Origin of the sequence: Bradyrhizobium guangdongense (assembly GCF_004114975.1) — a bacterium.
Taxonomy (GTDB): domain Bacteria; phylum Pseudomonadota; class Alphaproteobacteria; order Rhizobiales; family Xanthobacteraceae; genus Bradyrhizobium; species Bradyrhizobium guangdongense.
The window spans coordinates 6,847,501-7,073,953 of record NZ_CP030051.1; the positions used below are offsets into that span (position 1 = coordinate 6,847,501).

The 226,453-nt window shown below is 64.1% G+C and carries 208 protein-coding genes, 1 tRNA gene, 1 rRNA gene, 3 pseudogenes and 1 riboswitch (2 of these 214 running past the window's edge); of the genes and pseudogenes, 103 read left to right on the forward strand and 110 right to left on the reverse strand.

What is annotated here, in order from left to right:
- A 16S ribosomal RNA gene (locus X265_RS32800) occupies window positions 1-1,073 on the reverse strand; it reaches 414 nt to the left of the window's first position.
- A gap of 997 nt (window positions 1,074-2,070) precedes the next feature.
- Here X265_RS32800 and X265_RS32805 point away from each other — a divergent pair.
- The 3 genes from X265_RS32805 (at window position 2,071) to X265_RS32815 (ending at window position 6,252) form a co-directional block, all read left to right on the forward strand.
- Window positions 2,071-4,134 carry a M23 family metallopeptidase gene (locus X265_RS32805; protein WP_164938912.1) on the forward strand — a complete coding sequence of 688 codons (2,064 nt, stop codon included), beginning with the start codon at window positions 2,071-2,073 and terminating at the stop codon, window positions 4,132-4,134.
- A gap of 142 nt (window positions 4,135-4,276) precedes the next feature.
- The gene (locus tag X265_RS32810; RefSeq protein ID WP_128968574.1) at window positions 4,277-5,896 is read left to right on the forward strand and encodes an NHL repeat-containing protein; all 1,620 of its coding nucleotides are present in this window, start codon (window positions 4,277-4,279) and stop codon (window positions 5,894-5,896) included.
- 89 nt (window positions 5,897-5,985) lie between these two features.
- On the forward strand, window positions 5,986-6,252 hold the full coding sequence (locus tag X265_RS32815; protein WP_128968575.1) for a hypothetical protein: 267 nt from the start codon (window positions 5,986-5,988) through the stop codon (window positions 6,250-6,252).
- A 75-nt stretch (window positions 6,253-6,327) separates the two neighbouring features.
- Here the strand turns inward: X265_RS32815 and clpB are convergent, their stop codons facing one another.
- Window positions 6,328-8,967 (reverse strand): ATP-dependent chaperone ClpB, encoded by a 2,640-nt coding sequence (gene clpB, locus X265_RS32820; RefSeq protein WP_128968576.1) that lies wholly within the window; start codon window positions 8,965-8,967, stop codon window positions 6,328-6,330.
- A 243-nt stretch (window positions 8,968-9,210) separates the two neighbouring features.
- On the opposite strand from clpB, the gene X265_RS32825 reads away from it, so the two are divergent.
- Window positions 9,211-9,999, forward strand: coding sequence for an MOSC domain-containing protein (locus tag X265_RS32825; protein WP_128968577.1), 789 nt, complete (start codon window positions 9,211-9,213; stop codon window positions 9,997-9,999).
- 122 nt (window positions 10,000-10,121) lie between these two features.
- On the opposite strand, the gene X265_RS32830 is transcribed toward X265_RS32825, so the two are convergent.
- Entirely contained in the window at window positions 10,122-10,763 is a 642-nt protein-coding gene (locus X265_RS32830; RefSeq protein ID WP_128968578.1) for an NlpC/P60 family protein, read from the reverse strand.
- A gap of 214 nt (window positions 10,764-10,977) precedes the next feature.
- Between X265_RS32830 and X265_RS32835 the strand changes: the two genes are divergently transcribed.
- Window positions 10,978-11,841, forward strand: a complete 864-nt coding sequence (locus tag X265_RS32835; RefSeq protein ID WP_128968579.1) for an alpha/beta fold hydrolase — start codon at window positions 10,978-10,980, stop codon at window positions 11,839-11,841.
- Between the two features lie 46 nt (window positions 11,842-11,887).
- On the opposite strand, the gene X265_RS32840 is transcribed toward X265_RS32835, so the two are convergent.
- The 5 genes from X265_RS32840 to metX all read right to left on the reverse strand — a co-directional run bounded on the left by X265_RS32840 (window position 11,888) and on the right by metX (window position 16,372).
- Complete coding sequence (locus tag X265_RS32840) at window positions 11,888-12,730, reverse strand: hypothetical protein (protein ID WP_128968580.1); 843 nt, start codon at window positions 12,728-12,730, stop codon at window positions 11,888-11,890.
- Between the two features lie 5 nt (window positions 12,731-12,735).
- Window positions 12,736-14,028 carry a hypothetical protein gene (locus tag X265_RS32845; protein WP_128968581.1) on the reverse strand — a complete coding sequence of 431 codons (1,293 nt, stop codon included), beginning with the start codon at window positions 14,026-14,028 and terminating at the stop codon, window positions 12,736-12,738.
- Between the two features lie 14 nt (window positions 14,029-14,042).
- Entirely contained in the window at window positions 14,043-14,354 is a 312-nt protein-coding gene (locus X265_RS32850) for a hypothetical protein (protein WP_128968582.1), read from the reverse strand.
- Between the two features lie 151 nt (window positions 14,355-14,505).
- On the reverse strand, window positions 14,506-15,168 hold the full coding sequence (gene metW, locus X265_RS32855) for a methionine biosynthesis protein MetW (RefSeq protein WP_128968583.1): 663 nt from the start codon (window positions 15,166-15,168) through the stop codon (window positions 14,506-14,508).
- A gap of 1 nt (window position 15,169) precedes the next feature.
- Window positions 15,170-16,372, reverse strand: coding sequence for a homoserine O-acetyltransferase MetX (metX, locus tag X265_RS32860; RefSeq protein ID WP_128969497.1), 1,203 nt, complete (start codon window positions 16,370-16,372; stop codon window positions 15,170-15,172).
- Between the two features lie 86 nt (window positions 16,373-16,458).
- A riboswitch (SAM riboswitch) is annotated at window positions 16,459-16,538 on the reverse strand.
- 172 nt (window positions 16,539-16,710) lie between these two features.
- On the opposite strand from metX, the gene X265_RS32865 reads away from it, so the two are divergent.
- Genes X265_RS32865 through X265_RS32875 form a run of 3 tightly spaced genes read left to right on the forward strand, consistent with a single transcriptional unit; the run spans window position 16,711 to window position 19,625 of the window.
- Window positions 16,711-17,559: a chorismate mutase gene (locus X265_RS32865; protein WP_128968584.1), complete on the forward strand. Its 849-nt coding sequence runs from the start codon at window positions 16,711-16,713 to the stop codon at window positions 17,557-17,559.
- 30 nt (window positions 17,560-17,589) lie between these two features.
- A complete protein-coding gene (gene hisC / locus X265_RS32870) occupies window positions 17,590-18,687 on the forward strand; it encodes a histidinol-phosphate transaminase (protein WP_128968585.1) in 1,098 nt (365 codons plus the stop codon).
- Window positions 18,684-19,625, forward strand: coding sequence for a prephenate/arogenate dehydrogenase family protein (locus X265_RS32875; protein WP_128968586.1), 942 nt, complete (start codon window positions 18,684-18,686; stop codon window positions 19,623-19,625). The genes hisC and X265_RS32875 overlap by 4 nt, the downstream gene beginning before the upstream one ends.
- On the opposite strand, the gene X265_RS32880 is transcribed toward X265_RS32875, so the two are convergent.
- The 4 genes from X265_RS32880 to X265_RS32895 form a co-directional block, all read right to left on the reverse strand.
- The gene (locus X265_RS32880) at window positions 19,622-20,065 is read right to left on the reverse strand and encodes a hypothetical protein (protein ID WP_128968587.1); all 444 of its coding nucleotides are present in this window, start codon (window positions 20,063-20,065) and stop codon (window positions 19,622-19,624) included. The genes X265_RS32875 and X265_RS32880 overlap by 4 nt on opposite strands.
- Window positions 20,066-20,082: 17 nt before the next feature.
- Entirely contained in the window at window positions 20,083-21,654 is a 1,572-nt protein-coding gene (locus tag X265_RS32885) for a hypothetical protein (protein ID WP_188637437.1), read from the reverse strand.
- A gap of 279 nt (window positions 21,655-21,933) precedes the next feature.
- Window positions 21,934-22,155: a hypothetical protein gene (locus X265_RS32890; protein ID WP_128968588.1), complete on the reverse strand. Its 222-nt coding sequence runs from the start codon at window positions 22,153-22,155 to the stop codon at window positions 21,934-21,936.
- A gap of 132 nt (window positions 22,156-22,287) precedes the next feature.
- On the reverse strand, window positions 22,288-23,472 hold the full coding sequence (locus X265_RS32895; protein ID WP_128968589.1) for a DUF2125 domain-containing protein: 1,185 nt from the start codon (window positions 23,470-23,472) through the stop codon (window positions 22,288-22,290).
- Between the two features lie 110 nt (window positions 23,473-23,582).
- Here X265_RS32895 and X265_RS32900 point away from each other — a divergent pair, with 110 nt between their 5' ends.
- Window positions 23,583-24,194 (forward strand): gamma-glutamylcyclotransferase, encoded by a 612-nt coding sequence (locus X265_RS32900; protein WP_164938913.1) that lies wholly within the window; start codon window positions 23,583-23,585, stop codon window positions 24,192-24,194.
- Here X265_RS32900 and X265_RS32905 read toward each other — a convergent pair.
- The 4 genes from X265_RS32905 to ftsE form a co-directional block, all read right to left on the reverse strand.
- Entirely contained in the window at window positions 24,191-24,964 is a 774-nt protein-coding gene (locus tag X265_RS32905; RefSeq protein WP_128968591.1) for a lysophospholipid acyltransferase family protein, read from the reverse strand. The two genes, X265_RS32900 and X265_RS32905, sit on opposite strands and share 4 nt — an antisense overlap.
- 23 nt (window positions 24,965-24,987) lie before the next feature.
- The gene (locus tag X265_RS32910) at window positions 24,988-25,692 is read right to left on the reverse strand and encodes a YdcF family protein (protein WP_128968592.1); all 705 of its coding nucleotides are present in this window, start codon (window positions 25,690-25,692) and stop codon (window positions 24,988-24,990) included.
- A 72-nt stretch (window positions 25,693-25,764) separates the two neighbouring features.
- The gene (locus X265_RS32915) at window positions 25,765-26,733 is read right to left on the reverse strand and encodes a cell division protein FtsX (protein WP_128968593.1); all 969 of its coding nucleotides are present in this window, start codon (window positions 26,731-26,733) and stop codon (window positions 25,765-25,767) included.
- The gene (gene ftsE / locus X265_RS32920) at window positions 26,726-27,385 is read right to left on the reverse strand and encodes a cell division ATP-binding protein FtsE (protein ID WP_092288863.1); all 660 of its coding nucleotides are present in this window, start codon (window positions 27,383-27,385) and stop codon (window positions 26,726-26,728) included. The genes X265_RS32915 and ftsE overlap by 8 nt, the downstream gene beginning before the upstream one ends.
- 218 nt (window positions 27,386-27,603) lie before the next feature.
- Between ftsE and X265_RS32925 the strand changes: the two genes are divergently transcribed.
- Window positions 27,604-28,482: an MJ0042-type zinc finger domain-containing protein gene (locus tag X265_RS32925; RefSeq protein WP_128968594.1), complete on the forward strand. Its 879-nt coding sequence runs from the start codon at window positions 27,604-27,606 to the stop codon at window positions 28,480-28,482.
- Window positions 28,483-28,530: 48 nt separating this feature from the next.
- Window positions 28,531-28,905: a response regulator gene (locus X265_RS32930; protein WP_128968595.1), complete on the forward strand. Its 375-nt coding sequence runs from the start codon at window positions 28,531-28,533 to the stop codon at window positions 28,903-28,905.
- A gap of 39 nt (window positions 28,906-28,944) precedes the next feature.
- Here the strand turns inward: X265_RS32930 and X265_RS32935 are convergent, their stop codons facing one another.
- Window positions 28,945-31,563 carry a TIGR02302 family protein gene (locus X265_RS32935; RefSeq protein WP_128968596.1) on the reverse strand — a complete coding sequence of 873 codons (2,619 nt, stop codon included), beginning with the start codon at window positions 31,561-31,563 and terminating at the stop codon, window positions 28,945-28,947.
- A 171-nt stretch (window positions 31,564-31,734) separates the two neighbouring features.
- Between X265_RS32935 and X265_RS32940 the strand changes: the two genes are divergently transcribed.
- Together X265_RS32940 and X265_RS32945 are read left to right on the forward strand one after the other, a co-directional pair.
- Window positions 31,735-32,118: a carboxymuconolactone decarboxylase family protein gene (locus X265_RS32940; RefSeq protein WP_008567285.1), complete on the forward strand. Its 384-nt coding sequence runs from the start codon at window positions 31,735-31,737 to the stop codon at window positions 32,116-32,118.
- 139 nt (window positions 32,119-32,257) lie between these two features.
- On the forward strand, window positions 32,258-33,148 hold the full coding sequence (locus tag X265_RS32945) for an NAD(P)-dependent oxidoreductase (protein WP_128968597.1): 891 nt from the start codon (window positions 32,258-32,260) through the stop codon (window positions 33,146-33,148).
- A gap of 101 nt (window positions 33,149-33,249) precedes the next feature.
- Here X265_RS32945 and lysA read toward each other — a convergent pair whose 3' ends face one another.
- The 3 genes from lysA to argH form a co-directional block, all read right to left on the reverse strand.
- Window positions 33,250-34,515, reverse strand: coding sequence for a diaminopimelate decarboxylase (gene lysA, locus X265_RS32950; RefSeq protein WP_128968598.1), 1,266 nt, complete (start codon window positions 34,513-34,515; stop codon window positions 33,250-33,252).
- A 24-nt stretch (window positions 34,516-34,539) separates the two neighbouring features.
- Entirely contained in the window at window positions 34,540-34,833 is a 294-nt protein-coding gene (gene lptM, locus X265_RS32955) for an LPS translocon maturation chaperone LptM (RefSeq protein WP_128968599.1), read from the reverse strand.
- A gap of 92 nt (window positions 34,834-34,925) precedes the next feature.
- A complete protein-coding gene (argH, locus tag X265_RS32960) occupies window positions 34,926-36,323 on the reverse strand; it encodes an argininosuccinate lyase (protein ID WP_128968600.1) in 1,398 nt (465 codons plus the stop codon).
- 101 nt (window positions 36,324-36,424) lie between these two features.
- Here argH and tlpA point away from each other — a divergent pair, with 101 nt between their 5' ends.
- Window positions 36,425-37,090, forward strand: coding sequence for a thiol:disulfide interchange protein TlpA (gene tlpA / locus X265_RS32965; RefSeq protein ID WP_128969499.1), 666 nt, complete (start codon window positions 36,425-36,427; stop codon window positions 37,088-37,090).
- 6 nt (window positions 37,091-37,096) lie between these two features.
- Here tlpA and X265_RS32970 read toward each other — a convergent pair whose 3' ends face one another.
- The 6 genes from X265_RS32970 to X265_RS32995 all read right to left on the reverse strand — a co-directional run bounded on the left by X265_RS32970 (window position 37,097) and on the right by X265_RS32995 (window position 41,181).
- Window positions 37,097-37,291, reverse strand: coding sequence for a putative motility protein (locus X265_RS32970; RefSeq protein WP_128968601.1), 195 nt, complete (start codon window positions 37,289-37,291; stop codon window positions 37,097-37,099).
- A 192-nt stretch (window positions 37,292-37,483) separates the two neighbouring features.
- The gene (locus X265_RS32975; RefSeq protein ID WP_128968602.1) at window positions 37,484-38,365 is read right to left on the reverse strand and encodes a 3-hydroxybutyryl-CoA dehydrogenase; all 882 of its coding nucleotides are present in this window, start codon (window positions 38,363-38,365) and stop codon (window positions 37,484-37,486) included.
- 210 nt (window positions 38,366-38,575) lie between these two features.
- Window positions 38,576-39,520, reverse strand: coding sequence for an electron transfer flavoprotein subunit alpha/FixB family protein (locus X265_RS32980; RefSeq protein ID WP_128968603.1), 945 nt, complete (start codon window positions 39,518-39,520; stop codon window positions 38,576-38,578).
- Window positions 39,520-40,269: an electron transfer flavoprotein subunit beta/FixA family protein gene (locus tag X265_RS32985; RefSeq protein ID WP_128968604.1), complete on the reverse strand. Its 750-nt coding sequence runs from the start codon at window positions 40,267-40,269 to the stop codon at window positions 39,520-39,522. The genes X265_RS32980 and X265_RS32985 overlap by 1 nt, the downstream gene beginning before the upstream one ends.
- Before the next feature lie 142 nt (window positions 40,270-40,411).
- Window positions 40,412-40,984: a cob(I)yrinic acid a,c-diamide adenosyltransferase gene (locus X265_RS32990; protein WP_128968605.1), complete on the reverse strand. Its 573-nt coding sequence runs from the start codon at window positions 40,982-40,984 to the stop codon at window positions 40,412-40,414.
- 2 nt (window positions 40,985-40,986) lie between these two features.
- Window positions 40,987-41,181: a twin transmembrane helix small protein gene (locus X265_RS32995; RefSeq protein WP_128968606.1), complete on the reverse strand. Its 195-nt coding sequence runs from the start codon at window positions 41,179-41,181 to the stop codon at window positions 40,987-40,989.
- A gap of 371 nt (window positions 41,182-41,552) precedes the next feature.
- On the opposite strand from X265_RS32995, the gene X265_RS33000 reads away from it, so the two are divergent.
- On the forward strand, window positions 41,553-42,446 hold the full coding sequence (locus X265_RS33000) for a YihY/virulence factor BrkB family protein (protein ID WP_128968607.1): 894 nt from the start codon (window positions 41,553-41,555) through the stop codon (window positions 42,444-42,446).
- Here X265_RS33000 and X265_RS33005 read toward each other — a convergent pair.
- Both X265_RS33005 and gluQRS read right to left on the reverse strand, forming a co-directional pair.
- On the reverse strand, window positions 42,373-43,653 hold the full coding sequence (locus tag X265_RS33005) for an ATP-binding protein (protein ID WP_128968608.1): 1,281 nt from the start codon (window positions 43,651-43,653) through the stop codon (window positions 42,373-42,375). The two genes, X265_RS33000 and X265_RS33005, sit on opposite strands and share 74 nt — an antisense overlap.
- A 71-nt stretch (window positions 43,654-43,724) precedes the next feature.
- Window positions 43,725-44,630: a tRNA glutamyl-Q(34) synthetase GluQRS gene (gluQRS, locus tag X265_RS33010; protein WP_128969500.1), complete on the reverse strand. Its 906-nt coding sequence runs from the start codon at window positions 44,628-44,630 to the stop codon at window positions 43,725-43,727.
- A 238-nt stretch (window positions 44,631-44,868) separates the two neighbouring features.
- On the opposite strand from gluQRS, the gene X265_RS33015 reads away from it, so the two are divergent.
- The 5 genes from X265_RS33015 (at window position 44,869) to X265_RS33035 (ending at window position 49,936) form a co-directional block, all read left to right on the forward strand.
- Window positions 44,869-45,516 carry a DNA-3-methyladenine glycosylase family protein gene (locus tag X265_RS33015; protein ID WP_128968609.1) on the forward strand — a complete coding sequence of 216 codons (648 nt, stop codon included), beginning with the start codon at window positions 44,869-44,871 and terminating at the stop codon, window positions 45,514-45,516.
- Window positions 45,517-45,642: 126 nt separating this feature from the next.
- The gene (locus X265_RS33020) at window positions 45,643-47,418 is read left to right on the forward strand and encodes a flavin-containing monooxygenase (protein WP_128968610.1); all 1,776 of its coding nucleotides are present in this window, start codon (window positions 45,643-45,645) and stop codon (window positions 47,416-47,418) included.
- Between the two features lie 263 nt (window positions 47,419-47,681).
- The gene (locus X265_RS33025; protein ID WP_028134115.1) at window positions 47,682-48,239 is read left to right on the forward strand and encodes an HNH endonuclease; all 558 of its coding nucleotides are present in this window, start codon (window positions 47,682-47,684) and stop codon (window positions 48,237-48,239) included.
- 122 nt (window positions 48,240-48,361) lie between these two features.
- Complete coding sequence (locus X265_RS33030; protein ID WP_128968611.1) at window positions 48,362-49,612, forward strand: glycosyltransferase family 87 protein; 1,251 nt, start codon at window positions 48,362-48,364, stop codon at window positions 49,610-49,612.
- 102 nt (window positions 49,613-49,714) lie between these two features.
- Window positions 49,715-49,936 carry a dodecin gene (locus X265_RS33035; protein ID WP_128968612.1) on the forward strand — a complete coding sequence of 74 codons (222 nt, stop codon included), beginning with the start codon at window positions 49,715-49,717 and terminating at the stop codon, window positions 49,934-49,936.
- 12 nt (window positions 49,937-49,948) lie between these two features.
- On the opposite strand, the gene X265_RS33040 is transcribed toward X265_RS33035, so the two are convergent.
- From X265_RS33040 to X265_RS33080, 9 genes are all read right to left on the reverse strand, one after another.
- Complete coding sequence (locus X265_RS33040; RefSeq protein ID WP_244659463.1) at window positions 49,949-51,196, reverse strand: MFS transporter; 1,248 nt, start codon at window positions 51,194-51,196, stop codon at window positions 49,949-49,951.
- A 21-nt stretch (window positions 51,197-51,217) separates the two neighbouring features.
- The gene (locus X265_RS33045; RefSeq protein ID WP_128968613.1) at window positions 51,218-52,186 is read right to left on the reverse strand and encodes an ABC transporter ATP-binding protein; all 969 of its coding nucleotides are present in this window, start codon (window positions 52,184-52,186) and stop codon (window positions 51,218-51,220) included.
- Window positions 52,183-53,178 carry an ABC transporter ATP-binding protein gene (locus X265_RS33050; RefSeq protein ID WP_128968614.1) on the reverse strand — a complete coding sequence of 332 codons (996 nt, stop codon included), beginning with the start codon at window positions 53,176-53,178 and terminating at the stop codon, window positions 52,183-52,185. The genes X265_RS33045 and X265_RS33050 overlap by 4 nt, the downstream gene beginning before the upstream one ends.
- Complete coding sequence (locus tag X265_RS33055; protein ID WP_128968615.1) at window positions 53,178-54,095, reverse strand: ABC transporter permease; 918 nt, start codon at window positions 54,093-54,095, stop codon at window positions 53,178-53,180. Before X265_RS33055 ends, X265_RS33050 begins: the two co-directional genes overlap by 1 nt.
- A complete protein-coding gene (locus X265_RS33060) occupies window positions 54,061-55,020 on the reverse strand; it encodes an ABC transporter permease (protein ID WP_128968616.1) in 960 nt (319 codons plus the stop codon). Before X265_RS33060 ends, X265_RS33055 begins: the two co-directional genes overlap by 35 nt.
- Window positions 55,021-55,042: 22 nt before the next feature.
- Complete coding sequence (locus tag X265_RS33065) at window positions 55,043-56,833, reverse strand: peptide ABC transporter substrate-binding protein (protein WP_128968617.1); 1,791 nt, start codon at window positions 56,831-56,833, stop codon at window positions 55,043-55,045.
- A 261-nt stretch (window positions 56,834-57,094) separates the two neighbouring features.
- The gene (locus X265_RS33070; protein ID WP_128968618.1) at window positions 57,095-58,513 is read right to left on the reverse strand and encodes a M20 family metallopeptidase; all 1,419 of its coding nucleotides are present in this window, start codon (window positions 58,511-58,513) and stop codon (window positions 57,095-57,097) included.
- Window positions 58,514-58,640: 127 nt separating this feature from the next.
- Window positions 58,641-60,437 (reverse strand): ABC transporter ATP-binding protein/permease, encoded by a 1,797-nt coding sequence (locus tag X265_RS33075; RefSeq protein WP_128968619.1) that lies wholly within the window; start codon window positions 60,435-60,437, stop codon window positions 58,641-58,643.
- 89 nt (window positions 60,438-60,526) lie between these two features.
- A complete protein-coding gene (locus X265_RS33080; RefSeq protein ID WP_128968620.1) occupies window positions 60,527-62,359 on the reverse strand; it encodes an ABC transporter ATP-binding protein in 1,833 nt (610 codons plus the stop codon).
- 259 nt (window positions 62,360-62,618) lie between these two features.
- On the opposite strand from X265_RS33080, the gene X265_RS33085 reads away from it, so the two are divergent.
- The 3 genes from X265_RS33085 (at window position 62,619) to X265_RS33095 (ending at window position 64,971) form a co-directional block, all read left to right on the forward strand.
- Window positions 62,619-63,590, forward strand: coding sequence for a S1C family serine protease (locus tag X265_RS33085; protein WP_128968621.1), 972 nt, complete (start codon window positions 62,619-62,621; stop codon window positions 63,588-63,590).
- A gap of 20 nt (window positions 63,591-63,610) precedes the next feature.
- Window positions 63,611-64,681: a carboxylesterase family protein gene (locus X265_RS33090; RefSeq protein WP_128968622.1), complete on the forward strand. Its 1,071-nt coding sequence runs from the start codon at window positions 63,611-63,613 to the stop codon at window positions 64,679-64,681.
- Between the two features lie 83 nt (window positions 64,682-64,764).
- A complete protein-coding gene (locus X265_RS33095; RefSeq protein ID WP_128968623.1) occupies window positions 64,765-64,971 on the forward strand; it encodes a hypothetical protein in 207 nt (68 codons plus the stop codon).
- A 64-nt stretch (window positions 64,972-65,035) separates the two neighbouring features.
- On the opposite strand, the gene X265_RS33100 is transcribed toward X265_RS33095, so the two are convergent.
- The 4 genes from X265_RS33100 to X265_RS33115 form a co-directional block, all read right to left on the reverse strand.
- Window positions 65,036-65,698 (reverse strand): DsbA family protein, encoded by a 663-nt coding sequence (locus tag X265_RS33100; protein ID WP_128968624.1) that lies wholly within the window; start codon window positions 65,696-65,698, stop codon window positions 65,036-65,038.
- Between the two features lie 87 nt (window positions 65,699-65,785).
- On the reverse strand, window positions 65,786-66,508 hold the full coding sequence (locus tag X265_RS33105) for an LrgB family protein (RefSeq protein ID WP_128968625.1): 723 nt from the start codon (window positions 66,506-66,508) through the stop codon (window positions 65,786-65,788).
- The gene (locus tag X265_RS33110; RefSeq protein ID WP_128968626.1) at window positions 66,505-66,888 is read right to left on the reverse strand and encodes a CidA/LrgA family protein; all 384 of its coding nucleotides are present in this window, start codon (window positions 66,886-66,888) and stop codon (window positions 66,505-66,507) included. Before X265_RS33110 ends, X265_RS33105 begins: the two co-directional genes overlap by 4 nt.
- A 34-nt stretch (window positions 66,889-66,922) precedes the next feature.
- On the reverse strand, window positions 66,923-67,405 hold the full coding sequence (locus X265_RS33115; RefSeq protein ID WP_128968627.1) for a PaaI family thioesterase: 483 nt from the start codon (window positions 67,403-67,405) through the stop codon (window positions 66,923-66,925).
- A gap of 178 nt (window positions 67,406-67,583) precedes the next feature.
- Here X265_RS33115 and X265_RS33120 point away from each other — a divergent pair, with 178 nt between their 5' ends.
- Window positions 67,584-68,132 carry a TetR/AcrR family transcriptional regulator gene (locus tag X265_RS33120; protein ID WP_128968628.1) on the forward strand — a complete coding sequence of 183 codons (549 nt, stop codon included), beginning with the start codon at window positions 67,584-67,586 and terminating at the stop codon, window positions 68,130-68,132.
- A gap of 46 nt (window positions 68,133-68,178) precedes the next feature.
- Here X265_RS33120 and X265_RS33125 read toward each other — a convergent pair whose 3' ends face one another.
- Window positions 68,179-68,676, reverse strand: coding sequence for a hypothetical protein (locus X265_RS33125; RefSeq protein WP_128968629.1), 498 nt, complete (start codon window positions 68,674-68,676; stop codon window positions 68,179-68,181).
- Between the two features lie 186 nt (window positions 68,677-68,862).
- Between X265_RS33125 and X265_RS33130 the strand changes: the two genes are divergently transcribed.
- Both X265_RS33130 and X265_RS33135 read left to right on the forward strand, forming a co-directional pair.
- Window positions 68,863-69,132 (forward strand): PsiF family protein, encoded by a 270-nt coding sequence (locus X265_RS33130; RefSeq protein ID WP_128968630.1) that lies wholly within the window; start codon window positions 68,863-68,865, stop codon window positions 69,130-69,132.
- A gap of 100 nt (window positions 69,133-69,232) precedes the next feature.
- Entirely contained in the window at window positions 69,233-70,318 is a 1,086-nt protein-coding gene (locus X265_RS33135; RefSeq protein ID WP_128968631.1) for an AbrB family transcriptional regulator, read from the forward strand.
- Here X265_RS33135 and X265_RS33140 read toward each other — a convergent pair.
- Window positions 70,315-70,938, reverse strand: a complete 624-nt coding sequence (locus X265_RS33140) for a pyridoxamine 5'-phosphate oxidase family protein (RefSeq protein ID WP_128968632.1) — start codon at window positions 70,936-70,938, stop codon at window positions 70,315-70,317. The two genes, X265_RS33135 and X265_RS33140, sit on opposite strands and share 4 nt — an antisense overlap.
- A 124-nt stretch (window positions 70,939-71,062) precedes the next feature.
- Here X265_RS33140 and X265_RS33145 point away from each other — a divergent pair, with 124 nt between their 5' ends.
- On the forward strand, window positions 71,063-71,947 hold the full coding sequence (locus tag X265_RS33145; RefSeq protein ID WP_128968633.1) for a LysR family transcriptional regulator: 885 nt from the start codon (window positions 71,063-71,065) through the stop codon (window positions 71,945-71,947).
- A 2-nt stretch (window positions 71,948-71,949) separates the two neighbouring features.
- Here the strand turns inward: X265_RS33145 and X265_RS33150 are convergent, their stop codons facing one another.
- Together X265_RS33150 and pobA are read right to left on the reverse strand one after the other, a co-directional pair.
- The gene (locus tag X265_RS33150; protein WP_128968634.1) at window positions 71,950-72,369 is read right to left on the reverse strand and encodes a PaaI family thioesterase; all 420 of its coding nucleotides are present in this window, start codon (window positions 72,367-72,369) and stop codon (window positions 71,950-71,952) included.
- 224 nt (window positions 72,370-72,593) lie between these two features.
- Window positions 72,594-73,763 (reverse strand): 4-hydroxybenzoate 3-monooxygenase, encoded by a 1,170-nt coding sequence (gene pobA, locus X265_RS33155; RefSeq protein ID WP_128968635.1) that lies wholly within the window; start codon window positions 73,761-73,763, stop codon window positions 72,594-72,596.
- Window positions 73,764-74,026: 263 nt separating this feature from the next.
- On the opposite strand from pobA, the gene X265_RS33160 reads away from it, so the two are divergent.
- The 9 genes from X265_RS33160 (at window position 74,027) to X265_RS33205 (ending at window position 83,163) form a co-directional block, all read left to right on the forward strand.
- Window positions 74,027-75,043 (forward strand): TRAP transporter substrate-binding protein, encoded by a 1,017-nt coding sequence (locus tag X265_RS33160; RefSeq protein ID WP_128968636.1) that lies wholly within the window; start codon window positions 74,027-74,029, stop codon window positions 75,041-75,043.
- 198 nt (window positions 75,044-75,241) lie between these two features.
- Window positions 75,242-75,751, forward strand: coding sequence for a TRAP transporter small permease (locus X265_RS33165; protein WP_128968637.1), 510 nt, complete (start codon window positions 75,242-75,244; stop codon window positions 75,749-75,751).
- A gap of 2 nt (window positions 75,752-75,753) precedes the next feature.
- A complete protein-coding gene (locus tag X265_RS33170) occupies window positions 75,754-77,073 on the forward strand; it encodes a TRAP transporter large permease (protein WP_128968638.1) in 1,320 nt (439 codons plus the stop codon).
- Window positions 77,074-77,085: 12 nt separating this feature from the next.
- Window positions 77,086-77,547: a DUF3237 domain-containing protein gene (locus X265_RS33175; protein ID WP_128968639.1), complete on the forward strand. Its 462-nt coding sequence runs from the start codon at window positions 77,086-77,088 to the stop codon at window positions 77,545-77,547.
- Between the two features lie 254 nt (window positions 77,548-77,801).
- Window positions 77,802-78,611 carry a crotonase/enoyl-CoA hydratase family protein gene (locus X265_RS33185; RefSeq protein ID WP_128968641.1) on the forward strand — a complete coding sequence of 270 codons (810 nt, stop codon included), beginning with the start codon at window positions 77,802-77,804 and terminating at the stop codon, window positions 78,609-78,611.
- Entirely contained in the window at window positions 78,608-80,491 is a 1,884-nt protein-coding gene (locus X265_RS33190) for a feruloyl-CoA synthase (RefSeq protein WP_128968642.1), read from the forward strand. Before X265_RS33185 ends, X265_RS33190 begins: the two co-directional genes overlap by 4 nt.
- A gap of 26 nt (window positions 80,492-80,517) precedes the next feature.
- Entirely contained in the window at window positions 80,518-81,279 is a 762-nt protein-coding gene (locus X265_RS33195; RefSeq protein ID WP_128968643.1) for an SDR family NAD(P)-dependent oxidoreductase, read from the forward strand.
- A 217-nt stretch (window positions 81,280-81,496) separates the two neighbouring features.
- A complete protein-coding gene (locus X265_RS33200; protein WP_128968644.1) occupies window positions 81,497-81,916 on the forward strand; it encodes an acyl-CoA thioesterase in 420 nt (139 codons plus the stop codon).
- A gap of 89 nt (window positions 81,917-82,005) precedes the next feature.
- A complete protein-coding gene (locus X265_RS33205; protein WP_128968645.1) occupies window positions 82,006-83,163 on the forward strand; it encodes an ABC transporter substrate-binding protein in 1,158 nt (385 codons plus the stop codon).
- Window positions 83,164-83,239: 76 nt separating this feature from the next.
- Here the strand turns inward: X265_RS33205 and X265_RS33210 are convergent, their stop codons facing one another.
- Window positions 83,240-83,968, reverse strand: coding sequence for a glutathione S-transferase family protein (locus X265_RS33210; protein ID WP_128968646.1), 729 nt, complete (start codon window positions 83,966-83,968; stop codon window positions 83,240-83,242).
- 38 nt (window positions 83,969-84,006) lie between these two features.
- Window positions 84,007-84,282 carry a hypothetical protein gene (locus X265_RS33215; protein ID WP_128968647.1) on the reverse strand — a complete coding sequence of 92 codons (276 nt, stop codon included), beginning with the start codon at window positions 84,280-84,282 and terminating at the stop codon, window positions 84,007-84,009.
- A 112-nt stretch (window positions 84,283-84,394) separates the two neighbouring features.
- Between X265_RS33215 and X265_RS33220 the strand changes: the two genes are divergently transcribed.
- Entirely contained in the window at window positions 84,395-85,093 is a 699-nt protein-coding gene (locus X265_RS33220; protein WP_128968648.1) for a helix-turn-helix transcriptional regulator, read from the forward strand.
- Window positions 85,093-85,410, forward strand: a complete 318-nt coding sequence (locus X265_RS33225) for a YkgJ family cysteine cluster protein (RefSeq protein ID WP_373291736.1) — start codon at window positions 85,093-85,095, stop codon at window positions 85,408-85,410. The genes X265_RS33220 and X265_RS33225 overlap by 1 nt, the downstream gene beginning before the upstream one ends.
- Here X265_RS33225 and X265_RS40875 read toward each other — a convergent pair.
- Together X265_RS40875 and X265_RS33235 are read right to left on the reverse strand one after the other, a co-directional pair.
- Entirely contained in the window at window positions 85,407-85,805 is a 399-nt protein-coding gene (locus X265_RS40875) for a hypothetical protein (RefSeq protein ID WP_164938914.1), read from the reverse strand. The genes X265_RS33225 and X265_RS40875 overlap by 4 nt on opposite strands.
- A 185-nt stretch (window positions 85,806-85,990) precedes the next feature.
- Window positions 85,991-86,338, reverse strand: a complete 348-nt coding sequence (locus tag X265_RS33235) for a DUF3307 domain-containing protein (RefSeq protein WP_244659465.1) — start codon at window positions 86,336-86,338, stop codon at window positions 85,991-85,993.
- A gap of 397 nt (window positions 86,339-86,735) precedes the next feature.
- Here X265_RS33235 and X265_RS33240 point away from each other — a divergent pair, with 397 nt between their 5' ends.
- From X265_RS33240 to X265_RS33255, 4 genes are all read left to right on the forward strand, one after another.
- Window positions 86,736-88,184: a TAXI family TRAP transporter solute-binding subunit gene (locus tag X265_RS33240; RefSeq protein ID WP_128968652.1), complete on the forward strand. Its 1,449-nt coding sequence runs from the start codon at window positions 86,736-86,738 to the stop codon at window positions 88,182-88,184.
- 116 nt (window positions 88,185-88,300) lie between these two features.
- Complete coding sequence (locus tag X265_RS33245) at window positions 88,301-88,519, forward strand: hypothetical protein (RefSeq protein ID WP_128968653.1); 219 nt, start codon at window positions 88,301-88,303, stop codon at window positions 88,517-88,519.
- A gap of 170 nt (window positions 88,520-88,689) precedes the next feature.
- Entirely contained in the window at window positions 88,690-89,799 is a 1,110-nt protein-coding gene (locus X265_RS33250; RefSeq protein ID WP_128968654.1) for a cyclic nucleotide-gated ion channel, read from the forward strand.
- Between the two features lie 12 nt (window positions 89,800-89,811).
- Entirely contained in the window at window positions 89,812-90,597 is a 786-nt protein-coding gene (locus X265_RS33255; RefSeq protein ID WP_128968655.1) for an enoyl-CoA hydratase/isomerase family protein, read from the forward strand.
- Window positions 90,598-90,600: 3 nt separating this feature from the next.
- On the opposite strand, the gene X265_RS33260 is transcribed toward X265_RS33255, so the two are convergent.
- Window positions 90,601-91,035: a DUF6157 family protein gene (locus X265_RS33260; RefSeq protein WP_128968656.1), complete on the reverse strand. Its 435-nt coding sequence runs from the start codon at window positions 91,033-91,035 to the stop codon at window positions 90,601-90,603.
- Window positions 91,036-91,050: 15 nt separating this feature from the next.
- Window positions 91,051-91,695 (reverse strand): glutathione S-transferase family protein, encoded by a 645-nt coding sequence (locus tag X265_RS33265; protein WP_128968657.1) that lies wholly within the window; start codon window positions 91,693-91,695, stop codon window positions 91,051-91,053.
- Window positions 91,696-91,781: 86 nt separating this feature from the next.
- Here X265_RS33265 and X265_RS33270 point away from each other — a divergent pair, with 86 nt between their 5' ends.
- Both X265_RS33270 and X265_RS33275 read left to right on the forward strand, forming a co-directional pair.
- Complete coding sequence (locus tag X265_RS33270) at window positions 91,782-92,762, forward strand: helix-turn-helix transcriptional regulator (protein ID WP_128968658.1); 981 nt, start codon at window positions 91,782-91,784, stop codon at window positions 92,760-92,762.
- A gap of 137 nt (window positions 92,763-92,899) precedes the next feature.
- Window positions 92,900-93,133 carry a hypothetical protein gene (locus tag X265_RS33275; RefSeq protein WP_128968659.1) on the forward strand — a complete coding sequence of 78 codons (234 nt, stop codon included), beginning with the start codon at window positions 92,900-92,902 and terminating at the stop codon, window positions 93,131-93,133.
- A gap of 54 nt (window positions 93,134-93,187) precedes the next feature.
- Here the strand turns inward: X265_RS33275 and X265_RS33280 are convergent, their stop codons facing one another.
- The 4 genes from X265_RS33280 to X265_RS33295 form a co-directional block, all read right to left on the reverse strand.
- Window positions 93,188-94,420, reverse strand: a complete 1,233-nt coding sequence (locus X265_RS33280; protein ID WP_128968660.1) for an EAL domain-containing response regulator — start codon at window positions 94,418-94,420, stop codon at window positions 93,188-93,190.
- A 273-nt stretch (window positions 94,421-94,693) separates the two neighbouring features.
- Complete coding sequence (locus X265_RS33285; RefSeq protein WP_128968661.1) at window positions 94,694-95,659, reverse strand: fatty acid desaturase; 966 nt, start codon at window positions 95,657-95,659, stop codon at window positions 94,694-94,696.
- Window positions 95,660-95,674: 15 nt separating this feature from the next.
- Window positions 95,675-96,694: an alpha/beta fold hydrolase gene (locus X265_RS33290; protein ID WP_128968662.1), complete on the reverse strand. Its 1,020-nt coding sequence runs from the start codon at window positions 96,692-96,694 to the stop codon at window positions 95,675-95,677.
- A 147-nt stretch (window positions 96,695-96,841) separates the two neighbouring features.
- A complete protein-coding gene (locus tag X265_RS33295; protein WP_128968663.1) occupies window positions 96,842-97,645 on the reverse strand; it encodes an MBL fold metallo-hydrolase in 804 nt (267 codons plus the stop codon).
- A gap of 185 nt (window positions 97,646-97,830) precedes the next feature.
- Here X265_RS33295 and X265_RS33300 point away from each other — a divergent pair, with 185 nt between their 5' ends.
- Window positions 97,831-99,024, forward strand: a complete 1,194-nt coding sequence (locus X265_RS33300; RefSeq protein ID WP_128968664.1) for an MFS transporter — start codon at window positions 97,831-97,833, stop codon at window positions 99,022-99,024.
- Between the two features lie 19 nt (window positions 99,025-99,043).
- Here X265_RS33300 and X265_RS33305 read toward each other — a convergent pair whose 3' ends face one another.
- Complete coding sequence (locus X265_RS33305; RefSeq protein WP_128968665.1) at window positions 99,044-100,657, reverse strand: acyl-CoA synthetase; 1,614 nt, start codon at window positions 100,655-100,657, stop codon at window positions 99,044-99,046.
- 714 nt (window positions 100,658-101,371) lie between these two features.
- On the opposite strand from X265_RS33305, the gene X265_RS33310 reads away from it, so the two are divergent.
- The 8 genes from X265_RS33310 (at window position 101,372) to X265_RS33345 (ending at window position 113,338) form a co-directional block, all read left to right on the forward strand.
- Window positions 101,372-102,343: an ABC transporter permease gene (locus tag X265_RS33310; protein ID WP_128968666.1), complete on the forward strand. Its 972-nt coding sequence runs from the start codon at window positions 101,372-101,374 to the stop codon at window positions 102,341-102,343.
- Window positions 102,344-102,382: 39 nt separating this feature from the next.
- Window positions 102,383-103,399, forward strand: coding sequence for a sugar ABC transporter substrate-binding protein (locus X265_RS33315; RefSeq protein ID WP_128968667.1), 1,017 nt, complete (start codon window positions 102,383-102,385; stop codon window positions 103,397-103,399).
- 76 nt (window positions 103,400-103,475) lie between these two features.
- Window positions 103,476-105,599: an ABC transporter permease gene (locus X265_RS33320; RefSeq protein WP_128968668.1), complete on the forward strand. Its 2,124-nt coding sequence runs from the start codon at window positions 103,476-103,478 to the stop codon at window positions 105,597-105,599.
- Window positions 105,596-106,693, forward strand: a complete 1,098-nt coding sequence (locus X265_RS33325; RefSeq protein ID WP_164938915.1) for a hypothetical protein — start codon at window positions 105,596-105,598, stop codon at window positions 106,691-106,693. Before X265_RS33320 ends, X265_RS33325 begins: the two co-directional genes overlap by 4 nt.
- Window positions 106,690-108,186: a sugar ABC transporter ATP-binding protein gene (locus tag X265_RS33330; protein WP_128968670.1), complete on the forward strand. Its 1,497-nt coding sequence runs from the start codon at window positions 106,690-106,692 to the stop codon at window positions 108,184-108,186. Before X265_RS33325 ends, X265_RS33330 begins: the two co-directional genes overlap by 4 nt.
- Window positions 108,187-108,384: 198 nt before the next feature.
- A complete protein-coding gene (locus X265_RS33335) occupies window positions 108,385-109,452 on the forward strand; it encodes an HlyD family secretion protein (RefSeq protein ID WP_128968671.1) in 1,068 nt (355 codons plus the stop codon).
- Window positions 109,449-112,223 (forward strand): ribosome-associated ATPase/putative transporter RbbA, encoded by a 2,775-nt coding sequence (gene rbbA / locus X265_RS33340; protein ID WP_164938916.1) that lies wholly within the window; start codon window positions 109,449-109,451, stop codon window positions 112,221-112,223. The genes X265_RS33335 and rbbA overlap by 4 nt, the downstream gene beginning before the upstream one ends.
- 2 nt (window positions 112,224-112,225) lie before the next feature.
- Window positions 112,226-113,338 (forward strand): ABC transporter permease, encoded by a 1,113-nt coding sequence (locus tag X265_RS33345; RefSeq protein WP_128968673.1) that lies wholly within the window; start codon window positions 112,226-112,228, stop codon window positions 113,336-113,338.
- A gap of 207 nt (window positions 113,339-113,545) precedes the next feature.
- On the opposite strand, the pseudogene X265_RS33350 reads toward X265_RS33345, so the two are convergent.
- Window positions 113,546-115,015, reverse strand: a pseudogene (locus X265_RS33350) (ATPase); the annotation flags it as partial.
- 29 nt (window positions 115,016-115,044) lie between these two features.
- Between X265_RS33350 and X265_RS33355 the strand changes: the two are divergent.
- Window positions 115,045-115,239, forward strand: a complete 195-nt coding sequence (locus tag X265_RS33355; protein WP_244659462.1) for a hypothetical protein — start codon at window positions 115,045-115,047, stop codon at window positions 115,237-115,239.
- 136 nt (window positions 115,240-115,375) lie between these two features.
- Here the strand turns inward: X265_RS33355 and X265_RS33360 are convergent, their stop codons facing one another.
- From X265_RS33360 to X265_RS33385, 6 genes are all read right to left on the reverse strand, one after another.
- On the reverse strand, window positions 115,376-115,603 hold the full coding sequence (locus X265_RS33360) for a hypothetical protein (protein WP_128968675.1): 228 nt from the start codon (window positions 115,601-115,603) through the stop codon (window positions 115,376-115,378).
- A 32-nt stretch (window positions 115,604-115,635) separates the two neighbouring features.
- A complete protein-coding gene (locus tag X265_RS33365) occupies window positions 115,636-115,845 on the reverse strand; it encodes a hypothetical protein (protein WP_128968676.1) in 210 nt (69 codons plus the stop codon).
- Between the two features lie 215 nt (window positions 115,846-116,060).
- A complete protein-coding gene (locus tag X265_RS33370) occupies window positions 116,061-116,837 on the reverse strand; it encodes a cyclase family protein (protein ID WP_128968677.1) in 777 nt (258 codons plus the stop codon).
- Between the two features lie 93 nt (window positions 116,838-116,930).
- The gene (locus X265_RS33375) at window positions 116,931-117,287 is read right to left on the reverse strand and encodes a HepT-like ribonuclease domain-containing protein (protein WP_128968678.1); all 357 of its coding nucleotides are present in this window, start codon (window positions 117,285-117,287) and stop codon (window positions 116,931-116,933) included.
- Window positions 117,277-117,588, reverse strand: coding sequence for a nucleotidyltransferase family protein (locus X265_RS33380; protein ID WP_128968679.1), 312 nt, complete (start codon window positions 117,586-117,588; stop codon window positions 117,277-117,279). Before X265_RS33380 ends, X265_RS33375 begins: the two co-directional genes overlap by 11 nt.
- A gap of 192 nt (window positions 117,589-117,780) precedes the next feature.
- Window positions 117,781-117,857: transfer RNA gene (locus X265_RS33385), tRNA-Met, on the reverse strand.
- 378 nt (window positions 117,858-118,235) lie between these two features.
- Here X265_RS33385 and X265_RS33390 point away from each other — a divergent pair.
- The 5 genes from X265_RS33390 (at window position 118,236) to X265_RS33410 (ending at window position 123,952) form a co-directional block, all read left to right on the forward strand.
- Window positions 118,236-119,612: a coniferyl aldehyde dehydrogenase gene (locus tag X265_RS33390; RefSeq protein ID WP_244659464.1), complete on the forward strand. Its 1,377-nt coding sequence runs from the start codon at window positions 118,236-118,238 to the stop codon at window positions 119,610-119,612.
- Window positions 119,613-119,749: 137 nt separating this feature from the next.
- Window positions 119,750-121,348 (forward strand): GMC family oxidoreductase, encoded by a 1,599-nt coding sequence (locus tag X265_RS33395; protein WP_164938917.1) that lies wholly within the window; start codon window positions 119,750-119,752, stop codon window positions 121,346-121,348.
- Between the two features lie 205 nt (window positions 121,349-121,553).
- The gene (locus X265_RS33400) at window positions 121,554-122,066 is read left to right on the forward strand and encodes a CvpA family protein (protein ID WP_128968681.1); all 513 of its coding nucleotides are present in this window, start codon (window positions 121,554-121,556) and stop codon (window positions 122,064-122,066) included.
- A gap of 117 nt (window positions 122,067-122,183) precedes the next feature.
- Window positions 122,184-122,966 (forward strand): SDR family oxidoreductase, encoded by a 783-nt coding sequence (locus X265_RS33405; RefSeq protein ID WP_128968682.1) that lies wholly within the window; start codon window positions 122,184-122,186, stop codon window positions 122,964-122,966.
- A complete protein-coding gene (locus X265_RS33410; protein WP_128968683.1) occupies window positions 122,963-123,952 on the forward strand; it encodes an NADPH:quinone reductase in 990 nt (329 codons plus the stop codon). Before X265_RS33405 ends, X265_RS33410 begins: the two co-directional genes overlap by 4 nt.
- Before the next feature lie 19 nt (window positions 123,953-123,971).
- Here the strand turns inward: X265_RS33410 and X265_RS33415 are convergent, their stop codons facing one another.
- Window positions 123,972-124,448, reverse strand: coding sequence for a DUF3775 domain-containing protein (locus tag X265_RS33415; RefSeq protein WP_128968684.1), 477 nt, complete (start codon window positions 124,446-124,448; stop codon window positions 123,972-123,974).
- Between the two features lie 134 nt (window positions 124,449-124,582).
- On the opposite strand from X265_RS33415, the gene X265_RS33420 reads away from it, so the two are divergent.
- The gene (locus X265_RS33420) at window positions 124,583-125,434 is read left to right on the forward strand and encodes an MBL fold metallo-hydrolase (RefSeq protein ID WP_128968685.1); all 852 of its coding nucleotides are present in this window, start codon (window positions 124,583-124,585) and stop codon (window positions 125,432-125,434) included.
- 199 nt (window positions 125,435-125,633) lie between these two features.
- On the opposite strand, the gene X265_RS33425 is transcribed toward X265_RS33420, so the two are convergent.
- On the reverse strand, window positions 125,634-126,605 hold the full coding sequence (locus X265_RS33425; protein WP_128963081.1) for an IS110 family RNA-guided transposase: 972 nt from the start codon (window positions 126,603-126,605) through the stop codon (window positions 125,634-125,636).
- Window positions 126,606-127,006: 401 nt separating this feature from the next.
- On the opposite strand from X265_RS33425, the gene X265_RS33430 reads away from it, so the two are divergent.
- The 5 genes from X265_RS33430 (at window position 127,007) to X265_RS33450 (ending at window position 131,238) form a co-directional block, all read left to right on the forward strand.
- Window positions 127,007-127,849: a fumarylacetoacetate hydrolase family protein gene (locus tag X265_RS33430; RefSeq protein ID WP_128968686.1), complete on the forward strand. Its 843-nt coding sequence runs from the start codon at window positions 127,007-127,009 to the stop codon at window positions 127,847-127,849.
- Window positions 127,850-127,980: 131 nt separating this feature from the next.
- The gene (locus X265_RS33435; RefSeq protein WP_128968687.1) at window positions 127,981-128,592 is read left to right on the forward strand and encodes a glutathione S-transferase family protein; all 612 of its coding nucleotides are present in this window, start codon (window positions 127,981-127,983) and stop codon (window positions 128,590-128,592) included.
- Between the two features lie 14 nt (window positions 128,593-128,606).
- A complete protein-coding gene (locus tag X265_RS33440; protein ID WP_128968688.1) occupies window positions 128,607-129,476 on the forward strand; it encodes an MBL fold metallo-hydrolase in 870 nt (289 codons plus the stop codon).
- Window positions 129,477-129,597: 121 nt separating this feature from the next.
- On the forward strand, window positions 129,598-130,746 hold the full coding sequence (locus X265_RS33445) for an alpha/beta hydrolase (protein WP_128968689.1): 1,149 nt from the start codon (window positions 129,598-129,600) through the stop codon (window positions 130,744-130,746).
- A 111-nt stretch (window positions 130,747-130,857) separates the two neighbouring features.
- Window positions 130,858-131,238 carry a hypothetical protein gene (locus X265_RS33450; protein WP_128968690.1) on the forward strand — a complete coding sequence of 127 codons (381 nt, stop codon included), beginning with the start codon at window positions 130,858-130,860 and terminating at the stop codon, window positions 131,236-131,238.
- 147 nt (window positions 131,239-131,385) lie between these two features.
- On the opposite strand, the gene X265_RS33455 is transcribed toward X265_RS33450, so the two are convergent.
- Entirely contained in the window at window positions 131,386-132,108 is a 723-nt protein-coding gene (locus X265_RS33455) for a hypothetical protein (protein WP_128968691.1), read from the reverse strand.
- A gap of 186 nt (window positions 132,109-132,294) precedes the next feature.
- Here X265_RS33455 and mbfA point away from each other — a divergent pair, with 186 nt between their 5' ends.
- The 4 genes from mbfA (at window position 132,295) to X265_RS33475 (ending at window position 136,257) form a co-directional block, all read left to right on the forward strand.
- The gene (gene mbfA, locus X265_RS33460) at window positions 132,295-133,266 is read left to right on the forward strand and encodes an iron exporter MbfA (protein ID WP_128968692.1); all 972 of its coding nucleotides are present in this window, start codon (window positions 132,295-132,297) and stop codon (window positions 133,264-133,266) included.
- A 9-nt stretch (window positions 133,267-133,275) separates the two neighbouring features.
- Window positions 133,276-134,133, forward strand: a complete 858-nt coding sequence (locus X265_RS33465) for a hypothetical protein (RefSeq protein WP_128968693.1) — start codon at window positions 133,276-133,278, stop codon at window positions 134,131-134,133.
- Window positions 134,134-134,164: 31 nt separating this feature from the next.
- Window positions 134,165-134,692, forward strand: coding sequence for a cytochrome b (locus tag X265_RS33470; RefSeq protein ID WP_128968694.1), 528 nt, complete (start codon window positions 134,165-134,167; stop codon window positions 134,690-134,692).
- 92 nt (window positions 134,693-134,784) lie between these two features.
- A complete protein-coding gene (locus X265_RS33475; RefSeq protein WP_128968695.1) occupies window positions 134,785-136,257 on the forward strand; it encodes an amidase in 1,473 nt (490 codons plus the stop codon).
- Between the two features lie 178 nt (window positions 136,258-136,435).
- Here the strand turns inward: X265_RS33475 and X265_RS33485 are convergent, their stop codons facing one another.
- Both X265_RS33485 and X265_RS33490 read right to left on the reverse strand, forming a co-directional pair.
- The gene (locus X265_RS33485; protein ID WP_128968697.1) at window positions 136,436-137,524 is read right to left on the reverse strand and encodes a Zn-dependent alcohol dehydrogenase; all 1,089 of its coding nucleotides are present in this window, start codon (window positions 137,522-137,524) and stop codon (window positions 136,436-136,438) included.
- A 76-nt stretch (window positions 137,525-137,600) separates the two neighbouring features.
- Window positions 137,601-139,385, reverse strand: coding sequence for an acyl-CoA dehydrogenase family protein (locus tag X265_RS33490; protein ID WP_128968698.1), 1,785 nt, complete (start codon window positions 139,383-139,385; stop codon window positions 137,601-137,603).
- Between the two features lie 220 nt (window positions 139,386-139,605).
- Here X265_RS33490 and X265_RS33495 point away from each other — a divergent pair, with 220 nt between their 5' ends.
- Together X265_RS33495 and X265_RS33500 are read left to right on the forward strand one after the other, a co-directional pair.
- Entirely contained in the window at window positions 139,606-140,307 is a 702-nt protein-coding gene (locus X265_RS33495) for an SDR family NAD(P)-dependent oxidoreductase (RefSeq protein WP_128968699.1), read from the forward strand.
- A 137-nt stretch (window positions 140,308-140,444) separates the two neighbouring features.
- Window positions 140,445-141,275, forward strand: coding sequence for an enoyl-CoA hydratase (locus tag X265_RS33500; RefSeq protein WP_128968700.1), 831 nt, complete (start codon window positions 140,445-140,447; stop codon window positions 141,273-141,275).
- Window positions 141,276-141,447: 172 nt separating this feature from the next.
- Here the strand turns inward: X265_RS33500 and X265_RS33505 are convergent, their stop codons facing one another.
- Both X265_RS33505 and X265_RS33510 read right to left on the reverse strand, forming a co-directional pair.
- Window positions 141,448-142,071 (reverse strand): GNAT family N-acetyltransferase, encoded by a 624-nt coding sequence (locus tag X265_RS33505; RefSeq protein ID WP_128968701.1) that lies wholly within the window; start codon window positions 142,069-142,071, stop codon window positions 141,448-141,450.
- A gap of 67 nt (window positions 142,072-142,138) precedes the next feature.
- Window positions 142,139-142,342 carry a DUF1127 domain-containing protein gene (locus X265_RS33510; protein WP_128968702.1) on the reverse strand — a complete coding sequence of 68 codons (204 nt, stop codon included), beginning with the start codon at window positions 142,340-142,342 and terminating at the stop codon, window positions 142,139-142,141.
- 110 nt (window positions 142,343-142,452) lie between these two features.
- On the opposite strand from X265_RS33510, the gene X265_RS33515 reads away from it, so the two are divergent.
- Together X265_RS33515 and tcuC are read left to right on the forward strand one after the other, a co-directional pair.
- Window positions 142,453-143,346, forward strand: coding sequence for a transcriptional regulator GcvA (locus X265_RS33515; RefSeq protein ID WP_128968703.1), 894 nt, complete (start codon window positions 142,453-142,455; stop codon window positions 143,344-143,346).
- A gap of 143 nt (window positions 143,347-143,489) precedes the next feature.
- Complete coding sequence (gene tcuC, locus X265_RS33520; protein WP_128968704.1) at window positions 143,490-144,830, forward strand: MFS transporter; 1,341 nt, start codon at window positions 143,490-143,492, stop codon at window positions 144,828-144,830.
- 117 nt (window positions 144,831-144,947) lie between these two features.
- Here the strand turns inward: tcuC and X265_RS33525 are convergent, their stop codons facing one another.
- Genes X265_RS33525 through X265_RS33535 form a run of 3 tightly spaced genes read right to left on the reverse strand, consistent with a single transcriptional unit; the run spans window position 144,948 to window position 147,554 of the window.
- Window positions 144,948-145,361 carry a Rieske (2Fe-2S) protein gene (locus tag X265_RS33525; protein ID WP_128968705.1) on the reverse strand — a complete coding sequence of 138 codons (414 nt, stop codon included), beginning with the start codon at window positions 145,359-145,361 and terminating at the stop codon, window positions 144,948-144,950.
- A complete protein-coding gene (locus X265_RS33530) occupies window positions 145,361-146,470 on the reverse strand; it encodes an amidohydrolase family protein (RefSeq protein ID WP_128968706.1) in 1,110 nt (369 codons plus the stop codon). The genes X265_RS33525 and X265_RS33530 overlap by 1 nt, the downstream gene beginning before the upstream one ends.
- Window positions 146,471-146,495: 25 nt before the next feature.
- Window positions 146,496-147,554 carry an amidohydrolase family protein gene (locus X265_RS33535; protein ID WP_128968707.1) on the reverse strand — a complete coding sequence of 353 codons (1,059 nt, stop codon included), beginning with the start codon at window positions 147,552-147,554 and terminating at the stop codon, window positions 146,496-146,498.
- 143 nt (window positions 147,555-147,697) lie between these two features.
- Between X265_RS33535 and X265_RS33540 the strand changes: the two genes are divergently transcribed.
- Window positions 147,698-148,183, forward strand: a complete 486-nt coding sequence (locus X265_RS33540; RefSeq protein WP_128968708.1) for a CinA family protein — start codon at window positions 147,698-147,700, stop codon at window positions 148,181-148,183.
- Window positions 148,184-148,195: 12 nt separating this feature from the next.
- Here the strand turns inward: X265_RS33540 and X265_RS33545 are convergent, their stop codons facing one another.
- The 12 genes and pseudogenes from X265_RS33545 to X265_RS33605 all read right to left on the reverse strand — a co-directional run bounded on the left by X265_RS33545 (window position 148,196) and on the right by X265_RS33605 (window position 161,681).
- Entirely contained in the window at window positions 148,196-148,471 is a 276-nt protein-coding gene (locus X265_RS33545; RefSeq protein ID WP_128968709.1) for a DUF1488 family protein, read from the reverse strand.
- Between the two features lie 76 nt (window positions 148,472-148,547).
- A complete protein-coding gene (locus X265_RS33550) occupies window positions 148,548-150,017 on the reverse strand; it encodes an AMP nucleosidase (protein WP_128968710.1) in 1,470 nt (489 codons plus the stop codon).
- Between the two features lie 113 nt (window positions 150,018-150,130).
- A complete protein-coding gene (locus X265_RS33555) occupies window positions 150,131-151,465 on the reverse strand; it encodes an HlyD family type I secretion periplasmic adaptor subunit (protein WP_128968711.1) in 1,335 nt (444 codons plus the stop codon).
- Entirely contained in the window at window positions 151,462-153,210 is a 1,749-nt protein-coding gene (locus X265_RS33560; protein ID WP_128968712.1) for a type I secretion system permease/ATPase, read from the reverse strand. Before X265_RS33560 ends, X265_RS33555 begins: the two co-directional genes overlap by 4 nt.
- Window positions 153,211-153,463: 253 nt before the next feature.
- Window positions 153,464-153,734: pseudogene (locus tag X265_RS33565) on the reverse strand (GlsB/YeaQ/YmgE family stress response membrane protein).
- A 220-nt stretch (window positions 153,735-153,954) separates the two neighbouring features.
- Window positions 153,955-154,929: an ABC transporter ATP-binding protein gene (locus X265_RS33570; RefSeq protein ID WP_128968713.1), complete on the reverse strand. Its 975-nt coding sequence runs from the start codon at window positions 154,927-154,929 to the stop codon at window positions 153,955-153,957.
- Window positions 154,926-156,341 (reverse strand): amidase, encoded by a 1,416-nt coding sequence (locus tag X265_RS33575; protein ID WP_128968714.1) that lies wholly within the window; start codon window positions 156,339-156,341, stop codon window positions 154,926-154,928. The genes X265_RS33570 and X265_RS33575 overlap by 4 nt, the downstream gene beginning before the upstream one ends.
- Window positions 156,338-156,535 (reverse strand): hypothetical protein, encoded by a 198-nt coding sequence (locus X265_RS33580; protein WP_128968715.1) that lies wholly within the window; start codon window positions 156,533-156,535, stop codon window positions 156,338-156,340. The genes X265_RS33575 and X265_RS33580 overlap by 4 nt, the downstream gene beginning before the upstream one ends.
- The gene (locus X265_RS33585; protein ID WP_164938918.1) at window positions 156,532-157,593 is read right to left on the reverse strand and encodes an ABC transporter ATP-binding protein; all 1,062 of its coding nucleotides are present in this window, start codon (window positions 157,591-157,593) and stop codon (window positions 156,532-156,534) included. Before X265_RS33585 ends, X265_RS33580 begins: the two co-directional genes overlap by 4 nt.
- A gap of 183 nt (window positions 157,594-157,776) precedes the next feature.
- Window positions 157,777-158,679: an ABC transporter permease gene (locus tag X265_RS33595; RefSeq protein ID WP_128968717.1), complete on the reverse strand. Its 903-nt coding sequence runs from the start codon at window positions 158,677-158,679 to the stop codon at window positions 157,777-157,779.
- Between the two features lie 207 nt (window positions 158,680-158,886).
- Window positions 158,887-159,840: an ABC transporter permease gene (locus tag X265_RS33600; RefSeq protein ID WP_128968718.1), complete on the reverse strand. Its 954-nt coding sequence runs from the start codon at window positions 159,838-159,840 to the stop codon at window positions 158,887-158,889.
- Between the two features lie 185 nt (window positions 159,841-160,025).
- The gene (locus X265_RS33605; protein ID WP_128968719.1) at window positions 160,026-161,681 is read right to left on the reverse strand and encodes an ABC transporter substrate-binding protein; all 1,656 of its coding nucleotides are present in this window, start codon (window positions 161,679-161,681) and stop codon (window positions 160,026-160,028) included.
- Window positions 161,682-161,882: 201 nt separating this feature from the next.
- Between X265_RS33605 and X265_RS33610 the strand changes: the two genes are divergently transcribed.
- Window positions 161,883-163,478 carry an ABC transporter substrate-binding protein gene (locus X265_RS33610; protein ID WP_128968720.1) on the forward strand — a complete coding sequence of 532 codons (1,596 nt, stop codon included), beginning with the start codon at window positions 161,883-161,885 and terminating at the stop codon, window positions 163,476-163,478.
- A 138-nt stretch (window positions 163,479-163,616) separates the two neighbouring features.
- Here X265_RS33610 and X265_RS33615 read toward each other — a convergent pair whose 3' ends face one another.
- Complete coding sequence (locus X265_RS33615) at window positions 163,617-165,848, reverse strand: CHASE2 domain-containing protein (protein WP_128968721.1); 2,232 nt, start codon at window positions 165,846-165,848, stop codon at window positions 163,617-163,619.
- Between the two features lie 140 nt (window positions 165,849-165,988).
- Entirely contained in the window at window positions 165,989-174,952 is an 8,964-nt protein-coding gene (locus X265_RS33620; RefSeq protein WP_244659429.1) for a FecR domain-containing protein, read from the reverse strand.
- Window positions 174,953-175,605: 653 nt separating this feature from the next.
- Here X265_RS33620 and X265_RS33625 point away from each other — a divergent pair.
- The gene (locus X265_RS33625; protein ID WP_128968723.1) at window positions 175,606-176,325 is read left to right on the forward strand and encodes a transglutaminase-like cysteine peptidase; all 720 of its coding nucleotides are present in this window, start codon (window positions 175,606-175,608) and stop codon (window positions 176,323-176,325) included.
- 83 nt (window positions 176,326-176,408) lie between these two features.
- Window positions 176,409-177,524, forward strand: a complete 1,116-nt coding sequence (locus X265_RS33630) for a lysozyme inhibitor LprI family protein (protein WP_128968724.1) — start codon at window positions 176,409-176,411, stop codon at window positions 177,522-177,524.
- Window positions 177,525-177,701: 177 nt separating this feature from the next.
- Here X265_RS33630 and X265_RS33635 read toward each other — a convergent pair whose 3' ends face one another.
- The 6 genes from X265_RS33635 to X265_RS33660 form a co-directional block, all read right to left on the reverse strand.
- On the reverse strand, window positions 177,702-178,901 hold the full coding sequence (locus X265_RS33635; protein ID WP_164938919.1) for an ABC transporter substrate-binding protein: 1,200 nt from the start codon (window positions 178,899-178,901) through the stop codon (window positions 177,702-177,704).
- An 83-nt stretch (window positions 178,902-178,984) separates the two neighbouring features.
- Complete coding sequence (locus X265_RS33640; protein ID WP_128968726.1) at window positions 178,985-180,823, reverse strand: AMP-dependent synthetase/ligase; 1,839 nt, start codon at window positions 180,821-180,823, stop codon at window positions 178,985-178,987.
- A 57-nt stretch (window positions 180,824-180,880) separates the two neighbouring features.
- Window positions 180,881-181,669 carry an ABC transporter ATP-binding protein gene (locus X265_RS33645; protein ID WP_128968727.1) on the reverse strand — a complete coding sequence of 263 codons (789 nt, stop codon included), beginning with the start codon at window positions 181,667-181,669 and terminating at the stop codon, window positions 180,881-180,883.
- Between the two features lie 4 nt (window positions 181,670-181,673).
- Window positions 181,674-182,432 carry an ABC transporter ATP-binding protein gene (locus X265_RS33650; protein ID WP_128968728.1) on the reverse strand — a complete coding sequence of 253 codons (759 nt, stop codon included), beginning with the start codon at window positions 182,430-182,432 and terminating at the stop codon, window positions 181,674-181,676.
- Window positions 182,429-183,580, reverse strand: a complete 1,152-nt coding sequence (locus X265_RS33655) for a branched-chain amino acid ABC transporter permease (protein WP_128968729.1) — start codon at window positions 183,578-183,580, stop codon at window positions 182,429-182,431. The genes X265_RS33650 and X265_RS33655 overlap by 4 nt, the downstream gene beginning before the upstream one ends.
- Window positions 183,581-183,584: 4 nt before the next feature.
- Entirely contained in the window at window positions 183,585-184,460 is an 876-nt protein-coding gene (locus tag X265_RS33660; RefSeq protein ID WP_128968730.1) for a branched-chain amino acid ABC transporter permease, read from the reverse strand.
- A 272-nt stretch (window positions 184,461-184,732) separates the two neighbouring features.
- On the opposite strand from X265_RS33660, the gene X265_RS33665 reads away from it, so the two are divergent.
- From X265_RS33665 to X265_RS33680, 4 genes are all read left to right on the forward strand, one after another.
- Complete coding sequence (locus tag X265_RS33665) at window positions 184,733-185,482, forward strand: ABC transporter ATP-binding protein (protein ID WP_164939073.1); 750 nt, start codon at window positions 184,733-184,735, stop codon at window positions 185,480-185,482.
- On the forward strand, window positions 185,479-187,005 hold the full coding sequence (locus X265_RS33670) for a permease (RefSeq protein ID WP_128968732.1): 1,527 nt from the start codon (window positions 185,479-185,481) through the stop codon (window positions 187,003-187,005). Before X265_RS33665 ends, X265_RS33670 begins: the two co-directional genes overlap by 4 nt.
- A gap of 95 nt (window positions 187,006-187,100) precedes the next feature.
- Window positions 187,101-187,916, forward strand: a complete 816-nt coding sequence (locus tag X265_RS33675; protein ID WP_128968733.1) for an MBL fold metallo-hydrolase — start codon at window positions 187,101-187,103, stop codon at window positions 187,914-187,916.
- A 64-nt stretch (window positions 187,917-187,980) separates the two neighbouring features.
- Window positions 187,981-188,502 carry a hypothetical protein gene (locus X265_RS33680; RefSeq protein ID WP_128968734.1) on the forward strand — a complete coding sequence of 174 codons (522 nt, stop codon included), beginning with the start codon at window positions 187,981-187,983 and terminating at the stop codon, window positions 188,500-188,502.
- A 106-nt stretch (window positions 188,503-188,608) separates the two neighbouring features.
- Here the strand turns inward: X265_RS33680 and X265_RS33685 are convergent, their stop codons facing one another.
- Entirely contained in the window at window positions 188,609-189,064 is a 456-nt protein-coding gene (locus X265_RS33685) for a cupin domain-containing protein (RefSeq protein ID WP_128968735.1), read from the reverse strand.
- 237 nt (window positions 189,065-189,301) lie between these two features.
- Here X265_RS33685 and X265_RS33690 point away from each other — a divergent pair, with 237 nt between their 5' ends.
- Window positions 189,302-189,856, forward strand: coding sequence for a hypothetical protein (locus tag X265_RS33690; protein WP_128968736.1), 555 nt, complete (start codon window positions 189,302-189,304; stop codon window positions 189,854-189,856).
- A gap of 37 nt (window positions 189,857-189,893) precedes the next feature.
- Here the strand turns inward: X265_RS33690 and X265_RS33695 are convergent, their stop codons facing one another.
- Window positions 189,894-191,150 carry an aminopeptidase gene (locus X265_RS33695; RefSeq protein ID WP_128968737.1) on the reverse strand — a complete coding sequence of 419 codons (1,257 nt, stop codon included), beginning with the start codon at window positions 191,148-191,150 and terminating at the stop codon, window positions 189,894-189,896.
- Between the two features lie 358 nt (window positions 191,151-191,508).
- Here X265_RS33695 and X265_RS33700 point away from each other — a divergent pair, with 358 nt between their 5' ends.
- Entirely contained in the window at window positions 191,509-191,916 is a 408-nt protein-coding gene (locus X265_RS33700) for a BA14K family protein (protein WP_128968738.1), read from the forward strand.
- 122 nt (window positions 191,917-192,038) lie between these two features.
- On the opposite strand, the gene X265_RS33705 is transcribed toward X265_RS33700, so the two are convergent.
- On the reverse strand, window positions 192,039-192,461 hold the full coding sequence (locus X265_RS33705) for a GFA family protein (RefSeq protein WP_128968739.1): 423 nt from the start codon (window positions 192,459-192,461) through the stop codon (window positions 192,039-192,041).
- Between the two features lie 97 nt (window positions 192,462-192,558).
- Entirely contained in the window at window positions 192,559-193,347 is a 789-nt protein-coding gene (gene mddA / locus X265_RS33710; RefSeq protein WP_128968740.1) for a methanethiol S-methyltransferase, read from the reverse strand.
- A gap of 131 nt (window positions 193,348-193,478) precedes the next feature.
- On the opposite strand from mddA, the pseudogene X265_RS33715 reads away from it, so the two are divergent.
- Window positions 193,479-194,243, forward strand: a pseudogene (locus X265_RS33715) (winged helix-turn-helix domain-containing protein); the annotation flags it as partial.
- Window positions 194,244-194,298: 55 nt separating this feature from the next.
- On the opposite strand, the gene irr reads toward X265_RS33715, so the two are convergent.
- Complete coding sequence (irr, locus tag X265_RS33720) at window positions 194,299-194,775, reverse strand: Fur family transcriptional regulator Irr (protein ID WP_128968741.1); 477 nt, start codon at window positions 194,773-194,775, stop codon at window positions 194,299-194,301.
- Window positions 194,776-194,955: 180 nt separating this feature from the next.
- Here irr and X265_RS33725 point away from each other — a divergent pair, with 180 nt between their 5' ends.
- The gene (locus X265_RS33725; RefSeq protein WP_128968742.1) at window positions 194,956-195,267 is read left to right on the forward strand and encodes a hypothetical protein; all 312 of its coding nucleotides are present in this window, start codon (window positions 194,956-194,958) and stop codon (window positions 195,265-195,267) included.
- Between the two features lie 3 nt (window positions 195,268-195,270).
- On the opposite strand, the gene X265_RS33730 is transcribed toward X265_RS33725, so the two are convergent.
- The 3 genes from X265_RS33730 to X265_RS33740 all read right to left on the reverse strand — a co-directional run bounded on the left by X265_RS33730 (window position 195,271) and on the right by X265_RS33740 (window position 197,421).
- Window positions 195,271-195,840, reverse strand: coding sequence for a DUF2147 domain-containing protein (locus tag X265_RS33730; protein ID WP_128968743.1), 570 nt, complete (start codon window positions 195,838-195,840; stop codon window positions 195,271-195,273).
- Between the two features lie 32 nt (window positions 195,841-195,872).
- Complete coding sequence (locus tag X265_RS33735; protein WP_128968744.1) at window positions 195,873-196,535, reverse strand: DUF3313 domain-containing protein; 663 nt, start codon at window positions 196,533-196,535, stop codon at window positions 195,873-195,875.
- A 247-nt stretch (window positions 196,536-196,782) separates the two neighbouring features.
- Window positions 196,783-197,421 (reverse strand): TetR/AcrR family transcriptional regulator, encoded by a 639-nt coding sequence (locus X265_RS33740; protein ID WP_128968745.1) that lies wholly within the window; start codon window positions 197,419-197,421, stop codon window positions 196,783-196,785.
- A gap of 217 nt (window positions 197,422-197,638) precedes the next feature.
- Here X265_RS33740 and X265_RS33745 point away from each other — a divergent pair, with 217 nt between their 5' ends.
- The 5 genes from X265_RS33745 to X265_RS33765 all read left to right on the forward strand — a co-directional run bounded on the left by X265_RS33745 (window position 197,639) and on the right by X265_RS33765 (window position 203,353).
- Entirely contained in the window at window positions 197,639-199,189 is a 1,551-nt protein-coding gene (locus tag X265_RS33745; protein WP_128968746.1) for an ABC transporter substrate-binding protein, read from the forward strand.
- A 201-nt stretch (window positions 199,190-199,390) separates the two neighbouring features.
- The gene (locus X265_RS33750) at window positions 199,391-200,362 is read left to right on the forward strand and encodes an ABC transporter permease (RefSeq protein ID WP_128968747.1); all 972 of its coding nucleotides are present in this window, start codon (window positions 199,391-199,393) and stop codon (window positions 200,360-200,362) included.
- Window positions 200,359-201,198, forward strand: a complete 840-nt coding sequence (locus X265_RS33755) for an ABC transporter permease (protein ID WP_128968748.1) — start codon at window positions 200,359-200,361, stop codon at window positions 201,196-201,198. Before X265_RS33750 ends, X265_RS33755 begins: the two co-directional genes overlap by 4 nt.
- Window positions 201,198-202,817 (forward strand): ABC transporter ATP-binding protein, encoded by a 1,620-nt coding sequence (locus tag X265_RS33760; RefSeq protein ID WP_164938920.1) that lies wholly within the window; start codon window positions 201,198-201,200, stop codon window positions 202,815-202,817. Before X265_RS33755 ends, X265_RS33760 begins: the two co-directional genes overlap by 1 nt.
- Window positions 202,818-203,143: 326 nt before the next feature.
- On the forward strand, window positions 203,144-203,353 hold the full coding sequence (locus X265_RS33765; protein WP_128968750.1) for a hypothetical protein: 210 nt from the start codon (window positions 203,144-203,146) through the stop codon (window positions 203,351-203,353).
- A gap of 92 nt (window positions 203,354-203,445) precedes the next feature.
- Here X265_RS33765 and X265_RS33770 read toward each other — a convergent pair whose 3' ends face one another.
- A complete protein-coding gene (locus X265_RS33770) occupies window positions 203,446-203,733 on the reverse strand; it encodes a hypothetical protein (RefSeq protein ID WP_128968751.1) in 288 nt (95 codons plus the stop codon).
- A gap of 123 nt (window positions 203,734-203,856) precedes the next feature.
- Window positions 203,857-204,315, reverse strand: coding sequence for a hypothetical protein (locus X265_RS33775; RefSeq protein WP_244659428.1), 459 nt, complete (start codon window positions 204,313-204,315; stop codon window positions 203,857-203,859).
- Here X265_RS33775 and X265_RS33780 point away from each other — a divergent pair.
- From X265_RS33780 to X265_RS33805, 6 genes are all read left to right on the forward strand, one after another.
- Window positions 204,314-204,634, forward strand: a complete 321-nt coding sequence (locus tag X265_RS33780) for a hypothetical protein (protein ID WP_128968752.1) — start codon at window positions 204,314-204,316, stop codon at window positions 204,632-204,634. The genes X265_RS33775 and X265_RS33780 overlap by 2 nt on opposite strands.
- Before the next feature lie 222 nt (window positions 204,635-204,856).
- On the forward strand, window positions 204,857-205,579 hold the full coding sequence (locus X265_RS33785) for an outer membrane protein (protein WP_128968753.1): 723 nt from the start codon (window positions 204,857-204,859) through the stop codon (window positions 205,577-205,579).
- A 163-nt stretch (window positions 205,580-205,742) separates the two neighbouring features.
- On the forward strand, window positions 205,743-207,896 hold the full coding sequence (locus tag X265_RS33790; RefSeq protein ID WP_128968754.1) for a methyl-accepting chemotaxis protein: 2,154 nt from the start codon (window positions 205,743-205,745) through the stop codon (window positions 207,894-207,896).
- Window positions 207,897-208,185: 289 nt separating this feature from the next.
- The gene (locus X265_RS33795) at window positions 208,186-209,247 is read left to right on the forward strand and encodes an MBL fold metallo-hydrolase (protein ID WP_128968755.1); all 1,062 of its coding nucleotides are present in this window, start codon (window positions 208,186-208,188) and stop codon (window positions 209,245-209,247) included.
- Window positions 209,248-209,474: 227 nt separating this feature from the next.
- Window positions 209,475-210,704 carry a 5-aminolevulinate synthase gene (hemA, locus tag X265_RS33800; protein WP_128968756.1) on the forward strand — a complete coding sequence of 410 codons (1,230 nt, stop codon included), beginning with the start codon at window positions 209,475-209,477 and terminating at the stop codon, window positions 210,702-210,704.
- Window positions 210,705-210,965: 261 nt separating this feature from the next.
- Window positions 210,966-214,475, forward strand: coding sequence for a PAS domain-containing hybrid sensor histidine kinase/response regulator (locus X265_RS33805; RefSeq protein ID WP_128968757.1), 3,510 nt, complete (start codon window positions 210,966-210,968; stop codon window positions 214,473-214,475).
- 24 nt (window positions 214,476-214,499) lie between these two features.
- Here X265_RS33805 and X265_RS33810 read toward each other — a convergent pair whose 3' ends face one another.
- The 3 genes from X265_RS33810 to X265_RS33820 form a co-directional block, all read right to left on the reverse strand.
- Window positions 214,500-215,054, reverse strand: a complete 555-nt coding sequence (locus tag X265_RS33810; protein ID WP_128968758.1) for a cytochrome P460 family protein — start codon at window positions 215,052-215,054, stop codon at window positions 214,500-214,502.
- A gap of 72 nt (window positions 215,055-215,126) precedes the next feature.
- Window positions 215,127-216,158, reverse strand: a complete 1,032-nt coding sequence (locus X265_RS33815; protein ID WP_128968759.1) for an alpha/beta fold hydrolase — start codon at window positions 216,156-216,158, stop codon at window positions 215,127-215,129.
- Window positions 216,159-216,193: 35 nt separating this feature from the next.
- Window positions 216,194-216,613, reverse strand: a complete 420-nt coding sequence (locus tag X265_RS33820) for an organic hydroperoxide resistance protein (protein ID WP_128968760.1) — start codon at window positions 216,611-216,613, stop codon at window positions 216,194-216,196.
- Window positions 216,614-216,809: 196 nt separating this feature from the next.
- Between X265_RS33820 and X265_RS33825 the strand changes: the two genes are divergently transcribed.
- Window positions 216,810-219,641: an ATP-binding protein gene (locus tag X265_RS33825; RefSeq protein ID WP_128968761.1), complete on the forward strand. Its 2,832-nt coding sequence runs from the start codon at window positions 216,810-216,812 to the stop codon at window positions 219,639-219,641.
- Between the two features lie 66 nt (window positions 219,642-219,707).
- On the opposite strand, the gene X265_RS33830 is transcribed toward X265_RS33825, so the two are convergent.
- On the reverse strand, window positions 219,708-220,379 hold the full coding sequence (locus tag X265_RS33830; protein WP_128968762.1) for a response regulator transcription factor: 672 nt from the start codon (window positions 220,377-220,379) through the stop codon (window positions 219,708-219,710).
- A 342-nt stretch (window positions 220,380-220,721) separates the two neighbouring features.
- On the opposite strand from X265_RS33830, the gene X265_RS33835 reads away from it, so the two are divergent.
- Window positions 220,722-222,311 carry an MFS transporter gene (locus tag X265_RS33835; RefSeq protein ID WP_128969505.1) on the forward strand — a complete coding sequence of 530 codons (1,590 nt, stop codon included), beginning with the start codon at window positions 220,722-220,724 and terminating at the stop codon, window positions 222,309-222,311.
- Window positions 222,312-222,385: 74 nt separating this feature from the next.
- Here X265_RS33835 and X265_RS33840 read toward each other — a convergent pair whose 3' ends face one another.
- The 3 genes from X265_RS33840 to X265_RS33850 form a co-directional block, all read right to left on the reverse strand.
- Window positions 222,386-222,871: a secondary thiamine-phosphate synthase enzyme YjbQ gene (locus tag X265_RS33840; RefSeq protein WP_128968763.1), complete on the reverse strand. Its 486-nt coding sequence runs from the start codon at window positions 222,869-222,871 to the stop codon at window positions 222,386-222,388.
- A 160-nt stretch (window positions 222,872-223,031) separates the two neighbouring features.
- A complete protein-coding gene (locus X265_RS33845; RefSeq protein ID WP_164938921.1) occupies window positions 223,032-223,565 on the reverse strand; it encodes a hypothetical protein in 534 nt (177 codons plus the stop codon).
- A 77-nt stretch (window positions 223,566-223,642) separates the two neighbouring features.
- Complete coding sequence (locus X265_RS33850; RefSeq protein ID WP_128968765.1) at window positions 223,643-223,960, reverse strand: hypothetical protein; 318 nt, start codon at window positions 223,958-223,960, stop codon at window positions 223,643-223,645.
- On the opposite strand from X265_RS33850, the gene X265_RS33855 reads away from it, so the two are divergent.
- The 5 genes from X265_RS33855 to X265_RS33875 all read left to right on the forward strand — a co-directional run.
- Entirely contained in the window at window positions 223,952-224,326 is a 375-nt protein-coding gene (locus tag X265_RS33855) for an AtpZ/AtpI family protein (RefSeq protein WP_128968766.1), read from the forward strand. The genes X265_RS33850 and X265_RS33855 overlap by 9 nt on opposite strands.
- 110 nt (window positions 224,327-224,436) lie before the next feature.
- A complete protein-coding gene (locus tag X265_RS33860) occupies window positions 224,437-225,186 on the forward strand; it encodes a F0F1 ATP synthase subunit A (protein ID WP_092289027.1) in 750 nt (249 codons plus the stop codon).
- Between the two features lie 54 nt (window positions 225,187-225,240).
- The gene (locus tag X265_RS33865) at window positions 225,241-225,468 is read left to right on the forward strand and encodes a F0F1 ATP synthase subunit C (RefSeq protein WP_092289028.1); all 228 of its coding nucleotides are present in this window, start codon (window positions 225,241-225,243) and stop codon (window positions 225,466-225,468) included.
- A gap of 61 nt (window positions 225,469-225,529) precedes the next feature.
- The gene (locus X265_RS33870) at window positions 225,530-226,096 is read left to right on the forward strand and encodes a F0F1 ATP synthase subunit B (protein ID WP_128968767.1); all 567 of its coding nucleotides are present in this window, start codon (window positions 225,530-225,532) and stop codon (window positions 226,094-226,096) included.
- A gap of 5 nt (window positions 226,097-226,101) precedes the next feature.
- Window positions 226,102-226,453: the 5' portion of a F0F1 ATP synthase subunit B family protein gene (locus tag X265_RS33875; protein WP_128968768.1), read on the forward strand. It continues 134 nt past the right edge of the window; only the first 352 of its 486 coding nucleotides appear in the window; its start codon is at window positions 226,102-226,104; its stop codon lies off the right edge, out of view.

Consider the following 226,453-nt stretch of genomic DNA (forward strand, 5'->3'; position numbering starts at 1 on the left):
CAACTAAGGACGGGGGTTGCGCTCGTTGCGGGACTTAACCCAACATCTCACGACACGAGCTGACGACAGCCATGCAGCACCTGTGTTCCAGGCTCCGAAGAGAGGGTCACATCTCTGCGACCGGTCCTGGACATGTCAAGGGCTGGTAAGGTTCTGCGCGTTGCGTCGAATTAAACCACATGCTCCACCGCTTGTGCGGGCCCCCGTCAATTCCTTTGAGTTTTAATCTTGCGACCGTACTCCCCAGGCGGAATGCTTAAAGCGTTAGCTGCGCCACTAGTGAGTAAACCCACTAACGGCTGGCATTCATCGTTTACGGCGTGGACTACCAGGGTATCTAATCCTGTTTGCTCCCCACGCTTTCGTGCCTCAGCGTCAGTACCGGGCCAGTGAGCCGCCTTCGCCACTGGTGTTCTTGCGAATATCTACGAATTTCACCTCTACACTCGCAGTTCCACTCACCTCTCCCGGACTCAAGATCTTCAGTATCAAAGGCAGTTCTGGAGTTGAGCTCCAGGATTTCACCCCTGACTTAAAAACCCGCCTACGCACCCTTTACGCCCAGTGATTCCGAGCAACGCTAGCCCCCTTCGTATTACCGCGGCTGCTGGCACGAAGTTAGCCGGGGCTTATTCTTGCGGTACCGTCATTATCTTCCCGCACAAAAGAGCTTTACAACCCTAGGGCCTTCATCACTCACGCGGCATGGCTGGATCAGGGTTGCCCCCATTGTCCAATATTCCCCACTGCTGCCTCCCGTAGGAGTTTGGGCCGTGTCTCAGTCCCAATGTGGCTGATCATCCTCTCAGACCAGCTACTGATCGTCGCCTTGGTAGGCCATTACCCTACCAACTAGCTAATCAGACGCGGGCCGATCTTTCGGCGATAAATCTTTCCCCGTAAGGGCTTATCCGGTATTAGCACAAGTTTCCCTGTGTTGTTCCGAACCAAAAGGTACGTTCCCACGCGTTACTCACCCGTCTGCCGCTGACGTATTGCTACGCCCGCTCGACTTGCATGTGTTAAGCCTGCCGCCAGCGTTCGCTCTGAGCCAGGATCAAACTCTCAAGTTGGACTTGAACTTTGAACCGGCTGATCACAACGTTTGACGAGGTCCCACCATTGTCGACCGAAATCGACTTGCTGTCTGCGATTCACATCGCGGACAACGATGGTGTTTCCTTTGAAACGTGTACCGCCGAAGTCTTTCGTCCTCTCTCAGTACTCAAAAGCCGAAGCTCTCAAGTGGTCCGAGAGGCGCAAGGACTCCGCCGTCCACGTTTCTCTTTCTTCATCTTCACTTGTCAAACAGCCCGGGGCCGTGGAGGCCCCAACCTTCCGGAGTGGAAGGGTTCCGACACTCTTACCGACGTCGAATGACTCCAACCGATTGTGTCGGCTGTTGTGTCACTCAACAAGTTGAGGAGCATCAGTGGCGCGTTCGCTCGCCTTGGTCAGTGACCCGGCGGCGCCGCGCTCAGTGGTTGGGGTTATAGGCCCCACCTTCCGGGCTGTCAACGCCAATCGTCAACAAATCGTCGCACAGTGGATTGGCGGAAAAATTCTAGCGATTCCAAACGATTAGGAGACCCTGAAGCGAGCAGAGCGACGGTGTCCGGCAAAAAATCTGAAAAAAAGTTTGTCGCCCTGGGGGCTCGTGAGGGGCTCCTGAAGGGGGTCTGGACACGGCCCCGGGCGCCCCTCACCCCCAAGGCCGCGCCGGCCCGTTCAGGAAACTTTTTCCATCTTATGCGCCGTACTAGAGCCACAATCCCGCGGCGTTCTGATAAGAGACAAGCTTGAATCGCAGGGAGGCCAGTGGGGGCTGCCGGCGGTTTTCATGGGGTTCAGAGAAGGCGATCTGACGATGACGCGGCCTTCTTCGGACGTTCGAAAGACATCGAGAGACCTTCACCTGCCCAGCTGTTCGTAATTTCGGCCGGGCCTCACCTGAGGCCTTCTGAGCGCGAGCACCTGTGCGGCATGGCTTTTCCCGCGATGCCCCTTCAAGAGGGCGACCGGGGAGAGACACGAAGCAAGGCTGTCGGGTCGTTGATTGGGGGACTTGGGTTGAACCAGAGGACGTCACGCGGCGCTTACGGGCGTGAGACCGGGATCATCGATCTCGGCCACGAGCCGCCGCTGTCCGTCGATGGTTCCGAGGCCGCCGTGATCGATCGCCGTCGCGTCTCGGTGCAATGGTTCAGCGGCACAATTCTGACCGGACTCTGCGGCGCGGCCTTGATCGGCGGCGCCGTTTTCGCATCGCTCGACGGCGAAATGACCTTCGCCAAGGTGCCGGAGCGCGTCGAAGGGGCGCTGCGCGGTGCCTTCGGTACCGCCGATCGCACCGCCACACTGCACAAGAGCGATCGCCTGCCGCCGCCGAACGATTCCACCGCCTCGCGCAACATCGTGCGCGTCTCGACGGTGGCCCGCGTCGGCAACCGCGACGTGATGCGCGTGCGGCCCTTCATCCGGATCGCCGGCAATCTGTCGATGACGACGAGCGATCTGTCGGCGAAGATTCCGCCGTTCAACGCCCAGCGTCTGCTCACCGACGTCGGCTCCGATCCGAAGACCGCCTCCGACGATCCGAACAATCCCGAAGCCGTCGAGCCCGACGCCGAGGTCTCCTTCGTCACGAAGGATCTCTCGCCGGTGCTGCCGAAGGCCAAGATCTCCGCGGTGGTGGCGCTCGACGACATCCTGATGCGGGTGCGCGATGCCGCCAATTGGCGCGGCAATGGCGGGGTGCGCTATGCCTCGCTGGCCAACGCCGCCGCCGACGTCTCGGGCGCGACCGGCGCCACGGACATGAAGATGGCCTACGCCACCGAAGCGTCGTCGTCCGATCCCTATGCCGGTTTCGAGACCCGCGTGGTGCCGGAAAACGTCACGCTGCTGCCGAAGACCAAGGAGCAGATCACCGGCGGCAATCCCACCGGCGAGCGCGTGCACCTGGTCAAGAAGGGCGACAGCGTCGGCTCGGTGCTGCGCGATCTCGGCGCCACGACCGAGGAGATCAAGGCGATCACCGCGACCCTCGGTCCGCGAGGCCGCGACGGCGGCCTGAAGGAAGGCGAGAAGCTTCGCATCCTGATGGCGCCGGCAAGCCCCGGCGCACGGCTGCAGCCCTATCGCGTCGTGGTTGCAAACGACACCGTGGTCGAGGCGATCGCAGCACTGTCCGATCTCGGCAAATACGTCGCGGTCGACGTCTCGAGCATGAACACCGTCGCCGACGCCACGACCAGCACCAGCAGCGAGGACGACGACGACGACGACGGCAGCGGCGTGCGGCTCTACCAGAGCATCTACGAGACCGCGATGCGCAACAAAGTGCCGATGCCCGTCATCGACGACATGATCAAGATCTACTCCTACGACGTCGATTTCCAGCGCAAGGTGCAGCCGGGCGACTCGTTCGACGTGTTCTATGCCGGCGAAGAAGACGGCACGACCTCGAGCGAGAAGAACGACGTGCTGTTCGCCTCGCTCACGGTCGGCGGCGAAACCAAGAAATATTACCGCTACCAGAGCCCCGACGACGGCGTCGTCGACTACTATGACGAGACCGGCAAGAGCGCGAAGAAGTTCCTGGTCAGGAAGCCCGTCAACAGCGCCATCATGCGCTCCGGCTTCGGCGGCCGCCGCCATCCGATCCTCGGCTATGTGAAGATGCACACCGGCGTCGACTGGGCTACCGCCTACGGCACGCCGATCTTCGCCGCCGGCAACGGCGTGATCGAGAAGGCCCAGCTCGAGGGCGGCTACGGCAAATATATCCGCATCAAGCACAACAACGGCTACGAGACCGCCTACGGCCACATGTCGGCCTTCGCCAAGGGCATGGAAGCAGGCAAGAAGGTGCGGCAGGGCCAGGTCATCGGCTTCGTCGGCTCGACCGGCCAGTCGACCGGCCCGCACGTTCACTACGAAATTCTCGTCAACGGCCGCTTCGTCGACCCGATGCGCGTGAAGCTGCCGCGTGGCCGTTCGCTGGAAGGGCCGATGCTGGCCAGCTTCGAGAAGGAGCGCGACCGGCTCGATGCGATGATGAGCGGCCGGGGCGGCGCCATCGCCCGCCTGTCGGACGCCACCGGCGGGCCGTTGCAGGTCACCAACCGGTAATTGCAACCGGCCGGGATCGGCCGCACGTCTCCGCAAAAACCTGGCCCTGATGCGGCGGCATATCACGGCGGCACAATTTCAAGTTTCGTTTGCCAAAGCCGCGTGACGGGCGAATACTTTCCAAAAATCGGGAGGTCTCGCCATGACGACCAGGCTCGCCTGCGCAGCGTTTGCGGCTGCGATTTTCGCAAGCACGAGCGTTTTTGCCGAGAGTTGGCAGGTCACGAGGCTCGTGCCGGGCTCGGCCTTTCATGGCGTGCACGGGCTCGGAATCGACAAGGACGGCCATCTGTTTGCGGGCAGCGTCGCGGGTGCAGCGCTCTACGAAGTCGACGTCGCTGCGGGCACCGCGAAGGTTGCAATCCCCGCTCCTGTCGGCATGGCCGACGACATCGCCTTCGCGCCCGACGGCACCATGGCCTGGACCGGTTTCTTGACCGGCGATCTCTATTCACGCAAGGGCGACGGCCCGATCAAGAAGCTGGCATCCGGCCTTCCCGGCATCAACTCGCTCGCCTACCGCAAGGACGGCCGGCTCTACGCCTCAACGGTCTTCCTCGGCGACACCCTCTATGAGATCGACGTCGAAGGCGTCAAACCGCCGCGGCAGATCATGGAGAAGATGGGCGGCCTCAACGGCTTCGAATTCGGCCCCGACGACAAGCTGTACGGACCGCTCTGGTTCAAGGGACAGGTCGCCAGGATCGACGTCGACAAGGCCGAGCTGACGGTGGTTGCCGACGGCTTCAAGGTGCCCGCCGCGGTGAACTTCGATTCCAAGGGCAATCTCTGGGTCGTCGACACCGCGCTCGGCCAGCTCGTCCGGGTCGATCCGAAGTCCGGCACCAAAGCCATGGTCGCGCAGCTGAAGCCGTCGCTGGACAATCTCGCGCTCGACGACAAGGACCGGATCTACGTCTCCAACATGGCCGACAACGGCATCCAGGAGGTGGACCCGGCGACCGGCCAGGCCAAGCAGATCATCATCGGCAAGCTCGCTTTGCCCGGCGGCATCGGTGTCACCTCTGAGGACGGCAAGGATACGGTCCACGTCGCCGACGTGTTCGCCTATCGTACCGTGGACGGCGGAACCGGCGAGGTCACCGAAAAGGCGCGCATGCACGCCGATGGCACCACGCTCGAATATCCGATGAGCGCGACGGCGAAGGGCAACGATGTGGTCCTGTCGAGCTGGTTCACCGGCACGGTGCAGGTGATCGACGGCAAGACCGGTGCGACGCGCGAGATGCTGCACGGCTTCAAGGCGCCGCATGATGCGATCGTGCTTGCCGACGGCAACATCCTGGTGGCCGAGCTCGGCACCAAGTCGCTGGTCAAGGTCAGCGGCGAGCATGGCAAGGATCGCACCACTTTGATCGGTGGTCTCGAGGGCCCGATCGGCCTCGTCGGCGGATCGAGCGACGAGGTCTACGTGACCGAAGGCTTCGCCGGCACGGTCTCCAGGATCGACGCGAACGGCGAGAAGACCGTGCTCGCCAAGGACCTGAAAATGCCTGAAGGCCTCGCGCGCGGCAGCGACGGCCGATTGATCGTGGCGGAGGTCGGTGCCAAACGGCTGATCGAGATCGCGCCGGAGAACGGCCAGCTCACCGAGATCGCGGCCAATCTTCCGATCGGCCTGACCGGCGCGCCGAACGGCCTGCCGACCCACATCCCGACCGGTGTCGCCATCGGTGGGACCGGCGCCATCTATTTCAGCTCCGATATCGAGAATGCGATCTACAAGGTGGTGAAGAAATAGCCTCCGCGCGCAACGGGCCTGCGCGCGGAACCGAGGCTGGGATTCCCGGTTAGAGGCAATCGGGAAGCCCATCAGCAGGAGGATCGCCCATGACGCGCCTCTCACGCGACGATGTCGCCAAGGCCGTGGACCGGGCCGACGAGGTCACCATTGCCCAGATCATCGGAACCGGCGCAACCGCCGAGGAGCTTGCCGAAGCCCAGGCTTGGCTCGCCAATGACGAGCCGATGATCAACGATTTGCGCCCACTGGCGCAGGGACGCGTGCGCGAGCTCGTGGATATTCTCTCGGAGCTCGACCAGGACGATGACGAGCAAGGTCTAACAGGACCCGGCTCGGCGTTCGCAATCAGCTAGGCTCGATCAAGCGCAAAAGAATGCCCCGGAGAGGCGACCTCTCCGGGGCGGTATTCGTAGTCGCGAGTTCAGTGCTCAGTTCAGCTTGCGCTTCGACACCGGCGCTTCGAACTGGGTGATCTCCGCGGTCTGCGGCGCCTTGCCGTTGAAGGTCAGTACGTTGCCTTCGGACGAGATCGCAACATTGTCCCCGTCCTTGACGTCGCCGGCCAGGATCATCTCGGCGAGCGGATCCTGGAGGTAGCGCTGGATCACCCGCTTCAAGGGCCGGGCGCCATAGGCGGGGTCCCAGCCCTTGGCTGCGAGCCAGTCGCGGCCTGCGGCATCGAGCGTCAGCACGATCTTGCGATCGGTCAACAGCTTCTGGAGCCGCGCGAACTGGATCTCGACGATCCGGCCCATCTCGCTCCGTTGCAGGCGGTGGAACAGGATGATCTCGTCGACACGGTTCAGGAACTCGGGACGGAAATGTCCCCGCACCATGCCCATCACCTGCTCACGCACGGCCGAAGTGTCTTCGCCCTCGGGTTGATTCACCAGAAACTCCGAACCGAGGTTCGAGGTCATGATGATCAGCGTGTTGCGGAAATCGACGGTACGGCCCTGGCCATCGGTCAGGCGGCCGTCATCGAGCACCTGCAACAGGACGTTGAAGACGTCGGGGTGCGCCTTTTCGATCTCGTCGAACAGCACCACTTGGTAGGGCCGGCGCCGCACGGCTTCGGTGAGCGCGCCGCCCTCGTCGTAGCCGACATAGCCCGGAGGTGCGCCGATCAGCCGCGAGACCGAGTGCTTCTCCATGTATTCGGACATGTCGAGGCGGACCATCGCGGTCTCGTCGTTGAAGAGATATTCGGCGAGCGCCTTGGTCAGCTCGGTCTTGCCGACGCCGGTCGGGCCCAGGAACATGAACGAACCGGTCGGCCGGTGCGGATCCTGCAGGCCCGCGCGCGAACGGCGCACGGCGGTGGCGACCGCACGCACGGCCTCGCTCTGCCCGACGACACGTTGCCCGAGCTGCTCCTCCATCTTCAGGAGCTTCTCCTTCTCGCCCTCCAGCATCTTGTCGACCGGCACGCCAGTCCAGCGCGAGACCACCTGCGCGACGTGATTGGCGGTGACAGCCTCCTCCATCATCTCGCCGGAGTTCTCCTTGGCCTCGATGTCCGCAAGCTGCTTCTCGAGCTGCGGGATCCGACCATAGGCCAGCTCGCCCGCCTTCTGGAATTCGCCGCGCCGCTGCGCGTTGGCCAGTTCGACCCGCAGGCCGTCGAGCTCGGCCTTCAGCTTCTGGGCGTCGGAGAGCTTGCTCTTCTCCGCGCTCCAGCGCGCCGTCAGCGAAGCCGACTTCTCCTCGAGCTCGGCAAGATCCTTCTCCAGCGTCTGGAGCCGGGACTTGGAGCCGAGGTCGCTTTCCTTCTTGAGAGCTTCCTGTTCGATCTTGAGCCGGATGATCTCACGATCGAGCGAATCCAGCTCTTCCGGCTTGGAATCGACCTGCATCTTCAGCCGCGCCGCGGCCTCGTCCATAAGGTCGATCGCCTTGTCGGGCAGGAAGCGATCCGTGATGTAGCGGTTGGACAACGTCGTGGCCGCAACGAGCGCGGAATCCGTGATCCGCACGCCATGGTGCTGCTCGTACTTGTCCTTCAGGCCGCGCAGGATCGAGATGGTGTCCTCGACCGATGGCTCGCTGACGAAGATCGGTTGGAAGCGCCGGGCCAGTGCGGCGTCCTTTTCGACGTGCTTCTGGTACTCGTCGAGCGTGGTCGCGCCGATGCAGTGCAGCTCGCCGCGCGCCAGCGCCGGCTTGAGCAGGTTGGAGGCGTCCATCGCGCCGTCGCCCTTGCCGGCACCGATCAGCGTATGCATCTCGTCGATGAACAGGATGAAGGTGCCTTCGCTGCCGGTGACTTCCTGGAGCACGGCCTTCAGCCGCTCCTCGAACTCGCCGCGGTACTTCGCGCCGGCGATCAGCGCGCCGAGATCAAGCGACAGCAGCTTCTTGTCCTTGAGGCTCTCCGGCACATCGCCATTGACGATGCGCAGCGCCAGTCCTTCCGCGATGGCGGTCTTGCCGACGCCGGGTTCACCGATCAGGACGGGATTGTTCTTGGTCCGGCGCGAGAGCACCTGGATGGTGCGGCGAATCTCCTCGTCGCGGCCGATGACCGGGTCGAGCTTGCCATCGCGCGCCGCCTGGGTCAGGTCGCGGGCATATTTCTTCAGGGCGTCATACGCGTTCTCGGCCGTGGCGCTGTCAGCCGTGCGGCCTTTGCGCAGCGCTTCGATCGCGGCGTTGAGGTTCTGCGGGGTCACGCCGCCCTTGTTCAGGATGGCGCCGGCTTCGCTGGTCTTCTCCAGCGTGAGGCCGAGCAGCAGCCGCTCGACCGTGACGAAGCTGTCGCCGGCCTTCTCGCCGGCCTTTTCGGCGGCATCGAACGTGCGCGCGAGTTCCGGGGCCAGATAGATCTGGCCTGCGCCGCCACCACTGACCTTCGGCACCTTGCCCAGGGCGTCCTCGGTCGCCTTCAGGATTGCGCGGGAATTGCCGCCGGCGCGGTCGATCAGACCGGCAGCTAACCCTTCATTGTCGTCCAGCAGGACTTTCAGGACATGGAGCGTGGAAAACTGCTGATGCCCCTCGCGCATCGCAAGCGACTGCGCGGACTGGATGAAGCCCCTGGAGCGTTCGGTATACTTCTCGATATTCATAGCTTTTCTTTCCCTCGGCCTGCCCATGGGGCCCTGCAAGGCACCCCAAACGGCATCTTCATTGGGTTTCCGCTCGTCGCGTTGACATTCCTCAACGCAACAAACGGTCGTTATCAGCCCGCGCTGGCGCCGGCCTGACCCAGATGTGGGAAGTGCGTCCTCGGATCGGAAGAGGCGTATTCACAATTTCGTGCGCTGATCGGGCCGCTTGGCGGGTGCGGGGCGAATCCCCTAAGTAGCGGCATGACAGCCAGCCACACCGCCGAAATCACCGCCCTTTACCGCTACCCGATCAAGGGGCTGACGCCGGAATCCCTGCCCCGGGTCGCCTTGCGGTCCGGTCAGACCCTGCCCGCGGACCGCCGCTACGCCATCGAGAACGGCCCCAGCGGGTTTGACCCCGAGGCCCCCGAATGGAAGCCGAAGGTCCAATTCCTGATGCTGGCCCGCAACGAGCGGCTGGCGTCTCTGGACAGTCGGTTCGAGGATGCGACCAATCGCCTGACCATCCGTAAGGACGGCGAGATCGTCGCCAGCGGCGATCTCGAGACCGCGGCTGGGCGCGCTGCGATCGAGACCTATTTCAGCGAGAACTTTCAGCCCGAGCTGAAGGGCCCGCCGAAAGTCCTGTCCGGCCGCGGCCACAGCTTTTCCGACGTCGCCCGCAAGGTGGTGTCCATCATCAATCTCGACAGCGTCCGCGCCATCGAGGCCATGCTCGGCGGCGTTGCCGTCCATCCCTTGCGCTTCCGCGCCAATCTCTACGTGAAGGGCTGGTCGGCCTGGTCCGAGCTCGATCTGGTCGACCAGACGCTCGCGATCGGACAGGCGCGCCTGAAAGTGGTCAAGCGCATCAAGCGCTGCCCGGCCACCAACGTCGATCCTGACACCGCCGTGCGCGATCTCGATATTCCGCCGACGCTCTCGCGCCATCTCGGCCACATGGATTGCGGCATCTACGCCGAGGTGATCGAAGGCGGCGAGATCGGCGTGGGTGATACGGTCGCGGTGGAGCAGCCGAAGCTGGTGTGAGCCGATATCGGCGCACCACACTCGGTCATTGCGAGCGCAGCGAAGCAATCCAGAGAGCTGCCGGTGAGACAGCCTGGATTGCTTCGTCGCTTCGCTCCTCGCAATGACGCCGGCGACGAGCTTCAATTCGGCATCACATACGCATAGATCCTGCCGCGCGAGATCGGGGCCTCGCGGACGCGATTGCCGTTGTTGCCGGAGATCATGATCGGATTGCCCTGCGCGTCGATGCCCGTGATGATGCCGACATGACCGCCGCGGCGGCCGCGCGACATCACTGCGATGGCGCCGACCTGGGGACCTGAGACGCGCGTGCCGTAGTGCGCGAACGAGCTCGCCATGTCGGAGCCGGTGCCCTGATGGCCGGTCTTCTGCAGCACCATGTTCATGAAACGCGCGCACCACAGGCTGCCGCGCCCCGTGGGATTGCCGCCCAGATAACGCCGCGCCTCGGAGACCAGACCCGATCCGCCGCCGAAGCCGCCGCTCATGCTCGCGGGCGCATTGGCGCTCGGATCATAGCTGGCCTGCGTGTTGGCGAATTCGCTGGACCGCAACGCCGTCGCGCTGCGCTCGAAGCGCGAGCCGCGGGTGGAGTGGCGATAATGATGATGTCTGGCGTGATGCACGTAAGCGTGCCGCTCTGCGCTATGACGATGATGCGGCCGCGCGGAGGCCGGAGAAACGAATGCGGCAAAAGCCGCGACGAAGATCGCCAGCGCGACAACACAACGCGACAGGCGAGACGCAAACAACTCAACCATTCTTCATCCTACGTTGACACCCCACTTTCCCATCGGCCGTGCGGTGGCCGACATCGATGAGGCCGTTAAGCCGCCCGATGTGGCGAGAAAAAGACACGGTGCCTGCGAATAGCTGCGATGATTTTGCGTCAGTGCTGGCAGGAAGCTGCCTCATTGCGGACATCAGCATTAACTGCGATCCTCAACTCATGGCTTGAAGAGAGGGAAACGGTTAATGCCCCACGCCACGACCAGGGACGACGTCCGCATCTATTTCGAGGAAGCGGGCCAGGGAACGCCGATACTTTTTCTGCACGAGTTCGCGGCCGACTACGGCAATTGGGAGCCGCAGATGCGCTACTTCTCGCGCGGCCACCGCTGCATCACCTATTCCGCGCGCGGCTACACGCCGTCTGATGTGCCCGACGGCGAGGTCTACAGCTACACGCATTTCTACACCGACGCACTCGCCGTGCTTGATCACCTCGGAATCGCGCGCGCACATCTCGTCGGCCTGTCGATGGGCGCCTACTCGTCGCTCCAGATCGGATTGAACGCGCCGCAGCGCGCGCTGTCGATGACGCTGGCCGGCGTCGGCTCTGGTTCGGAGCTCGAGAATTTGGAGGCCTGGCGCAAGCAGTGCCGCGCCAATGCCGAGCAATTCGAGACGCTGGGCTCCGCCGAGGTCGCCAAGGCCACGCGGGAAGCGCCGAGCCGGATTCCATTCCTCGTCAAGGACCCGCGCGGCCACGCCGATTTCTATGCCGCGCTGGCGCGGCACGATGCCAAAGGCTCGGCCAACACGATGCGCGGCTTCCAGGGCGGCAGGCCGTCGATCTACACGATGACGGAGGCGATCGCGAAAGCGGCCACGCCCGCACTGATCATCTGCGGCGACGAGGATGATCCGTGCATCGGCGCAAGTCTGTTCCTAAAAAAGCACCTGCCTGCCGCGGGCCTAGCGATGTTTCCGAAGTCAGGCCACGTGCTAAATCTTGAGGAACCCGCGCTGTTCAACGAAAGCGTGGAACGGTTCGTGACCCTGGTGGAAGCAGGCCGCTGGCCGATGCGCGATCCGAGGTCGCTGGCGGCGCACTAGAGCAACGGCGCCACCACGCATGGTCATTGCGAGCGCAGCGAAGCGATCAGACCTTGGGAGCCGCCGGTAGCGGTGGCAATGCGGAATTACCCGCCGAGGCCAGCCGCCTGACGCTGGCCTCGATCGATACCAGCAAGAACAGGAACATGATGAAGATAAAATAGGAGAAGGCACCTGCTGCGACGTACAGGGCGACAGGAGCCATCAATCGCAGGGCTAGCCTGCGGTCTTGCTCTTCCTGAAATTCCTGGGCGACGAGTTGCAGTTCGCCCTGCAGCTTGTTGAAGAACCACACCACGAAATACGGCGCGCGGGTGGGAGGCGTAGCGGCCGTGAAGCGATCGATGGCGGACGAATACTGCTTGTCCTTGTTTGCCGTCGCCAGGGCCGGTGCTCGCGCGCTCAGTCGCCTGGCGTAGTCGAAGATGAGGGAGCGCCACAGCACCTCGATGTTGCCCTCATCAAGCGCGTTTCGGTCCTCCAGCGCGGAATAGCCGCGGAACCGCACACCGTTGTTGTGAAGCCAATCGGCGAACTGGGACGCGTTCTCAAAGCTGGCTCCCAGCGCACCATCGAGAAACTTGTTGAACTGCTGCAAGATCTCCGGATCGAGACGCTTTCCCTTTTCGTAAGCCACATTGTCGGGCCCACCAGTCTCCTTGACGATAGGTGCCTCCGCCGGAAAGACCTCCCTGATCAATTTGACCGGATCCGTCACCTGGCGAAACCGGTCGATCTGATCGGCGAGCCTCACCTTCGGATTCGGCGCGAACTCCGCATACAGTGCGAAGAGCAGCGCCAGCATCGTGATGATGAAGGACACCATCGCGGTCGCGATGACCGTCCCTCTCAGGAGGCGAACAAACAACGTTTCGATATTGCTCAGCATGACAATCACTTCTTGTTCAGGATGATTCCCGACCCACTGAGCCTGGATTGGCGATCCTTGTAGTCATCGTAGCTCTCGATGGTCTCAAATCCGTTCGCCTTGGCAGTTGCGAGGCGATCAAGTCGGCCCGTATCGTAGAGGGCGTTAAGCGAACTGAGGGCTGCCTTTAGCGCGGCAAGATCTCCTTCGGTCTGAGCATTCCCGACGCCGCCGACGGCGGTCTTCAGGTCCTGCACCAGCGGCGCGTCGAAGCTGATGCCTTGCAGCTTCGCGTTCACGATCGCCACTTTCCGCCCTGCTATTTCGGAGACTCGGGTGAACTCGGCAGCTTCGTCGAAGATCGCCGAAGCTGCATCGCAGTCCGACATAAGGGTCTTCAGCGTGGCCGAATCCGCGCCGTTACTGACCGCAGCAAGGCGCGACGCGATCGCATCCAGCTTGGTCTTGAAGTTATCGTTCGGAAGATCGCCTCGATGATAGGAAACCCTGCTTAGAGTATCCTTGATCCGTTGCCGCGCGCGCTCATCGGGATTGATGCGGGTGACCGCCGGGGGCGGTGAAGCTGGCGGCGGAGGAGGCGCGGTCGAGACCGGCGGCGATGGTTGAGCGGCGGAGACCGGCGGGGGCGACGGCGAAGCAGGTTCCGACGCGGCTGAATCGGCAATCGAAGACGTGCCGAGATTCGCCTGAACCTGCGGCTGGACCGGAGCGGGTCCTGCGAATGTGGACGCATCAACAGCAAAGAACCGCAGCGTGCCCCGCCCGCCTTGGTCCCAGTTGGCAGCCCAGACGAAACCCGGCCCACCGGCCAGGCGGTAGATGGGCAAGCCGAGCTGCGCGGATCGGCGGAAATTGCCGAGGAAGTCCACCATGAAGCCGGCCCTGATGTCGCGGCCCTGCGCGAGCAGGGCCAAATTGTTCGCGTCGAGCGGCAGCAGCGTGACCGTGCCCCAGCTGGCCATGAGCCCTTGCACACCTTCAGCTTGCGGCATGGCCATCACGTTGGGCTGGCCGTACTTTCTCGCAAGTCGTCCGATGTCTTCATTCGCCTCGTTGCCGCTGAACCATGCCGGCTCCAGGTAGCGGTTGACGTAGGACACCGTGCCGTCGGGCGAATGCAGGATCGAGTAGGACGACACGAACGGTCCCCGTCTCGAGCTTTCCGCCACCTTGCGGGTGCACCAGCTGAAGCCGTCGAACTGTTCGCTGGGACTACACTGATATTGCCGATAGACCGAGCTTTCGAAGTTGACCTTCGCGCCGAGGTTAAGTCCGTCGACTGCATAGATCGAGATCACGCTCGGGCTCACGGCTATGCCCGATGGATTTTGCGCGAGGCCGCTTCGGCAGAAGCGGCGCACGTCCGCAAGCCGCCGTCGCCGGGGCTGATGCCTTGCTGAACCGCTTGCGCAATCGACAAGCCGCGCTGGCGCAGGTTCTCGTCGATGCAGGACATCTCGGCCGCCGGAATCTTGCGCCACTCGGCCTGGGTCGCCTGAGTGATCGCGGTCTGAACCAGGCCACCAAAAATGTTAACGATGTCGCTTCCGCTCTGGGCGAGTACCGGTTCGTACGTCAAGCCCACACTGAACAGCACAGCGAGTGCCGGCAGCGCTCTACCCATCGTCTCAGCCCTTCATTTCCCCAGCGGCATTATGGCTGAAGGAATCGAGGACATGCAACCTAGAGGCTCAACTTTGGTTAGCCGCAGGATTGGATACTTGGTCTAGTTCCCTGAGTCAGGTATCGCCGTCCGCCGCCGCAATGACGAAAAACTACTTCCCACCGCCTCGGCTGAGCAGGAACACCCCCTGCTCGCCGAACAGATTCCACACCCACCAGGGCAACCGCAGGCGCAAGGGGCGGCCGTAGAGGTCGAGCGCTTCGGCACGCTCCATCTTGACATGGATTTCGTCGCAGAGCTCGACGAAATCCTTGATGGTGCAGAAATGGATGTTGGCGGTGTCGTACCAGCTGGCCGGCAGGTTTTCCGTGCGCGGCATGTGGCCGCCGATCAGGAGCTGGAGGCGCATCCGCCAGAAGCCGAAATTCGGGAACGAGACGATGGCGCGGCGGCCAATGCGCAGGAGGTTTTCCAGCACGACCTTGGGCTGCCGCGTCGCTTGTAGCGTCTGCGACAGGATCACGTAGTCGAAGGCATCGTCCGGATAATTCACGAGATCGGTGTCGGCATCGCCCTGCACCACCGCGAGGCCCTTTGCCACGCAGCGGTTGACGCCTTCACGAGATAGTTCGATGCCGCGGCCGTCGATCCCGCGGGTCTCCAGCAGTTGAAGCAGATCGCCCTCGCCGCAGCCGACGTCGAGCACCTTTGAGCCCGGCTTGACCATCTCGGCGACCAGCAGATGGTCGGCGCGATAGTTTCCCGATTGCGTGGTCACGATGCCGTTGAACGGCAGCACTTCTTGCGCGGACATGTCAGCCGTCCTTGTCGGTGAGCCCGCGCGCCTTGCCGGCCGATTGCAGGAAGGCGCGCGAGATGTCGAAGAATTCGGGCACGTCGAGCAGGAAGGCGTCGTGGCCGCGATCGGTCTCGATCTCGGCGAACGACACCCGCGCGCTCGATGCGTTCAGCGCGTGCACCAGCGCGCGCGATTCGGATGTGGGAAACAGCCAGTCACTGGTGAAGGAGACCACGCAGAAGCGGGTCTGGATCCCCGCGAAGGCCTTCGCCAGCACGCCGCCATGGTCGGCGGCGATGTCGAAATAATCCATCGCGCGGGTCAGATAGAGATAGGAGTTGGCGTCGAAGCGCTCGACGAAGGACGAGCCCTGGTAGCGCAGATAGGACTCGACCTGGAAGTCGGCGTCGAACGAGAAGGTCGGCAGCTCGCGGTCCTGCATGCGCCGCCCGAACTTGCGATGCAGGGCGGCGTCCGAGAGATAGGTGATGTGCGCAGCCATCCGTGCGACCGCGAGGCCGCGATGCGGATGGATGCCGTGATCGGCATAGCCGCCATTGTGCCAGTCCGGATCGGCCATCACGGCCTGGCGGCCGAGTTCGTGGAAGGCGATGTTCTGCGCCGAGTGCCGCGTCGCACAGGCAATCGCCAGCGCGGAGTAGACGCGTGCAGGGTACGCCGCCGTCCATTGCAGCACCTGCATCCCGCCCATCGAGCCGCCGACGACGGCAAACAACGTGTCGATGCCGAGCCGGTCGATCAGCATCGCCTGCGCGCGCACCATGTCGGGAATGGTGATGACGGGAAAATCCAGGCCCCACACCTTGCCGGTCGCGGGATTGATCGAGGCCGGGCCGGTCGAACCCATGCAGCCGCCGATCACATTGGAGCAGATGATGAAGTACCTCGCAGGATCGAGCGGCCGGCCGGGGCCGACCAGCGTCTCCCACCAGCCGGGCTTGCCGGTGACGGGATGCACATTGGCGACGTGCTGGTCTCCGGTCAGCGCATGGCAGATCAGCACCGCGTTGGAACGGTCGGCGTTGAGTTCGCCATAGGTCTGATAGGCGATCTGAAACGGCGAGAGATCGACGCCGCAATCGAGCCGCAGCGGCTGCTCAGTGCCGAACAGCGCAAGCTGCGAGCTCGGATGATCGACCTCATGCGAGCGATCGTCGGCACTGATCGCGGGACTGGGCACGGACTTGACGCCAACCATCATCGACCTCGTTTGCGACGGCCACGAGAACCGCCGCTGACATCAGGCCATGAAAAACCCGGCCTGAATGATAGGTTCGGCCGGGATCGGAAGCGTCCCCGGCCTGTTTAGCGAGTTTTTTAACGTGGCTGCAAGCCGGCCGGCTCAAATGACCACGGAACGGGCAAAAACCTACCGGCTCAGGCTGATTTCGTCAAGTCACGGTCCGGATTGAGCAAAATCGGCTCTCGCCGCGCGGACCGGCAGGTCTCGCGTCCTCTTGCATTTCTCTTTGCTTTCGCCGCCCCGACTGCCTAATCAGAACCTCGACCGCTCCCTCACAACACAGCCTGTCAGATATGTCCCAACGTCCGCCGGCGCCACCATCGCTCCAGGAATTGCGCAAGGAGATCGACGCGATCGACGAGGCCATGCATCGCCTCCTGATGCAGCGTGGCGACATCATCGATCGCCTGATCCAGGTCAAGCAGACCCAGGAGGTCGGCTCGGCGTTCCGCCCGGCGCGCGAGGCCTCGATGATGCGTGAGATCGTGCAGCGCCATCGCGGCATTCTGCCGCTCGACACGGTCGAGAGCATCTGGCGCGTCATCATCTCCACCTTCACCTATGTCCAGGCGCCGTTCTCCGTGCACGCCGACATCTCGGTGAGCGAGCCTGCCATGCGCGATTCCGTGCGCTTCCATTTCGGCTTCACGGTGCCTTACGTCGCCCATTTCAGCGCGCAGGCCGCGGTCGAGGCGGTGGCGAAATCCAAGGGCGATCTTGCGCTGGTCTCGGCGACCTCGAGCCGCACGCCGTGGTGGCTGGAGCTGGAGGCCGACGGCGCGCCGAAGATCATCGCGCGCATGCCCTTCGTCGAACGCGCCGACCATCCGGCGGCGCTGCCCGTGTTCGCGATCTCGCGCGTCGCCGACAGCGCGCTGGTCACGGAAGTGGAGACCTTCAGCGTGCGCGTCTCCGGCTGGAACGCCGAGGTGGCGCGCGCGCTGTCGCCGCTGGCCGAGATCGTGGCGGTGCCCGATACCGCCTTCGACGGCGCAGCGCTGCTGGTGTCGGTGACATCAGCCACCGGCATCGACAAAATCAGGGCTGCCCTGATCGAGGCGGGGGCCTCGGTGCGCTCCACGGCCCTCGTCGGCAGCCACGCAACGCGCTATACGGTGCCCCCGACCGGGGCGAAATCGTAAGTTCGCGCCCAGCCAATCTCGGAGTTGAAGATGTCCCGCCCCGTGCCGAATCCCGGCATTCTCGATATTGCGCCCTACACGCCCGGCAAGAGCCCGGTGGCGGAGCCGGGCCGCAAGGTGTTCAAGCTCTCGGCCAACGAGACGCCCTTCGGACCCTCGCCCAAGGCGATCGAGGCCTTCAAGCACGTCGCGGATCATCTGGAAGACTATCCGGAGGGAACCTCACGCGTGCTGCGCGAGGCGATCGGCCGCTCCTTCGGCCTCGACCCCAATCGCATCATCTGCGGCGCCGGATCGGACGAGATCCTCAATCTGCTCGCCCACACCTATCTCAGCCATGGCGACGAGGCGATCTCGACCACGCACGGCTTCCTGGTCTACCCGATCGCGACCATGGCGGTCGGGGCCAAGAACGTGATTGCGGCCGAGAAGAACCTCACCTGCGACGTCGACGCCATCCTGAAAGCCGTGACGCCGAAGACGAAGCTGGTCTGGCTCGCCAACCCCAACAACCCGACCGGCACGTACATCCCGTTCGACGAGGTCAAGCGCCTGCGCGCCGGCCTGCCGTCGCATGTGCTGCTGGTGCTCGATGCCGCCTATTCCGACTACGTCTCGCGCAACGATTACGAGATGGGGATCGAGCTGGTCGCGACCACCGAGAACACCGTGGTGACGCACACCTTCTCCAAGATCCACGGCCTTGCGGCGCTGCGCGTCGGCTGGATGTTCGGCCCCGAGCACATCATCGATGCGGTCAACCGCATCCGCGGCCCGTTCAACGTGTCGACGCCGGCGATGTATGCCGCTGTCGCCGCCATCGAGGACACCGCGCACCAGGCGATGTCGAAGCAGTTCACCGAGACCTGGCGCAACTGGCTCACCGAGGAGATCGGCAAGCTCGGGCTGAAGGTGACGCCGAGCGTCGCCAATTTCGTGCTGATCCACTTCCCGACCGAGAAGGGCAAGACGGCCGACGACGCCGACGCCTTCCTCACCAGGCGCGGTCTCGTGCTGCGCGCGCTGAAGAATTACGGCCTGCCGCATTGCTTGCGCATGACCATCGGCACCGAGGAGGCCAACCGCCTCGTCGCCGAGGCCTTGCGCGACTTCATGGCCGGCAAATGAGCGAGCAGGCACACTTCCGGCGCGTCGCGCTGATCGGCTTCGGCCTGATCGGCGGCTCGATCGCGCGCGCTGCGAAACTTCAGGGCCTGGCGGGCGAGATCGTCACCACCGCGCGCTCGGAAAAGACCCGCGCGCGGGTGATGGAGCTCGGCATCGTCGACCAGGTCGTGGCGACCAATGCGGAGGCGGTAAAGGATGCCGATCTCGTCATCCTCTGCATTCCCGTCGGCGCCTGCGGCGAGGTGGCGCAGGAGATCGCCGCACATCTGAAGCCCGGCGCAATCATTTCCGACGTCGGCTCGGTCAAGGGCGCGGTGGTCAAGGACATGGCGCCGCATCTGCCGAAGAGCGTTCATTTCGTGCCGGCCCATCCCGTCGCGGGCACCGAGCATTCGGGGCCGGATTCCGGCTTCGCCGAGCTCTTCATCAACCGCTGGTGCATCTTGACGCCGCCGGAAGGCGTCGATGCCGGGGCCACCGCGCATTTGCGCGCATTCTGGGCGGCGATGGGCGCCAAGGTCGAGGTGATGACGCCGGATCATCATGATCTCGTGCTCGCGATCACCAGCCATCTGCCGCATCTGATCGCCTACACCATCGTCGGTACCGCCGACGAGCTGGCACAGGTGACGGAGTCGGAGGTCATCAAGTTCTCCGCCGGCGGCTTCCGCGACTTCACCCGCATCGCGGCCTCCGACCCGACGATGTGGCGCGACGTCTTCCTCGCCAACAAGGACGCCGTGCTGGAGATGCTCGGCACCTTCACCGAGGATCTCGCCAAGCTCACGCGCGCGATCCGCCGTGGCGACGGCGAGGCGCTGTTCGACCATTTCACCCGCACCCGCGCCATCCGCCGCGGCATCGTCGAGATCGGTCAGGATTCGGCGGCCGCGGATTTCGGCCGCCAGCACGGACAGCTCGACAAGAAGCCCGGCTAATTGCGACCCTTGACCTGCGTAATGCGGCGGCGGCCGGCGAGACCGGCGCCGATCTGCATGCACACCCCCAGCATCCAGGTGGCGCCGAACAAGAGGTTGCTGGCGGGAGCAGACGTTTCGTCGATCACGAAAGCATAGAGTGCGAGTAGGCCGGCTCCAGCCGCGAGGAAGGTGCCGGTCGCGCTGGCAAGACCGATCGCGGGCGATCGATGCGCCGGGCCGGCCTGGAGCTGCGGCCAGCGCGGGATGTCGATCCCGAGATAGGCGCCGGTCATTCCGAGCACGATTAGCAGAACAGTGAATTCGACGGTGTCGAACCAGGGCAGATCGGCCCGCATCAGCAATGCGGCGACGAAGGTGGCGCCGACCGCGCCCGTCATTGCCAGGCCAAGCCGGGCGACGACGTGCGCGAGCCGAAGGATCAGTAGACCGTCGGACAATTGCCACCCACAGAACATCAGAACGGATAGTACCTGACCTGCGTCATGACGATGTTGTCGTCGGTCTTGGGTGCGCCGCCGACGCCGGCGAAGGCGAAGCGCTGCGTGTAGGAGTACTGTACGCCGGCTTTGACCGTGCCGTAATTGCCCTGGTAGACGGTGTCGTAGATGCCGGCGGTGACCTGCCGGACTTCCCTGGTATTGCCGTTACAGCTCGCTGCCGGCGTGTTCTCGGTGAAGCAGCCGGTGTTGTTGTAGAGCGGATTGCCGTAGCCGAACGGCACCGTTCCCACATTGGCGAAATTCGCCTTGGTCTTCTCCAGTCCCGCGTAGCTGTAGACATCGAGGCTCGGCGTCGCGTGCCAGATCAGGCCGGCCGCGGCCGCCGTGATCGTCAGCGGCAGCACCGTGCCGTCCTGCGCCACCGCCGCATCGGGGAACGGCGTCGCCGTGAAGCGGCCGAGCACGCCATGTGCGCCGTAGACCTGCAGGTCGAGGGTCTTCGGGATCAGCTCGGCGAAGACGTGGCCACCGAAGCTGCCGGTGTCGTAGGTGTGATTGGCGCCGTCGAAGCGATCGAACAGCTGGCGATAGAGCGCCCACGCCTCGACGTGCAGCTTGTAGGGACCGAGCCGTGGATCCCATGCCGCCTTGACGGTGACGTCAGGCACCTGGTTCAAGCTGACATTGTTGAGGTTGTTGAAGAAGCTGCCGCCCGGCCCGGTCAGATTGACCTGCAGGTTCGGGTTGAGCACGCCCTGCGGGCCGACCGCCGGCGTGCCGACTGCCGGGGTGTTGCCGCCGAAAAACGCGGTCTGCGGATTTTCAACCGACGCGGCGAGCTTGAATTCGGGCCCGATATCTTTCCAGACGCGCAGTCCTGGCTGGCGTGCCGCCAAAAATCCCGGAACGGATTCGAAGTCGATCACGCCGGGCGCATCGACGCCGCGGGGATCGATGCCCGACTTGGTCGGCGCGTTCAGCGACCAGGATTGTCCCGCGAGGAAATGCAGACCGAGATCGGTTCGATCGACCTCGAGGCTGAGCTGCCGCATGCGCGGATTGAAGGAGTTGGTGGCCACCGAGCTCGCCGTCTGCGCCGCCCCCTCGAAGTCGATTTCGCCGTAACCGGCGAGATGCGTATCGGCATCGGCGTTGCCTTCGGCCAGCACCGAGAACCTGCTCTGGCGCGCGGAGAATCGCGTCTCCGGGAGGTAGAAATTGTGGGCCTGCGGATAAGGGATGAAATTGTAGACCGAGCCGGTGTCGGAGGCGATGTTGCGCGTGCGGTAGATCCCGGTGAGATCGACCCAGCCGCCGAATGTCAGCGTGATGCCTTTGTAGCAGACCCTGTCGCCCGCGCATGCCTCGACAGGCAGCGCCTTGTAGGTCCCCGGCATCGGCATGACTTTGGCCTGCACGGCTTCGACCTGGCGCGTCTTGCGCGCCTCCGAATCCACTCTCTGCTGCAGCTCCTTCAATTTGGCCTTCAGTGCCTGAATTTCCGACGCGACATTGTCGTCGGCACGCGCCTGCCCCGAACAGGCAGCGAGCAGTCCCAGCATGAGTCCGCGAGTGATGATGCGCACGTAAACCTCCCTCCACTTGGGAAGCAGGTCCTGATGGTTGCGCCCCCGGCGCGTGCTTGCTTCCCTGGTGTGGAGTGATTTGAATGCGGCCACGCTTATTCGCCGGCTCGCGCATCTTCTGCATCACGTTTTCCTGACGATCATGTTCGGAATATTTGCATCGCTCGACCGATCCGCACGCGCGCGATGACCCGCGCAGGCGAGCAGCGTGCATTGGGCCCGGCCGGGACATGGCCGGGCCCAACTCCGCGACGCGCTAGGTCTCAAGGGGGATGGCGGCTATTTGCCCTTGGTCGCGCGGATCACCGTGGGGCGCGGTGATTTCGCAGACGGCACGTACGCCACGCTCGCGCGCGTTGCCGGGCTCGACAGATTGCGGTCGCCGTTCGGGTACTGGGCCTCGTACGCAGCCGGCTCCTGCGACTGCCACTGCGCGAACGCAGGCGTCGCAAAGGCGGCCGTGAGGGCGATGGCGGCGACGAACAGCTTGGAAGTTGTCATGATATCTCTCCTGCCTGGGCGGCTCGCTTCATCGTGCGGCCGACATGGAGAGAGAGCGGAGATCACGGCTTCGCATTCCCGATGCGAAGCCGCCGCGTCATCACGTTGATGCGAAGGCGCCGTGAGCGCAGATCAGTACAGCGGCGGGATCTGGCCCACCTTGACCGGGCCGAGCAGCACGGCGCCGTCGGCGAATTTGAGCGGGAAGCTGCGCGCCTTCTTGCCTTCGAGCGTGCTTTCGGTCCCGATCGAATTGATGCCCGCGGCAACCCCGGCATTGGCGTTCTGCTTGATGACCTTGCCAAGGCCGGGAACGGCGCGGTCGAGCGCGCCGAACAGATTGTTGAGGTCCTGCGTCTTGACGCCGGGCGCGACGCGATCGAGCGTTGCCTGCGGCACGCCCTCTTCCAGCATCTTCTCGATGCCGAGCGCCGGAATGACGCGCTCGAGGCCGGTCACCGTCATCTGCAATTCGCCGTCCAGCCGGCCGTTGGCCGACAGACCCAGCGTACCTGCCGCGACCGCGATCATTTCGCCCTGCTGGATCCGCGACTGCACGATCTCGATATGGCCGCCTGCCGCCTGGATCTCGCGGAAGCGTTGCGGCCAGGGCTTTGGCGTGAGGTCGGTGAGCCCGGTGATCTTCGCGCGCGTGTCCGCTTCGAACGGCTCGGCCAGCAACGGATGAACGCCCTGGATGCTCCCCTGCGAGATCTGAAGCACGGTCTCGATCACGGGATGATCGGAGGTCGATCCATCAGCGAGGCGCCCGTGCAACTCGACTTGCTTGGCGCGTGCGAGCGGCACCTGCACGCTGCCATCCATCCTGTTGATGCTGGGATCATCGAACACGATCGAGGCGCGCTCCGGCACCGCCGGCAGGCCGATCACGCTGCTGCGGCCCTTGGTCCAATTCACGACGAAGGTGTTCTGCGTGACGCCATCGACCAGCGTTGCAGGCGCCGAGAACTCGGCGATCACGTGCTTGGGATCGTAGACCTGTCCCACGACGAGAATGCTGTCGAGCTTGGCCGTGAACGGCGTCTTGCTTGCATTCTGCGAGACCAGCGCCACGCTGGCGCCGGAGCACTGCACCTCGAAGCGGAACGGGAAACCCGAGATCGACCGCTTGGCGCAATCGTAGATCCGGCCCGCCTTGGCCTCCTGCGCACGCCAGGCATCGGCCGCCACCCCGGCCTGCGAGGCCGCATAGAACCAGAAGCCGCTCCAGGCGGCCGCAAGGATCAGGAGGAGGACGGGAGCAATGAAGAGCCCCCAACGGGAGCGCCGGCCTGCGGTAATGGTCATATCGGACATGCGGCGACCCTTTGGCCCCAGATTTTGTCAAATGTAAGCGAGGCCGCCCCCGGACGAAAGGCGGAGAATTCGCTTCGCATGGAAGTCCGGTTCTGATAGCCGTGCCCGAAATGTCGGAAATCACCCTCCCCTCCGTCACGACAGCCAAGGGCGACCTCTGGGTGTTCGGCTACGGCTCGCTGATGTGGCGGCCGGGCTTCGCATTCGAGGAGCGCGTCCCGGCACGGCTGGTCGGCGAGCACCGTGCGCTGTGCGTCTATTCCTTTGTCCATCGTGGCACGCCGGAGCAGCCGGGCCTGGTGCTGGGGCTCGACCGCGGTGGCGCCTGCCGCGGCATCGCCTTCCGCGTCGCCGAGAAGAACCGCGCGGACGTGGTTGCCTATTTGCGGGCCCGCGAGCAGGTGACGTCGGTCTATCGCGAGGTGATGCGCTCGGTGTGGCTGGAGAACGAAGCGCGGCAGCGCGTCTCCGCGCTTACCTATGTGGTCGACCGCGGCCATGTCCAGTATGCCGGACGGCTGTCGCTCGCCGATCAGCACCGCCATGTCGTCCAAGGCCACGGCCAGTCCGGCGCCAACCGCGATTACGTCACGGCGACCGTGAAGGCGATCGAGGCCGAAGGTTTTCGCGACACGCAATTGCATCAGCTCGCGATGATGCTGCATGGCGATGCACATTCGCTGCACGCTCAGGCTCCCGACGAGAGCAGGGACAGCCGCTAGGTGCCCGAAGCCGCGTAGCTCGGCGCGGAGCCGATCAACTGCTCCTGCTCTTTCCGTCCTGCCTCGACGAGGCGGCCGGTCGCATCCTCGATCGCCGCTTGCACGCGCGCGAGAAACTCGTCCTTGGGCAAACCCTGCGGCAGCGGATCGAGGAACTCCACCACCAGCGTGCCGGGATAGCGCATGAAAGTGCGGCGCGGCCAGAACAGGCCGGAATTGAGCGCGACCGGCAGGCAGGGCACGCCGCAAGACGAATAGATCTGCGCAAAGCCGGTCTTGTAATCCGGCGGCGCCCCCGGCGCCCGGCGTGTGCCTTCCGGAAAGATCACGAGCTGGCCGCCGGCGCGCACCGCCTCGCGGGCGCGACGCGTCATGTCCAGCAGCGCTTTCACACCGGCATTGCGATCGATCGCGATCATCCCGGTCTTGACCAGGAACTGGCCAAACACCGGAATCTGCATGAGCTGACGCTTGAGGATGAAGATCGGGCGATTGAAGAAACCCGGCAACACGAAGGTTTCCCAGAACGACTGATGCTTTGCGACGATCACCAGCGGTCCTTGCGGGATCTTCTCGACGCCTCGGAACTCAACCTTGATGTTGCAGACCACGCGCATCAGCACCAGCGTCGTCTTCGCCCACCATTCGGCAACCGTCAGCATCGCGCGTGGCGGCATTGCAAAGGTCGGCAGCGCCACGATCGCGAGGCATACCAGCACTGTGTAGAACAGCACGTTGAAGACGAGCGAACGCAGGAAAATCAAAAACATCGACGATCCGTTAGATGAGCCAATCAATTCGCCTGTGCGGTTGTGGGCCGCTTGGGCTGCAGGCCCGCAGGCTGCTCCGACACCTCAGGCGCAAGGTCAATCCCGAAATCTTCCAGCCGGACCCTGACTTCGGCGGCGATGTACTTGACATATTCGGACAAGAGCAGCCGCAGCGTCGAGGCCGACGTCCACCAGGGCTCCTCACGCCATTTGTCGCCGACCACGGCGAACGGGATCAGGGCCGTCTTCGGCATCGCATGCGAGAATTCGACCAGCGCGCGCGGCATGTGATAATTGGAAGTCACCACGATCAGCGATTTGAAGCCGCGCCCCTCGGCCCAGCGCCGCGCCTCCGCCGCGTTACCACGGGTCGTGAGCGCGGTGCGGTCCAGATCGACGCAGCAGGTCATGAAGGATTGGTTCTCCGGCAGCGTCCGGGAGATGTCGCTCGCGGTCGAGGTCGGGTGCACGCCGGAGATCAGCAGCCGCTTGCCGTAGCCGGCAGCCAGCAGCTCCATCGCATCGGACACCCGCGAGGAGCCGCCGGTCAGCACCACGATGCCGTCGGCCTTGCGATCCGGCGCGATCTCGGCGCCGCGCAACTGCGACAGGAACGCCACGAAACCAGCCGCCGCGCCGACGAAGGCGAATGCAATCGTCGACACGACGGCCGCGCGGAGCCAGCCGCGCGGCAGTTTCGGCGATCGTTCGTCGGTCGGCGAGGTCATATGATGTCGGTGATCCCTTCCCCGAGCTATTTTAGGACGTTTTGAGGCGAAGTGGAGTCCGGTTTATCAGGCTCAATCCACGTCATTCAGCGTCGCGAACAGGGTCTGGCGTGAGGCCACGGCGGTGATCGCGCCGATCAGGACAGCCTGCACCGCGAGCACGATATAGCCGGACGGCCGCAGCGAGAATGTGCCGAGCAAGGCCGCGAACTGATCGCCGACCGGCGTGCCGGAGAACCAGCCGGCGATCGACTCGGAGAAGCCGAACAGCAGCATGGCGACGCCGCCGCCGATGACGCCGCCCTCGAGGCCAAGCCTGAGGAAATGGCGCAGGAAGTGATTGGCGATGTAGCGATCACCGGCGCCGACGAAATGCAACACTTCGACGATCGGACGGTTCGCCGCCATCGCGCCGCGCGTTGCGAACGAAACCGAGATGATGGTCGCGACGATGACGAGCGCAAGGATGCCGATGCCGGCAAGCACGGTGGCATTGGTCATCGAGCGCATCCGTTCGATCCAGGCGCGGTGATCGTCGACGCTGGCGCTTGGCGCCACCTGCGTCACCCGAGCGCGCAAGGCGCCGAGATCGAGCGACGTGCCCGGCTGCACGCGCGCGACGATCATGCGCGGCACCGGCAAGTCATCCATCGACAGCCCGGTCCCGAGCCAGGGCTCGAGAAGCTTGCCGCTCTCCTCCTTGGTGAACGGTTTGACCTCGACGATACCGGGCTGCGCGCGGATCGCCTCGGTGACGGCGGCGGTGTCGCGCTCGATGTCGCGCCCTGATTGCGGGCGGACCTGGATGGTGATCTCGCTCGCGACATCCGACTGCCATTCCGCGGCGGAGGCGCTCACCAGCAGCACCGCGCCCGTCGTCATCGAAGCGAGGAAGGTCATGATGGCGACCACGGCAACCAGCGCGCGACCATGGATAGAGGCGCGCGGCACGATCGGTGACAGGTTGCGCGCCTTGGCCGGCAGCGGCGGACGCTCCTGTCCGAGATCGACCAATACGCCGCGCTCGTCGGTCCTACTCATAGACGTGCAACCGCCCCTGATGCAGGACGAAGCGGCGCGCTTCGTACTGGTCCATCAACGCGATGTCGTGGGTCGCTATGATGACGGCCGTGCCTGACTTGTTGAGCTCGATGAACAGCCGCAGCAACCGCCGCCCGAGCGTCGGATCGACACTGCCGGTCGGCTCGTCCGCGAGCAGGAGTTGCGGCCGCGAGATCACCGCGCGCGCGATCGCCGCGCGCTGCTTCTCCCCGCCGGACAGGATCGGTGGCAGCGCATCCATGCGATCGCCGAGTCCGACCCAGCGCAACAGGTCGATGACCTCCTTGCGATAGCTCGATTCACTGCGGCCCATGACACGGAACGGCAGCGCGACGTTCTCATAGGTCGTCATGTGGTCGAGCAGGCGGAAATCCTGCAGCACGATGCCGATGCGCTTGCGCAAATCCGCGATCTCGTCCTTGCCGAGCTGGGAAACGTCGTGGCCGAACAGATTGACGAGGCCGCGCGTCGGCCGATGCGACAGGAACAGCAGGCGTAGCAAAGACGTCTTGCCGGCGCCGGACGGGCCGGTCAGGAACTGGAAGGAATGCGCAGGGATCTGGAAGGAGAGATCGCGCAGGATCTCCGGCCCCAGACCGTAACGCAATCCGACATTTTCGAACCGAACCAAGCTCAGCTCCGTTCGAGAGGGGACGTAGGTCGCACGGCCGGCGAGGTCTTGCCGCATGCGATCAAGGGGGTTGTGCGACCGTTATGGTTTCCGGTTCGTTAACGGTCGGCCTGTAGCATCCCGGCAGCACCCTTAGAAGTATTCCTTCTCAGGAGTATCCTTCTTAGGAATATCCTTGGCGCCCGGTTCCGCGACAAGGTTCATCGTCGAGGCCGTCCATGCATATTGTCTGCCCGCATTGTACGACATCCTACGCCATCAAGCTTTCGAGCCTCGGGGCCAATGGACGGACGGTCCGCTGCTCCCGCTGCAAGGAGACCTGGATCGCGCATCCGGAGGATGCCATCGAGGAAGCGGCCGTGCCGGCCATGGCCGCAGCCAGCCGGGCCGAGGACCAGTCGGATCTCGCCGAGCAGTGGAACTCCTATGCCAAGGACGAGGGCGAGGCCGACACCCCTGTGGTCGAAAGCCCCTCGATCGCCAGCGACTGGCCGACCGAGGATGCACCGGAGACCGAGGACGAGTGGTCGGCGGCAGCCCGGGCCGCCGAGGAGGAAGTTGTCGGCGCGCAGCATCAATCCTGGTTCCGCGGCCTGTTCAGCCGTCGCGGAGCCAAGGTGAGCCGGCCGGTTCCTGCGGTGGAAAGGCGGAAGTCCCATTTCGGCTTGGCGACCGCCTCCGCTGCCATGGGCGCGCTGGTGCTGGCGCTGGTGATCTGGCGCAGCGACATGGTCCGCCTGCTGCCGCAGACGGCCGCCTTCTACAAGCTGGTCGGTCTGGAGGTGAATCTGCGCGGGCTCGCCTTCAAGGACGTCAAGCTCTCGACCGAGACAGTGGACGGTAAGCAGGTGCTGGTGATCGAGGGCGTCATCGTCGGCCAGGGCAAGAAGCCGATGGACATCCCCCGCTTGCGTTTTGCTGTGCGCGACGCCCAGGGCGCCGAGATCTACGCCTGGAATTCGGTGCTGGAGCAGACCGTGCTGCAACCCGGCGAGCGCGCCTTCTTCCGCTCGCGCCTGGCCTCGCCGCCGCCGGAGGGGCGCAATATCGACGTTCGCTTCTTCAATCGGCGCGACATTGCCGGCGGCAGCGTATAATCAGGCTCGCAAGGTCCGACACCGGAGGTCGGTCCCAAGGTTGATCTTATGCCCAAAGTCTTGATCGCCGACGACGAGGATTCGATGCGCCAGCTGGTGGCACGCGCCATCGCCATGGACGGTCACGAGACCGTCACCGCACAGGACGGCGCCGAAGCGCTCGAGATCCTGATCCGTGAGGACGGCGCGTTCGACCTGTTGCTGACCGATATCCAGATGCCAGTCATGGACGGCATCGCGCTGGCGCTCTCCGCCGCGCGCGATTTTCCCGATCTGACCATCCTGCTGATGACGGGTTTTGCCGACCAGCGCGAGCGCGCGTCGAACCTCAATGCGCTGGTGCATGACGTCGTGACCAAGCCGTTCTCGGTCGCGGACATCCGCACGGCGGTTGCGGATGCGCTGGCGGCGAAGAAGGGCTGAGCGGGCGGTATCACCGCATCGTTATTGCGAGCGCAGCCCTCAAAAATCCTTCAGCAGCCGCTCGATATAATCGAGTTCGATCTGCGGACGCGAGGGGTCGCCGAGGCGGCGACGGAGTTCTTCGAGGATGCGGCGGACGCGCTGCACGTCAATCTCGCCGGGAATCTTGACGGTGTAATCGTCGCCGAATTCGCGGCCGAGCAAGGGACGGCCGAGCGGGTCGGTCTGGTTGCCGCCGCTCTGCTGCCGGCCGGCGCGATTGCCGGGACCATCGCCCTGGCCGTCACCGTCGCCCTGCTGCATCGCTTCGGCCATCTTCTGCGCACCCTTGCGCATGGCGTCGAGCGCCTTGCCCTGGGAATCCACGGCACCGTCGGCATTGCCGTCGCCAAGCTTCGAGCCGGCGTCGCCCATGGCGCTGTCGGCGGAATCGAGCCCGCCGTCATCATCACCCTGATCAGCGTCCTGATCGCCGTCCTGGCCGCCCTGTCCCTGATCGCCCTTCTGTCCCTCTTGGCCCTTCTGTCCCTGTTGGCCTTTCTGGCCCTTCTGCGACAGGCCGCGCCTGGCCATTTCGTCCTGGAGCTTCTTCAGGCGGTCGCGCAGCGCCTGCTGGTCCTGCTGCAGATCCGACATAGACTGGTCGCCCGGCTGCTGCTTGCCGCGCATGCGGTCGCGCCGGGAATCCTGCCCCTGCTTGTAGGTCTTGTCGCGCAATTGCTGCTGCTTGCGGATCATGTCGCCGAGCTCGTTCAGCGCCTGCTCCATGTCGCTCTCGCCGGACTGTCCCGGCTGCGCCATCTGCAGGCCTTCCAGCATCTGCTGGAGTTGCTCGAGCAACTGCTTGGCCGCGTCCTTGTCGCCGGACCGCGACAGGCGCTCCATGCGATCGATCATGTTCTGAAGGTCCTGCTGGCGCAGGATCTTGGTGTTCGGATCGAGCGGACGCGCCAGATTCTGCGCATCCTTGTTGTTGCGGAACTGCTCGGCAAGCTGGCGCATGAAATTATCCAGCGCCGCCCGCAGATCCTGCGTGAGCTTCTTGATCTCCTCGTCGCTGGCGCCGCGCTCCAGCGCCTGTTTCAGCGCGTCCTGCGCCGCGCGCAAGGCCTTTTCGACGTCGGAAATGTTGCCGTCCTCGATCGTCACGGCGAGCGCCCACAGGCTCGCCACGACCTCGCGCAGCGCATCGTCCGTGCGCGCCGCCTCGAGCTGGTGCGCTACGCTGTGGAGGCCGAGATATTGCCCGGTCTCCTGCGTGAACAGTTCGGGCGCAATCATCAGCGCGTCGAGCGCGGTATAGACCTCGGAATTCTTGTTGGCATCGAGCGCGAGGATACGGCGCTGCTCGATCAGCGCGCGTGCGAGCGGCTTCGTGAACAGCCGCTCCGGCAGGCGCATATTGAAGGGTTCGCTTCGCGCTTCGTTGCCGGCCTCGTCCTTCGCGGTCAGCGTCAGCGTGACGTCGGCGCCGGCATAGGGGTCCTCGCTGAGATCCTTCACCGTCTGGCCGACGCCGTTGCGGGTGCGCGCATTCGGCAGCACCAGCGGAAACTGCGGCGGCTGGAACAGCGGCCGCGCCGCTTGTTTGTTATCGCCGTCCTTGCCGCCATCGGCGGAACGCGTTGCCACGTGCGCCTCGGCGCCGGTGACGCCGTAATCATCCTCGATCTTGTAGACGAGCTGAAGTGCGCCGCGCGCCTGGCGCTCCGGATCCTTGGCGAGCGCAATCGTCGGCGGGCGGTCCGGAGTCGCCGCGAAGGCCCATTGCGGCTGGCCCGAGGGCGCGCGGACATGCGCGGTGCCGTCGCCGGTGATGGCAAAATGCTTCTCGTTGGTGCCCTTGGGCGTGGCCTCCGTGGGCGCGACTTCCTTGAGGCCACCGGACACGACGACATCGAGGCTGCCGCCGGAGGAGCGCACGATCAGGGTCGAACCGGCGGGCACGGCGAGCGGGCCGCTGGCGGGAAGCGCTGCGGCCTCCTTGTTGGCGGCCGACAGGATCACCGGCGGCTTGCCGGTATAGAGCGGTGGCGTGACCCAGGCGTCGACGCGGACATTGGCCGGCGCCAGCACGCCGTTCCAGTCGAAGGCAGCACCGAGCCGCATCGCGCGCTCGTCGCCGGCTGCAAAGAAGGTCGCGACCAGCATCACCATGACCAGCGCGCGGAGCGCCCAGGGGTCGTGGATGGCAAGGCGCGGGTGCGGCAAACCGGCGCGGATGCGCTTGAGCGAGGCCAGCGTGCGCTCGCGCTGCGCCTGCCACAGCGCCTGCGCGACCGGATCCCGCGATGTCAGCGTGTCCGTCAACGTGGTGGCCGGGCGGTGGCGGATTCCCGAACCGCGATCGAGCCGGGCGAGCGCCTCTTCGCGGCGCGGCCAACGAAAACGAATCAGGGGGAACAGGGCGCCAGCAGCAAGCCCTGCAAAGATGACGAGACCGACGGCGCGCGCGACAGAGGGCAGCGCCAGCCAGAGACCGGCCCAGGACACAGCCAGAAACAGGCCGATAACGGTCAGGAGACGCGCCAGAGCAGGCCAGGCACGCTCCCACGCGATGGCATAAGTGGACCGCTGAAGGGCCTGCGCCAGCTTCAACCGCGACAGAGCATCGCCATCGCGGATCGGGTCTGACGGGTCGGGGGTGACGCCGTTCAATCAACTCTCCAGGTTGCCCGGTAGAGAAGCGTACCACAACGGCAGCACTGAGGCATCCGTTCCTGTACGGGAGACACCCCTTTTCCCGCATAACACGAGGACGTGACTGCCCCGGTGCAACCCCGTAATTTCCGCGCCGCCACCCAATGCAAGGGACGTAGAGGAGACGCCATGGACAAGAAGATGCACGACAAGGGCCTGGAAGTCCGCAAAGCGGTACTGGGCGAAGCCTATGTCAACAACGCGCTGAAGAACGTCGACGACTTCAACCGTCCGTTCCAGGAGATGCTCAACGAATATTGCTGGGGCACGGTGTGGGGCCGCGAGGAGCTGCCGCGCAAGACCCGCAGCATGCTCAACATCGCGATGATCGCCATCCTCAACCGCCAGCACGAATTCCGCGCCCATCTGAAAGGCGCGCTCACCAACGGCGTCACGCGCGACGAGATCCGCGAGATCCTGATGCAGGTCGCAATCTACGGCGGCATGCCGGCGGCTGTCGACAGTTTTCGCATCGCGCGCGAGGTGTTCGCGGAGATTGATGGGAAGGCGTGAGCCGAGCTGACCGCTCTCAACTTTATTGCTCCGTCATTGCGAGCGGAGCGAAGCAATCCAGAACTCCGCTAGCGGAAATAGGCTGGATTGCTTCGTCGCTTCGCTCCTCGCAATGACGATGGGGAAGGAAATTAACACCATGGACATCGGATTCATCGGCCTCGGAAACATGGGTTTGCCGATGGCGCGGCGGCTGATCGAGGCTGGACACAACCTGGTCGTATTCGACACCCGCAAGGAGGCCGTCGACAAGCTTGTCGCGCGCGGCGCGAGCGCTGCGACCTCGCCCAAGGAGGTGGCCGACAAGGTCGAGACGGTCATGGCGAGCCTGCCATCGCTGCAGGCATCGCTCGAGGTCGCGACGGGGGCGAACGGCGTGATCGAAGGAAGCCGCGCCAAGCGCTTCATCGATCTGTCGACCGTGGGCTCCCAGATGGCTTCGAAGATTCACGGTCTGCTGGCGAAGCGCGATATCGTGCAGATCGACTGCCCCGTGTCGGGAGGCGTCGGCGGCGCCGAGAAGGGCACACTGGCGGTGATGGTGTCAGGGCCGAAGGCGGAATTCGAGCTGCTCAAGCCCGCGCTCGACGTGATCGGAAAGGTGTTCTTCATCGGCGAGAAGCCGGGCGCGGCGCAGACCATGAAGCTCGCCAACAATTTCCTCTCGGCCACCGCGATCGTGGCGACGTCGGAAGCGGTGGTGATGGGCGTCAAGGCCGGGCTCGATCCCGCCGTGATGATCGACGTCATCAATGCGGGCTCCGGCATGAACACCGCGAGCCGCGACAAGTTTCCGCGCTCGGTGCTACCGCGGACGTTCGATTTCGGCTTCGCCACCGGATTGATGGTGAAGGACGTGCGGCTGGCGCTCGAGGAGATGAAGCAACTCGGCCTGTCCATGGAGGTCGCCGATGCGGTCGGGCGTCTCTGGGAGACCGTGATAGCAGCGGAAGGCGCCGAATCCGATTTCACCGCGGCGATCAAGCCGATCGAGAGGAAGGCGGGCGTGGTGGTCGGCGGCAAGAATTAGCGCCAATGTAGCCCGGATGGAGCGCAGCGTAATCCGGGGTTGTTACGGGCCTGGCAAGGACCCGGATGTCGCTTCCGCTCCATCCGGGCTACGTCAATGCCTCACAGCCACGGCGCCGGCTTGTCCATCGCGATGAGCTGCTCGACCTCGATGCGCGGACGCACCACGGCGTACTGATCGCCCTTCACCAGCACCTCCGGCACCAGGGGCCGCGTGTTGTAGGTGCCGGCCTGCACGGCGCCATAGGCCCCCGATGTCATGACGGCGATGAGATCGCCGGGCTTCGGCGTCGGCAGCGTGCGGTCCAAGGCAAGGTAGTCGCCGGTCTCGCAGACCGGACCGACGACGTCGGCCATGATGGTCGCCGCGCCCTTCTCCGGCTCTATCACCGGCAGGATGTCGTGATGCGCCTCGTATAGCGTCGGGCGGATCAGATCGTTCATGGCGGCGTCGATGATGACGAAGTTCTTGCCATCACCGTGCTTCACATAGATCACCTTGGCGACGAGGATGCCGGCATTGCCGACGATCATGCGACCCGGCTCGAACATCAGCGTGCAGCCGAGATTGTGGCTGACGCGCTTGACCATGGCGGCATACGCGTCGGGCGCGGGCGGCGCCTCGCGGTCCATGTAATAGGGAATACCGAGGCCGCCGCCGAAATCGACGTGGCTGATGTTGTGGCCGTCGGCGCGCAGCGTCTGCACGAATTCGGAGAGGATACGGAACGCCGTCTCCATCTTGGAGAGGTCGGTGATCTGGCTGCCGATATGCACGTCGGTGCCGGTCACTTCGATGCCCGGCAGCTTCGCGGCGCGCGCGTAGACCTCGCGGGCGTGCACGATCGGGATGCCGAACTTGTTCTCGGACTTGCCGGTGGAAATCTTGGCGTGGGTGCCGGCATCGACGTCAGGATTGACGCGGATGGAGATGCGCGCGGTCTTGCCCATTTCGGTCGCGAGGCGCGACAGCAGCTCGAGCTCCGGCTCGGATTCGACGTTGAGGCAAAGGATATCGGCGGCGAGCGCAGCCCGGAGCTCTTGTTCCGTCTTACCGACGCCGGAGAACACGATCTTGCCGCTCGGAATGCCGGCCGCGAGCGCCCGCTTCAGTTCGCCGCCCGAGACGACGTCCGCGCCGGCGCCGAGCTTGGCGAGCGTGCACAGCACCGACTGGTTGGAGTTCGCCTTCATGGCGTAGCAGACCAGCACCTTCTCGCCGGCAAAGGCCTCGGCGAAGACGCGGTAGTGCCGCTCCAGCGTTGCGGTTGAATAGCAATAGAACGGCGTGCCGACCGTCGCGGCCAGCTCGGACAGGTTCACCGCCTCGGCGTGCAGCACGCCGTTGCGGTAGTCGAAATGGTTCATGGCGTTGGCTCAGCTAATCCCGGCTCATCTTTTGCCGGAAGGTTCGTCCAGGAGCGGGTCGAGGATAAACGATTTCTTCTGGCCCCTGGTCGCCGCCGGCGCGGCTTCCGCGCCATAGGTCGGATTGAACACGCTCGGCGTCTTCTGGGCTTCGATCTCGGTGTCACCAGGCGCGGCGATATTCGCCGTCGACGCGCTGGAGGCGCCCGGCGGCAGATCCAGCGGACCCTTGCGGCCGCAGCCGGCGAGCGCAAGCGCGCTCACGCTCAAGACAATGATGGCCCACCCCGACCCGGCCGGGCGAAACTTTGACGTCACGACGAAATCCCCACTACGCGCGCGCACCATACAGAGATTGGCGCGCTCTGGCGAGAGCCGGATGACCATGAAACATAAGCGAAATTTTGCCTTCAGCCCAATTTTCGCTCTTTTTCCAGCCGCTTCAGCCAGCTCTTTGCCTGCGACATCACGTTCTTCGGCGCGGTGCCGCCGAAGCTGGTGCGGCTCTTCACCGACGATTCGACCGAGAGTACGCCAAGCACGTCCTTGGTGATCTTGGGCTCGATCGCCTGCATCTCCTGCAGGGGCAGCTCGTGCAGCGCCACGCCGCCCTCGGCGGCCTTGGCGACGATGCGGCCGGTGACGTGGTGGGCCTCGCGGAAGGGCATTTTCAGCGTCCGCACCAGCCAATCGGCGAGATCGGTCGCGGTGGCATAACCCTCCCCCGCGGCCGCCTTCATCTTCGCCTCGTCCGGAACGAGGTCGCGGACCATGCCGGTCATGGCGCGGATCGCCAGCGACAGCGCGGCAAAGCCCTCCATGGCGCCTTGCTTGTCCTCCTGCATGTCCTTTTGATAGGCGAGCGGCAGACCTTTCATCACGATCAAAAGACCATTGAGCGCGCCGATGACGCGGCCGGTCTTGGCGCGCACCAGCTCGGCCGCATCGGGATTGCGCTTCTGCGGCATGATCGAGGATCCCGTCGTGAACTTGTCGCTGAGCCTGACAAGGCCGACCAGCGGCGAGGTCCAGATCACGATCTCTTCGGCGAAGCGCGACATGTGCACGGCGCAGATCGAGGCCGCCGACAAGGTCTCCAGCACGAAGTCGCGGTCGGAGACGGCGTCGAGCGAGTTCGCCATCGGCCGATCGAATCCCAACGCCTTCGCGGTGGCATGACGGTCGATCGGGAACGAGGTGCCGGCGAGCGCGGCAGCGCCCAGCGGGGATTCGTTGAGCCGCTTGCGGGCATCCTGAAAGCGGCCGCGATCGCGCGCGGCCATCTCGACATAGGCGAGCAGATGGTGACCGAAAGTGACGGGCTGCGCGGTCTGCAGATGGGTGAAGCCGGGCATCACGGTGCCGGCATGCTCCAGCGCGCGTTCCACCAGCGCCTGCTGGAACGCGGCGAGAGCCGCATCGGTCTCGTCGATAATGTCGCGGACGTAGAGACGGAAATCGGTCGCGACCTGGTCGTTGCGCGAGCGGGCGGTGTGCAGGCGGCCGGCGGCGGGACCGATCAGCTCGGACAGGCGACTCTCGACATTCATGTGAATGTCCTCGAGCGCGCGCTTGAACTCGAAGCCACCCTTGCCGATCTCTGACAAAATCGTGTCTAGACCCTTGCCGATATTTTTCGCATCAGAGGCGGTGATGATGCCGTTCGCGGCAAGCATCGCGGCGTGCGCCTTGGATGCGGCAATGTCCTGGGCGAAGAGGTGACGATCGACGTCGATGGAGACGTTGATCTCTTCCATGATCTCGTCGGGACGTTCCGAGAACCGGCCGCCCCACATCTTGTTGCTCATGATCCCCTGCTCGCGCCTTGATTTGCCGCACGTTTGCTGGCGAAGGCCAGCCGTATTAAGAGGCCCCTGATAGCCATATCTGCGACCGGATGACAAACGATATGCTCGACCCCAAACCCTCCGCCACACGCCGGATCCCGATCGTCATCGCCACGGTGGTGGTCGGCGGCCTGGCCGGCTTTGCCGCGCTGTACGGGCTGGGCCTGAGCCGGACGCCATCAGGGGATCCGACCTGCAAACCGGCCGTCGCGACGGCACAAAGGATTGCCCCGCTCGCCCATGGCGAGGTGGCGGCGCTGACCATGGCAAGCGCACCCCTGAAGCTGCCCGATCTCACTTTCGAGGACGGTGACGGCAAGCCCAAAAAGTTGTCGGATTTCCGCGGCAAGACGGTGCTGGTGAATCTCTGGGCGACCTGGTGCGTCCCGTGTCGAAAAGAGATGCCGGCGCTGGACCAGCTCCAGGCCAAGCTGGCGGGCCCCAATTTCGAGGTGGTGGCGATCAATATCGACACCCGCGATCCCGAGAAGCCCAAGACCTTCCTGAAAGAGGCCAATCTGACCCGCCTCGGCTATTTCAACGACCAGAAAGCCAAGGTTTTCCAGGATCTTAAGTCTATAGGCCGGGCCTTGGGAATGCCGACTTCGGTGCTGGTCGACCCGCAGGGATGCGAGATCGCGACGATCGCGGGACCGGCGGAATGGGCGAGCGACGACGCGCTCAAGCTGATCCGGGCCGCGCTCGGGCCGGCCGCCGCGTCGCTTTAGGGAGGTTCAGGCGGTGACGTTCAGGTTGCCGCCGACGCCGGGGCCGACATTGGCAAGGGAAGGCTGACCGGCGCCCAGCAGCGTCAGGACCGTGGATTTCTCCATATCCATGTTCTGCTTCGTCACGGTCGCTGCGATATTCGATTGCAGCGCGCCTTGTTGAGCGGCCAGCATGCTGCTGACCATCGCCATCATGTCCATTACGCGAACCCTCGTACCGGCTGTAACCTAGAGGCGAGGAGTTAACGGGACATGAATTGTCACGTTAGCGGACCCACCGCCGAGGAGCCGCAGGGTGGGCAAAGCGTAGCGTGCCCACCAATTCCAACGCATGATTTGAAAGATCGTGGGCACGGCGCGTTGCGCCTTTGCCCACCCTGGGGCACCGCCGCTTTATCTTGTCGGAACCGGCTTGGCGCCGCGGTAATCGTAGAAGCCGCGCTGGGTCTTGCGGCCGAGCCAGCCCGCCTCGACGTATTTCACCAGCAGCGGGCATGGCCGGTATTTGGAGTCGGCGAGCCCCTCATGCAGGACCTGCATGATCGACAGGCAGGTATCGAGACCAATGAAATCGGCCAGCTCCAGCGGGCCCATCGGATGGTGCGCGCCGAGCTTCATCGCCGCGTCGATCGCCTCGACGTTGCCGACGCCTTCGTACAGCGTGTAGATCGCCTCATTGATCATCGGCAGCAGGATGCGGTTGACGATGAAGGCCGGGAAATCCTCGGAAACCGCGACCTGCTTGCCGAGCTTGGCGACGAATTCCTTGGAAGCCTCGAAGGTGGAATCGTCGGTGGCAATGCCGCGGATCAACTCCACCAGCTCCATCAGCGGCACCGGATTCATGAAGTGAATGCCGATGAAGCGCTCGGGCCGGTCGGTGGCGGCGGCAAGACGGGTGATCGAGATCGAGGACGTGTCGGAGGCGACGATCGCCTCAGGCTTCAGGATCGCGCAAAGGTCGTGGAAGATCTTGCGCTTGACCTCTTCCTTCTCGACCGCCGTCTCGATCACGAGATCGCAATCGGCGAGGTCGTCCAGCTTCTCGGCAAGCTTGATCCGCGCAACCGCCTTCGCCTTGTCGTCCTCGGTAACGGCCTTCTTCGAGACCTGACGCGCCAGATTGCCGTTGATGGTGGCCATGCCGGACTTGAGGCGGTCGGCCGAGATGTCGTTGAGCACCACGTCGAAACCGGCCAAGGCCGCGACATGCGCGATGCCATTTCCCATCTGACCCGCGCCGATTACGCCGATCTTCTTGATTACTGCCGCCATAATGTCATCCACCGGAACGGCGCGCATATCGCGCCCTGCCTGATCCCCTGAGCCGGGAGGACCAATCCAATCAGAAACTCGATTAGATCAGAATCCTGGCTCGAAACCTAGATTGGATCGCCTTCCAGGCGCGCCCCACGCCAAAGAAAACGCCTCAGAAATGAAACACCGGCCGGAGTTTATACCTCCGGCCGGTGTTTTGAACGGCTTTTACTTGCCGAGCTTGGCGAGTTCGGCGGTCAGCTCAGGAACCGCCTGGTAGAGGTCGGCGACCAGGCCGTAATCGGCGACCTGGAAGATCGGCGCGTCCTCGTCCTTGTTGATCGCGACGATCACCTTGGAGTCCTTCATGCCGGCCAGATGCTGGATCGCGCCGGAAATGCCCACCGCGACATAGAGCTCGGGGGCCACCACCTTGCCGGTCTGGCCGACCTGCCAGTCGTTCGGCGCATAGCCGGCGTCGACCGCCGCGCGCGAGGCACCGACGCCGGCGCCGAGCTTGTCGGCGAGCGGCTCGATGTACTTGGCGAAGTTCTCACGGCTCTGCATGGCACGGCCGCCGGAGACGATGATCTTGGCCGAGGTCAGCTCCGGACGGTCGCTCTTGGCGACTTCCTCGCCGACGAAGGTCGACAGGGCCGGGTCGGCGGCCGCCGCAACGGTCTCGACCGGCGCGCTGCCACCCTCGCCGGCAGCGGCGAAGGTCGAGGTGCGGACCGTGATGACCTTCTTGGGGTCCTTCGACTTCACCGTCTGGATGGCATTGCCGGCATAGATCGGACGCTCATAGGTGTCGGGCGCGACCACCTTGATGATCTCCGAGACCTGCATGACGTCGAGCAGGGCGGCGACGCGCGGCATCACGTTCTTGAAGCGCGAGGTCGCGGGCGCGACGATGGCGTCATAGGACGGAGCCAGCGAGACGATCAGCGCGGCCAGCGGCTCGGCGAGATCGTGCGCGTAGGTCTCGCCCTCGGCGAGCAGCACCTTCTTGACGCCAGCGAGCTTGGCAGCGGCATCCGCCGCGGCCTTGGCGTTCTGGCCGGCGACCAGGATTTCGACATCAGCGCCGAGCGCGGCGGCCGCGGTCAGGGCCTTGTTGGTCGCATCCTTGAGCGAGGCGTTGTCGTGTTCGGCAATCAGAAGCGTCGTCATCAGAGCACCCCGGCTTCGTTCTTGAGTTTCGACACCAACTCGGCGACGTCCTTGACCTTGACGCCTGCCTTGCGGCCGGCCGGTTCAGTCGTCTTGAGAACCTCGAGGCGCGCGGTGACATCGACGCCGGTATCGGCGACGGTCTTCTCCGCGATCGGCTTCTTCTTGGCCTTCATGATGTTCGGCAGAGAAGCATAGCGCGGCTCGTTGAGGCGAAGATCGGTGGTGACGATCGCAGGTCCCTTCAGCTTCACGGTCTGCAGGCCGCCGTCGACTTCGCGCGTGACCTTGAAGTCGCTTCCTTCGACCTCGAGCTTCGAGGCGAAGGTCGCTTGCGACCAGCCGAGCAGCGCGGCCAGCATCTGGCCTGTTTGGTTCGAGTCGTCGTCGATCGCCTGCTTGCCGAGGATGATCAGGCCGGGCTGCTCTTCTTCAGCAACCTTCTTCAGGATCTTGGCGACCGCGAGCGGCTCGACGGTGCCCTCGGCCTTCACAAGGATGCCGCGATCGGCGCCCATGGCCAGACCCGTGCGGATCGTCTCCGACGCCTGCGCCGGTCCAATGGAGACCACCACGACTTCGGTCGCCTTGCCGGCTTCCTTCAAGCGCAGCGCTTCCTCGACCGCGATCTCGTCGAACGGATTCATGGACATCTTGACGTTGGCGAGTTCAACGCCCGATCCGTCGCCCTTGACGCGAACCTTGACGTTGTAATCGACCACCCGCTTTACCGGCACTAAGACCTTCATCGATCCTCTTTCACACAATTTGGGAGGGGGGTTATTCAACTGGCGCGGAACCTAAAGGCCTGATCCGGCCCGGTCAACGCGCGAAGGGGTCTATTTTTAGGCCCCAGGAGTGCTGATCTCAATGGGGTCCGCGCCCCCGGGCTCAGCGGTTCTGCCCCGGAACCCAGAGCACGTCGCCGGCGCCGTTATGGTTAGCGGTGCGGCTGGCCACGAACAGGAAGTCCGAGAGGCGATTCATATATTGAATGCCAGCGGCGCCCACGGACTCGCCGGGTTGGGCAGCCAGTTCCACCATCACGCGTTCCGCCCTGCGGCAAATCGTGCGGGCGACATGGAGGTAGGCGGCGGCCGGCGTTCCTCCCGGAAGCACGAAAGAGGTGAGCGGCGCGAGCTTGTCGTTGAGCGCATCGATGTCGTGCTCGAGCCGCTCGACCTGGCTCGCCACCACCCGCAGTCGTTCCGCCTTGCCTTCCCGTTCGGGCACCGCAAGATCGGCGCCGAGATCGAACAAATCGTTCTGGATGCGGCCGAGCATGGCATCGAGATCGGGCGCATCCTTGGTGTGAAGGCGCACCACACCGATCGCGGCGTTGGTCTCGTCGACCGTGCCGTAGGCGGCGATACGCAAATCATATTTCGGACGGCGCTCACCGGTTCCGAGCGCTGTCGTGCCGTCGTCACCGGTTTTGGTATAGATGCGGTTGAGCACGACCATGTTCAGCGCCCCATCGCCCAGACCGCGATCATGGCGATGACGATGGCCACGAACTGAAGCAGCACGCGCCAGCGCATCAGTTTCTGCGAGGTGTTGGGCGAGCCGCCACGCATCATGTTGACGAGGCCGAGCAGCAGCACCACCGCCACGGCGGCCACAGCAATCGGCAGGATGAAAGTACCAAGGAGAGATGCCATTTGGGGGTGATAACACCGTGTGCGGCGGTGCGCCATCTCTCACCACCGTCATTCCTGGGCGATGCGAGGCATCGAGCCCGGAATCCATTCCTCCAATTGCGTCGCGGCCAATGGATTCCGGGCTCGCGCTTGCGCGCGCCCCGGAATGACGGCGAGGCGCTTCGCGATCTGGCTTTTGGGCCGAGAATATCAGAAGCTGGAGGCATGATTTCCGATTTGCGCGCATGCCTCATCCTGTTCGCCTCGCCCCGCTTGCGGGGAGAGGCCGGCGCGCGGCACGCGCGGCGGGTGAGGGGGACTCTCCCCGCAAGCGGGGCGAGGCGAAGGCAGGCCGCAAGCGGAGCAAGAGCAACATTGCTCTGGGGCACGCCGTGAAAGCCATCCGCACCATCTACTGCGTCGTGGAGGACGCCTTCTACACATTCCTCGCCGACGACGGCTGGGCGATCGCGAGCCACATCGCGCTGTCGACGCTGATGGCGCTCTTCCCGTTCCTGATCGTGCTGACGTCGCTGGCCGGCTTCTTCGGCTCCAAGGAGCTCGCCGACCAGGCCGCCAGCCTGATGCTTCAGGTCTGGCCCAAGCAGGTCGCCGATTCGATTTCGGGCGAAGTCCACGACGTGCTGACCACCACCCGCTCCGGCGTGCTGACCGTCGGCGCAGTGCTATCGGTCTATTTTGCCTCGAACGGCGTCGAGGCACTCAGGGTCGCGCTCAACCGCGCCTATGCGGTGGTGGAGATGCGGCGCTGGTATTGGCTGCGGCTGGAGTCGATCGGCTACACGCTGGTCGCCGCCTTCACGGCGCTCGCCATGGCGTTCCTGATCGTGCTCGGCCCGCTCATCATCGAGGCGGCGCGGCGACACATTCCGCTGTTCGTCGAATCCAACGAGAGCATCTTGACCTGGTTGCGCTACGGCATCACCATCGGCGCGCTGGTGGTGGCGCTGTTCATCCTGCATGCCTGGTTGCCGGCGGGGCGCCGCAGCTTCCTCCAGATCCTGCCCGGCATCGTCTTCACCATGGTGGCATCGCTGATCTCAGGCGTCGTGTTCGGCCAGTATCTGGCGCGCTTCGCCAACAATTACGTCACGATGTATGCGGGGCTTGCCTCGGTGATCATCGCGCTGGTGTTCCTGTATTTCATCGCCGCGATCTTCGTTTACGGCGGCGAGCTCAACGCTGCGATCATCAAGTCACGGCTTCCTCACGGCGTGTCGCTTCAAGCAGCGCAGTCGCTAAAGCCCGCGGAGACACAGGCTTGAGCAGGAAGGCGTCGGCGCCGGCCTCGCGCGAGGCCGCCTCGTCCTCGCCGCGGCCGGACACGCCGATGATCGGGATCTGAGCCAGCGGCATCTGCATCTTGCGGATCCGCCGGATAGCCTCGACGCCGTCGATCCCCGGCAACACCATGTCCATCAGCACCGCGTCGAAGCCGCCTTGCGTAAGCCGGCCGACCACATCCTCGCCGCGCCCGATGAACTCGGCATGATGTCCGAGCTCGGTCAAGATCGTGTTGAGCACGACACGGCCGAACGGATTGTCCTCGACGCTGAGCACGCGTAGCGACACCAGCGCGTCGGCCTCGTCTCCATCGGGCTTTCGCGGCTTCGCCGGCCCTGCCGCGTCGAGCGTGACCGTCAGCGTGAAAGTGGCGCCGCCCCCACGGCGCGGCGCGACCGTGATATCGCCGCCCATCGCGCGGGCCAGCTGCTTCACCGAGGACAAACCGAGCCCTGCGCCGCCGAAGCGCGAAGCGATGGTGACATTGGCCTGCGTGAACGGACGAAACAGCCGCTTGATCTCGGCCATGGTCAGGCCGATGCCGCTGTCGGAGATCGAGAAGGCGACACCGACCCGGCGTTTATCCCTGGCCTTGGCAGTGCTGCCTGCCCTGCCCTTGGAACTCCAGGGCACCGCCGAGATCGCCACGCCGCCCTGCTCGGTGAATTTGACTGCATTGTCGATCAGGTTCTCGAGCGCAGCGCGGAGGCGGACGGGATCACCGACCACGAGGCCCGGAAGCTTGTCGGAGATCTCGACTTCAGCCTGGAGACCTTTGGCGGCGGCGCGCCCAGCCAGCGAATCGCCGGTGCTGCGGGCGAGCGCCCGCAGGTCGAACAGATCCTGACGCAGTATCCCGCCGGCCTTGGCCGCCCTGTTTCCGGTCTTGGCAGCATCGACGAACAGCGTGGCGAGGTTGGCCAGATGCTCGGCACCGGCCTTGATCGTGTCGGCCCAGCGCCGTTCCCGCTCCCCCAGATCTGAAGTCGACAGCAGGTCGCTGATCGCCAGAATGCCGGTCAGGGGTGTACGGACCTCGTGGGCAAAGGCCGCCAGCGCGGCCTGGACCACGTCGGGTGCAACCGCCTTGGTGCTGCGCTTGCGCACCTTGCCGGCTGGCCGAGCCCCCTTTCCAGGGGCCCGCCTCGACGTCCGCATGGTGCGTGCTGGGCGCGTTTTCGCCGCCATAAATTCCCTTCGAAGTACCCGCTTCGAACCCCGGACTATTGGCTGAGCATGGCACGGGGGAACCCCTGGAGTCACGGCGGCGTTTGGCTAACCCCCAGAGAAACTTGACCTAATCCCACCAACTGGCAGATGCCGGCCGGCGTCACCCCGGCTGCGCGCAGTTCGCGCAGACCGGTCGCCTGATCCGATTTCGACAGCTTCCGCCCCTCGCCATCGCGAATCAGGCGGTGATGGCGGTAGGCAGGCTCAGGCAGCCCAAGCAGGGCCTGGAGCAGGCGGTGCACCGAGGTGGCGTGAAACAGGTCCTGGCCGCGCACGATCTCGCTCACGCCCTGAAGCGCATCATCGAGCACCACGGATAGATGGTAGCTGGTCGGCGTCTCCTTGCGGGCAAGAATGACGTCGCCCCACACCTCGGGGCGCGCGGCGACCCTACCGCGCTCGCCATCCGGGTCCTCGCCCAACTCGTTCCAAGTCAGGCCGGCGACGCGCCCGCAGGCCGCTGCCATGTCGAGACGCAATGCGTAAGGCGCGCCTGAAGCGATCATTCGGCGGCGCTCGTCCGTGGAGAGCGACCGGGCATTGCCCGGATAGAGTGGAGCGCCATCGGGATCGCGCGGCCACGGGCCATCCGCCTCACGCGCCGAGACAAGCCTTGCGATCTCGGCGCGGCTTTCGAAGGCGGGATAGACGAGCCCGAGCGCGGAGAGTTTTTCCAGCGCGGCGCGATAATCGGCCAGATGCTCCGACTGTCGCCGCACCGGCACATTCCAGGTGATTCCCAGCCAGGCGAGGTCCTCGTAGATGGCTGTCTCATATTCCGGCCGGCAGCGTGTTGCATCGATATCTTCGATCCGCAGCAACAGCCGTCCGCCGGTCTCGCGCGCGCGGCCGAAGTTCAGTAGCGCCGAATAAGCGTGGCCGAGATGCAGGTAACCGTTGGGGCTGGGGGCAAATCGGAAAACGGGTGGTACCATCAAGTGAATCTCGTCATGGCCGGGCCTGAGCGCGCAGCCGTCATTCCGGGGCGGTCGACAGGACGAACGTGGAGCGCGATTGCGCTCCTGAGAATCTCGAGATTCCGGGTTCGATGCTCCGGCGTCGCGCTGTGCGCGATCCAGTCGCATCGCCCCGGAAAGACGGAGTAAGATATTCGAGGCCGGGTCAAGCCGGTCAAGCCCGGCCATGACGTCGGAGAGAGCTGACCGAATTGCAATGACCATCCACCTCCAGACCCAGTCTGACCTCGAAGAAGCGATCCACACACTGGTCAGGCGCGATCCGCGCCTCAAGCCCGTGCTGGAGATCGCGGGCATGCCGGCGTTGCGGCGGCGTGAGCCGGGCTTTGCCGGGCTTGCCCATATCGTCTGCGGGCAGCAGCTTTCGACCGCAAGCGCGGCCGCGATCTGGGGGCGGCTGTCGGCCGCGTTCGATCCGTTCGACCATGAGGCGGTGCGACGCGCCCGCACCGACCGTTTGGGGCGGCTCGGCCTCTCCGCGGCCAAGATCAAGACGCTGAAACATCTCGCGCGCGAGATCATCGCCGAGCGGCTGAATCTCGAGGTGCTCGCCGAAGAAGACGCCGACGCTGCACATCACACGCTGATCTCACTGCCGGGCATCGGACCTTGGACGGCCGACGTCTATCTCTTGTTTTGCCTCGGCCACGGCGATGCCTGGCCGGCCGGCGATCTCGCGGTGCAGGAGGGCATCAAGATCGGATTCGATCTGAAGACGCGGCCGACGGAAAAGCAGATGGCGCCGCTCGCCGAACCCTGGCGCCCCCTGCGCGGCGCCGCGGCGCATCTATGGTGGAGCTACTACCGCGCGGTCAAAAAGCGCGAGGGCGTGCTGTCGACATGACCAGAGCCTATTCCGCCTGAGCAGGGCGACATGCAGGCGCGCACCGGCAAAGCGCTGTTGACGTGGACTGATCCGGTATAGCCTCGACTTCAGGGAAACGCCGCGAAGACGGCCACGAGGTCGCGCATGCTGGACAAGACCGAGGATATTTCCGCCGTCGCGCAAGCCTGGCTCGATGAGCTCGAGCGCACGCTGGGCAAGCCGGATGGTGGGGCGCTGGACCGACTCTTCCTTGCAGAGAGCTTTTGGCGCGACGCTCTCGCGCTGAGCTGGAACCTGCAAACGCTTGCCGGCCGCGAGACGATTGCACGGGCGCTGGCCACGCTCGCGCCCATGGCTGTGCCGGCGAGGTTGAGGATCTCGGCGAACCGCGCCGCACCGCGTTGGGTGCGCCGCGCCGGCACGAACACGATCGAGGCGATCTTCAGTTTCGAGACCGCTATTGGCCGCGGCAGCGGCATCGTGCGTCTCGCGCCCGATGCCGCCGATGGCAACCACCTGAAGGCATGGACGCTGCTCACAGCGCTCGAGGAGCTCAAGGAGTTCGAAGAACAGCTCGGCACATTTCGGCCGCGGGGACAGGCCTATTCGCGCGACTTTCGCGGGCCGAACTGGCACGATCTGCGCGAGGCCTCGCGCAACTATGCCGATCGCGATCCGGTCGTGCTTGTGGTCGGCGGCGGCCAGGCCGGACTTGCAATCGCAGCGCGGCTGAAGCAGCTGCAGGTCGATACCCTGATCATCGATCGATGGCCGCGGATCGGCGACGTCTGGCGCAAGCGCTATCACGCGCTCACCCTGCACAACCAGGTGCAGGTCAATCACATGCCCTACATGCCGTTCCCGCCGAGCTGGCCGACCTACATCCCAAAGGACAAGCTCGCCAACTGGTTCGAAGCTTACGTCGATGCGATGGAGCTGAATTTCTGGACCGGCACCGAGTTCGAAGGCGGCACCTATGACGAGGCCAAGGGCCACTGGACGGTGACGCTGCGCCGCGCCGACGGCAGCAAGCGCACCATGCATCCGCGCCATGTGGTGATGGCGACCGGCGTCAGCGGCATCGCGAACATCCCCGACATTCCGACCCTGGATCGCTTCAAGGGTATACTCGTGCACTCGAGCCGCTACGAGGATGGCGAGAACTGGACCGGCAAGCGCGCCGTCGTCATCGGCACCGGCAACAGTGGTCACGATATCGCGCAGGATCTCTATTCCAGCGGCGCCGAGGTAATCCTGGTGCAACGCTCGCCGACACTCGTCACCAATATCGAGCCGTCGGCGCAGCTGGCTTATGCGACATACAACGAGGGGACGCTGGAGGATAACGATCTGATCGCAGCCTCGATGCCGACGCCGCTCGCCAGGAAGACGCATGTGATGCTGACCGAGCAGTCGAAGGAACTCGACAAGGAACTGCTCGATGGCCTCCGCCGCGTCGGCTTCAGACTCGACTTCGGCGAGGCCGGCACCGGCTGGCAGTTCAAATACCTCACCCGCGGCGGTGGTTACTATTTCAACGTCGGCTGCTCCAACCTGATCGTCGAGGGTGCGATCAAGCTGAAGCAGTTCGGGGACATCGAGAGCTTCACGGCCGATGGCCTGCAGATGAAGGATGGTAGCGCCATTCCGGCTGATCTCATCGTGCTCGCCACCGGCTACAAGACGCAGGAATATCTGGTGCGAAAGCTGTTCGGCGATGCCGTCGCCGACCGTGTCGGCCCGATCTGGGGCTTTGGCGACGGTTTTGAGCTGCGCAACATGTACGCGCGCACGGAGCAGCCCGGCCTGTGGTTCATCGCCGGCAGCCTTGCCCAATGCCGCATCAACTCGAAATTCCTCGCGCTGCAGATCAAGGCGATCGAGGAAGGGATCCTGCCACGTGAGGCGCACACCGCTTGAGCCCGCCCTCATTGGTGCGCGCGATGCGGTGCTTGCAGAAGCTGGAGCGAGTTCGGGAATAAAGTACCGGCGGCCGCCCCCGTGGTTCCGATGTGGCCAGCGTCCGTCCTGACATCACGTGGTTTTTAAGCGCTTTGCCACCCCGCCGCCGCATTGCTTGCGCCTGAATAAGTCGCTCAACGGGCTTCACAATCCCGTCACGCTGCATGTAGTATGTCAGTACATGCTGCTTCGCAGCGTATATTGGAGGCCGGGAGCGTTACTTGAACGCACATGTCTCGCAAGGCAGTTGGCCGGTGTTGGTGCTGAATGCGGACTTCCGGCCGCTGAGTTACTACCCACTGTCTCTGTGGTCGTGGCAGGACGCGATCAAGGCGGTGTTCCTCGACCGCGTCAATATCGTAGCCCATTACGATCAGGCGGTTCACAGTCCCACGCTGCAAATGCAGCTGCCGAGCGTGGTCTCGCTCAAATCCTTCGTCAAGCCGACCACCCATCCCGCCTTCACCCGGTTCAACGTCTTCCTGCGCGATCGTTTCGCCTGCCAATATTGCGGCTCGCCCGAAGACCTCACTTTCGATCACATCATCCCGCGCAGCAAAGGCGGCCAGACCACCTGGGAGAATGTGGTCGCGGCGTGCTCGCCCTGTAACCTGCGCAAGGGCAATCTCACGCCCGCACAGGCCAAGATGTTTCCGCGCCAGAACGCATTCGCGCCGACCGTGCACCAGCTCCACCGCAACGGCCGCCTGTTTCCGCCGAACTATCTGCACGACAGCTGGCTGGACTATCTCTACTGGGATACGGAGCTGGATCCATAGCCGGGCAAGGACGGGTGGCGGCGCTGCCGAATCCTTAGCGTTTCGTTACCGGACCTTAAGATTCAATCCGCAATCTCACCGGCGGATCGGCGCCATGCCGTCCCCGAGAGATTAGCAAACCGATGCTCACCGCTACATTGGAGCAGATCCAGGCCTCGCCGCGGAGACGGGCGATCTATGTCTGCGCCATCCTTGCGCTGCTGCTGGCCATCCTCGCTTTCAAGACGTTGCGCTTCTTCGAAGGCGGCCTCTGGTACGGCGGCCAGACCGCGGACTTCGGCGCCTTCCACATTGTCGCGCAGCGGATCTGGCTCGGCGATCTCGATCTGGCCTATCAGTTCGCCTCGTTCACGAAGATGCAGATGGCGGCCGCAGGCGGCACCACCGGTGTCATGCCCTGGACCTACCCGCCGCAATTCGACCTCCTCGTTGCACCCCTCGCATTCCTGCCGGGCTGGGCCGCCTATTTTCTCTTCACGACGATCACATTGGCTGCCTATCTGATGACGCTGCGCGTCGTCGCGGGACGCAATTTCGCCCTCGTGCTCGTCGTCTTTTTTCCGGCCATCGCAATCACGATCGGTATCGGCCAGAACGGGCTTTTGACCGGCGCGCTGATCGGGCTGGTCTGCATCAACGCGGAGCGACGGCCGGTGCTGTCAGGCCTCGCGCTCGGCCTCATGGTCATCAAGCCTCACCTCGCCATTGCAGCCGGCATCTACATGCTGCTGACGCGCCGCTGGCCGGCGGTGCTGACCGCCGCAATCGTCGTGATCGCAAGTTCGCTCGCCTGCACCCTCGCCTTCGGTCCGCAGATCTGGCTCGCCTGGCTCGGCAGCATCCACGAAGCCGCCAGCTATCTCGAGGAAGGCCGTTATCAGCTGTTCCGGATGATCTCGGCTTACGCGGCCTTGTACACGGCCGGCCTGCCGCCTGCCGGCGCGTTCTGGGGACAGGTGGCCACGGCGGTCTTGGCGCTCGTCGCCGTCGCGTTTGCGATCGCGCGCGGACCGTCGACCCGCTTCGCGCTCGGCATTGTCGCGGTCGCGTCCGTGATGATCAGCCCCTACGCCTATGACTATGACCTGCCGATCGTCGGGATCGGGCTTGCGCTGCTCATTCCCGACCTTGCCGGCCTGGCAAGCCCGCGCCAGCGCGGCGCGATCTACGCCCTCCTCCTGCTGGCCAACGCCTACGGGCTGCTGCAGTCGGCGCGACTGTCCGCAGAGAACGTCGCTGCGGGCGGCCTGGAGCGCTCCCTGACGCCGGCCGTCGGAGGATTCGCGCTGATGGCGGTGCTCGCCATGCTGCTATGGGTCCTGCGGCGCGAGGCTAGGCCCGCGGCAGTCCGCCTGCACGGCGAGCCCGCGTAAGCTTCGCGCGCGCATAGGTATCGCGGGGGAACCGGATCGACCGGTGCCCGTTCAGACTCGACGCGACGGCAAACGCCGCAGCGCAACCGAGGGAGGCTCGCGATGGCCACTGCCGAGAAGGACCATGTCTACAAGATACTGGAACTGGTGGGATCGTCGGAAAGCTCGATCGAGGACGCCATCAAGAACGCGATCAGCCGTGCCTCCAAGACCGTCCGCGAGATGAAATGGTTCGAGGTGGTGCAGACGCGCGGCCACATCGAGAACGGCGCCGTGCGTCACTACCAGGTGACGCTGCGCGTCGGCTTCACACTGGAAGGGTGAACGAATTTGACGTCAGGCGAGATCGACGCCGCGGCGCTCCGGGATCAGCACGAGCAGCGATACGATGTCGATCAGGTAGAGCAACGCAAGCCCCGCGATCGCGGTCGGAAAGCCGTAGGCTGCGCTGACGATGCCGACCACCAGCGGGCCGAAGCCTGCAACCGCCCGTCCGATGTTGAAGAACACGTTCTGAGCGGTTGCGCGCGCCGCGGTCGGATAAAGCTCGCTCATCAGCGCGCCGTAGCCGCCGAGCATGCCGTTGACGAAGAAGCCCATTACGGCCCCGCCGACCAGCAGCGCACCAGCCGTCGTCAGCTGCGAGTAGACCACCACCATGACGGCCGCGCCGAGCATATAGGTCAGGAACGCCGCACGGCGGCCGAAGCGATCGGCCGCATGGCCGAACAGGAAAATGCCGAGCGCCATGCCGGCAATCGTGACTGCGGTCCAGACCGCCGATTGCGTCAGGCCATAACCGAACCGCGTCGAGAGATAATTCGGCAGCCAGATCATGATGCCGTAATAGCCGAAGTTCTGCACCGAGCAGAGGATGATCATCCCCATGCCGATCCTGGTCGTCTCGGCGTCGGCCACGAGCGCGCGAAGCGACGAGCCGCTATCTGCCGCCTTCGCCTTGTGCGCGATGAAGACGTCAGGCTCGTGCAGCTTGCGCCGGATCACGTAGGCGATCACCGCCGGAAACACGCCGAGCGCAAACATCCCGCGCCAGCCGATGATCGGCAACAGGACGGGCGTCACCAGCGCCGCCGTGAGCACGCCGAACTGCCAGCCAAGCCCGACATAGGAAGTCGCCCGCGCGCGCTTGGCAGCAGGCCACGCTTCGGCCACCAGCGCCATGCCGATGCCGAATTCGCCGCCAAGACCGATACCGGCGATGGCCCGGTAGGTCAGCAGGTCCCAATAGCCTTGCGCCAATGCGCATAGGCCGGTGAAGACCGCGAACAGCACGATGCTCCAGGTCAGAACCCGGACGCGGCCAAGCCGGTCCGACAGCATGCCGAAGATAAAGCCGCCGACCACCGCGCCGACCAGCGTCCCCGTCACCAGCGAGGCCGCCTGCGGCTGCGTGAGATGAAGATCTTTCGAAATCGCGGTCAGCATGAAGCCGAGGATGAGAAGATCGAACCCATCCATGGCGTAGCCGAGCGCCGACCCCCACAGCGCCCGCCGCGCCGCCGCGTCGCGATCCGTCGCGGCCATATCAATCGCGCCGAGAGTTGCATCCTGTGCCTGGCTCATACCTTTCCCCTTTGCGTCAGCTCAGGCCAGATGGCACGCCACGAAATGTCCGCCCGCGCCTTCCTTCAGCTCCGGTGCGGCCTCGGCGCAGCGCGGCTGGGCGATCGGGCAGCGGGTGTGGAAATGGCAGCCCGACGGCGGCTTCATCGGGCTCGGCACGTCGCCCTTGAGGCGGATGCGATTGCGCTTGAGCTTGGGATCGGGCACCGGCACCGCAGAGAGCAGCGCCTTCGTGTAGGGATGCTGCGGATTGCGATAGAGATCGCTCGCCTTCGCAAGCTCGACGATGCGGCCGAGATACATCACCGCGACCCGGTCGGAGATGTGTTCGACCACCGAGAGGTCGTGCGCCACGAACAGATAGGTGAGATTCATCTCGGCCTGGAGATCTTCCAGGAGATTGATGACCTGCGCCTGGATCGAGACATCGAGAGCGGACACCGGCTCGTCGCAGACGATCAGCTTGGGCTCGACCGCGAGCGCCCGCGCGATCACGATGCGCTGGCGCTGACCGCCGGAGAATTCGTGCGGATAGCGCCGCATATGCTCGGCCTTCAGGCCGACCTTGACCAGCAATCCTGCGGCGCGCTCCTCACGCTCCTTGGCACTGGAGGCGAGATTGTGGATGGTGAAGGCCTCGCCGAGGATCGAGCCGACCGTCATGCGCGGATTGAGCGATGCGAACGGATCCTGGAACACGAGCTGCATGTTCCGCCGCATCGCGCGCAGATCGTTGCCGCCGAGCTGACGCACGTCCTGGCCGTCGAACACGACTTCGCCGTCGGTCGGCTCGATCAGGCGCAGCACGCAGCGCCCCGTGGTCGACTTGCCGCAACCGGATTCGCCGACGAGGCCAAGCGTTTCGCCACGGTTGACCGAGAACGAGACCCCGTCGACCGCATAGACGCTGCCGACCTGGCGCGACAGCAGGCCGCCGAGCACGGGGAAATATTTCTTCAGACCGCTGACGCGGAGCAAGGGCTCGCTCATGTCGCGCCTCCCACTTGCGCATCGCCGAGATGACAAGCCATGCGATGGCCGGGAGCGATCTCGCGCAGCCGCGGCTCCTTCTCGATGCAGACGTTCATGGCGAACTTGCAGCGCGGCGCGAAGCGGCAGCCGACCGGCGGATTGATCAGGATCGGCACCGAGCCGCCGATCGCCTCGAGCCGCGTCTTGTGCTCGCTGTCGAGATCGATGCGCGGGATCGAGCGGATCAGGCCCTGCGTATAGGGATGGCGCGGATCGGCGAACAGAGCGTCGACGCCGGCCTCCTCCACCACCTTGCCTGCATACATCACGACGACGCGCTGCGCGGTCTCGGCGACGACGCCCATGGCATGGGTGATCAGCATCACCGCCATGCCGAAGCGCTCCTTCATGTCCTGGAGCAGGTCGAGGATCTGCGCCTGGATGGTGACGTCGAGCGCGGTGGTCGGCTCGTCGGCGATGACGAGCTTGGGCCTGCAGGCGAGCGCCATCGCGATCATCACGCGCTGGCGCATGCCGCCGGAGAACTGGTGCGGATAATGGTGCACGCGGCCTTCGGCGTTCGGGATCTGCACCAGCTTCAGCATCTCGATGGTCCGATCGAGCGCCTGCTTCCTGGTCACGGCCTCGTGCCGGCGCAGGCTCTCGGCGATCTGCTCGCCGATGGTGAGCACCGGGTTCAGCGAGGTCATCGGCTCCTGGAAGATGAAGCCGATCTCCTTGGCCCTGATCTCGTCGAGCTGGTTGCTCGTCAGCGGCACCAGATCGCGACCCTCGAAGATGATCTCGCCGGCCGCGATGCGGCCCGGCGGCATTGCGATCAGCTTCAGGATCGACATCGCGGTGACGGTCTTGCCGCAGCCGGATTCGCCGACGACGCAAAGCGTCTCGCCCTTGTTGATGGTGATGTCGACGCCGTCGACGGCCTGCAGGATGCCGTCATCGGTGGAGAAGTGGGTCTTCAGTCCCTTGATCTCGAGCAGCGGCGCCATCAGATCACCCGTCGCGCATCGAGCGCGTCACGCAGACCGTCGCCGATGAAGTTGATGGCAACCACCGCGATGAAGATCGCGCCGCCCGGGAACAGCGCCCAATGCGGGCCGATATCGAGAAAATCCTTGGCATCGAACAGCAGCCGCCCCCAGGTCGGGGTATCAGGCGGAAAGCCGAGACCGAGGAAGGACAGCGTCGATTCCGCGATGATCGCGGCGGCAACGTCGATGGTGCCGGCGATGATCACCGGACCGAGCGCATTGGGCAGGATGTGCCTCACCACCTGTCGCACCGGGCTCGCACCGAGGGCACGCGCGGCCTCTACGAACTCCTTCTCGCGGATCGACAGGAACTGGGCGCGGACGAGACGCGCCACCGGCATCCAGCGCAGGCCGCCGATCACGAGCACGATCAGGATGAAGATGCCGCCCTCTGGCCCGAACACTTGCTTCAGCCCGTCGCGGAAGAGATAGATCAGCAGCAGCAGCAGCGGCAGTTGCGGCAAGGACAGGAAGAGGTCGGTCAGCCACATCAATCCGTGCCCCAGCGCGCCGCGCGACATGCCGGCCAGCGCGCCGATCAGCGTGCCGATGAACACCGACACCAGCATTGCAGCCAATCCGACTGCGAGCGAGATGCGCCCGCCATAGATCATGCGCGCCAGGATATCCTGGCCGAGATCGTCGGTGCCGAAGGGGTGGGCGAGCGAGGGCCCCTGCAAGCCCGCTACGATGTCGATGTCGTTGATCTTGACGCGCCAGATGAAGGGACCGACCACCACCGCCAGAATCAGAATGAGCAGCAGGAAGGCGCTGATGACGGCGAGGCGGTGGCGGCTGTAGCGCCGCCACGACTCGCGCCAGGGCGAGTAGACGCCCCGCTCAGCGGAGGGAGATGCGAGGGTCAAGCCAGCCATAAAGGACGTCCGCGATGAGATTGAACAGCACGACGAGGCACGCGAAAACGAAGGTGACGGCCATCACGACCGGCGTGTCGTTGGAAAGGATTGAGGAGATAAGGAGCGAGCCGATGCCGGGAATACGGAATATCTGCTCGGTGACGATGGCGCCGCCGAACACCGCCGGCATCTGCAACGCGATCAGAGTGACGACGGGGATCATGGCGTTGCGCATCACATGTTTGACGATGACCTTGGTCTGGCCGAGGCCCTTGGCGCGCGCCGTGGTAACGTAGTCGAGGCGGATGACGTCGAGCATCGCCGAGCGCACAAAGCGCGTCATCGAGGCCGCCTGAAACAGGCCGAGCACCGCCACCGGCATGATCGCCTGTCGGATCATCTCGAGCACCCAGTGGATGCCGGTCGCCTTGATGTCGGTAGAATAGACGAAAGGCAGCCAGTCCAGCGTGACCGAGAAGATCAAGATGAACAGGATGCCGGTGAAGAAGGTCGGCAGCGAGAAGCCGACGAAGGCGAGCGTGTTCGCGATCTGATCGAACAGCGAATAGGGCTTCGTCGCCGCATAGACGCCGACGGGAATCGCGATCAGCAGCGCCAGGATCTGCGCCGAGCCGATCACATAGAGCGTGGCCGGCAGGCGCTGCAGGATGAGCGTGTCGACATTCATCCGGCTGACGAAGGAAAAGCCCCAGTCGCCGTGCAGCATGGCGTTGAGCCAGTGCAGGTAGCGGAGATAGATCGGATCATCGAGGCCGAACTTCGCCCGAAGCGCGGCTTGCACTTCGGGCGGCACGTTCGGGTTGGTCGCGAGGTCGCTGAAGGGGTCGCCTGGCGCAAGCGCCAGGACGACGAACAGGACAAGCGAAATCGCCAGCAGGCTCGGAACGGCAATCAGAAGGCGGCGCAGGACATACTGGCTCATCGCGGAGGATCCGGGCCTACGATCAAGCCTCCCGGTACCAGTCCTGGATGTTGTCGGTCCTGTTGGCCCAGCCCGAGACCACCGGCTTCAGCGAGGTGGAGCAGGCATCCACGGTCAGGCGGTGCATCACTGGAATGAACACGGTATCCTGCCACAACAGGTCATTGCACTTGATGTAGAGGGCCGCGCGCTTGACCAGGTCGGTCTCGGTCTCGGCCGCAGCAATCGCGTCGTCGTACTCCTTGTTGACATAACGCGGGAAATTCGGGCCCTGCCACTTGTTCTCCTTGGTGGCGACATTGGCGGAGACATAGCGCCTCATATGCAGGGCCGGATCCGGTTGGGTCATCGGAATCTGGAATTCCTCGATGTCGGAATAGAACTTCGAGTAGGTGTCGGGGTTGGCGACGTCGGACGAGAAGAACACCGAGGCGACGACGGATTTGAGTTCGACGTCGATCCCGGCTTTCTGACAGGCCTGCTTGACGATGGCCTGGGTCTTCTGCCGAGGACCGTTGGTCGAGGTCTGGTAGAGCAGCTTCAGCTTCTTTCCGTCCTTCTCGCGGATGCCGTCCGCACCGACTTTCCAGCCGGCCTCATCGAGCATCTTCGACGCCTTCTCGACGCTGAATTCCCAAGAGGTGTTCTTGGAGACGAACTTCTCGGGACCGTTGAGATAGTTCGCCGTGGTGCGTCCGGCGCGACCGTAAATCGCCTTCTTGACCGAGTCGCGGTCGACGAGGAGTGCCAGTGCCTTGCGTACCTTCGGATCCGACAGGATCGGGTGCTTGGTCTTCATCGACGATCGCTCTCCGTCGACTTCCGTGTTGGGGTCGGTGAAGTTGATCGCGATGAACTCGATGTCGCCACCGGTGGCATAAACCGTCTTGCCTTTGCCGCCCTTCTCCAAGCGCAGCAGCACCTCGTCCTCGACCTGCATGTTCCAGGCGAAATCGAATTCTCCGGTCTGGATCACGGCGCGTGCCGCGGAGACGGCATCGCCGCCGCCCTTCATGTCGATCGTGTCGAAATACGGCCTATTGGGCATGTGATAGTCGGGATTGAGTTTGCCGCGGACCAGATCGCCCGGCTTGAACTCGACGAATGTGTAAGGGCCGGTACCGACAGGGGCCAGGTTGGTCGGCGCCTCGCGGGATTTCGATCCCTTGTACTCCGCAAACAGATGTTTGGGGATGACGCAGCCGTATGCGCCGACGAAGGCATTGGCCCAGAACGGCGTTGGATTCTTGAACAGGATACGGATGGTCAGGTCATCCACCTTTTCGACCGTCAGGTCGGCATAGGTGCTGATGGAGACGGCGGCTGTAGCGGGATCGCTGGCGTATTGCCAGGTGAACACGAGATCGTCGGCCGTCAGCGGTTTGCCGTCATGCCATTTGACGCCCGGCTTGATCTTCCAGGTCACCGACTTGCCATCCGCTGCGAGACCGCCATTCGCGGTCGACGGAATTTCGGCGGCGAGAATCGGATTGAGATTGCCGTCGACGTCCCAGCTCGCGAGCGGCTCATAGAACAGACGCGAACCGTCCTGGTCCTTGGTGCCGGTGGCGAAATGCGGATTGAGCAAGGTCGGCCCCTGCCACCACAGCAGCTTGAGCGGACCGCCACCCCCACGCTTGGTCGGCGGATAGGGGGCGGGGCTCTGGGCCATGGCGACGCCGCCGATCGAGAGGAGCTGGTTGGCGAGCGGCGCGGTGAGGCCGACCGCGGCCATGCGCGTGATGAAGGCGCGGCGATCCATCCGCCCGTCCTTCACGTCACCGATCATCGAACGCAGTTCTTTGTCCAGCATGGTTGTCCCCCGTCTGGTTCCCGTATGGATGCGGGCGGCCGCGGGACGGCCGCCGGGTTTTGACTGGCCGTAGATGGCACACTGAATAGGCCGCACGTCAACTGCGACCGTGTGTATGCAAACGGTCTTCTGGCTTTCTGTTGAGCAAAACTTCGTTTCGCAGCCCAACAGTTCGGCATTCCGGCGGCAAAATCCGCCGGAAAGCAAGTTGCACTGCGGAAAATTTGTTCTTCAGATCAGACGAAGTATCGAGATGGAATTCTACGCTACGGACATATTGAGCGGCGGCGCGACGTGGTCCGGCAGCGGGCAGACATAAGGCGTCTTGGCGGTCCGCTTCGTCAGATCGGCCTTCGCAGCCTTGATCAGCTCCGGTTCAGTCAGCGCCTTGATGCCGAGGCCGGCCATGGCCTTGGCTGCCTGCACCATTGCCTTGTGGGCATGCGGGCTCTTGCCCTGTGCCACCACCTGCCAGGTGTGGAAAGGCGTGCCGATTGCAACCGTTGGTGCGTGAACCTGCACGGTCGGCACCACCCAGCTCACATCGCCGACGTCGGTCGAGCCGACCAGCGGGTTGCGCTTGGCGTCGAGCGGCACCAGGAAGTCGGCCAGCGGCCGATCGGTCGGCTCCATGCCGATCGCGTAATAGACCGACGCGATGTCCTTGTCGGTCAGCGTCCCGCGGATCTGGCTGGCAAAGCCCTTGTCGGTGTCGTCGAAATGCGGCGGTCCGAGCTCTTCCATGACCCGATGAAGCGCCTGCTCAAGCGGCGTGTTGGGCAGGATGTTGGAGACGGCGGAGATGATCTTCATCTCGACCTTGGTCTCGGTCATCAAAGCCGCGCCTTCCGCGATCTTGCTGACGCGCCCGACCAGCTCGTTCATGCCGGGAAGGTCGCGCGCGCGAATGGAATAGCGCACGCGCGCATGGGCCTGCACCACGTTGGGCGCGATGCCGCCGGTATCGAGCAGCGCGTAATGCACGCGCGCATCGCTCGGCATGTGCTCGCGCATGTAGTTCACACCGACATTCATCAGCTCGACCGCGTCGAGCGCGGAGCGGCCGAGGTGGGGCGAGGCCGCCGCATGCGAGGTGCGGCCGGTGAAGATGAAGTCGGCGCGGGTATTGGCGAGCGACGGCGTCACCGCGACTTCCCAGAAGCTGTGCGGATGCCAGGTGATCGCAATATCAGCGTCCTCGAACGCGCCCGAGCGCACCATGAAGGCCTTTGCGGCGCCGCCCTCTTCCGCCGGACAGCCGTAATAGCGCACGCGACCGGGCACCTTGTGTTCGGCGAGCCAATCCTTGACCGCGGTCGCCGCGAGCAGTGCCGCCGAGCCGAGCAGATTGTGGCCGCAACCATGGCCGTGGCCACCGGTCTCGATCGGGCGGTGCTCGGCAATTCCAGCCTCCTGGCTGAGGCCCGGCAGCGCGTCATACTCGCCCATGAAAGCGATGACCGGACCGCCCTCGCCCCATTCGCCCATCACAGCCGTCGGAATGCCCGCGACCTTCTCGGTGATGCGGAAACCCTGGTGGCGCAATTCAGCGAGATGCTCGGCGGCGGAGCGCGCCTCGGTGTAGCAGACTTCGGGCATGCCCCAGACCCTGTCACTGAGGTCGATGAAACGCCCCTTGATCGTGTCGATGCCACGCCAGATGTCGCTGCGATTGTCCATTGCTTCGGTCCGTGATCCCTTGGTCAAACGAAGCGGCAATGGTTAGCAGCTCGGGGCCGCCGCGGCCAGCGTAAGGCAGGAGATCAGCCATGCAATCGCCATCGGCGGGACACGATGCAGCCGCTATCTACTCGGCCGCCTCCAGGCCGCGATGGATCGGCTGATCGGCCGCGATCACCGCACCGTCGGCCCGCCGCAAAATCGTGAGCTTGCGGTCATGATAGGCCTCGAGCTCGGGGCGATGCCCGACGCTGATGATCGTTGCCTGCGGCAGCTCACGCGCGATCACCGCCATCAGTTCGGCCTGTCCCTGGACATGCAGCGCCGACGTTGCCTCGTCCAGCGCGATGACGTCGGGGCGATGCAGCAACAGCCGCGCAATCGACAGCCGCTGCTTCTCACCTTCCGACAAGGTGCGATCCCAGGCCGCAACATGATCGAGCCGGCCAGCGAACTGCCCGAGGCCGGCCAGGACAAGCACCCGGGACACCTCCTCGTCCGCAATCTCGGTGGAAGGCCGTGGATACGTGATGGCATCGCGCAACGTACCGAACGGAATGTAAGGACGCTGCGGCACGACCTGCACGCGCTGCCCCGAGGCCCGCGTAATGCTGCCCCCGCCCCAGGGCCAGCAGCCCGCAATTGCGCGGACCAGCGAACTCTTGCCGCAGCCGGACTCTCCCGCGATCAGCACGTGCTCGCCGGCCCTGACGCTCACATTTGCGCCGCGCACGATCGGCGTGCCGTTCTCGAGCGCCACGACGACATCCCTGAGGTGCAGCGCCGTCTGCCCGTCCTCGCGGTGCGCGATGCATGCGGCACGCCCGGATTCCGCCGCTTCGAGCTCGTCGATCGCAAGCATCAAGGCGCCGACGCGCCGCGCAGATGCCGTCCAGTCGGCAAGCCTGGTGTAGTTCTCCATGAACCAGCTCAGCGCATGCTGGACGATGGTGAAGGCCGAGGCCACCTGCATGATGGCACCAAGCGACATGCTGCCGTCGAAATAGCGCGGCAGGCACAACAGGATCGGAACGACGCCGCAAAGCTGCGCGCTGCCTTGCTGCACGATCACGGCGCGCATGTGCTGGCCCATGAGATCGCGCCAGCGCGCGACCACCGTTCCGAACCCACGATCGAGCCGCTCGGCTTCGGCGTCGGCGCCGCCGAGCAGAGCGATGCTCTCCGCATTCTCGCGCACACGGGTCAGGGCGTAGCGGTATTCGGCCTCCGCCTGGTTCTTCTGCTCGGTCAGCGGAATGAAGCGGAACGCCACCCCCAGCATCGAACCGTTGACGATCAGGGCGTAAAGCACGGCCGCGACCACCAGGAAGCCGGGAATGTCGAGCACATGGCCGCCGACCTCGAGCCTGAGCGCGCCGCCGACATTCCAGAGCACGACGATGAAAGTCGCCGCCGACAGCAGCGCGGTGACAAGCCCGGACACGAAATCCACCGGCATTTCGGTGGCGATGCGCAGGTCATCGTTGATGCGATGCTCGGGGTTCTTGTGGTCTCCCCCGATGAGTTCGAGCTTGTAGAAGCGGCTGTGCGCGAGCCAGCGGCCGAGGAGATGCGCGTTCAGCCATGCGCGCCAGGTGCGCTGCATGGTCATGCGCGCCCACATCGCGAACACGCACAGCGCTAAATAGAGGCCGACCAGCAGGGGAAACAACACCGCCTGATGCAGTGCGGTGGCGGCATCCTTGGCGCCGAGTGCGTCGTAGAAATGGCGATTCCAGAGGTTGAGACCGTAGGTGATGCCGAGGCTCGCAAGCACCACTGCAACCATGCTGATGGTGACCAGCCAAGCAAGGCCAGAGCCTTTGCCGCGCCAATATCCTCCGGCGCTTCGACAAAACCGCCACAGCCGCGACGGTGCCTCCGTCACGGGGAGCGCGCCCAGCACCACACGGAGCCTGACCATGGATCCCCCTTGCCTGGATTGGACCGCAAGCTCTAGGGAACGCAGGCTATGCCGGTAAGTTCCTGAAGGAAAGAGGAAGCTTCGCTCGCTTATCCCGCCGCGGGAATGGCCGAGGGATCGATATCGTTGTCGATCAGCCCGCGGTGCTGGCGGCGGACCAGGGAGGCGTAGTAACCGTTCTGCCGCATCAAGTCGCCATGACGACCGGATTCGACGATGCGGCCCTCCTTCAGCACGATGATGCGGTCGGCATTGACCACCGTCGAGAGCCGATGCGCGATCACGAAAGTGGTGCGTGCAGCGACCAACTGCTCGATTGCGGTCTGAACCGCTTCCTCCGATTCCGCATCGAGTGCCGAGGTCGCTTCATCCAGCACCAGGATCGGCGGATTCTTCAGAAGCGCCCGCGCAATGGTGATGCGCTGGCGTTCGCCGACGGACAGCAGGCCGCCGCGTTCGCCGACGCGCGTCTCGTAACCATCCGGCAGGCGCATGATGAAGTCGTGCGCATGCGCAGCCCTCGCCGCGGACTCGATCTCGGCGTCGGTTGCGTCCGGCCGGCCGTAGGCGATGTTGGCTTTGATGCTGTCGTTGAACAGCAACGGATCCTGGAGCACGACCCCGATGTGCCGGCGCAGCGAGCTCTGCTTGATTCCGCGCAGATCGAGACCGTCGATGGTGATGCGGCCTTCCAGCGGATCATAGAAGCGCATCAACAGCGCCATCAGCGTCGTCTTGCCGGAGCCGCTCGGCCCGACGATGGCAACCGTCTCGCCGGGCGCGGCGCGTAGCGTCAGGCCATCCAGCAGCGGACGCTGCGGCTGCTCGTAGCGGAAATGCACGTTCTCGAAGCTGACCTCGCCCTTGACGTCGGGCAGATCGATCGCGCCGGCGGAATCGCCGAGATGTTCCTGGACGTTGAGGATGCCGAAGATCTCGTCGAGCGAGACGGAGGCCTTGCGCAAGCTGGAATACACCCCGCTCAGCCCCTGCACCGGACCGAACAGGCCGCCGATATAGCCGAGGAAGGCAACCACGGTGCCGACCGTGATTTCTCCCTGCACGACGAAATAAGCCCCGAGCGCCAGCCCGCCGAGCCGCGCCAGCGCAACCGCGAGATTGCTGGCCGAGGCATAGCCGGCGTCGACCGCGACGCCTTTGATCACCACCTGGTTGGCGGCGGCGACGTCGCCGAGAAAGCGCGACTTCTCCACGTCCTCCATGGCGAAGCTGCGCACGATGACGATTCCGGACAACACCTCGTTGAAGCGTGAATAGATCCTGGCCCAGCGGTCGAGCAGCGTGCGCTCGCGGTGCATCTGCTCGGGTCCGGCAAAGGCCGCGATGGCGGCGGGCAGCGGGGCGAAGGCGAGAACAAGCAGAGCGAGCCGCCATTCCAGCCGCAACATGATCGCGATCGCGAGCACGAGGAAGATCAGCGAAGGCAGGATGCTGAACAGGATCAGCGCGACGGCCGAGGTGAAGCCCTGAATGCTGCGGTCCAGCCGCGTCATGATCGCGCCAATGCCCTCGCTGCGCTGGATCCGCAGCGGCATGCGGTGCAGCTTGCCGATGGTTGCCTCCAGCAGCGCATATTGCAGCCCGATCCGGGTCCGCCATGTCAGCCAATTGGCAAAGCCGTCCATTGCTTCCCGGCAAACGGCGAAGGCGAGCAGCAGCAACATGCCGGTCAGGATCGCGCCGGCTTGCTGCAGATCGGTGAGCTGATCGAACACCCATTTGAGCACAAGCGGCTCGAAGGCATTGATGGCGGCAACCGCGAGCACCAGCAGCATGATCACGGTGACTGCATGCCGCTGCGGCAATGCAAATCGCACGGCAGCATGCAGGCGCCGGAGCTGACCGAGCGTGCCCGGCGCATTCAGCTTCGGATCGGACCTGGTCATGCTCGTGAACGGCATGCATCGCACGTATGATTATTTTCCAGGCAAGGAAAGACGGAACTTGCAGCTATCAACGACCGGCCGGCACTCTCGTCGCGACTGGCTTGGAGAGGCAGCCGACATCCCGGCAATGCGAGCCGACTTCAGCTACATTGGTTCCTGAACGGACTGCGGAGGCGCGTGAATAGCTGCGATCAAGTCTTTCAAGATCGGCCCGTGGGGCATAGATTGTTGCTGCTTCGCACGCACGCAGCAGATGACTGACCAGGAGAACTCCATGGCCGTTCTGACCGAATGGAGAGTGCCGCCGGCGCACCAGCCCCGGGCGAGCGATTACGGCTTCGATCTTGACCGCGCGCTCGCCTCCGTCGTCGGCCTGCATGCCATCATCCCGTCGGACGCTTTCAGCGCCGAAACGCTCGGCACCGAGCGCGCCGGCAACGGCGTCGTGATCGACGACGGGCTGGTGCTGACCATCGGCTATCTCGTCACCGAAGCGGAATCGGTCTGGCTTCACCTCGGCGACGGACGCGTGGTGGAGGGACATGTGCTCGGCTTCGATGCCGTCACCGGGTTCGGGCTGGTGCAAGCGCTCGGCCAGCTCGACATCGAACCGCTGCCGCTCGGCTCGTCGGCTGATATCAGGCTCGGCGACCGCGTCGTGGTCGGCGGCGCCGGCGGGCGGACGCGATCGCTCGCAAGCCGGATCGTCGCCAAGCAGGAGTTCGCCGGCTACTGGGAGTATCTGCTCGACGAGGCCTTGTTCACCTACCCCGCTCATCCAAATTGGGGCGGCACGGGGCTGATCAACGAGCGCGGCGAGTTGATCGGCATCGGTTCGCTTCAGCTCCAGCGTGAACGCGACGGCAAGGCCGAGCATGTCAACATGATCGTGCCGATCGACCTTTTGAAGCCGATCCTCGATGATTTGCGCAAATTCGGTCGCGTCAACAAGCCGGCACGGCCGTGGCTGGGGCTCTATTCGACCGAGATCGACAACCGCGTGGTGGTGATCGGCATCTCCGCCAACGGACCGGCCGCGCGCGCCGAGCTCAAGAGCGAAGATGTCATCCTGGCGGTCGCTGGCGAGAAGGTTACAAGCCAGGCTGCTTTCTACAGGAAGATGTGGTCGCTTGGCGCCGCCGGCGTCGACGTGCCGCTGACCGTGCATCATGACGGCGTCACCTTCGACGTCACGGTGACGTCGACCGACCGCTTCAAGCTTCTGAAGGCGCCGAAGCTGCACTGATCCAGTCAAAGGACGCCGCAATGACCGAGGCCGTCGTTGACGACATTGTGGCCGTGCTGCCGCCGCTGCTCAATGCGCTGGAAGCGCTCGGCTACTTCGCCCGGCATTTGCATCCGCCGGCGTTCGGCTCGGTGATGAACGCAATCGGCGCGCCGGATGATGCGCTCCGGTCCGCACATGCAGCAATCGGCGCCTGGCCGGAGCAGTTCATCGGACTGCGGGAGCGGCTGGATCGCGCCTGCAACGAGGCGCTCGCTGCCTTTGCCGGCGTCCGCGACGTCGAGCGCGGCAATGGCGATCTCGTCGCGGTGTTCCGCGCGTTGCGCCATCTACCGCGCGCGCAGGAGGCGCTTTATCCGCTGTCGCTGCAGTTTCCGCCGGTGAGCAACTTCTTCCTCAATGCCGCCAATCGCGACAATGAGGAGTTGCTGGCGCGGCTGGAGGCCGGCGCCAGCGAGCACACCGGCATCTTCCACAATCACAACGAGCCCGGCAGCCGCGGCGGTTTCTCGGTCTATGTGCCCGAATATTATACGGCTGGTCGCGCCTGGCCGCTGGTCGTGGCGCTGCATGGCGGCAGCGGCAATGGCCGCGGCTTCCTGTGGAGCTGGCTGCGCGATGCGCGCAGCCTTGGCGCCATCCTGGTGGCGCCGACCGCGACGGGGCAGACTTGGGCGCTGATGGGCGACGACACCGACACGCCCAACCTGATGCGAATCCTCGAATGGGTGCGCGGCCGCTGGTCGGTCGACGCTTCACGCATGCTGCTATCAGGCATGAGCGACGGCGGCACCTTCTGCTATGTCAGCGGACTCGACGGCGCCTCGCCCTTCACGCATCTCGCACCGGTGGCGGCCACCTTCCATCCCCTGATGGCGGAGATGGCCGACGCCGCGCGTCTGCAGGGCCTGCCTGTCTTCATCACCCACGGCAAGCTCGACTGGATGTTTCCGGTACAGACCGCACGGCAGACGCAAGCCGCGCTCTCCGCGGCCGGCGCTGACGTCACCTATCGCGAGATCGACGACCTCAGCCACACGTATCCCCGCGAGATCAACGCCGAGTTGCTGGCGTGGCTGAACGGGTCATGAACGAGGTGTCCTTACCCGCGCCGCACTGTGGCGGAACCATCGCTCCGGGACCGACGTTATCGGTCCGTCACCGGAGGTTCGCCATGCAGACTTTTTTCGGAATGATCCTGGGCGCGCTGCTGCTCGCTTGCGGCGTCTATGTCTACGACTCCATGCAGACGTCATCAGTGGCGAATGGTGAGGTCGCAATCACCAATCGCACCATCGTGAACTGGGATGTCGCAAAGGCCGATTGGGATGCGTTGCGCGACCGCGCGCACAAGGACTGGGTCCGGATCTCGTCGAAGTAACAAGCACAATCACGATGAACAGGCGCTGTCGCGGGTCCGCGGCGGCGCCTTTGCTTGTCCGTGATCAGTTCATCTTGGCCTTGCGGGCGTCCGCGATGACCTGCTCGAACTCGTTCATGCTGAGCACGCCCGGCACCCGGTATTTGCCGACGATGAAGGACGGCGTACCACGGAAGCCGAAGGCTTCGGCCTGGTCGTTGTTGCGCTTGAGGATCGCGTCGATGTCCTTGCCGTGCGCGGCGAGATCGCTCTTGAGACGATCCATGTCGACGCCGACCGATGCAAGCAGCTCGCTGATACGAGATTCGGTCAGGGGCGAGCTGACACCCATCATGGCGTCGTGAGCCTGATGATACCTGTCCTGGAATTTCGCCGCGAGCGCGATCCGGGCAGCTGTCACCGAGACGGGTCCCAGGATCGGCCAGTCCTTCAAGACCAGCCTCACCTTGCCGTCGTCCTGGACGACCTGGCGCAGCTCGGGTTCGAGCTTTCGGCAATAGGGGCAGTTATAGTCGGACCATTCGATGATGCTGATGTTGCCCTCGGGGTTGCCGGCGACGGGAACATCAGGGTCGCGCAGCACCTTGGCTTCGGTCAGCACCTCGTCGTCGCCGCTCGCTGCGGCGCGGGCCAGCGTCGTCCCGCCAGCGGCAAACGCGCCTGCCCCGATCAACGTCAGCGCCGCACGCCGCGTCGGCCCAAAGCCCTTATTCCTGAATCCAGCCATATCTCGTCCCGTTTCGGCCCCATCCTCGCAAATACGTCTGGAAGCCGGCAATTGTTACGCTCCATATAGAGAGTCGCTGGGGCGATGTCATCGCACCAGCAGGGTCACCACCAAGGGGACCAGGAACGAGGTCACCAAAGCGTTCAGGCTCATGGCGATGCCGGAGAAGACCCCGGCGAGCTCGTCGACCTGGAATGCGCGGGCCGTGCCGATGCCATGCGCGGCAAGGCCGGCGGCAAAGCCGCGAGCGCGGAAATCGGTCACGCCGGTGCGGTTCATCAGCGGCGTCACGATAATCGCCCCCATGATACCGGTGAGGATGACCGCAACCGCTGTCAGCGAAGGATCTGCATGCAGCGATTCGGCAATGCCCATGGCAACGCCGGCCGTGACCGATTTCGGCGCCAGCGCCAGCACCACGTCATGCGGAAGGCCGGCGAACTCCGCCAGCAGAACGACAGACACCACTGCGGTCACCGAGCCCGCGACCAGCGCCACCAGCATCGGCACGATGGAGGAGACCACACGCTTGCGGTTTTCGTAAAGCGGCACGGCGAGCGCCACGGTGGCAGGCCCGAGCAGGAAGTGCACGAACTGCGCGCCGGCGAAATAGGTGGTGTAGGACGTGCCTGTCACGAGCAGGAACGCGCCGATGATCCACATCGCATGCAGCACGGGATTGGCAAACGGATGCCGCCGCGTCGCCAGCGACACCGCGTCCGTGGTCGCATAGACCAGCAGCGTCACCGTCAACCAGAGCAGCGGCGACTGCGACAGGTAAACCCAGAGGGAGAAGGAATCGTCCTTCATTGCGCGTCCTGCTGCTTCAACAGGCGGCTGACCAGGCGGAAGGTCAGGACGGTGGCCAGCAAGGTGAGGACCACGGAGAGTGCGAGCACCAGGACGATGGCGATGCCATGGGAGGCGAGCAGATCGAGTTTTTGCACCACGCCGACACCGGCGGGAACGAACAGCAGCGAAAGATGAGCCAGCAGGCCCTTGCTTGCGGATTCCACGCCGTCATTGCCGAGCGGCCCGCGCGCGAGCAGCGCAAAACGGTCGCGGGCCAGCAGCAGGATCAGAAGCAGCAGCAGGCCGAGCACGGGCCCCGGCACGGGCAGGCCAAGGCCGCGGACCACGGCCTCGCCGATCAATTGGCAGAGCAGGATAAGGCTGAGACTCGCAAGCATGCCGCATCAAGGGATGCGCCGCAGGGCTTGTCAATCACTGCTGGGCGCGGAGGCCGCGCGGTTCGTGCGAAGCACCAACGCGCGGCAGCATCGCCATCAGCGTTCCGGTCATGGTGGCGATCAGCGTGGTCTTGCCTTCGTGCTCGGCAAAGGCTCTGGCTTCGCAGAAGGTGAGCGTCCGGCCGGGCTTGACCACCTCGGCCTTGAAGACGAAGCGCTCGCCGCGGGCGGGGGCGAGCAGCGTGGTCTTGAACTCGACCGTGAGGATATCGGCCTCGGACGGCATCAGCGTGAAGGCAGCAACGCCGCAGGCGTTGTCGAGCCCCGCCGTGATGATGCCGGCGTGGACAAAACCGTTCTGCTGCGTGAAGTCTGCCGAATGCAGCATGGCCAGCTCGACCTCGCCCGGCGAGAGGCGGACGATGACGATGCCGAGCGTACGCATCGCCGGCTGGCGTTCGAACATCGCGACGGCCGCCGCACGATAGCCGGGGTTTTTCGGCTCGAACGCAGCCATGGCTCAAGCCTCGGCCGGTTCGACAAGATAGCGCTGCGCAGCCTCGCGATAGGTCGCCTCGTGCTCCATGGTCATGTCCTGCCCTGGCCCGTGTTCTTGATCTTGATACGGTAGCGTATCAAGCGGCAGGCACTGTAGCAATACGGCAGCGTATCAAAAAACGGGTGAGGCTTCGTTCATGAACGACCGCAAGGGCGATATCTGGGTCGAGGCCGGGTTTAAGGAGCTCGCCCGCGCCGGCGTCGAGGGCGTTCGGGTCGAGTTGCTCGCCAAGAGTCTCGGCGTCACCAAAGGCGGGTTCTACCGCCGCTTCGCCGATCGCGCCGCGCTGCTCGAGGCCATGCTGGTGCACTGGCGCGAGGGGCGCACGACCTCCATCGCGCAGCAGACCAGCCTCGACGGGCAAGACCCCCGCGAGCGGCTGAAGGCGGTGATCCAGCTTTATTCCGAGCGGCTCAATCCGGAAGGCATGGCGATCGAGCTTGCGATCCGGCAATGGGCGCGCTCGGACGAGAGCGCAGCGGCTGCGGTCGCGAGCGTGGATGCGGCGCGGCTCAAGCATGTGGCCGAGCTCTATCGCGCGACCGGACTGGAAGCTGAGGAGGCCGAGGCGCAGGCCTTCCTGTTCTACTGCTTCATCTTCGGCCAGAGCCTGTTGTTCGTCGAGCGCGGCCCGCGCAAGCGGTCGCAGCTCGTGGCGAAATCGGCCGAGAAATTATTGGACTAAGCAAAATGGCCGGAGCTCAGCTCCGGCCATCGCATCAATTGGAGGCTCAGGCGGCGCCCTTCAGCTTCTTGTTGCACTCGCTGTAGTAGCCGCCGCCCTTCTCGATCCACTTCATGCCGCCATTGCCGTTGGTGGCCTTGTTGGCATTGTATTGATCGACGCAGGTATGGAGACGAGCCTTGCCGGCGGTCTCCTTGGCGTATTTCGGATCGACCGCATTGGGGAAGATCGCGGGTCCGGCCGGCAAGGACGGCGCCGGAGCAGCAGCAGGCGCCACCTCCTTCTTCGCCTGCTTCGGCTCGGCGGCCGGCGGGGGCGCAGCCGGTGCCGCGGCGGTCGGCGCAGCCGCGGGCGTCGCATCGGCACCGCACTGGGCCTTGCGGAAGTCATTCCACTTCATGGTGCCGAGCGAGCCGTCCTTCTTGGCGGCCTGGTATTTCGCGCTGCATTCCTGCGAGGTCAGCGCCTGCGCCGGCGCACTCGCTACCAGTGCAGCAACACCCGACACCGCAATCGCACACAACAATCTGGCTTGAATGGTCATCCTTGGTCTCCCTCAGGCAGGCAAAACGGGATTACTATCCTAGCGTGTCCCGGACTTCGGACAAGGAAGCGATGGTGATCGGCGCCAAAATATAGTGATTCCGCCGTTCAGATTATTCATGTCGCGTTCAGCTATGCGGGCCGACGGTCGCGTCCTTCGCAATTCTCCCAAGAAGAGTGCATCATCATGACCCTCGCCTCCCGCCTAGCCGCCGTCGCCATTGCCTCCCTGTTCGCCACCGGCGTAGCCTTCGCACAGACCGCGGCTCCGGCGGCCAAGACCGACGCCACCACGACCGCCGACAAGAAGGCGCCCAAGGAGCGCTCGGCTGAATCGCTCGAATGCTCCAAGCAGGCGGATGCCAAGGGCCTGCACGGCAAGGAGCGCAAGAAATTCCGCTCCGAGTGCATCAAGAGCGCCAAGGCAGGCACCCCGCCCGCCGCCGACAAGAAGTAAATTCGTCACAATCCAGGCCTTGCTCTTGGCGGGAGGCGCACGCATTGCGGCATGACGAGCCTGCAATTGTGCACCTCTCGCCGATTTGCGATAAGGCGGCGTGAAGCAAATCACCGCCTCCCTGCCGTTCGAGTGGCCGAGCCGTGCCAAGGTTTTGAGCACAGCGGAAACGCTTGTCATCGGTGCGGCGGGCGGCCTCGTTTTCCTTGTCGCGGGCCTGCCGGGCGGACTGATCTCGGGATCGATGATCGCAGTCGGCATTGCCGCGATTGCCGGGCGCCAGCTGGCCCTTCCTCCGATCCTGACCCAGACCGTGCTGGTGCTGCTGGGCATTTCGCTGGGCTCCGTCGTTTCGCGTCACCTGATCCAGCAGGTCAGTACCTATCCGCTGACCATCGGCCTGTTGGCGCTCGCCACCTTCTGCTCGACCTTCGGCTCAAGCTATTACCTCCAGCGCGTCCATGGCTGGGACCGCACCTCGGCCTTCCTCGCCGGCAGTCCCGGTGCGCTGTCACAGATCACCATCCTGGCGGTCGAGCGCGGCGCCGACCTACCGGGCATCGCGGTGGTGCAGACCATGCGCGTGATCATCCTGACGGCGGCGCTGCCGATGGTGCTGGCAATCGCCGGCGTTGCGCCCTCCGTTGCGCCGTCGCTGACGACCACGATTGCCTCGCCGCTTGATCTTCTTGAGCTGGTCGCAGCTTCCCTGGCGGCATCGCTCGTGCTGCGGTTGATCAGGTTTCCGGCGAGCTGGATGTTCGGCGCGATGATCGCGTCCAGCGTGCTGCACGGCGCGGGCTGGGTCGATGGCGGTCTGCCGAACTGGGTGCGCGGCGTCTCGCTGGTCGGCATCGGCGCGCTGATCGGCAGCCGCTTTGCCCGGATGCGGATGAAGACGCTGGCCGGCCACATCAACGCTGCGCTGGGCTCGTTTGCCGTTGCCATCGCCGTCTCCGCCATCTTCGTCGGCATCGTTGCGCTCACCACGCAGGTGAAGTTCTCCGACGTGGTCGTTGCCTTCGCACCCGGCGCGATGGACGCGATGCTGGCGCTGGCGCTCACGCTTCACATCGACCCGATCTTCGTCGGCGCCCATCATCTCTCGCGCTTCGTGTTCGTGACGATCGCGACGCCGGGCATCGTGCACCTGTTCGGCCGCACACAGGACGACGTGGACGACTAGGCCGCGGTCGTCTGCCCCTTCAACGCCGCCAGCTCCGCCTCGAGCTCCGCTATCCGCTGGTCCCTTGCCGCCAACGCCGCCGCAACATCCGCGGCGTCGAACTTCTGCGGGATGTGCTGCGGGCAGTTGGTGTCCCAGGCCGCGATCTTGAACAGGATCACCTGCTCGGGACGCGCGCGATAGCCTTTCGGCATCAGCGCCTCCGTCAGTGCATCGTCGTCCTCCACCACGCGCGCCTCGCCCCAGATCTTCACGCGGCGGCGATGGGCATAGTCCATCACGAAGATGTAGGCCTTGGGGTTCTCGGAGAGATTGCCCTGGGTCAGGTATTGCTGGTTGCCAGCATAATCGGCGAAAGCGAGCGTCTGCTTGTCGAGCACCTTCAGAAACCCCTTCGGGCCGCCGCGATGCTGGATATAGGGCTGGCCATCAGCGGAAGCCGTGGCGAAGTAGAAGCTGTTGGCGTCAGCGAGAAAGGCTTCGAGGTTCTCGTCGATCTCGGTGCGCCAGCCGCGCTGCTCGGCGCGGGCATAGGCCTCGCGTGAACCCTTGCGCGCCTGGATGGCCTTCACCGCGGGGGTGAAGGCCACGTCGCTGGCATAGGCATGACCTGCAGTCATCGGAACATCTCCTGAAAAATTCCGGCGCGTCTCCGCATCTTTTCGACCGCTAAGGTGGGCCTGGCAGCCGTCAAAACAATCAGGCCGCTTGACACTTCATCGTTGCGATATATGCAATAATACCATGGACCGCCTTGAAGCCATGCACGTCTTCGTCACCGTCGCCGACCTGCGCGGCTTCGCGCCGGCGGCGCGAAAACTACTGATGTCGCCGTCGGCGGTGACCCGGCTGATCGCGGCCCTGGAGGAACATCTCGGCGCGCGGCTGCTGCAGCGGACCACCCGGCAGGTGAGACTGACTGACGTTGGCGCGCGCTATCTTGAGCGCGCCCGGCGGATTCTCGCCGACGTCGAGGAAGCCGACGGCTCGGCGCGGGAGGAGCGCAACCGCCCCAGCGGACGTTTCGTGGTATCTGCCCCGGTCGGCTTCGGCCGGCTGCATGTCAGCCCGGTCATGACCGATTATCTCAAGCGTTACTCCGAGGTCGCCTGCGAACTGAGATTGTCTGATAACCTCGTCAACCTCGTGGAAGACGCTGTCGATGCCGCCGTCCGCATCGGCCATCTCGCCGATTCCTCGCTCGTCGCGCGTCATGTCGGCGAGATGCGGCGGATCACGGTGGCTGCGCCCGGCTATCTCAAGCGCCATGGCGAGCCGAAGACTCCCGGGGCACTGCACGAGCACCAGACGATCCAGTTCGGCCCGTCCGCGAGCTGGCACTTCATGCAGGACGGCCGCGACATGGAGATAACGCCCTCGCCGCGCTTCACCAGCAATAGCGCCGACGCCGCCCTGCAATATGCCGAGGCCGGAGGCGGCATCACACGCGTGCTGGCCTACCAGGCCGCCGAAGGCCTGAAGCGCGGACGGCTGAAAATCCTGCTGACGAAGTACGAGCAACCGGCGCTGCCGATCCACATCGTCTATCCGACTTCGCGCCTGCTCTCGGCCAAGGTTCGCGCGTTCATCGACCTCGTCGTCGAAACGGCGGATTGGAAGTTTGGGTAGGCTCAGCCCTTCTTCGGCACCACGCGAAACGTGCCGCTGGCCCGCGCGATCACGACCCCGTCGGCCTTGATCAGGCTCTGCGCGAAGCAGATCGTCTTGCCGGTCTTGATCACATCGCTCTCGATCGAGCACCATTGGCCGATCTCGGCGGAGCCGGCGAAATCGATCGAGAGCGAGACCGTCACGAACGATGTGCTCCAGTTCGTCGCTTGCGCGCAGCTATAGCCCATCGCGTTGTCGGCGAGCGCGGCGATCAGGCCGCCATGGATCAGGCCGCGGCCGTTGGTGTGTGGCCTTGCCAGCCGCAGACCGATGACGACGGCCCGTTCGGTCTTCTTCGCGTAGAGCGGCTCCCAGGGTTCGGTGAGCGGGCTCTTGCGGGACAACGGCTCGAAGCCGTCGGGAATATCGATGTCGGTCATGACTGTCTCGCGCGCGGTGTAATGATTGCCGCTATTGAACGCGAGCGACGTGACAGATGCATCAATTACAAAGTTTTAAACGGGATTTGGGCGGCTGTTTGAAATTGCGCCGCCACAGGCGCAGTGCCGTACGGTGGGCAAAGGCGCAAAGAGTGTGCCCACGATCAGTCCGCCGCCGAGAAAGTTCGTGGGCACGCCACGCTTTGCGCACCTACGGCACCTTTTTAAAACGGCAGCCCCACGTAGTTCTCCGACAGCGACGTCATCGCGGCCTGCGATTGCGTGACGTAGTCGAGCTCCGCGAGCTGGATTCGCGTCCCGATCGTGCCGGTGTCGGGGAATTTGTGCAGCATCGAGGTCATCCACCAGGAGAAGCGCACGGCCTTCCAGACGCGCGCGAGCGCCTTGGCGGAATAGGCATCGATCCCTGCGCTGGATTTCTCGTCGTAGAACTCACGGAAGGCGCTCGATAGATAGTGCGCATCGCTTGCGGCGAGGTTCAATCCCTTGGCGCCGGTCGGCGGCACGATGTGAGCGGCATCACCGCACAGGAACAGCTTGCCGAAGCGCATCGGCTCGGCGACGAAGCTACGCAAAGGCGCGATGCTCTTTTCGATCGAGGGACCGGTGACAAGACTGTCGGCGGCCTCCCGGTCGAGGCGGCGCTTCAGCTCGTCCCAGAAGCGGTCGTCCGGCCACTGGAGGACATGATCGTCGAGCGAACACTGCAAATAGTGCCGGCTGCGCTTCATCGAGCGCATGGTGCAGAGCGCGAAGCCGCGATCATGGTTGGAGTAAATCAGCTCGTGGCTGACCGGCGGCGTCTCCGACAGGATGCCGAGCCAGCCGAATGGGTAGACCCGCTCGAATTCCTCGATCGCGGAGGCCGGCACGCTGGCGCGGCTGACGCCGTGAAAGCCGTCGCAGCCGGCGATGAAGTCGCAATCGAGCGTGTGGCTGGCGCCGTCCTTGACCCAGGTTACGCGCGGGTGACTGCCGTCGAAATCATGCGGCTGCACATCGCTGGCTTCATAGACGGTGGTAAGACCCGCCGCCCTGCGTGCGTTCATCAGGTCGAGCGTGACCTCGGTCTGGCCGTAGATCATGACCGTCTTGCCGGTCGCGGCCTTCATGTCGATCCGATGACGGCGGCCGGCAAACGCAAGTTCGATACCTTCATGGACCAGACCTTCAGCATGCGCCCGCGCGCCGGTGCCGATCTGATCCAGCAGCCCGACCGTTCCCTCCTCCAGCAGGCCGGCGCGGATGCGTCCGAGCACGTAATCCGGGCTCTGCCGCTCCAGAATGACGTTGTCGATGCCGTATTGGTGCAGGAGTTGCCCCAGCAACAATCCTGCCGGCCCGGCGCCGATGATTGCGACTTTTGTCCGCAATACTTGCTCCTCCCGATCCTGTAGGCTTTCGTCGCGGCTCGCTTGTCGCAGCCGGCCGCGCGCGATAATTATAGCATATAACGATTGGGCAAGAGGGGAGTTGCAGTCTCCGCCGAAGGGACAAATCCAAGCAACGTGGCTGACATGGATCACGCAGCCCCTGCGACCAGTTCCGGCTTGAACGTGCTAACCAATTAGATAACATGTTAATTAAAGAGACCGGGCCATCGAAGCCCGCGGTCACAAAGAGGGAGAGACGCGTGATGAGAAAAGCCTGTCTGGCTTTGCTGCTGGCAGCAAGCGTGACGCCTGCGTTCGCGCAGGACAAGACCGTCGACCTGAAGGTGTCGCATTGGGTGCCGGCCTCGCACCCGCTGCAGAAGTCGCTGGAAGACTGGGTGGCCGCGGTGAACAAGGACTCCGGCGGCACCATCACGGGCAAGGTCTTCCCGGCCCAGCAGCTCGGCAAGGCCTTCGACCATTACGACATGGCGCGCGACGGCATCGCCGACGTCACCTACGTCAATCCCGGCTACCAGCCCGGCCGCTTCCCGATCATCGGCGCCGGCGAATTGCCGTTCCTGATCTCGGACGCCAAGGGCGGCTCTGAGGGCCTGGACGCCTGGTACCGCAAATATGCCGAGAAGGAGATGAAGGACGTCAAATACTGCCTCGCCTTCGTTCACTCGCCCTCCTCCTTCCATTCCCGCACCAAGAAGATCGTGATGCCGGAGGACGTGAAGGGCATGAAGATTCGTCCGGCGCACGCCACGATGGCGAATTTCGTCACTTCGCTCGGCGGGACCAACGTGCAGTCCTCTGCGCCCGAGGTGCGCGACATCATCGAGCGCGGCGTCGCCGACGCGGTGACCTTCCCCTGGGGCTCGCTGGTGCTGTTCGGCATCGACAAGGTGACCAAGTACGACATGGACGCGCCGCTCTACACCACGACCTTCGTGTTCGTGATGAACAAGGACAAGTACAATGCCATGTCCGACAAGCAGAAGGCCGCGATCGACAAGAACTGCTCGACCGAGATGGCCGGCGTGGTCGGCGAGCACTGGGGCAAGTTCGAGGACGCCGGAATCGACAAGGTGAAGGCGGAGGGAAGCCACGAGATCTACAAGCTGACCCCGGACCAGACTGCCGCCTGGAAGAAAGCCGCCGAGCCGCTGGTCAAGACCTGGGCCGACGGCGCGAAGAAGGCCGGCGCCGACCCGGACGCTGCGCTCGCGGAGCTCAAGGCGTCGCTGAAGAAGTACAACGCGCTGGCGGAGTAGCGGTTCTCGCAACGAACTCCGCTGCACCTCTCCCGCTTGCGGGAGAGGTCGGCGCTAAAGCGCCGGGTGAGGGCTCTCTCCTCTCGGGGGTCCTCGATCGTGGAAGCACCCCTCTCCCCAACCCTCCCCCGCAAGCGGGGGAGGGAGCGCAGCCCGCACGCGGGCGCACTTCGAACTCACCGGAAGGACTCTCTCGCCATGAAGCGCGCCTGGATGGACCGCTTTATCGACACCATCGAATGGATCGCAGCCGCGTTCGTCGGCATCGTCGCCCTCGACATTTTCCTGTCGGTGCTGCTGCGCAACACGCTGAACTATTCGATTCCCGATAGTTTTGACATCGGCCGCATGCTGCTCGGCATCCTCATTTTCTGGGGTATCGCGGCGACCTCCTATCGCGGCACCCACATCACGGTCGATCTGGTCTGGGGCAATGTCGGGCCGCGCTACCAGCGCTGGATCGACGTGTTCGCGACGCTGGTGCTGTTGTTCGTCGTCACCGTGCAAACCTGGACGCTGTTCGACAAGGTACGCGGCACCTACAACGACAACGTCCAGACCTTCGACATGCACATGCCGACCTGGCCGTTCTTCGCGATCGCCTGGATCGGCGACGTCTCGGCCGTGCTGCTGATCGCGATTCGCACGTACCGACTGATCTTCCATCCCGAAGACATGCACGACCCCAAGCTGAAGGCGACGGAGTAATCATGAGCACCGATGCCGTCGCCGTTATCGGCTTCGTTTCCCTGTTCGCGTTGATGCTGCTGCGCGTGCCCGTCGGCATGGCCATGGGCCTCGTCGGCGTCTCCGGCTTCTCCTATCTGGTCGGCGCGACCCCGGCCTTGAAGCTGGTCGGCCAGACCTCGATGCGCACGGTCACCGACTACACGTTCGGCGTGATCCCGATGTTCCTGCTGATGGGCTCCTTCGTCAGCAACTCCGGCATGAGCCGCGAGCTGTTCCGCGCCGCCAACGGCTTCGTCGGGCATCTGCGCGGCGGACTCGGCATCGCCACCGTCGGCGCCTGCGGCGGCTTCGCCGCGATTTGCGGATCTTCCGTTGCGACTGCCGCGACCTTCTCGGCCGTCGCCTATCCCGAGATGCGCCGCTTCGGCTATCCGCAGTCGTTTGCGACAGGCGTGATCGCGGCCGGCGGCACGCTCGGCGCGATGCTGCCGCCTTCCACAGTGCTCGCGGTCTACGGCATCATCACCGAGCAGGACATCGGAAAACTCTTCATCGCCGGCATCATCCCGGGCCTCCTGGCGATGACAATGTACATGATCACGATCTTCCTGATCGGCTATTTCAGACCCGACTTCCTGCCCAAGGGCAAGATGCTGCCCTGGCGCGAGAGGTTCGCCGGCCTGAAGGACATCTGGGCGCCGGTGCTGCTGTTCGTGTTCGTGATCGGCGGCCTCTACGGCCTCCCCTTCCTGCCGCGCTTCACCCCAACGGAAGCCGGCGGCGTCGGCGCCACCGGCGCTTTCATCATCGGCATTGTCACCGGACGGCTCGACCGCGAGAAGGTGCTGGCTTCGCTGCTCCAGGCGACACGCACGGCGGCCGCCGTGTTCACCGTGCTGATCGGCGCGCTTATCTTCGGCTATTTCCTGACGGTGACGCAGACGCCGCAGAAAGTGACGGAATTCCTGACCGGCCTTGGCCTCGGCCCCTACGGCGTGCTGGCGCTGATCATGGTGATGTATCTCGTGCTTGGCTGCCTGATGGACGCGATGGCGATGATCATTCTGACCGTGCCGATCATCTTCCCCGTCATCACGCATCTGGGTTTTGACCCGATCTGGTTCGGCGTCATCATCGTGATGACGGTCGAGCTCGGCCTGATCCATCCGCCTGTCGGCATGAACGTCTTCGTCATCAAGAGCGTCGTGAAGGACGTATCCTTCTCCACCATCTTCAAGGGCGTGATCCCGTTCGTGGCGACGGACCTCGTGCGCCTGGTGATCCTGATCGCCTTTCCCCTGCTGGCGACATGGCTTCCGACGCGCATGATGGCGCACTAGAGAGGTGAAGTGATGTCAACGCCGAGGCTCGAAACCAAATACGTCTTCACCATCACCGCTGAGATCGGCGACGTCGTCACTGCCGGCGAGACCGGCATCGGCGTACGCCGCATCATCCCGATCCTGGGTGGCAAGGTGACGGGCGCGGTATCAGGCAAAGTGCTTCCCTTCGGCGCCGACTTCCAGACCATCCGGCCCAACGAGCTGATCGACCTCGAGGCCAAATACGCCTTCGAGACCGACGACGGCGCCGTCGTCTATGTCGAGAACAAGGGCATGCGCTTCGGCCCGGTCGAGCTATTGCAAAAGCTCAAGCGCGGCGAGCCGGTCGATCCCAAATTGATCTATTTCCGGACCGTGCCGAGATTCGAGACCGGGCATGCGAAGTATCGCTGGCTGATGGAGCACATCTTTGTGGGCTCGGCGGCGCGGCATGCGGACCGCGTGGTGATCGACATGCATCAGGTGGTGTGAAGGCGGCTGCCGCCTCGTCATTGCGAGCGCAGCGAAGGAATCCAGAGTCCTCCGCGGGCAAGATTCTGGATTGCTTCGCTGCGCTCGCAATGACGGAGAATTTGGCAAGGTCTGCGCATCACAGCCCGCCCCAGCCCTCAAAACCTTCGGATCCGGCGCCTGGCAGATTAAGGCCCACCGCGCCACATCACAGGCTGACATCTTGACTCCCGCAGAATTCGTTATACAACATAACTATTCTGATAAGGACGCAAATGACACAGGGAAACGCCGAGACCGCTGGCACGGGCGCCTCCGGGCTGCTTCAGATCGAGAGGGTGGACCGGGTTCTGACCGTGGGTCTGAACCGGCCGGCGAAGCGCAACGCGCTCAATGACGGCATCATTCTCGAAATCGGCGAATGTTTTACGTCCCTGCCGGAGGATATCGGCGCGGTGGTCATTCACGGCATCGGCGACCATTTCTCCAGCGGGCTCGACCTGTCCGAGCTCCAGGACCACGACGCCACCGGCGGCCTCCTGCATTCGCAGATGTGGCACCGGGTGTTCGATCGCATCCAGTACAGCCGCGTCCCGGTCATCGCCGCGCTGAAGGGCGCCGTGATCGGCGGCGGGCTGGAGCTGGCCTGTGCAGCACACATCCGCGTCGCCGAACCCTCGACCTACTTCGCGCTGCCGGAAGGACAGCGCGGCATCTTCGTCGGCGGCGGCGGCTCGGTGCGGCTGCCGCGGCTGATCGGCGTCGCGCGCATGATGGACATGATGCTGACGGGGCGCGTCTATAGCGCGACCGAAGGCGCGTCCTACGGCTTCGCGCAATATGTCACGGAAGCGGGCAACGGCTTGCCCAAGGCGCTCGAGCTCGCGACCAAGATTGCGTCCAACGCGCCGCTGACGAATTTCGCCGTGCTCCAGGCACTGCCGATGATCGCGGAAGCCAATCCGCAGACCGGCTTGTTGATGGAATCGCTGATGGCGACGGTCGCGCAGAGCGACAAGGAAGCCAAGCGCAGGATTCGCGAGTTCCTCGAGCACAAGACCGCAAAGGTGAAGCCGAAGTCATGAGCGCGCAGCCGTCCTCTTCCAGCACAGAGCGCGGCGTGAGCAATTCTCCGCTGCGACCGATCTCGTTCGGCGATCCCGTCGTCGACATCGAGCGGCGCGCCGATGGCACCATCTATCTGCGGCCGCAGCAGCCGCTCGGCGACTATCCCGCCCGCATCACCGATCGCCTGCACCATTGGGCGACGACGACGCCGGATCGCGTGTTCATGGCGGAGCGCGAAGGCGGCCGCGGCTGGCGCAGGATCACCTATGCCGAGCTGCTCACCGCGAGCCGGCATATCGCTTCAAGCCTGATCCAGCGCGGCCTGTCGGCGGAACGGCCGGTCGTCATCCTCTCCGGCAATTCGATCGACCATGCCCTGCTCGCCTTCGGCGCGTTCTATGCCGGCGTTCCGTTCTGCCCCGTGTCGCCGGCCTATTCGCTGGTGTCGAAGGACTACGGCAAGCTGTCCTATCTGATGAAGCTGCTGACCCCCGGCCTGGTTTTCGCCGAGGATGCCGACAAATTCGCCGACGCGCTCGCCGCCAATGTCTCGCTGGGCACCGAGATCGCCGCATCCTACGGTCACGTCCCGGGCCGCGACGTCACCCTGCTCGCCGACCTCATGGCAACGCCCGTTCGTAGCGATCTCGACGCCGTGCACGGCAAGATCGGTCCCGACACGATCGCAAAATTCCTGCTGACGTCGGGCTCGACAGGCAATCCCAAGGCCGTCATCAACACCCAGCGCATGATCTGCGCCAACCAGGTGATGTTGCGGGAGACGCTCGCCTTCCTCAAGGACGAGCCGCCTGTGATCATCGACTGGCTGCCCTGGAACCACACCTTTGGCGGCAATCACAATATCGGGCTCACGCTCTATAACGGCGGCTCGATGTATCTGGACGCCGGCAAGCCGGTGCCCGGCGGCATCGAGGAGACCGTGCGCAATCTCCAGGAGATTTCGCCGACAGTCTATTTCAACGTGCCCAAGGGCTATGAATCGCTGCTGCCGTATTTGCGCGACGACCAGGGCTTGCGCGCAAAGTTCTTTGATCGCCTGCACGCGATGTTCTTCTCGGGCGCGGCACTGTCGCCTTTTGTCTGGAACAGCCTCGACGAGCTCGCAGTGAAGGAAAAGGGCTATCGGGTACCGATGCTGACCGGCCTTGGCGCCACCGAGACTGCGCCGTTCTTCATGTCCGTCAATCCGCGCACCAGCCGCTCCGGCCATGTCGGACTGCCGGTGTCAGGCAACGACGCCAAGCTGGTGCCGAACAACGGCAAGCTGGAGGTGCGCTGCAAGGGCCCGAACGTCATGCCCGGCTACTGGCGCCAGCCCGACATCACCGCAAAATCGTTCGACGAGGAAGGCTTCTACAAGCTCGGCGACGCACTCAAGCCCGCCGATCCCGACGATCTCAATGCCGGCTTCGATTTCGACGGCCGCGTCAGCGAGGACTTCAAGCTCGCCAGCGGCACCTGGGTCAGCGTCGGCCCGCTGCGCGCGCGCCTCACGGCCGCCTGCGCGCCGCTGGTGCGCGACGTCGTCATCGCCGGCATCAACCGCGACGAGGTCTCCGCCCTCGTGCTGCTCGATCTCGACGGTTGCCGGCTGATCAATCCGACCTTGCCGGCCGACAATCTCACCTTCACCGCGCGCGACCGGCTGGTGCGCGAAGCCTTCCGCGAGCGCCTGACCCGCTTCCTCGCATCGGCCACCGGCTCCTCGACCCGGATCACCCGCGCGATCCTCCTGGATGAGCCGCTCTCGATCGACAAGGGCGAGGTCACCGACAAGGGCTCGGTCAACCAGCGCGCGGTTCTGGAGCATCGCGCCGCATTGATCGACGAGCTCTACGCTGCCAATCCATCGGGCCGTGTGATATCGGTCGGCTAAAGAAATTATCGCCATAGGAGAACGCCATGTTGTTGAAGGATCAGGCAGCCATCGTCACCGGCGGTGCATCGGGACTGGGCGCGGCCACCGCGCGAAAGCTGGCGGCGCAGGGCGCCAAGGTCGCTGTGTGCGATCTCAATACCAAGCTCGCCGAGACCGTTGCCGCCGAGATCAAGGGCGTCGCCGTGACGTGCGACGTCTCCGACGCAGCTTCTGCTGAGGCTGCGATCGCGCAGGCAACCAAGGCCCACGGGCCCGCGCGCGTGCTGGTCAACTGCGCCGGCATCGGCGTTGCCAAGCGCGTGGTCGGCCGCGACGGTCCGATGGCGCTCGCCGATTTCGACAAGGTGATCAAGGTCAATTTGATCGGCACCTTCAACATGCTGCGTCTTGCCGCAACCGAGATGTCCAAGCTGGAGCCGCAGGCGAGCGGCGAGCGCGGCGTCATCATCAACACCGCCTCCGTCGCGGCCTATGACGGCCAGATCGGGCAGTCCGCCTACTCGGCCTCGAAGGGCGGCATCGTCGGCATGACCTTGCCGATCGCGCGCGAGCTCGCCCAGTTCGGCATCCGCGTACTGACCATCGCGCCCGGCCTGTTCCTGACGCCGCTGCTCGCCAACCTGCCGCAGGAAGCCCAGGACTCCCTCGCCGCGGCGATCCCCTTCCCGCGCCGGCTCGGCAACGCCGACGAATTCGCAGCGCTCGCGCTGCATATGGTCGAGAACTCCTACCTCAACGGCGAAGTGGTGCGCCTCGACGGCTCGCTGCGCATGGCGCCGAAGTAACTCCAAGTAAGTTGATGGGCGGATTTGCAGCAGCGATCACGACCTTACCTCTCCCATTCGGAGAGGTCGGCGCGCAGCGCCGGGTGGGGAGCCCTGCCGTATCGAGAGACCGTAATCCCTCACCCGAATTGCTCTTGACGATGCTGCGCATCGCAAGACGCAATTCGACCTCTCCCTCCGGGAGAGGTGTGGCACAGCGCCAGAGGATGCATCACCGATGTTCGTGAACCGGCGCGAGGTCCAGATCCAGTGGGGCGACTGCGACCCCGCCAACATCGTCTACTACCCGCGTTATTTCGCGATGTTCGACGATTCGACCTCGGCCCTGTTCGAGGTCGCCGGGTTCTCGAAGCAGGACCTGGTCCGCAAATACGGCCTGGTGGGCATCCCCATGGTCGACACGCGGTCCAAGTTCTACATCCCCTCGACCTATGGCGACTGGATCACCATCGAGACGAAGATCGAGAGCATCAAGCGCTCGAGCTTCGAGGTGAAGCACAACGTCTATAAGGGTGAGGCGCTCGCCATCGAGGGTTTCGAGACCCGCGTCCTGGTCGGCCGCGACCCCGTTAACCCCGACAAACTGAAATCGGCACCATTCCCTCCGGAAATGGTAGCCAAATTCACAGGGAGCTAATCCGGAACTAATTCGCCGCATCGCCAAAAGACGGGGCTGAATTCATCCCCGATTTCTGCTTTCAAAGAAGAACGTCAAGGGAGGAATTGATGAAACGCTTTTACCTGACTGCCGCCATTGCGGCGGCGACGCTGGCGTTGCCGGCCCTGCCCACGCTGGCCCAGACCGCTGAAATCACGATCGGGATCACCACCACCACCACCGGCCCCGGCGCCGCGCTCGGGATCCCCGAGCGCAATGCGCTGGAATTCGTGCCGAAGGAGATTGGCGGCGTGCCGCTGAAAGTGATCGTGCTCGATGACGGCGGCGACCCGACCACGGCAACCACCAACGCACGTCGCTTCGTTACGGAGTCGAAAGCCGACATCATCATGGGCTCGGCGCTGACGCCGCCGACCATCGCGGTCTCCAACGTCGCCAACGAAGCCGGCATTCCGCATTTCGGCCTCGCGCCGTTCCCGATCACGCCGGAGCGCGCCAAGTGGTCGGTAGCGATGCCGCAGCCGATCCCGATCGTCGGCAAGGTGCTGTACGACCACATGAAGGCGCACAAGGTGAAAACGGTCGGCTATATCGGCTATTCCGATTCCTATGGCGACCTGTGGTTCAACGACCTGAAGGCGCAGGGCGTGCCGATGGGCCTCACCATCGTCGACGAGGAGCGCTTCGCGCGTCCCGACACCTCGGTCACCGGCCAGGTGCTGAAGCTCGTTGCCGCCAACCCCGACGCCATTCTCGTCGGCGCCTCCGGCACCGCAGCCGCGCTGCCGCAGACCGAACTGCGCGAGCGTGGCTATCAGGGCCTGATTTACCAGACCCACGGCGCAGCCAGCATGGACTTCATCCGCATCGCCGGCAAAGCCGCCGAGGGTGTGCTGATGGCCTCCGGCCCTGTAATGGACCCCGAGGACCAGCCGGACAGCGCGCTGACCAAGAAGCCGGGACTTGCGCTCAATGCGGCCTATGAAGCCAAGTACGGCCCGCACAGCCGCAGCCAGTTCGCGGGCCATTCCTACGATGCCTTCGAGATCCTGAAGCGGGTTGTCCCGGTGGCGCTGAAGACAGCCAAGCCCGGCACTCCGGAATTCCGCGAAGCCATCCGTCAGGCGCTGCTGTCGGAAAAGGACCTCGCGGCGAGCCAGGGCGTCTACAACTTCACCGAAAAGGACCGCTACGGCGTCGACGACCGCGCCCGCATCCTGCTCACCGTCAAGGACGGCAAGTACCAGATGGTGAAGGAGCCCTAAGAGGGCGACAACGCCAAGGACGATTCGAGCCGGCCCTCGTGGCCGGCTCTTTCGTCTTGCGAAACGCGCGAGTGCCTCAAGCCGCCTGTTGCAGCGGCGTCCAGGCGAACTCCGGATAGTACGCGTCCATCATCCGGTCGACATAGGCAGTGAGGTTCGGGAATCCTTCCGCGCGCTCGCGCAACTGAGATTCGAAGAACGGCGTCAATATCCCGGCAAGCGCGCCGAACGCGGTCGCATCGACGCCGCACGGCTTGTTGCCCATCAGGTAGGATTTGTCGCCGAGTTGCACCGACAGTGCAAACAGCGAGCGGACCGCGAGATCGACATCGTCATCGGGGGCGTGGCGGCCAAGGCCGGAGAGCAGGTAGTTTTCGGCAACGCGGAACTGCGCATCCTCACGCAGCTTCTCGCGGCTGTGCTCGGGCGCGCCGTCGAAGAAATGCGCAGGTCCCTTGGCGAAATTGGTGGCATCGACCCACCGCGCGCCGACCAGCGCCCAGTAGACATGGTGCTCGATCATGCGTTCGAACGCCCAGGCTTGCGCGCGCTCCTGCAAGGAGAGGCCGGCGTCGAAGTCGAAACCATAGCGGCGCTCGATATGCGCGCGGATGAAGGTGGAATCGGCCACGGCCTCGCCGCCATCGTCGATGAACGGCAATTGTCCCTTCGGCGAAGCCGGTGGCATCGCGCGCTCCTTCCTGTAGGGCAGCCCCGCCATCTTGAGCTGCACCTCGGTCTTGGTGACGAAAGGGCTGATTTCCGGCAGGCCGAAGCCGGTACCAAAGCCGTAAAGCGTGATCATGAGAGCTCTCCTGGACCTACCAAAAAAGTTGACGGAACCTAGCGCCGGGCTGCTGCCACCATGGTGGCAGCAGCCGTGATATCTTCTGCGAAACGGGCCCCCCGAAAGGCGCGGCTCATGACATGGCGGGCCAGCGCATCCGCAGCCTGGATCAGCGAGCGTGTCAGCATGGTCGCAAGCGCAATGCGGAGATCGACGATCGTGAGATCGAGAAATGCGAGACGGCTGAAGGCCCAGGCATACAGCGAGGCATGCAACGGAGTCTGGATCCGCCACCACGGACCGCCCGGACCGAAATGGGTTGGAATGATCATGGACAAATCCTCTTCAGTCGATGTGTTGTCTCGGTATAGAACTCCCCTGCTGCCAACATCCTGTCAGCAGCCACGCGCCATTTTCTGATCTGCCTACGATGAGAGAATTGTCATGAGACGCGCCGACCGGCTGTTTCAGATCATCCAGGTGCTGAGACGCACCCGTAAGCCGCTGACGGCCGACGCGATCGCGGCCGAGCTCGAGACCTCGAAGCGAACGATCTATCGCGACATCGCGACGTTGATTGGCCAGCGCGTGCCGATCCGCGGCGAGGCCGGCATGGGCTACATCCTGGAGAAGGGTTTCGACCTGCCACCCTTGATGCTGACGCCCGACGAGATCGAGGCGGCGGTGCTGGGCGCACAATGGGTCGCTGGACACGCCGATTCGACGCTGGCACGTGCGGCGGAAGATTTGATGGCCAAGATCGCCGACACCGTACCCGAGCGGCTGCGTCCGTTCGTCCTGGAGCCGGCGAGCCGCGCGCGGCCGAGCTGGAACCGGGAGCCGGACCGCCTCGACATGGCGCGCACGCGCGCCCAGATCCACGAAGGCAAGAAGATCATGCTGCGCTATCGCGACGAGCAGGGCCGCCCCAGCGAGCGCATGATCTGGCCGATCTCGGTCGGCTATCTCGAGGCAGTGCGCCTGCTCGCGGCCTGGTGCGAACTGCGCAGCGACTTCCGCAGCTTCCGCACCGATCGCGTCGTGGATGCGACCTATCTCGACGAACGATATCCTGAAAGGCGCGACGTGCTGCGCGCCAAGTGGCGGCAGAGCCTGGTCTGGGGACCGCCGAAAGACACTTGATGATGCAAGAACTCGATCTCTCGAGCCTTTGCCAGAGCTGCGGCGCCTGCTGCGGCTATTCGCAGAACTGGCCGCGCTTCTCGGTCGAGAGCGACGAGGAGCTGGCGTTGATCCCTTCGGGCTTCGTCAACGCGCGCCAATCCGGCATGCGCTGCGAGGGTGATCGTTGTTCGGCGTTGCAGGGAGAGATCGGCAAGGCAACGGCGTGCGGCGTCTATGCGGTGCGGCCGGAGGTGTGCCGCACCTGCATGCCGGGCGATGCCGAATGCGCAATGGCGCGGCGGAAGTTTGGACTGCCGACGATAGAAACCGCTTAGGCGAGGACGGCTTCGCCGATCTCGTCGTCGATCTCGTCGTCCAGCGGTGCGAGCACCGAGAGCGGCTTGGTCGACAGCGTGATCGGCTTGCGGCCACCCGACAGAGACGGGGACGATTTGGCCGAACCCTCGCGCGAGAGCGCATAGAGCGTCGAGCCGACACGGCCGCCATTCTCGATCAGATCGCGCTCGCTGCAGCTGCCCGCGATCGCGACCGCCAGCGAATGAAGGTGGCTGCGGCGATAGCAGAACAGCGCCAGCCTGGCGCGCGCGTCAGGGGAAACACTCTCAACCAGCCTCGGCAGGCCACTCTCGCTGGCGCGGTACATCTCGCCAAGGAGTTCGTCGCGAACCGGGCAGAAATCGCTTTCATAAGCGTCGCGGCTTGAAAACATTGCAGTTCTCCCTCGTATCGGGAAGATGCCGCGTAATTCTCTAATGAAAGGTTAACCACCCTGGGCGGTAGTCACCCGGTGTCCTTGCCTTATGCCGCGAATCGGAACGGCCCCTAGCCGGGTTGAATACGGGAGCGGTGGCCGCCCTGCGGCCATGTTTCCGGACGCGCGCCTCTGGCAGGGTCTCAGTTCGCCGCCATGAAGATGGAGAGGCCGAAGCCCGTCAGGTGATGCAGCGCCTGGTCGACGCCGATCAGGGTCCAGAACCAGGGGTGCTCCTGGTTGACGCCGAAGTTGGCAGAGACCAGCCCCTTGGCGCGATCGACCGTGATGTGAATGACGAAATCGATCAGTGCCACGAACCAGAATTTCGGCGCAACGATCAGGATCAGCGGCAGCGCAACCACAAGGTGTATCAGGCAATGCACCAGAAGCGGCAACGCCCAGCCGTGCTTCTGGTCCTTGCCATGCGCCATCCAGGCGGTCTGCAGCACGAAATCTGCAATGATGTGCTTGAAGGTGAGCAGCAACATCCAGCCAATGAGCGCTTCGACCGGAACCGCTGATGACAGGGGTGGAAACGACAAAGCCGACGCCCTCGTTGAATCGAAAAGGAAAAATGGAGCGTTCAGCGCAACTTCTTCTTGGTCCGACAGATCATCGGGACTGCTGATTTATGACATTTCCCGCGACGGAATGCAGCCGGGGGGAACTGGAAAATCGCCAAGTGTGGCTAAACGGTGATAGCATTATCCAACGCCAAGCATCTGAGTAGTTACCTTCAGCGCCGAATTTGCCTTCTCTTGCTGGAGAGCTATCATCCCCAGGTAGAGGATTATCGTTCTTTTTTCAGAAGCTTACGAATTTTAGCGCGCCGCGGGCGATCGCCGTGGCAGCCCGCAATTCCAGGAATAAGGCCGGAGTGCTGCCATGGGTTCTGAAGGCCCAACCTCGTCGACCGAGCTCCCGCCACCCAGGCGTCCCAAGGTGATCAAGACCAACCAGCAGCAGGTCCTGCTCTATGTCGTGCTGACCCTGCTGCTGTCGCTGGCGACCGTCTGGGCCGGCCGCGCTTGGCTGCACAATTCGGAGACGCTGACCTTTGCCGTCGGCGTGCCCAGCAGCGACGAAGCGCTGTTCGCCAACAAGCTCGCCACGCTGCTGAAGAACAATGCCTCACGCTTCCGGATCAAAATCGTCAACAATCCCGACAGCGCCAAGGCGCTCGCACAGTTCGATCGCAGGCAGGCCGACCTTGCCGTCCTGCGCACCGACGCCAAGGTGCCGCTGCGGGCGCGCACATTGGCGATCCTCGAGCACGATCTCGTGCTGCTGCTCGGCCCCGGCAACAGGAAGATCAAATCGCTCGCGGAGCTCAAGAAGAAGAAGGTCGCGGTTCTCGCCGAGAACGATGCCTCGCTCGCCTTCGTCCGCAGCATCCTCGACATCCCCGCCGATAGTCCTGACGCGGCGAAGATCCAGATGGCTCCGCAGGGCGCGACGCTGGACAAGCTATTCGCGCCAACCAACGGCTTCAGCGCAGTGATCGCCATCGTTCACGCCTCCAAAGCCGTGCGCGACAAGGCCTACGAGCAGGTCGCCAAGCGGGGCGGCTTCACGCTGAATGCGATCGACGAAGCCAAGGCGTTGACGCGCAAATTCCCCGGCATATCCGACGAGACCCTGACGGCAGGCACACTGTCCGCATCGCCCGAGATTCCCGACGACGATCTCGACACGATCGGGCTCGAATGGCTGCTGGTTGCGCAATCCAGGATGTCGGCCACCACCGCCGGCGATATCGCGCGTATCGTCTACGAGAACAAGTCCGCGCTCGGGCTCGACAATGGTTTTGCGACCCACATCGAGCCGGCCTCCGTCGAGAAGGACGCTTACGTGATGGCGCATCAGGGCGCAGCCGACTACATCAACGACGACACCAAGTCGTTCATGGATAAGTACAGCGACTTGATGTATCTGGGCGCCGCGGCGCTTAGCGTCATCGGCTCGATCTTCGCTGCGATCTACGCCAAGATCACCCGCATCGCGCCGGAGAAGGCGAGCGAACTCTCCACCGCCATCCTCGACATCGGCGAACGCATCGAGCATGCCCATTCGCTGGATCAGCTCGAATGCCTTCAGGACGAGCTCGAAAGCATTCTGCGGGGCGCTGTGATCGGCTTGCGCGACGGCACGATCAGTAGCGACGGGCTCGATACCTTCAAGCTGGGCTACGAGTTCGTCCGTGACGAAATCGGCATGCGCCGCGACTATCTGAAGCGTCACGCCGGCGAGATCGAGAGGGCGGCGGGCGAGGCCGCCGCGCCCCCGCACGACGACAGCAATGTCGTGGTGGTGAAGACGGTTCAGAGTGCCTGACGTATCGATCGTGCCCGGGCCACCCGAGGCATCTCCCTGGCGCCTCGCCGCTTCCCGGTCATGGAACAGTTTGCCCTCTGCAACCGTTGGTTACGGTCACAACCGGTGAACGCACCATGCGTATGCTCCTTCTCATCATCTTGCTGGGAATGCTGGTTGCGGTCGGCTACTTCGCCTATTCGGCCATGACCGTCGAAGGCGATCCGATCCCGACAGAAGGTTATGTGGCACTGGCGCTCGGGGCGGGGTTCTCCGTGGTCGTCGGCGTCGGTCTGATGACGCTGCTGTTCCTCAGCAGCCGCCGAGGCTATGACGAACCTCCACATTTCAAGTAGCGGCCAGGCCGGCACCAGCCGGCCCCGCCGCAGCGGGCATCTGCGCCCCGTCCCTGGGGCGAATGGTGCGGCTGCAAGCCCCGTCGTTGACGGCTCCGGTGCGGGCGGGCACTTTGGCGCCGAAGTCCCAGCCCGGGACCGCAGGCATCAAGACCGAGCCACCATCCCGCATGTCCAAGCCGATGTTCCCCGCTCTGGCCCAGTTCGTGGCCGCGACCGCCGGCCGCAACATGACCAAGGCGGCCTATGTGGCGGTGACCGTCGGTGTCCTCAGCATGGTGTTGTTGACGGTCGATCAGGCCTACCAGACGGCTCACCGCTGGGTGGATGTCCTGCTTTGGATCTGCCTGGGCTATTTCATATTCGAATGGCTGGTCCGGCTCCGGCACATGACGCGGCAGAGGCGGCTGGCGCTCTACATGTCCTCCTCGGCCGGGCTGGTCGACGCATTGGGGGCGCTGGCCGTGCCGGTCGCGCTGATCCTCGGCGCCGAGCCCGGAACGGCCTGGCTGCTGAGCGTGCTGTGGGTCTTGAAGGTGGTGCCGGGCATTCCCGGCCTGCGCCAACTCCGCCGGGTGCTCGTGCTAGAATCAGGCCCGCTGGTCAGCGTGCTCGTGATCTTCCTGATGGTGGTCTTCCTCGCCTCCGTCGCCGAGTATTTCCTGGAGCGGGACGTGCAACCTCAGACATTCGGCAGCGTCCCGGCCGCGCTGTGGTGGGCGGTCGTTACGCTGACCACCACAGGTTATGGCGACGTCGTGCCGATCACGCCGTTTGGGCGCATGGTGGCGGCTTTGGTGATGATCTCCGGCCTCGGCGTGTTCGGTCTCTGGACCGGTATTCTGGCAACCGGGTTCGCGGCGGAAACGCGGCGCGACAATTTCCTCAAGACCTGGGAGGCCGTCAGCAAGGTCCCGTTCTTCGCTGCGCTAGGACCGGCGGCCATTGCCGATGTCACCCACATGCTGCGCACGATGGACCTGCCGGCGCGCACCATGATCATCCGCAAGGGTACGCAGGGCGACTGCATGTATTTCATCGCTGCCGGCGCGGTCGAGGTCGACCTGCCCGGCAAGAAGGTCCAGCTCGGCGAAGGCGCCTTCTTCGGCGAGATGGCACTGCTCGGCAACAACATGAGGGGGGCCAATGTTTCGACCACGAAGGTGTCGCGGCTGCTGGTCCTCGACCTCGTCGATTTCCGCGTGCTGATGGCGCGGCACCCTGATTTGGCCCAGACCATCGACGCCGAGGCGAAACGTCGCGCGCTCGAGAACAAGTAAGTGGAGACAAGAATGTCGGACACAGCCGACGCGGCAAGCCCCCCAGTACTGGAAATCAATGGCGCCCGCGCGACCATCCGCCTGAACCGGCCAAAGCATCTCAACCGCCTTCAGGCGGAAGATCTCGGCGAGCTGGTCAAGCTGTTCGACCGGGTCGAGGCTGATCCCGACATCCGCGCGCTGGTGCTGACCGGAACGGGGCGCGCATTCTCGGCGGGCTATGACCTCAACTCCGTCGCCGAGCGGGCGGTGAGCGCCACCGAGCAGCAGAGCGCAGGCTCGGCCTTCGAGATCGTCGTCAACCGTCTGGAGGATCTCGGCGTGCCGACGATCTGCCGGCTCAATGGCGGCGTCTATGGCGGCTCGACCGACCTCGCGCTCGCTTGCGATTTCCGCATCGGCGTCGACACCGCCGAGATGTTCATGCCGGCGGCGCGGCTCGGGCTGCATTATTACAGGAGCGGCATCCAACGCTATGTGACGCGGCTCGGCGTGGATAACGCAAAAAGGCTGTTTCTCACCGCGCAGAAGATCAGCGCCCCGGAGATGCTGCGGATCGGCTATCTGACCGCCATGGTGCCGGAGGAGACACTCGATGAGGAGGTCGACAGGCTCGCCAGCATCCTCGCCGGCAATGCGCCCATCGCGATGCGCGGCATGAAACGCGCGATCAACGAGTTCGCCCGCGGCGAGCTGGATGCGCGAGCTGCCGACCAACGCCACCGCGACAGCATGCGCGGCGACGAGATCAAGGAAGGCATCAAGGCGTTTGCCGAGAAGCGGGCACCGCGGTTTTGAAGCTCACTTCCGCTTCGACCGCATCGCGCGCGTTTGCGTGAGCTTTGAATCCTGCGACAGGACCTGATAGCGATCGCTGTCGACTGCGTAGATCGCGATACGGCCTTCGCCGTCAGCGTGCACACCCCAACCGTAGCGCTTGCCGAGGCCTGAGGCACGCATGCAGGCCTGTCCGCGCGAGAAGAAGGCAGCGCGTGCCGCGTTCTTTTCCGAACTGGTCGCCTTGGCTCCAAGTTCACGCCCTTGCGCTGAGGTCGCGAAGACGACGTCGTCGGACGTGTACCTGTAAGGTGCATTCGCGATCATCGCATATTGCAATCCGGCCACCGTCGGCCGCCCTGCCCGCGGCGGAGGCTCCTCGCCGGAGCGAGCCGGACAGTCCTCGGCAATCTGGATGAACGTATCGAAACAATTGGTCGTATGGATCGGCTTGATCATGTGAGGTTCGGCCCTTCATCCTCCCGCGGCCGCGGCATGCTGCGTCGCCATCTCCTCGTCCGCCGCAGTGATGCGCTGGAACGCCGGCCGCGAGGTGATGCGCTCGGCGTAGCGAACGAAGACGTCCTTTTTAGGCACGATGCCGAACATCATGGTCCAACTGAACGCAACCCCCCACAGGATATCGGCAGCGGTCATGCGCTCGCCGAGCAGATACGGTCCCTTCGACAGCTGCGCCTCGAGCGCGCCCAGCATGGTGTCGTAATCCGCATAAGGCGACTGCGTGATCGGTGCCGGCTCGCGCTGCATGAACTTGTCGATCAGGGCCGGCTCGAAGGAGGAGCCATAATAGGCGATCCAGCGCAGGTATGGACCGCGCAGTGGGTCGTCGAGCGCCGGGGTGAGCCCGGCCCGCGGAAACAGATCGGCCAGATAGATGAAGATGGCCACCTGCTCGGTCACCAGCGCCTCGCCGTGCCTGACGGCCGGTACCTTGCCAAGCGGATTGATGGAGAGATAGGCCGGCTGCCGCTGCTCGCCGGCCTTCATGTTGAGGACGTGGAGATCATAGGGCGCGCCCAGCTCCTCCAGCAGCACCCGCGTGCCGGTGGCCCGGCTCTGCGGCGAGTAATACAAGGTGATGCGGTTCGGATCGGTCATGGCGGGTCTCCCTCGGGCCGGCTGCGATGGCCCATGTTGTAGCCGACAATACCTGACATCCTGTGTCAGGTATGATCTAAGAAGTCATGCGCGCGAGCCGGATGCTGTCGATCCTCACCACCCTCCAGGCCAGGGGGCAGGTCACTGCGCCCGAGCTTGCAGAGGCCTGCGAGGTTTCGGTGCGCACGATCTATCGCGACATCGATGCACTCGCGGCCTCCGGCGTTCCAGTTTACGCCGACCGCGGTGCGGAGGGTGGCTATCGCCTGCTCGATGGCTATCGCGTGCGCTTGAACGGACTGTCTCCGAGCGAGGCGGGTGCGCTATTTCTCGCAGGGCTCCCCGGCCCCGCGGCGGCGCTGGGGCTTGATGCGGCGATGATCGCCGCGCAGAACAAGCTGATGGCGGCGCTGCCTGCGAATCTGCGCGAAGACGCCGGACGCATGCAGGAGCGCTTCCATCTGGATGCGCCGGGCTGGTTCGGCGAGGCGGAGCAACCGAAACATCTGCGCACGATTGCCGGCGCGACTCTGCGCGAGACGTTCATCAGGATCCGCTACCAGAGCTGGCGGGCCGAGAAGCGGCGCCGTGTCGCCCCGCTCGGCCTCGTGCTGAAGGGCGGCGGCTGGTACCTCGCAGGGCAAGTCGACGGCAACGTGCGCACTTATCGCGTCGCGCGCGTGCTGGACTGCACGGCGCTCGACGAGCGCTTCGATCGTCCCACCGGTTTCGATCTCGCCGCTTATTGGCAGGATGCGACATTGCGGCTGGAGGCCGAGATGCATCCTGACGTCGCGGTCGTGCGGCTATCGCCGCTGGGCGTGAAGTTGCTCGACGCATTGAGCCAGCCGTATGTCAGGACACGCACGCAGATCGAAGAGGCCAAAGACGCAGACGGCTGGCGCATCGCCAGAGTGCCGACCGGCAAGACCTCATGGCACGCCGCCGCCGAGTTGCTACGGCTCGGAGCCGAAGCCGAAGTGCTCGAACCCGCACACCTCCGCGAGAAAATGGCCGAGATGACGCAGGCGATGGCCCTGCGCTATCGCGCGGCGCGAAAAGCCTGACGGCGGCGCATTTCGCCCTCGCTCACGAAACAATCCTGAAACACGATTCTCCCTCTGGCGCATGAACGCATTCACGCGTCGCTTCGACCGAGGAGCAGGGACACAACAACGGCTTTGTGCCACACTGGAGAATGAAGATGCTTTGTAAGCTTGCTCTTGGTCTGATCGCCGCCGGTTCGCTCGGCGCTGCTGCTCTCGCGCCCACCGCCGCTTCGGCTCACGGCTTCCACCACTATTGGGGTCCCGGCTGGGGCTTTGGCGGGGTGTACGTCAACACCGGCATCAACAATTGCTACCAGGAGCGCGTCGTCCAGACCCGCCACGGCCTGCGTGTGCGCGTCGTGAACGTCTGCGGTTACGGGATCTACTGAATCCGCGCGTTGCTCGACCTGATCCCGACCGCTCCGCGGTCGGGATTCGTCGTCTCAGCTCGCGAGGGCTGTCGGCGTTGTGGACGCTAACCCTTCGTCCGCACTTGAATTGCGCTGCGATATCCATCGCTCGGCGCGCGAACGCCGCAGCGAAGGTGCAAAGAAGAAGCCCTGGGCGACGTCGCAGCCGATCCGACGTATGATCTCGAGCGCCTCAGGACTTTCGACACCTTCTGCCACGACCTTCATGTTGAACGCCTTCGCCAGTGCGACGGAAGCGTCGACGATCTTCATCATGTCCTCGTCGGATTCACAGCCCTTGACGAAGGACTGATCGATCTTCAGCTCGCTGAACGGCAGCCGCGCCAATGCCGTAAGAGACGAATAGCCGGTACCGAAATCATCTATTGCCGTGCCGATCTTCTTGATCCGCAGCCGCACCAGAATGTCGTTGGCACGATCGACATCCGCCATCGCAGTCGTCTCGGTAATCTCCACCATCAGCGCTGACGGGGGGACGTTCTCGCAGCGCAGGATCTCCTCGATCCGCTCGGGCAAAGTCAGGTCCGACAAGAGGGAGCCGGAGATGTTGACCGCGATGGTGAAGCCCGGATTGCGCTCGATCAGCTTGCGGCCCTGTGACATCGCCGACGACAGGATACAGTCGGTCACCTCGCGCATCAGGTCTGCTTGCTCCGCGATCGGGATGAAGATTGACGGCGGCACCATGCCGTACTCTGCGGTACGCCAGCGCGCGAGCGCCTCGGCGCCGACGACCTTTCCGGTCTGGAGCGCGATCTTCGGCTGAAATTCGACGAAGAACTCGTTCTTGGCGAGGCCAAGCACAATCCTCTCCGGCGTGATCTGGTGTGAAGGCGAAGCGGATTTCGCAGCCGGCGGCAACTGCTGCGGTAATTCCAGAGCGCTGCGCAGGCGATTGAGGTCCAGCGGCTTGGTCAGGCAGCCGCCGATCGACAGCTTGAGGCCATTTGCGACCCGGCGCGTCGCCTTCATGATGCTATCGTCGCAGCCGCTGATGACCACGATCGACATCGCCTGGAGATTTTTCTCGGCGACGAAGCGCAGCAGCTCAACCCCATCCCGCTCGCCAAGCGACAAGTCGAGCGCCATGATCTGGAAGGTTTCGCGCAGCAGAAGGTCGGTTGCTGCGTCAAAGGACGGGGCAACCACCGTGTCGTAGCCGAGCTTCGCACCGATCTTGCTAATCAAGACCCGTTGCACCAGATCGTCGTCGACCACCAGAAGACGTCTTCTTGTCGCGCTCATTGCCAATCTCTCCTGACGTCCGCGGCCTTGATGCGCGGAGAGTTAGAATGACCGGCTCACCTCGTCGTGAATACAAGACTGCTAAAACTTTCTCGATCCGCAAGAATTCGTTAATTACGTTTCGGCTGCGAACAACACGTTGACTTCAATAGAGATTTTTGCGCGGCCGGGGCGTGCGGCGATTGAGCGATCCGGCGATCGTCGCGCGCGATGAACAGATCGTAAAGCTTGCTGTCGGAAGCCGGCAAACGCATGACAGGCTTCAAGAAGCCGCTACCCTGGCAACGGTCGCGAGCCACTCTTCCAATGCCGGCGAAACCAGGCCCAGGTCTCGCGCGTCGTCCTGAGATAGCCGCGGCCGCGATAGACGATCTCGCCATCGACGATCTCGTTCAGTTTGGGCAATGCGTGAAACGGGATCGAAGGATAGGCGTGGTGCTCGACGTGGTAGGGCATGTTCCACGCAATCCATTTGACGAGCGCGCCGGTATAGGTGGTGCGGGTGTTCTGGAAGGCGCTGCGGGTGCGCTCGCATCCGGTATGCTCGGCATAGAGATAGGGCCGCAGGAAGAATTGTCCTGTTAGCAGCGGCACGATCCAGATCCACAGCAGCAGCGCCGACGAAAGCCACAACGAGAGCGCGAACAGCAGCGTATAGAGCGCGACATAGGCTCGCGCCTCGGCAACGGTGGTGGCGCGCTTGTTATTAGGGATCCAGGGCACGACGACCTTGCCGGTGACGGCGTGACCGAGCATCAGCCACAGCCGGCCGGCAACCTGGACCAATCCGCTATAGGCGAGCGCGAGCTGCGCGTCGGATGCAGGCTTCACGCCGACGATCAGTTCCGGGTCCTTCTCCGGGTCCTGGGTGTAACGGTGATGGTCCCAGTGAAACAGGCAGTAATATTCGTAAGGCAACCCAATGATGAAGGCCGAGAGATAGCCGACCGTGAGGTTGAGGCTGCGGCTCCTGAAGGCGGTCTTGTGCGCGGTCTCATGCACCGCCATGAACAGGAAGGCGACGAGATAGCCTTGCACTGCCATCAGCGGCAGCGCCCAGATGATTCCGTAACGCGAAGACACCGTCCAGATCGACGCGCCGACCAGCGCGATCATTCCGTAGTGAGCAAGGCTCTGCGCCGCGCCCCTGAGATTGGAGCGCACTGAGAGCTCGCGCAGCATGGCCGGGCTCAGCGGCTTCAGGCGATGGCCGGGCTCCGAAATAGTCGCATCTGTCATCAGCGGATACCTGTCTTACTTGGCGAGAAGCGCTGCGATCTCAGCCTTGAGAAAGGCCTTGTCACGCGGATTGCTGATGGGGTTGCCTGCGCGATGGCCGTGCGGCGACGGGATCGGGTGCAGCACAGCCGATTTCGCGTTGACGAGTCTTGCAAGCTCATCCTCATTGTCGCGAACGTCGAAATAGCGATCGGTCGCGCCCGGCATCAGCAGCATGTGAGCCTTGATCGCTCCCAGCGCCCGGTCGAGATTGCCGCCGAAGGTCGTGCAGCGGCTGATGTCGCCGCGCTGCCAGATTCCGACCTGCGCCAGCAGATCATTGCCGTCGCGCCGGGCAAAGGTCGTGTCCCAGTTGCGGACGAGATAATCCTCCAGCGAAGTGAAGCCCGCCTCGCGCCAGAGCTCGTCGCGATAGAAGCCATGAGACATCGCCCAGCCGGCATAGACGCGGCCCATGGCGCGATAGCCGGCGACGGGCTTTTCGACGAAGCGGCCGTCGCGGAAGGCGGGATCGCCTGTCAGCGCAGCCTTCACACCCTCCAGAAAGACGTGATTGTAGGGCGCACAACGCGCACTGCCGCAGACCACCGCCGCACGCGCGACCATCTCTGGATGCAGCGCAGCCCAGTGATAGGCCTGCATGCCGCCCATCGACCAGCCATAGACCAGCGCGAGTTTTGTAACGCCGAAGCGCTCGGCCAGCAGCCGCTGCTGGACCGCAATCGCGTCGTGGTAGGTGAGCTCCGGAAACGGTGCCCCGCCGGAATTTGACGGTGAGGACGACAGGCCGTTGCCGAACAGGTTCGGGATGATGATGAAATAGTTGGTGGGGTCGAGCACGCCCTCGGGGCCGATCAGCCACTCAGTGTCGAAGTGCTGCGCGCTGAACGAGGTGGGATAGAGGATGACGTTGTCCTTGGCCGCATTCAGCGAGCCGTAGGTCTTGTAGGCGAGGTTCATCGCAGGGAAGACAGCGCCCGATTGCAGCGTGACGTCACCGGCTTCAAATATCTCGTAGTCGCGCTGCCCGGTCATGCGTCCAACTCCCGTTCACGGGCCCACCGCAACAGCAATGCATTGATCGTGCCGGACCGAAAAACGCATCGTTGCGCCGCGCCTCAATAACTGTACTTATAGTACAATAATAGATCAAGGCAAACAGAATTCTGGCTGCCGCCCGGCTCAAGCGATGGCGGCGATGTATCGCTCCACTGATAAAGCGAAGGCCGTCTTGGCGCCTGAAGCAATGTTGCGCCCCCACCAGGCGCCGTAGATGCGGTCGAAGGCCAGCGGCTCGACGGCCGCAGCGATGCGCCGTACCGCGGCGGCATTGAGCGGCATGTAATTCGGATAAGAATACATGAAGCTGACGAACCTGCGGTCCATCGTCACCTGCGCGATGTCGCCGGTCAGCAGCGCGCCTTTGCCGTCGGCGCCGCGCGCATGGTGCAGCATGGTCGCGCCCGCGAAATGGCCGCCGGTATGCAGCAGCATGACATCGTCCGAGATGCGATGCTGATCGCCGCTCCAGTGCACGATCGAGGGATGCGGACGCGTCACCCATCGGCGGTCATCGGCATGAAGATACACCGGGACGCCGCCAAAGGCCTCACTCCAGTCCGCAAGCGCGCCATAATAATGCGGGTGCGAGATTGCGATCGCCGTCAACCCGCCGAGCGATCTGACATGCGCGACCGCCTCCGATGTCGCCAGCGGAATGCAATCCCACATCACCCATCCCGCGCCATCGCCAACCAGCAGCGCGCGCTGGCCGATGGCAAAGCTCGGCTCGAGCGCGATGCCCTTGAGGCCGAGATCGTCGCGCCAGACGAGGCGGTGACGCTCGGCGAGCGTCTCGCGCGCGAGGAAGGTCTGCCCTTTCCAATTCACGTATTGCCGCTCGTCCTCGCAGATCGGACAGGATGTGGGCGGCTTTCCGCTATCCGGGAATTGGGCGCCGCAGGTTTCGCAGGTCCAGAGAGGCATCGCTGTGATCCGAAAGATGGAGCTTGGTGTAAGAGGTGACATCCCAATCATCGAGCCGCAAGGGCCAAGGAACCATCGCGATTAACGCAGGTTACTTTCGGGTCCGCCCCGGCGCAAATCGCCGGTCCCGTCAGGCAGCTCGCATGAGATCACATGCGAACTGAAGCATCACATTTAGCGTATCGATGACATCGCGCCCCTCCCGCATCTGGCCTCTGTTCGCCGTCAACTTCTTCATGGCGGACATGCAGTCCGGTATCGGGCCGTTTGTCGGCGTGTTCCTCCAGGAGCGCGGATGGGCCACCGGTCTGATCGGCACCGCGCTGACGATCGGCAATGTCGCGGGCATGCTGGTCACGACGCCGATCGGAGGGTTCATCGATTCCAGCCGCAACAAGCGGCTGTGGGTCGTCATCCCCGGCATCTGCGTCGTGCTGGCATCCGCGATCATCCTGATCTCGCAGAATTTCTGGGCGGTGACGGTCTCCCAGATCGCGCAGTCGCTGGCGAGCGCGGCGATCGTTCCGGCGGTCACCGGCATCACACTGGGTATCGCCAAGCAAAAGGGCTTCAACGCGCTGAACGGGCGCAACCAGGCTTTCAACCACGCCGGCAACATGGTCGGCGCGGCACTGTCGGGCTATCTCGGCTATAAATTCGGCTATGTCGCCGTGTTCGTTCTGGCGGCCGTGTTCGGCGCCATCGCGATCGCTTGCGTATTGATGATACCAGCGAAAGCCATCGACGATCGCCAGGCTCGCGGCAGCAAGGAGGATGAGAGCAAGAACCCGCCGGATGCCATGTCCGTCCTTCTCAAGCACAAGCCTCTCCTGGTGCTGGCGCTTGCGCTCGCCCTTTTCCATCTCGGCAACGCAGCGATCGTCCCGCTTTATGGCCTTGCGGCGGTTGCGCAGGGCCAGGCGAATGGTCCGAGCTTCGTCGCGACCACCGTCGTCATTGCGCAAGGCGTCATGGTCGTGACCTCGTTGATCGCGATGAAGGCCGCAAGCAAGCGCAATTACTGGCCGGTGATCCTGGTGTCCTTCATGTTTCTGCCGATCCGAGGCGTGCTGGCGTTTTTCGTCACGGGATGGTGGGGCGTGGTGCCGATGCAGGTGCTCGACGGAATCGGCACCGGACTGCAGACGGTCGCCGTCCCCGGCATGGTCGCGCGGTCGCTCGACGGCACCGGCCGCATCAATCTCGGCCAGGGCGCTGTGATCACGGTGCAAGGTGTCGGCGCGAGCCTCAGTCCCGCACTCGGAGGCTGGATCGCGCAATGGATCGGCTACGGCCCGACTTTTTTGCTGCTCGGCGGCTTTGGCCTTGCGTCAACGGCGCTGTGGCTGGTCTTTGGGGCCCACGTGAAGAAGTACTGAGCGCGAGGAGAAAGACCCTTCACGTCTCAAAATTCTTCTGGATCGCCTTGTCGAGCGTCTCACCGCCGACGAAGCGCTGGCGCAGCTCGCGCTTGAGCAGCTTGCCGCTCGGGTTCTTCGGCAAGGCGTCGACGAAGATGACCCGTTTCGGCACCTTGAAATGTGCCATCTGACCGGCGCAATGCTTGATGACTGTATCTTCGTCGAGCGTTTCGCCGGCCTTGACCACGACGATCGCGGTGACCGCCTCGATCCAGCGCGGATCAGGCAAGCCGACGACGGCGACTTCCGAAACCCCGGGGATGCGATAGACCATCTCCTCGACCTCGCGGCTGGCGACATTCTCGCCGCCGGTCTTGATCATGTCCTTGACGCGATCGACCACCGTGATGTGACCCTCGTCATCGACGGTGGCGAGATCGCCGGAGTGAAACCAGCCGCCGGAAAACGCCGCCGCGGTTTTGACCGGATCATTGTAATAGCCGGAGAGCAGATGCGGCGAGCGGTGCACGATCTCGCCGACCTCACCGACCTTCACGTCTTCCATCGACGCGTTAACCACCCGCGTCTCCACGTTGAGCACGGGCTTGCCGGCCGAGCCGGCCTTGCGAAGCTGGTCCTCAGGCCGCAACACGGTCGCAAGCGGCGCGATCTCGGTCTGGCCGTAGAAGTTCCAGAATTTCACGGCGGGCAGGCGTCGCTGCAATTCAAGCAAGACTTCCACCGGCATGATCGAGGCGCCGTAATAGCCCTTCTGCAGGCTCGAGAGATCGGTCTTGTCGAAGTCAGGCGAACGCAGCATCGCGATCCAGATCGTCGGGGGCGCGAAGAAGGAGGTGATCTTGTGCGTCTGGATCAGGGCGAGGATGTTGTCGGCGGTCGGCTTGCCGGTGATGACGCCGGAGGCGCCGAGATAGATTTGCGGCCCCAAGAAGACATCGAGCTGGGCGCAATGATAGAGCGGCAGCGCGTGCAGGAATTTGTCGTCCACGCTCATGCCGCCGTCGACGATGCAGCTCACATATTGCCACATCACGGCTTCATGGGTCAGCATCGCCCCCTTGGGAAGGGATTCCGTGCCGCTGGTGTAGACGATCTGCGCAAGATCCCGGCTGTCGACCGACGCCTCCAGGTACGAGCTGTCAGAATGAAGCAGATCTTCGAAGGTGGAGAGACCGGCCGGCGCCGCCGCCGGATCCTCGCCCGGCAGCCAGATCATCTTCTCGACCGCGCAGTCCTTGGCGCTCGCCGCCTTCGCCGGCTCGACGAAATCGGGGCCGGTCGCGAGCAGCTTTGCCCCGGAGCTCTTCAGGATGAAGTTGATCTCGTCCGGATTGAGCATGAAGTTGATCGGCACCAGCACCGCGCCGATCCGCGCCACGGCGAAACGCAGCGCCGCGAAAGCATGTGAATTGCGCGACAGCACCGCGAGGCGGTCGCCCTTCTTGACGCCGAGCCCCAGCAGGCCGCGGCCGAGCCGGTTGCAGATCGCGTCCATTTCGGCAAAGCTCCAGCTCACGCTGCCGCAGCTCACCGCGAGCTTGTCAGGGTCGCGGCCAGCGGAGCGGCGCAGCAGATCGCCGATCGAATGCTCGCGCGCTTTTGCGATGGTGGCCGTGGTATCGCTCGACATTTCCATTCCCCCAAGGAATTTGACGCCGCGCGGCGTTCGACTTCCGCGCACTTTTCATGTTTGCGCAAACCGTAGTCGGCGCTGCGAGCCTCGTCAAATCGCAGCCACGTTGGCGTCATGACGCAAGAATTGTCGGCTCGACAAGGCACATTCGCGCGGGCGCAGCACCAGCCGACGAAGCCTTGGGCGCCGGATGATAACCTTCGCACCGGCCGAGGGACCTGCTTGCATTCGAGGCACGCGAGCTCATGACATTGCGCGGCACGGGAAAATGCACGCGTGCCTCCCGGAAAATTCTGCTTCGTTCTCTTTGCGGATGGCCGCTCTCTGCGCTAGGAATGGCGACAAGGGTGTAAAGCCCACGCCTGGATCAACAACAACGCCACAAGGTCCGGGAAGAAATCGGGGAGGCAGCGTGACTTTCGCGCGCCGACGGCCTTGGACCAACGCGTTCTCGACAGAAGCGCCGTGCACGCGCCTTCTGGAACGTCGCCGCGACTCCATTTGCGTGGAGAAGCTGCCGCTCGCGGCTGCAGGTCTCCGACCTGTTGTCGGCGCCGACCCTATGATCTCCAGCAAGCATGACCTGTCGGGCTTCGGCCGCTTCGCGAGCACCGCATTATCGCGCAGCCCGCGCATCAACAGACGCATGACCGTCGCACGCTCGCGGCCAAGGCGATTGGCGCCCCCATCGAACGCGGGAAGGACCAGACGATGAAGCGCTTTCGATTCAATCAGCAAGAGATCGTGTTCGCCGTCTTTGCGTTACTCTTTCTCGTCTTCTCGATCTTCCTGAATGGCTTCCTGACAGCGGAGAATATGTTGACGCTGCTTCAGAACGTGGCAGTGCTCGGCATCCTCGGCCTTGCCATGGCCATCGTCGTGATCGGCCGCGGTATCGATATCTCGCTGATCGCAGCGCTTGCCGTGCCGCCGGGGCTGGTGCTCCAGATGGTGCAGAACGGCCATTCGCTGCCATTTTCGCTGCTGATCGCCGTGTTGCTCACGATTGCCTTCGGCCTCGTCAATGGCTGGCTGATCGCCTATGCCGAGGTCCCCTCGCTGTTTGCGACGCTGGCGACAGGCTTGCTGCTCGCCGGGCTGGGACAGGCAGCGCTGTTCCAGCTCGACGTGGTGCAATGGAGCGCGGGCATGAATGGCTTCGAGCGGCTCGGACAGGGCACTATTCTCGGCATTCCCACATCTATCGTGATGTTCGCGATGGCATGCATCGTGGTCGCCTTTCTGCTGCGCCAGACGCGCTGGGGCGCCTACATCTACGCGATCGGCGATAATCCTTACGCCGCGCGCGTCACCGGCATGCCCTCGCGCCCCATCATTGTGTTGCAATATGTGATTGCTGCATTGATCGGCTGCTTCGCGGGCCTCGTGATGGCCGCATCGGTCAATTCGATGCCGACCCGCGTCTTCAACTCGACGCTGATCTACGACGTGATCCTGGTGGTCGTGCTCGGCGGCATCGGCCTGTCAGGCGGCCGCGGCGGCGTGCTGAACGTCATCATCGGCACGCTGCTGATCGGCACCATGCTCAACGGCATGACCATCATGGACATTTCCTACGCCGGGCAAAATCTTATCAAAGGCGTGGTCCTGCTGCTCGCCGTCATCACGGACTCTTTCCTGAATCCGCGCAACGAAGAAACGGCACAGCAGGGCGATATCTGAATAACCACAACAACGACAATGACAACCAAGGAGGAAGCAATGAAGAATTCTGGCAAGCCGACCAGGGCGATCCTGGCCGCCCTGACAGTCACAGCGTTGACCGGACCGGCGCTGGCCCAGCAGGGCCTGGACGAGCCGTTCCAGAAACCCTTCAAGGAGGCGCTCGCCGGCAAGACCGTGGCCTATGTGCCCGTTGCCATGAACTTCGACCTGACCGAGGGCTGGTACGCCGGCTTGAAGAAGGAGCTCGAGCCGTTCGGCGTCAAGTTCGTGATCCGCGACGCCAACTGGAACACCAACGCCGGCGCCCAGGCCGTCACCTCGCTGATTTCCGAGAAACCGGCAGTGATGGTGGTCCATAATCCCGACGTGCAGACCTACGCGAAGCTGCTCCAGCGCGCCGAGAACGAAGGCATCTACGTCATCCAGATCAACATGGGCTCGGCCTATCGCAGTTCCGCCTTCGTCGGCGCCAATTGGATCGAGATCGGCGAGCGGGACACCGAAGCCGTCGTCAAAGCCTGCGAGGGCAAGTCGAACAAGATCGCGATCGTGCAAGGCGCGCTGTCGGCGGCGGCGAGCGCTTATACGCTGAAGGGCGTCGAGAACGTGCTCGCCAAGCATCCCGAGATCAAGGTGGTGTCGAGCCAGGCGGCCGATTGGGACGCGGCCAAAGCGAAAGCGATCACGCAGACCGTGCTGAAGCAGAACCCCGATCTCTGCGGCATCGTCGGCTTCTGGGACGGAATGGACATCGGCACCGCTGCCGCGGTGAAAGAAGCCGGCCTGACCGGAAAGGTGTTCCTTGCGACATCGGGCGGCGGCGAGCGTAAAGGCGCTTGCGAGCTGGTGAAGTCCGGCGCGTTCGATCTCAACATGAGCTATGACGTGCCGACCCAGGCCGCACAGATGGCGGGCACGATCAAATGGCTGCTGTCGTCGGGCGCCAAGCCCGGCTCGATCAAGGGCTCGGAATACACCACGCTGATCCCGATCACCAAGGAGAACGCCGACAGCCAGATGTCATGCTGGAACCTGAGCGACCTCAAGAAATAGTCCGCGCTGACGCTCGTGGTCCCGGGATCAACACCCGGGACCACACACTCTCAGTCGTTTTCCATGCCCTATTGGAATGCCGATGCGCGACACCATCACACGCCTGCGCTACCGCTACTGGCCCGATCATCTCCTCGGTGAAATCCTGTCCAAGCGATGGACCGAGACAGCCATCCCGGTCATCCTTCTCCTGATCGTCGGCTTCGCCTTCAGCCGGTCCATCGACAATTTCCTGTCGCCTGCGAGCCTTGCGGACACCGCGCGCCAGGCCGGAGAGATCGGCTTCATTGCGCTCGGGCTCGCATTGGTGGTCATCGTCGGCGGCATCGATCTCTCTGTCGGGTCGATCTTTGCATTGACCGACTTCTGCGCCCTCTATCTGCTTGACGTCGCCGGCTGGCCGGTCCTGGCGGTGGTGGTCGCCACGCTGCTCTGCGGTGCCCTGCTCGGCGCCGTCAACGGCATCCTGGTAGGATATCTGCGACTGCGCGCCTTCATCACCACGCTGATCACCCTGATCATCTATCGCTCGGCTTACGACCTGCTGATCCAGCGCTACTCCAACGCGATCGCCTCGGCCTTTCCCGATATTCCATCCTGGGATTTCATCGGCGCCGGTTCTGTGCTCGGCATTCCCACCGTAGCGCTCGCCTATATCGTCATCGCCATCTTCGGTCATATCTTTATGACGCGGCTGCGGCCGGGCTGGCACATCACCGCGATCGGCGGCTCGCGCCGCTCGGCCTATAATTCGGGCATCCCCGTTCGCCGCACGATCGCGCTCTGCTACGTCGCGAGCGGCGCACTGACCAGCATCGGCGCGTTGTTCTTCGCCTCCCGGCTCGGCACCGTCGGCGGCGATATTGGCGTTGGGCTGGAGGTGATCGTGCTGACCGCGACCGTGCTCGGCGGCATCACGCTCGGTGGCGGCAAAGGTTCGGTTGCCAAATCGGCGGTCGGCGTGCTGATCGTGCTCCTGATCACGAACGGTCTGACGACGATGAACGCCCGCGGCGGCGTCAACCGCATGGCGCTCGCCGGCATCCTCCTCGTCGCCGCGATGGTCGACATCCGCTGGCAGAAGAACCGCACGCGTATCATCAGCAAGGTCTACGTCGCGCCGACCTATCACGAGCTGCCGCCACCGCCATCGACCGAGATCGGACAAGGCGGCCCGTTCGAGCAGAATGACAAGCTGCGTGACGTCGAGGCGATCGGCCTCGGCCGTATCGAGGCGCCGGAGGATGTCATCCTAGACCGCCACGACAATCTCTATGCCGGCTCACGCCACGGCGACATCATGCGCTTCCTGGCACCCGATTACAAAGAAATGGAGGTGTTCGCCCATATCGGCGGCCAGCCGCTCGGCATGGCTTTCGACCGCGACGACAATCTCTACGTCTGCATCGGCGGCATGGGGCTCTATCGCATCACGCCCGACGGCACGGTGGAAAAGGCGACCGACGAAACCAACCGCAGCATGCGTTCGGTCAACGACGACAGCCGGCTGCGGCTCGCCGACGACCTCGACATCACCGATGACGGACTGATCTTCTTCTCCGAGGCAACGGTCCGCTACGAGATGGACGAATGGCCGATCGACGGCTTGGAGGCGCGCGGCAACGGCCGCATCATCTGCTACGATACCAAGACCGGCACGACGCGCACCGAGCTGCGCGGCCTCAAATTTCCCAACGGGATCTGCGTGGCCAGCGACGGCCAGTCGATCCTGTTCGCCGAAACCTTCGGCTGCTCGATCAAGCGCTATTGGTTCGCGGGGCCGAAGAAGGGCCAAGTCGAAGTCGTGATGGACAATCTGCCTGGATACCCCGACAACATCAACCTCGCCTCAGACGGCAATTACTGGCTCGCGTTGGTCGGCATGCGTAGCCCCTCGCTCGATCTCGCCTGGAAGATGCCGGGCTTTCGCCGCCGCATGGCTAAGCGCGTGCCGGTCGACGAATGGCTGTTCCCCAACATCAACACCGGCTGCGTGGTCAAGTTCAACGAGCAGGGCAAGATCGTCGAGTCGTTCTGGGACCTGCACGGCGAAAATCATCCGATGATCACCTCGATGCGCGAGCATCGCGGCTACCTCTATCTCGGCGGCATCCTCAATAACCGTATCGGTCGCTACAAGCTCGAAAATGCCGATCCGAACTTCGTCCAATATGACAAAAGGTGGGGGAAGCAGTCGTGATCGCCGCCGTCAGGGACTTCGCCAACCGTTTTCTCGGGCGCGGCGAGGCCACCATTACCGTGCCGTCCTTCGACGGCGCATTGAAGCCCAACCAGAGACTGGAAGCGGCCGAGACCTTGCTGACATGCGAGGCTCCCGAAGACCTCGCCACCGATGGAAGCAGCCTCTTCATCGCCGACGGGCGGCGGTTGATGTGCCTGACAGGCGGCACCGCATCGGAGGTGCGCAGCTTCGAGCAACCGATCTCGGCACTCTGTAGCCTTCCCGGCGGCGGCCTTGCCGTCGCGCTCGGAGGGCGCGAGGTCCGCCTTTACGCCAGCCCCTCGACAGACCAGCCAAGCGCGACGTTCGCCGACGCCGCGTTCAACGCGATCAATGCGTTGGCGCTGGCGGACGACAACACGCTGATCGCGACGGACGGCTCGACGACATCAGGTGTCGAGGATTGGGCGCGCGACCTGCTCGAGCTCAACCGGACCGGCCGCGTGTTCAAGCTTGATCCCCGCAACAAGACCGTGACGTGCCTAGCCCAGGGGCTGGGCTATGCCTTCGGCGCCTGCGCACGCGGCAATTCCGTGCTGGTCAGCGAGAGCTGGCGTCATCGCCTCGTTCTCGTCGCGCCCGGCGCATCGCCAAAAACCGTGCTTGCTCACCTCCCTGTCTATCCGTCGCGGCTGTCGAAGGCTTCCGGTGGAGGCTACTGGCTCACCGCCTTCACCGCACGGACCCAACTCGTCGAGTTCGTGTTGCGCGAGCCGGGCTATAGGCGCCGGATGATGGCGGAGATCGATCCGGCGTATTGGGTTGCGCCGCGCCTGCGTTCCGGGCGTTCGTTCAAGGAGCCGATGCAGGGCGCGCACATCAAGACCATGGGCTTGATCAAACCGTGGGCGCCGCCGCGCTCCTACGGCCTCGTCATCCGTCTCGATGCGGACGGCCAGCCGCTCTATTCGCTGCACAGCAGGGTCGACGGCATCAATCACGGCGTCGTCGCCGCCATGGAGCTCGGCGACGATCTCGTCCTGATCGCCAAAGGACCGGGCCGTGTCCTGCGATTGCCCCTTGCCTGCCTTGCCGAGGAGATCAGGACATGAGCGACATCGCACTCTCGCTGCGCAAGGCGACAAAGCTCTACGCCGGCGTGCCCGCCATCGACGGAGTCGACTTCGACCTCCGCCGCGGCGAGATCCATGCACTCGTCGGCGAGAACGGCGCCGGCAAGTCGACCCTCACCAAGGTCATGGCCGGCGTGGTGACGCTGACCTCGGGGAGCATGACGATCGACGGCGCCGAGGTCGCACCGAAGACGCCGCTGGAGGCGCGCAATCTCGGCATCGCCATGGTGTTCCAGGAGAACAGCCTGGTACCGACCATGACGGTCGCGCAAAACCTGTTTCTCGGACAGGAGAAGTTCTACAACCGCCTGCGCGGCATCTACATCGCCGCACAGCAATTCCTGCAATCGCTCAATTTCGACGTCACGCCGACCGCCACCGTCAGCGGCCTCGGTGCGGCCAAGAAGCAGATGGTGGAGATCGCGCGCGCGGTCCTGCACCGCGCCAAGGTCATCATCTTCGACGAGCCGACAGCGTCGCTGACGCCGGAAGAGAAGAAATACTTCTTCGACCTGGTCCGCGACCTCAAAAAGCGCGGCGTCTCGATCGTCTTCATCTCGCATGCCCTGGAAGAGGCTCTGCTGCTCGCCGACCGCATCACCGTGCTGCGGGACGGCAAACATGTCGTGACCGACGATGTCGGCAGGTTCGACCGCGCGGCGATCGTGCAGGCCATGGTCGGACGCGATCTCTCCAACACGCTCTATGGTGCACGAAAGAGCAGCGTGCGGCCGGCCGGCGCACGGGTGCTCACCGTGCAAAACTTGAAGATGGCGCCGATGGTGAAGAATAATTCGCTGTCGGTGTTCGCGGGGCAGATCACGGGTGTATTTGGCCTCGTCGGTGCGGGCCGTACGGAGACGTTCAAGATTGTTGCCGGCGTGCTCAAGCGCGACTTCTTCCATGGCGGCGAGATCCTGCTGCACGACCAGCCGGTGCGCTATCGGGTGCCGGCGCCTGCCGTCAAAGCCGGCATCGCCTATGTCACGGAGGATCGCAAGATCGAGGGGTTCTTCGAGACGGCCTCGATCGCGCGCAACATTTATCTTGGACTTCTGTCGAAGTTTCCGCGAGGCCGCGCGCTGCTATCGCGGCGGGAAGCGGATGCCGTCGGCAAGACCTGGATCGAGCGGCTCAAGGTTCGGGCCATCGGCGATCATGGCAAGGTCGTCGAGCTTTCCGGCGGCAATCAGCAGAAAGTGGTGATCGCGAAATCGCTGGTGCAGGAGCCTGATTTGATCATCTTCGACGAGCCGACCCGCGGCGTCGACGTCGGCGCCATCGTCGAGATCCACGAGTTGATCAATCGACTAGCTGACGAGGGCAAGGCGGTCGTGGTCATCTCGTCCTATCTGCCCGAGATCATGGCGCTCTCCGACCGCATCCTGGTCTCCCGCCAGGGCAAGGTCGTGGAGGAGTTCTCCGCGCTGGAGGCCACGGAGGAGAAGATCATGTATGCGGCAATTCACTAGATCTTGAATTCATACGGCGTTACCCGGTGCGCTCCAGGTCGATGAATTGCCTGAGCCTTGGGCAGAGGCGATAGCCGCTATCTGATCTGCATCAAGCTGCGCTGCAAAAATCGCTGCATGTTACGCAAGGCCTTCCGCACAGTCAGCGGTCAGGCCGTTTCGTAACATGTGGGCGCCGCCGCGCGGCGTTATAAACAAATGAACTTTGCACCGGGTCGCGTCCTCGCCGCGATCGCCATCGTCCTCGCGGGCGGCGGCTACTACTATTGGCAGCATCGCGATTCCAATCCACTGCCGCCGGGCTTCGCCCGCGGCAACGGTCGCATCGAGGCAGTCGAGATCGACATCGCCACCAAGACGCCGGGCCGGATCCGCGAGATCCTGGTCAACGAAGGGGATTTCGTCAGTGCGGGCCAGGTTCTGGCGCGCATGGACACCGAGCAGTTGCAGGCCCAGCGCCGGCAGGCCGAAGCGCAGCTCCAGCGCGCTACGATCAACGTCGAGACCGCAAAGAGCCTCGTCAACCAGCGCGAGGCCGAGCGCAAGGCTGCCGAGGCCGTGGTCGACCAGCGTGTCGCGCAGCTCGACACCACGAGCCGCAAGCTCGATCGCTCCGAGCAATTGATCAAGACGAGCGCGGTGTCGCAGCAGGTGCTGGATGATGATCGCTCCGCCAATGCCACTGCGAAGGCCGCACTCGCCGCGGCTCAGGCCCAGGTGGCGGCATCGGAAGCCGCAATCAGCTCCTCGCGCGCCATGGTAATCGATGCCGGCGCCGCCGTCGACGCAGCGAAGGCTGCCATCGAAAGCATTAACGCCGACCTCAATGACAGCGTCTTGAAGGCGCCGCGCGAGGGCCGCGTGCAATATCGCGTGTCGCAGCCGGGCGAGGTGCTCGCGGCCGGCGGTCGCGTCCTCAACATGGTCGATCTCGGCGACGTCTACATGACGTTTTTTCTGCCGACGGCCGATGCCGGACGGGTCGCCATTGGTACCGAGGTCCGCCTCGTGCTCGATGCCATCCCGCAATACGTGATTCCAGCCAAGGCCACCTTCGTCGCCGACGTCGCGCAATTCACGCCCAAGACGGTCGAGACCGAGGAAGAGCGCCAGAAACTGATGTTCCGGATCAAGGCGCATATCGCGCCCGACCTTCTGCGTCGGCACATCGAACACGTGAAGACCGGCCTGCCCGGCATGGCCTATGTGCAGCTCGATCCAGCCGCGCAATGGCCCGACACCCTCAAGATCAAGCTGACCCGATGAATGCGAGTGCCACAGCCGACGTCACGGCCACCGCTGGCAGCGTCGTGCGCCTGGACGGTGTGGGCCTGAGTTACGGCAACATCCGGGCACTCGATGCCATCACGCTCGACCTGCCATCCGGCTGCATGGTCGGCCTGATCGGCCCCGACGGCGTCGGCAAGTCGAGCCTGTTCGCGCTGATCGCCGGCGCACGTGAAATTCAGGAGGGGAGCATCCATGTGCTCGGCGGCGACATGGCGAGTTCGCGCCATCGCCGCAACGTATGCCCCGACATCGCCTACATGCCACAGGGACTCGGCAAGAACCTGTATCCGACGCTGTCCGTGTTCGAGAATATCGACTTCTTTGGCCGTCTGTTCGGACACGACAAGGCGGAGCGGAACAGGCGCATCGCCGGCCTGTTGCGCGACACGGGTCTCACGCCCTTCGCCGACCGGCCGGCGACGAAACTTTCCGGCGGAATGAAACAGAAGGTCGGCCTCTGCTGCGCCCTGATCCACGATCCGGAGTTGCTGATCCTGGACGAACCCACCACCGGCGTTGATCCCTTGTCGCGGCGCCAGTTTTGGGAATTGATCGCCTCGATCCGCAACGGCCGCCCCGGCATGAGCGTGATCGTCTCGACCGCCTATATGGAAGAGGCCGCGCAATTCGACTTCCTGATTGCGATGAACGCCGGCCGCGTGCTAGCGACGGGAACGCCCGCCGAACTCAAGGCGCAGACCGGCGCCGAGACACTAGATGAGGCGTTCATCCGCCTTCTGCCCGAGGCAGACCGCGGCAACCACACCAGCGTCGTTATCCCGCCCCGCCGCGAAGATCATGACGAGATCGCGATCGAGGCCGACCATCTGACCCGGCGGTTCAATGACTTCGTTGCCGTGGAGGACGTCAGCTTCCGCATCAGGAAAGGCGAGATCTTCGGTTTCCTCGGCTCGAACGGCTGCGGCAAGACCACGACCATGAAAATGCTCACCGGCCTATTGCCGGTGAGTGAGGGCAACGCACGACTTTTCGGTAAGCCAATCGATGCCGGCGACATGTCGATACGGCGGCGCATCGGCTACATGTCGCAGGGCTTTTCGCTCTATTCGGAGCTGACGGTCACGCAAAACCTCGATCTGCATGCGCGGCTGTTCGAGCTGCCGGCGGACGCCATTGCCGCACGCATCGACGAGATGATCGCAAGGTTCGATCTTGCAGACGTCGCGGAATCCCTCCCCGACGCGCTGCCGCTCGGGCTGCGGCAACGTTTGTCGCTGGCGGTCGCCATGATCCATGGTCCCGACATCCTCATCCTCGACGAGCCCACTTCCGGGGTTGATCCCGTGGCCCGCGATCGCTTCTGGCAAATCCTCGCCGAGCTCTCGCGCAAGGACAACGTCACCATCTTCGTCTCCACGCATTTCATGAACGAGGCGGAGCGCTGCGACCGTATCTCGCTGATGCATGCGGGCCGGGTTCTGACGTCGGACACGCCGGCGGCGATCGTCGCCGCACGCGGCGCTGCCACACTGGAGCAGGCCTTCATCGCCTGCCTCGAGGAGGCGATCGCCGACGATAGCGAGACGACTCGCCAGCCCGCCACCGTATCAGCCGAGACCAGGGCAACGACGGCGACCACGCCACGCAAACGCGGCGCGAGGTTCAACCTGACCCGCATGCTGGCCTATTCCCGGCGCGAGGCGCTCGAACTGCGGCGCGATCCGATCCGCGCCACGCTCGCGATTCTCGGCAGCGTGCTGCTGCTGTTCGTGCTCGGCTACGGCATCAGCATGGACGTCGAGAACCTGACCTTCGCCGTGCTTGACCGCGACGACAGTGCGATCAGCCGCGACTACAGCCTTCAGATCGCAGGCTCGCGCTACTTTACCGAGAAATCCGCGATCACCGACTACGCCGATCTCGACCGCCGCATGCGCGCAGGCCAGATCGGCCTTGCCATCGAACTGCCGCCCGGGTTCGGCCGCGACGTCAGCCGAGGCCGGCATGTCGAGATCGGCGCCTGGGTCGACGGCGCCAATCCCACCCGCGCCGAAACGCTGCGCTCCTATGCCCAGGCGATCCATGCGACCTGGCTGGCCCAGAAGGGCCGGGAGCTCTATGGCGAAGCCGCAATCGCCGGGTCCTACCAGCTCCAGCTGCGCTACCGCTACAATCCCGACGTCAGGAGCGTTGTCGCCATGGCGCCCGGAATCATTCCGTTGCTCCTGATCATGATTCCGGCAGTGCTCGCTGCGCTCGCGGTGGTGCGCGAGAAGGAGCTCGGCTCGATCGTCAATTTCTACGTGACGCCGGTGACGCGGCTGGAATTCCTGCTCGGCACGCAACTGCCCTACGTCGTGCTGGCGTTCGGAAACTTCCTTCTCCTGGTCGGGTTCGCGCTGACCGTCTTCGGCGTGCCTTTCACCGGCAGCTTTGCCACCTACGCGCTCGCCGCCCTGCTCTACGTCACAGCCACGACCGGCATGGGGCTGGTGATCTCGGCCTTCATGAAGAGCCAGATCGCGGCCCTGTTCGGCACGGTGCTGATCACACTGATTCCTGCGATCCAGTATTCCGGACTGATCGATCCGGTGTCGTCGCTCCAGGGGCTCGGTGCGCTGATCGGACGAATCTATCCCACCACCTATTTCGTCACGATCTCGCGCGGCACCTTCTCCAAGGGCCTGTCGTTCGAAACGCTGCACAACGACCTGCTGGCGCTTGCCATCATGGTCCCGGTGCTGGTGACGGCCGGCGCAATGCTGCTGAAGAAACAGGCCCGCTGATCATGCGCATCGATAACGTGCTTCAACTCGGCATCAAGGAGCTGCGCGGCCTCGTCCGTGATCCGATGCTGCTCGTGCTCATCGTCTATTCCTTTACGCTGGCGGTCTACGCCGGCGCGAAGGCGTTGCCGGAAACCCTCAACCGCGCCGCGATCGCCATCGTCGACGAGGATCATTCGCCGGTCTCGACCCGCATCGGGATGGCATTCACCGCGCCGTATTTCTCCGAGCCGCGTCTGATCTCGCAATACGAAATGGACCGCAGGATGGATGCGGGGCTCGACACGTTCGCGCTCGACATTCCGCCGGACTTCCAGCGCGACCTGCTGGCGCGAAAGTCGCCGGCGATCCAGCTCAATATCGATGCGACGCGCATCTCGCAGGCCTTCAACGGCGGCGGCTATGTCGAGCAGATCGTCGGCGCGGAAATCGCCGAATTCCTGGCCCGTACGCGCGATGCGCAGGCGCCGCCGATCGAGCTGGCACTGCGGGCACGCTTCAACCCGGAACTGACGAAGTCCTGGTTCGGCGCCATCGACCACGTGATCACCTCGATCACCATGCTCTCGATCATCCTGACCGGTGCGGCGCTGATCCGCGAGCGCGAGCACGGCACGATCGAGCATCTCCTGGTGATGCCGGTCACGCCGCTGGAGATCATGGTGAGCAAGGTCTGGTCGATGGGAGCGGTGGTGCTGGTCGCCTCCGCTTTGTCGATCGTGTTCGTGGTGAAGGGATGGCTGGCTGTGACCATCGACGGCTCGGTGGCGCTGTTCCTGCTCGGCGCGGCGCTGCAACTCTTCGCTACCACCAGCATGGGCATTTTTCTCGCAACCGTTGCCGGGTCGATGCCGCAGTTCGGGCTGCTGCTGATCATGATCCTGCTGCCGTTGCAGACCCTGTCCGGCAGCATGACGCCGCGGGAGAGCATGCCGCAATTCGTCCAGGACATCATGCTGGCGGCACCGAACACGCATTTCGTGATGCTCGCCCAGGCCATCCTGTTCCGCGGCGCCGGCCTCGAAGCCGTCTGGCCGCAGCTTCTCGCGCTCGCGCTGATCGGCGTCGTCTTCTTCCTGATCGCGCTACGGCGTTTCCGGGCCTTCCTGGCCTAGCCATAGCGGCGTTCAATGGTGCTCGTACATCAGATTGTCGAAGCGGCGCGATTGCCTTGCCGCCGGCGCAAGGGACTTGTCGTCACAGCGCGGCCGCCCTGCTCCCAAAAAGCAAAAACAACCCCATGCACAGTAGCTAAATCCTTGCAAAATTTATGAAATTCATTCCGCCCGCCGGGCAGAAGCGCACGCCGACGCCACGGCACGTCAGCTCGGCTGCTCGCCGCCCGCGAGCAGGCCGTTCAGCATCGCCTCGGCCTTGCCGAGCAACGGACTGGCACCACTCCCGGAGGCGATTGCGATCGCGGCGCGCAGAGCGGCAAGGATGACGGTGCGGTTCTCCTCGCCCGATCGCGGCGTCACCACGGCCTCGCCGAACAGCGCTTCGGCCTCGAGGCCGGAAAAACCCTGCTGGCGCGCGGTGTTGCGCGCCTCGCGCAGCATGTTCTGCGCCGCCTGGGCGTCGCCGAGCTGGTGGCTCGCCAGAGCCAGGTAGATCGAGGAGCGCAGCACCGCCGAGGTATAGCCGACCGCCCTCGCCTCCTCGCGCGCTTCAGTCAGCATGCGGCGGGCCCGGTCGAACAGCCCCTGCTCGAGATAGGCGATGCCGAGATGGCAGGCGAGGACCGGCACGAACAGCCTTATGCCGTGCTTCTGCGCCAGCACGAAGCCGTCTTCGAGAACGGCGGCGGCAGCTGCCGGATCGCCCCGGCCAAGCATCAGCCAGCCGCCGCTATAAGCGGCGGCAACGCGGTCATAGGGCCGACCGGTTTCCTCAGCGATCGCCGCGGCCTCGCGCTGAAGCTGCTCGGCGATATCGAACTCGCCCATGACGGTGTGGGTGATGCTGCCCATCATGCAGCAGAGAAGCAGGAGATATCTTGGGGTAGAGCCAAGCGGGGCACTGGCCTCCGGATCCATCAACCGGCCGCGGACGGTTTCCAGAATCTCTTCGGCGCTATGGTAGCGGCCGGCAAGGAAATAGGCCTGCCCCAGCCCATATTGGGCCAGATTGCTCCATCCCTGATCACGTTCCCCTCGCGACAGGTTCGCGACAGCCTCGCCGATCGCGACGGCCTCGGCCGGCGTTCCGTAGAAGTTCTGCGCACTCGCCCGGACAGTCATGGCCGCGATCTTGCGACCGAGGTCATCGATGGCATCGGCGCGCCGCTCGGCTTCATTTCCCAGCTCCAGCGCCCGAGCAACGTGACCGGACCACATAAACGCCATGCGCGCCTCCATCCGGAGATCGACGGCATCCGCCTCACGCGACCGGCTCGTCGGCGTCTTATCGAGCGAATTCATCGCGATGTCGAAATAGTCAGCCGCATCGGTATAGGCAGAGCGCACCAGGCATTTCCGTGCAGCACTCCTTCCGTGATCGAACGCTTTTCGCCAATCCTTCGCCTGGGTCGCATGGTAGCAAAGTCGCTCGGGTGTATCGCGCCAGCTTTCTTCGGCCTCGAAAGCTTCGATGATGCGTGCATTCAGGTTTTCACGAACCTTTTCGACCATCGAGTCGTAAGTCACTTGACGAACCATCTCGTGTCGGAATTCGAGAGAATCTTCCAGATCGGTATCGATACTGACCAGCAACTCGGCGCGATCGAGCGCGGAAAGACAATTTTTCAGCACCTCTTCGGGCAGCCCGGCAACCTTTGCCAGCATCGCTTCGGAAATGTTTCAATTCGGAGCCACCGATCCCGATGAAAACCCACATCACGACCCACGAAGAGACCGACCCGGGCGCGGATACGCATGAGATCCGGCTGGAGTGGGAGTACGAGGGAGACAGCAAGACACCCACGCTGCTCTATCTGACGATGGTCTGTCCGTACAAGCCGGCGCGCGATGCTCGCGCTCAGTCCGTAGAAGCCGGCGAGGCGCTGAGCCTGGGTTAGAGAGCGCACCATTTTCCGATCTGAACCGCGCGGGCCGGCGTTTGCTGGCTCGCGCTTTTTTGGCTCGGCGCACAGCGAACCGGTACTATGGCTGTGTGCCGCTCCTTCCACCACGGGCCTTTCCGGCTGGCCGCTCTCACGCGTGCTGAGCTGCATGCCAGCTCAGGCCGGTGTTGCTGGATGCTGTCCATGTGCCCTGCACCCCGCCGACAGCCCCTGGCCAGCTGACGGAGCTCCCGGCCGTTCCGTTCGCGAAGACGATCGCACCTGTGCTGCCCAGAACACCGTCGCCTCCAACAACCATCTCCAGTTGCTCGAGCGACAGGTCCATCGGTTCAGTGGCCTTGGTCATGATCTTCTCCATTGGACTCTTTCCGAAGGGCGCGGCGCGACAGGTCACGCCGGACGCCAACTCAGGCCGGATTTGCTCGATGCGGTCCACGTTCCCTCAACACCCCCGACGGCTCCCGGCCACGACACCGACGCTCCGTGGTTTGCTCCCACACCGAACTGGATGCTTCCGGTTTGCCCCATGACGCCGTCCCCGCCGGCGACGATCTCCAGGTCTTCGAGCGATAACTCGATCGCAGGTCTGCTGGTGCGCATGGTGGCTTCTCCATCCCGAAATCCAGTCGGTCCATCCGAACTGATGTCTTGGAAGATGGAGCAATCATCTGCAGCAGACCGTGACCCGGGTCACATGGAAGCCGGCAAGGACGCAAGCGGATGCTTTCCGCTTCAGAATGCTACGCGCTGCCCCGCGCACCCGCTGACGACGTTGGATGGACCGGACTGCGCGGGATAAAGGCGAGCCCGAGCAATTAGCCCTCCAAAATCGCGACCGCCCGCGTCCATCCGGCCGAGGCGCGCTCGATCTTCACGGGGAAGCATGACACCTTGAAGCCTGACGGCGGCAGCAGCTCGAGATTGTGCAGCTTCTCGAGATGGCAATAGCCGATATGGCGGCCGGCCTTGTGGCCTTCCCAGATCAGGCCGGCGTCCTTCGTCTCGGCATATTTCTTCGCGGTGTGGACGAACGGCGCGTCCCAGCTCCAGCCGTCGGTGCCGGTCAGGCGCACGCCGCGCTCGAGCAGGTACATGGTGGCTTCATAGCCCATGCCGCAGCCCGAGGTGACGTAGTCCTGCCGGCCGTATTTGGCGCCGGCGCTGGTGTTGACCACGACGATCTCGAGCGGCTTCAGCTCGTGGCCGATGCGCTTGAGCTCGGCCTCGACGTCCGCGGCCGTCGCGACATAGCCGTCCGGCAGATGGCGGAAGTCGAGCTTCACGCCTGGCTGAAAGCACCATTCCAGCGGCACCTCGTCGATGGTCCAGGACTGCTCGCCGCGGTTCATGGTCGGGTGGAAATGCCAGGGTGCGTCGAGATGGGTGCCGTTGTGGGTCGAGAGGCTGACCTGCTCCACCGCCCAGCCCTGTCCATCCGGCAGATCCTCGGCCTTCAGCCCGTCGAAGAACTGCAGCATGCGCGGCAGGCCCTGCTGGTGGTCGATATACTGGATGGTCGGATGATTGCCGGGCGGATCGGCCGGCACGTCGTTCTGGAGGGGAACGGAGATGTCGATCAGCTTGCTGGTCATGGCCCTTCCTGGGTGATTGTCTTTCGTTGGCGGCTCAGGCGTTGCTTCAGGCGTCTTTCCGCTCGATTGCGATGACCTGCAATGGACCAACGTTCATGCGTCCGGCGGCCCCAATTCACTCAGGAGAGCCGTTACGGTGGCACGCAGGGTGGGCAGCATTGACGTAACGATCTCCCATACTCGTCCGTCATCGACAACCGCATAGCCGTGGGTCAGGATGTTGCGAAAGCTCACGATCCTCCGCAGGTCGGGTACCCGATCAGCGATATCCGGCGCGTCCTTCGAGAGCCGGTTCAGCGCCTCGCCAATGACCTCGAACTGCCGCTCTACGGCCGATCGGATCAGCGGGCTCGCTCGATAACCTGAGGCATCAAGACCCGCGGTGAATTCGGCGATCGCCTGGCCGGCCTGCTGCACGTCCCATAGAAACGCACGCGGATCACGCGGCATAAATCAATTCTCTCGACCGGTTGATCGTTGCGCGCACATAGGGGTTCTTGAGGGCCGAAGCCTCGACGAGATCGACAGGACGTCCGAGAAGCCGTTCGAGCCCTTCGGCGAGCCCGAGAAACTGGTCGAGCGGCGGCATGCCACTGTTTTTGTCGAACTCGACGAGAAAATCCGCGTCGCTTCTCGCCGAATCGAAGTCGTCGCCGCGCGCTCCAGAGCCAAACAGTTCGAGCCGCACGACGCCATAACGATCACACAGGGCCCTTAGTGCGTCACGATGCCTTTCGATTTCCGCGTGCATGCCCGTCTCCTGCCGGCCCCGTCAGAATACATGTTACAAATCATCCCACCAAAGCTTCGTTTGGGTGTTCTTCCTCCGTAAGGACATAGGGCTGAAGCCAGGACAGACCGGTTTCCTTCGTGCGGAGACAGAGCCCAAAACAAGAAAGCCGCCCGGAGGGCGGCTTTCTAGGACCTCGTAGACTGGCCTATTTGGTTGCGGGGATAGGATTTGAACCTATGACCTTCAGGTTATGAGCCTGACGAGCTACCGGGCTGCTCCACCCCGCGTTAAACCGTTGCGCGCCTTCGAGAAAATGCCGGGGACGATGGATTGAGGGCCGACGCTGTGCGCGTGGCTTTCTTCTCCCGTCCCGAAGGCTTCCCTGGAAGGCAACCCCGGGCCAAGGCCCTTGGGTGCGGGGGGTATGTATCAAGGCGGGCTGGCTTTGGAAAGGGCCGCGGGGACGTTTTTTTCGACTTTGTGACAGGGAGCGGGCGCAGATTCCGGCCGGCTTGCCCGGCACTTGCCAGAAGTTCCACAAACCGCCAGCTTGCGGCAACAAAACAGCGGCGAAACGCCTGACGGGGAGAACCGCCTTGAACAGCACTCTGGACCGCGCGCCGGCGAGCGCGCCGCTGGCCGCACTCACCGACAGCTTCCAGGCGATGCTCGCGCGCTCGCGGGCCGAGCCGGCGCCGGACTGTGCCGCGCGGCTCGACCGGCTGGCGCGGCTGCGCGCGGTCGTCGCCGACAATGAAGAGCGTTTCAGGCAGGCGATCTCGGCCGATTTCGGCCACCGCTCGGCAATCGAGACCACCATCGCCGAGGCCATGATGGTGTTCTCCGAGATCCGGCATGCCACGAAACACCTGAAGAGCTGGATGGCGCCGCAGCGCGTGGCGACGGCGCTGCAATTCCTCCCCGCCCGCAACCGGCTGATGCCGCAGCCGCTCGGCGTGGTCGGCATCATCGCGCCCTGGAATTATCCGCTGCAACTGACGCTCGCGCCCGCGATCGGCGCCATCGCCGCCGGCAACCTCGTCATCATCAAGCCGAGCGAGCTCGTCCCGCACTTTTCCGCGCTGCTCAAGCAGACGATCGCCGAGACGTTCGACGCCACGGAGCTGCTCGTCACCGGGGTCGAGGACGAGGTCGCAAAGGGTTTTGCCCATCTGCCGTTCGATCACCTCGTCTTCACGGGCTCGACCCGGGTCGGGCGGCTGGTCGCGGAAGCGGCGGGGCGCAATCTCACCCCCGTCACGCTCGAGCTCGGCGGCAAGTCGCCTGCGATCGTCGATGCCTCCGCCGATCTCGACGAGGCGGCCGAGCGCATCGCCTACGGAAAGCTGCTCAATGCCGGACAGACCTGCATTGCCCCTGACTATGTGCTGGTGCCGGAGCGATCGCTGCAGGCCCTTGCCGAAAAAGTCAGCGCGCAGATGCGGCGCATGTTCGGCACCGATCCCGCCAACAAGGACTACACCTCCATCATTTCCGACCGGCATTATGCCCGGCTCGAAGGGCTGGTCACTGACGCCGCCGAGCGCGGCGCCAAGATCCTGCAACCGGCCAGGGCTGACGATCCCAACTGGAAGGCGCATCGCAAATTCCCGCCGACGCTGATCCTCGGTGCGACCGAAGCGATGGCCGCGATGCAGGAGGAGATCTTCGGGCCGGTGCTGCCGGTGCTCCCCTATCGCGAACGCGCCGATGCCATCGCCTTCATCGTCAGGCGCGACCGGCCGCTCGCGCTGTACTGGTTCGGCACGGACAGCAACGCGCGAGACGAGATGCTGGCACGCACGGTCAGCGGCGGCGTCACCATCAACGACTGCCTGTTTCACTTCGCGCAAATCAACCAGCCGATGGGCGGTGTCGGCGCCTCCGGCACCGGCGCCTATCACGGCGAATGGGGTTTTCGGACCTTCAGCAAGCTGAAGCCGGTGTTCTATCGCTCCAGGTTCAACCGCCTCGCCGACCTCTATCCGCCCTATGGCGGCAAGATCGCGCGGCTGGAGAAGATGATGCGGTTCATGTCGTAGCTGCCCGTCATTCCGGGGCGATGCGCAGCATCGAGCCCGGAATCCATTTCGCCATGTGCCAAGCGGATGAATGAATTCCGGGCTCGCGCTTCGCGCGCCCCGGAATGACGAGAAAAATGCAAATGGGGGAGACATCAATGACAGATACATTCGATTTCATCGTCGTGGGCGCGGGCTCCGGCGGGTGCGCGGTGGCGGGGCGGCTGTCGGAGGATGCGGCGACATCGGTGGCGCTGCTCGATGCCGGCGGCACGAACGACAGCTGGCGGATCACGACGCCATTCGGGCTCGCGCTGCCCTACAGCGCGGCGAACTGGGCCTTCGAGACCGTGCCGCAAAAGGGGTTGAACGGACGTGTCGGTTATCAACCGCGCGGCAAGGGCCTCGGCGGCTCCTCGGCAATCAACGCCATGGTCTATATCCGCGGCCACAAATGGGACTACGACCACTGGGCCTCGCTCGGCAATCAAGGCTGGTCGTATGCGGACGTGCTGCCCTATTTCAAGCGTTCGGAGAACAATGCCGATTTCGACGGCGATTATCACGGCAAGGGCGGGCCGCTGCACGTCAACCGGCTGCGCTCGGACAATCCTGTTCACGACATCTTCCACCAGGCCGCGCGCGAGGCGCAGTTCCGCATCCGCGACGACTTCAATGGCGAAGACCACGAAGGGCTCGGCAGCTATCAGGTGACGCAGCACAAAGGCGAGCGCTGGAGCGCGGCGCGGGCCTATCTGCAGCCGCACATGGGCAAGCGCGCGAATTTGCGCGTCGAGACCGGCGCGCATGCCACCAGGATCCTGTTCGAGGGCGGACGTGCGGTCGGCGTCGAATATGTGCAGGGCAGGCAGACGAAACAGCTGCGCGCGCAGCGGGAGGTGATCCTGGCTGGCGGCGCCTTCCAGTCACCGCAGCTCTTGATGCTGTCGGGCGTCGGCGACGGCGAGGCGCTTCGCAGGCACGGCATCGGCGTCGTGCATCATCTGCCGGGCGTCGGGAAAAATCTGCAGGACCATCCGGATTTCGTCTTCGTCTATGCTTCCGACTATCCGCACTTCGTTCACTCGTCGCTCGGCCGGCTGCCATCGCTGCTCCGCGCCATTCAGCGCTATCGCCGCGAGCGGCGCGGCCTGATGACCACCAATTTCGCCGAGTGCGGCGGCTTCCTGAAAACCCGCCCGGATCTCGATGTGCCTGACATCCAGCTGCACTTCGTCATCGCGATGCTCGACGACCACGGCCGCAAGAAACACAAGGAGGCAGGCTTCTCATGTCACGTCTGCCTGCTCAGGCCGAAGAGCCGCGGCAGCGTGTGGCTGAAAAGCGCCGATCCGCTTGCCGCACCGATGATCGACCCCAACTTCCTCGGTGAAGACGATGATCTCGAAGCGATGGTCGCGGGCTTCAAGACCACGCGGCGGCTGATGGAGACGCCTGCGCTGCGTGCCTTGCAGAAGAAGGACATGTTCACGGCCGATGTGCGAACGGACGACGACATCCGCGCCGTCCTGCGGGGTCGCGTCGACACGGTCTATCATCCCGTCGGCACCTGCAAGATGGGCACGGACGCCATGGCGGTGGTGGATCCGAAGCTGAAGGTGCGTGGGCTGGAGGGCCTTCGCGTCGTCGACGCCTCGATCATGCCGACGCTGATCGGCGGCAATACCAATGCGCCTGCCATCATGATCGGGGAGAAGGCGGCGGATATGATCAAGGCCGGGATGCGGCCGAGTTAGGCGACGCGGACCGTTCCTCACCTCGCGCGCAATTGCGCGTGCGGGGCCGGGACGGCAGCCAAAGAGATAGTTTCTTTACTGACGTCGAATAGTCATGAACGAATGCAATCCTGAGCTGTAGGGAGCCAATTACAGACGATTTTAGCGAGCTGAAACCGGAACGATCGGTTCGACGTTCATACGTTCCGTTGGCAGGGTTTTGCTCATGAACAGCTTTGATCTCGCGATCTACGTCGCACTCGCCATTGCGATCGGTTTCGGTTTCAGGACCGGCCTGCTCGGCAGCGCCGTGACCATCCTCGCCTATCTCCTCGCCGCTCCCATCGCGGTCGCGCTGATGCCGCTGATCGTGCCGCAGGTCGCCGGCAACCCGAACGCGTCGCTGTTTCAGAACTGGATCTGGTTCTTCGCCATCTTCGTGGTGGTCGGCATGCTGTTCGGCTATCTCGGACGTCTCGCGCTGAGCGATACGATCCGCGACGCCGGGATCGTCGACCGGATCGGCGGCGCCGCGCTCGGCGCCATCAGGGTCGGGCTCGTCGCCACCACGCTGGTGCTGGTGTTCGACCAGATCGTGCCGCCGAGCCGCCAGCCGCCCTTCCTCGCCGGCTCGCGTCTGCGCCCATTGTTCTCGGCGGTCGGGCAGATGGGATTCAAATCGCTGCCGCCGGAGGCCGCCGAGGCAATCGACCGCCTGAAGCAGGAACGGCGCATCTAAAGCATGGGCGCGGGCGCGCCATGCATTTTGACGCGGACCCGTCCCTTATCAGGGCCGCCGATGTTGGCTAGAGTGCGCCCCGTTCAAAAACCTGCGTGCTATTTCGGGAGTGAAACAGTGGATCTTGGGATCAAAGGTCGCCGCGCCATCGTCTGCGCATCCAGCAAGGGCCTGGGGCGCGCTTGCGCCATGGCGCTGGCCGAAGCCGGCGTCGACGTCGTGCTGACCGCGCGGGGCGCGGAAGCCCTGAAGAAGACAGCCGACGAAATCCGCAAAGCCTATCCGAACGTGAAGGTCACCGAGATCGTCGGCGACATCACGACGCCGGCGGGCCGCGAAGCCGTGCTGAAGGCCTGCCCCGAGCCGGACATTCTCATCAACAATGCCGGCGGGCCGCCGCCCGGCGACTTCCGCAACTGGACCCGCGACGACTGGATCAAGGCGATCGACGCCAACATGCTGACGCCGATCGAGCTGATCAAGGCAACCGTCGACGGCATGATGGCGCGCAAGTTCGGCCGCATCGTCAACATCACCTCGGCCGCGGTGAAGGCGCCGATCGACATCCTCGGCCTCTCCAACGGCGCGCGCGCCGGCCTCACCGGCTTCATCGCGGGCCTGTCGCGCAAGACCGTGATCAACAACGTCACCATCAACGGCCTGCTGCCGGGTCCGTTCGAGACCGATCGCCTGACCAGCACCGCGAAGGGCGAAGCCGACAAGCGCGGCGTTTCGCCGGAGCAGATTCTGGCGGAGCGCGCCAAGCTGAACCCCGCGGGGCGCTTCGGCCAGCCCGACGAGTTCGGCTACGCCTGCGCCTTCCTGTGCGGGGCCAAGGCCGGCTTCATCACCGGCCAGAACATCCTGCTCGACGGCGGCGCGTTCCCGGGAACGCTGTGAGAGCGGTCTGGTACGAGCAGACGGGGCCGGCGGCGGACGTTCTCACCTATGGTGAGATGGCGACGCCGGTCGCGGGCCCGGGCGAAGTTCGCATTCGCCTGGAAGCCTCCGGCGTCAATCCGGCCGATGTCGGCCGGCGCGGCGGCTCTTATCGCGCGATGGAGTTTTCTCGCGTGATTCCGAACAGCGATGGCGCGGGTTTCGTCGACCAGATCGGCGATGGGGTGATGCGCTTCAAGCTCGGCGATCGGGTCTGGCTGTTCAACGGCCAGCGCAACGGCCGCGCCTTCGGCACCGCGGCGGAGTATATCGTACTGGCCGAGCAGCTGGTGACGCCGCTGCCGGGCCATCTCTCCTTTGCGGAAGGCGCAACGCTCGGCATCCCCGCGATGACCGCGTGGTGCAGCCTGTTTGCGGACGGGGCGATCGTCGGCAAGACCGTGCTCGTCACCGGCGGCGCCGGCGCGGTCGGCCATTATGCCGTGCAACTCGCCAAATGGGGCGGCGCGCAGGTGATCGCGACAGTCAGCTCGGCCATGAAGGGCGAGCTGGCACGGCAGGCGGGCGCCGATCTCGTGGTCAATTACAAGGACGAGGATGTCGTCGCGAAGGCGATGGCCTTCACCGGCGGACGCGGTGTCGATCGCGTCGTCGACGTCGATTTCGGCGGCAACATCGGAACGACGCTGAAGCTGATGGCCGTCAATTCCACCATCGCGGTCTACGCCACCAACGGCAAGCGCACGCCTGTCGTCCCCATGCGCGAGCTGATGGAGAAATGCATCACGTTGCGCACACTGGTGCTGTTCGCACTCCCGCCGGCGCTGCTCGCGGCGGCGCAGGCCGACATTTCGAAATGGCTGGCGGCGGGGCCGCGAATTCACAATGTCGCGGCAGAGTTCGCCCTGTCGGACACGGCGCAGGCGCATCTCGCCGTCGAGAAGGGCGACAAGCTCGGTACCGTTGTGGTCAACTGCGCCAAGTGAAGCGCCGAAGCCGGCAGCATCAGCGTTGTTTGGTGGGCTCGTCTTCGTCCTGCTGACTGGGCGCGGACGAATCGGCCGTCGTGCGTTCATCCGTCCAGTCGATGCCGAAGGCGTCGAGCCCGTCGGCAAGCAGATCACCCAGCATGGGATCGCCGAGCAGGTAGCGGGCCGTTTCGCGCCGGGGAGCGCGATAAGTCGCCCGCGCCTCGACGGCGCGCGAGCGGAGATCGTCCCAATCATCGATCGTGCCCTCGCCGCGCCCCAGCCATGTCAGCGCCACGAGATCCAGCTGCTCGTCCTCGTTGAGGGCGGTGATGAAGCTGCCAAGTTCGAGACCGGCGGGATCGGAGCCATCGTCCTCCAATACGTCGATCATATCGTCATCGGCTGCGTTGGAGCCGGAATCCGGATCGGAGTCCCCCTCCTTGACGTCGAATTCGCGCGCCTTCTCGATGATGAAGGCGACCTTGTCGGCGGAAATCGTAAGCTCTGGCATGGGCTCCCCCTGCTCGTCCTTTAGGTTGGGTCCAGGTTCCCTCGATAACGCAACATCGCGACAGATGATCCATTGCGCTTCATGGCGGAAAATGCGCATCTTTCGCCGCCAAATGAAGAAATAGGGGGCGCCCGATGCAGTGGAAGGTCGGCAAGGTCAAAATCACCAAGGTGGTCGAACTGGAAACGGTCGGCTCGACCCGCTTCATCCTGCCTCTGGCCAGCAATGACGAGATCAGGAAGTTGCCCTGGCTGATTCCGCATTTCGCGACCGAAGAGGGCCGGCTGAAAATGTCGATCCACTCGCTGGTGGTGGAGACGCCGTCGCGCCGGATCGTGGTCGACACCGGCCTCGGCAACGACAAGCAGGGCCGCAACGTTCCGACCTGGAATAACCGCAACACCCCGTTTCTGGACATGATGGCGGCCGCGGGCTTTCCGCCTGACAGCATCGACACCGTGCTGTGCACGCATCTTCACGTCGATCATGTCGGCTGGAATACGAAGCTGGTCGGCGGCAAATGGGCGCCCGCCTTCCCCAAAGCGCGCTACGTGTTCGGACGCGCCGAATACGAGCATTGGCTGAAACACTCGACCGAGCCGGACAAGCAGGCCGTCTTTGACGATTCCGTGAAGCCGATCGTCGATGCCGACCGTGCCGATCTGATCCCGAGCGATCACAGGCTCTCGGACGAGATCAGCATGATCCCGACGCCCGGCCACAGTCCGGGCCATATGAGCGTCCTGATCCAGTCGGACGGCGAACAGGGGCTCTTGACCGGCGACGTCGCTCATCATCCATGCCAGATGGCGCATCTCGACTGGTCCTCCACCGCGGATTCCGACCTGACGCAATCCGCTGTGACGCGGCGTGAGCTGTTCGGCCGGTTTGCCGATACGCCGACGCTCGTGATCGGCGGGCATTTCTCGGCCGGCCACATCCGCCGGGAGGGCAATGCGTTCAGGTTTGTGGCGCAGCAATCCTAGCAAATCGTAGCAACCATTAAGTCGCCCCCGATGGCCTTGATGGTGACGCCGCGCTTGCGCCCATCAAGGCGTGGCCTGGCAGCAGCTGATGTAAGGCGGGAGCAGAGCGACGGCCAGCCTTGACGGCCGCCGCGCGCGGCGTCTTTGTTGCGGCAGGTCGGGACGAAGAAACGGTCGCCTAGTCGAACAAAGAAACGGGTCAGGCGGCGGGCCGCTTGGCGAGTTGAGGCAGCTCTGCCACCCAGGGAGTTCCGCGGGCGACGACGGCGTTGATCGTGACGAGCAGCTTTCTGGCGCAGGCGATGAGCGCGCATTTGTGGCCTTTGCCGGCGGCGATCAGGCGGGCGTACAGAGCCTTGAGCTGCGGATTCCAGCGGAAGGATGCCGCAAGGGCCGCGGTGTAGAGCGCCCGGCGCAGGCGTTCGCGGCCACCCTCGATGTGACGGGCGCCGGCGCGATTGCCGCTGTCGTCGTCGTAAGGCGCCAGCCCGCCGAGAGCTGCAGCGGGCCCACGCGTGATGTTGCCGACCTCGGGCATCCTGACCAGGACGGCAACCGCGGTCGGCAGGCCGCAGCCGGCGACGCTATAGATCAGATCGAGCCGTGCGGCCAGATCAGGGTGCTTGCGGATCGTCGCCAGCAGCGCTTTGAGTTCAGCTCGTTTGGACTTGGTCAGGAGCGCGATCTGCGCCTTCCAAACCCCTTGAATCCGCGTGTCGCGGCAACTCTCAAGCCGGTTCTTCAGTCTTGCGATGTCCTCCGTGATCTGGTCGATCATCGTCAGATGCTCGGCAAAGGGCTGCAGACGCGGATCCGGAGCGGGATGGATCGTTTTGACCGCAGCAGTGCACATCGCGATCAGCGCCGCGTCGATCGTATCGTTCTTGGCCAGCAGCTGATGGAACGTGGCATAGGCACGGACCTGCTTGGGCTGAAACAGGACGACGACGAACCGCTTGCGTCGCAGCTCAGCGACGACAGCCCGCTCATAGCCTCCGCTTGCCTCGATCCCTATCCGCTTGACCTTGTGGCCCTTCAGCCACTCCACCAGCTCCTGGCGGCCTTCTACCGTATTGTCGACCTGCAATCGCTCCGAGCTGCCGTCGACCGCCACGTCGAGCTTGTCTTTGCCGGTATCGATCCCGGCACAGATCATGATATGCTTGGCCATCTTCCTCGACCCTCCCTTGTGAATGCGAACCTGAAGTTCGTTCAACCATGCGGGTCCCGCTGAAGTGCCGACCGCGATCTTGCTACGAAACGCAGCCCTTCAGGGCTTCGGTGGGCATCGATCCGATCGATCGGCGGCCCAGCTCGGGCGGCCACCCGGGCTGGGCCATTCCTCACGGAACGTGGCCATCCTAACCCGGCGCGCTAATACAAGGGTGGGCAAAGCGCACCGTGCCCACCAACGCCGGCTATTGAGAGAAGGTGGTGGGCATGGCGCTCCGCGCCTTTGCCCACCCTACCAGGAAGGGCTGCAATGCACCCGGTTCTGGGCGGTTGAATTTCCCGCCGCCCTGTTCCATGAAGCTATTTAACCGATCAGTCCATCCCAAGGGAGAAACGAGAATGAAGCTTATTCGTTACGGCGAAAAGGGTGCGGAAAAGCCCGGCCTGATCGACAAATCCGGCCAGTTGCGCGATCTGTCGGCGCATCTGAAGGACCTCACCGGCGAGGCCTATTCGCCTGAATCCCTGAAGAAGCTGGCGGCGATCGACCCCGCTTCTCTGCCCGCCGTCTCCGGCAAGCCGCGCTTCGGCGCGCCCGTCACCGGCATCTCGAAATTCGTCGCGATCGGCCTCAACTACAGCGACCACGCCAAGGAGACCGGCGCAGCCATTCCGACCGAGCCGATCATCTTCATGAAGGCGAACACCTCGCTGTCCGGCCCCAACGACGCCGTCGAGAAGCCGCGCGGCTCGACCAAGCTCGACTGGGAGGTCGAGATCGCCTGCATCATCGGCACCCGCGCCAAGTACGTTTCGGAAGCCGATGCGCTGAACTACGTCGCCGGCTATTGCGTCTGCAACGACGTCTCCGAGCGCAACTTCCAGACCGAGCGCCTGGGCCAGTGGACCAAGGGCAAGTCGCATGACACGTTCGGCCCGGTTGGCCCGTGGCTCGCCACCAAGGACGAGATCAAGGACGTACAGAACCTGTCGATGTGGCTCGACGTCAACGGCCAGCGCCGCCAGACCGGCTCGACCAAGACCATGATCTTCTCGATGGCCAAGTGCGTCTCCTATGTCTCGCAGTTCATGACCCTGCTGCCGGGTGACATCATCACCACGGGCACCCCGCCCGGCGTCGGCCTCGGCATGAAGCCGCCGACCTTCCTCAATGTCGGCGACGTCGTCACGCTCGGCATCGAAGGCCTCGGCGAGCAGCGCCAGGAGATCGTTGCGGCGTAAGGCTGCGATCACCGCCCTCTCTCCCGTCATTGCGAGCGAAGCGAAGCAATCCAGACTATTTCCACGGAGACAGCCTGGATTGCTTCGCTCGCAATGACGAAAACAACTGCCGTCACCCGGAGGACATCCCCATGAAACTCTCCTTCTCCGCCGCCTCGCCCTTCGCCCGCAAGGTGCGCATCGCCGCGATCGAGCTCGGGCTGATCGACAGGATCGAATTCATGCCGGCAACTGTCGCACCGGGCACGGTCAACGAGGACTATTCGAAGATCACGCCGCTGAAGAAGCTGCCGGTGCTGATCACCGATGAGGGCGACGTCATCCTGGATTCCTACGTCATCGTCGAATACCTCAACGAGATGGCCGGCGGCAGCCTGATCCCGGCCTACGGTCCGGGGCGCTGGAAGGCCAAGACCAATCACTCGCTGATCAACGGCATGCTCGATTCCATGCTGCTGTGCCGCTACGAGAAAATGGTGCGACCGCAGGGCCTGCAATGGCAGGCCTGGATGGACGATCATTGGAATCGGGCCTGGACCGGCATGGCGCGCTTCGAGAATATGCCCGAGGTGCTCGACGGCCCGTTCGACATCTCGCAGATCGGCCTTGTTTGCGTGCTCGGCTACGCCGACTTCCGCTTCGCCGATTGCGGCTGGCGCAAGGCCTATCCGAAACTCGACGCCTTCCATCAGAAGATGCTGGAGCGGCCCTCGGTCAAGATCTCGGTGCCGCCGGCAGCATGAGCCGAGGAGCTCTCATGAGCCTGAAGTTTTCGGTCGGCGACCTCACCATCCATCGCATCATCGAGCAGGAAACCTCGTTCGTGCCGGCGCTGGAGATGCTGCCGGGACTGACGCCAGAGGTGCTGGCCGAGAACCGGGGTTGGATGCTGCAGGCACGCGCGCTGGACGAGCAGGACGTGCTGCTGCTGTGCTTTCAGTCGTATGTGGTGACGACGCCGCATCACACCATTCTCGTCGACAGCTGCATCGGCAACGACAAGCCGCGACCCAACCGTCCGAAATGGAACATGAAGACGGACGACACCTATCTGCGCGGCCTCAACGCTGCCGGATTTGCCGTCGAGGACATCGATTTCGTGATGTGCACGCATCTGCATGTCGATCACGTCGGCTGGAACACGCGGCTCGAGAACGGCCGCTGGCTGCCGACCTTCCCCAGAGCGCGGTACGTCTTCGCCAAGCAGGAATACGACCACTGGTTCGAGCAGAATGCGAAGGCGGAGATTCCGCCCTTTGCCGACAGCGTGCTGCCGGTCGTCGAAGCCAAACGACATGAGCTCGTCGGCAACGATCACCAGATCGGCGACCACGTCCGCATCCTGCCGACACCGGGCCATACGCCCGGCCATGTCGCGATCACCATGGGCCGCGGCAAGGACGATGCTGTGTTCTCCGGTGACCTCATGCATTCGCCCTTGCAGACGCTATACCCGGAGCTGTCGATCAAGTTCGACGTCGATCCGGCCAAGGCGGCCACGACGCGTCGCAGCTTTCTCGAGCGCTATTGCGACACCGACACGCTGTGCTGTACCGCGCATTTCCCCTCGCCGTCGGTCGGGAAGATCAAACGCAAGGGCAATGCGTTCGTCTGCGCGGCGGTGTGATCTAGCGGCTCACTGTATCTTCCGTCATGCCCGGGCTTGTCCCGGGCATCCACGGACTTACAATCAACGGCAACAAGAACGTGGATGGCCGGGACAAGCCCGGCCATGACGAGGAAACACCATGGCCGGTCTCCCAGATATCCCTCTCCCCGCCGGCATCCGCTCGCGTTATGTCGACGGCATCAACGGTCTGCGCATGCATGTGCTCGAGGCCGGGTTCGAGACCAAGGGCCGCCGCTGCATCCTGTTGCTGCACGGCTTTCCCGAGCTTGCCTTCTCCTGGCGCAAGGTGATGCCGGCGCTGGCGGCGGCCGGTTATCACGTGATCGCACCCGACCAGCGCGGCTATGGCCGTACCACGGGCTGGACCGCGGATTACGACGGCGATCTCGCGCCGTTCTCACTGCTCAACCTCGTGCGCGATGCGCTCGCACTGGTGTCGGCGTTCGGCTACACGCAGGTCGACCTGGCGGGTCATGATTTCGGCAGCCCGGTCGCGGCTTGGTGTGCGCTGATCCGCCCGGACGTGTTTCGCACGGTGACGCTGATGAGTGCGCCGTTCGGCGGCGCGCCGGCGTTGCCGTTCAACACGGCCGATAAGCCCGCACAGCCTGCGGCCGAAGATCCCGTGCATGGCGAGCTCGCCGCGCTGCCGCGGCCGCGCATCCACTATCAATGGTACTATTCGACACGCGGAGCGAACGCAGACATGCAGCACGCGCCGCAGGGCGTGCATGATTTCCTGCGCGCCTATTATCACCACAAAAGCGCCGACTGGATCGACAACAAGCCTCATCCGATGAAGTCGTGGTCGGCGGACGAACTCGCAAAGCTGCCGACGTATTACGTGATGGATCTCGGTGAGACCATGGCCGAGACGGTCGCGAAGGAAATGCCTTCGCTGGCGGCCATCGCTGCCAACACATGGCTGCCGGACAGCGACCTCGCTTATTACAGCGCCGAATATCGCCGCACCGGATTCCAGGGCGGGTTGCAATGGTATCGCTACGTCACGTCTGGCATGTTCAACAGCGAGATGCAGCTGTTCTCGGGCCGCAGCATCGACGTGCCCTCCTGCTTCATCTCGGGCAGGCAGGATTGGGGCACTTATCAACGTCCCGGCGTGTTCGAGGCGATGCAGGGGCGCGGCTGCACGAAGCTGCTCGGCTGCCATCTCGTCGATGGTGCCGGCCATTGGGTGCAGCAGGAGCAGCCCGCCGAAGTCAGCCGGCTGCTGCTGAAGTTCCTCCGCGACGCCGCAACGGCCTGACGCGACGCCACCGTCTCGTCACAAGGCATTAATCCGGGGTTCAGGGAACATTCGGCAATATCTGACGTTGCGGGATACCGGAACTGTGTCCGGCGACCATGGGAGATGAAAATGGACAAGAAAATCGCCGGATTATTGGGCGCGGTGGCTGCGCTCGGGACGCTTGGCGCGGTCGAAGCCGCACCGGCACCGGCACCGGCAGACGTTCTGCAGGCGAATTCATATGCCGACCTGCTGGAGCCGATTGCGAACGCCAGCGCCCTGCTGCAGGCCATCGATGAAGCGCCACCGGCAAAGGCGAGCGAGAATGTTCAGCTCGCCCAGTTCTATCACCACCACCACCATCATCATCACCATCACAGCTTCTATCGGCGCTACCGCTATTATGACGACGCGCCGGTGGTCGTGGTGCCGCGGTATCGGCGGTATTACCACCATCACCACCATCATCATCACCACCATCACAGCTTCTACCGCCGCGATTATTATTGAGATCGCCGGCCGCATGAATGCGATGAACAGGACCTTCGGGTCCTGTTTGTTTTTGCCGAGGCCGTCGCCGCCGGCAGCACCAGATGGAAGCACCCGCGGCTGGTACCGCACGCAGTATAGAGGAGGCGCAAGCCCGCCAGCGTTCGCTTATTCGTTGCGCGCCTTCTCCTTGGCCGCGCGATGGAGATGCCGGTAAGTGCCGTCGAACACCGTATCGGATGACGACGTCCATTCGGTGCCGGCGGCCAGTTTGGGGCGACTGTTGTAGATCCGGCGAGCCTGGAGCTCGCGCTCCGCCGCTTCCTCTTCCCCCATGGGCTCGAGCTCGAAGTTGGCCTCCTCGGGAATGACGATGATTTGAGCGAAGGGTTCGTTAGGCCGGAAGATGTGAGTTCGGCCTTCGGCCGGCGCCTTGAAGACGCAAAAGAACATCATCGGCCACCAATTGCGGATCAGCGCAGGGACCGCGATCGGCACAGTGTCGGTCCGATCGGCATAGAAGCGCGGATGCGGCTCGGTCCGAATCGCCATGCCTTTCTCGACCTTGAGATCGAGCAGGATCTGATAGGTATAGAATGCGTCGCCAAACCTGCGAAACGGCGGCCATTCCGCGCCACCTTCCGGCGGTTCGCCCCAATCGGCCTCGAGGACCAAACGGCCATCCCTGGTCGTGACACGAAGCTCGAAGTCATAGGGATAGAACAGCTCGATGCCGTATTGCGCGCCCTCGGAAAACGGCACGCAATGCCAGACCTGCTCACGCGAACCGTTCGCACGCGGCTCGCGCGTGCCGGACCATCCCGGGATTTCCATCTTGGTGCGGCGGGGCGCCAGCCGCGGATCGTTCAGACGAAACTTGACCTTGGCCATTATTCACCCGTCCATTCAAACTCTAGAATTTAAACCTGTACCTCGGGGCAGGTTTCCATGCACTCAAGCGCCATCCGTGGCGGCACGTGGATTGTCAGGATTCGCGCGGCGCGCGTGAATTGACCCTGAACGAATTGCAGCCTATATCGATTTAGAACCATTCTAAACTGATAACAGGTCCAATTCGTGAAGAACTTTGCCGATCTAACCGAGCGCGAGGTGCTTGCGGTCGCGATCTCCTCCGAGGAGGAAGACAGCCGCATTTACATGAGCTTCGCCGAAGATCTGAAGGAACGCTATCCCGACTCGGCCAAGCTGTTCGAGCAGATGGCCGAAGAAGAGCGCGGCCACCGGCACATGCTGCTGGAAATGTACGAGCAACGCTTCGGCCAGCATTTGCCACCGATCCGTCGGGAGGACGTCAAGGGATTCCTGAAGCGCCGCCCGGTCTGGCTCACCAAGAACCTGCCACTCGACACCATCCGCAGGGAGGTCGAGACCATGGAATTGCAGGCCGAGCGCTTTTACGTGAAGGCAGCCGAACAGGCCCAGGATGTCGGCGTGCGCCGCTTGCTCGGCGATCTCGCGGAAGCCGAGAAAGGCCACGAGGAGACCGCTGCGAAACTGACAGACCAGATCCTGAGCTCCGACGTGCGCGCGGAAGAAGATCGCACCCATCGCCGCATGTTCGTGCTGCAATATGTGCAGCCGGGCCTCGCCGGCCTGATGGACGGCTCGGTCTCGACACTGGCGCCGCTGTTCGCCGCGGCCTTTGCCACGCATCACAACTGGCAGACCTTTCTGGTCGGCCTCGCCGCCTCGATCGGCGCCGGCATCAGCATGGGGTTTGCGGAAGCGCTGTCCGACGACGGCTCGCTGACGGGCCGCGGCTCGCCCTGGCTGCGCGGCGTCACCTGCGGCGCAATGACGACGCTCGGCGGGCTCGGCCACACCGCGCCCTATCTCGTGCCCGACAGCTGGGCCAATGCGTTCTGGATCGCGACCGCGATCGCCTGCGTCGTCGTGTTCTTCGAACTATGGGCGATCGCGTTCATCCGCTCGCGCTACATGGACACGCCTTTCCTTCAGGCCGTGTTCCAGATCGTGCTCGGCGGCGCCATCGTGCTGGCGGTGGGCATCTTGATCGGGGCGGCGTAGGCGACGGCGATGAAGGGACATCGTTCATTCAACGCAGCAGGCCTTGCGGCGGTATTGACCCTCCCGGCCCTGGGCGGAGTCGCGCACGCGACCGATGAAATTCAAGTCTACAACGCCGGGATCGCCGCGGTCGGCCAGTTCACGATCCAGCAGCATCTGAACTACATCGCGCTCGGTCAGAAGAATCCGCCCTTTCCCGGCGGGCTCGCCTCAAATCACAGCCTGAACGGCACCCCGGAATTCGCCTACGGCGTGACCGACTGGTGGGAGGTCGGACTCTACCTGCCGTTCTCGATCCAGGACGAGCGCTTCTATTCGGACGCCTTCAAGCTGCGCACGCTGTTCGTTTCGCCGCACGCCGAACAGCGCAATTTCTTCTACGGCGTGAACTTCGAATTCAGCAACGAGACGCCGCCATTCTCCCAGTCCCGGTTCTCGATGGAGATTCGTCCCATCATCGGGGTGCGAAACAGCGAGTACGAGTTCATCGTCAATCCGATCGTCGACGTCCATTTCGGCAAGTTTGCCGAACAGCATTTCACGCCGGCGGCGCGTATCGCACGCAAATTCGGGGACGATCTGTACGCAGGCTTCGAGTACTATAGCGACCTCGGCCAGATCGGAAACTTCGACAAACTTGCGGACCAGCAGCACACGCTGTTCGCGGTCACCGACTTCAAGGCCGGCGACTTCGACGTGAACTTCGGCGTCGGCTACGGGTTGACGCGGGGGTCCGACCGCCTCGTGGTCAAGACCATCATCGGCTATGCCTTTCCGGCGCCGGGCCAGAAACCGGACGGTGGCGATCGCGTGAGCGGACCAGTCAATCCTTTCACCCATGCTGCCGTGCACGGCTTCCAGCCCTGACCGGCGCGACCTTTCAATGCCAGGGATCCTCATGACCCGTCTTCAATACGGCACGCCCGCCAAGATCTTCCACTGGGTCATCGTCGCCCTGCTGGCCGTGCAATATCCGATCGGCTGGCTGATGCCGGACATCCATCGGGGCATGAGCCCGGGCGCCGGCATGACCTTCCACCTGTCCATCGGACTGACGATCCTGCTGCTGACGGCGCTCCGGTTCGTCTGGCGCCTCACCCATCCGGTCGCGCCTGAAAGCTCCCTGCCCCCCTGGCAGCGCTTGTCTTCGGAGGCCGTCCACTGGCTGCTCTACGCGCTGGTACTGGCGACGACGATCTCCGGCTGGCTGTTTGCGTCCTTCCGCGGCTGGTCCGTCTCGTACTTCTACCTCGTGCCGCTGCCGATGCTCGCGTCCGATAACGCGGCCGCCGGGAAGGCGATCGACGGCCTCCACCAGGCGATGGAATGGGCGCTGCTCATCACCATCTGCATTCACGTCGCAGCCGCGCTGGCGCATGTCTTCATCTATCGCGACCGGGTGATGCAGCGGATGCTGCCCGGGTAGCATTCCGGACAGATCAACCGCGATCAAACGGCGGTTGCGGCATCGGCTAAAACTGCGCATCATCGCAAACCAGCGAAGCGCAGGAGCATGTCGTGGCGAAATCGGAATGGAGTTTCAAGAGCGCGGTCGAACTGTCGGCCGCATTGGCGGCGAAGAAGGTGTCGGCCGTCGAGCTCACGCAGGATGCGATCGACCGCATCGAACGTCACGACGGCAAGATCAACGCGATCTGCGTCCGGGATTTCGATCGCGCGCTGGACGCCGCGCGCGAAGCGGATGCGGCGCTGGCCCGCGGCGAGCGAAAGCCGCTGCTCGGCCTGCCGATGACGGTGAAGGAGTCCTACAACATTGCCGGCCTGCCTACGACCTGGGGCAATCCCGCCCACAAGGACTTCATTGCGAGGGAAGATGCCCTGCCTGTCACGCGGGTGAAGGATGCCGGCACGATCGTGCTCGGCAAGACCAACGTGCCGCTCGCCCTCGCCGACTGGCAGAGCTACAACGACATCTACGGCACCACCAACAACCCCTATGATCTCGGCCGCACGCCGGGCGGCTCCTCCGGTGGCTCCTCGGCGGCGCTGGCGGCGGGTTACGGCCCGCTCTCGATCGGCTCGGACATCGGCGGCTCGCTGCGCGTGCCGGCGTTCCATTGCGGCGTCTACGCCCACAAGCCGACCTTCGATCTATTGCCGTCTCGTGGTCATACGCCGCCGCCGGCTCCCGCGTTAGCTTATGAGCGCGATCTCGCCGTGATCGGACCGATGGCGCGAAGTGCCGGCGATCTATCCCTGCTGCTCGATGTCATGGCCGGTCCCGACCCGCTCGACAACGGCAAGGCTTACAGGCTCGAGCTGCCGGCCGCGCGTCACGGCTCGCTGAAAGAATTCCGAGTTCTCGTGATCGATTCCGATCCGGTGCTGCCGACCGACACCGCGGTACGCGGCAGCATCAACACGCTCGCCGACAATCTCGCCAAAGCCGGCGTCAGGATCGATCGCAGCAGTCCGCTGCTGCCGGATTTCGCGGCGTCCTCGCGCCTCTATATGCGGATGCTGCTGTCGTTCCTCGCAGCCAGCTTCTCGCCCGAGTTCTACGCTGGGGCGGCCGCCGCGGCCGCTACCCTGCCGGCCAGCAACAACAGCCTGCAGGCCGAACGCCTGCGCGGCATCGCGCTCAGCCATCGTGACTGGCTGCTGGCGCGCGGCGGCCGGACACGCCTGCGCGCGCAATGGCACGAGCTGTTCAAATCCTTTGATGCGGTGATCTGCCCGGTCATGCCGACGCCGGCCTATCCGCACGATCATTCGCCGGACCAGGAGCAGCGCCGCATCCTGATCGACGGCACGGCGCACGTCTATACCGACCAGCTCGTCTGGCCCGGCATCGCCACCCTCCCAGGCCTGCCCGCGACAGCGATCCCGACCGGCTTCGCACCGGATGGGCTGCCGGTCGGCGTGCAGATCGTCGGCCCGTGGCTGGAGGACCGCACACCGCTCAAGCTCGCCGAATTGATCGAACGCGAGTTCGGCGGGTTCGTGCCGCCGAAGATGTTCGGGGATTGAGACCTCCTGGTCGGCCCACGTGTCGCGGAGAGTTGAACTAAGCCCCCGCATTCCGCTGTCATGCCCCGGCTTGACCGGGGCATCCAGTACTCCGCGGCGGAGGTTGGTGCGGACAACTGCCGCCGGGGCGTACTGGGTCGCCCGGTCAAGCCGGGCGACGACACCGTCATTGCGGTTACTAGCTATCAAACACGATCACGCTGCGCAGCGTCTTGCCGGCTTTCATGTTGGCGAAACCCTCGTTGATCTCGCTGAGCTTCAGCTTGGCCGAAATCCAGTCCTCGAGGTGCAGCCGGCCACGCAGGTAGAAATCGACCAGGCGCGGCATATCGACACGGAAGTGGTTCGAGCCCATCGAGGAGCCCTGGATCTTGCGCTCGCGCAGGAAATCGAAGCCGTGCAGCTCGATCTTCTGGCCGAACGGGATCATGCCGACGATGGTGGCGGTGCCGCCGGAGGCGAGCATGGCAAAAGCCTGCTCCGCGGTCTCCTTGCGGCCGAGCACCTCGAAGGAATGATGCACGCCGCCATTGGTGAGGTCGCGCACCTGCTTCACCACGTCGCCGTCGGCGGGATTGATGATGTCGGTCGCGCCCAGCTTGGTCGCGAGCTGGAGCTTGGCCGGATTGGTGTCGATGGCGATGATGCGGCCGGCGCCTGCGATCTGCGCCCCGTTGATCGCGGCCATGCCGACGCCGCCGCAGCCGATCACGGCCACGGTCTCGCCGGCCGTCACCTTGGCCGTGTTCACGACCGCACCGTAGCCGGTAATGACGCCGCAGCCGATCAGTGCGGCGAGCTCGAGCGGCATGTCCTTCCTGATTTTGACGATCGCATTCTCGTGCACCAGCATCTGCTCGGCGAAGGAGGAGAGATTGAGGAACTGGTGCAGCTTCTCCGGCTTCGACCATTGCATCCGGTTGGAGACGCCGGGCAGCATCTTCACCGTCGTGTCGGTGCAAAGCACGGTGCGTCCGGTGGTGCAGTTGTCGCAGGTGCCGCAGAACACCGACAGGCAGGTGACGACGTGATCGCCCGGCTTCACATAAGTGACGTCGGAGCCGACCTGCTCGACGATGCCGGCCGACTCGTGGCCGAGCACCGCGGGCAGCGGATGCGGATAAAGGCCTTCCATGAAGTGCAAATCGGAGTGGCAGAGCCCGGCGACCGCGGTGCGGATCAGCACCTCGCGCGGGCCCGGCTTCGGCAGGCTGACATCCTCGATGACGAGCGGCTGGTTGACTTCATAGAGGACGGCGGCCTTCATCGGGTTTTCCTCGTTGTTGTTTGTTCGTTGGATCTTCGGCTGTCCACCTCTCCCTATGGGAGAGGTGAGGACCAGCCTACGCCGCCAGAACCAGTTCGCCAACCTCGCTCATTCCGGCTGTGCGATCACCGAGCAGCAGCTCGGCGATCTTCGCCTGCGTCGCATTTTCCGTCAGCCGGAACGGATCACTCGGTGCCACTCGGTGATCGATTACCAGCCGCGACAGCAGCAGGCGGCGCGCATCGCCGCGCATCTCGTGGATGCGGTGCGCCTCCCAGGCCAGCGCCACCGCGCTCGCGACATGATAAAGCACGCTCGTCGCACGCCGCGCATCGGCCTCGTTCTCGGATTTCCCCGCAACCTGGCGGGCAAAGCGCACTGCGCGATCGACCAGACCGCGCAAATTGTCGCGCCAGGCCTGCGGCACGGAGGCGCTGTCGTCGAGCCGCGCATGAAGATCGGCAGCGAGCGCGGATTCCGCGCCGTGGCGTCCGACGGCGCGCCGGAGCGCATCGATGGCGACGATGTTGCCGGTGCCCTCCCAGACCGAACCGAGATGGGCATCGCGCAGCAGGCGCGGCGTTGCGAACTCCTCGATATAGCCGATGCCGCCGCGCATCTCGAGCGCATCGCCGCAGACCTTTCGGGCATCGCGCGTGGCGCGGAATTTCAGCGTCGGCGTCAGGATGCGCAGCAGCGCTGCCGCATCCTGGCTGCCGGCTTCGGCACGATCGAGCGCATCTGCGGTGAGGAAGCTCATCGACAGCGCCTGCTCGACGGGCAGCATGATCTTCAGCATCTGGCGACGGCCGAGCGGCAGGTCGATGATGCGGCTCCCGAACACCACGCGGTTCTTCGCCACCGTCATCGCGTCGTGATAGGCGCGGCGCATCAGCGCGGTGGATTTGACGCCGTTGGACAGCCGCGACGAGTTCACCATCTCGGCCATCTGCACGAAGCCGCGATCGAGCTTGCCGACGGCATAGGCGATGGCGCCTTCGAGCTTGATCTCGCCGGAGGCCATCGAGCGGGTGCCGAGCTTGTCCTTCAGGCGCACGATCCGGTAGTGGTTCTGCGCGCCGTCGTCGAGGAAGCGCGGCATCAGGAACAGGCCGACGCCGCGCGTGCCTGGGCCGGCGCCTTCGGGGCGCGCCAAGAGCATGACGACCTTTGCATCGGCGTTCGAGCAGAACCATTTCTCGCCGTAGAGGCGCCAATGCTCGCCCTCCTGCACCGCACGGGTGGTCAGCGTGCCGACGTCGGAGCCGCCCTCCTTCTCGGTCATGAACTGGCCGCCTTGCGTCAGCTTGCTCATGTCGGTCGAGGTCAGGCCGTCGAGATATTTCGCCTTCAGGGCCTCGCTGCCGAAATTCGCCAGCAGTTTTGCGCAGCCGTCGGTGACGTTGATCGGACAGCCCATGCCGAATTCGGTCTGGTTGAACAGGAAGGTGAAGGCGTGCTTGGCCACGACGGGATATTTGTCCGGCCAGCCCATGATGCCCTTGCGAAGCGAGAGCGCGTGGATGCCGAACTCGCCGAATGCGGCATTCTCCAGCTCGCGATAGGCCGGATGATATTCGATCCATTGCACGTCGCGGCCGAACTTGTCGCGCTGGTGCAGCACCGGCGTGTGCCGGTCGGCAAGCCGCGCACACTCGTCGAGATGGCCGCCGGCGAGCTCGCCAAGACGGTCCAGATGCGGCTCGATGTGGCGAAACAGCGTCTCCGGCAGATGGATGCGCAACAGGTCCGCCAGCGCCGGATCCGCGCGGTAGAAATTCATGCCCGTGGTATCGGGCGCCAGCAGGCCGGATGATGCGGCGGCAGGGCTTTTCGCCTGCGCTGTGAGCGGCTCGTGCATGATCGTCCTCTTCGTTTCCGTCCGGCGGCATTCTTATCGCTTGCCGCTTGGGATGATGTCGATCATGCTCCCGTCGCAAAAAGCGATAAAGCCGCAAATCGTCAGGGCCGCATGATTGCCGTGAAGGAGCAGTTCGCTCTGCGGAATGTGATCGGTCCGGCTGGTTGTCCGCATGGCGGATGCCTAGATCAACGAGGTCCTGTCCCCGGGAGATCACACCATGGAACACCCGACATACAAGGTCGCCCTCATCGTCGGCGCCGGCGAAGGCCTGAGCGCCTCGCTGGCGCGGTTGCTGTCCGCGCAAGGCATCCGCGTCGCGCTGGCCGCGCGCAAGATCGAGAAGCTCGGTGCGCTCTGCAACGAGACCGGCGCCAAGGCCTATGCCTGCAATGCGACGGAGCCCGAGGAGGTCGAGCGCCTGTTTGGCCTGGTCGAGCGCGAGATCGGCACGCCCGACCTCGTCGTCTACAACGCCAGCGGCCGCGCGCGCGGGCCGTTCGTCGACCTCGTTCCGGCCGATGTCGCCAATGCGATCGCGGTCAGCGCCTATGGCGGCTTCCTGGTGGCGCAGCAGGCGGCGAAGCGCATGCTGCCGAACCAGCATGGCGCGATCCTGTTCACCGGCGCCTCGGCCAGCGTCAAGGGCTATGCGCAGTCCGCCCCGTTCGCGATGGGCAAGTTCGCGCTGCGCGGGCTGGCGCAAAGCATGGCGCGCGAATTGTCACCGCAAGGCATCCACGTCGCGCATTTCGTCATCGACGGCGGCATCCGCAGCGCGGCGCGGACGGAAGCGCCCGACAAGCCGGATTCGATGCTCGATCCCGATGCGATCGCAGAGAGCTATTGGAACGTGCTGCAACAGCCGCGCAGCGCCTGGAGCTGGGAGCTCGAGCTGCGGCCCTGGGTGGAGAAGTTTTGAGACAGTAGTTTGAGGCAATTACGTCACAACAACCGTCATTGCGAGCGAAGCGAAGCAATCCAGGAATCTTTCGGCGGAACCAGTCTGGATTGCTTGGTCGCTTCGCTCCTCGCAATGACAAAGGAGAAGGAGACCGCATGACCAGCGAAACCATCGTCGATACCGGCACCAACGAACTCCTCTGCGTCATCCGCGACCGCGTCGCGGTGATCACGCTGAACCGGCCGGAGGCGCGCAATTCACTGTCGGACGCGCTGACGCCGGCGCTGCGCACGATGATCCGCAGCTGCGGCGAGAGTGCGGATGTCGGCGCACTCCTGATCACCGGCGCCGGCGAAGCGTTCTGTGCCGGCGGCAACGTCAAGGGCATGGGCGCGCATCGCGACCCCAAGAAGCTGGAGATGTCGCTGGAGGATCGCATTGCCGATCTGCAGGAGCGGCAGCGGCTGCTCACCGGCGCGCTGGTCTCGGTACGCAAGCCGACCATCGCGGCGCTGCCCGGCCCCGCGGTCGGCGCCGGGCTCGCCATCGCGATGGCCTGCGACATCCGCATCGCCGCGCAATCGGCCTTTGTCGCCACCGGTTATGCCCGCATCGCACTGTCGGGCGATTACGGCATCGCCTGGCTACTGACCCGCCTGGTCGGCACCGCACGCGCCCGCGAACTGATGTTCGCCGGCGATCGTGTCGATGCCGCGCGCGCGGAATCCATCGGTCTCGTCAATCGCGTCGTGCCCGACGACAAATTGCAGACCGAAGCCTTCGCGCTCGCCAGGTCTCTCGCCGAAGGCCCGCGCCTCGCGCTGCGCTACATGAAAGACAATCTCGACGAGGCCCTGCTGTTCGACTTCGAGACCGCCAGGGATCACGAAGCCGAGCGGCTGGTGCGCCTCACCACGACCGCCGATCACAAGGAGGCCGTGCAGGCCTTCATCGAGAAGCGCAAGGCGCTGTTCACGGGGAAGTAGCCGGTCATCCGTAGCCCGGATGGAGCGCAGCGCAATCCGGGACCGCCAGCGCTTGCGGTACGAATCCCGGATTGCGCTGCGCTCCATCCGCGCTACTCGGTTCACGCCGAATTTGGGTCCTGCGCAAAAAAAAGCCCGGCTCTGGCTTGGCCAGGCCGGGCTTGCAGTCGTGTCAGGCCGAGGCTGAGGGGCTATCGGCCTGACGGGAAAGGGCGGCGAGACGCCAGCTCGCGCAGGGAATGTCCTTTGGCGCGCGGTGGATCTCCTTGTCGAAGCGCACCAGCTTCCAATCATCGGGATGATTGACCAAGCCGAAGCCGGATTTGCGCGCGAGCGAGATCATGGTTTGGTTGGAGCGCAGCGTGTCGGCGAACATGTGCTCGGCGCCGAGCGCCGCGGCGCGGCATTCGAGGTTCTTCATCAGTGCGGTGGCGATGCCGTGGCCCTGCCAGCGGTCATCAACCGACAGGCCGAATTCGAGCGTCGACGTCTCGGCATGCAGGGCATAGCGCGCCTCGGCGACGATGATCTCGAAGCCGTCGACCATCCTGGTGACGACCACGGTGAAACGATCGCGCTCACCCACCTGAAGAAAATCGTTCAGCAGACCCTTGGGCAATTCACTGATCGCACCGAAGAAGCGGTTGTAGCGCGAGCGGGTCGAGAGCGAACGGACATAGTGTTGAAGCTCCTCGGTATCGCGGGGCTCGACGAAGCGAACGTTGATCGCCTCTCCGTCGCGGGTGCGCAACGTATCGGAATATTGCTTCAGGTCTTCCAGACGATAAGTGCCCATGATGCGTGCCCAGGAGACGAGGGACCGCCGGCGCCCCTGTGCTCAGGCGGCGCCGGCCTGGCGGCCATCAGGCCCGCCAGAAGGGTTTGTCAGCCTCGTAGGCAACGTCGGACCAGGACAGACCAACGTCGTGCAGATCGCGGGCGGTCCAGTTGGTCAGTTCGCGCCTGTTGCGATAGCGCTCATGCCAGAGATGGAGCGTCTCACTAACCTGCTGGATCAGGCCTGCTGCATGATGATTTGTCATCGAATTGTCGGTCAACGTAGACATTTTCAGCTCCTTGAGCTAACTTGACCGCTAATATCTGCCTGTGAGTGCGCTGCGACAAACGACAATTTGTACTCCTTCGCATGAATTAAGCTCATGTATCCTGCTGCCAAATGACTGCCAGATTGCCTTCCCTGAACGGATTGCGGGCCTTTGAGGCCGCCGCGCGCCATCTCAGCTTCACGTTGGCCGCAAGCGAGCTGAACGTGACCCAGACCGCGATCAGCCATCAGATTCGGCGCCTCGAGGAGGAGCTCGGCATCCGCCTGTTCATCCGGCAGAACCGCGCGCTGGCGCTGACCCCCGAAGCGCGTGACTATCTCCCCGGTGTCCGCGCCGCCTTCAACGACCTCCGCCTTGCCACCGACCGGCTGCTGCGCAAGGACGACGACAGGGTGCTGACGGTCTCGACGATCGCTTCACTGGCCGCGAAATGGCTGCTGCCGCGTCTGACCGATTTCCAGGAGACCCATCCCGGCATCGACGTCCGCATCACCACCTCGACCAGCCTCGTCGACTTCCAGCGCGACAATGTCGATGCCGCGATCCGCTACGGCCGCGGCCAGTGGCCGGGCGTTCGCGCCGAGTGGCTGATGGCGGACGAGCTGTTTCCGGTGTGCAGTCCCTCCCTCCTTCGCAGCGACAAATCGCTGCGCACGCCGGAGGACCTGAAGGATCATGTGCTGCTGCATACCAACAACAGCGATGACTGGCGGCTCTGGCTGACGGCGGCAGGCCTGCCCGCCGGCATTTCACGGCAGCCCGGCATCACCTTCGACATGACCTTCATGACGGTGCAGGCGGCGATCGACGGCATGGGCGTGGCGATGGGCCGGACCTCCTACGTTCAGGATGACATCGCCAAGGGCCGGCTGGTGGTGCCCTTCAAGATCGCGCTGCCGGCGGACGCCGGCTTCTATCTGGTCTCGCCGGAGGGCCGCCGCGAGGCGCCGAAGCTCGCCGCCTTTCGCCAATGGATGGTCGCCGCAACCCAGAATAAAGCCTGAAAAATCATCAGCTTCCGCCGCGAAATGGGTTGACTCGCAACGTCCCGCGCGAGAGGGGTAGCCAGATTGCCGCAGCAGCAATTTGTCGCCTTGCCGTGAAATGAGTTCCGGTCCGGCCACGTCTCGAAAGGGAGTAAACGCTCATGGCTGGACCAGCCACCAATCCGCCTGCAATCAAGTCGCGCATCGGCGCGATCCTGCGCGCCACATCGGGCAATTTTCTCGAACAGTTCGATTTCTTCCTGTTCGGCTTCTACGCGCAGGATATCGCGAAGGCGTTCTTCCCGGCTGCAGACGACACCGCGGCCCTGCTCAATGCGTATGGCGTGTTCTGGCTCGGCGCGCTGATGCGCCCGGTGGGCGCGATCGTGCTTGGTGCCTATATCGACCGTATCGGCCGGCGCCAGGGGCTGATCTTCACACTCGCGCTCATGGCGCTCGGCACCGTGGTGATCGCGTTCTGCCCGTCTTACGCAGCGATCGGTGTTGCCGCCCCGGTCATCGTGCTGATCGGCCGCTTGATCCAGGGCTTCTCTGCCGGCGTGGAGCTCGGCGGCGTTTCCGTCTATCTCTCCGAGATCGCCACGCCCGGCAATCGCGGCTTCTACACCTCGTTCCAATCATCCAGTCAGCAGGTCGCGATCTTCGTCGCAGCGATCATCGGCTTCATCCTGAGGGAGCTCATTCCCGGCGACACCTTCCTGGATGTGATCGGGGGCGTTGCAAAGTGGCGTATCCCGTTCTTCGTCGGCTGCATCATCATCCCGGTCATTTTCTTCCTGCGGCGCTCGCTCGAGGAAACGCCGGCCTTCCTGGCCATGAAGAAGCACCCGACCGCGCGCGAAGTTTTCGCATCGGCGATCGCGAACTGGCGCATCGTCATTCTCGGCATGATGATCGCCGTGCTGACCACCACGACCTTCTACTTCATCACGGTGTACGCCCCGGGCTTCGGCAAGCAGCTCAATCTGTCGCCGACCGGAACGCTGTTGGTGACGCTTCTCGTTGCTGTCACCAACTTCATCTGGAATCCGGTCGGCGGCGCGCTGTCCGACCGCATTGGCCGCAAACCGGTGCTGGTGACGATCGCGGCCCTGTCATTCCTGACGGCCTACCCCGCCCTGTCCTGGCTCGCGGCAGCTCCCACACTCGGGAAGCTGCTGGCTGTTCAGATGATGTTCTCGCTCTACTTCGGCGTCTACAGCGGCACGATGCTGGGATGCCTGGTCGAGATCGTGCCGGCTCATGTCCGTACCACCTGCTTCTCGATCGCGTTCGCCTTGGCCGCGGGCATCTTCGGCACGTCGACGCCCGCGGTGGCGACCAAGCTGATCAGCATGACCAACGGCGACAAGGCCTCGCCGGCGTACTGGCTCATGTTCGGCGCGGCGCTCGGCATCATCGCCGCACTCGCCGTTTATCGCGGGGGCAAGCAGGCGGTGCCGACCTATGACACGGCTACCGAGCCGGCGACGGGGCGTTGATCGTCATTCCGGGGCGCGACAAAGTCGCGAGCCCGGAATCCATTTCTCCCAGCATTGCTGACGCACGATGGATTCCGGGCTCGATGCTGCGCATCGCCCCGGAATGACGGAAGGGACTTACAGCTCCACCACCACGTAATCGCTCTCGACCGTCACTGGGATCGTCTCGGCCACATACGGGCCCTTCACCACACTGGCGCCAGGCTCGACATGGGCTGGATAGGCCTTCACCCGGAAGCGCCGGGGATCGCAGTAGGACTGGCCCGTGCGGATGTCGAACTCCCAGCCATGCCAGGGACAGCGGATGATCTCGCCGAGTTTTGTATATTCGATCTCGCCGGGATCCCTGGACTGCGCAAGTCCGATCAACGGGCCTTCGCACAAGGCCGCCCCCTGGTGCGGACAGCGGTTCATCAGGCCGAAATACTCGCCCTTGATGTTGAAGACGGCGATCGGCCGTCCGTCGATCTCCAGCAACTTTCGCGTCCCCGGCGGAAGCTCATTGACCGGCGCAATCACATGACGCGCCATCAAGCTATTCCGTAGAGCTTCTTGGCATTGCCGAGATAGAACGCCTCGCGATTGGCTTCGCTGACGCCCGCCGGCAGCACGCGGGACGGCTCGTCATAATCCCAATGCGGATAGTCGGTCGCGAACAGCAGCCGATCCCAGCCGATCCAGTTGATGACGTCGAACAGATCTTCGCGCCGCTCCGGATCTTCCATCGGCTGGGTGGTCCACCACACCTGCTCGCGGATATATTCGGACGGCGGCCGCTTGACGTGCGGCACCTCGCTGCGCAGTCGCTGCCAGACCTTGTCGAGGCGCCAGGCCAGCGACGGCGCCCAGCCGAAGCCGGCCTCGATCATCACCATCTTCAGCTTGGGGAAACGCTCGAACACGCCTTCCAGCACGAGACTGGCCAGCGCCGATTGCTGGCACTGCGAATGGCCCACCATCTCCTCGATGTAATAGGACGGCCAGCCCGACGGCGTGATCGGATTGCCGCCGAAGCCGAAGGCGTGCACGCCGACCGGAAGGCCCGCCTCTTCCGCAGCCTGATAGATCGGCCAATAACGGCGCTGGCCGAGCGGCTCGACGTTGCGGCTCAGCAGCAGCACCTGCACGAAGTTCTTGTCGCCGGCGCGCTCGCGGATCTCGGCGGCCGCCGACAAGCCATCCTCATTGCCGACGACAATGGACGCCTTGAGCCGCTTGTCCTTGCTGGTCCATTTGTCGATCTGCCAGTCGTTGATCGCCGAGCACAGCGCAGCCGAGAGCTCGTGGTTGCGAATGCCCTGCCCGGTACCCAGCGGATTAAGCACGCCGAGCTGCACATTGTTGCGGTCGAGCAGCTGCTTCTGCATGAAGGAGAGCGACGAGCCCTGCGGCCCGCCTTCCGGCGGATAGGCATCGCGGCGCGAGGCGTTGGGTTGGGCCTTCGGATAGGGCGGGCCTTCCATCATGCCCTGATAGGCATGGACACCGTAGACTTCGAGGTGATGTTGCCAGCGCTTGGCGAGGTAGGGATAAAGCTCGGTCCGGGTGGCACGTGCCGGATGGATGTCGCAGTCCGCAATCGCGGTCTTTGATGTCAGAGGGGAAGCAGTTTCTTGGCTCTCGCGGAACTGGATATTCATCGCCTTGCCTCCTTTGGCAGCGGGCTCATTTCAGGCGGGGATAGGTCGCATGTGGATTGTCGATCATGATCTTGCGCACGAGATCGGGGGCGAGCCCCTCGGGCAGCGCATCCTGGCCGTCGAACTGCCAGTGCGGATAGTCCGTGGAGAATAGGACCAATTCGTCGGACTGCATATGCTCAAACAGGCGATTTAATGTCGCCGTGTCCGGCGGCGCATCAAATGGCTGTAATGAGAAGCGGATGTTGCTGCGCACAATCTCGAGCGGCGCGCGATCGACCCATGGCGTCTCCATCCGCACGCCGCGCCAGAACTTGTGCAATCGCCAGAGATAAGGCGAGATCCAGGAGACGCCGGATTCCAGCATCACCATTTTCAGCCGCGGATATTTGGCGAATACGCCTTCCACGATCAGACTGGTGAGCTGGGTCTGGAACGCCTGGGCCTGACCGACATAATCCTCGATGTGGTAGGAACCCCAACCCACTGCGGTCGGAGGGTTGTGATAGGCGGAACCGGCGTGGATACCCACCGGCAGATCGTGTCGTTCGGCCGCCTCGTAGATCGGCCACAGCGCGCGCTTGCCGAGCGGGGTGTCGCCCATGACCAGCATCAGCACCTGCACGAAGCGCCTGTCCCCTGCGCAGCGCTCGATCTCGGCGACGGCTCTCTCGATGCTTTGGGTCGGGATGACGATCGAGCCACGCAGGCGGGACTCGCGATCGAGCCACTCCTTTGCCAGCCATTCGTTGACCGCGCGGCAGAAGGCAGCCTGCATGTCCTCCGAAAACACCATCTGCACGCCGTAAAGCGGATTGCAGATCGCGAACTCGAGCTGGAAGGGATCGAGCACGTGGCGCTGCATGTCCTGCAGCCTCTCGCCGGGCTTTCCGTTCTCGGGACGCCAGTCGGGTCGCGCGGTGATCGGCGAGTTCTGCGGATAGGACTGCGAGACGAGGTCGACCATGCCGCGCGTCGTCACCTGATCGCGCCAATAGTCGTTCAGGTACGGCAGCAGGCTGGTCAGATGCGGCACGGCCGGATGCACATCGCAGTCCACCCCACCGGGGATCAGGGACGTCATGACGTCTGCCTTCTCACGTTTCCTCGCCTGGCTCTTCTTGTCTCCATCATTCAAGCAGGCCTGCCCGTCGCCCGCAACTCGGCCAAGGCTTCCGTCATATGCTAGGAAGGCGGAGCTCGGATGCGAGGGAACAGGGGTACGGGATGAAAGAGCTCATCGGCATTGCGGAACAGGCGGCCGCCAAACTGATCGCGCGCAAAGAGACTCTCGCAGTCGCGGAATCCTCGGCCGGCGGGCTGATCGCGGCCAGCCTGCTCGCGGTGCCCGGCGCCTCCGCCTATTTCCTCGGAGGCGCGGTGGTCTACACCCGCGATGCCCGACGCGTGCTGATGGATATTTCGGATGAAGGAATGAAGGGCTTTCGCTCCTCATCGGAGCCGTACGCCAGACTGCTGGCCGAACAGATGCGCGGCCGCTTCAGCTCCGACTGGGGCCTGTCCGAGACCGGCGCCGCCGGCCCGACCGGCAACCGCTACGGCGATGCCGCCGGCCATAGCTGCATGGCGGTGGCGGGACCTGCGGCCGAGGTGATGACGCTGGAAACCGATAGCAACGACCGATTCGCGAATATGCAGGTGTTCGCGGCGACGGCGCTGAAATTGTTGCTGAAGAAATTGGAGGGGCGGTGACAGCCGGCCTACTCACCGTCCCAGATGCCGTATGAAGATCCGCACCACATAGCCTTTGAACCGCGGCGCCTCGTCGTAGAGGTCCGAGGCGATCCGCTCGATGGTCTCGCGCAGCGACGTGAACTGCGCCTGCCGCGCGCTGCTCTCGGTGCCTTGCATGCCCGCGAGTTCATCCATCGCGGCATCGCTGATCTGGCACTGCACGACTTCATCCTCGCTCAGCATGGTGAAGCAAAAGGCCAGCCGTTCGAGATCATGGCCGATGATCCTGTCGCGCGTCAGTGGCATAAGTCGTCCCGGTCGAGCCCCGGCCGGACAATGCTGAAAATCGCAGCGCTTGTCAGCACCAAAGAGCGGCTTCCCGCTACTGGAACGCCACTTCGGCAAAGCTGCGAAGCTTGCGCGAATGCAGCCGCTCCGATTCCTGCTGCTTGAGCCGCTCCAGCGCCTTGAGGCCGATCTCGAGATGCTGACCGACGCGGCGACGGTAGAACTCGCTGGCCATGCCGGCGAGCTTGATCTCGCCATGCAACGGCTTGTCGGAGACGCAGAGCAGCGTGCCGTAGGGCACGCGGAAGCGGTAGCCATTGGCGGCGATCGTGGCCGATTCCATGTCGAGCGCAACCGCGCGCGACTGGGACATACGGCGGATCACCTCGGGGCCGGAGATCTCCCAATTGCGGTTGTCGACGCTGGCGACGGTGCCCGTGCGCATCAGGCGCTTGAGCTCGAAACCTTCCAGGCCCGTGACGTCCTCGACCGCCTGTTCCAGCGCGACCTGCATCTCGGCCAGCGCCGGGATCGGCACCCACAGCGGCAGCTCGCGATCGAGCACATGGTCCTCGCGCACATAGCCATGCGCGAGCACATAATCGCCGAGCCGCTGCGTGTTGCGCAGGCCGGCGCAATGCCCCAGCATCAGCCAGGCATGCGGCCGCAGCACCGCAACGTGATCGGTGACGTTGCGCGCGTTGGACGGACCGGTGCCGATATTGATCAGGGTGATGCCGCGATAGCCGGGCGCGACGAGATGAAAGGCCGGCATCTGCGGGCTACGCAAGGGCGCATCGCCGCTCGTCGCTCCGCCGCTACGCGTGATCACATTGCCGGGCGCGACGAAGGCCTCGAGGCCGGCTTCGCCGGCCTGAAGCCGCTGCTGGCAGAGCTGCGCGAAGGCGTCGACGTAGAACTGGTAGTTGGTGAAGATCACGAAATTCTGGAAATGCTCGGGATCGGTGCCGGTGTAGTGATAGAGCCGGCGCAGCGAGTAGTCGATGCGCGCGGCGCGGAACAGCGACAGCGGCTCGGGTGCATCAGGCCGAAGCTCGAAGGTGCCGTCCGCGATGGCATCGTCCATGGTGGCGAGATCCGGCACGTCGAACGCATCGCGCAGCGATCGTGCGACGGACGAATTCTCGCTGGTGGTGATGGCCGCTTCGATGTTGATGTCGCGGCGATAGGCGAAGTGAATCGGGATCGGCTCATTGGACACGCCGATTTCGACGGGAACGCCGTGGTTCTGGATCAGCAGGCCGATCTGCTCGGTCAAATAGCTGCGAAACAAATCCGGCCGCGTCACGCTGGTCTCGTGCACGCCGGGGCCTGCGACGAAACCGTAGGACAGACGCGAATCCAGCCGCGCATGCGTGGCGGTGGTGAGGCGCACGAAAGGATAATAGGCCCGCACCCGCGCCGTGATCGCCTCGCCTGAGACATAGGCCTCGAACCGGTCGCGCAGGAACTTGGTGTTGCGCTCGTAGATTTCTTCGAGGCGGGCAACGGCCGCGGAGGCATCGGAGAAGGATTCGGTGGCGATAGAGGGTGGAGATTGCATCGTTCGAGCGCCGGGTTGTTGGGGCTTCGAGTCGAACTATAGCAAAGAAAGAGGTCTCGTAGGGTTGGTTAGGCTTCGCCTAACCCACCCTACGCAACCGAGATTGTCGCGTGTCACTTCTCGCGAAAGGCTCGCATGAACTGGTCGTGCAGCGGCTTCAAGAGATACGACAGCATGGTGCGGTCGCCGGTCTGGACGAAGGCCTCCACCGGCATGCCGGGGATCAGCTTGGAATCGCCGAGCCGGGCGACCTCCTCGGCGGACATCGACACGCGGATCGTATAGTAGCTCTGGCCGGTGCGCTGGTCGGTGGTGACGTCAGGAGAGACGCGGCTGACGACGCCGTTGAGTTCGGGCGTGGTGCGCTGGTTGAAGGCGGAGAGACGCAGCAGCGTCTTCTGGCCGATCTGCAGCTTGTCGATATCGACCGGGTTGACCTTGGCCTCGACCTGGAGATTGTCGCTCTGCGGCACGATCAACATCAGCGTATCGCCGGCGGTGACGACGCCGCCGACGGTGTGCACCGTCGATTGCAGCACCATGCCGTCCTGCGGAGCGCGAATGTCGACGCGGCGGAGCTGGTCCTCGGCGGCGACCTTGCGCTCGATCAGCTCGCCGATCTTGTCGTTGGTCTCGCGCAGATCCTTGGAGACCTCGCTGACCATGTCCTTGTCGACCTGGATGATCTGGAGCTCGGTCTCGGTGATCTTGCCCTTGGCCTGCGCCCGCGAGGCGATGTATTGCGCCCGCTCGCCGTTGAGGCGGGCGCTGTCGCGCTCCAGCGTGGTCAGGCGCGAAATCTGCACCAGATGCTTGTCGTAGAGATCGCGCACGCCGGTGAGCTCCTGCTGCACCAGGCTGATCTCCTTGTCCTTGGCTGTCTCCTGCGCCTGGAGACCCTCGATCTCCTCGTTGAGCTGCTGGATGCGTTCGCGGAGCTGCGCCTTCTGGCCGGCGCGGCCGTTGACGCGAACGTCGAACAGCTTGCTTTCGCTGTCGATCAGCGTCTTGACGTCGGGATCGCTGATGCGATCGCGCAGCGATTGCGGAAACTCGATCTTGTCGAGTCCGCGCTGCTCGGCCTGGAGCCGCGCCGCACGCGCCTGGGCGGCGTCGAGATTCTTGACCACGATGGCGAGGTTCGCCTTGGTGACGGTGTCGTCGAGCCGCACCACGATGTCGCCGGCCTTGACCACGTCGCCGTCGCGGGCGCGCACCTCGCCGACCACGCCGCCGGTCGGATGCTGCACCTTCTTGACGTTGGATTCGACCACGATCTGACCCGGCGCGATCAGCGCGCCTGAGATCAGCACGGTCGAAGCCCAGCCGCCGAGGCCGACGGCCAGCAGCAGCACAATCGAAATCCCGAGGATCAGGTGAAACCGGATCGACTCCCGGACAGTCTTGGGCGCGGCGGGCTTTGTGCCGCCAACCGTCACCGTGCTCATGCTTTGGCCACTCCGCCTTCGCTGACGACCTTGATCGGCGCCGGCGGCGCGACGCGGGGCTGGAGCACCTGGGCGAGCACCTGCTCCTTCGGTCCGAACGCCTGCATGCGGCCATCACGGAGCACCAGGATCTGATCGACTGCCTCGACCCCGATCGGGCGATGCGCCACGACGATGACGATCGCACCGCGTTCGCGCGCGCTGCGGATCGCGCGGGTCAACGCCTCGTCGCCTTCGGTGTCGAGATTGGAATTGGGCTCGTCCAGCACGATCAGGAACGGATTGCCGTAGAGCGCGCGCGCCAGCGCCACGCGCTGGGCTTGGCCTGCGGACAACGAAGAGCCCTGCTCGCCGACCTGCGTATTGTAGCCCTCGCGCATCTTGATGATCATCTCGTGCACGCCGGCTTCCTTGGCCGCGGCGATGATGGCGTCGGAGGTCGCCTCGGGATCGAAGCGGCTGATGTTCTGCGCGATGCTGCCGCCGAACAGCTCGACGTCCTGCGGCAGATAACCGATATGGCTGCCGAGCACGTCGCTCGACCATTGGTCGAGCGCCGCACCGTCGAGCCGGACCTTGCCGCGCACCGGATGCCAGACGCCGACCAGCGCGCGGATCAGCGAGGATTTGCCGGAGCCGCTCGGCCCGATCACGCCGAGCCCGTTGCCGGCCTCGAGCGCAAACGTCACGTCCTGGACGATCAGTCGCTGGTCGCCCGGCGCCACCATGGCGACGCCTTCGACCGAGAGCCGCTTGGTGGGCGCCTGCAACTGGGTCCGCAACGCCTGCGCCGGCATCTGTTCCAACAGACGGCTGAGACGGTGCCAGCTCTGGCGGGCCGCGACGAAGGATTTCCAGTGCGCGATCGCAAGATCGACCGGCGCCAGCGCGCGGGCCGAGAGGATCGAGCCCGCGATGATGATGCCGGCGGTCGCCTCCTGGTGGATGACGAGATAGGCACCGACCGCGAGCACCGCCGATTGCAGCATCATGCGCAGCACTTTTGCGATCGCACCGAGGCCGCCGGCGACGTCGCTCGCACGCTGATTGCCGGAGAGATATTTTTCGTTGGCCTCGCTCCAGCGCTGGTTGAGCCGGCCGGCCATGCCCATCGCCACCAGCACCTCGGCATTGCGGCGGCTGGACTGGGCGAGGTCGTTGCGCCGGGCGGCAAGGCCCATCGCCTCCTTCGCAGGCTGGCGGGACAGGAACTCGGTGACCAGCGTCAGCCCGACCAGGATGACGGCGCCGACCAGGGCGGTCACGCCGATCATGACGTGGAAAGCGAAACAGATGGCGAGATAGAGCGGCAGCCAGGGCAGGTCGAAGAACGCGCTCGGGCCCATGCCGCCGAGGAAGGAGCGGACATTATCGAGGTCGCGCAGCGGCTGAAGCCCCTCGTTGCGGCTGCCGACCAGCAGCGGCAGGCGCACGATGGTGTCGAACACCCGCTTGTTCAGCGCCTCGTCGAGCGCGGTGCCGACCCGTCCCAGGATGCGGCTGCGGATCATATCGAGCACGCCTTGCGCCGCGTAAAGACCGCCGGCGAGGACAATCAGCCCGACCAGCGTCGGAATGCTGCGGCTCGGCAGCACCCGGTCGTAGACCTCCAGCATGAAGATCGACCCGGTCAGATAGAGCAGGTTGATCATGCAGCTCATGAAGCCGACGCCGACGAACGCCGTGCGGCAGGCACGCAGCGCGTCACCGAGCTCTGAACGGCGAAGGCCGGGAACGGCTGCCATCAGTCTGATCTCTCTTTCGGGTGAGGGGCAAAGCCCCTGATTTCCTGGGTAAATCGAGGCTTACCTCGCCCGGATTAATATCGCGTTCTTCCCGCGGGCAACGCAATCGAATTAATCCGGCCTCGGCCACATCTACCCCGGATAGCCCGATGCGCAAGTCCGGTATTTCACAGGCTTTGCGGCTTTTTCCGGCAAAGACGGCGCCTCTCCCCAGGCCAGGGAGAGGCGGAAGGTTGATTGAGCCGCTAACCCGCTAAAGCCGGCCGCCGCCGCGCACCAGCCGGACCACCAGCAGCAGGATGACGGCGCCGATCGCGGAATAGATGATCTCCGAGACCAACCCGAGGCCGAGATGGATGCCGAGCCTGGGGAACAGGAAGCTCGCGACGAACGCGCCGGCGATGCCGATCACGATGTCGCCGACGATGCCGAACCCGCTCCCCCCGCACGACCTTGCCGGCGAGCCAGCCGGCGACCAGGCCGACGAACAGGATGATGATGAGGCTTTGGCCAGAAATGTACATAAGCTGAAGTCCCTCTCCGTGAACGAGGCCATGGAACCGGAACCGGGATGAATGGGGTCTGAATGCTGGTCTCCGAAGGGAACCACTCAAACATGAATCGCGAAAACAACCCCATGCACAGTAGACATCGCGCAAGCGGAGCGGACGCGGTGGATCGCGACAAGGGCATGTTGGCGCAGGGAATTTCGGCGTTCGGAGGCGCGCGGCCGGAGCGCGCCGATTACGTCGCAACCACCGGCCCGGCCAGCACGCATCGCGCCGCCCGCCCGGGCCCGATCTCGGTGCTTTCGGGCAGCTGCTCCAGGCAGCGCGGTTCGACGAGCTTGCAGCGGGGGGCGAAGGAGCAGCAGTTCGGCTTTTCGGCCAGCGACGGCGGGGTGCCGGGGATGGTCTCCAAGCGCTGGCCGCGCCTCGCGCCATGAATGGTCGAGGCAAGCAGGCCCTTGGCATAGGGGTGGACCGGCGAGCGGACGATCTCGCGAAGGCTCCCCTGCTCCACGACCTGGCCGGCATACATCACCGCGATGCGGTCGCAGATCTCGATGGCGACGCCGATGTCGTGGGTCACGAAGATGACGGACATGCCGAACTCGCGCTGCAACTCGCGAAGCAGGAGCAGGATCTGGATCTGCACGGTGGCATCGAGGGCGGTGGTCGGCTCGTCCGCCAGCAGGATTTTGGGCCGGCAAGCCAGCGCGAGCGCAATCATCGCGCGCTGGCGCATGCCGCCGGACATCTCGTGCGGATAGGCGTCCAGCCGGCGTCTTGCGGAGGGGATGCGCACGACATCGAGCATCTCAAGCGCCCGCGCCCTGCCCTCGGCATAGCTCCTGCCTTCGTGGCGCACGACGCTTTCGGCGATCTGCGCACCGATGGTGTAGACGGGATCGAGCGCCAGCGCGGGTTCCTGGAAGATCATCGACACCGTCTGGCCGCGGAACGACGACAATTCCTCATCGTTCATCGCGAGCACGTCTCGGCCCATCACCTTGACCGTGCCCGTGATCTGCGTGCGCTTCTTCGGCAACAGCCGCATCAATGCGCGCAGCGTCACGCTCTTGCCCGAACCGGACTCGCCGAGCAGGCCCAGCACCTCACTATCGCCGAGCGAGACACCGAGATCGTTCACGGCATGGACCGTGCGCTCGCCGGTGAAGCGGATGTTGAGGTCTGAGATCTCGACGAGCTTGGTCATGACGGCAGCTTGGGTACCCGGTCGTGATAGTCGGTGACGCGCTGGAACGCGGCGCCGATGGTGAGCAGCGTCGCTTCATCGAAGGACCGGCCGATCAGCTGCATGCCGACAGGCAGGCCGCTCCTGGTGAAGCCCGAGGGCACCGTGAGCGACGGCAGGCCCAGGAAGTTCACGGGACGCGTGAACAGCGTCAGCCGCTGCAGCAAAGCCGGCGCGTTGGGTCCGCCGCCGACATCGCTCTCCTCGATCGTCGGCGCCGGGATCGGCGAGGCCGGAGCGACGATCGCATCAACGCCTGCAGCTGCCGCATTGTGCGCGGCGAGTGCCGGGCCGCGCCAGCGCATCGCCTCGAGATAAGTAATGGCGGGAATGGCGAGCCCGTTCTGCAGCCGCATCAAGGTCTGCGCGCCATAATCCTGCGGCCGCTCGATCATCCAGCGCTTGTGGAAGGCGGCCGCTTCGGCGGCCAGCACGAGCTGGCTCGCCGACGACAATTGCCGCTGGTCGGGCAGCTCGACCTTGACGATATCGGCGCCCTCGCGCTTGAGCACGGCGATGGTTTCGTCCAGCACGCGCGCGACCTCGCTGTCGAGATCGTCGACATAGAAGGACGCGGGCACTCCTATCTTCAAACCTTTCAGCGAACTCTTGGTCGCCGCGACGTAGTCCGACAGCGGCTCATGGCTTGCGGTCGAGTCTTCAGGATCGGGGCCGGCGATCAGCGCCAGCAGCAGCGCGCAATCCTCCGCGGTGCGCGCGAGCGGGCCGACGGTGTCGAGCGATTGCGACAGCGGCATCGCGCCGGCGCGGCTGACACGACCAACGGTGGTCTTCAGCCCCGTGACGCCGCAGAAATGCGCGGGCATGCGGATCGAGCCGCCGGTGTCCGAGCCCAGCGCCGCATAGGTCAGGCGCGCGGCGACCGACGAGCCGGAGCCAGAGGACGAACCGCCCGTGATATGCGCGAGGTTCCAGGGATTGCGCACCGGGCCGTAATGGGCGTTGTGCCCGGTCGGGCCATAGGCGAATTCGGCCAAATGCAGCGTGCCGAGCCTGATCTGACCGGCGTCCTTCAGACGTTGCAAAGCCGTGGACGTCACCGTCGGCACGAAATCGCGGCGGATCAGCGAGCCACAGGTCGCGACGTGGCCGGCATCGTAATACATGTCCTTGTGGGCGAGCGGCACGCCGTGCAATGGGCCGCGCGCCTCGCCTTTGGCAAACTCCGCGTCGGCGACACCGGCCGCTTTGAGCGCGGCCTCCGATTCAATCGACATGAAGGCGTTGAGATGCGGCTGCCACTGCGCAATGCGGTGCAGCAGCGCGCGCGTCACCTCATGCGAAGACAGCTGCTTCATCGCGATCGCACGCGCGACCTCGGTGAGCGTCATCAAGGCGGGTTCGAGGCTCACTTCGACACCTTCTGGGTCTGCGCGAGAGGATAGTGCGCGGGCTCGAGGTCGAACGGCAGCGTGCCGGCGATGGCCGCAAAACCTTCGAAGGCCGGCCCGATGGAATTTGAGATGCGGGTCGCGATCTCGTCATCCACGGAGATGCCGGCAAGTTGCGCGATAGGCTTGATCTCTTTCGGTGTCGGTCTGGTCATGAATTCGTCTCCCTCGGCGCGAGGCTATGGCCCGATCCCGGAATGGCCATGTAGCACGCAGCCTCGTGGCCCATATTATCCAGCGCCGTAAGCTTTGGTGACGCATTTGCGCAGAGCGGCTCCGCAAACGGACAACGGGTATGGAAGCGGCAGCCCGCGGGCGGGTCGATTGGATTGGGCGGGTCGCCCGAGATCGGCGGCTTCTCGGTGCGCCTGTCAGGATCGGAGGACGGCATCGCCGCCAGCAAGGCACGCGTATAGGGATGCGCCGGGCTGTCCCAGACCTGATCGACCGGACCGAGCTCGACGACCTCGCCGAGATACATGACAAGCACGCGGTCGCTGATGTAGCGGACGACGTTGAGGTCATGGCTGATAAAGAGATAGGTCAGGCCGAATTCGCGCTTGAGGTCGGCGAGCAGGTTGAGCACCTGCGCCTCGACGGATTTGTCGAGCGCGGAGACGGCTTCGTCCAGGATCACCAGCCGCGGTGAGAGCGCCAGCGCACGTGCGATGTTGACGCGCTGGCGCTGGCCGCCGGAGATCTCGTGCGGATAGCGGCTCGCGAAATTTGCAGGTACCAGACCGACCTTGCCGAGCAGCTCGCGCGCCAACGCCCGCGCCGCACCATCGGCCATGCCGTGGACCTTCGGGCCGAAAGCGATGGATTCCTCGATCGTCAGGCGCGGATTGAGCGAAGCATAGGAATCCTGGAACACCATCTGCATGCCGCGGCGCAGCGCGCGCAAGCTCAGCGACGGGCCCACGGTCATGCCGTCATAGATGATGTCGCCGGTGTCGCGCGGCATCAAATGCATCAAGAGGCGCGCGGTGGTGGACTTGCCGCAGCCGGATTCGCCGACGATGCCGACGGTCTCGCCTTTGGCTACGGAGAAGGAGACGTTGTCGACGGCGCGCACGGTCCGCTTCGCGGCGAACAGCCCGCCGCGCACCGGGAAATGCTTGGTCAGCCCGTTCACCTGAAGCAACGGCTGCGCGACCCCGCCGACATCCTCGACGGGCTCCAGCATTTCAACGGAATTGTTGCTCTCGCTCATGGCCGCGGTCTCCCACCTCTCCCCGTCGGGGAGAGGTCGGCGCGCAGCGCCGGGTGAGGGGGCGCGGCAAACTCGGTGGAGCGTAACCCCTCACCCGGACCGCACCTTGCGATGCGATCCGACCTCTCCCTGTGGGAGAGGTGGGGCACCGCCGCTGTGGCAGTCTGTGTCGATCCCATCATCTCAGTTCCTGATATCCATGGCGCTGCGCAGGCCGTCCGAGAGCAGGTTGAAGCAGATCGAGACTGCAAAGATCATCGCACCCGGCAATGCCGCGACCCAGGGGTTGACGTAGATCGCGGTCCGCAAGGTGTTCAGCATCAGGCCCCATTCCGGCTCGGGCGGCTTGGTGCCGAGGCCGAGGAAGGAGAGACCGGCGGCCAGGATCATCGAGACCGAAATGAGGCTGGTGGCATAGACGAAGATCGCCCCCAACACGTTGCCGAGAATGTGCACGCGCATGATGGTGAACGGCCCGGCGCCGGAGGCGCGCGCGGCCTCGACGAAATCCATGTTGCGCACGCCTGTGGTGACGCTTTCGGCGACGCGGGTGATCTGCGGCACGAACACGATGGTCAGCGCCACGATGGAGTTGAGGATGCCGGCGCCCAGTGCGCCGGAGATCGCAATCGCGAGCAGCACGGAAGGGAAGGCGTAGAACACGTCGACCGTGCGCATGATCGCGGTATTGAGCCTGCCGCCGACATAGCCGGCAATGATGCCGACCGAGGTCCCGATGCCGAAAGCGAGGATGACAGGCAGAATGCCGATGACCAGCGACAACCGCCCGCCATAGATCAGCCGCGCCAGCATGTCGCGGCCGAGCTCGTCGGTGCCGAGCGGATAGCCTGGGGTCCCGATGTGGCGGAGGCGGCGGATCATCGAGCCCTTGTACGGATCTTCCAGTCCCAGCCATGGTGCCAGGATCGCGGAGACGAAGACCAGCAACAGCACGATCGCGCAGGCCATGCTGACCTTGTCGCGCAGGATACGGCGGCCCACGGTTGCCCAATAACCGCGCGCCTTGGTGGCAGGGGCGGCCTGCAGTGCGGCGTCGCTGGGGGCGGACAATGGAAGCTCGGTCATCGGGTCGCTTCCGAAAGTTGAGACGATCGACGCGAGCCAAGCAGGTGGTGTACCTCGCCCGCCTGCGGGAGAGGTCGCGCCGAAGGCGCGGGTAAGGGTTTTCTCCTCTTGGGGTTCCTCGCGCGTGGAGAGACCCCCACCCCGGCCCTTCCCCGCAAGCGGGAGAGGGGGCGGACCTTTTGCGCGGCTACAGCTCGGCTCATCCCACTAGCCCCGCTTGATGCGCGGATCGATCGCGGCCTGCGCGATGTCGACCAGGAGATTGAGAAAGACGAAGAACAGCGCCAGCACCAGGATCGTGCCCTGCAGCAGCGGCAGGTCGCGCTGGAAGATCGCGGAGTTGAGCAGGAAGCCCGAGCCCGGCCAGGAGAACACGGTCTCAATCAGGATCGAGCCGCCGAGCATGTAGCCGAGCTGAAGCCCCATCACGGCGAGCGCGGTCGGCGCGGCGTTCTTGACGACGTGACGGAATACGCCGCGCTCATGCAGGCCTTTTGCGCGCAGCGCCTCGACGAAATCCTGCGAGAGGATGTCGCCGGACAGCGCGCGGACCGTGCGGGTGACGATACCCATCGGGATCACCGAGGTCGTGATCGCCGGCAGCACCAGATATTTCAGGTGCGCCCAGTCCCAGGCCCAGGAATTGGAGCCGTTGGGTCCGGCGCCGACGGCCGGCAGCCAGTTCAGCTCGACCGAGAAGATGATGACGAGCAGCATGCCGAGCCAGTAATGCGGCACCGCAACGCCGGCGATGGCAAAGGAGGTCGCGACCTTGTCGATCCAGGTTTCGCGAAAATAGCCGGCGATCAGGCCGAGCAGAATGCCCATCGTGAAGCCGATGATCGCGGCAGCGATTGCGAGCGTGACCGTGTTGCCGACCGCGCGCATGACCTCGGCGAGCACGGGGCGGCCGGTGGCGATGGAATTGCCGAGATCGCCGTGCAGCGCGCGGAGCAGCCAGAGCCCGAACTGCACCGGCAGCGGCCGGTCGAAGCCATAGGCGGCGCGCAGCTGCGCGGCGAGCTCCTGCGAAGCGTCGGCCGGCAACACAGCGACCAGCGGATCGCCCGGCGTGATGTGCACGAGCAGAAAGCACACCAGCGCCACGCTGATCACGATCGGGATGACATAGACGATGCGTCTGGCGGTATAGGCGAGCACTGATTGACCTGACGTGGTATCGCAAGATTGCGTGGGCTTCAGTGAGGGACGCACAATGGGAGGGTTCCCTCCCCCCTTGTGGGGAGGGTTAGGGAGAGGGGTGGCCACAGAGAGACTGCGCGTGTGGGCCCCCTTCCCCAACCCCTCCCCACAAGGGGGAGGGGAGCCCTACCAGGGTGCTCACCTCACTGTATCGAGATCGGCGAGAAGTCGATGAACCAGCTCTTCGGCTGGATCACGCCTGTCACCTTCGGGCTCATGGCGCGCGGGCCGACGTCGTGGGCGACGTAGAGGAAGGCAGCGTCGTCGACCGAAGCGGCGTGCAGCTCGGCGAGAGCGGCGTCGCGCGCGGCAGGATCAAAGGTCTGCCGGGCCTTCTTCACCAGCTCGTCGAACTTGGGATTGTTGATGAAACCCCAATTGTTCGAGACCGGCGGCGCCATGCCCGATTGCAGGAAGCGCACCAGCGCAAAGAACGGATCCATCGCCGCATAGGTGACATTGGTCGCGTTCGAGCCATTGGCGCTGGGGTCCTTGGCGCCGCGGCGCCAGTTGGTGAACAGCGTATTCCACTCGATGACGTCGAGCTGCACGTCGAAATAACATTCGGCGAGCGCCTGCTGCAGATATTCGTTCATCGGCAGCGGCTGCATCTGACCCGAACCTGAAGCAGACGTCTGGACCTTCACCGTCAGCTTCTTGTTCGGGCCGAAGCCGGCCTCCTGCATCAGCTTCTGCGCAGCCGGCTTGTCGTACTTGATCTCGAAGCTCGGTTTTCCCCGCCAGGGATGGCCGGGCTCGAAGGTGCCGGTGGCGGGCACCATCAGGCCCGCGAGCAATCCGTCCTTGAGACCTTCGCGATCGATGCAGAGATTGGCGGCCTTGCGCACGCGGATGTCGTTCCAGGGCGAGCCTTCGATGCGCGAGAACTGCCACGGCCAGACATGCGGCTGCTCGTTGGCGTAGAGTTTGAAGCCGCGCTGCTTGAGCTCGGGCAGCGCATCCGGCGCCGGCGCCTCGATCCAGTCGACCTGTCCGGAAAGCAGCGCTGCGGTGCGTGCATTGGCTTCCGGCATCGGCAAGAGCACCATCTTGTCGATCTTAGGCACGCGGGCCTTGTCCCAATAATCCGCGTTCTTGACCAGCTCGAGCCGCTCGCGCGGGGTGAAACTCGCCATCTTCCACGGGCCGGTGCCCGCCGCGTCCTTGGCAAACGCGGCCCAGGCGGCCTGCGACTTTGCCTTGGCGTCGGCGCCTTCAGCCTTGTCATAGAAATGCTGCCACTTCGCCGGGCTCGCCATGAAGAGGTTGGTGAGGTTGATCGGCAGGAAGCTGTCGGGCTCCTTGGTGGTGAGCTCGACCGTCATGTCGTCGATCTTCCTGGCAGAAGCCAGCGTCGGCATACGGGAGGCGGTGACGCCGACCTGGCTGGCATCGAACTGCGGCGCGTCCTGCTTCAGCACCTTCTCGACGTTCCACACCACGGCATCGGCGTTGAAAGGCGTGCCGTCATGGAAGGTCACGCCGGGGCGCAGCTTGAACATCCATTTGGTCTTGTCTGCGTCATCGACCTTCCACTCGGTCGCAAGGCCGGGGATGACGACGCTGGCCTTGTCGGCCGAGGACAGGTCCCAGCCGGTGAGCGCGTCATACATGGTGACGCCGGTAAAACGGTTGCCCTCAAAGCCTTGATCGGGCTGACCGAGGGTGCGCGGAATATCGGCAGCCGTCATGCCGATGCGCAACACGGTTTCCGCGCTGGCGACGCGCGGCCATGCCGCCGCAGTCGTCAGGGCCAGCGCCGCAATCAACGCGGCGCGTGTCGTTATCCTTATAAGCATGACGTCAGTCCTTCTTCGGCTTTCGCTGATTAATTTTGATGCAAACGTATGCAATGGCTATGCCAATGGGGAAACTTATTCTGCAAATTGGCCCTGCGACGACAAGTCCTTGTGATCGCGCGTGTGCATGGGCGCCGCGCTGCCTATTCTGGCATCAAGATTGCAAGTTTGGCTCCGAAACTTCTCTGGGAGCTTTGGGCCATGCGTATCCGATTATCGACCTGTCTCGCCGTGCTTGCGCTGGGCCTATCCGCAATCTCAGCGCGCGCTGAAACGGTGGTGCGCTACGGCATCTCGATGGCGGATATTCCGCTGACGACCGGCCAGCCCGATCGCGGCGCCGGCGCCTATCAGTTCACGGCCTACACGATCTACGATCCCCTGGTTGCCTGGGAGATGGACGTCGCAGATCGGCCCGGCAAGCTGGTGCCGGGGCTCGCCACCGAGTGGAAGGTCGATGACGCCGACAAGACCAAGTGGCGGTTTACTCTGCGCAAGGGCGTGAAGTTTCACGACGGCAGCGACTTCAACGCCGATGCGGTGGTCTGGAATCTCGACAAGGTGCTCAACGACAAGGCGCCGCAATTCGACAAGCGGCAGAGCGCGCAGGTGAAGACCCGCCTGCCCTCGGTCGCCGGCTACGCCAAGATCGACGATTTCACCGTCGAGATCACCACCAAGACGGTGGACTCCTTCTTCCCCTATCAGATGCTGTGGTTCCTGGTCTCGAGCCCGGCGCAATATGAAAAGCTCGGCCGGGATTGGGACAAGTTCGCCAGCCAGCCCTCCGGCACCGGGCCGTTCAAGCTGACCAAGCTCGTGCCGCGCGAGCTTGCCGAGCTCAGCAAGAACCCGGACTACTGGAACGCCAAGCGCATTCCCAAGGTCGACAAGATCGTGCTGGTGCCGATGCCGGAGGCGCTGACGCGCACCAATGCGCTGCTCGCAGGACAGGTCGATCTGATCGAGACCCCGGCGCCCGATGCCGTGCCGCAGCTGAAGGCCGCCGGCATGAAGATCGTCGACAACGTCACGCCGCATGTCTGGAATTATCACCTCAGCGTGCTGCCGGGCTCGCCCTGGACCGACATCCGCCTGCGCAAGGCGCTCAACCTTGCGATCAACCGCGACGAGGTCGTCGGCCTGATGAACGGGCTCGCCAAACCGGCCAAGGGCCAGGTCGACCCGTCGAGCCCGTGGTTCGGCAAGCCGAGCTTCGAATTGAAGTACGATCTCGCGGCGGCGAAGAAACTGGTCGAGGAGGCCGGCTATTCAAAAGCAAAGCCGCTGAAGACCACCTTCATCATCGCGCAGGGCGGCACCGGCCAGATGCTGTCGCTGCCGATGAACGAGTTCCTGCAGCAGAGCTTCAAGGAGATCGGCATCGACATCGACTTCAAGGTGGTCGAGCTCGAGACGCTCTACACGCATTGGCGCAAGGGCGCCGCCGACGAGATCAACGCCGGCATCACCGCCAACAACATCGCCTACGTCACGTCCGACCCGCTCTACGCCATCGTCCGCTTCTTCGCCTCCGACCAGATCGCGCCTGTCGGCGTCAACTGGGGCGGCTACAAGAACCCGAAGGTCGATGCCCTGATCAACGAGGCCAAGCAGACCTTCGACACCGCCAAGCAGGACGAGCTGATCGCGCAGGCGCACGCATTGATCGTCGACGATGCCGTGCTGGTCTGGGTCGTCCACGACACCAACCCGCACGCGCTGTCGCCGAAGATCAGGCAGTTCGTGCAGGCGCAACACTGGTTCCAGGATCTGACGACGATCGGGGTGGAGTGAGGGGGCACGCCCAGCTGCCGTAGGGTGGGTTAGCCGAAGGCATAACCCACCATGCTGCAGCAAACGCCGACCGGCGTCCGTGGGTTACGCTCGACGGACTGCGCTCCGCATCCGCCGAGCTAACCCACCCTACAAGACCTACTTCGTCAGCAGCGCATACGCTCCGCTCCAATCCTGCGGCGGCGGATTGGCCTGATAATCCTTGATGCGCGCTTCATACAGCCTGAACAGCTTTTCCAGCGTGTCGGCGTCCTCGCTGCGGCGGCCGCGCTCGATGGCGTCGAGCGCGCCCTGCCAGTCGCGGCCGCGGTAGCAGCCGAGCATCTCGATGGTGATGTTGCGCAGGCGCTGGAACGCGGCCGAGTGCATCACATCCTCGCGGCCGGCGATGGCGTAGATCACCTCCGGCTCGCTCTTGCCCTTGACCATGATGAAGTCGAGCTCGAGGATGGCGAACCTGTCCTTGACCGCGAGCGCGGTCCGGGAGCCCACGATGATCGGGAAGCCGTATTCCTTGGTCTGGCCCTCCAAGCGCGAGGCCAGGTTCACACTGTCGCCGAGCACCGAATAGTTGAACTTCTTGTCGGACCCCATGTTGCCGACCACGCCGATGCCGGTGTTGAGACCGATGCCGACGTTGAGCGGGATGTAGGCATGGCCGCCGTCGGCGGCCTCGCGCTCGCGCTCCCGGTTGACCTCGTCGATCTTCTCGAGCATGCCGACCGCCGCCTCGCAGGCGTTGATCTCGTGCGCCTTGTCATCAAGCGGGGCGTTCCAGAATGCCATGATGGCATCGCCCATGTATTTGTCGATCGTGCCCCTGTGCTCTCGGATTACGTTGGTGAGCGGCGTCAGGAAGCGGTTCATCAAGGTGATCAGACCTTGCGGATCGTGCTTGTAGGTTTCCGAGATCGAGGTGAAGCCGCGCACGTCGGAGAACATGATCGTCATCTCGCGCTCCTCGCCGCCGAGCTTGAGCTTTTCCGGCGATTGCGCGAGTTGCTCGACCAGCTCCGGCGACATGTATTGCGCGAACATGCCGCGGATCTGCACGCGCTGTCGCTGCTCGCGCACGAAGCTCGCAAAGATGAAGGTCAGATAGATCGCGGTGGTCGACAGCAGGGGATAGGTGAAGTCGATAAGATACCGATACCGCGCGTAGAAGAACCAGGACGTGCCGATCAGGATGGCGGCGAACGTCGCGCCGGCGAGCACCAGCCGGACGGGGCCGAGATTCGGCGTGAAGATGATCACGAGGATGCCGATGATCATTGCAGCGAGCAATTCAACGCCGAGCGCGTAGTTCGGCTGCGAGATCACCGCGCCGCTCAGCACGCTTTCGAGCACCTGCGCGTGGATCTCGACCCCCGGCATGTTGGCCGAAACCGGCGTGGTCTTGAGGTCGTTCAGCCCGACCGCCGAAGTGCCGATCAGCACCAGCTTGCCCCTGATCTTGTCCGGCGGCACGTTGTTGTCGAGCACGTCGGCCGCCGAGACATAGATCGAGGGATCCTGCCGGGCATAGTGCACCCAGAGCTGGCCGTTCTTGTCGGTCGGAATCTCGATGCCCTTGAGGCGGATGGCGCGGATGCCGGTCTTGTCGGTGCGAACCAGCAGCGTCGGCGTCCCCGTGACGACCCGCAGGATCTCGAGGCTGAGCGAGGGCATGATGTTGCCCTGGGCGCGCATTATCATCGGCACGCGGCGGATCAGGCCGTCGCGCTCGGTCTTGATCGTGAACAGGCCACGGCCGGCCGCGACCTTCTCGATGACCGGCACGTTGCGCAGCAGGCCAGGGAATTCGAACAGGAAGTTTTCGGCATTCTCTTCGCCGACGGTCGCGACGCCAGTGAAGGGAAGTGTGTTGTCGAGCGCGGACCCGACCGCTGGCTGACCGGTCTCGCCCAGCACCACGCGCGAGCGCTTGATCGCGTCGGAGAGGATCTGGTCGTTGCTCGGCAATTCGCGCAGGCGGGCACGGGTGACGTCGTCGAGATAGCGCATCTGATCGGCCACCAGATCCGGATTGAGCCGGTCCGCTTCCGAAAACACGACGTCGAACCCGACCGCCACCGCGCCGAGATTGGTGAGATTGATGATCAAATCGGCGATCCGCGTGCGCGACCACGGCCACTGGCCGAGCCTGGCAAGGCTCTTGTCGTCGATATCGACGATGGTGACGGGCCGCACCGTCTTGTGACGCGGGTCGAGCAGCTGGAACATGTCGAAGGTACGCAGCCGCACCTCCTGGACCGGCGGCGGATCCCAGACGCGCAAGGCTGCAAATCCGATCAGCAACCCAAGGCACACCAGCCGCGCGAACCCGAACTTCTTCGTGAACCACCGGCGCCAGGTTTTGAGACGTTTCATCTCGCCCGAAATTCCCGCAATCCGCCTTCGTCAGATGTCCGGACCACAATACGCAATCGCCCGAGCGTTTGATACCGGAATCACTGCGATATCGGGTCACCGCGGCCCGCGTCATCGCAATGGAGCCGGGGGAGCGTCCGTCAGGCGTGGTTCGCCAGGATGAAGTCGCTGGCATGCATGCTGCTCGCCACGAGGTTCTTCAGCAGGATCGACTGATGGTCATCGAGCGTGACCAACGTGTCGCTTCCCTGCTGCGTAACGGCGATATCGCTGAAGGAATGGATGTTGGCAAACTGCTGCAGGTCGATCTTGTCCTGACCCGAGTCGAAATTAACGATGGTGCTCTGAACCGGAAGCGTCGAATTTGCAAACGTGAACTGGTCCTGCCCGACGGTCCCGACGAGAATGGGTCCTGTCGGTGGGTCGACGACCAGCGTGCCGCCGGCACCATCGCTCACGAAATTGAAGCTGTCGACGGTGTAGCTCCCCGAAAACTTGATGATCGCCGTGTCGGTCCGGTCGCTCAGCGTCAGCGTACCGCCCAGCTGATCGGCGTTCTGGGTATAAGTCACCCCGGTAAGGTGCGAGAAGTCGATGTCCTTGAGATCGAGCAGGTCCGAATTGGTGACGGTGCCGTCACCGGCAAAGCCGTTGATTACGCCGGTGTAATCGGCGGCGTGCTCGATCACGAGCGTGCCGGTGGTTCCGGATTCGTTGGTGAAGGTCACGTCCTGTGCGGAGGCCTCGTTGAGATCCAGCACCGTGCCGCTGCCGATCGTCATCGACGTGTCGGCGAGCGGATCAGACACCGTGGTGCCGCCATGGCCATCGCTCTGCAGATTCCAATTGATGTCTTTGCCGAGGAAGGACAGGGTAATCGTGGTCGCGCCGTTGTAGAAATCGACGGTCGTGATCTTCGTGTCCGAATTGTAGTGGGCCTGCGCCGACATCGTCGCCGTCCAGGCTAGGTCCTTCATGTCGATCTCGTTGCCGGACGACAGCGGAGCCCCGGCCGGAGACCCCGAGATGAAGCCTCGGAAATCCTTGGAATCGTCCAGGACCAGGGTTCCCAGGCCGTTGTCGTAATAGACGATGATCCCCGAAGCGGCGCCCTCGATCTCGACGACGGCCTTGTTGGAGATCTCGATGGCTCCGGTGCCGCTGACATTGCCCTTGATGTCGACAGTCGAGATGTTGTTGTTGGAGAAAGGGCCCGCCTCGATCAGGCCATTGTCGAGCAGGTCGCCGCTCACCGTGAACACGGTGCCGGGCTCGGTCAGCAACGTCACCCCCGAGATGACGGTGAGGTCGTGGATCGTGACGCTGGTCGTGCTGTCGATCATGTAGGTCCCGGCAGCATCGAGCTTGACGTCGTAGCTCGCACTGGGCACCCCCACGCTCCAGTTCGACGCAGTGTTCCAGCTGCCACCGGCCGTGTTGATCCAGTGGTCGACTGGGGCGAGTTCGACGATGGTGCCACCGGCGCCGTCGCTGCTCGTGAGGAAATGCACGTCGCTGTAGTCGCCGATGAGCGTGAGCGAGATGCTGTCACTGTGCGTATCGCTCACGACGAGCTTGCCAGTTTCGTCGTCGTAGACCGCCGTCGTTCCGCTGTCCCAGACGATAGTCGACAGATCGATCTTCTCATTGGCGGCAAAGCCGGCGATCGCACCGCCGAAGGTCGCGGTGTCGATCTCGAGCTCGGCGCCGGCGCCGCCGAAGGTGACGGTCTGCGACACCACGTCCTTGATATCGAGCGACGCGCCGGCGTCGATCGTAACCGAGCCGGAGCCGGACAGTGATCCGAACAGCGTCAGCGTCCCGGTGTGGACCTCGATGAGGTGGTTGTTGGTGATTGTGCCCGTGATCGACGCCGTGCCCCAGCTGCCGATCTCGCCCCCATTGGTGATGCCCGGCCCATTCACGACAGCCGATGCGCCATTGAGCAGATCGATTTCGCCGGCATTGACGATCGAGGACAACGTGCCGAACACGCTTGTTCCGGATACCGTCCAGATTCCGCCCGCCTCGTTGTTGAAGGTGGCGGTGGCGACCGAGATGTTGCCGTTGATGTGGCCGGTGTTGTTGATGGTGACGGCGCCGCCGGACTCGGCGATGGCATAGGTCGTCGACGTCACGCTGCCGGCATCTGCCGGCCCGATCGTGCCCGCATTGTCGATCAGCGCCGTGCCGGTCATGTTCTCCTGAACGAAGATCGCATAGTGGCCGCTCGCGCCCACGACCGAGCCGTTGTTGATGATATGGGTCGAGCCGGTGGCGACCGGGTTGCCGGTCTCGCCCGTGTCGTTCTGGGTGACGACGACACCGGCCGTTCCGGTGGCGGTGAGCGTGCCATCATTGAGAATGGTGACACTGTCTTGGCCAACCGCCACGACTCCCAGAGCGACCGAACCCGTGGCCGCCCCCTCGTTGGTGACGCTCACATCACCGCCGCCGTGGTCGAAAGCTCCGATCGCGATGCCAGCGGAGGTGATCGACGACGAGGCACCTGTCGTGACCGTGATCTTTCCGATGCCCCAGGTGAAAGCATCGATGCCGTAGCCGGCATCCGCGGTGATGGTCGCGTCGCTGATGACGGTGACGTCGCCGTTGACGGCATTCGAGAAGGTGGCGTTTCCGCCCGGCTTGTAGCCGGCGATGATGGCGCCGGGCGTGGCGCCGTCGTTGTTCAGCGCGGAGCCGGAGTGGATGATGCCATGGGCCTTGACGGAGATCGTGCTGCCGGCACCGTCCGCGATCGCGGCGGCGTAGTTGACGGCCACGATGCCGGAGCTCCCCGACGCGACGATATCGCCCGCCGCCAGGATGACGTCGATATCGCCCTGGTCGATGGTGTAGGCGAGAATGCCGTAGCTCGTCGCGCCCTTCACCGACGCGCCGGCCCCGAGCGTGACGGTAACGTCGCCGGTGCCACCGCTGAGCGCCTGGGCCCTGATGCCCTCCTCCGCGCCAACGATCGTGGTGCCGGCCGCGTCGTTCACGGTGACGTCGCCATTTCCGTAATTGTAGGCGTGGATGCCGTATCCCGCCGCGGCGGTGATGCTGGCATGGTTGTTGACCACGACCGAGCCGTTGACGTCAGCGTTGACGCTGCTGCCGTTCGTGGCGCCGGTGTAGCCGGCCTGGATGCCGGCCGGTGTATTGCCGCTGAGGTTGAGGCTGCTCCCGGAATTGATGGTGCCGTAGGCGTTGACAATGATCCTGCTATCCTCGGACGCGCCGATTGAGGTCGCCCGGTTGACTGCGACGATCCCGGAGCTGCCCGACGTTACGACACTGCCGGCCTCCGTGGTGACGACGACGTCCCCGCTGCCATAGCTGCGCGCGCGGACGCCGTAGACCGAACTGCCGGCGATATTTCCACCGGCGTCGATCGTCACGTTGCCATTGCCCCAGGTCGTCGCATCGATGCCAAAGGCACCGCCGGCCGCGCCGCCGAGCTGGGTGATCAAGATGTCGCCGGCATTGGCGGCGTTCAGGTTCTCGGCGAGAACGCCTGCCGAATTCGCGCCGGTGCCGGTCGCCATGCCGCTGAGGTCGTTGACGGTGATCCCGCCGCCGCCATCGGCGCCGAAACTCAGCCAGATGCCATGGCCGGTCGTTCCCTTGATGTCGCCGGTCGCTTTCAGCGACACGTTGCCCACGCCGTTCTGGGTGACCGCAACGCCATTCGCCGCTCCGGTCAGATTGCCGGTCAGCGTCAGTATGATCGCGGCGGGCTGGCCGCTGGCGCCACCGGTCGACGTGACATCCAGCGCGTCGCCGCTCGAGGTCGTGATGCCGGCATCGCCGGTAACGATGAAGGTGCCGGCCTGCGAGGCGAGCACCGTAATGGTCCCGGTGAAATTCTGGCCCGACACCTTGTCGAGCTGCAGCGTATCCACCCCACCGGCGAAGGTGACGGTCTGGGCGGTGGCGCCGCCAAGTTCAAGTGTTGCGCCGTCGTCGACGATCAGCGCACCGACACCGGTCAGACCGCCGGAGAGGTTCAAGGTCCCGCTCTGCACCTCGATGGCGCCGGTGTTGCTGACGCCACCCGTGACCGTGTTGAGGCCGGTGACGCCGTAGAGATTGCCGGCATTGCTGAGGCTGCCGCCATTGATCGAGGCTCCGGAAAGATAGAGCTCCGATTGGCTATCGACCGTCACCGCGCCGGTGACGCTATTGCTGATCGTCAGATTTGCGAGCTTCAGCGTGCCGTGGTTGACCGCCTTGAGATTGGCGGTGTTGGAGATGTCCTCACCGGAGATGTCGAGCTCGCCTCCGCTTGCCTGGATCAGATTGTGATTGACGATGGCGTGGAGCGTGGCCGGATCGATTGTCAGCGTGCCGCCGGTGACGGTGATCGTGCCCGTGTTGGTAATACTTGCGTCGTTGATGGCACTGGTATCGGTCGATACCAGCATGCCCGCGATCATCAGCGTTCCGCCGTCGATGGTTGCTCCGACGAGACCGAGCGTAGAGCCAGACGCGACCGAAACCGCACCTGCGGTGTTGGTCACCGTCGTCGAGATCAATTTCAGCGTGCCGCCGTTGATCGCAGCTAGCGTGCTGGTGTTGGTGACGGCCTCGTGGTCGATGTCGAGTTCGGCCCCGTTGGCCCGAAGTGTGCCGGCATTGGCGATGGTGGCCGAGGTCGTGGCGACAAGCGTCAGCAGGCCGCCGACCGCTTCGGTCAGGCCGTTGTTGGTGATGCACGCATCGGCGATCGTTGTCGCACCCGACGAATCCAGCGTACCCAGGACGGTGAGCTTGCCGCCAGTCAGATTCGCATCCGACAGCGTCAGCGTCCTGCTCGCATCGACCTTGACGATGCCGTGATTGGCGATCGCGGTCCCGGTCACGGCCGCGTCGCCGAGCGTCAGCGTCACGCCGCTCTCGACCGTGACGGCGCCGGTGCTCAGGCTGGCGTTGCCATCGATCTTGCCGGCTCCGGTGACGTCGATCGTGCCGCTGCCGTTGACGCTGCCGCCCGAGATCTCCGTGCCCGACAGCGTCAGCGTCTGTCCGCCGTCGACCGTCACCGTTCCGGTATTTGTCACAACGTCGTTGAGCAGCGTCGCGGCGCCGGCGATCTCCAGCGTGCCGGTGTTGGTGACCGCGCCACCCTGAACCCGCGCCCCGTCCTTGAGCTTGACGGTGTTGTCGAACGCGATGCCGCCATTGTCGGTGATGACCGTGCCTGACACGGTGGCGCCGTCGAGCGTCAGCTCGGCGCTCGCGATGACCGCGCGCGTGCTCAGCGTCGCACCGCCGTCGATCTTGCTGGTGCCGGTGACGTCGATGGTGCCACTACCGTCGATCGTGCCGCCCGAAATCTCCGTGCCGGACAGCGTCAGCGTCTGGCTGTCATTGACCGTTACCGCCCCATTGTTGGTCACGACGTCGTTGAGCAGCGTCGCGGCGCCGGCGACCTGCAGCGCGCCGGTATTGGTCACCGCGCCACCCTGGATCGTGGCATCGCCCTTGAGCTGAACCGTGTTGTCTAGCGTGATGCCGGAATGGTCGGTGATGACCGAACCGGACACGGTGATACCGTCGAGCGTCAGCGCGGCATCGGCGATGATCTCGCTCGTGCTCAGCGTCGCCCCACCGTTGATCCTGCTGGCGCCGGTGATGTCGATCGTGCCGCTGCCGTTGATAGTGCCGCCCGAAATCTCCGTGCCGGACAGCGTCAGCGTCTGGCTGCCATCGACGGTTACCGTGCCATTGTTGGTCACGATATCATTGAGGAGCGTCGCAGCGCCCGCGATCTCCAACGTGTCCTTATTCGTGACCGGACCGCCCTGGATCCTGGCTCCGCCCTTGAGCTGGACCGTGTCGTCGAGCTCGACGCCGGACTGAACGGTAATCACCGAACCGGACACGGTGACGCCATCCAGCGTCAGCTTGGCGTCGGCGATGACCGCGCTCGTGCTCAGCGTCGCGCCACCGTCGATCTTGCTGGCGCCGATGACATCGATCGTGCCGGTGCCGTTGACAATGCCGCCGGTGATCTCGGTGCCCGACAGCGTCAGCGTCTGACCGCCGTCGACCTTCACCGTGCCGGTATTGGTCACGACGTCGTTGAACAGCGTCGCGGCGCCGGTGATCTCCAGCGTGCCGGTATTGAGGACCGGGCCGCCCTGGATCCTGGCACCGCCCTTGAGCTGAACGGTGTTGTCGAGCTCGATGCTGGAATTGTCGGTGATGACCGAACCGGACACGGTGACACCGTCGAGCGTCAGCTTGGCATCGGCGCTGACCACGCTCGTGCTCAGGGTCGCGCCACCATCGATCTTGCTCGCGCGCGCGACGTCGATCGTGCCGGTGCCGTTGACGGCGCCGCCCGAGATCTCCGTGCTCGACAGCGTCAGCGTGTGGCTGCCCTCGACTTTCACCGTGCCGAGGGATGAATTGACGACGGTCTCGTGCAGGAGTTCAACCGCACCCTTGACGTCGACCATGCCGGAATTGTTCAGCGTGCCGTTCTCGATCAGGCTGGTGCCATCGAGCTCCAGCGTGCCCAAAATGGTGACGGTGCCGCCATCGACGGTGGCGCCGTCGACGATCAACGTCGCGCCGGCATCGGCCTTCAACATGCCGCCGGTATTGTGGATCTCGGCGAGCGTCTTCAGGGTGCCGCCGAGCAATTCGAGCGTACCTGAATTGGTGATCACGGCATCGACAGCAAAATCCCCGCCGACGGCCAGCTTTAGAGTGCCGGCATTGGTGAGCACGCTGGTGTCCAGGATCTCAGCCAGCCCGCCCACCGAGATCGTACCGGTCGCGGTGTTGGTGAGAATCGAATCGGCGCTCATGTCAAGCGAGCCCGATATCGTCAGCGAGCTCAAATTGAGCAGCTCCGGCGGCGGACCGCCGAAATCGTTCATCGTCACCGATCTGGCAAAGGCAGCCGCATCGATCGTCGCCGGAAAGGACGGCGTCAGGCCGTGCAGCTGGTCAGTGATGACGATGACGTCGTCGTCGATGGTCGGGACCGTACCGGTCGCCCAGTTCGTGGGGTTTTCCCAGAAACCGCCGGGAGGCACGTCGGGCTTCGCGGTCGCAATCCACACCACGGCGGGAGCGTCGGTACCGGTGATCTCGACCGTGATGGTCTGCTGCGCGGTGGCCCCTTGCGAGTCCGTGAGAGTCACGGTGTAGACCAGCGTCAGCACCTCGCCCTTCGGGATGAAGTCGGCGAGATAGACCGGCAGATCGGCCAGCGACCAGTTGATGGTGCCGGTGCCGTCGCCGGTGCTATCGGCGGCGATCGCGACCGACAGCGCGCTCTGGAACGCCGCGAGAGGACCCGGCGGAACGGTGCCATGATCAGGCAGGGTCGCGCTGGTCAGCGCCACCGAAATCGTGTGCTTGTCCGTGAGGTCAACGTCGGTGAAGTCCAGCGTACCCGATGTCGGCACATCACTGGTAAGCGGACCGCCCGGAACGCTGGTGCCGCCCGAGAACGTGATGACGGGAGCGCTGCTGGTGATCACAGGCTTGTCGTTGGTGCCCGTGATCGTAATCGTGATCGGGATGAACGTGGTTTCAGGCTGGACTGCGAAATTGTCGTCGACGCGGACCATGTAGGTCAGCGTCAGCGTTTCACCGGCCGCCAGGAAGTCGAAGACGTGGTCGGGGATCGTGTAGGTCCAGACGGCCGAACCGTTATTGGTGTTGCCGCCGTCAGGAACGACGCTGAGCTGGATCTGCGTCGCGGCGATGTCCTGCTTCTGCAGAGCGGTGAGCGAGCCGGTGACATCGTGCTGGCCGGCGTCCTTGTAGACATAGTTCGGCGCAGCAGCGAGATCCACCGCCACCGTCGGCCGGTCGCCCAGGTTTTGATCGACGAACGTGATCCGGCCGGACACGGTATCGGGCCCGATGGTGTCGCCGGTCGCATCCGAGTGATCGGCGGTCGCCTTCGTGTGCTCGGTGAGCTTGAACGACGATGTCACGTTGCCGTTGGCATCAAGGCTGCGCGCCTGCGGCGGGCCGGGAAAACGCTCGGCTGCCTTGTCCGCGCCACCTTGTCCCGAACCACCACCAGTGTTCACGGCATTGTTGAAAGTCGCGGTCGCGGTGGCACCGGTGTCCGTCTTGATGAAGACAATGTTGCCGTTCTGCGTGATCGTATCGGTGAAATTCGTGGTGAGCTTGGTGTTGGTGTTGTTGTCCGTGAACTTCAGCGTGAACACGTCCGTGATCAGCTTCTGAACATCGGGCGACAGCAGCGCATTGGTAACCGAGACGTTGCCACCACTGATCTGGATCATCTGGCCGGCCTGGTTGACCGTCGCGATCGGCAGCAGCGTCAGCTTGTCGAACAGGATGTAGGAGCCGGTGGTGCCGTTCGGCTCGACCAGCACCTGGAAATTCGCCTGCGGCTGCGGATCGCCGCCGCCTGCGGGGACGACGAAGTTAATCTCGGTCAGCACCGCCGTGCCGCGGATGCCCATGGTGGCGACCGGCGTGTCGATCTTCATGTCGCCATGCTTGGCGGTCTCGCCGGCGACGAAGGTGATGGTGCCCGCAACCAGGCTGAGCAGCGAGGAGTTGTTCGACCCGTTGGGGTCGTAGACCATCTCGTTCAGCACCATCCGCGCGTTGGAGGACAGGCCGAACACGGTGCCGTCGACGAAGGTGATGCCGAGCGTCGATTCCGAGCCGGTCGAGACGACGTCGCCCTTCTCGACGTTATCGCCGTTGTTCAGGACGACCGAGACGCCGTTGCGGATCGCGGTTGCGCTTCCGGTCAGCTTGGTGACGTGACCGATGACCTGCGCCGCGGCGGCACCGGGCGCGGCCTGCGCGACCTGAACGTAGCCGGTAAGCGCGCTGACGATGTCGCCGGTGAGATGGGCGCCGTCGGGCGAGGCAATCGCCGCGCGCTTGTCGCCCCTGAAATAATCGTGAACGACGACGTCGTGGCCGTCGTGGGACAGCACGAGATCGAGACCGGTGCGCTTGAACTCGCCGTGGAAGATGAGGTTGGGGTCGGCAATGACGACCGCGCCATCGGGCACATGACCGTGGGCCTTGGCGGTAAACGAATCGACATGGCTGGAGGCGGGCGAGAGGGAACCCTGGCCATCCAAAGAAAGCGCGGCGTCAAATTTGCCAGCGTAATTCAACCGGGCACCAAAAAGAGGTTAATATTTATGTAAGTATCGATTGCCTAAGCTTGCATATCATTACCAAGTCCTTAGCGAAACCATCCATTGCTTGTGTGATTTCGCGTGACTTGGCAGGGAGCGACTATGCTTACGGCGACATCGGTGGAGAGCCTGAAGTAATCGCCCGACCTATTGGAAGTATAGCTTGGCTTATCCGGGCACATTTTCCGAACCCCCGAGTATTCTGATTTATAAATTCGACAACGGATACCTAGCTCGTCTTTTGCCCGTAGTCCCCCGCGGCATACTGGGACAAATACGGAGCTAAATCTGTGAGCCAACTAACAGAAACCGTGAAATAGCGGGTCGTTAGCCATAAGGCCCGGAATCGACCGCCCCACAACTTGTACCTGCAACTGGTCCCGTTTCGCGGCAGCGGGCCCCTTTCCTAGCCCCCGATTCGTAAAGTTTTACGCAATTCGTGCAGACCGGCTTCAGCCTGCTCCGCAGTTTTGGCACCCCGTCCGCCGCGCGTTAAACCGAACAATACGGCCCGTCTCGCACTATCTCCGCGAAAGCAACAAGCCGGCACGTCGAGGTCGAGGGACCAAAGCGAAGCCGGAAGGGGATGTCAGATGGAGACCGCCGCTCACCGGCGCGCCTGGCGCGTCATCATTGCTGTCTGCGGATTGATGCTGCTGGGCTCAGCCGCCGACCTTCGTGCCGGCACATTGCTCTCGCCGGGCGCAGGCATGCTCGTGCGCAAATCCGCCGAGCCGTTCGGCGTGTTCGCCTTCGCCATCTCCGACGGCAGCCTGCGGCAGAAATGGTTCGCGCTGAAGCAGAAGTTCGACGACGACATGGTGCAGCTTGCGCTGTGCGACGGCGATCGCGACCATTGCGCCTCGCCCGCAGCGCTGAAGCTGCTCGCCATCGTCGACCAGGCTAGGGCCCGCGACGGTCGCGCCCGGCTCGGCGAGACCAATCGCGCCATCAATCTCGCCATCCGCGCCGCCAATGACGGCACTGACGACGTCTGGAGCTCGCCGCTCGCGACCTTCGCGCGCGGCGCCGGCGACTGCGAGGACTATGCCATCGCCAAGCTCGCCGCACTGCGGCTTGCCGGCGTCGCGGTGGAAGACCTCCGCATCGTCGTGGTACGCGACGTCAGGGCCGGCGAAGCGCATGCGGTCGCCGCCGCAAGGCTCGACGGCAGCTGGCTGATGCTGGACAACCGCCGCATGGCCATGGTCGAGGACGAGAACGCGCGGACCTACCAGCCGCTGTTCGTGCTCTACCAGGCGGCGGTGCTGAAATATGTCGGCGAGCCCGTGCAGTTGTCCGACGCCCGCTAATCTCGCTTGTAGCCCATCACAAACCCGTTTCGCGGCTCGATCCAGGACGCTAGCATGGCGTCCTTGATGCGGGGGCGGCTGGAATGCGGTTGATCGTTGCGATTGTGCTCGCATTGCTGGCCTGGCCGGCGGCGTCTGGCTTCGCGCAATCCGCTCCCTCCATCGCGGACAAGCTGCCGCTGTTTTCCAGGAATAACTGTCAGCAGATCCGTGACCCCGGCAATCAATTGTTCTGCGGTGACGCGGAGCTGTCCGCGGCCGCCGAGAAGCTGGGCACGGCGATCGAGGCGCGGCTCGCCCGCCTGCCCGATCGCCTGCCCGCGATCGAGGAGAATGCGGTCTGGAATCGCCAGCGCAATCTCGGCTGCGGCATCGTCGGCCAGACCGCGGTTCGCACCGAGGATTTCGAGCGGGTGAAGGCGTGCCTGCTCAAGGTAACCGAGGATCGCGCGACGATCGTGCGCGATCCAGATTTCGACTGTCTTGCCGCCAACACCGCGGCCGGCGCGCTGATCTGCGCGGACCCGGCGCTGGCGCTGACCGAGACCGAGCTCAACAGCCAGGTGCTCGGCCTGATCGGGAAGCTGGACCCGACTGCGGCACGCTTCGCCTTCGCCGAATACGGCCGCTGGACGCGCGAGCGTGATCGCAAGTGCAATCTGGTCGGCAAGGAGAACGTGCCGCTCGAGGAGCTCGGCTCCGCGGAAGATTGTCTCGCCGATTCCCTCAAGCGCAAGGCCGACGAGATCGCGGCCGCCAAAGGCGATCCGAAGAAGGTGTTCGGCCGGCAGGTCGCGGCCCGGAAGCCCGACACCGACGCGGTCGATTTCTGCGCGGCGCGCATCCACGCCGCCAATTCGTGCGGCAATTTCCTCCGCATCAATCGCGTCTACGCCCTCGACAGCCAGGTCACTGATCAGGAGGCGCAGGTCACCGGCGAGATCGAGATGGTGGTGCTGGCGCCGTTCACCACCTGCAGCAAGGTCGCCTCGGCCTGCACCGGCACCTGCTGGGACGCGGCTACCGGCCGTCCGCAACCGGGCGCCGCCAATAAGGAGCGCGCCGCAGCCGCCTTCAACGTCACGCGCCGCCTGCGGATACAGCGGACCTTTGCCTTCGTCAAAGCTGGCGACGGTTGGCGTTGCCGCGAAGACGAACTGGCGCCGGTCAATTCGGGGACGGCGAGCGGGGGATCGTAGTTCTTTCTTCCTTCTCGCCTTGTGGGAGAAGGTGGCGCGAAGCGCCGGATGAGGGGTTCTTTCCGCTCGCCCCACTGCTCGTAAGGATGGAGACCCCTCACCCGGCTTCGCTTTCAGCGAAGCCACCCTCTCCCGCAAGGGGAGAGGGTGCACGGCTTGTGCGGCGACAACGCCGCATCAAAACATCAGATTGTCCTTCACCAGAACCCAGCGGCCGGCCTTGACCTGCTGCACCTGGGTGATGGTGTTGGCGAGGTGGTCGGTCTTGGAGAACTTGGTCGGCGGTGAGTTGAAAATGTCGAGGAACTTTTCGCCCGACTCCAGTGAATCGAGCATCTTCTGCCCGGTCAGATCCTTGCCCGCCTTGTCCGCGTAGAACGCGAACGTCATCACCGCGTTGTAGCCGATGATCGCCTGCGTGTTGGCATCGGTGCCGAACATCTTCTTGTAGTTGATCAGCCAGTCGTGGACCTTGCCCTTGGCAGTGTCCTCATAGGGAATCTCGAAACCGCTCGCCGCGTAGAGCCCTTCGACCGCATCCTTGCCCAGCGTCGGCACCTCCAGCACGTTGGTCGGCGTCGCGCCGAGGAAGGTGACGTCCCAGCCGAGCTTCTTCGCCTCGGTCATCGCGCCGATGGTCTCGCGGATCACGGTGCCGAGCACGACGAGATCGCAGCCGTCGGACTTCATCTTGGCGACCTGCGCGCTGAAATCGGAGGCGCCGCGCTTGTAGCTCGTCACCGAAGCCGCCGGGATCTTCATCGCGGTCAGCTGCTGATTGAAGCCGTCGAGCACGTTCTTTCCGTACTCGTCGTCCTGATGCATGATGCAGGGCTTTTTGAAGTTCTTCCACTCCATCATGTATTTCAAGGCCGCCCGCGTGCTCTCGACATAGGGCAGCAGATTGTTGAACTTCAGCCGCTCCTGCGGCTTGGCCGGATCGAACTTGAAGGTGAACTCGGCGGCCGTCAGCGGAAACAGCTGAAGCACGCCGGCATCGAACAGGATGTCCTGCGCGGCGAGCACCGTGGGCGAGCCCATCGGGCCGATCATCGCGAAGATCTTGTCGCGCTCGACCATCTTCTGCGAGGCCAGCACCGCCTTCTTCGGATCGTAGCCATTGTCCTCCAGGATCATCTTGAGCTTGCGGCCCTGGATGCCGCCGGCCGCGTTGATCTCCTCGACCGCCATCTTCATGCCGTTGGACACAGGCACGCCCCAGACCTTGATCGGGCCCGAGAGATCCTGATGGGTGCCGATGACGATCTCGTTCGCCGAGATGCCTTCATTGGTGACCTTGGTTTGCGCCGCAGCCGGCAGACAGGTGAGCGCCACCGCACCCACAGCAAGGCCGAACGCTTTCAACGATTTCGACATTGACGTCTCCTCTCCTTGGGGCCCGTTCGATGCGAAGGGCGGGGCCATCACCGCTTCGCTGTTTCGTTCCTGCGCGTGCACGCTTACGCCACTGCGCGCTGGCGATACATCGCGTCGATTTCGGCGGCATAGCGCTTGTTCACGAAATTGCGCTTCAACTTCATGGTCGGCGTCAGCTCTTCGTCCTCCGGCGTGAGCTGGCGTTCGATCAGGTAGAATTTCTTGACGGTCTCGACGCGGGCGAAGTTCGCGTTGACGGCTTCGATTTCGCGCCAGATCAGATCCTGGATCTCGCTGGCCCGGCACAGGCTGGCATAATTGGTGAAGGGGATGTCGTGGTCCTGGGCGAACTTCTCGACATTCTCCTGGTCGATCATGACGAGGCAGGTGAGATACGGCCGCTTGTCGCCGATCACCACGGCGTCCGAGATGTAGGGCGAGAATTTGAGCTGGTTCTCGATTTCCGATGGCGTGATGTTTTTGCCGCCCGAGGTGATGATGATGTCCTTCATCCGGTCGGTGACGCGGACAAACCCCTCGTTGTCGATGAGGCCGACATCGCCGGTATGCAGCCAACCCCTGGCATCGATGGTCTCCGCCGTCTTCTCCGGCTGGTTCAAATAGCCCATGAACAGGAAGTCGCCCTTGATCAGGATCTCGCCGTCGGGCGAGAGCGCGACCTCGCCCCAGGGCACCGCGGTGCCGACCGAGCCGAGCTTGATGCGCTCGCCCGGCATCATGGTCGCGACCCCGCAATTCTCGGTCTGGCCGTAGACCTCGTGCATGTCGATGCCGAGCGCGAGGTACCAGCGGATCAGGTCCGGCGCGATCGGCGCCGCACCCGTGAAGGCAATGCGGCAACGATCGAGCCCGATCATGCGGCGGATATTGCGGAACGCGACCCGGTAGGCGATGGCGTTGGCGATACGCAGGCCTAGCGGCGGTGTCCTGCCCTCGAGGCGGCAATCGACCATGCGATAACCGATTTTGATGGCCCGGCGGTAGACCCATTGCTGCAGCGGCGTCGCATCCTTCAGCGCAATGGTGATCGCGGAGTAGAATTTCTCCCAGATCCGCGGCACCGCGAGGAACACCGTCGGCTGCACCTCGCGCAGATTGTCCGGCACGGTCTCCGGGCTCTCGGCAAAGTTCATCACCGAGCCGAGCGCGACCGAGATGTAATAGCCGCCGACCCGCTCGGCGACGTGACAGAGCGGCAGGAAGATCAGCCGGTCCTCGTCCTCCCGCGCGGGGATGAAATCGTTGGCGTGGCGCATCTGGTGCGTGACGCTGCGGTTGGCGTGCATCGCGCCCTTGGGCGGGCCCGTCGTACCTGACGTGTAGACGAGCACGGCGAGATCATCAGCACCGCGGCTGTCGATCATCTCCTGCCACAGCGCCTCGCGGCCGACCATATGGTTGCGGCCAAGCGCGCGAAACTCCTCGAACGACATCACCATGTCGTCGGAGAAGCCGCTGAGGCCCTCCATGTCGAATACCACGATCCGTTGCAGGCTGGGACAGCGGATACGGCAGGCAAGGATCTTGTCGAGCTGCTCCTCATCCTCGGCGAAGATCACCCGCGTGGTGGAATCATTGACGAGGTATTCGACCTGCGCCGATGAATCCGTCGGATAGATGCCCGAGGAGACACCGCCGGCGCAGAGGATGCCCATGTCGGCGTAGATCCATTCGGGGACGGCGTTGGCGATGATGGAGGCGACGTCGCCGGGCATAAAGCCGATGGCGCGAAGTCCGTAGGCGATTTCCTTCGAGATCTGCAGCCATTCGCGCCAGCTCGTCGGCTGCCAGATGCCGAATTTCTTCTCGCGGATCGCGGGCCGGTCGCCGCGCACCTCTGCCGCGCGCAGAAAGCTCCTTGCGATCGTATCAGCGACCGTCAGCACCGCCGGTCGGGCCATGCACGTCTCCTCTTGCCGCCGTTAAGCTTTCATCGCCGAGTCTTCACCGTAGAACCTTCATCTCCAGGTCTTCTTCTTTTTCCATCGCCGCTCACCTCGCGCGCCGGCTTCCTTGGCGCCAAGGTAGAACTCCTGAATGTCCTGCGAATGCATCAAGCGGTCGCAGCTGTCGTTCATCACGACGCGACCGATCTCCAGCACATAGCCGTAATGCGCCGTCTCCAGCGCCACGCGCGCGTTCTGCTCGACCAGCAGGATCGACATGCCCTGCTCCTCGTTGACGCGGCGGATGATGGTGAAGATCTCCTTCACCAGGATCGGCGACAGGCCGAGCGAGGGCTCATCCAGCAGCAGCAGCGTCGGCCGGTTCATCAGCGCGCGTCCGATCGCCAGCATCTGCTGCTCGCCGCCGGAGAGCTGGCCGGCCGGCTGGTTGACGCGCTCCTTCAGGCGCGGGAAATAGCCGTAGACCCGCTCCAGATCCTCCGACACGCCGTCCCGGTCCTTGCGCGGATAGGCGCCCATCATCAGGTTCTCGCGCACCGAGAGAAACGGAAACACTTCGCGTCCTTCTGGCACATGACTGAGGCCGAGGCGGACGATGCGGTCCGCCTCCATGCGCTGGATCGGCTTGCCCATGAACTCGATCGATCCTTTCTGCGGATCGAGAATGCCCGAGATGGTCTTCAGCACCGTGGTCTTGCCGGCGCCGTTGGCGCCCAGCAGCGTCACAATGCGGCCGCGCGGCACTTCCAGCGAGATGCCGCGGATCGCCATGATCGGCCCGTAATAGCTCTCGATGTTGGAGAGCCTCAAGATGATGTCCGGGGTCACGGTCGCATCCATCGCGTCAGGCTCCCAGATAGGCGGCGACGACGTCCGGGTGCTGCTGCACCTCGGACGGCGAGCCCATCGCCAGCACGCGGCCGTAATTCAGTGCGATCACGCGGTCCGAGACGCGGTTGACCAGCGACATGTCGTGCTCGACCATCAGCACGGTGACCCCGAGCTCGCTCTTCATGTCGCGGATCCAGAACGACATGTCATCGGTCTCCTCGACATTGAGACCGGACGATGGCTCGTCGAGCAGGATCAGTTTCGGCTCGGAGCAAAGCGCGCGCGCGAGCTCGATCACCTTGCGCACGCCGTAGGGAAGGCCCGAGATCAGCTTGTCACGATAGGGCTCGAGGTCGAGGAATTCGATCACCTGCTCGACCCGGCGGCGATGCAGCTTCTCGTTGGCGCGCACGCTCGGCAGGAACAGCAGCTCCTGCCAGAGCTGCGTGGTGGAGTGCCGGTGGCGCCCGACCAGCAGATTCGACAGCACCGTGGCGTTCTCGAATAGCTCGATGTTCTGGAACGTGCGGGCGATGCCGAGCCTGGCGATGTCATAAGGCGGCTGTTCGGTGATGTCCTGGTCCTCGAAGAAGATGCGGCCCGAGGTCGGCCGGTAGATCCGCGAGATCAGATTGAAGATCGAGCTCTTGCCCGCGCCGTTCGGCCCGATGATCGACAGGATCTCGCCCCTCTCGACCGCGAACGACACCGCATCGACGGCCTTGAGGCCCCCGAAATGCAGCGACAGGTTCTCGGCGCGGAAATAGCTCATCGGTTCCGCTCCGACTTCACGTAGATCTTCTGCCGCTTGAAGGTCGCGCGCTTGTAGAGCGGGAATAGCTGGAAGAAGAGCTTGATCTTGAGCCAGCGGCCGTAGAGGCCGAGCGGCTCGAACAGCACGAACAGCATGATGATGACGCCGTAGATCGCGCCCTTGAGACCGTTGAGCGAGGCGAACGCCGCGACCTTCGACTGGATGTTGCCTGCGGTCGCCGTGCCTGCGCCAAAGGCCGCGGCGATGCCGCCGATGATTCCGGGCATGTCGTCCTTGAGGTAAGTCAGGAACGGATCGATCATCACGATGAAGATCGCGCCCAGCACCGCGCCGTGCAGGCTGAAGGTGCCGCCGATCAGGATCACGATGATGAATTCGATCGAGAGCTGGAGCGTGAACATCTCCGGCGAGATGAAGGAGAGCTTGTGCGCGAACAGCACGCCGGCAAAGCCGGTGATCGCCGCCGAGATCGCGAAGGACTTGACCTTGTACAGCGCGACGTTGACGCCCATGCTGCGCGCCGCGGTCTCGCTGTCGCGGATCGCGACGAAGGCACGCCCGGTCGGCGAGCGCAACAAGTTGAGCGTGCCGACGATGGTCAGCACCAGCACCGCAAGGCAGAGGAAATAGAAGGTCGGACTGTCGCGCGAGACTGTCACGCCGAGCAGCGACAGCGCCTTGACCCGCAGCCCCTCATTTCCGTTGGTGACGCTTTCCCAGCGCGCCAGGATCTCCTCGACGATGAAGGCGAAGGAGATGGTGGCGATGACGAGATAGATGCCCTGAAGCCGCAGCGCGGGAAAGCCGACCAGCGCGCCGATGCAGCCGGTCAGGACGCCCGCGGCAAGGAAATAGACCGGGAACGGCACATTGTATTTTTGCAGGTAAGCGGCCGTGTAGGCGCCGATCGCCAGGAACGCGGCGTGCCCGAGCGAGGCCTGGCCGGTAAAGCCGGTCAGGATCAGCAGCGCCACGCCGACGGTGGCGTAGATGCAGACGAAGACGAGCTGGCTCATCAGATAGCTGGAGAGCACGTAAGGCGCGATCAGCAGCACCGCGAACAGCAGGCCGTAGGAAACGACGTAGCCCGAATGCGGGAACAACCTGATGTCGTCTTCATAGTCGGTCTTGAACAGGAAGCGCATGCGTTCAGACCTTCTTGCGGGCGTGAAGGCCGAACAGGCCTTCGGGCTTGAGCAGCAGCACGGCGAGCAGCACGATGTAGGGCGCGACGTCCTTCCAGCCCTCCGGCAGATAGAACCCGGCCATGCTCTCGATCACACCGATCAGCACGCCGCCGACGACCGCGCCGGGAATCGAGCCGAAGCCGCCGAGCACCGCGGCCGGAAACGCCTTCAGCCCGAGCACGAGACCGACATTGGAATGAATGAAGGTGATCGGCGCCAGCAGCACGCCGGCGCAGGTCGCGACCGCCGCGCTGATCGCCCAGACGATCGACACCACGCGCTTGACCGGGATGCCCATGTAATAAGCCGCGAGCATGTTCTCGGAGCTGGCACGCATCGCGGTGCCGAGCGTGGTCTTGTTGAAGAACAGCCAGAGCAGCGTGCACAGGATCATCGTCGCCGCGATCACCGAGAGCTTGTCATAGGCCAGCACCAGAGAGCCGATCCGCAAGACGCCCTGGCTGAACGGCGTGTCGATCTTGAAATCGTCGGTGCCCCAGATCATGCCGGCGACCGAACGGAGGAAATAGCCGAGGCCAATGGTGGCCATGATGATGGAGAATTGCGGATAGCCGAGAATCGGCCGCACCACGATCCGCTCCGCCAGCATGCCGAACAGCGCCATCGCCGCCACCGCACCGGCAAAGCCGACCCAGTAGTTCAGGCCCATCATGCCGATGAAGGTGAAGGCGAAGAAGCCGCCCAGCATCATCAGATCGCCCTGGGCGAAATTGACGACCTCGGTGGCCTTGTAGACGAGCACGAAGCCGAGTGCGATCAGGCCGTAAACACAGCCGAGCGCAACACCGCTGACCAGCTGCTGAACGAAATCCAGCATCGCCGCGTCCTCCCGATGCAACCTGCGGTTCTTACGACCGCATCGCCGCATCTTGTGTCCAGCCGCTACGCAGTCGTCTCGCTGCGTGAGCGCTATTTGTCCCGGCGCCAATTCAGCCTGAACCGCAAAGCGCTGTCAACAAACGGTGACTTCTGGAGTGTCCTGCCTTTAGTCCAACATGGAGACCGGAATTTGCGGCCGCGCGATTCACGGGGTCGAAACATCTTCAGGTCATGGTCGCGACCGATGCAAAACCTGTTAGTGTGGCCGTCATGAAGCCGGACAGCTCGGCGCTCGAACTCCGAGGGTTAACGAAGCGTTTTGACCGTTTGGCGGTCGATAGCCTCGATCTCACCGTTCGTGCCGGCGAATTCTACGCGCTGGTCGGCCCCAATGGGGCCGGCAAGACCACCACTTTGCGCATGGTTGCCGGCCTGCTCAGGCCCGACGACGGCGCGGTCTCGATCTTCGGGATCGACGCGCTCGCCAATCCCGTCGCGGCCAAGCAGGTGATGGCGTGGGTCTCCGACGAACCCATGATCTATGACAAGCTCACCCCGCTCGAATATCTCGAATTCGTCGCCGGCCTCTGGGGCATCGCACCCTCGGTCTCGAAACCGGTCGCCGAGGAGCTCCTGAACTCGCTCGGGCTCGAACCGCACCGGCACGAGCGCTGCGAGGGCTTTTCCAAGGGCATGCGCCAGAAAGTCGCTCTCGCCGGCGCGCTGGTGCACGACCCCCGCCTCATCATCCTCGACGAACCGCTGACAGGGCTCGACGCCGTTTCGGCCCGCCATGTGAAGGGACTGCTCGGCGACCGCGTCCGCGCCGGCTCCACCGTCATCATGACGACGCATATCCTCGAGGTCGCCGAGCGGATGGCCGACCGCATCGGCGTGATCGCGGTGGGACGTCTCGTTGCCGAGGGCACACTCACGGAGCTGCGTCAGCAGAACGGCCACGCCGACACCAGCCTGGAAGATCTCTTCATCGCTTTGGTGACGCTGCAGGACGCGGCATGAGCTCGGCGACCGCGCTCTCCTGGTTTGCCCGTCACGAACTCAGGCTCGCCTGGCGCGAATGGTTCGCCATGATGACGGGCGGCCGGCGCCGGCGTGCCCGCGCCGCGGTGGTCGGGCTGATATTCTTCGCCGCGCTACTGCACGTGCCGGCCTGGGCCGTGATCGGCCGCTTCGCCGATCTGCAGCTGCCGCTCGACAAATCCTCGCTGATCGTGATCTCGGCGACCATCCTGCTGGCCTGGACCTTGATGCTATCGCAGGCGATCGAATCGGTGACGCGGGTGTTTTATGCCCGCGCCGATCTCGACCTGATCATGTCTTCGCCGGCGACGCTGGCGAATCTGTTCTCGGTGCGCATCGCCGCGATCGCGCTCAGCGTCACGCTGATGGCACTGCTGTTCTCGACGCCCTTCATCGACGTGCTGGTGATCGGCGGCGGGCCGCGCTGGCTCAGCGCCTTCGGCGTCGTCATTGCGATGGGACTGTCGGCCGCGGCGGTCGCGATTGCCGTCACCATCCTGCTGTTTCGCCTGATCGGCCCGGCGCGGACGCGTTTCGTCGCCCAGATCCTGGCCGCGGTCATCGGCGCCGGCTTCGTAATCGCGCTGCAGGTGGCGGCGATCATCTCCTATGGCACGCTGTCGCGCTTCACCATCCTCACCTCCGGCACCCTGGCCGCCCACGCGCCAGAGGTCGACAGCATCTGGTGGTGGCCGGCGCGGGCGACCATGGGCGACAGCGCGGCGCTGCTGCTTCTGCTGGCGCTCGGGCTGGTGCTGCTCGGATGCGTGATGGCGATCTTCTCGGGCCGCTTCGCCGACACCGCGATCGACGCAGCCGCCTATGGCACATCCAGCCGCAAGCGCGCGAGGGAGCGTGCGTTCCGCGGCGGTTCGCGGCAGCAGGCGCTGCGGCGCAAGGAATTCGTGCTGCTCTGGCGCGATCCCTGGCTGATCTCGCAAACCCTGATGCAGCTGCTCTATCTGGTCCCGCCCACGCTGCTGCTGTGGCGCAGCTTTGGCGACAGCTCCGTGGCGCTGACGCTGATCACACCTGTGATCGTGATGGCCGCGGGTCAGCTCGCCGGCGGGCTGGCCTGGTTGACGATCTCGGGCGAGGACGCACCCGATCTGGTCGCGACCGCGCCGCTGACATCGTCCAGCGTGACCCGCGCCAAGATCGAGGTGGTGCTGATCGCGATCACCGCCATCTTCAGCCCACTGGTTGCGGCGCTGGTTTTCGCCTCGCTGTTCCAGGCTGTCATCAAGGCCGTCATGATCATCGTCGGCGCGGCTTCCGCCACCGCGATCCAGCTCTGGTTCCGCGTCCAGGCCCGACGCAGTCAATTCCGCCGCCGCCAGACCTCGTCGCGCCTTGCCACCTTCGCCGAAGCGTTCTCCTCGATCGGCTGGGCCGCCACCGCCGCGCTGCTGCTCACGCTGCCGACCGCCGGCATCGTCAGCGGCCTGATCACCGCTGGCCTGCTGGCGATGACGTGGAAGTTCAGCCCGAGGCGGGAGTAGCAAGGGTGCGACAGTGACGCGCTATTGATCGCGTCCTGTTGGCGACACGGTGGGTAGCACGCTAGACTTTCCCTGAAGTCATCGGGGATGGATCTATGCGGCAATTCATTTCGGCGGCATTTGCGCTGTTGAGCGCATGTCTCTCACCAGCGTTCGCCCAGCAGCCGCCTCAGCGTAGCGAATGTCTGGCGATGGCGAACGCCGCGCCCCGCGTCATGCCGGTCTCCTTCCGGCAAGCGGCCGCAGCGGCCGAGGTCGAGATCACCTATGCCGGCCATTCCACCTATTTCATCGACACGCCCGGCGGGGTCCGCATCGCGACCGATTACAGCGGCGCCTACCAGGTTGGCCGGCTGCCCGATGTCGTCACCATGAACCGCGCCCACAGCACTCATTATTCTCTTAATCCCGACAAGCGCATCCCGCACGTGCTGCACGGCTGGGGCGAGGACGGCAAACCGGCTGTGGTGTCGGAGCGGGTCGGCGACACCTTCATCCGCAACGTCACGACCGACATCCGCCGCTATTTCGGTGACGATTCCGGCGCGGACATGATCCGCGACGGCAATTCAATCTTCATCTTCGAGGTCGCGGGTCTCTGCATCGGCCATCTCGGCCATTTGCACCACAAGCTCGACGACAGCCACTTCGCCCAGATCGGTCGGCTCGACATCGTGATGGTGCCAATCGACGGCACCTACACCATGTCGCTCGACGGCATCTCGGAGATCACCAAGCGCCTACGCGCCTCCGTGGTGCTGCCGATGCACCGCTTCGCCACCCCGCTCGACGAGTTCATGCACCGTATCGGCCAGCAATTCGAGATCGACCGCCGTACCGAGCGCTCCTTGCGGATGTCGCGGGATACGCTGCCGATGACGCCGACCGTGATCATCCTCGACGGGGTCTGACGCAATTTTCTCCAAGTCGGTCGTCGGCCGACTGTGCTGATCTCCGTGGCAACGGGAGATCGACATGACCGAATTTGCAAGATGGCTGCACGCGAACGGACCCCATCCCGAGCACGCGGCGGCGCTTCGGCTTTACGGCCGCTTCGTCGGCGATTGGGATGCCGAAATCACCGCCCACGGCGCTGATGGAACGAAGCACATCGCGCCGGGCGAAATCCATTTCGGCTGGGTGCTGGAGGGCCGCGCCGTCCAGGACGTCTGGATCATTCCGCGCCCTGCGGGCAGCCCCGCCTTTCCCGTCGCCGGCAATTGGTACGGCACGACACTGCGCGTCTACGATCCATCCATCTCGGCGTGGCGGATTTCATGGTTCGATCCGGGACGCTGCGTATTCCGCCAGCAAATCGGTCGTCCGCACGGCGAGGACATCGTACAGGAGGGCACGACCGACGGAGGCGATCTCACGCGCTGGAGCTTTACGGAAATCGCCGACGATGCCTTTCACTGGCTCGGCGAGGTCAAGCCTGCCACGGCAAGCGATTGGCGGCTGGCGGTGGATGTCAGGGCGATGCGGCGCACAAGCTGACGAGATCGCCAGGAAGCGACCGCCAGGCACAATTTGAAAAAGGGGCCGGGATGTTGATCCCGCCCCCTCTTCCGTCGTGGCCGCTGGGAAGCGTCCTTGAATGGAGTTAGCCGGCACCCATGAGGGTCGCGGGACGGCGCTCGCCGGGCGAGACGAACATCCGCTTCAACTTGTTGACGACGCGGACCATGAAGCCGATCACGGCCGGATTGGTCTTGCGGCAGAAGGCGATCTTCTTGACGTGGCCTTCGACATGCCATTTGGCGTGCGCGCCGTCGCGGAAGAAGACGACGTCGCCGACGCCATAGCGCTTCGGCGGCAGCCCGTCGCTTTCGAGTACGATCGATCCTTCCAGGATCATGATCGTCTCGTCGAAATCATAGTACCAGTTGAAGCGGCCTTCGGTGCAGGACCAGATGATGGTCGAGGCGGTGCCGTCAGAGCTGGTCGAAAGGATGTGCGAACGCGAGACCGGATTGCCCTCGATGATCCAGGCCGGCTCGATCGGCCGCAGCTCCAGATCCACGTTGCAACTACCAATTTCAATCAACGAGCGCGACATCTGCTTCCCCAGGGGATACAATATATATGGCCGGGTCTCGCCCCGGATTGTTTCGAAAGATGTCGGAACGCTAGTAGCCGGCTTTTAATTCTTTCTTACGCAGGCCCCAACAATCAGCCGCAAGTTGCAGATGCGAAGCGGTTAACGTGGAGATTTCCCCTGCAAATTCGCGCACATGAACCCTTCTTTTCCCGGGTGCGACAAAGTGCGCGAAAGCGACCATAAGGAGCCCGATCGATGCCCCTGACCCCAGAGCTGCTGACAGCCGACAGCGAGGTCGTAGCCTGGCTCGGCCGCCTCGAGGTCTCGTTCGCGCCGGACGAGGAGCCCTGGTTCACGATCGATGGCGTCGAAAGTCCCCGGCAAATCGGCATCGACGGCTCGGGCGGCGCCTTCGTGCTGCTGCCGTCGCAAAAAGTGCTGTACGTCTCGTCGGAGGGGCGCGCAGGCATTATGGCCGAAAGTTTCGAGGCGTTTGTCCAACTCGTCGTCGCCCGCCCCTATTGGCTCGACATCCTCAAATTCTCCGCCGGCGGCGACCTCGCGGAGATGCGGCGGGCGGCAGGTGCGCTTGAGGCGACACGCGAGGACGAGGACGACGTCAACGCGGCGCGAGAGGGAATCCGCGAACGCCTCGGCCTCCCCGAGGCAGACGACCCGATCGGTGGGCTCTACGAGGCGGTCGCGGCTTCCGACGCCATCGTGCGCGCCACCGACGGCAGCCCTTTCACCACATTGTTCAACCGCTTCAGCATCGACAACAACCCGATGCTGCGCAACGCGGCCGCGTGAGATGTGACCTCTCCCCACCGGGGAGAGGTGAAGGACGCTACTTCGCCCACTCGCCCTTGCGGAACACCGGCACCTTGCTGCCGTCGGCCAGGATGCCGTCGATGTCGGTCTCGGCCGAGCCGATCATCCAGTCGATATGGATCAGGCTCTGGTTGCCGCCTTGCGCGGCGATCTGCTGCGGCGTGAGCTGCGCGCCGTTGACGAAGCACTTCGAGTAGCACTGGCCGAGCGCGATGTGCGAGGCTGCGTTCTCGTCGAACAGCGTGTTGTAGAACAACAGCCCGCTCTGCGAGATCGGCGAGGAATGCGGCACCAGCGCCACCTCGCCGAGCCGGCGCGCGCCCTCGTCGGTGTCGAGCACCTTGTTCAGCACCTCGGCGCCGCGCGAGGCCTTGGCGTCGACGATCCTGCCGTCCTCGAAGCGCACCGCGATGTTGTCGATCAGCGTGCCCTGATAAGACAGCGGCTTCGAGCTCACGACATGGCCGTAGACCCGCCGGCAATGCGGCGTGGTGAAGACCTCTTCGGTGGGGATGTTGGCGTTGCAGCTGATGCCGTTCTTGGCGGACGAGGCGCCACCTTCCCATTCATGACCGTCGGCAAGCCCGATGGTGAGGTCGGTGCCGGGACCCGAATATTGCAGCGCGCGGAAGCGCTGGCCGTTGAGCCAGTTGGTGCGCTCGCGCAGCACGGCATTGTGGCTCGCCCAATTCGAAATCGCATCCTCGCGGTCGACGCGGGACGCCGCGAAGATTGCATCCGCCAGCTTGCCGATGGCGACGTCTTCCGAATCGTTCGGGAAGACCTGCTTGGCCCAGGACGGGCTCGGATAGGCGATGATGTTCCAGTTGGTGTCGAAATTGACGATCTTCTCCAGCGCAGGCTGGTAGGCCATGGAATTGGCCTTGCTGGCGCGCGCCACCTTGGACGGATCCTCGCCCGAGAGCAGCATCGGATTGTCGCCGACGATGGCAAGACGCGCCGTGTTGTCCGAGAACGCCTTCGCCATGCCCTCGTAAAGCCAGTTGGCGGCGCGATCGAAGCTGTTGTCCTGGCCGTAGCGGTAGCGCGCCAGCGTCATCTCCTCGTCGGAGAGGATCGGCGTGACGATGCCCGCGCCGGCCTTGTAGGCGTGCACGGCGATCCGGCGCACCAGCGGCAATGCGATCGCGGGCGCCGTCAGGAGAAGGTCCTGTCCCGGCCGCAAGCCCAGCCCCACCTTCACCGCCACCTCGGCCAGCCGGTCGAGCTTCACGGGATCGATGGACGTGTTGGAATTGCGTTGATCGGTCATGCGAGGCCCTCTGTCGAAATCTCTCATTCAATTTAAGTCTAGCATCACGGGACACAAGTGCGCGAGCGTCTTGCGAACCGTGAAAGATACGCAGTTTCACCCGGTTTGGTTTTCAACGCGTTGCCGATTCCGGTGTCCAGCCAGCGTTGGCGGGCCCGGGACCGAGGTCATTTTTCGGTGAGGACTGTCTTCACAAAGGGCGGTCGGATGGCTTCCGCGTTCGCTCCTCGAACGACGGCGTACAAGGCGCGCGCATGAGGCACCCACCATCCTGTCCAAATTTTAATTCAGTGCACCGCTCCACTACATTATCACTCGTCAGGCGGCGCAAATGCCGCCGCATGACGAGGAGACCACAATGTTGAAATCGTTTCGCCTGGTCGCTGGAGCTTGCCTGCTGGCAGGCCTGTCGGCTGCGACATTGACTTCGGCGTCGGCTGCGCCGATCGGACAGCCGCTCGCGATGGCACAATCGGCGCCCGGCCGGTTCGAGCAGGTGCGCTGGTACGGACATCGCGGCTGGGGCTGGGGCGGCGGCGCCTTCGTCGGCGGACTTGCGGCCGGCGCGATCATCGGCGGCGCGGTTGCGGCGCCCTATTATTATGGCTCGCCTTATTATTATGAACCGGGCTATCCGCCGCCGCCCGCTGCCTACGGACCGCCGCCGGAAGGCGACATCCAATACTGCATGCAGCGCTACCGATCCTACAACCCGAATACGGGCCTGTACCTGGGCAAGGATGGCAGGCGCCATCCTTGCCCATAGCGAGACAAGCCATGCCGACGAATGGCGGCTTGAGCACGTGATCGAGTTCTCTTGAATTTGCATCCACCCTGCTCCCTCACGGGACAGGGTGGATTTGCGTTGGGGCGTCAGCCTCGCGCCCTCTACTCCTGCATCATCTCGCCGCTGCCGCCGAACTCGGCGGGGAAATCCTTCAGCTTGGGCAGGCCGTCCCGTATCGGCAGCACCGTCTCGCTATAATTGACGTGAACGCCGGGTGCGAATTTGAGCGTCGGAATCGTGGCGGTGAAGACGTCGATCATCCCCAGCGGCGGATGATTGGTCATGAGATGACCACCACACTTCTTGCAGAATTGACGCTGGCTGAGCGGTGTCTTGGCATAGGTCCCAATATGCTCCGCACCTTGGGTAACGCGCACCGCCTCGGGCTTCCACAGGCTGAACGCGTTCACGGGGCCGCCTGACCAGGAGCGGCAGGACCGGCAATGGCAATATCCCATCGCCTCGGGTTCCCCCGTGACCTCGAGCGCGACCGCGCCGCAGAAACAACTCCCGACATGTGTCATCGTGATCTCCGTTTATGAGTCTTTTTGAATTGGCCGTTTCCTCTGTGCCTCGGTGCCGCATCCTCCTTTCGATGGACGCGGCGGAGGCGCGCGAATGTTACACCGACTTTCGCCAGGGAATAAGCATCGACACCCGTTGTTTGTACTGCCGGTATTCGTCGCCAAAGAGAGCGACGAGATCGTGCTCCTCCAGCGCGATGCCGACGAAGATGTAGGCCGTGGTCACGGCCGCGAACAGCAGATGGCCTGCGGTCATGGTCGGCGCCGCCCAAAAAGCGATGATGAAGCCGAGATAGATCGGATGACGGACGAATTTATAGAGCAGCGGCGTCTTGAACCGCGGCGGCTCGGCCCGCTTGCCGGCAAGATGGTTGGCGACCTGATGCAATCCGAACAGTTCGAAATGATTGATGATGAAAGTCGAGGTGAACACCAGCAGCCAGCCCGCAAACGACAGCGTGATCAGCGTCACGGCAAGACCCGGATTGGCGACGTCCCATACGAGCGGCGGCAGCGGACGCCACTGCCAGAACAGGAGAAGCAATGACAGGCTCGCGAACAGCACATAGGTCGAACGCTCGATCGGCTTGGGGACGAACTGCGTCCACCACGCCTTGAAGCCCTGGCGCGCCATCACGCTATGTTGAACGGCGAATAGCGTCATCAACAGCAGATCGACGATCAAGGCTTCAGCCGCCGGTGTGTCGGTTCCCATGTCGATGGTCTTCGGCACCACCAGCCCCGTCACGAAGCCGATGGCGTAGAGAATGGTGACGAAAAACACGAGATAGGCGGCAATGCCGTAGAGGAACGCGATGATCTTGAAAGCTTTTGAGCCCGACGCGTCGGGACGCAGGGAATGAATCTGATGATCAATTTGAGTCATAGGCAGCTCCGTTGCGCCGAAGCGTCGGCACCTCATGGGTCGCTGCACCATGCCTGCGCGAATGGCTGAAGACTTTCGCGGACGGTTGATTTTCGCCTGACACGGCTATGATTTTTGCTTGAGACAGAAACGTGCGATTTCTTTTTGAGAACAACGTGCTCGACGGCGATTTGCGCGAGCTGACCTGCGCCGGGACGGCCGTGCCGCTGCAGCCGCAGGTATTCGACCTGCTGCTTTACCTCGTCGCGGAGCGCGGCCGCGTCGTCAGCAAGAATGACCTGATCAGCCAGATCTGGAGCGACCGCATCGTCTCGGATTCGGCGCTGAACAGCCGGATCAATGCCGCGCGCAAGGCGCTCGGCGACGACGGCACGACGCAGCGGCTGATCAGGACGATCCCGCGGAAAGGTTTTCGCTTCGTCGGCGAGGCCCGTGAAGAAGTCGCAAGAAGGCGTGCGCAGGCCGAAGCCGCGCCGAGCTCGGCGCGTGCCGCGACGGACCGTCCAGGCATTGCCGTGCTCGCCTTCGAGAACATGAGCGGCGATCCCGCCCAGGACTATTTCGGCGACGGGATCAGCGAGGACATCCTCACCGCGTTGTCGAAGCAGCGCTGGTTCATCGTGATCGCCCGCAATTCGTCCTTCACTTACAAGGGGCGCGCGGTCCACATCAAGCAGATCGCCGAAGAGCTCGGCGCGCGCTACATCGTCGAGGGCAGCGTGCGCAAGGTTGACAACCGCGTGCGCATCACCGCGCAGCTCAACGACGCCACCACCGGCGGCCACCTCTGGGCCGAGCGCTATGACCGCGAGCTCACCGACGTCTTCGCCGTGCAGGACGAGATCACCGCGCGGATCGTCGCGGCGATCGAGCCGCAGATCCATGCCGCCGAGAACAGGGACCTTGCGCAGCTCCGGGGCTCCGAGCAGGCGCTCGTCACCAGCGCCGCCATTACATCCGCTTCCGGCGCAGATGGATGATGACGTCGAGCCGCGCGATCTCGTGGCCGGGAAGCGCAACCGGCATCTTGCTGAAGGCAAGGCCGCCGGCGACGTCGACCAGCAGATCCTCGCCCTCCAGATAGAAGTGCGGATGGACTGACGTGTCGGTGTCGAAGAACGATTTGATTCCGTCGGCCGCGATCCGGCGCAGCAGGCCCGCCTCGGTGAACTGGTTCAGCGTGTTGTAGACGGTCGCTAGCGACAGATAGGCGTTTGCCGCCACCGCCTCGGCGTAGAGGCTCTCCGCCGTGACATGGCGATGGCCGCGCAGGAACAGCAGTTTGCCGAGCGCAAGACGCTGGCGGGTCGGGCGCAGGCCGGCATCGCTCAGCATTTGCAGGCAATGCTTGGCCCCATCGTCCGAGAGCAGGCCTGGCTCGACGGCATCCTCCCCGCCCGCAGGATTGTTGGTGGCCTGGATGTCCATCGGTCGTCTTGCCTCCCGCGAAAACGGACAGGGCGCGGCTTCCCCGTGCGCCAGTTGACATCGGATCGCAAAAGGGACGGCTTGGCTTTGATCCGGATCAAATCCGGGCCGGCCTCTGACCTATCGCAAGGCAGGTCGGTTTATTCCCAGCCAAGATGTTGTGGAATCGAAGAGGCCCCCATGACGAAGCCGGTTCCCGACAAGGCAGAAATCGCGCTCGAATATCCCGACAAATTCTATGTCGGCACCTTCGAGCATTCATCGCGATTCGAGGCACATCTCGACGGCAACGGCGTGGCACTCGTGCTCGAGCGTCCCGGGACCGAGGACGTGCGCAAGTCGGTGCACCTGCACATCAACTTCGGCCTGCTCGCCGGCATCTTGCGCGAGCTCGCAGGCAGCGTCGCTGCGATTCCAAAGGACGACATCGCCCATCGCGAGCTGCTCGCCAGCGCGCTGCGTGAATTGCAAGAGGCGCTGAAAACCTGCTGAGCCTTATTTGGCTTTGACCTGGGTCGGCTTCGGCGGCGGCACGTGCGCCCATTCCTTGTCGGCGCGGGGGCCGTTGAGATCGCCGGTGAGGCCGATCAGCTGGCCGGGCTGGACGTCGAGCGTCTGCTGCCAGGCCTGAGTCTGGCACAGGAACTTGATTAGGCACCCCCTGAGCTTGAGGCGATCGGCGGATTCGCGCCAGAGCGAGACTGCATAGGTCTTGCCGTCCTCGGCATTGTAGATCTCGCCGGCGAAGCGGCCGTCAGGCGTCGCCTGCAAGCCCATGATCAGCTGGTGGCCGAACAGCGCGCGGGCGCGCTTGTCGGCATCGGGGTTTTCCTTGTCGCGATAGGGTTGTCCGCGCTTGTCGGCCGGCTCCTTCATCCAGACGATGAAGCCGCAGATGCGGTCGCGCGACGGACCGCAACGCTCGAGCCTGATGCGGGCGCGGCCGTCCTCGACCAGCCAGGTGCCGCTGGGGTCGACGGGCGTGGCGGCGCCGGCGCGGCCGTCAAAGGCCATCATCGCGATGGTGACGGCGACACGCAGCACGAAACGAAGGAGGATGTTCATCAGCAGCACCTTTTGTAGGATCGATCGCGACGTCAGTTCAGTTGCGCCATCAGCGCATCGGCGCCCTTGTCGATACCGGCATTGGCGGCCGCCAGCGCGCCGACGCTGGCCTTGATGTCGTAGGCGCCGGGATATTGCCTGGTGACGTAGGCGGAGAGCAGACGCGTGGTCGAAGCGTCGAAAATCTCGACGCTGTAGATCACCGAGCCGGTCAGCATGCCCTCGCCGTCGCGCGCGGCCTGCACGCCGTTGTAAACCGCGCCCGCCATGTCGAAGCGGGAGAGTGTGCCGAGCACCGGCGTGTTGGTGACCGCGCCGGTCAGCGTCAACCTGATCCGCAGCGTCTCCGGCCCCCGCTCGCGCACCTGCGCGAAGCGGCTGCGCAGCCGCTCGGCGAAGCGGGTCTGCATGGTGGCGGCAAGCGTCGCCTTGTCCTGGTCGGACATGTCGCCGAACTGGTGATCCTTGCCACGATACACGACGACCGGTTCGAGGATCACTTTACGATAGGAGCGCCAGTCGACCGACGTGGAGTAGCGGTAGGGTACGCGACCGGAGGCATCCGAACGATCATCCGCAAGGTAGGCCGATGAAGCCAACTCTGAATAACGTACGGGTGCGACCGAGGCGCAGCCGGCCAGGACCGTGCCAAGCACCAGCGTTCCCAGACCGCGCAGGGCGATCGAGCGATCCATTTTTAAACTCCTCTTTCAGCTTCTCGACAGGCGAGGCGCGACCGCAGCCGCGTGCGGGACCAGACGCGGCTGCGACGCTCACCTTTGCCGACCCAAGGCGTCGTCCGGGGCCATGTCGGACGCTCAGGGCCGTCTCAGTGACTTCACTTATAAACCGACCAGTTGGTTTGTAAATAAGGAAATGAACCGATGCCATTTGGTCGCAGGCGCGACTTTGGGCAGGGATCGGCAGGACTTCGTTAACGATTCAGGCGCGCTTGCGCCGGCTTGCAGCTCTCGCGGTCGATGCGGCGCCGGATTTGGCGGGACGCTTCGCCCGAGACTGTTCAAGACCGTGCCATTGCGCGTCGTCGGCCAGGCGCGCGAAAAGCCGCTGCTGCTCATCTCTGTTGAGCGGCGACATTCCGAACAATGAGCTCAACAGTAATCCGATTGCCCCAGCCCAGCGCAGCATCGCGAGATCAGGATCGGCGGCCTCTTCCCTGATCGCGGCCATCCTCTTCATCTCGCGCTCGCGCGGCAACGCCATCAGGCCGGGATTCTCGACTATGGCCGCAACCAGCGCCAGTGCAGCGGAATTCGGCGAAGTTGCCGCTTCCCGCACGGTCGCGAGCTGGGTTGCCAGATTTGGATTGGGCGAGGTCGCGCTCACCTTCGCCATATAGGCCGAGGAGAACTCCTCGAAATGCGCCATCTGCCGCTCGAGCAGCGCTTTCAGCACCGCCTCCTTGGTGCGGAACTGGTGCATCACGCCGCCCTTGCTCAGACCGCTCTCACGCGCAATCGCATCGAGCGTCAGCCGGCCGGGTCCATCGCGCGCGATGATCGCGATGGCTGCTTCGAGCGCAGCATTGCGGGATCGTTCGGAGCGTGTGGCGTTGTCCATGCGCCGACTTGTCTCCATGACGAGACAATGAATCAAGTGAAAACCGGACGCGCTGTACATTTTTTGTGCGGACACTGTCGAGACTTTCATCTTGCGGCGCGGAACGGGACCGTGTGAGCCTCGCGCCCGGATGGGGACTGGGATGGGCCGGCCGTCGCTTCGCGCGCGAGGACGTCGCGAAGCGCTGACGGCTGGTCACGGTTGAGAAAGATACGACATGTCGAAACGAGTGTTGCTTGGTCTCCTCCTCGCTTGCGGCCTCACGGCCTCGGCGCTGGCGCAAGAGCCGAAGACGGGAGGCGTGATCAACGCCGTGATCCAGCCCGAGCCGCCCGGCCTGATGCTTGCGATGATCCAGAACGGCCCGACCCAGATGGTGTCGGGCAACATCTTCGAGGGGCTCCTGCGCTACAGCCCCAAGCTCGAGCCGCAGCCGGAGCTCGCCGAAAGCTGGAGCGTCAGCGAGGACGCCAAGACTTACACCTTCAAGCTTCGAAAGGGCGTCACCTGGCATGACGGCAAGCCCTTCACCGCCGCCGACGTGCTGTTCTCGGTCGAGATGCTGAAGCAGACGCATGCGCGCGCCCGCAACAACCTCGCGCAGGTCGAAAAGGTCGAGGCGCCAGACGATTACACCGTCGTCTTCACGTTGAAGCAGCCGTTCGGCCCGTTCCTCGGCATCTTCGAGGTCGGCTCGATGCCGATGGTGCCGAAGCATCTCTATGAAGGCACCGACTGGAAGACCAATCCGTACAACAACGCACCTGTCGGCACCGGCCCCTTCATGTTCAAGGAATGGCAGAAGGGCTCGTTCATCCGGCTGGTCAAGAACCCGAACTATTACGAAAAGGGCAAGCCCTATATCGACGAGATCTACTGGCAGGTCATCCCCGACGCTGCCGCGCGCTCGGTGGCGTACGAGACCGGCAAGGTCGACGTGCTGCCCGGCGGCTCGGTCGAGAATTTCGACGTGCCGCGGCTGTCCAAATTGAAGGACACCTGCGTCACCGGGGCCGGCTGGGAGTTCTTCTCGCCGCTGGCCTGGCTGTGGCTCAACAATCGTCAGGGCCCGCTGGCCGACAAGCGGGTGCGCCAGGCGATCATGTATGCGATCGACCGCGATTTCGCCAAGGACGTGATCTGGAACGGGCTCGGCAAGGTCGCAACCGGGCCCTCGGCCTCGACCATCAAGTACTACACCGACGACGTGCCGAAATATCCATACGATCCGGCCAAGGCCAAGGCGCTGCTGAAGGAAGCCGGCTACAAGGGCGAGAAGATCCGCCTGCTGCCGCTCGCCTATGGCGAGACCTGGCAGCGCTGGGGTGAAGCCGTGAAGCAGAACCTGATGGATGTCGGCATGAACATCGAGACGATCTCGACCGACGTCGCTGGCGGCAACCAGAAGATCGGCGACTGGGATTACGACATCGCCTTCACCTATCTCTACCAGTACGGCGATCCCGCGCTCGGGGTGGGGCGCAATTACGTCTCCAGCGCCATCGCGAAGGGCCAGGTGTTCAACAACGTCGAGGGCTACTCCAACCCCGAGATCGACAAGCTGTTCGCAGACGGCGCGGTCGCAACGCCCGATTCCAAGCGCAAGGAGATCTACGAGAAGGCGCAGAAGATCCTGGTCGAGGACGTGCCGGTGGCCTGGATGCTCGAGCTGCAATTCCCGACCATCACCCGCTGCAAGGTCAAGAATTTGATCACCACGGGCATTGGGGTGAACGACGGCTTCAAAGACGCATGGCTCGAGAAGTGAGTTGTCGTTTGCGGTCGAACGTCAAGGACGGTGCACCTCTCCCGCTTGCGGGGGAGGTCGGCGCGAAGCGCCGGGTGGGGGCTTTCTCCACTCGGGGACCCTATTCGCGGAGGCACCCCCACCCCAGCCCTCCCCCGCAAGCGGGAGAGGGAGCGCACCGTCGCCGCGGCGACACTCTGGCAAAATTGACCTAGTTCTAAGATGCTCTCCTTCGTCACTCAGCGTGTCCTGAAAGGCGCGATCGTTCTGCTTGCGATCGTCGTCCTCAATTTCTTCCTGATACGGCTTGCGCCCGGTGACCCCGCGGTCGTGATGGCGGGCGAAGCCGGGGCCAGCGACCAGGTGTTCGTCAAGCAGCTCCGGGAAAAGTTCGGCCTCGACAAGCCGCTGCCCGAGCAGCTCTTCATCTACGTCAAGGGCATTGCGACCCTCGATCTCGGCTTCTCGTTCCGCCAGCAGGCGCCGGTGGCGAAGCTGATCGCGGAACGGTTGCCTGCGACGCTGTTGTTGACCTTGACGGCATTCGCGATCTCGCTAGCACTCGGCGTTGTCTTCGGCACCTTCGCCGCACGCTTCGCCGGCACCTTCCTCGACACCGGCATCACCATCTTTGCGCTGATCTTCTACGCCATGCCGATCTTCTGGGTCGCGCTGATGGGAATTCTGCTGTTCTCCGTCACCGTCGACTGGCTGCCGAGCTTCGGCTATGAGACCGTCGGCGCCAACCTCACCGGCTTTGCCCATGTCATCGACGTCGCAAAGCACCTGATCATGCCGGCGATGACGCTCGGGCTGTTCTTCATGGCGACCTACACCCGCATGACCCGCGCCTCGATGCTGGAGGTGAAACGGCTAGATTTCGTCAAGACCGCCCGCGCCAAGGGCCTCTCCGATGCCGTGATCCAGCGCCGCCACGTGTTGCGCAACGCGCTCCTCCCTGTCGTGACACTCGCCGGCGTCCATGCCGGCACGCTGATCGGCGGTGCCGTCATCACCGAGACCGTGTTCGCCTGGCCCGGCATCGGGCGCCTGATGTACGACGCACTGCTGCAGCGCGACTACAATCTGCTGCTCGGCGTCTTCGTGACCTGCTCGGTCATGGTGCTGATCTTCAACCTCATCACCGACCTGATCTATCGCCTGGTCGACCCACGCATCGAATTCGCCGCATGAAACAGTTCTGGACATCGATGCTGAAGAGCCCGAGCGGCGTCATCGGCCTCATCATCCTCCTGCTCGCGATATCGGTCGCGGTATTCGGGCCGCTGCTGTTTCCGAACTCGCCCTGGCGCATGGTGCAGCGGCCGTTCCTGCCGCCATTCACGCTCGCCGCCGTGCCGCTCGGCACCGACGCACTCGGCCGCGACGTGTTCGCCGGCATGATCTTCGGCGCACGCGTGTCGCTGCTGGTCGGCCTCGTCTCGACGCTGGTCGCGCTGGTGGTCGGCGTGCCGATCGGCGCCATGGCCGGCTATTTCGGCGGCAAGGTCGACGACGCGCTGATGCGCTTCACCGAGTTCTTCCAGACCATTCCGAGTTTTGCGCTCGCGATCGTGCTGGTCGCGATCCTGCAGCCCTCGATCTATTCGATCGTGGCCTCGATCGCCGTGGTGAGTTGGCCGCCGGTCGCACGCCTCGTGCGCGGCGAGGTGCTGTCGCTGCGCACGCGCGAATATGTCCAGGCCGCCGTGGTCACCGGGCAAAGCAACAGCTGGATCATCCTGCGCGAGATCCTGCCCAACGCGCTGTCGCCGGTGATAGTGCTGGCCTCGCTGATGGTGGCAACCGCGATCCTCTTGGAATCCTCGCTGTCCTTCCTCGGCCTCGGCGATCCCAACCTGATCTCCTGGGGCTACATGGTCGGCGCCGGCCGCACGGTGATACGCCAGGCCTGGTGGATCACCGTGTTTCCCGGCGTTGCCATCCTGATCTCGGTGCTCGGGCTGAACCTGATCGGCGAAGGCCTCAACGACGCGCTCAATCCGCGCCTGTCGCGGGAGGGACACTAATGACCGCCCCTGCCGCCGTCTCGATCAACAACCTGAAGATCGCACTGCCCAAGGGCGCCGAACGTCCCTTCGCCGTCGATGGCGTCTCGTTCGATTTGCGCCCCGGCAAGATCGTCTGCGTCGTCGGCGAGTCCGGCTCCGGCAAGTCGATGTGCGCGCATGCGCTGATGGGCTTGCTGCCGGATACGGTTTCCGTCACCTCCGGCGAGATCCAATTCGAAGGCCGAGACCTGCTCAAGCTCGACGACGACGGCTGGCGCGATCTGCGCGGCCGCCGCATCGCGATGATCTTCCAGGAGCCGATGACCGCGCTCAATCCCTTGATGCGGATCGGCGACCAGATGGCGGAGATGTTCGAGGCCCACGGCCTGCTGACGCCGAAGGAGCGGCGCGCCAAAGCGCTGTCGTTGGCGCGGGAAGTCGGCCTGCCCGACCCCGAACGCATCGTGCGCGCCTATCCGCACCAGCTCTCCGGGGGCCAGCGCCAGCGCGCCATGATCGCGATGGCGCTCGCGCTGGAGCCGGCGGTGCTGGTCGCGGACGAGCCGACCACCGCGCTCGATGTCACCACGCAGGCGCAGATCCTGAAGCTGATCCGCAATCTCCAGCGCAACCGCAACATGGCGGTGATGTTCATCACTCATGATTTCGGCGTCGTTGCCGACATCGCCGACCAGGTCGTGGTGCTCCGCCACGGCAAGGTCGTGGAGGAAGGCCCTGCCGCGACCGTCTTCAGCGAACCGCAGCACGACTACACCAAGGCGCTGCTCGCCGCGGTGCCCTCGATGCATCCGCCGGCGCGCGCGGCGCTGGACGATCAGGCCAAAGCCGTCGAGGTGATCGGGCTGGACAAGACCTACGTGACTTCGGGCGGCTGGTTTCGCGAGGACCGCCGCGTCGAGGCCGCCCGCGCGGTCAACTTCGACATCCTCAAGGGCGAGACGCTCGGGCTCGTCGGCGAATCCGGCTCCGGCAAATCCTCGGTCGCCCGGCTCGTGATGCGACTGATCGAAGCCGACCGTGGCACGGTGCGGATCGGCGACACCGATCTCACGTCTCTTTCTGGCAAGGCGTTGCGCACTGAACGCCATCGCATTCAGATGATCTTCCAGGATCCGTTTGCCTCGCTCAATCCGCGCCGCAAGGTTGGCCACATCATCGCCGATGGCCCCATCGCGGCCGGCCTCGATCCGAAGATCGCATTCGACCGCGCCCGCGATCTCCTCAAGATGGTCGGCCTCGACGCCGGTGCGCTCGAACGCTATCCGCACGAATTTTCCGGCGGCCAGCGTCAGCGCATCGGGATTGCGCGTGCGCTCGCGCTCGAGCCCGAGGTCATCGTCGCGGACGAAGCCGTCTCCGCACTCGACGTCTCCGTGCAGGCGCAGGTCTTGAGGCTGCTCGAAGATCTCAAGGCGCGGCTCGGCCTTTCGATGCTGTTCATCACTCACGATCTGCGGGTCGCGGCTCAAATCTGCGACCGCATCGCGGTGATGCAGCGCGGCGCCGTCGTCGAGCTGAAGCCGACGGTGCAACTCTTCAGAGCGCCGGAACATTCCTACACGCGCGAACTGCTCGCGGCGGTTCCAGGGCGGAAGGAACGCGCGCCCGCTGCATGAAGCCTTTTTGTTTCGGTATTCCGGCCCGTCTTAGGAACGGACCGGTCACGGGCTTTTTATCCCCTGTGACCGCCTGCAGGGCTGCAAAGCCGAAGCCGGTACCCCACATTCGTATGAAATGATTTCCATCATCTGATGATGGACCGACGATCGATTGGAGCCGATATGGGCCAGATTATTCAGTTTGTCTCGAAGTCCGAGCGCGAGCGTCTTCGCCTCATCCAGGAAGCGCGCGCGATCTACGATAGCATCTTCCCGCCTGACGATTCGACCGGTGAGCACGCGAGTGGATCCGACGCGCGCCGAAATGACGGGAGCAATCTCGCGTGATCAAGATCATCGCTGTGCTCTGCAGCCTCGCCGCGCCGGGAAGCTGCCACGAACAACTCGTCACTTCCTCCGACTTCGCCGAGGTCTCGGTGCAGTCCTGCATGATGGGCGCGCCGCAACTCGCCGAGTGGATGAACCAGCATCCGGCAGAGCGACTGGCAGGATGGCGGTGCGTGATCGGTCAACAGAGCGGCCGCGGAATCTAGGGCCGCGCTCGTTCGACCTCGTCGATCGGTCTTTCCAGGAAACAGACGCGTAGACTAAATCCGCGGCGCGGCTTGGCAACGCTTGCCGCATCTTACCGCGGATTGGTGTTGCTCCAGGTCGGGACTGCATTGGTGACGCCGACCGACGGCCAATTATATGTCCCGATCGACGGCGCCGTGACCGTGCCTACCGTCTGTCCTGACGAGCCGTAAGATGGCCTCGGCTGCGCCGCAATCACGCCGGAGCCGCCATAGGCCGGAGCCACGACATTCGTGTTGTAGTGCCGGCTCGCACGGACCTTCTTTGCCTCAGCCGTGATCGGCGCGGCAAGCAGTCCGGTCGTGAGGAGCGCGGCGATGGCGAGCCTGGTCGTTGTCATGACTGATCCCTTCCTGCGCTACCGCCTATGATCCAGATGTTCATTCAGCAAAGAAACGCCATAGGCCTCCGTTCATAACTCCGTGTGCGCAGGAATGTGCCGGTACACGAAGGCGCCCTCCGATCAGCGCCGCTTGGGCCGGGACGCCGTGCGGCCGTGGCGCTCCTTCACCGCCGCGACCGAATGCATCAGCTCCTTGAAGGCAATGATCGCCTTGTCTTGTTCAAGCCCACGTCCGTCGTGCACCTCCAGATGTTCGATGACCGCGAGCAGCGCATCTGCAACTCGGCCGATCTGCTTTCCATAACCCGCAACATCGGACAGCACATCCTTCTCGACCTCAGGTGCCGAAGATTGCCCGACGGTGATGTTGATGAGGCCGAACTGGCCACCGGCAGGGCTGAAAAACGATGGATAAATGGACTGAACGACATCCCCCGACAGGGGCAGCTTGAATACGGGCATGATGTTCCCCTCGCTGACGTTCGACCGGCAGAGACACACTACCACGATCATGGCCGCCTTCGGATCGGCCCGAATCAGCGCTACAGGCTGCGACGACTTCGCGCCTTGAGGTGACATGACGGGCCCCGAACTGAAGCAATTGCGCGCCGACCTGTCCGAGGTGCTCGGACAGGCGCTCACCGCGGCCGACATGGCGAAGCTGTGCGGCTTGCCGGAGAAGGGCGGCGCCGACACGATTCGGCGCTGGGAAGTGAGCGGGCCGACGCTCGCGGCGACCAAGGTGCTGCGCGTGCTTGCGATGGCCAGCGAGCGCTATCCGATCATGGAGAAGTTCGACATCTTCGACCGTCATGACGTGCGGGAGGATGAGCGGCCGGCCAGGCGCGCGGCGTTCCGCGCGCAGATGCGCGACGAGGTGTTGCGGCGCCTTGGTTAACGAGATGCGTGCGCGAGGTTACCGGAAGCGCCTCGAATTAAGCCTTCCTTCAGCACTTCTTAAGCCGCCATTAAGCACGCAAATCAATTGAAGCCCAATAAGTTAGCTTAGGCGCTGCTGTGCCACACGTGTGACAGCATTTTCCTCAAAAGCAAGCTATCTGCAAAACCAACGCGGTGCGGACAGCGCGCTGCCGGGGACCTTAGTGCTGGAGTTTGGACGATGAAGAAGTTTCTGTTTGCGACCGTTGCACTGCTCGTTGTGGGCGCGGCTGCGCCGGCGATCGGCGCCGATCTCGGCGCCCGCCCCTATTACAACAAGGCTGCGCCGGCCTACGTCGCGCCGATCTACAACTGGACCGGTTTCTACATCGGCGGCCATATCGGCGGTGCGTTCTCGAGCGACAACAATTTCAGCGGCCTCTCGACCGGCAACAACGGCAACGGCCGTTTCCTCGGCGGCTTGCAGGCGGGCATGGATTGGCAGGTCAATCCGAACTTCGTGGTCGGCGCCGAAGCCCAGTATTCCTGGCTTTCCGGCAATGTCGGCGCGGTGTTCCCGGGCGGCACTTACACCAACGACCAGCGCGGCCTCGGCTCGATCACCGGGCGCGTCGGCTACACCTGGGGCCCAGGCCTGGTCTACGTGAAGGGCGGCTACGCCTATTCTGACAACAACGAGAAGGTCACCGTCGGCGGCGTGCCGGCAGCCTTCATCATCGATGGCGATCACCGCAACGGCTACACCGTCGGCGCCGGTCTCGAATACATGTTCGCGCCGAACTGGTCGGCCAAGGCCGAATACCAGTATTACAATTTCGGCGACGCGCACTTCACGGCAGGTCCGCTGGTCGGCACCGGCAACTTCACCACCGACGACCACACCTTCAAGGCCGGCCTCAACTATCGCTTCAACTGGGCAAGCCCGGTCGTCGCGCGCTACTGATCGCGCCTGAAGAGACCGCTTCACCGAGGGCCGGCATCATTGCCGGCCCTTTCTTTTTTCGCCCTGCGGAACTGCCAAGCTTTTGTGCAACTTGCGATTTTTTAACCCGGCCCGGGGATACTCCGCGACGAAAACATAAGATTACGGGTGTGGGGGAATTTCGATGGCGATCCGTCTGGGCGTTGGCCGTGTCCTTGGCCGTCTCAAGCCGCGTTTCAAAATGCCGAGATGGGGCCTGCGCGGCAGCCTGTTCGCGGCTTTCGCCGTGATCGCCGGCATGGGGCTCGTGATCGCGGGCGGCGCCGGCTTCGTATTCAACCATCTCGGCTCGACGATGATGGATCTGAGCGGCCGCGACATCCCGCGCCTCTCCGCCAGCCTTCAGCTCGCCTCGCAGAGCGCGACGCTCGCCGCGCAGGGGCCGGGCCTGCTCGCCTCACCCACCGACGATGCGCTGAACGAGCGCACCAAGAACGTGAAGGAAATCCAGCAGCTCGCGATGGGCAAGCTCGGCGAAATCATCGAGCTCGGCGCCGACCAGCAGACGGCGAGCGCGCTCCGCGACACCGCCAAGAGCATCGACGAGGCCACGCAGAGCCTGGTCTCGGCCGCGCGCGAACGGCTCGACACCGGCGCGCTGCACGACAAGCAATACGAAGCATTGCGCAAGGCCCAACAGTCCTTCGTCGGCGCCGCCGGCCCGGCCATGCTGGACGCGCAAACGCGCCTCAACGCGATCCTCGGTTCGGCGGAAGTGTCGGCCGACGACGCCACCGAAGCCGCACGCACCGTTTCGCAGATCTCGACCGTCTCCGCCAACGGCAACCTGATGGCCGCCGACATGATGGCGGCCCTCTCCGCCAACAGCAGTGATACGCTCGAGGCGATCGAGAAGGAATTCAAGACCACCCGCGACCGCGTCAAGTCCAACCTCGATGACCTCCCGAACATTCCCTCGGTCCAGGCCGTGCGCGACACCGTGCAGAAGCTGTTCGCCTTCGGAGAAGGCAAGAGCGGCGTGTTCAAGATCCGCCAGAAGGAGCTCGACTCCATCGACTACGGCCAGACCATCCTGGACGAGACCCGCAAGCTCAATGTCGGCCTCGGCATCAGCGTGCAGGCGCTCGTCGACGGCGTGCAGAAGGAGACCAACGCCTCGACCTTCCGGGCGCGTCAGGAGATCTCGCTCGCCACGACCGCCATGCTGGCCCTGGGCGGCCTCACCTTGATCGGTTCGGCGCTGTTCGTCTGGCTCTATGTCGGCCGCAACATCCTGCGCCGCATCCGCGAGCTTCAGCGCGCCATGCAGCTGCTCTCGGCCGGCGACCTCGACACCGAGATCGTCCGCTCACGACAGAACGACGAGATCGGCGCGATGAAGGAAACGCTGACCGTGTTCCGCGACAGCATGATCGAGGCCCGGGCGCTTGCGAGCGAGCAGGAAAAGGATCGCGTCGCCAAGGCCGAGCGTGCCGCGCAGATGGAAGCCAAGATCGCGGAGTTCGAGGGCACGGTGCGTGGCGCGCTCGACAATCTCGCGCAATCGGCCAATTCGATGCAGGCAACCGCGCAGAGCATGTCGACCACCGCCGATCAGTCCAACGCGCTGGTGAACGCAGTTGCGTCCGCCGCGGAGGAGACCTCGGTCAACGTGCAGACGGTGTCGTCGGGCACCGAGCAGCTGTCGTCCTCGATCGAGGAGATCAGCAAGCAGGTGGTCACCTCGGCCGCGATCGCCAAGAAGGCGGTGGACGAGGCCGGCGCCACCGACGCGACGGTTCAGAGCCTTGCCGACAGCGCCAGCCGCATCAGCGTCGTGGTCGACCTGATTCAGACGATTGCCTCACAAACCAACCTGCTCGCGCTCAACGCCACCATCGAGGCGGCGCGTGCAGGCGAAGCCGGCCGGGGCTTTGCGGTGGTGGCGTCCGAGGTGAAAAGCCTCGCGAGCCAGACCGCGAAGGCGACGGACGAAATCCGAGCCCAGATCGCCAGCATGCAGCAGGTCACGACATCGGCCGTCGGCGCCATCCAGGGCATCGGCCGGATCATCGGCGAGATCAATGACGTCACCACGACCATTGCAGCCGCGGTCGAGGAACAGGGCGCAGCGACCCGCGAGATCGCCCGCAACATCCAGCATGCCGCCGGCGGCACCAGCGAGGTCTCCAGCAACATCGTCGGCGTCTCCACCGCCTCCGCCGAAGCCGGTGCCGCGGCTAGCGAGGTGCTGAGTGCGTCAGACGCGCTCCGCCGAGAAGCCGACATGCTGCGCGGAGAGATCGACGCGTTCCTCAACAACATGCGGGCGGCGTAAAGCGGCGTCCACACGGGGACTCCACTCCCTCTCCCGCTTGCGGGGGAGGGCAGGGTGGGGGTGCCTCGGCGTTGGGAGTATCTGAGGCACATCGAAACCGTCCCCGGGTGGAGCGAGCCCCCACCCGGCGCTTCGCGCCGACCTCCCCGCAAGCGGGAGAGGTGACCGAATTCGGGGCACGATTGTCCCACATCACGGAAAAACATCACGCGGAATGACCGCCATGCGGAGACCACGGCCCGCACTTTTTCGGCTGGCGCCTCGCCCGCGCTGGGTTTAAGCCGGTAACATGAACGCGAAAACCGACACCGTGCAGTCCTCCGCCGAGGCCCTGCGCTATCCCTGGGACCAGCATCCCGGCCACGACGAGATCGTCGAAGTGCGTCCCGGCGTGTTGTGGGCGCGGCTGAAATTGCCGTTCCGCCTCAACCACGTGAACATCTATCTGCTCGCCGACGGGGATGGCTATGCGATGGTCGATGCCGGATTCGGCAACGAGGAGACCATCGAGGCCTGGACCAAGCTGTTCGAGGGACCGCTGAAGGGCGTGACCATCACGCGCCTGATCGTCACGCATTCGCACCCCGACCATGTCGGACTCGCCGGCTGGATCGTCGAGCGGTTCAACTGCCCGCTGGTGATGTCGCAGGTCGAATATCTGCAATCGGTCTATCACCAGAACCGCGGCACCGAGGAGCGGCGCGAAGCGCAGCGGCTGTTCTTCCGCCGCCACGGCATGGACGAGTCGCTCACCGAAAAGCTGCTCGGTCGTGGTCAGGATTATCTCAAGCGCGTCTCGGTGCTGCCGCCGTCCTACCGCCGCATCTCGCATGGCGACGAGGTCGTGATCGGCACACGCCGCTTCAAGGTGATCACCGGCGGCGGCCACGCGCTCGACCAGGTGATGCTGTATTGCGCCGACGACAAGCTGTTCCTCTCCGCCGACCAGGTGCTGAGCAAGATCTCGCCGAACGTCAGCGTCTGGGCGGTCGAGCCCGACCAGAATTCGCTCGGCGAATACCTGGCCTCGCTTGCGAGCCTCACCACCACCCTGCCCTATGACCTCCTGGTGCTGCCCGGTCATGGCGTGCCGTTCTACGGGCTCAAGACCCGCATCAAGCAGCTCGCCGATCATCACGAGGAGCGCTGCCGCCTGATCGCGGAAGCCTGCCGAGAGGTGCCGCAGACCTCGCGCGCCCTGGTGCCCGTGGTGTTCAACAAGCACGTGCTGGACGAGCACCAGATGGGCTTTGCCGCCGGCGAGCTCGTCGCCCACGTCAACTACATGATCGTCGAAGGCCGGCTGACGGCCGAGACCAAGGACGGCGTGCTGCAGTTCAGGACGACGTGAGCCGTCGTCTCGACCTCGCCCCGTTTGCGCGGCGAGGAGCAGATGGATGGTGCGAAGCAGCATTCTAAGTCGCGCGGACTTGATCGGGATCAAGTCGCGGCGCACCGGATAGGGCATTTTGCCCAAATGCCCCTCACGGCCGAATGTGGCATAGCGCATAGACATTGGAGCTGGAAAAGCTCTAAGTAGACGCGCCCTTTTTGGTCAGTTCCGTCTCAGGTTTGCCGATGGATTACGCCCAGTTCTTCAATTCCGCCCTCGATCGCCTCCATTCTGAACGGCGCTACCGCGTGTTCGCGGATCTGGAGCGCACGGCCGGCCGGTTCCCGCATGCGGTCTGGCATTCGCCCAAGGGCAAGCGCGACGTTGTGATCTGGTGCTCCAACGATTACCTCGGCATGGGCCAGCACCCCAAGGTGATCGGTGCCATGGTGGAGACCGCAACGCGCGTCGGCACCGGCGCGGGCGGCACCCGCAATATCGCGGGCACGCATCACCCGCTGGTGCAGCTCGAAGCCGAGCTCGCCGACCTTCACGGCAAGGAAGCGGCGCTGCTGTTCACCTCGGGCTACGTCTCGAACCAGACCGGCATTGCGACCATCGCAAAACTCATTCCGAACTGCCTGATCCTGTCGGATGAGCTCAACCACAATTCGATGATCGAAGGCATCCGCCAGTCCGGCTGCGAGCGGCAAGTGTTCCGCCACAACGATCTCGCGCATCTCGAAGAGCTGCTGAAGGCCGCGGGTCCGAACCGGCCGAAGCTGATCGCCTGCGAGAGCCTTTACTCCATGGACGGTGACGTCGCTCCGCTCGCCAAGATCTGCGATCTCGCCGAGAAGTATGGCGCGATGACCTATGTCGACGAGGTTCACGCCGTCGGCATGTACGGCCCGCGCGGCGGCGGCATCGCCGAGCGTGACGGCGTCATGCATCGCATCGACATCCTCGAAGGCACGCTCGCAAAGGCGTTCGGCTGCCTCGGCGGCTATATCGCCGCCAACGGCCAGATCATCGACGCGGTGCGTTCCTACGCGCCGGGCTTTATCTTCACCACCGCGCTACCGCCGGCGATCTGCTCGGCCGCAACAGCCGCGATCAAGCATCTGAAGACCTCGAACTGGGAGCGCGAGCGCCACCAGGACCGTGCCGCCCGCGTCAAGGCGATCCTCAATGCCGCGGGCCTGCCTGTGATGTCGAGCGACACCCACATCGTGCCGCTGTTCGTCGGGGACCCCGAAAAGTGCAAGCAGGCCTCGGACATGCTGCTCGAGGAGCACGGCATCTACATCCAGCCGATCAACTACCCGACCGTGCCCAAAGGCAGTGAGCGGCTGCGCATCACACCCTCGCCCTATCACGACGACGGCCTGATCGATCAGCTCGCCGAAGCCTTGCTCCAGGTCTGGGAGCGCCTCGGCCTGCCGCTGCGCGAGAAGTCGCTGGCGGCGGAGTGATCCAGCGTCCTGGTGAAGGCCTGGACCTATTATCCCGACCGCCATTGCTGCGGCACGCTGAAGTCACAGCGTGTCCCTAACCACGTCCGGTGGCTATGGGCCTGGCGTTCGCCAGGACGACCTCGACGTTGGCACTTTACGACAACCCCAAGTTCCCCCTTCCGCCTGCCATTTCGCTGTCGCCTCCACCCGGCCAACGCGCTAGATTTGCAGGGAAAATGAGATCGGGCGCGAAAGCGCCATGGGAGAAGCACGCTCGCCATGCTGCACGATTGGGGCGTGATTGCTGCCGCCTTCGGCTATATCGGCTTCCTATTCCTGGTGGCGAGCCATGGTGACCGTCGCTCGCCGGCTGGAGCCGGCCGCGCGTCCGGACTGATCTATCCGCTATCGCTGGCGATCTACTGCACCTCCTGGACCTTCTTCGGCTCGGTCGGCTTTGCCACCCGTACCTCGACCGATTTCCTTGCGATCTATGTCGGTCCGATCCTGATGATCGGGCTTGGCGCCGGCGTGCTTCGCCGCGTGATCCAGCTTGCCAAAGCACACAACATCACCTCGATCGCCGACTTCATCGGCGCGCGCTACGGCAAGAGCCAGGCCGTGGCGGCGACGGTGGCGCTGATCGCGATCATCGGCTCGGTGCCCTACATCGCGCTCCAGCTCAAGGCGGTGGCCTCCTCGCTCGAAGTCATCCTGAGTGAGGACCAGGCGTTCTCGCACATTCCGATCCTCGGCGACATTGCGCTGATGGTGACCTTGGCGATGGCGGCCTTCGCGGTGCTGTTCGGAACACGGCAAACCGACGCCACCGAGCATCAGCACGGGTTGATGCTGGCAGTTGCGACCGAGTCCACCATCAAGCTGGCTGCCTTCCTCACCGCGGGCATTTTCGTCACCTTCTGGATGTTCTCCCCGCACGAGTTGATCGAGCGCGCGATGAAGACGCCGGAGGCGGTCCGCGCCATCGAGTATTCGCCGTCGATCGGTAATTTCCTGACCATGACGCTGCTGTCGCTGTGCGCGATCATGCTGCTGCCGCGGCAGTTTCACGTCAGCGTGGTGGAGAACTCCTCCGATGCCGAGGTCAGCCGCGCGCGCTGGCTGTTTCCGCTCTACCTCGTCGCCATCAATGTGTTCGTGATCCCGATTGCGCTCGCCGGCCTGATCAGCTTTCCGTTCGGCGCGGTCGATCCCGACATGTACGTTCTGGCCCTGCCGATGGAAGGCGGCGCGGGACTGCTCAGCGTCGCCGTCTTCGTGGGCGGCCTGTCGGCAGCAACCGCGATGGTGATCGTCGAATGCGTCGCGCTCTCCATCATGGTCTCGAACGACCTCGTGGTGCCGCTGGTGCTGCAACGACGCCCCGAAGGGCGCACGGGGGCCACGGATTTCGGCGACTTCCTGCTGCGCTCGCGACGGCTCGCCATCTTCGCCATCATGGTGATGGCCTATTTCTACTATCGCGCGCTCGGTAATGCCCAGCTCGCGGCGATCGGCCTGCTCTCCTTTGCCGCCATCGCGCAGCTCGCGCCCGCCTTCTTCGGCGGCCTGCTGTGGCGGAGGGCGACCGCGCGCGGCGCCATCGGCGGCATGCTGGTCGGCTTCGCGGTGTGGCTCTACACGCTGTTCATCCCGAGCTTCATGGATACCTCCACCGCGGGCATCCTGCTGCTCCAGCATGGCCCGTTCGGCATCGAGGCGCTGCGGCCGCAGGCGCTGTTCGGCGCCGATCTGTCGCCGTTGATGCATGGCGTGGTCTGGTCGCTTTCGCTGAACATCCTCACTTACGTGCTACTGTCGCTGGCGCGGCAGCCCTCGTCCATCGAGCTGGTGCAGGCCGACCTGTTCGTGCCCAACACGCTCGCGCCGATCTCGCCGAACTTCCGCCGCTGGCGCACGACCGTCACGGTGCAGGACATCCAGACGACCGTCGCGCAATATCTCGGACCCGATCGCGCCCGGCACTCCTTCGAAGCGTTCTCTGCGCGGCGCAATATGCGGCTGGAGCCGGGAGCCCCCGCCGATTTCGAATTGTTGCAGCACGCCGAACACCTGATCGCCTCCTCGATCGGGGCGGCATCATCGCGCCTCGTGATGTCGCTGCTGCTGCGCAAACGCACGGTGTCCGCGAAAGCCGCGCTGAAGCTGCTCGACGATTCCCATGCGGCGCTGCACTTCAACCGCGAGATCCTCCAGACCGCGCTGAATCACGTGCGCCAGGGCATCGCCGTGTTCGATGCCGACCTGCAACTGATCTGTTCCAACAGGCAGTTCGGCGATCTGCTCAACGTGCCCCCGCATTTCATCCAGTTCGGCACGCCGCTCCGCGAGATCCTGGAATTCATGGGCGTGAGCGATCCGGCCAATGAGGGGAATCGCGAGGCGATGATCGAGCAGCGGCTCGTGGCCTACACCACCGACAGCGAGCCTTATCTCGAGCGCCTGCCCGAACGCCGCATGGTGATCGAGGTGCTCACCAACCGCATGCCCGGCGGCGGCTTCGTCATCACATTCACTGACGTCACGCCGACCTTCGAAGCCGCGGAAGCGCTGGAACGCGCCAACGCCACGCTGGAGAAGCGCGTGCGCGACCGCACCGAGGAACTGACCCGGCTCAACTCCGAGCTGGCGCTGGCCAAGAGCAGCGCGGAGGACGCCAGCATCTCCAAGACCCGCTTCCTCGCGGCTGCCAGCCACGACATTCTCCAGCCGCTGAATGCGGCGCGGCTCTATGTCACGAGCCTGGTCGAGCGTCAGCACAACGGCGAGGAGACGCGGCTGGTCGAGAATATCGACGAATCGCTGCAGGCCATCGAGGAGATCCTCGGCGCGCTGCTCGACATCTCCAGGCTCGATGCCGGCGCAATGACGACCTCGATCTCGAGCTTCAAGATGGCCGATCTGATGCGCTCGCTGGAGATCGAGTTCGCACCGATCGCGCGTGCCAAGGGCCTCGACCTCACCTTCGTGCCCTGCTCGCTGCCGGTCGAGTCGGACCGGTTGCTGCTGCGGCGGCTGCTGCAGAACCTGATCTCGAACGCGATCAAATACACCCCGCGCGGGCGCGTGTTGGTCGGCTGCCGCCGGCGCGGCGCCTCGCTCAATATCTGCGTCTACGACACCGGCGTCGGCATTCCCGCGGTCAAGCGCGGCGAGATCTTCAAGGAATTCCACCGCCTCGAGCAGGGCGCGCGGATCGCGCGCGGGCTGGGATTGGGACTCTCGATCGTGGAGCGGCTGGCGCGCGTGTTGGACCACCGCATCACCATCGACGCCAATGCCGGCGGGGGCTCACTGTTCTCCGTGACCGTCCCGACCGCGAAGGCCGTGACGCTGACCGCCGCGGTGACCAGCGCAACACCGCTGGCACGCACCTCGATCTCCGGCGCGCTGATCGTCTGCATCGAGAACGACGCCGCGATCCTCGACGGCATGCGGACGCTGCTGAAGGCCTGGGATGCCGAGGTGATCGCGGTCGCCGATCCCGAAGGCGCAATTGCGGCCATCGAAGCCGCCGGCCGGCGGGTCACCGGGCTGCTCGTCGACTATCACCTCGACCGCGGCAACGGCATCGCCGCCATCCGCGAGATCCGCCGCCGCTTCGGCGACACCATCCCCGCCATCCTGATCACCGCCGATCGCAGCCCGGCGGTGCAAACGGCGGCGCGCGACGAGAAGATCGCGGTGCTGAACAAGCCGGTCAAGCCGGCCTCGCTGCGGGCCCTGCTGGGGCAGTGGCGGACGCAGCAGATGGTGGCGGCGGAATAGGGCTCGGGCGGCCGGCGCGACGTCTCAGGGCGCGAGCCGCGTGAAGACGTAGTCATGGCTCCTGGCGCGGGCTTCATGGCAGGCAAAGCAGGTGCGGTGCTGCGCCTCGTCCACCGGCTTGCCGTCCATGAAGCGGCCAAAGCCCCAGCCGCCGGTCGCGGCATATTTCCTGGAATCCTTGACCATGACCTGGATCGTGGTGGCGGCACCGGGAACGGTTGCAGAGGCGAAGTCGGGAGACTGCGTGCGCTTCCAGGCACGCTTCACCAGAATGGTGCCGTCGGGAAATGGCAGCTTGCCATCCTGATAGGCTTCGCTTGCGGCCTGGTTGCCGACGACCGCGCGCAACTCATCCACGGGCGCGGCCTCTTCGGCCGGCGCGATCAGCTCCCACTGCTTGTAGTTCACGGGAATCGTGACGCCGAAGATCGGCAAGGCATTCGCCGCGGTAGGGCCTTGGGCGAGCGCGATCGAGACCAGATACGGCACGCATGTCAATAGAGCGACGACAAGCAGGATCGCCAGCGCGATGACCGTGGTGGGGAACGATTTTTTCTGTTCAGATTCGGGGGACGTCATGAGATGTCTTCAGGCTGGATCGCGGCCGTGCCTCGGCCCGGCGCGCGCCGGACCGGGGACAGGAACGTGCCCTCACGCGCCGTCGTCGGCGTCGATGATAGCCTTGGCAAAGGCCTGCGGCGCTTCCTGCGGCAGATTGTGACCGACGCCGCCCGTGATCAGGCGATAGTCGTAGCGGCCGGAGAATTTCTTGGCATAGGTGCTGGAATCGGGATGCGGGGCGCCGTTAGCGTCGCCTTCCATGGTGATCGTGGGCACGCTGATCACTGGACCTGCCGCGAGCTGCCTTTCGATCTCCTCGTACTTCGATTCGCCTTTCACAAGTCCCAGCCGCCAGCGGTAATTATGGATCGTGATCGCGACGTGATCCTTGTTGTCGAAGGCCTTCGCGCTACGGTCGAAAGTGGCGTCATCGAACTTCCACTGCGGCGAGGCCAGCTTCCAGATCAGCTTGGCGAAATCATGCGTGTACTTCTCGTAGCCGGCGCGGCCGCGCTCGGTCGCGAAATAGAACTGATACCACCATTGCAGCTCGGCCGAAGGCGGCAGCGGCGCACTGCCCGCCGCCTGGCCGGAGATCAGATAGCCGCTCACAGACACCAGGGCGCGGCAGCGCTCCGGCCACAGCGCCGCGATGATATCTGCGGTGCGCGCGCCCCAATCGAAGCCGGCAACAACGGCCTTCTTGATGTCGAGCGCATCCATCAACGCGATGATGTCGACGGCCAGCGCCGCCGGTTCGCCATTGCGCAGCGTCTCATCCGAGAGGAACTGGGTCGAACCGTAGCCGCGCAAATAGGGAATGATGACGCGATAGCCGGCCTGCGCCAGGATCGGCGCGACGTCGATGAAGCTGTGAATGTCGTAAGGCCAGCCGTGCAGCAGGATAGCCACGGGGCCGGTCGCCGGGCCCGCTTCCGCGTAGCCGACATCGAGCACGCCGGCTTTGATCTGCTTGATCGTGCCGAAGGAAGCGCTCGATGCGGAGGAGCGTACCGCCTCGGTTGCGGCGCGCGCAAGGTCGATCGCGCCTAGACCGACGGCGACCGTGCCGGCTGCGACGCCGAGGAACTGGCGGCGATGCTGGTCGATGATCTGTCTCATGGTCGGATACTTTCTCTTGAGGGTTGTCGGATTGATCAGATCAAATCGATCGTGACGTCGATATTGCCGCGAACAGCCTTGGAATAAGGACAGGTCCGGTGGGCCTCGTCGATGAGATCGCGCGCGACGTCGCGGTCCAGGCCAGGTAGGCTGACTCCGAGGCGGGCTCTGAGCGCGTAGGCCCCCTCGTCGAGGACGAGATCGATTTCCGCATCGATCGCGCTCTTGCTCGGAAGCTCGATTTTGCGCTTCCGGGCTGCGATCTCCATCGCGCCTTCGAAGCAGGCGGACCAGCCGGCTGCGAACAATTGCTCGGGATTGGTGCCGATGCCGGCACTGCCCGGAGGCGACAGCCGCACATCGAGACGTCCGTCGGAGCTGCGGGACATGCCGTCCTGACGGCCGCCAGTGGTGTGGGTTCGCGCGGTGTAGAGCAGTTTTTCCGTTGGGCTCATGAGGATCTCCTTGCCGTCACGACAACTGACTAGCAGGGCGCCTCGCGGTACGCCCGTTTGGACTTATGAGAAGTTGTGAGGCCGGCAGGGAACCCGATTTTAGACCCGCAAACATTGTCAGATGCCGATGCAAGACCGACCTTGCGGGATCGCCGCCCGCTGGCTACCGATGCCGGCAAATGAGCAAGACTCCGTGATGACTGAGCCGGCCAAGTCCGCTGCCGCAACACTCTCGTTCGGACCATTCACCGTCACGCCGCATGCGAGGCTGGTGACGCGCGACGGCGTCGCGCTGGCGTTGGGCGCCAAGAGCTTCGACACGCTGATCGCCCTGATGTCGCGCCCCAACGAGGTCGTCAGCAAATGGGACCTGATGGGCCTGGTCTGGCCCGGCATGAGCGTCGAGGAAGCCAATCTGCGCTTCCACATCGCAGCGCTGCGGAAGGCGCTCGGCGATGGCAAGGACGGCGCCCGCTACATCACGACCCTGTCCGGCCGCGGCTATTGCTTCGTGGCACCGATCTCGCGCGCCGAGATTCCGGAGCCGCCGCGTCCGGCGCCCCGAGCGGAATTGCCGCCTGTCAAGCTGCCGAACCGGCTGCAGCGGATGGTCGGACGCGCGGACGCGATCGCCACCGTGTCGGACAAGCTCGTCACCTCCCGTTTCGTCACGATCGTGGGCCCCGGCGGCGTCGGCAAGACGGCCGTTGCGGTCGCGATCGCCCACGACCTGATCGAAACGTTCTCCGACGCCGCGCATTTCGTCGATCTCGCAGCGCTGAGCGATCCCGATCTCGTGATCACCTCGCTTCTGCTGATGCTCGGCCTGCCGGCCCAGGCAGACGATCCTATGCCCGCTTTGCTTGCACATCTGCAGGACAAGCGCATGTTGCTGATCCTGGACAATTGCGAGCATGTGATTGCCGCGGCTGCACCACTGGCCGCGGAGATTTTTCAGGCCGCGCCGCAGGTCCATATCCTGGCGACGAGTCGCGAGGCGCTGCGCGTCGAGGGCGAGCAGGTCTACCGGCTGGCGCCGCTTGGCGTTCCCCCTGAAAATCGCGAACTGACGGCCGCGGTCGCCCGGACCTATCCCGCACTGGAGCTTTTCCTCGAACGCGCTGCCGCAGGCGGTGCCCGGATCAAGCTCGACGATTCCAATGCCGACATCGCCGCGAGAATCTGCCGCAAGCTCGACGGCATGGCGCTGGCGATCGAGCTTGCCGCCGGACGGGTCGAAGCCTATGGCCTGGAGCAGACCGCTACGCTGCTCGACGAACGCCTCAACCTGCTCTGGCAGGGACAGCGGACCGCGCCGCCGCGGCAGAAGACGTTGCAGGCTACGCTGGACTGGAGCTACGGGCTGCTGTCTGAGCTCGAACGTCTGGTGCTGCGCAGGCTTGCGGTTTTCGCCGGCCATTTCACCATCGACGCCGCGCTCGAGGTCGTGCCCGACGAGCAGGTCGACCGCTCGCGTCTGTTCGACTCCATCGACAGCCTCGTCGCCAAATCGATGGTCGCCCCACGGCCCATCGGCGCCATGATGCGCTATCGTCTTCTCGACACCACCCGCGCCTATCTGCTCGCGATCGCCGACGACGGATCGGCGCTCGCCGCCCGCCACGCCGCCTATTACCAGCGATGGCTGCAGCAGGCCGGCGCGACATGGGCGACGCTGCCGAGTGCCGATGAGCGGGCCATCCATTTCTCCGCGCTTCACAACGTGCGCGCCGCGCTCGGTTGGTGTTTCGGCGCGGGCGGCAATACCGCGATCGGCATTGCACTCGCCGCTGCGGCGGCGCCCATCTTCCTCGCAATGTCCCTGCTGATCGAATGCCGGCGCTGGTCGGAACGGGCGCTGCTGGCGATCGATCCCACCGCGCGCGGCAGCACTGAAGAGATGCATCTGCAAGCCGCGCTCGGATTGACCTTGATGTTCACGCACGGTGGCAGCGAAGCGGCGCATAGCGCGCTGAGTCGCGCGCTCGCCATTGCGGACGGGCTCGGCGATGCACAAAACCAGCTCCAATTGCTCGGTCGGATGCACATCTTCCACGAGCGGATCGGTCAGTTCGAGGCCGCGCTCGAGCATGCGCAACGGAGTCTCGGCGTCGCCGAAGCGCTGGGCGATGCCGCTTCGCTTGCTCTCGCCCAGTCGCTGCTCGGCGTCTCCTTGCATCTGGGCGGTCAGCATCGCGACGCCCTGACGATGCTGGAGGCAGCCTGGCGCGGTCCTGGCACCGAACGGATCAGCACGGTCTATGGGTTCGACCATCGCAACCGCGCCGGCATCTCGCTGGCGCGTGAGATGTGGCTGCAGGGCCGCCCCGCGCAGGCGCGGCAGCTAGCCCAGCAGACGGTCGCGGAAGCCGCGCAGATGGACCATCCGATCACGCTCTGCATCGCCCTGATCTGGGCGGTCTCGATCGATCTCTGGAGCGGTGACCTCGATGGGGCGGAGGAGCACATCGACCGGTTCATCGCTCACGCCGAGTCGCGCTCGATGGGGCCTTATCTCGCGGTCGGCAGAGGCGTCAAAGGCGAGCTCGCGATCCGGCGCGGCGATGCGAAGAGCGGCGTCGAAACGCTCAGGCGCTCCCTGCAGGAGCTGCACGATGCCGGCTATGAGCTGCTCACCACGACGTTCAACATCGCCCTGGTTGAAGGTCTTCTGGCGCTCGGAGAAATCGAGAGAAGCGCGCAGTTGATCGACGATGCGATCCGTCTCGTCGCGCGGAGTGGCGATCATTTGTACATGCCGGAGCTGCTGCGAATGAGCGGCAAGGTGTTACTGTCGCAGCCCCAGCCGAATATCGAGCAGGCGGAGAGCTGCGTCAGGGAAGCACTCGAGCTGAGCCGGCGCACCGGCGCCAAAGCCTGGGAGCTGCGCGCTGCGATTGATCTGGCGACGTTTGTTGCCGACGGCGGGGAAGCGAAGCGAACGCTCCGAACCGCGTTCGAAGGTTTTGCCGAGGGCTGCGACACCATGGATATCAAGGCGGCTCGCGAGATCCTGAAACGTCTGTAGATCGCTCCTGTCCCGGACGCGCTGCCGGGACCTGGAATACCACGCCGCGTGCGGCCCGCGACTGGACTACCCCGTCGGGGCGCCCTGCTTCCACTGGCCGCCGGCGATCTTGGCGGCCGCGATCACCGCCTGGGTCCGGCTTTCGACGCCGAGCTTCTGCAGGATCGCCGAGACATGCGCCTTGATCGTCGCCTCGGAGACGCCGAGCTCGTAGGCGATCTGCTTGTTCAGCAGTCCCTCCGACAGCATCATCAAGACCCGCACCTGCTGCGGCGTCAGCGTCACCAGGCGGTCGCGCAGCTTCGTCATGTCGGGGTCGGCGACAGCGGACAGGTCCGTGTCGGCGGGAACCCAGACGTCCCCCTCCATCACCTTGAGGATGGCATCGCGCAAGGTCTCGACACCGAACCGCTTTGGGATGAACCCGGACGCGCCGAAATCGAGCGAGCGGCGGATGGTGGCGCTGTCGTCGGAGGCCGAGACGATCACCACCGGGATCGCCGGATATTGGGCGCGCAGATAGATCAGGCCGGAGAAGCCGGAGATGCCGGGCATCGAGAGGTCGAGCAGGACCAGGTCGACGTCAGAGGTCTGCTCCAAGAGCTTGGTCAGATCTTCGAAAGAACCAGCCTCGTCAATCTTCGCCGTGCTCAGGACGCCCGCCACCGCCTGCCGCAGCGCATCGCGGAACAGCGGATGGTCATCGGCAATGACGAGATGGGTGGAGGGAGCGTTCATCGATCTCTTGCTGTCGTTCGTCACCGGGCCAGTAGTCCGGACCGGGACAATGGTCAATTCTTTCCCGACCGGCCGTGGCATGCAAGAGCCCATTATTCCTTTACGGAAAAAGGGGTTAATCCGCGCGCCGGGAGCGCGGCACGGCACTATAACTCCGCACCGTCAGTTGCGTGTCAGTGCGGAAGGCCGAAAGTCGTATTGGGGCAGGTTTCACGCCGATGTTACTTTGAGCGCAAGCCTAAATTGATCCGGCTGGTCCGGACGCGCGGCTTTGCACTAACTCTTGGGAGCGAAACGATGACAATGGCTGCCACAGCGGGCTCAGGGGTCCGCGCTGGAGGAATGACTGCCGAGGAGCGAAAGGTCATTTTCGCATCCTCGCTCGGCACCGTGTTCGAATGGTACGACTTCTACATCTACGGCACGCTCGGCGCCTTCCTGGCAAAATACTTCTTCTCGAACGTGCCGCCGAACGTCGGCTTCATCTTCGCGCTGCTCGCCTTTGCGGCAGGCTTCGCGGTTCGTCCCTTCGGTGCGCTCATCTTCGGCCGCCTCGGCGACATGATCGGCCGCAAATACACCTTCCTCGTCACCATGACGCTGATGGGCATCGGCACGTTCTTCATCGGCCTGCTGCCGGGCTATGCAACCTGGGGCATCGCCGCGCCGATCGTGCTGATCGGCCTGCGCTTGATCCAGGGCCTTGCTCTTGGCGGCGAATATGGCGGCGCAGCGACCTACGTCGCGGAGCACGCCCCTCAAGGCAAGCGCGGCTACTACACCTCATGGATTCAGACCACGGCAACGCTCGGCCTGTTCCTGGCGCTGCTGCTGATCCTCGGAATCCGGACCGTGATGGGTGAGGAATCGTTCGGAGATTGGGGCTGGCGCATTCCGTTCCTGCTCTCCGGTGTCCTGCTGGCGGTTTCGATCTGGATTCGCTTGAGCCTGAGCGAGTCGCCGGTCTTCCAGCGCATGAAGGAAGAGGGCAAGACGTCGAAGCGCCCGCTCACCGAAGCCTTCGGCGAGTGGAACAACGCCAAGATCGCGATCCTGGCACTGCTCGGCGCAACCGCGGGTGAAGCGGTGGTGTGGTACGGCGGACAATTCTACGCGCTGTTCTTCCTCACCCAGACCCTGAAGGTACCGGCCGTCCCGGCGCAGATCATGATCGTGGTTGCGCTGGCGCTGGGCACGCCCTTCTTCGTCATCTTCGGCATGCTGTCCGACAAGATCGGCCGCAAGCCGATCATCCTCGCCGGCTTCCTGCTGGCAATGGTGACCTACTTCCCGATCTTCAAGGGCATCACCCACTTTGCCAACCCGAAGCTGGAAGCTGCGCTGTCGGCCTCGCCCGTGACCGTCATCGCTGATCCCAGCGAATGCTCGTTCCAGTTCAAGGCGACGGGCACCGAAAAGTTCACCACCGGCTGCGACATCGCCAAGGCCGCGCTGGTGAACCTGTCGGTGAACTATCAGAACCAGGATGCGCCGAAGGGCACCCCGGCGACGGTCAAGATCGGCGAGCAGACGCTCACGGCCACGTCGGCGGATTTCGCCAAGGCGTTGCCCGCGGCGATCAAGACCCACGGCTATCCGGCTTCCGCCGATCCGAACGACATCAACTATGTCATGACGACGGTGCTGCTCTGGATCCTCGTGATCTACGTGACGCTGGTCTACGCGCCGATCGCAGCGTGGCTGGTTGAGCTGTTCCCGAGCCGCATCCGCTACAGCGGCATGTCGCTGCCCTACCACATCGGTAACGGCTGGTTCGGCGGCTTCTTGCCGGCGACGGTGTTTGCGATCGTGGCGGCCACCGGAAACATCTATTCCGGCCTGTGGTATCCGGTCGCCATCGCGGCAATGAGCCTTGTGGTCGGCTTCCTGTTCCTGCCCGAGACCAAGGACGTCGACATCAAGCAGATCTAGCCGAGACTGGCAGGCGCCCAAAAGGCGCCGGCCTCACAACAATCAAACCGGCCGCGGACATTCCGCGGCCGGTTTCATTTTGATGTCTGCTCGTTGCTCCCAATGAATTGCAACACGACCTCGCGCCGGTGCGGCCGCGCGCGATGCTCTATCAGATAGATCGCCTGCCAGGTCCCGAGCGCGAGCTTGCCGTTCAGGACGGGGACCTGCAGCGAGGGTCCGGTCAGCATCGTCTTGATGTGGGCCGGCATGTCGTCCGGCCCCTCAGTATCATGCGTCCACGGCACGTTTTCAGGCGCGAGCCGCGCAAGCGCGGTAGTGAGATCCACGAGGACGGACGGATCGGCATTTTCCTGGATCGTCAGCGACGCCGAGGTGTGGCGGATGAATAGCGTCAGCGGGCCATCGCGCGCGCGGGCTTCAGCGACAAATTTTACAACCTCGCTGGTGAGATCGGTGAAGCCGCGGCCTTGCGTCTGCACCGTGAGCAGCGAGGAGACGATCGCCGTGGCTTGCACCGACGATGGCGCCGAGCGCGTGATGGATTTGGCTGATGTCATGAAACGTCTCTCAACGCGATAGCTGCCGTAGGGGTGGGCAAAGGCGTTCTTACGCCGTGCCCACGATGTTTCCTTCAATCGCCAAAAAGACGTGGGCGCGTCGCTTCGCGCCTTTGCCCGCCCTACGAGAACTCAACACGCGGATGGCGCGAACGGGTCCTCAAATCTTGCCCGATACGTCCTTCTGCACGCGATTGGCCATGTCGATCAGCCGGCGCCACGCTTTTTCCAGGAACGACATTGCGCGGTCGAGGTCCTGGTCACTCGGCAACGGGATCTCGAGCTTGCGGTCACCCTCGGCGACCTTCGGTTCTCGTGTTTGCGGCTCGGCCTTCTTCAGGGAATCGGATTTCGGCAGCGCTTCGTCGATCTTGCCTGATACGGTCGGCCCGGCCGCGAGCTCTCCCTTGAGCTTCTCGACCTCGGCCTGGAGCCGGCCGATCTCCGCATCGAGCGCGGAGCGTTCGTCGGGCACGGCGTAGCATGCCCAGCCGGCCTCGTTCTTGGTGCAGGTCGAGACCGCGCCGGTGCGGGTGTCGAGCCGCAGCACGCCCTCCGGGATCGGCGTCATGGTGTAACGACCGTTGTCGCCGTCTGGCGCGGATTGCGCGGCAGCCGCACCCCCGCTGGCCGCCACCGCAGCGAGGACCGCCGCCGCAAGCCACGATGTTGTGGATGATTTAACAGATCTCATCGCGCTCTCCACCACGCCGCACGGGTGGCACATCCCATCGGAATTCTACACCCCGCCGGGCGACGGCGCATCGCCGATCAGCTGGAGCCGCCGCAAAAAGCCGCAGCTGCGAAATCAACGGAAGCGGCCGTCAGTTTGATCCCGAAAGCTGCGCCAAATGTCAGCCGTATCGGCGGATCGCGCGCAAGGCTGCTGCGGTGCGGCGTCACGCTGTGTGCAGCACTGGCGTGCAAGGCGATATCTTCAACAAAGTCAGGTACATAGCAGAAGACGACGCGATCGTGACTTGGCTTGACTTGATTATGTGCGGTCAGTATGGTCCGCGCGGCTTTTGAGGGTGGCGGGCGTAATTTCCATTCAACCGCAGCGTTTCGGGTCTTCGTGGCATGGCTCAAGACACGGGGCACGGCGAGAATGGAGATCGCGATAGATCGCTCGAGGAAGCTGCGCTTTCCGAACGGCTCGGAAATCTTGATCAGCGGTTGTCCGAATTACGCGGCCGCCACATCAAGACTGAGCAACCCGCAGGTGACGGTGGAGACGGAGCGGCCAGAGCCTCGGCGATGGCGCTTGGTTTTCGGTTATCCTCCGAGTTGATCGCCGGGGTCGTGGTCGGAGCGGGGATTGGCTGGGGTTTCGACCGCTTGCTGTCGACGTCGCCTTTCGGATTTATCGTGTTCACGCTGCTGGGCTTCGTGGCCGGCGTGGTGAATGTGGTGAGATCGGCGGGCGCGGGTCAGAACAGGCGCGGTGGTTCTTGAGGCCGATCCGCAGGAGGAATTGATCGCGCCGGTTTCGCCGGCGCGGGCCGGCCCGGCCGGCAGACCGAGACCAGCCGGCATTGCCCGGCAGACCAAGAGATGCCGCGCCGATGAAAATCGATCCGATCCACCAGTTCAACATCGAGCCTCTCTTCACGATCGGCCATATCGGCAATCACACGATCGCCTTCACCAATTCGTCGCTCTATATGCTGGTGGCGGTCGCCATCATCTCGATCCTGATGCTGGCCAGCGGCAGCCAGCTCGTTCCCGGCCGCCTGCAGTCGGTCGCCGAGATCTCCTACGAGTTCGTCGCCTCGACGATTCGTTCGACGGCCGGCGCGGAAGGCATGAAGTTCTTCCCGCTGGTGTTCTCGCTGTTCATGTTCCTCTGCGTCTCGAACTTGGTCGGCGTCATTCCCTATACCTTCACGATCTCGAGCCATCTGATCGTGACCGTGGCGCTCGCGCTGTTGGTCTTCTTCACGGTGCTGATCTACGGCGTCGCCAAGAACGGCCTGAAGTTCTTCAAGATTTTCGTTCCTCACGGCGTCCCCGGCTACATCCTGCCGCTGGTCATGTTCATCGAGGTCCTGTCGTTCTTCCTGCGGCCGGTCTCGCACAGCGTCCGTCTGTTCGCCAACATGCTGGCCGGCCACATCGCGCTGAAGGTGTTCGCAGGCTTCGTCGCCATGCTCGGCTTCTCGCTCGGCGCCATCGGCTGGGTCGGCGGCGTGCTGCCGCTGGCGCTCACGATCTCGCTTTACGCTCTCGAGATTCTGGTCGCGTTCCTGCAAGCCTATGTGTTTGCGATCCTGACCTGCATCTACCTCAACGACGCCATTCATCCGGGACACTGAGCGGTCCGGGGAATTTCCACCCACAAACCCTATCTTTCTTTCAAGGAGTCTAAAATGGACGCGACAGCAGCAAAACTCATCGGCGCGGGCATCGCGTGCATCGGCATGGGCGGTGCGGGCGTCGGCGTGGGCGTGATCTTCGGCAACTACCTCGCCGCAGCCGTCCGCAACCCGTCTGCCGCGCAGGGCCAGTTCGGCAACCTGATCTTCGGCTTCGCCGTGACCGAAGCGCTCGGCATCTTCTCGCTGCTGATCGCGCTGCTTCTGCTGTTCGTTTTCTAAAGAACGACTTCTTTCGCGCCGCTTCATCCGAAGCGGCGCGTGACAGCAACAGGAGTACTCCATGGCCGAGAGTCATGGCGGCGCGAAAGGTCCCGAGACCAGCGCTCACACCGAAGCCGATGGCGGTCATCACAGCGGCGCGTTTCCGCCGTTCGAGAGCAGCACCTTCGCTTCGCAGCTGGTGTCGCTCGCGATCTTCTTCGTCCTGCTTTACGTGATCGTGTCCAAGCTCGCTCTGCCGAAGGTCGGCGGTGCGATCGAGGCGCGCCAGAACAAGATCGAGGGTGACCTCGCCGAGGCGCAGAAGCTGAAGGACCAGTCAGAAGCGGCGCTGAAGGCCTATGAAGGCGAACTCGCTTCGGCGCGTTCGCGGGCACAGGCGATCGGCAACGAATCCCGCGATCAGGCCAATGCGCAGGCGGAAACCGAGCGCAAGGCCCTGGAAGAGCAGCTGGCGAAGAAGCTCGCCGAGGCGGAAAAAACCATCGCCTCGACCCGCGCGAACGCCATGAGCAACGTCCGCGGCATCGCGGCCGATGCGGCCGGCACCATCGTCCAGCAGCTCACCGGCGTCGTTCCGGATGCGGCCTCGGTCAGTGCTGCCGTTGATGCGTCCTTGAAGGGTTAGTCGACATGTTCTTCGATCCTGAAACCTGGGTCGCCATCGCCTTCGTCGTCCTGATGGTCGTGTTCGGCTATCTCGGGGTCTTCAAGAAGGCGATGGCTGCGCTCGACCATCGCGCCGAGCGCATCAAGGCCGAGCTCGACGATGCGACGCGCCTCAAGCAGGAAGCTGCCAAGGTGCTCGCGGATTACAAGGCGCGCAGTGCCGCGGCCGAACGCGAGGCCGCCGACATCATCGCCAACGCCAAGTCGGAAGCCGAGCGCATCGCGACCGAGGCCAAGGCGAAGATGGAAGACTTCGTCGCCCGCCGCACCAAGACCGCGGAGAGCAAGATCGCGCTCGCCGAGGCCCAGGCGCTGG

Excerpts from the sequence above, each read along its gene's own strand:
- X265_RS32810 (WP_128968574.1), top strand. The coding sequence starts at position 4,277 with ATGACGACCAGGCTCGCCTGCGCAGCGTTTGCGGCTGCGATTTTCGCA.
- X265_RS32815 (WP_128968575.1), top strand. The coding sequence starts at position 5,986 with ATGACGCGCCTCTCACGCGACGATGTCGCCAAGGCCGTGGACCGGGCC.
- clpB (WP_128968576.1), bottom strand. The coding sequence starts at position 8,967 with ATGAATATCGAGAAGTATACCGAACGCTCCAGGGGCTTCATCCAGTCC.
- X265_RS32825 (WP_128968577.1), top strand. The coding sequence starts at position 9,211 with ATGACAGCCAGCCACACCGCCGAAATCACCGCCCTTTACCGCTACCCG.
- X265_RS32830 (WP_128968578.1), bottom strand. The coding sequence starts at position 10,763 with ATGGTTGAGTTGTTTGCGTCTCGCCTGTCGCGTTGTGTTGTCGCGCTG.
- X265_RS32835 (WP_128968579.1), top strand. The coding sequence starts at position 10,978 with ATGCCCCACGCCACGACCAGGGACGACGTCCGCATCTATTTCGAGGAA.
- X265_RS32840 (WP_128968580.1), bottom strand. The coding sequence starts at position 12,730 with ATGCTGAGCAATATCGAAACGTTGTTTGTTCGCCTCCTGAGAGGGACG.
- X265_RS32850 (WP_128968582.1), bottom strand. The coding sequence starts at position 14,354 with ATGGGTAGAGCGCTGCCGGCACTCGCTGTGCTGTTCAGTGTGGGCTTG.
- metW (WP_128968583.1), bottom strand. The coding sequence starts at position 15,168 with ATGTCCGCGCAAGAAGTGCTGCCGTTCAACGGCATCGTGACCACGCAA.
- metX (WP_128969497.1), bottom strand. The coding sequence starts at position 16,372 with ATGGTTGGCGTCAAGTCCGTGCCCAGTCCCGCGATCAGTGCCGACGAT.
- X265_RS32865 (WP_128968584.1), top strand. The coding sequence starts at position 16,711 with ATGTCCCAACGTCCGCCGGCGCCACCATCGCTCCAGGAATTGCGCAAG.
- hisC (WP_128968585.1), top strand. The coding sequence starts at position 17,590 with ATGTCCCGCCCCGTGCCGAATCCCGGCATTCTCGATATTGCGCCCTAC.
- X265_RS32875 (WP_128968586.1), top strand. The coding sequence starts at position 18,684 with ATGAGCGAGCAGGCACACTTCCGGCGCGTCGCGCTGATCGGCTTCGGC.
- X265_RS32890 (WP_128968588.1), bottom strand. The coding sequence starts at position 22,155 with ATGACAACTTCCAAGCTGTTCGTCGCCGCCATCGCCCTCACGGCCGCC.
- X265_RS32895 (WP_128968589.1), bottom strand. The coding sequence starts at position 23,472 with ATGTCCGATATGACCATTACCGCAGGCCGGCGCTCCCGTTGGGGGCTC.
- X265_RS32900 (WP_164938913.1), top strand. The coding sequence starts at position 23,583 with ATGTCGGAAATCACCCTCCCCTCCGTCACGACAGCCAAGGGCGACCTC.
- X265_RS32905 (WP_128968591.1), bottom strand. The coding sequence starts at position 24,964 with ATGTTTTTGATTTTCCTGCGTTCGCTCGTCTTCAACGTGCTGTTCTAC.
- X265_RS32910 (WP_128968592.1), bottom strand. The coding sequence starts at position 25,692 with ATGACCTCGCCGACCGACGAACGATCGCCGAAACTGCCGCGCGGCTGG.
- X265_RS32915 (WP_128968593.1), bottom strand. The coding sequence starts at position 26,733 with ATGAGTAGGACCGACGAGCGCGGCGTATTGGTCGATCTCGGACAGGAG.
- X265_RS32925 (WP_128968594.1), top strand. The coding sequence starts at position 27,604 with ATGCATATTGTCTGCCCGCATTGTACGACATCCTACGCCATCAAGCTT.
- X265_RS32930 (WP_128968595.1), top strand. The coding sequence starts at position 28,531 with ATGCCCAAAGTCTTGATCGCCGACGACGAGGATTCGATGCGCCAGCTG.
- X265_RS32940 (WP_008567285.1), top strand. The coding sequence starts at position 31,735 with ATGGACAAGAAGATGCACGACAAGGGCCTGGAAGTCCGCAAAGCGGTA.
- X265_RS32945 (WP_128968597.1), top strand. The coding sequence starts at position 32,258 with ATGGACATCGGATTCATCGGCCTCGGAAACATGGGTTTGCCGATGGCG.
- lysA (WP_128968598.1), bottom strand. The coding sequence starts at position 34,515 with ATGAACCATTTCGACTACCGCAACGGCGTGCTGCACGCCGAGGCGGTG.
- argH (WP_128968600.1), bottom strand. The coding sequence starts at position 36,323 with ATGAGCAACAAGATGTGGGGCGGCCGGTTCTCGGAACGTCCCGACGAG.
- tlpA (WP_128969499.1), top strand. The coding sequence starts at position 36,425 with ATGCTCGACCCCAAACCCTCCGCCACACGCCGGATCCCGATCGTCATC.
- X265_RS32970 (WP_128968601.1), bottom strand. The coding sequence starts at position 37,291 with ATGGACATGATGGCGATGGTCAGCAGCATGCTGGCCGCTCAACAAGGC.
- X265_RS32975 (WP_128968602.1), bottom strand. The coding sequence starts at position 38,365 with ATGGCGGCAGTAATCAAGAAGATCGGCGTAATCGGCGCGGGTCAGATG.
- X265_RS32980 (WP_128968603.1), bottom strand. The coding sequence starts at position 39,520 with ATGACGACGCTTCTGATTGCCGAACACGACAACGCCTCGCTCAAGGAT.
- X265_RS32985 (WP_128968604.1), bottom strand. The coding sequence starts at position 40,269 with ATGAAGGTCTTAGTGCCGGTAAAGCGGGTGGTCGATTACAACGTCAAG.
- X265_RS32990 (WP_128968605.1), bottom strand. The coding sequence starts at position 40,984 with ATGGTCGTGCTCAACCGCATCTATACCAAAACCGGTGACGACGGCACG.
- X265_RS32995 (WP_128968606.1), bottom strand. The coding sequence starts at position 41,181 with ATGGCATCTCTCCTTGGTACTTTCATCCTGCCGATTGCTGTGGCCGCC.
- X265_RS33005 (WP_128968608.1), bottom strand. The coding sequence starts at position 43,653 with ATGGCGGCGAAAACGCGCCCAGCACGCACCATGCGGACGTCGAGGCGG.
- gluQRS (WP_128969500.1), bottom strand. The coding sequence starts at position 44,630 with ATGGTACCACCCGTTTTCCGATTTGCCCCCAGCCCCAACGGTTACCTG.
- X265_RS33015 (WP_128968609.1), top strand. The coding sequence starts at position 44,869 with ATGACCATCCACCTCCAGACCCAGTCTGACCTCGAAGAAGCGATCCAC.
- X265_RS33020 (WP_128968610.1), top strand. The coding sequence starts at position 45,643 with ATGCTGGACAAGACCGAGGATATTTCCGCCGTCGCGCAAGCCTGGCTC.
- X265_RS33030 (WP_128968611.1), top strand. The coding sequence starts at position 48,362 with ATGCTCACCGCTACATTGGAGCAGATCCAGGCCTCGCCGCGGAGACGG.
- X265_RS33035 (WP_128968612.1), top strand. The coding sequence starts at position 49,715 with ATGGCCACTGCCGAGAAGGACCATGTCTACAAGATACTGGAACTGGTG.
- X265_RS33040 (WP_244659463.1), bottom strand. The coding sequence starts at position 51,196 with ATGAGCCAGGCACAGGATGCAACTCTCGGCGCGATTGATATGGCCGCG.
- X265_RS33045 (WP_128968613.1), bottom strand. The coding sequence starts at position 52,186 with ATGAGCGAGCCCTTGCTCCGCGTCAGCGGTCTGAAGAAATATTTCCCC.
- X265_RS33050 (WP_128968614.1), bottom strand. The coding sequence starts at position 53,178 with ATGGCGCCGCTGCTCGAGATCAAGGGACTGAAGACCCACTTCTCCACC.
- X265_RS33055 (WP_128968615.1), bottom strand. The coding sequence starts at position 54,095 with ATGGCTGGCTTGACCCTCGCATCTCCCTCCGCTGAGCGGGGCGTCTAC.
- X265_RS33060 (WP_128968616.1), bottom strand. The coding sequence starts at position 55,020 with ATGAGCCAGTATGTCCTGCGCCGCCTTCTGATTGCCGTTCCGAGCCTG.
- X265_RS33065 (WP_128968617.1), bottom strand. The coding sequence starts at position 56,833 with ATGCTGGACAAAGAACTGCGTTCGATGATCGGTGACGTGAAGGACGGG.
- X265_RS33070 (WP_128968618.1), bottom strand. The coding sequence starts at position 58,513 with ATGGACAATCGCAGCGACATCTGGCGTGGCATCGACACGATCAAGGGG.
- X265_RS33075 (WP_128968619.1), bottom strand. The coding sequence starts at position 60,437 with ATGGTCAGGCTCCGTGTGGTGCTGGGCGCGCTCCCCGTGACGGAGGCA.
- X265_RS33080 (WP_128968620.1), bottom strand. The coding sequence starts at position 62,359 with ATGCCGTTCACGAGCATGACCAGGTCCGATCCGAAGCTGAATGCGCCG.
- X265_RS33085 (WP_128968621.1), top strand. The coding sequence starts at position 62,619 with ATGGCCGTTCTGACCGAATGGAGAGTGCCGCCGGCGCACCAGCCCCGG.
- X265_RS33090 (WP_128968622.1), top strand. The coding sequence starts at position 63,611 with ATGACCGAGGCCGTCGTTGACGACATTGTGGCCGTGCTGCCGCCGCTG.
- X265_RS33095 (WP_128968623.1), top strand. The coding sequence starts at position 64,765 with ATGCAGACTTTTTTCGGAATGATCCTGGGCGCGCTGCTGCTCGCTTGC.
- X265_RS33100 (WP_128968624.1), bottom strand. The coding sequence starts at position 65,698 with ATGGCTGGATTCAGGAATAAGGGCTTTGGGCCGACGCGGCGTGCGGCG.
- X265_RS33105 (WP_128968625.1), bottom strand. The coding sequence starts at position 66,508 with ATGAAGGACGATTCCTTCTCCCTCTGGGTTTACCTGTCGCAGTCGCCG.
- X265_RS33110 (WP_128968626.1), bottom strand. The coding sequence starts at position 66,888 with ATGCTTGCGAGTCTCAGCCTTATCCTGCTCTGCCAATTGATCGGCGAG.
- X265_RS33115 (WP_128968627.1), bottom strand. The coding sequence starts at position 67,405 with ATGGCTGCGTTCGAGCCGAAAAACCCCGGCTATCGTGCGGCGGCCGTC.
- X265_RS33120 (WP_128968628.1), top strand. The coding sequence starts at position 67,584 with ATGAACGACCGCAAGGGCGATATCTGGGTCGAGGCCGGGTTTAAGGAG.
- X265_RS33125 (WP_128968629.1), bottom strand. The coding sequence starts at position 68,676 with ATGACCATTCAAGCCAGATTGTTGTGTGCGATTGCGGTGTCGGGTGTT.
- X265_RS33130 (WP_128968630.1), top strand. The coding sequence starts at position 68,863 with ATGACCCTCGCCTCCCGCCTAGCCGCCGTCGCCATTGCCTCCCTGTTC.
- X265_RS33140 (WP_128968632.1), bottom strand. The coding sequence starts at position 70,938 with ATGACTGCAGGTCATGCCTATGCCAGCGACGTGGCCTTCACCCCCGCG.
- X265_RS33145 (WP_128968633.1), top strand. The coding sequence starts at position 71,063 with ATGGACCGCCTTGAAGCCATGCACGTCTTCGTCACCGTCGCCGACCTG.
- X265_RS33150 (WP_128968634.1), bottom strand. The coding sequence starts at position 72,369 with ATGACCGACATCGATATTCCCGACGGCTTCGAGCCGTTGTCCCGCAAG.
- X265_RS33160 (WP_128968636.1), top strand. The coding sequence starts at position 74,027 with ATGAGAAAAGCCTGTCTGGCTTTGCTGCTGGCAGCAAGCGTGACGCCT.
- X265_RS33165 (WP_128968637.1), top strand. The coding sequence starts at position 75,242 with ATGAAGCGCGCCTGGATGGACCGCTTTATCGACACCATCGAATGGATC.
- X265_RS33170 (WP_128968638.1), top strand. The coding sequence starts at position 75,754 with ATGAGCACCGATGCCGTCGCCGTTATCGGCTTCGTTTCCCTGTTCGCG.
- X265_RS33175 (WP_128968639.1), top strand. The coding sequence starts at position 77,086 with ATGTCAACGCCGAGGCTCGAAACCAAATACGTCTTCACCATCACCGCT.
- X265_RS33185 (WP_128968641.1), top strand. The coding sequence starts at position 77,802 with ATGACACAGGGAAACGCCGAGACCGCTGGCACGGGCGCCTCCGGGCTG.
- X265_RS33190 (WP_128968642.1), top strand. The coding sequence starts at position 78,608 with ATGAGCGCGCAGCCGTCCTCTTCCAGCACAGAGCGCGGCGTGAGCAAT.
- X265_RS33195 (WP_128968643.1), top strand. The coding sequence starts at position 80,518 with ATGTTGTTGAAGGATCAGGCAGCCATCGTCACCGGCGGTGCATCGGGA.
- X265_RS33200 (WP_128968644.1), top strand. The coding sequence starts at position 81,497 with ATGTTCGTGAACCGGCGCGAGGTCCAGATCCAGTGGGGCGACTGCGAC.
- X265_RS33205 (WP_128968645.1), top strand. The coding sequence starts at position 82,006 with ATGAAACGCTTTTACCTGACTGCCGCCATTGCGGCGGCGACGCTGGCG.
- X265_RS33210 (WP_128968646.1), bottom strand. The coding sequence starts at position 83,968 with ATGATCACGCTTTACGGCTTTGGTACCGGCTTCGGCCTGCCGGAAATC.
- X265_RS33215 (WP_128968647.1), bottom strand. The coding sequence starts at position 84,282 with ATGATCATTCCAACCCATTTCGGTCCGGGCGGTCCGTGGTGGCGGATC.
- X265_RS33220 (WP_128968648.1), top strand. The coding sequence starts at position 84,395 with ATGAGACGCGCCGACCGGCTGTTTCAGATCATCCAGGTGCTGAGACGC.
- X265_RS33225 (WP_373291736.1), top strand. The coding sequence starts at position 85,093 with ATGATGCAAGAACTCGATCTCTCGAGCCTTTGCCAGAGCTGCGGCGCC.
- X265_RS40875 (WP_164938914.1), bottom strand. The coding sequence starts at position 85,805 with ATGTTTTCAAGCCGCGACGCTTATGAAAGCGATTTCTGCCCGGTTCGC.
- X265_RS33235 (WP_244659465.1), bottom strand. The coding sequence starts at position 86,338 with ATGTTGCTGCTCACCTTCAAGCACATCATTGCAGATTTCGTGCTGCAG.
- X265_RS33240 (WP_128968652.1), top strand. The coding sequence starts at position 86,736 with ATGGGTTCTGAAGGCCCAACCTCGTCGACCGAGCTCCCGCCACCCAGG.
- X265_RS33245 (WP_128968653.1), top strand. The coding sequence starts at position 88,301 with ATGCGTATGCTCCTTCTCATCATCTTGCTGGGAATGCTGGTTGCGGTC.
- X265_RS33250 (WP_128968654.1), top strand. The coding sequence starts at position 88,690 with ATGTCCAAGCCGATGTTCCCCGCTCTGGCCCAGTTCGTGGCCGCGACC.
- X265_RS33255 (WP_128968655.1), top strand. The coding sequence starts at position 89,812 with ATGTCGGACACAGCCGACGCGGCAAGCCCCCCAGTACTGGAAATCAAT.
- X265_RS33260 (WP_128968656.1), bottom strand. The coding sequence starts at position 91,035 with ATGATCAAGCCGATCCATACGACCAATTGTTTCGATACGTTCATCCAG.
- X265_RS33265 (WP_128968657.1), bottom strand. The coding sequence starts at position 91,695 with ATGACCGATCCGAACCGCATCACCTTGTATTACTCGCCGCAGAGCCGG.
- X265_RS33270 (WP_128968658.1), top strand. The coding sequence starts at position 91,782 with ATGCGCGCGAGCCGGATGCTGTCGATCCTCACCACCCTCCAGGCCAGG.
- X265_RS33275 (WP_128968659.1), top strand. The coding sequence starts at position 92,900 with ATGCTTTGTAAGCTTGCTCTTGGTCTGATCGCCGCCGGTTCGCTCGGC.
- X265_RS33280 (WP_128968660.1), bottom strand. The coding sequence starts at position 94,420 with ATGAGCGCGACAAGAAGACGTCTTCTGGTGGTCGACGACGATCTGGTG.
- X265_RS33285 (WP_128968661.1), bottom strand. The coding sequence starts at position 95,659 with ATGACAGATGCGACTATTTCGGAGCCCGGCCATCGCCTGAAGCCGCTG.
- X265_RS33290 (WP_128968662.1), bottom strand. The coding sequence starts at position 96,694 with ATGACCGGGCAGCGCGACTACGAGATATTTGAAGCCGGTGACGTCACG.
- X265_RS33295 (WP_128968663.1), bottom strand. The coding sequence starts at position 97,645 with ATGCCTCTCTGGACCTGCGAAACCTGCGGCGCCCAATTCCCGGATAGC.
- X265_RS33300 (WP_128968664.1), top strand. The coding sequence starts at position 97,831 with ATGACATCGCGCCCCTCCCGCATCTGGCCTCTGTTCGCCGTCAACTTC.
- X265_RS33305 (WP_128968665.1), bottom strand. The coding sequence starts at position 100,657 with ATGTCGAGCGATACCACGGCCACCATCGCAAAAGCGCGCGAGCATTCG.
- X265_RS33310 (WP_128968666.1), top strand. The coding sequence starts at position 101,372 with ATGAAGCGCTTTCGATTCAATCAGCAAGAGATCGTGTTCGCCGTCTTT.
- X265_RS33315 (WP_128968667.1), top strand. The coding sequence starts at position 102,383 with ATGAAGAATTCTGGCAAGCCGACCAGGGCGATCCTGGCCGCCCTGACA.
- X265_RS33320 (WP_128968668.1), top strand. The coding sequence starts at position 103,476 with ATGCCGATGCGCGACACCATCACACGCCTGCGCTACCGCTACTGGCCC.
- X265_RS33330 (WP_128968670.1), top strand. The coding sequence starts at position 106,690 with ATGAGCGACATCGCACTCTCGCTGCGCAAGGCGACAAAGCTCTACGCC.
- X265_RS33335 (WP_128968671.1), top strand. The coding sequence starts at position 108,385 with ATGAACTTTGCACCGGGTCGCGTCCTCGCCGCGATCGCCATCGTCCTC.
- rbbA (WP_164938916.1), top strand. The coding sequence starts at position 109,449 with ATGAATGCGAGTGCCACAGCCGACGTCACGGCCACCGCTGGCAGCGTC.
- X265_RS33345 (WP_128968673.1), top strand. The coding sequence starts at position 112,226 with ATGCGCATCGATAACGTGCTTCAACTCGGCATCAAGGAGCTGCGCGGC.
- X265_RS33355 (WP_244659462.1), top strand. The coding sequence starts at position 115,045 with ATGAAAACCCACATCACGACCCACGAAGAGACCGACCCGGGCGCGGAT.
- X265_RS33360 (WP_128968675.1), bottom strand. The coding sequence starts at position 115,603 with ATGGAGAAGATCATGACCAAGGCCACTGAACCGATGGACCTGTCGCTC.
- X265_RS33365 (WP_128968676.1), bottom strand. The coding sequence starts at position 115,845 with ATGCGCACCAGCAGACCTGCGATCGAGTTATCGCTCGAAGACCTGGAG.
- X265_RS33370 (WP_128968677.1), bottom strand. The coding sequence starts at position 116,837 with ATGACCAGCAAGCTGATCGACATCTCCGTTCCCCTCCAGAACGACGTG.
- X265_RS33375 (WP_128968678.1), bottom strand. The coding sequence starts at position 117,287 with ATGCCGCGTGATCCGCGTGCGTTTCTATGGGACGTGCAGCAGGCCGGC.
- X265_RS33380 (WP_128968679.1), bottom strand. The coding sequence starts at position 117,588 with ATGCACGCGGAAATCGAAAGGCATCGTGACGCACTAAGGGCCCTGTGT.
- X265_RS33390 (WP_244659464.1), top strand. The coding sequence starts at position 118,236 with ATGCTCGCGCGCTCGCGGGCCGAGCCGGCGCCGGACTGTGCCGCGCGG.
- X265_RS33395 (WP_164938917.1), top strand. The coding sequence starts at position 119,750 with ATGACAGATACATTCGATTTCATCGTCGTGGGCGCGGGCTCCGGCGGG.
- X265_RS33400 (WP_128968681.1), top strand. The coding sequence starts at position 121,554 with ATGAACAGCTTTGATCTCGCGATCTACGTCGCACTCGCCATTGCGATC.
- X265_RS33415 (WP_128968684.1), bottom strand. The coding sequence starts at position 124,448 with ATGCCAGAGCTTACGATTTCCGCCGACAAGGTCGCCTTCATCATCGAG.
- X265_RS33420 (WP_128968685.1), top strand. The coding sequence starts at position 124,583 with ATGCAGTGGAAGGTCGGCAAGGTCAAAATCACCAAGGTGGTCGAACTG.
- X265_RS33425 (WP_128963081.1), bottom strand. The coding sequence starts at position 126,605 with ATGGCCAAGCATATCATGATCTGTGCCGGGATCGATACCGGCAAAGAC.
- X265_RS33430 (WP_128968686.1), top strand. The coding sequence starts at position 127,007 with ATGAAGCTTATTCGTTACGGCGAAAAGGGTGCGGAAAAGCCCGGCCTG.
- X265_RS33435 (WP_128968687.1), top strand. The coding sequence starts at position 127,981 with ATGAAACTCTCCTTCTCCGCCGCCTCGCCCTTCGCCCGCAAGGTGCGC.
- X265_RS33440 (WP_128968688.1), top strand. The coding sequence starts at position 128,607 with ATGAGCCTGAAGTTTTCGGTCGGCGACCTCACCATCCATCGCATCATC.
- X265_RS33445 (WP_128968689.1), top strand. The coding sequence starts at position 129,598 with ATGGCCGGTCTCCCAGATATCCCTCTCCCCGCCGGCATCCGCTCGCGT.
- X265_RS33450 (WP_128968690.1), top strand. The coding sequence starts at position 130,858 with ATGGACAAGAAAATCGCCGGATTATTGGGCGCGGTGGCTGCGCTCGGG.
- X265_RS33455 (WP_128968691.1), bottom strand. The coding sequence starts at position 132,108 with ATGGCCAAGGTCAAGTTTCGTCTGAACGATCCGCGGCTGGCGCCCCGC.
- X265_RS33465 (WP_128968693.1), top strand. The coding sequence starts at position 133,276 with ATGAAGGGACATCGTTCATTCAACGCAGCAGGCCTTGCGGCGGTATTG.
- X265_RS33470 (WP_128968694.1), top strand. The coding sequence starts at position 134,165 with ATGACCCGTCTTCAATACGGCACGCCCGCCAAGATCTTCCACTGGGTC.
- X265_RS33485 (WP_128968697.1), bottom strand. The coding sequence starts at position 137,524 with ATGAAGGCCGCCGTCCTCTATGAAGTCAACCAGCCGCTCGTCATCGAG.
- X265_RS33490 (WP_128968698.1), bottom strand. The coding sequence starts at position 139,385 with ATGCACGAGCCGCTCACAGCGCAGGCGAAAAGCCCTGCCGCCGCATCA.
- X265_RS33495 (WP_128968699.1), top strand. The coding sequence starts at position 139,606 with ATGGAACACCCGACATACAAGGTCGCCCTCATCGTCGGCGCCGGCGAA.
- X265_RS33500 (WP_128968700.1), top strand. The coding sequence starts at position 140,445 with ATGACCAGCGAAACCATCGTCGATACCGGCACCAACGAACTCCTCTGC.
- X265_RS33505 (WP_128968701.1), bottom strand. The coding sequence starts at position 142,071 with ATGGGCACTTATCGTCTGGAAGACCTGAAGCAATATTCCGATACGTTG.
- X265_RS33510 (WP_128968702.1), bottom strand. The coding sequence starts at position 142,342 with ATGTCTACGTTGACCGACAATTCGATGACAAATCATCATGCAGCAGGC.
- X265_RS33515 (WP_128968703.1), top strand. The coding sequence starts at position 142,453 with ATGACTGCCAGATTGCCTTCCCTGAACGGATTGCGGGCCTTTGAGGCC.
- tcuC (WP_128968704.1), top strand. The coding sequence starts at position 143,490 with ATGGCTGGACCAGCCACCAATCCGCCTGCAATCAAGTCGCGCATCGGC.
- X265_RS33525 (WP_128968705.1), bottom strand. The coding sequence starts at position 145,361 with ATGGCGCGTCATGTGATTGCGCCGGTCAATGAGCTTCCGCCGGGGACG.
- X265_RS33530 (WP_128968706.1), bottom strand. The coding sequence starts at position 146,470 with ATGAATATCCAGTTCCGCGAGAGCCAAGAAACTGCTTCCCCTCTGACA.
- X265_RS33535 (WP_128968707.1), bottom strand. The coding sequence starts at position 147,554 with ATGACGTCCCTGATCCCCGGTGGGGTGGACTGCGATGTGCATCCGGCC.
- X265_RS33540 (WP_128968708.1), top strand. The coding sequence starts at position 147,698 with ATGAAAGAGCTCATCGGCATTGCGGAACAGGCGGCCGCCAAACTGATC.
- X265_RS33545 (WP_128968709.1), bottom strand. The coding sequence starts at position 148,471 with ATGCCACTGACGCGCGACAGGATCATCGGCCATGATCTCGAACGGCTG.
- X265_RS33550 (WP_128968710.1), bottom strand. The coding sequence starts at position 150,017 with ATGCAATCTCCACCCTCTATCGCCACCGAATCCTTCTCCGATGCCTCC.
- X265_RS33555 (WP_128968711.1), bottom strand. The coding sequence starts at position 151,465 with ATGAGCACGGTGACGGTTGGCGGCACAAAGCCCGCCGCGCCCAAGACT.
- X265_RS33560 (WP_128968712.1), bottom strand. The coding sequence starts at position 153,210 with ATGGCAGCCGTTCCCGGCCTTCGCCGTTCAGAGCTCGGTGACGCGCTG.
- X265_RS33570 (WP_128968713.1), bottom strand. The coding sequence starts at position 154,929 with ATGACCAAGCTCGTCGAGATCTCAGACCTCAACATCCGCTTCACCGGC.
- X265_RS33580 (WP_128968715.1), bottom strand. The coding sequence starts at position 156,535 with ATGACCAGACCGACACCGAAAGAGATCAAGCCTATCGCGCAACTTGCC.
- X265_RS33585 (WP_164938918.1), bottom strand. The coding sequence starts at position 157,593 with ATGAGCGAGAGCAACAATTCCGTTGAAATGCTGGAGCCCGTCGAGGAT.
- X265_RS33595 (WP_128968717.1), bottom strand. The coding sequence starts at position 158,679 with ATGACCGAGCTTCCATTGTCCGCCCCCAGCGACGCCGCACTGCAGGCC.
- X265_RS33605 (WP_128968719.1), bottom strand. The coding sequence starts at position 161,681 with ATGCTTATAAGGATAACGACACGCGCCGCGTTGATTGCGGCGCTGGCC.
- X265_RS33610 (WP_128968720.1), top strand. The coding sequence starts at position 161,883 with ATGCGTATCCGATTATCGACCTGTCTCGCCGTGCTTGCGCTGGGCCTA.
- X265_RS33615 (WP_128968721.1), bottom strand. The coding sequence starts at position 165,848 with ATGAAACGTCTCAAAACCTGGCGCCGGTGGTTCACGAAGAAGTTCGGG.
- X265_RS33625 (WP_128968723.1), top strand. The coding sequence starts at position 175,606 with ATGGAGACCGCCGCTCACCGGCGCGCCTGGCGCGTCATCATTGCTGTC.
- X265_RS33630 (WP_128968724.1), top strand. The coding sequence starts at position 176,409 with ATGCGGTTGATCGTTGCGATTGTGCTCGCATTGCTGGCCTGGCCGGCG.
- X265_RS33635 (WP_164938919.1), bottom strand. The coding sequence starts at position 178,901 with ATGTCGAAATCGTTGAAAGCGTTCGGCCTTGCTGTGGGTGCGGTGGCG.
- X265_RS33640 (WP_128968726.1), bottom strand. The coding sequence starts at position 180,823 with ATGGCCCGACCGGCGGTGCTGACGGTCGCTGATACGATCGCAAGGAGC.
- X265_RS33645 (WP_128968727.1), bottom strand. The coding sequence starts at position 181,669 with ATGGATGCGACCGTGACCCCGGACATCATCTTGAGGCTCTCCAACATC.
- X265_RS33650 (WP_128968728.1), bottom strand. The coding sequence starts at position 182,432 with ATGAGCTATTTCCGCGCCGAGAACCTGTCGCTGCATTTCGGGGGCCTC.
- X265_RS33655 (WP_128968729.1), bottom strand. The coding sequence starts at position 183,580 with ATGCGCTTCCTGTTCAAGACCGACTATGAAGACGACATCAGGTTGTTC.
- X265_RS33660 (WP_128968730.1), bottom strand. The coding sequence starts at position 184,460 with ATGCTGGATTTCGTTCAGCAGCTGGTCAGCGGTGTTGCGCTCGGCTGT.
- X265_RS33665 (WP_164939073.1), top strand. The coding sequence starts at position 184,733 with ATGAAGCCGGACAGCTCGGCGCTCGAACTCCGAGGGTTAACGAAGCGT.
- X265_RS33670 (WP_128968732.1), top strand. The coding sequence starts at position 185,479 with ATGAGCTCGGCGACCGCGCTCTCCTGGTTTGCCCGTCACGAACTCAGG.
- X265_RS33675 (WP_128968733.1), top strand. The coding sequence starts at position 187,101 with ATGCGGCAATTCATTTCGGCGGCATTTGCGCTGTTGAGCGCATGTCTC.
- X265_RS33680 (WP_128968734.1), top strand. The coding sequence starts at position 187,981 with ATGACCGAATTTGCAAGATGGCTGCACGCGAACGGACCCCATCCCGAG.
- X265_RS33685 (WP_128968735.1), bottom strand. The coding sequence starts at position 189,064 with ATGTCGCGCTCGTTGATTGAAATTGGTAGTTGCAACGTGGATCTGGAG.
- X265_RS33690 (WP_128968736.1), top strand. The coding sequence starts at position 189,302 with ATGCCCCTGACCCCAGAGCTGCTGACAGCCGACAGCGAGGTCGTAGCC.
- X265_RS33695 (WP_128968737.1), bottom strand. The coding sequence starts at position 191,150 with ATGACCGATCAACGCAATTCCAACACGTCCATCGATCCCGTGAAGCTC.
- X265_RS33700 (WP_128968738.1), top strand. The coding sequence starts at position 191,509 with ATGTTGAAATCGTTTCGCCTGGTCGCTGGAGCTTGCCTGCTGGCAGGC.
- X265_RS33705 (WP_128968739.1), bottom strand. The coding sequence starts at position 192,461 with ATGACACATGTCGGGAGTTGTTTCTGCGGCGCGGTCGCGCTCGAGGTC.
- mddA (WP_128968740.1), bottom strand. The coding sequence starts at position 193,347 with ATGACTCAAATTGATCATCAGATTCATTCCCTGCGTCCCGACGCGTCG.
- irr (WP_128968741.1), bottom strand. The coding sequence starts at position 194,775 with ATGGACATCCAGGCCACCAACAATCCTGCGGGCGGGGAGGATGCCGTC.
- X265_RS33725 (WP_128968742.1), top strand. The coding sequence starts at position 194,956 with ATGACGAAGCCGGTTCCCGACAAGGCAGAAATCGCGCTCGAATATCCC.
- X265_RS33730 (WP_128968743.1), bottom strand. The coding sequence starts at position 195,840 with ATGAACATCCTCCTTCGTTTCGTGCTGCGTGTCGCCGTCACCATCGCG.
- X265_RS33735 (WP_128968744.1), bottom strand. The coding sequence starts at position 196,535 with ATGGATCGCTCGATCGCCCTGCGCGGTCTGGGAACGCTGGTGCTTGGC.
- X265_RS33740 (WP_128968745.1), bottom strand. The coding sequence starts at position 197,421 with ATGGACAACGCCACACGCTCCGAACGATCCCGCAATGCTGCGCTCGAA.
- X265_RS33745 (WP_128968746.1), top strand. The coding sequence starts at position 197,639 with ATGTCGAAACGAGTGTTGCTTGGTCTCCTCCTCGCTTGCGGCCTCACG.
- X265_RS33750 (WP_128968747.1), top strand. The coding sequence starts at position 199,391 with ATGCTCTCCTTCGTCACTCAGCGTGTCCTGAAAGGCGCGATCGTTCTG.
- X265_RS33755 (WP_128968748.1), top strand. The coding sequence starts at position 200,359 with ATGAAACAGTTCTGGACATCGATGCTGAAGAGCCCGAGCGGCGTCATC.
- X265_RS33760 (WP_164938920.1), top strand. The coding sequence starts at position 201,198 with ATGACCGCCCCTGCCGCCGTCTCGATCAACAACCTGAAGATCGCACTG.
- X265_RS33770 (WP_128968751.1), bottom strand. The coding sequence starts at position 203,733 with ATGACAACGACCAGGCTCGCCATCGCCGCGCTCCTCACGACCGGACTG.
- X265_RS33780 (WP_128968752.1), top strand. The coding sequence starts at position 204,314 with ATGACGGGCCCCGAACTGAAGCAATTGCGCGCCGACCTGTCCGAGGTG.
- X265_RS33775 (WP_244659428.1), bottom strand. The coding sequence starts at position 204,315 with ATGTCACCTCAAGGCGCGAAGTCGTCGCAGCCTGTAGCGCTGATTCGG.
- X265_RS33785 (WP_128968753.1), top strand. The coding sequence starts at position 204,857 with ATGAAGAAGTTTCTGTTTGCGACCGTTGCACTGCTCGTTGTGGGCGCG.
- X265_RS33790 (WP_128968754.1), top strand. The coding sequence starts at position 205,743 with ATGGCGATCCGTCTGGGCGTTGGCCGTGTCCTTGGCCGTCTCAAGCCG.
- X265_RS33795 (WP_128968755.1), top strand. The coding sequence starts at position 208,186 with ATGAACGCGAAAACCGACACCGTGCAGTCCTCCGCCGAGGCCCTGCGC.
- hemA (WP_128968756.1), top strand. The coding sequence starts at position 209,475 with ATGGATTACGCCCAGTTCTTCAATTCCGCCCTCGATCGCCTCCATTCT.
- X265_RS33805 (WP_128968757.1), top strand. The coding sequence starts at position 210,966 with ATGCTGCACGATTGGGGCGTGATTGCTGCCGCCTTCGGCTATATCGGC.
- X265_RS33810 (WP_128968758.1), bottom strand. The coding sequence starts at position 215,054 with ATGACGTCCCCCGAATCTGAACAGAAAAAATCGTTCCCCACCACGGTC.
- X265_RS33815 (WP_128968759.1), bottom strand. The coding sequence starts at position 216,158 with ATGAGACAGATCATCGACCAGCATCGCCGCCAGTTCCTCGGCGTCGCA.
- X265_RS33820 (WP_128968760.1), bottom strand. The coding sequence starts at position 216,613 with ATGAGCCCAACGGAAAAACTGCTCTACACCGCGCGAACCCACACCACT.
- X265_RS33825 (WP_128968761.1), top strand. The coding sequence starts at position 216,810 with ATGACTGAGCCGGCCAAGTCCGCTGCCGCAACACTCTCGTTCGGACCA.
- X265_RS33830 (WP_128968762.1), bottom strand. The coding sequence starts at position 220,379 with ATGAACGCTCCCTCCACCCATCTCGTCATTGCCGATGACCATCCGCTG.
- X265_RS33835 (WP_128969505.1), top strand. The coding sequence starts at position 220,722 with ATGACTGCCGAGGAGCGAAAGGTCATTTTCGCATCCTCGCTCGGCACC.
- X265_RS33840 (WP_128968763.1), bottom strand. The coding sequence starts at position 222,871 with ATGACATCAGCCAAATCCATCACGCGCTCGGCGCCATCGTCGGTGCAA.
- X265_RS33845 (WP_164938921.1), bottom strand. The coding sequence starts at position 223,565 with ATGAGATCTGTTAAATCATCCACAACATCGTGGCTTGCGGCGGCGGTC.
- X265_RS33855 (WP_128968766.1), top strand. The coding sequence starts at position 223,952 with ATGGCTCAAGACACGGGGCACGGCGAGAATGGAGATCGCGATAGATCG.
- X265_RS33860 (WP_092289027.1), top strand. The coding sequence starts at position 224,437 with ATGAAAATCGATCCGATCCACCAGTTCAACATCGAGCCTCTCTTCACG.
- X265_RS33865 (WP_092289028.1), top strand. The coding sequence starts at position 225,241 with ATGGACGCGACAGCAGCAAAACTCATCGGCGCGGGCATCGCGTGCATC.
- X265_RS33870 (WP_128968767.1), top strand. The coding sequence starts at position 225,530 with ATGGCCGAGAGTCATGGCGGCGCGAAAGGTCCCGAGACCAGCGCTCAC.